At 72.4% G+C, this 226,247-nt stretch carries 196 protein-coding genes, 5 tRNA genes, 2 pseudogenes and 1 riboswitch (1 of these 204 running past the window's edge); of the genes and pseudogenes, 102 read left to right on the top strand and 101 right to left on the bottom strand.

The genetic code is table 11. The features are described from left to right. Positions 1-291, bottom strand: partial view of an HNH endonuclease signature motif containing protein gene (locus ACFYZL_RS14045; RefSeq protein WP_388678918.1) — the beginning only. It extends 726 nt beyond the left edge of the window; only the first 291 of its 1,017 coding nucleotides appear in the window; it begins with the start codon at positions 289-291; its stop codon lies beyond the left edge, outside the window. A gap of 148 nt (positions 292-439) precedes the next feature. Then, positions 440-907 (bottom strand): thioredoxin-dependent thiol peroxidase, encoded by a 468-nt coding sequence (bcp, locus tag ACFYZL_RS14040; RefSeq protein WP_376655614.1) that lies wholly within the window; start codon positions 905-907, stop codon positions 440-442. Positions 908-1,029: 122 nt separating this feature from the next. Between bcp and ACFYZL_RS14035 the strand changes: the two genes are divergently transcribed. From ACFYZL_RS14035 to ACFYZL_RS14025, 3 genes are all read left to right on the top strand, one after another. Continuing rightward, positions 1,030-1,350, top strand: coding sequence for a DUF3618 domain-containing protein (locus tag ACFYZL_RS14035; protein ID WP_384754567.1), 321 nt, complete (start codon positions 1,030-1,032; stop codon positions 1,348-1,350). A 43-nt stretch (positions 1,351-1,393) separates the two neighbouring features. Next, a complete protein-coding gene (locus ACFYZL_RS14030; protein WP_376655616.1) occupies positions 1,394-1,735 on the top strand; it encodes a GroES family chaperonin in 342 nt (113 codons plus the stop codon). Between the two features lie 51 nt (positions 1,736-1,786). After that, a riboswitch (guanidine-III (ykkC-III) riboswitch) is annotated at positions 1,787-1,859 on the top strand. 38 nt (positions 1,860-1,897) lie between these two features. Further along, positions 1,898-2,218, top strand: a complete 321-nt coding sequence (locus ACFYZL_RS14025) for a multidrug efflux SMR transporter (protein ID WP_249766201.1) — start codon at positions 1,898-1,900, stop codon at positions 2,216-2,218. Positions 2,219-2,227: 9 nt separating this feature from the next. Here ACFYZL_RS14025 and ACFYZL_RS14020 read toward each other — a convergent pair whose 3' ends face one another. Further along, positions 2,228-4,654 (bottom strand): transglycosylase domain-containing protein, encoded by a 2,427-nt coding sequence (locus tag ACFYZL_RS14020; RefSeq protein ID WP_388679070.1) that lies wholly within the window; start codon positions 4,652-4,654, stop codon positions 2,228-2,230. Positions 4,655-4,841: 187 nt separating this feature from the next. Between ACFYZL_RS14020 and ACFYZL_RS14015 the strand changes: the two genes are divergently transcribed. From ACFYZL_RS14015 to ACFYZL_RS13995, 5 genes are all read left to right on the top strand, one after another. After that, complete coding sequence (locus ACFYZL_RS14015; RefSeq protein WP_388679067.1) at positions 4,842-5,651, top strand: ABC transporter permease; 810 nt, start codon at positions 4,842-4,844, stop codon at positions 5,649-5,651. After that, entirely contained in the window at positions 5,644-6,561 is a 918-nt protein-coding gene (locus ACFYZL_RS14010; RefSeq protein ID WP_384754575.1) for an ABC transporter permease, read from the top strand. The genes ACFYZL_RS14015 and ACFYZL_RS14010 overlap by 8 nt, the downstream gene beginning before the upstream one ends. A 2-nt stretch (positions 6,562-6,563) precedes the next feature. Then, a complete protein-coding gene (locus ACFYZL_RS14005) occupies positions 6,564-7,541 on the top strand; it encodes an ATP-binding cassette domain-containing protein (protein ID WP_384754577.1) in 978 nt (325 codons plus the stop codon). A 105-nt stretch (positions 7,542-7,646) separates the two neighbouring features. Beyond that, positions 7,647-8,330, top strand: a complete 684-nt coding sequence (locus tag ACFYZL_RS14000) for a DUF1707 domain-containing protein (RefSeq protein WP_388678912.1) — start codon at positions 7,647-7,649, stop codon at positions 8,328-8,330. 276 nt (positions 8,331-8,606) lie between these two features. Further along, the gene (locus tag ACFYZL_RS13995) at positions 8,607-9,935 is read left to right on the top strand and encodes a DUF445 domain-containing protein (protein WP_384749644.1); all 1,329 of its coding nucleotides are present in this window, start codon (positions 8,607-8,609) and stop codon (positions 9,933-9,935) included. A gap of 70 nt (positions 9,936-10,005) precedes the next feature. Here the strand turns inward: ACFYZL_RS13995 and ACFYZL_RS13990 are convergent, their stop codons facing one another. Further along, the gene (locus ACFYZL_RS13990; protein ID WP_384749646.1) at positions 10,006-10,305 is read right to left on the bottom strand and encodes a hypothetical protein; all 300 of its coding nucleotides are present in this window, start codon (positions 10,303-10,305) and stop codon (positions 10,006-10,008) included. 45 nt (positions 10,306-10,350) lie between these two features. Next, complete coding sequence (locus ACFYZL_RS13985) at positions 10,351-10,530, bottom strand: hypothetical protein (RefSeq protein ID WP_384594734.1); 180 nt, start codon at positions 10,528-10,530, stop codon at positions 10,351-10,353. A gap of 187 nt (positions 10,531-10,717) precedes the next feature. Between ACFYZL_RS13985 and ACFYZL_RS13980 the strand changes: the two genes are divergently transcribed. The 3 genes from ACFYZL_RS13980 (at position 10,718) to ACFYZL_RS13970 (ending at position 12,828) form a co-directional block, all read left to right on the top strand. After that, positions 10,718-11,254: a GNAT family N-acetyltransferase gene (locus ACFYZL_RS13980; protein WP_384749649.1), complete on the top strand. Its 537-nt coding sequence runs from the start codon at positions 10,718-10,720 to the stop codon at positions 11,252-11,254. An 88-nt stretch (positions 11,255-11,342) separates the two neighbouring features. Then, entirely contained in the window at positions 11,343-12,332 is a 990-nt protein-coding gene (locus tag ACFYZL_RS13975) for a hypothetical protein (RefSeq protein WP_384749652.1), read from the top strand. Positions 12,333-12,366: 34 nt separating this feature from the next. Then, on the top strand, positions 12,367-12,828 hold the full coding sequence (locus ACFYZL_RS13970) for a very short patch repair endonuclease (RefSeq protein WP_384749654.1): 462 nt from the start codon (positions 12,367-12,369) through the stop codon (positions 12,826-12,828). 89 nt (positions 12,829-12,917) lie between these two features. On the opposite strand, the gene ACFYZL_RS13965 is transcribed toward ACFYZL_RS13970, so the two are convergent. From ACFYZL_RS13965 to ACFYZL_RS13955, 3 genes are all read right to left on the bottom strand, one after another. Then, positions 12,918-14,201, bottom strand: a complete 1,284-nt coding sequence (locus ACFYZL_RS13965) for a DNA cytosine methyltransferase (RefSeq protein WP_384749656.1) — start codon at positions 14,199-14,201, stop codon at positions 12,918-12,920. Positions 14,202-14,256: 55 nt separating this feature from the next. After that, a complete protein-coding gene (locus tag ACFYZL_RS13960) occupies positions 14,257-15,243 on the bottom strand; it encodes a DNA cytosine methyltransferase (protein WP_384749659.1) in 987 nt (328 codons plus the stop codon). Positions 15,244-15,357: 114 nt separating this feature from the next. After that, positions 15,358-16,362, bottom strand: a complete 1,005-nt coding sequence (locus ACFYZL_RS13955) for a tetratricopeptide repeat protein (protein WP_384749662.1) — start codon at positions 16,360-16,362, stop codon at positions 15,358-15,360. 83 nt (positions 16,363-16,445) lie between these two features. Here ACFYZL_RS13955 and ACFYZL_RS13950 point away from each other — a divergent pair, with 83 nt between their 5' ends. The 4 genes from ACFYZL_RS13950 (at position 16,446) to ACFYZL_RS13935 (ending at position 19,438) form a co-directional block, all read left to right on the top strand. Next, positions 16,446-17,228 (top strand): class E sortase, encoded by a 783-nt coding sequence (locus tag ACFYZL_RS13950; RefSeq protein WP_388678905.1) that lies wholly within the window; start codon positions 16,446-16,448, stop codon positions 17,226-17,228. A gap of 94 nt (positions 17,229-17,322) precedes the next feature. Further along, complete coding sequence (locus tag ACFYZL_RS13945; RefSeq protein ID WP_388678902.1) at positions 17,323-17,676, top strand: DUF6412 domain-containing protein; 354 nt, start codon at positions 17,323-17,325, stop codon at positions 17,674-17,676. Between the two features lie 137 nt (positions 17,677-17,813). Further along, entirely contained in the window at positions 17,814-18,458 is a 645-nt protein-coding gene (locus ACFYZL_RS13940) for a YidC/Oxa1 family membrane protein insertase (RefSeq protein WP_388678899.1), read from the top strand. Positions 18,459-18,580: 122 nt separating this feature from the next. Next, on the top strand, positions 18,581-19,438 hold the full coding sequence (locus tag ACFYZL_RS13935; RefSeq protein ID WP_388678896.1) for a fumarylacetoacetate hydrolase family protein: 858 nt from the start codon (positions 18,581-18,583) through the stop codon (positions 19,436-19,438). A 74-nt stretch (positions 19,439-19,512) separates the two neighbouring features. On the opposite strand, the gene ACFYZL_RS13930 is transcribed toward ACFYZL_RS13935, so the two are convergent. Continuing rightward, a complete protein-coding gene (locus tag ACFYZL_RS13930) occupies positions 19,513-20,586 on the bottom strand; it encodes a Gfo/Idh/MocA family oxidoreductase (RefSeq protein ID WP_384749674.1) in 1,074 nt (357 codons plus the stop codon). A gap of 55 nt (positions 20,587-20,641) precedes the next feature. Between ACFYZL_RS13930 and ACFYZL_RS13925 the strand changes: the two genes are divergently transcribed. The 13 genes from ACFYZL_RS13925 to ACFYZL_RS13865 all read left to right on the top strand — a co-directional run bounded on the left by ACFYZL_RS13925 (position 20,642) and on the right by ACFYZL_RS13865 (position 33,767). Next, positions 20,642-21,727: an ROK family protein gene (locus ACFYZL_RS13925; protein ID WP_384749677.1), complete on the top strand. Its 1,086-nt coding sequence runs from the start codon at positions 20,642-20,644 to the stop codon at positions 21,725-21,727. 262 nt (positions 21,728-21,989) lie between these two features. Beyond that, positions 21,990-22,796 carry a hypothetical protein gene (locus ACFYZL_RS13920; protein ID WP_384749680.1) on the top strand — a complete coding sequence of 269 codons (807 nt, stop codon included), beginning with the start codon at positions 21,990-21,992 and terminating at the stop codon, positions 22,794-22,796. A gap of 121 nt (positions 22,797-22,917) precedes the next feature. After that, positions 22,918-23,682, top strand: coding sequence for a GntR family transcriptional regulator (locus ACFYZL_RS13915; RefSeq protein WP_384749683.1), 765 nt, complete (start codon positions 22,918-22,920; stop codon positions 23,680-23,682). 159 nt (positions 23,683-23,841) lie between these two features. After that, complete coding sequence (locus ACFYZL_RS13910; RefSeq protein WP_384749686.1) at positions 23,842-24,963, top strand: TIGR03364 family FAD-dependent oxidoreductase; 1,122 nt, start codon at positions 23,842-23,844, stop codon at positions 24,961-24,963. Positions 24,964-24,968: 5 nt separating this feature from the next. Next, positions 24,969-25,685, top strand: coding sequence for a phosphonatase-like hydrolase (locus tag ACFYZL_RS13905; RefSeq protein WP_384749688.1), 717 nt, complete (start codon positions 24,969-24,971; stop codon positions 25,683-25,685). Continuing rightward, on the top strand, positions 25,682-26,731 hold the full coding sequence (locus tag ACFYZL_RS13900) for an ABC transporter ATP-binding protein (protein ID WP_384749690.1): 1,050 nt from the start codon (positions 25,682-25,684) through the stop codon (positions 26,729-26,731). The genes ACFYZL_RS13905 and ACFYZL_RS13900 overlap by 4 nt, the downstream gene beginning before the upstream one ends. A gap of 286 nt (positions 26,732-27,017) precedes the next feature. Further along, a complete protein-coding gene (locus tag ACFYZL_RS13895; RefSeq protein ID WP_384749713.1) occupies positions 27,018-27,833 on the top strand; it encodes a 2-aminoethylphosphonate ABC transporter permease subunit in 816 nt (271 codons plus the stop codon). Beyond that, a complete protein-coding gene (locus tag ACFYZL_RS13890; RefSeq protein ID WP_384749693.1) occupies positions 27,820-28,617 on the top strand; it encodes an ABC transporter permease in 798 nt (265 codons plus the stop codon). Before ACFYZL_RS13895 ends, ACFYZL_RS13890 begins: the two co-directional genes overlap by 14 nt. Positions 28,618-28,689: 72 nt before the next feature. Then, positions 28,690-29,772 carry a 2-aminoethylphosphonate ABC transporter substrate-binding protein gene (locus ACFYZL_RS13885; protein ID WP_384749695.1) on the top strand — a complete coding sequence of 361 codons (1,083 nt, stop codon included), beginning with the start codon at positions 28,690-28,692 and terminating at the stop codon, positions 29,770-29,772. Between the two features lie 146 nt (positions 29,773-29,918). After that, positions 29,919-31,457: an alkaline phosphatase family protein gene (locus tag ACFYZL_RS13880; RefSeq protein WP_388678885.1), complete on the top strand. Its 1,539-nt coding sequence runs from the start codon at positions 29,919-29,921 to the stop codon at positions 31,455-31,457. Positions 31,458-31,567: 110 nt separating this feature from the next. Continuing rightward, positions 31,568-32,347: an HAD-IIA family hydrolase gene (locus tag ACFYZL_RS13875; protein WP_376655647.1), complete on the top strand. Its 780-nt coding sequence runs from the start codon at positions 31,568-31,570 to the stop codon at positions 32,345-32,347. A 128-nt stretch (positions 32,348-32,475) separates the two neighbouring features. Then, positions 32,476-33,108 (top strand): hypothetical protein, encoded by a 633-nt coding sequence (locus tag ACFYZL_RS13870; protein WP_384749701.1) that lies wholly within the window; start codon positions 32,476-32,478, stop codon positions 33,106-33,108. After that, on the top strand, positions 33,105-33,767 hold the full coding sequence (locus ACFYZL_RS13865) for a class F sortase (RefSeq protein WP_388678881.1): 663 nt from the start codon (positions 33,105-33,107) through the stop codon (positions 33,765-33,767). Before ACFYZL_RS13870 ends, ACFYZL_RS13865 begins: the two co-directional genes overlap by 4 nt. A 59-nt stretch (positions 33,768-33,826) precedes the next feature. Here the strand turns inward: ACFYZL_RS13865 and ACFYZL_RS13860 are convergent. Then, a tRNA-Lys gene (locus ACFYZL_RS13860) sits at positions 33,827-33,900 on the bottom strand. A gap of 250 nt (positions 33,901-34,150) precedes the next feature. Between ACFYZL_RS13860 and ACFYZL_RS13855 the strand changes: the two genes are divergently transcribed. From ACFYZL_RS13855 to ACFYZL_RS13835, 5 genes are all read left to right on the top strand, one after another. Further along, on the top strand, positions 34,151-35,467 hold the full coding sequence (locus tag ACFYZL_RS13855) for a peptidoglycan-binding protein (protein ID WP_384749716.1): 1,317 nt from the start codon (positions 34,151-34,153) through the stop codon (positions 35,465-35,467). Positions 35,468-35,478: 11 nt separating this feature from the next. Then, the gene (locus tag ACFYZL_RS13850) at positions 35,479-37,686 is read left to right on the top strand and encodes an SPFH domain-containing protein (protein ID WP_388678878.1); all 2,208 of its coding nucleotides are present in this window, start codon (positions 35,479-35,481) and stop codon (positions 37,684-37,686) included. 228 nt (positions 37,687-37,914) lie between these two features. Continuing rightward, positions 37,915-38,526 (top strand): lytic polysaccharide monooxygenase, encoded by a 612-nt coding sequence (locus tag ACFYZL_RS13845; protein ID WP_384749708.1) that lies wholly within the window; start codon positions 37,915-37,917, stop codon positions 38,524-38,526. 26 nt (positions 38,527-38,552) lie between these two features. After that, a complete protein-coding gene (locus tag ACFYZL_RS13840) occupies positions 38,553-40,241 on the top strand; it encodes an AMP-binding protein (RefSeq protein WP_388678874.1) in 1,689 nt (562 codons plus the stop codon). A gap of 64 nt (positions 40,242-40,305) precedes the next feature. Further along, positions 40,306-40,379, top strand: a tRNA-Lys gene (locus ACFYZL_RS13835). 101 nt (positions 40,380-40,480) lie between these two features. Here the strand turns inward: ACFYZL_RS13835 and ACFYZL_RS13830 are convergent. After that, positions 40,481-41,239 carry an IclR family transcriptional regulator gene (locus ACFYZL_RS13830; protein ID WP_384750253.1) on the bottom strand — a complete coding sequence of 253 codons (759 nt, stop codon included), beginning with the start codon at positions 41,237-41,239 and terminating at the stop codon, positions 40,481-40,483. A gap of 228 nt (positions 41,240-41,467) precedes the next feature. On the opposite strand from ACFYZL_RS13830, the gene ACFYZL_RS13825 reads away from it, so the two are divergent. From ACFYZL_RS13825 to ACFYZL_RS13805, 5 genes are all read left to right on the top strand, one after another. After that, positions 41,468-42,616 carry an LLM class flavin-dependent oxidoreductase gene (locus ACFYZL_RS13825; protein ID WP_388678870.1) on the top strand — a complete coding sequence of 383 codons (1,149 nt, stop codon included), beginning with the start codon at positions 41,468-41,470 and terminating at the stop codon, positions 42,614-42,616. Between the two features lie 15 nt (positions 42,617-42,631). Next, positions 42,632-42,985, top strand: coding sequence for a hypothetical protein (locus tag ACFYZL_RS13820; RefSeq protein ID WP_388678867.1), 354 nt, complete (start codon positions 42,632-42,634; stop codon positions 42,983-42,985). 253 nt (positions 42,986-43,238) lie between these two features. Next, positions 43,239-44,936, top strand: coding sequence for a glycosyl hydrolase family 18 protein (locus ACFYZL_RS13815; RefSeq protein WP_388678864.1), 1,698 nt, complete (start codon positions 43,239-43,241; stop codon positions 44,934-44,936). A 157-nt stretch (positions 44,937-45,093) separates the two neighbouring features. Then, complete coding sequence (locus tag ACFYZL_RS13810) at positions 45,094-45,942, top strand: helix-turn-helix transcriptional regulator (protein WP_388678861.1); 849 nt, start codon at positions 45,094-45,096, stop codon at positions 45,940-45,942. 40 nt (positions 45,943-45,982) lie between these two features. Then, on the top strand, positions 45,983-46,090 hold the full coding sequence (locus ACFYZL_RS13805; RefSeq protein ID WP_388678858.1) for a DUF397 domain-containing protein: 108 nt from the start codon (positions 45,983-45,985) through the stop codon (positions 46,088-46,090). A 30-nt stretch (positions 46,091-46,120) separates the two neighbouring features. On the opposite strand, the gene ACFYZL_RS13800 is transcribed toward ACFYZL_RS13805, so the two are convergent. Beyond that, entirely contained in the window at positions 46,121-46,687 is a 567-nt protein-coding gene (locus ACFYZL_RS13800) for an ALF repeat-containing protein (RefSeq protein ID WP_388678855.1), read from the bottom strand. Positions 46,688-46,822: 135 nt separating this feature from the next. Further along, complete coding sequence (locus ACFYZL_RS13795; RefSeq protein ID WP_384750271.1) at positions 46,823-48,715, bottom strand: putative bifunctional diguanylate cyclase/phosphodiesterase; 1,893 nt, start codon at positions 48,713-48,715, stop codon at positions 46,823-46,825. Between the two features lie 347 nt (positions 48,716-49,062). Here ACFYZL_RS13795 and ACFYZL_RS13790 point away from each other — a divergent pair, with 347 nt between their 5' ends. Next, a complete protein-coding gene (locus tag ACFYZL_RS13790) occupies positions 49,063-50,298 on the top strand; it encodes a M6 family metalloprotease domain-containing protein (RefSeq protein ID WP_388678852.1) in 1,236 nt (411 codons plus the stop codon). A 70-nt stretch (positions 50,299-50,368) separates the two neighbouring features. On the opposite strand, the gene ACFYZL_RS13785 is transcribed toward ACFYZL_RS13790, so the two are convergent. The 4 genes and pseudogenes from ACFYZL_RS13785 to ACFYZL_RS13770 form a co-directional block, all read right to left on the bottom strand. Continuing rightward, a tRNA-Lys gene (locus ACFYZL_RS13785) sits at positions 50,369-50,442 on the bottom strand. Next, positions 50,433-51,015, bottom strand: a pseudogene (locus tag ACFYZL_RS13780) (bifunctional DNA primase/polymerase). Before ACFYZL_RS13780 ends, ACFYZL_RS13785 begins: the two are co-directional and overlap by 10 nt. A gap of 210 nt (positions 51,016-51,225) precedes the next feature. Next, positions 51,226-51,567 carry a hypothetical protein gene (locus ACFYZL_RS13775; RefSeq protein WP_384750276.1) on the bottom strand — a complete coding sequence of 114 codons (342 nt, stop codon included), beginning with the start codon at positions 51,565-51,567 and terminating at the stop codon, positions 51,226-51,228. Positions 51,568-51,660: 93 nt separating this feature from the next. After that, positions 51,661-52,230, bottom strand: a complete 570-nt coding sequence (locus ACFYZL_RS13770) for an NADPH-dependent FMN reductase (RefSeq protein WP_384750278.1) — start codon at positions 52,228-52,230, stop codon at positions 51,661-51,663. Between the two features lie 131 nt (positions 52,231-52,361). Between ACFYZL_RS13770 and ACFYZL_RS13765 the strand changes: the two genes are divergently transcribed. Beyond that, positions 52,362-52,841: a MarR family winged helix-turn-helix transcriptional regulator gene (locus ACFYZL_RS13765; RefSeq protein ID WP_388678849.1), complete on the top strand. Its 480-nt coding sequence runs from the start codon at positions 52,362-52,364 to the stop codon at positions 52,839-52,841. 133 nt (positions 52,842-52,974) lie between these two features. Next, positions 52,975-54,615 carry a recombinase family protein gene (locus ACFYZL_RS13760; RefSeq protein ID WP_388678846.1) on the top strand — a complete coding sequence of 547 codons (1,641 nt, stop codon included), beginning with the start codon at positions 52,975-52,977 and terminating at the stop codon, positions 54,613-54,615. 84 nt (positions 54,616-54,699) lie between these two features. Here ACFYZL_RS13760 and ACFYZL_RS13755 read toward each other — a convergent pair whose 3' ends face one another. Genes ACFYZL_RS13755 through ACFYZL_RS13745 form a run of 3 tightly spaced genes read right to left on the bottom strand, consistent with a single transcriptional unit; the run spans position 54,700 to position 58,759 of the window. Then, positions 54,700-56,049 (bottom strand): AAA domain-containing protein, encoded by a 1,350-nt coding sequence (locus tag ACFYZL_RS13755; protein ID WP_388678843.1) that lies wholly within the window; start codon positions 56,047-56,049, stop codon positions 54,700-54,702. After that, positions 56,046-57,623: a hypothetical protein gene (locus ACFYZL_RS13750; protein ID WP_388678840.1), complete on the bottom strand. Its 1,578-nt coding sequence runs from the start codon at positions 57,621-57,623 to the stop codon at positions 56,046-56,048. The genes ACFYZL_RS13755 and ACFYZL_RS13750 overlap by 4 nt, the downstream gene beginning before the upstream one ends. Continuing rightward, on the bottom strand, positions 57,611-58,759 hold the full coding sequence (locus ACFYZL_RS13745) for a hypothetical protein (RefSeq protein WP_388678837.1): 1,149 nt from the start codon (positions 58,757-58,759) through the stop codon (positions 57,611-57,613). The genes ACFYZL_RS13750 and ACFYZL_RS13745 overlap by 13 nt, the downstream gene beginning before the upstream one ends. 104 nt (positions 58,760-58,863) lie before the next feature. On the opposite strand from ACFYZL_RS13745, the gene ACFYZL_RS13740 reads away from it, so the two are divergent. Then, a complete protein-coding gene (locus ACFYZL_RS13740) occupies positions 58,864-59,460 on the top strand; it encodes a histidine phosphatase family protein (protein ID WP_384750328.1) in 597 nt (198 codons plus the stop codon). A gap of 92 nt (positions 59,461-59,552) precedes the next feature. Here the strand turns inward: ACFYZL_RS13740 and ACFYZL_RS13735 are convergent, their stop codons facing one another. Beyond that, a complete protein-coding gene (locus ACFYZL_RS13735; protein ID WP_388678834.1) occupies positions 59,553-60,872 on the bottom strand; it encodes a tetratricopeptide repeat protein in 1,320 nt (439 codons plus the stop codon). A 245-nt stretch (positions 60,873-61,117) separates the two neighbouring features. On the opposite strand from ACFYZL_RS13735, the gene ACFYZL_RS13730 reads away from it, so the two are divergent. The 3 genes from ACFYZL_RS13730 to ACFYZL_RS13720 all read left to right on the top strand — a co-directional run bounded on the left by ACFYZL_RS13730 (position 61,118) and on the right by ACFYZL_RS13720 (position 63,213). After that, positions 61,118-61,531 carry a hypothetical protein gene (locus ACFYZL_RS13730; protein WP_384594671.1) on the top strand — a complete coding sequence of 138 codons (414 nt, stop codon included), beginning with the start codon at positions 61,118-61,120 and terminating at the stop codon, positions 61,529-61,531. A 17-nt stretch (positions 61,532-61,548) separates the two neighbouring features. Next, positions 61,549-62,421, top strand: coding sequence for a spermidine synthase (locus ACFYZL_RS13725; protein ID WP_384750296.1), 873 nt, complete (start codon positions 61,549-61,551; stop codon positions 62,419-62,421). 165 nt (positions 62,422-62,586) lie between these two features. Further along, positions 62,587-63,213, top strand: coding sequence for a class I SAM-dependent methyltransferase (locus ACFYZL_RS13720; protein WP_384750299.1), 627 nt, complete (start codon positions 62,587-62,589; stop codon positions 63,211-63,213). Here ACFYZL_RS13720 and ACFYZL_RS13715 read toward each other — a convergent pair whose 3' ends face one another. Continuing rightward, the gene (locus tag ACFYZL_RS13715; protein ID WP_384750302.1) at positions 63,214-63,753 is read right to left on the bottom strand and encodes a hypothetical protein; all 540 of its coding nucleotides are present in this window, start codon (positions 63,751-63,753) and stop codon (positions 63,214-63,216) included. 79 nt (positions 63,754-63,832) lie between these two features. Here ACFYZL_RS13715 and ACFYZL_RS13710 point away from each other — a divergent pair, with 79 nt between their 5' ends. From ACFYZL_RS13710 to ACFYZL_RS13685, 6 genes are all read left to right on the top strand, one after another. Continuing rightward, on the top strand, positions 63,833-64,522 hold the full coding sequence (locus ACFYZL_RS13710; protein ID WP_384594659.1) for a response regulator transcription factor: 690 nt from the start codon (positions 63,833-63,835) through the stop codon (positions 64,520-64,522). A 10-nt stretch (positions 64,523-64,532) separates the two neighbouring features. Next, the gene (locus tag ACFYZL_RS13705) at positions 64,533-65,936 is read left to right on the top strand and encodes a sensor histidine kinase (RefSeq protein ID WP_384750305.1); all 1,404 of its coding nucleotides are present in this window, start codon (positions 64,533-64,535) and stop codon (positions 65,934-65,936) included. A gap of 52 nt (positions 65,937-65,988) precedes the next feature. Further along, positions 65,989-66,153, top strand: coding sequence for a DUF5993 family protein (locus ACFYZL_RS13700; protein ID WP_384750308.1), 165 nt, complete (start codon positions 65,989-65,991; stop codon positions 66,151-66,153). 11 nt (positions 66,154-66,164) lie between these two features. Then, on the top strand, positions 66,165-66,806 hold the full coding sequence (locus ACFYZL_RS13695; protein WP_384750309.1) for a disulfide bond formation protein B: 642 nt from the start codon (positions 66,165-66,167) through the stop codon (positions 66,804-66,806). A gap of 102 nt (positions 66,807-66,908) precedes the next feature. Beyond that, the gene (locus tag ACFYZL_RS13690; RefSeq protein ID WP_388678826.1) at positions 66,909-67,583 is read left to right on the top strand and encodes an NADPH-dependent F420 reductase; all 675 of its coding nucleotides are present in this window, start codon (positions 66,909-66,911) and stop codon (positions 67,581-67,583) included. A gap of 105 nt (positions 67,584-67,688) precedes the next feature. Next, positions 67,689-67,991 (top strand): DUF3303 family protein, encoded by a 303-nt coding sequence (locus tag ACFYZL_RS13685; RefSeq protein WP_384750315.1) that lies wholly within the window; start codon positions 67,689-67,691, stop codon positions 67,989-67,991. Here the strand turns inward: ACFYZL_RS13685 and ACFYZL_RS13680 are convergent. From ACFYZL_RS13680 to ACFYZL_RS13660, 5 genes are all read right to left on the bottom strand, one after another. Beyond that, entirely contained in the window at positions 67,980-68,165 is a 186-nt protein-coding gene (locus ACFYZL_RS13680; protein WP_388678823.1) for a hypothetical protein, read from the bottom strand. The two genes, ACFYZL_RS13685 and ACFYZL_RS13680, sit on opposite strands and share 12 nt — an antisense overlap. 71 nt (positions 68,166-68,236) lie before the next feature. After that, on the bottom strand, positions 68,237-69,583 hold the full coding sequence (locus ACFYZL_RS13675; RefSeq protein WP_384750320.1) for a GH1 family beta-glucosidase: 1,347 nt from the start codon (positions 69,581-69,583) through the stop codon (positions 68,237-68,239). Next, positions 69,580-70,404: a carbohydrate ABC transporter permease gene (locus tag ACFYZL_RS13670; RefSeq protein WP_384750323.1), complete on the bottom strand. Its 825-nt coding sequence runs from the start codon at positions 70,402-70,404 to the stop codon at positions 69,580-69,582. Before ACFYZL_RS13670 ends, ACFYZL_RS13675 begins: the two co-directional genes overlap by 4 nt. Next, on the bottom strand, positions 70,401-71,363 hold the full coding sequence (locus tag ACFYZL_RS13665; RefSeq protein WP_384750325.1) for a carbohydrate ABC transporter permease: 963 nt from the start codon (positions 71,361-71,363) through the stop codon (positions 70,401-70,403). The genes ACFYZL_RS13670 and ACFYZL_RS13665 overlap by 4 nt, the downstream gene beginning before the upstream one ends. A 384-nt stretch (positions 71,364-71,747) precedes the next feature. Then, complete coding sequence (locus ACFYZL_RS13660) at positions 71,748-73,076, bottom strand: ABC transporter substrate-binding protein (RefSeq protein ID WP_384749921.1); 1,329 nt, start codon at positions 73,074-73,076, stop codon at positions 71,748-71,750. A gap of 102 nt (positions 73,077-73,178) precedes the next feature. Between ACFYZL_RS13660 and ACFYZL_RS13655 the strand changes: the two genes are divergently transcribed. Next, a complete protein-coding gene (locus tag ACFYZL_RS13655) occupies positions 73,179-74,207 on the top strand; it encodes a LacI family DNA-binding transcriptional regulator (RefSeq protein ID WP_384749918.1) in 1,029 nt (342 codons plus the stop codon). A 56-nt stretch (positions 74,208-74,263) separates the two neighbouring features. Here ACFYZL_RS13655 and ACFYZL_RS13650 read toward each other — a convergent pair. The 4 genes from ACFYZL_RS13650 to ACFYZL_RS13635 all read right to left on the bottom strand — a co-directional run bounded on the left by ACFYZL_RS13650 (position 74,264) and on the right by ACFYZL_RS13635 (position 77,020). Beyond that, positions 74,264-74,336 (bottom strand) — tRNA-His (locus ACFYZL_RS13650). A gap of 96 nt (positions 74,337-74,432) precedes the next feature. Then, positions 74,433-75,035 carry an oligoribonuclease gene (orn, locus tag ACFYZL_RS13645; protein WP_384589863.1) on the bottom strand — a complete coding sequence of 201 codons (603 nt, stop codon included), beginning with the start codon at positions 75,033-75,035 and terminating at the stop codon, positions 74,433-74,435. Positions 75,036-75,153: 118 nt separating this feature from the next. After that, on the bottom strand, positions 75,154-76,326 hold the full coding sequence (locus ACFYZL_RS13640) for a helix-turn-helix domain-containing protein (protein WP_384589866.1): 1,173 nt from the start codon (positions 76,324-76,326) through the stop codon (positions 75,154-75,156). A gap of 376 nt (positions 76,327-76,702) precedes the next feature. Then, positions 76,703-77,020 (bottom strand): hypothetical protein, encoded by a 318-nt coding sequence (locus ACFYZL_RS13635; RefSeq protein ID WP_384749915.1) that lies wholly within the window; start codon positions 77,018-77,020, stop codon positions 76,703-76,705. Between the two features lie 414 nt (positions 77,021-77,434). Between ACFYZL_RS13635 and ACFYZL_RS13630 the strand changes: the two genes are divergently transcribed. Continuing rightward, positions 77,435-77,968, top strand: a complete 534-nt coding sequence (locus ACFYZL_RS13630) for a universal stress protein (protein ID WP_384749913.1) — start codon at positions 77,435-77,437, stop codon at positions 77,966-77,968. Positions 77,969-78,119: 151 nt separating this feature from the next. Beyond that, a complete protein-coding gene (locus ACFYZL_RS13625) occupies positions 78,120-78,686 on the top strand; it encodes a GPR1/FUN34/YaaH family transporter (RefSeq protein WP_384749910.1) in 567 nt (188 codons plus the stop codon). Positions 78,687-78,757: 71 nt separating this feature from the next. Here ACFYZL_RS13625 and glmS read toward each other — a convergent pair whose 3' ends face one another. The 3 genes from glmS to ACFYZL_RS13610 form a co-directional block, all read right to left on the bottom strand. After that, complete coding sequence (glmS, locus tag ACFYZL_RS13620) at positions 78,758-80,575, bottom strand: glutamine--fructose-6-phosphate transaminase (isomerizing) (RefSeq protein WP_384749907.1); 1,818 nt, start codon at positions 80,573-80,575, stop codon at positions 78,758-78,760. A gap of 65 nt (positions 80,576-80,640) precedes the next feature. Next, positions 80,641-80,916, bottom strand: a complete 276-nt coding sequence (locus ACFYZL_RS13615; protein ID WP_329385221.1) for a hypothetical protein — start codon at positions 80,914-80,916, stop codon at positions 80,641-80,643. Positions 80,917-81,023: 107 nt separating this feature from the next. Further along, positions 81,024-81,944 (bottom strand): DUF4429 domain-containing protein, encoded by a 921-nt coding sequence (locus ACFYZL_RS13610; protein WP_384749904.1) that lies wholly within the window; start codon positions 81,942-81,944, stop codon positions 81,024-81,026. A 52-nt stretch (positions 81,945-81,996) separates the two neighbouring features. Between ACFYZL_RS13610 and ACFYZL_RS13605 the strand changes: the two genes are divergently transcribed. Beyond that, on the top strand, positions 81,997-83,604 hold the full coding sequence (locus tag ACFYZL_RS13605; RefSeq protein ID WP_388678812.1) for a beta-N-acetylhexosaminidase: 1,608 nt from the start codon (positions 81,997-81,999) through the stop codon (positions 83,602-83,604). 36 nt (positions 83,605-83,640) lie between these two features. Here ACFYZL_RS13605 and ACFYZL_RS13600 read toward each other — a convergent pair whose 3' ends face one another. After that, complete coding sequence (locus tag ACFYZL_RS13600) at positions 83,641-84,216, bottom strand: hypothetical protein (RefSeq protein WP_384749898.1); 576 nt, start codon at positions 84,214-84,216, stop codon at positions 83,641-83,643. Continuing rightward, positions 84,216-84,518: a hypothetical protein gene (locus ACFYZL_RS13595; protein WP_388678809.1), complete on the bottom strand. Its 303-nt coding sequence runs from the start codon at positions 84,516-84,518 to the stop codon at positions 84,216-84,218. Before ACFYZL_RS13595 ends, ACFYZL_RS13600 begins: the two co-directional genes overlap by 1 nt. 374 nt (positions 84,519-84,892) lie before the next feature. Between ACFYZL_RS13595 and ACFYZL_RS13590 the strand changes: the two genes are divergently transcribed. Continuing rightward, a complete protein-coding gene (locus ACFYZL_RS13590; protein ID WP_388678806.1) occupies positions 84,893-86,884 on the top strand; it encodes a calcium-binding protein in 1,992 nt (663 codons plus the stop codon). 62 nt (positions 86,885-86,946) lie between these two features. Here the strand turns inward: ACFYZL_RS13590 and ACFYZL_RS13585 are convergent, their stop codons facing one another. The 11 genes from ACFYZL_RS13585 to ACFYZL_RS13535 all read right to left on the bottom strand — a co-directional run bounded on the left by ACFYZL_RS13585 (position 86,947) and on the right by ACFYZL_RS13535 (position 102,466). Further along, positions 86,947-88,728: an IucA/IucC family protein gene (locus tag ACFYZL_RS13585; protein ID WP_384749891.1), complete on the bottom strand. Its 1,782-nt coding sequence runs from the start codon at positions 88,726-88,728 to the stop codon at positions 86,947-86,949. Next, a complete protein-coding gene (locus tag ACFYZL_RS13580; protein WP_384749888.1) occupies positions 88,725-89,294 on the bottom strand; it encodes a GNAT family N-acetyltransferase in 570 nt (189 codons plus the stop codon). Before ACFYZL_RS13580 ends, ACFYZL_RS13585 begins: the two co-directional genes overlap by 4 nt. Further along, a complete protein-coding gene (locus tag ACFYZL_RS13575) occupies positions 89,291-90,592 on the bottom strand; it encodes a lysine N(6)-hydroxylase/L-ornithine N(5)-oxygenase family protein (protein ID WP_388678802.1) in 1,302 nt (433 codons plus the stop codon). Before ACFYZL_RS13575 ends, ACFYZL_RS13580 begins: the two co-directional genes overlap by 4 nt. Continuing rightward, a complete protein-coding gene (locus ACFYZL_RS13570; RefSeq protein WP_388678799.1) occupies positions 90,576-92,072 on the bottom strand; it encodes a pyridoxal phosphate-dependent decarboxylase family protein in 1,497 nt (498 codons plus the stop codon). Before ACFYZL_RS13570 ends, ACFYZL_RS13575 begins: the two co-directional genes overlap by 17 nt. A 142-nt stretch (positions 92,073-92,214) precedes the next feature. Next, complete coding sequence (locus ACFYZL_RS13565) at positions 92,215-93,144, bottom strand: siderophore-interacting protein (protein ID WP_384749879.1); 930 nt, start codon at positions 93,142-93,144, stop codon at positions 92,215-92,217. A gap of 59 nt (positions 93,145-93,203) precedes the next feature. After that, positions 93,204-94,238, bottom strand: coding sequence for an ABC transporter substrate-binding protein (locus tag ACFYZL_RS13560; RefSeq protein WP_388678795.1), 1,035 nt, complete (start codon positions 94,236-94,238; stop codon positions 93,204-93,206). A gap of 205 nt (positions 94,239-94,443) precedes the next feature. Then, positions 94,444-96,375 carry a hypothetical protein gene (locus tag ACFYZL_RS13555; RefSeq protein WP_388678792.1) on the bottom strand — a complete coding sequence of 644 codons (1,932 nt, stop codon included), beginning with the start codon at positions 96,373-96,375 and terminating at the stop codon, positions 94,444-94,446. 201 nt (positions 96,376-96,576) lie between these two features. Continuing rightward, positions 96,577-97,737 carry an acyl-CoA dehydrogenase family protein gene (locus tag ACFYZL_RS13550; protein ID WP_388678789.1) on the bottom strand — a complete coding sequence of 387 codons (1,161 nt, stop codon included), beginning with the start codon at positions 97,735-97,737 and terminating at the stop codon, positions 96,577-96,579. A gap of 7 nt (positions 97,738-97,744) precedes the next feature. Further along, complete coding sequence (locus tag ACFYZL_RS13545; RefSeq protein ID WP_388679063.1) at positions 97,745-98,662, bottom strand: hydroxymethylglutaryl-CoA lyase; 918 nt, start codon at positions 98,660-98,662, stop codon at positions 97,745-97,747. An 11-nt stretch (positions 98,663-98,673) separates the two neighbouring features. Next, complete coding sequence (locus ACFYZL_RS13540) at positions 98,674-100,806, bottom strand: acetyl-CoA carboxylase biotin carboxylase subunit (protein WP_388678786.1); 2,133 nt, start codon at positions 100,804-100,806, stop codon at positions 98,674-98,676. A gap of 43 nt (positions 100,807-100,849) precedes the next feature. Beyond that, positions 100,850-102,466, bottom strand: coding sequence for a carboxyl transferase domain-containing protein (locus ACFYZL_RS13535; protein WP_388678783.1), 1,617 nt, complete (start codon positions 102,464-102,466; stop codon positions 100,850-100,852). Between the two features lie 108 nt (positions 102,467-102,574). On the opposite strand from ACFYZL_RS13535, the gene ACFYZL_RS13530 reads away from it, so the two are divergent. The 3 genes from ACFYZL_RS13530 (at position 102,575) to ACFYZL_RS13520 (ending at position 105,067) form a co-directional block, all read left to right on the top strand. Further along, on the top strand, positions 102,575-103,153 hold the full coding sequence (locus tag ACFYZL_RS13530) for a TetR/AcrR family transcriptional regulator (RefSeq protein ID WP_384596349.1): 579 nt from the start codon (positions 102,575-102,577) through the stop codon (positions 103,151-103,153). Between the two features lie 65 nt (positions 103,154-103,218). After that, positions 103,219-104,025 (top strand): phosphatase, encoded by an 807-nt coding sequence (locus tag ACFYZL_RS13525; protein WP_384749864.1) that lies wholly within the window; start codon positions 103,219-103,221, stop codon positions 104,023-104,025. Positions 104,026-104,251: 226 nt separating this feature from the next. Continuing rightward, on the top strand, positions 104,252-105,067 hold the full coding sequence (locus ACFYZL_RS13520) for a DUF4253 domain-containing protein (protein ID WP_384755072.1): 816 nt from the start codon (positions 104,252-104,254) through the stop codon (positions 105,065-105,067). A gap of 18 nt (positions 105,068-105,085) precedes the next feature. Here ACFYZL_RS13520 and ACFYZL_RS13515 read toward each other — a convergent pair whose 3' ends face one another. The 6 genes from ACFYZL_RS13515 to ACFYZL_RS13490 form a co-directional block, all read right to left on the bottom strand. Further along, positions 105,086-106,495, bottom strand: coding sequence for an alpha/beta hydrolase family protein (locus ACFYZL_RS13515; RefSeq protein WP_384755069.1), 1,410 nt, complete (start codon positions 106,493-106,495; stop codon positions 105,086-105,088). 164 nt (positions 106,496-106,659) lie between these two features. Further along, positions 106,660-107,538 (bottom strand): acyl-CoA thioesterase, encoded by an 879-nt coding sequence (locus tag ACFYZL_RS13510; RefSeq protein ID WP_384755066.1) that lies wholly within the window; start codon positions 107,536-107,538, stop codon positions 106,660-106,662. A gap of 34 nt (positions 107,539-107,572) precedes the next feature. Further along, entirely contained in the window at positions 107,573-108,730 is a 1,158-nt protein-coding gene (locus ACFYZL_RS13505; RefSeq protein ID WP_384755063.1) for an acyl-CoA dehydrogenase family protein, read from the bottom strand. A gap of 117 nt (positions 108,731-108,847) precedes the next feature. Then, positions 108,848-110,413 (bottom strand): hypothetical protein, encoded by a 1,566-nt coding sequence (locus ACFYZL_RS13500; protein ID WP_388678777.1) that lies wholly within the window; start codon positions 110,411-110,413, stop codon positions 108,848-108,850. Positions 110,414-110,562: 149 nt separating this feature from the next. After that, the gene (locus tag ACFYZL_RS13495) at positions 110,563-111,072 is read right to left on the bottom strand and encodes a hypothetical protein (RefSeq protein WP_388678774.1); all 510 of its coding nucleotides are present in this window, start codon (positions 111,070-111,072) and stop codon (positions 110,563-110,565) included. A 168-nt stretch (positions 111,073-111,240) separates the two neighbouring features. Next, complete coding sequence (locus ACFYZL_RS13490) at positions 111,241-113,055, bottom strand: PucR family transcriptional regulator (RefSeq protein WP_388678771.1); 1,815 nt, start codon at positions 113,053-113,055, stop codon at positions 111,241-111,243. A gap of 116 nt (positions 113,056-113,171) precedes the next feature. Between ACFYZL_RS13490 and speB the strand changes: the two genes are divergently transcribed. The 3 genes from speB to ACFYZL_RS13475 all read left to right on the top strand — a co-directional run bounded on the left by speB (position 113,172) and on the right by ACFYZL_RS13475 (position 119,912). Beyond that, positions 113,172-114,134 (top strand): agmatinase, encoded by a 963-nt coding sequence (speB, locus tag ACFYZL_RS13485; RefSeq protein ID WP_384755051.1) that lies wholly within the window; start codon positions 113,172-113,174, stop codon positions 114,132-114,134. Positions 114,135-114,182: 48 nt separating this feature from the next. Continuing rightward, positions 114,183-115,868 (top strand): thiamine pyrophosphate-binding protein, encoded by a 1,686-nt coding sequence (locus ACFYZL_RS13480; protein WP_384755049.1) that lies wholly within the window; start codon positions 114,183-114,185, stop codon positions 115,866-115,868. A 177-nt stretch (positions 115,869-116,045) separates the two neighbouring features. After that, a complete protein-coding gene (locus ACFYZL_RS13475; protein WP_388678767.1) occupies positions 116,046-119,912 on the top strand; it encodes an ABC transporter ATP-binding protein in 3,867 nt (1,288 codons plus the stop codon). A gap of 186 nt (positions 119,913-120,098) precedes the next feature. Here ACFYZL_RS13475 and ACFYZL_RS13470 read toward each other — a convergent pair whose 3' ends face one another. Next, positions 120,099-120,656: an EF-hand domain-containing protein gene (locus ACFYZL_RS13470; RefSeq protein ID WP_384744907.1), complete on the bottom strand. Its 558-nt coding sequence runs from the start codon at positions 120,654-120,656 to the stop codon at positions 120,099-120,101. Positions 120,657-120,964: 308 nt separating this feature from the next. Between ACFYZL_RS13470 and ACFYZL_RS13465 the strand changes: the two genes are divergently transcribed. Continuing rightward, positions 120,965-121,360: a hypothetical protein gene (locus tag ACFYZL_RS13465; protein WP_388678763.1), complete on the top strand. Its 396-nt coding sequence runs from the start codon at positions 120,965-120,967 to the stop codon at positions 121,358-121,360. Between the two features lie 84 nt (positions 121,361-121,444). Then, on the top strand, positions 121,445-122,890 hold the full coding sequence (locus ACFYZL_RS13460; RefSeq protein ID WP_384744904.1) for a S28 family serine protease: 1,446 nt from the start codon (positions 121,445-121,447) through the stop codon (positions 122,888-122,890). 40 nt (positions 122,891-122,930) lie between these two features. On the opposite strand, the gene ACFYZL_RS13455 is transcribed toward ACFYZL_RS13460, so the two are convergent. Both ACFYZL_RS13455 and ACFYZL_RS13450 read right to left on the bottom strand, forming a co-directional pair. Beyond that, complete coding sequence (locus tag ACFYZL_RS13455; protein ID WP_388678759.1) at positions 122,931-124,709, bottom strand: glycoside hydrolase family 3 N-terminal domain-containing protein; 1,779 nt, start codon at positions 124,707-124,709, stop codon at positions 122,931-122,933. Between the two features lie 280 nt (positions 124,710-124,989). Next, entirely contained in the window at positions 124,990-125,889 is a 900-nt protein-coding gene (locus tag ACFYZL_RS13450) for a LysR family transcriptional regulator (protein ID WP_384753828.1), read from the bottom strand. Between the two features lie 82 nt (positions 125,890-125,971). On the opposite strand from ACFYZL_RS13450, the gene ACFYZL_RS13445 reads away from it, so the two are divergent. Next, entirely contained in the window at positions 125,972-126,922 is a 951-nt protein-coding gene (locus ACFYZL_RS13445; RefSeq protein ID WP_384753830.1) for an EamA family transporter, read from the top strand. Here the strand turns inward: ACFYZL_RS13445 and ACFYZL_RS13440 are convergent. After that, positions 126,828-127,325, bottom strand: a pseudogene (locus tag ACFYZL_RS13440) (GNAT family N-acetyltransferase); the annotation flags it as partial. The gene ACFYZL_RS13445 and the pseudogene ACFYZL_RS13440 sit on opposite strands and share 95 nt — an antisense overlap. A gap of 54 nt (positions 127,326-127,379) precedes the next feature. Beyond that, a complete protein-coding gene (locus tag ACFYZL_RS13435) occupies positions 127,380-127,898 on the bottom strand; it encodes a DUF937 domain-containing protein (protein ID WP_388678754.1) in 519 nt (172 codons plus the stop codon). Between the two features lie 257 nt (positions 127,899-128,155). Between ACFYZL_RS13435 and ACFYZL_RS13430 the strand changes: the two genes are divergently transcribed. After that, positions 128,156-130,402, top strand: a complete 2,247-nt coding sequence (locus ACFYZL_RS13430) for an ATP-dependent RecD-like DNA helicase (protein ID WP_384753836.1) — start codon at positions 128,156-128,158, stop codon at positions 130,400-130,402. Between the two features lie 182 nt (positions 130,403-130,584). After that, on the top strand, positions 130,585-131,874 hold the full coding sequence (locus tag ACFYZL_RS13425) for a citrate synthase (protein WP_384753839.1): 1,290 nt from the start codon (positions 130,585-130,587) through the stop codon (positions 131,872-131,874). 344 nt (positions 131,875-132,218) lie between these two features. On the opposite strand, the gene ACFYZL_RS13420 is transcribed toward ACFYZL_RS13425, so the two are convergent. Both ACFYZL_RS13420 and ACFYZL_RS13415 read right to left on the bottom strand, forming a co-directional pair. After that, positions 132,219-134,468: a heavy metal translocating P-type ATPase gene (locus tag ACFYZL_RS13420; protein ID WP_388678750.1), complete on the bottom strand. Its 2,250-nt coding sequence runs from the start codon at positions 134,466-134,468 to the stop codon at positions 132,219-132,221. A 101-nt stretch (positions 134,469-134,569) separates the two neighbouring features. Further along, positions 134,570-134,803 carry a heavy-metal-associated domain-containing protein gene (locus ACFYZL_RS13415; protein WP_384753845.1) on the bottom strand — a complete coding sequence of 78 codons (234 nt, stop codon included), beginning with the start codon at positions 134,801-134,803 and terminating at the stop codon, positions 134,570-134,572. 160 nt (positions 134,804-134,963) lie between these two features. Here ACFYZL_RS13415 and ACFYZL_RS13410 point away from each other — a divergent pair, with 160 nt between their 5' ends. Then, positions 134,964-136,199, top strand: a complete 1,236-nt coding sequence (locus ACFYZL_RS13410; protein ID WP_388678746.1) for a cation:proton antiporter — start codon at positions 134,964-134,966, stop codon at positions 136,197-136,199. Here the strand turns inward: ACFYZL_RS13410 and ACFYZL_RS13405 are convergent. Continuing rightward, positions 136,177-136,854 (bottom strand): TetR/AcrR family transcriptional regulator, encoded by a 678-nt coding sequence (locus ACFYZL_RS13405; RefSeq protein WP_384753851.1) that lies wholly within the window; start codon positions 136,852-136,854, stop codon positions 136,177-136,179. The two genes, ACFYZL_RS13410 and ACFYZL_RS13405, sit on opposite strands and share 23 nt — an antisense overlap. Positions 136,855-136,985: 131 nt before the next feature. On the opposite strand from ACFYZL_RS13405, the gene ACFYZL_RS13400 reads away from it, so the two are divergent. Then, a complete protein-coding gene (locus tag ACFYZL_RS13400; protein ID WP_388678741.1) occupies positions 136,986-139,271 on the top strand; it encodes an MMPL family transporter in 2,286 nt (761 codons plus the stop codon). A gap of 90 nt (positions 139,272-139,361) precedes the next feature. Here ACFYZL_RS13400 and ACFYZL_RS13395 read toward each other — a convergent pair whose 3' ends face one another. The 3 genes from ACFYZL_RS13395 to ACFYZL_RS13385 all read right to left on the bottom strand — a co-directional run bounded on the left by ACFYZL_RS13395 (position 139,362) and on the right by ACFYZL_RS13385 (position 141,745). Further along, the gene (locus ACFYZL_RS13395) at positions 139,362-139,562 is read right to left on the bottom strand and encodes a helix-turn-helix transcriptional regulator (RefSeq protein ID WP_384753856.1); all 201 of its coding nucleotides are present in this window, start codon (positions 139,560-139,562) and stop codon (positions 139,362-139,364) included. Positions 139,563-139,795: 233 nt separating this feature from the next. Continuing rightward, positions 139,796-140,812, bottom strand: coding sequence for a Gfo/Idh/MocA family protein (locus ACFYZL_RS13390; RefSeq protein WP_388678738.1), 1,017 nt, complete (start codon positions 140,810-140,812; stop codon positions 139,796-139,798). A gap of 18 nt (positions 140,813-140,830) precedes the next feature. After that, complete coding sequence (locus tag ACFYZL_RS13385; RefSeq protein WP_388678736.1) at positions 140,831-141,745, bottom strand: sugar phosphate isomerase/epimerase family protein; 915 nt, start codon at positions 141,743-141,745, stop codon at positions 140,831-140,833. 41 nt (positions 141,746-141,786) lie between these two features. Between ACFYZL_RS13385 and iolC the strand changes: the two genes are divergently transcribed. The 4 genes from iolC to ACFYZL_RS13365 are packed head-to-tail and all read left to right on the top strand — an operon-like array spanning position 141,787 to position 147,205. After that, positions 141,787-142,761 carry a 5-dehydro-2-deoxygluconokinase gene (iolC, locus tag ACFYZL_RS13380; protein WP_388678733.1) on the top strand — a complete coding sequence of 325 codons (975 nt, stop codon included), beginning with the start codon at positions 141,787-141,789 and terminating at the stop codon, positions 142,759-142,761. A gap of 7 nt (positions 142,762-142,768) precedes the next feature. After that, the gene (iolB, locus tag ACFYZL_RS13375) at positions 142,769-143,827 is read left to right on the top strand and encodes a 5-deoxy-glucuronate isomerase (protein WP_388678730.1); all 1,059 of its coding nucleotides are present in this window, start codon (positions 142,769-142,771) and stop codon (positions 143,825-143,827) included. After that, complete coding sequence (iolD, locus tag ACFYZL_RS13370) at positions 143,824-145,692, top strand: 3D-(3,5/4)-trihydroxycyclohexane-1,2-dione acylhydrolase (decyclizing) (RefSeq protein WP_388678727.1); 1,869 nt, start codon at positions 143,824-143,826, stop codon at positions 145,690-145,692. Before iolB ends, iolD begins: the two co-directional genes overlap by 4 nt. A 13-nt stretch (positions 145,693-145,705) precedes the next feature. Continuing rightward, complete coding sequence (locus ACFYZL_RS13365; protein WP_384758549.1) at positions 145,706-147,205, top strand: CoA-acylating methylmalonate-semialdehyde dehydrogenase; 1,500 nt, start codon at positions 145,706-145,708, stop codon at positions 147,203-147,205. Between the two features lie 123 nt (positions 147,206-147,328). On the opposite strand, the gene ACFYZL_RS13360 is transcribed toward ACFYZL_RS13365, so the two are convergent. From ACFYZL_RS13360 to ACFYZL_RS13340, 5 genes are all read right to left on the bottom strand, one after another. Further along, positions 147,329-148,360: a WxL protein peptidoglycan domain-containing protein gene (locus ACFYZL_RS13360; protein WP_388678724.1), complete on the bottom strand. Its 1,032-nt coding sequence runs from the start codon at positions 148,358-148,360 to the stop codon at positions 147,329-147,331. A 300-nt stretch (positions 148,361-148,660) separates the two neighbouring features. Next, entirely contained in the window at positions 148,661-149,950 is a 1,290-nt protein-coding gene (locus ACFYZL_RS13355; RefSeq protein WP_388678721.1) for a hypothetical protein, read from the bottom strand. A 202-nt stretch (positions 149,951-150,152) separates the two neighbouring features. Continuing rightward, entirely contained in the window at positions 150,153-151,337 is a 1,185-nt protein-coding gene (locus ACFYZL_RS13350) for a S8 family serine peptidase (protein ID WP_388678718.1), read from the bottom strand. An 89-nt stretch (positions 151,338-151,426) separates the two neighbouring features. Then, positions 151,427-151,870, bottom strand: coding sequence for a GNAT family N-acetyltransferase (locus ACFYZL_RS13345; protein WP_388679060.1), 444 nt, complete (start codon positions 151,868-151,870; stop codon positions 151,427-151,429). 33 nt (positions 151,871-151,903) lie between these two features. Continuing rightward, entirely contained in the window at positions 151,904-152,602 is a 699-nt protein-coding gene (locus ACFYZL_RS13340) for a 4'-phosphopantetheinyl transferase family protein (RefSeq protein ID WP_388678715.1), read from the bottom strand. Positions 152,603-152,677: 75 nt separating this feature from the next. Here ACFYZL_RS13340 and ACFYZL_RS13335 point away from each other — a divergent pair, with 75 nt between their 5' ends. After that, positions 152,678-153,451, top strand: coding sequence for an alpha/beta fold hydrolase (locus ACFYZL_RS13335; protein ID WP_384745720.1), 774 nt, complete (start codon positions 152,678-152,680; stop codon positions 153,449-153,451). Here the strand turns inward: ACFYZL_RS13335 and ACFYZL_RS13330 are convergent. Further along, a complete protein-coding gene (locus ACFYZL_RS13330) occupies positions 153,448-153,957 on the bottom strand; it encodes a hypothetical protein (protein ID WP_384745718.1) in 510 nt (169 codons plus the stop codon). The two genes, ACFYZL_RS13335 and ACFYZL_RS13330, sit on opposite strands and share 4 nt — an antisense overlap. 394 nt (positions 153,958-154,351) lie before the next feature. On the opposite strand from ACFYZL_RS13330, the gene ACFYZL_RS13325 reads away from it, so the two are divergent. The 6 genes from ACFYZL_RS13325 to ACFYZL_RS13300 all read left to right on the top strand — a co-directional run bounded on the left by ACFYZL_RS13325 (position 154,352) and on the right by ACFYZL_RS13300 (position 161,125). Beyond that, positions 154,352-154,921, top strand: a complete 570-nt coding sequence (locus ACFYZL_RS13325; RefSeq protein WP_384745717.1) for a bacilysin biosynthesis protein BacA — start codon at positions 154,352-154,354, stop codon at positions 154,919-154,921. Then, positions 154,918-156,252: a DUF6421 family protein gene (locus ACFYZL_RS13320; RefSeq protein ID WP_388678710.1), complete on the top strand. Its 1,335-nt coding sequence runs from the start codon at positions 154,918-154,920 to the stop codon at positions 156,250-156,252. Before ACFYZL_RS13325 ends, ACFYZL_RS13320 begins: the two co-directional genes overlap by 4 nt. Then, entirely contained in the window at positions 156,246-157,397 is a 1,152-nt protein-coding gene (locus ACFYZL_RS13315; RefSeq protein ID WP_388678708.1) for an EamA family transporter, read from the top strand. The genes ACFYZL_RS13320 and ACFYZL_RS13315 overlap by 7 nt, the downstream gene beginning before the upstream one ends. After that, on the top strand, positions 157,394-158,680 hold the full coding sequence (locus tag ACFYZL_RS13310) for an ATP-grasp domain-containing protein (protein WP_388678705.1): 1,287 nt from the start codon (positions 157,394-157,396) through the stop codon (positions 158,678-158,680). Before ACFYZL_RS13315 ends, ACFYZL_RS13310 begins: the two co-directional genes overlap by 4 nt. Further along, on the top strand, positions 158,677-159,558 hold the full coding sequence (locus tag ACFYZL_RS13305) for a branched-chain amino acid aminotransferase (RefSeq protein ID WP_384745712.1): 882 nt from the start codon (positions 158,677-158,679) through the stop codon (positions 159,556-159,558). The genes ACFYZL_RS13310 and ACFYZL_RS13305 overlap by 4 nt, the downstream gene beginning before the upstream one ends. A 283-nt stretch (positions 159,559-159,841) precedes the next feature. Next, positions 159,842-161,125: an APC family permease gene (locus tag ACFYZL_RS13300; protein ID WP_384745710.1), complete on the top strand. Its 1,284-nt coding sequence runs from the start codon at positions 159,842-159,844 to the stop codon at positions 161,123-161,125. Positions 161,126-161,138: 13 nt separating this feature from the next. Here the strand turns inward: ACFYZL_RS13300 and ACFYZL_RS13295 are convergent, their stop codons facing one another. Next, the gene (locus tag ACFYZL_RS13295; RefSeq protein WP_384745708.1) at positions 161,139-161,681 is read right to left on the bottom strand and encodes an Lrp/AsnC family transcriptional regulator; all 543 of its coding nucleotides are present in this window, start codon (positions 161,679-161,681) and stop codon (positions 161,139-161,141) included. Between the two features lie 249 nt (positions 161,682-161,930). Beyond that, positions 161,931-162,003: transfer RNA gene (locus ACFYZL_RS13290), tRNA-Arg, on the bottom strand. Positions 162,004-162,293: 290 nt separating this feature from the next. Between ACFYZL_RS13290 and ACFYZL_RS13285 the strand changes: the two genes are divergently transcribed. The 4 genes from ACFYZL_RS13285 to ACFYZL_RS13270 all read left to right on the top strand — a co-directional run bounded on the left by ACFYZL_RS13285 (position 162,294) and on the right by ACFYZL_RS13270 (position 167,572). After that, positions 162,294-163,925: a dynamin family protein gene (locus tag ACFYZL_RS13285; protein ID WP_384745706.1), complete on the top strand. Its 1,632-nt coding sequence runs from the start codon at positions 162,294-162,296 to the stop codon at positions 163,923-163,925. A gap of 4 nt (positions 163,926-163,929) precedes the next feature. Further along, complete coding sequence (locus ACFYZL_RS13280) at positions 163,930-165,780, top strand: GTPase (RefSeq protein WP_384745705.1); 1,851 nt, start codon at positions 163,930-163,932, stop codon at positions 165,778-165,780. A 98-nt stretch (positions 165,781-165,878) separates the two neighbouring features. Then, the gene (locus ACFYZL_RS13275) at positions 165,879-166,286 is read left to right on the top strand and encodes a single-stranded DNA-binding protein (RefSeq protein ID WP_388678699.1); all 408 of its coding nucleotides are present in this window, start codon (positions 165,879-165,881) and stop codon (positions 166,284-166,286) included. Positions 166,287-166,357: 71 nt separating this feature from the next. Then, the gene (locus ACFYZL_RS13270) at positions 166,358-167,572 is read left to right on the top strand and encodes a TQXA domain-containing protein (RefSeq protein ID WP_388678696.1); all 1,215 of its coding nucleotides are present in this window, start codon (positions 166,358-166,360) and stop codon (positions 167,570-167,572) included. A 50-nt stretch (positions 167,573-167,622) separates the two neighbouring features. On the opposite strand, the gene ACFYZL_RS13265 is transcribed toward ACFYZL_RS13270, so the two are convergent. Beyond that, positions 167,623-168,204: a hypothetical protein gene (locus ACFYZL_RS13265; RefSeq protein ID WP_384745701.1), complete on the bottom strand. Its 582-nt coding sequence runs from the start codon at positions 168,202-168,204 to the stop codon at positions 167,623-167,625. Between the two features lie 144 nt (positions 168,205-168,348). Between ACFYZL_RS13265 and ACFYZL_RS13260 the strand changes: the two genes are divergently transcribed. From ACFYZL_RS13260 to ACFYZL_RS13245, 4 genes are all read left to right on the top strand, one after another. Further along, complete coding sequence (locus tag ACFYZL_RS13260; protein ID WP_388678693.1) at positions 168,349-169,008, top strand: YcxB family protein; 660 nt, start codon at positions 168,349-168,351, stop codon at positions 169,006-169,008. A 191-nt stretch (positions 169,009-169,199) separates the two neighbouring features. Continuing rightward, positions 169,200-170,864 (top strand): energy-dependent translational throttle protein EttA, encoded by a 1,665-nt coding sequence (ettA, locus tag ACFYZL_RS13255; protein WP_384745697.1) that lies wholly within the window; start codon positions 169,200-169,202, stop codon positions 170,862-170,864. A 13-nt stretch (positions 170,865-170,877) separates the two neighbouring features. Beyond that, the gene (locus tag ACFYZL_RS13250; RefSeq protein WP_384745695.1) at positions 170,878-171,342 is read left to right on the top strand and encodes an acyl-CoA thioesterase; all 465 of its coding nucleotides are present in this window, start codon (positions 170,878-170,880) and stop codon (positions 171,340-171,342) included. Continuing rightward, positions 171,339-172,052 (top strand): hypothetical protein, encoded by a 714-nt coding sequence (locus ACFYZL_RS13245; RefSeq protein WP_384745693.1) that lies wholly within the window; start codon positions 171,339-171,341, stop codon positions 172,050-172,052. Before ACFYZL_RS13250 ends, ACFYZL_RS13245 begins: the two co-directional genes overlap by 4 nt. Positions 172,053-172,116: 64 nt before the next feature. Here the strand turns inward: ACFYZL_RS13245 and ACFYZL_RS13240 are convergent, their stop codons facing one another. Continuing rightward, positions 172,117-172,521, bottom strand: coding sequence for a globin (locus tag ACFYZL_RS13240; protein ID WP_384590862.1), 405 nt, complete (start codon positions 172,519-172,521; stop codon positions 172,117-172,119). A 113-nt stretch (positions 172,522-172,634) separates the two neighbouring features. Between ACFYZL_RS13240 and ACFYZL_RS13235 the strand changes: the two genes are divergently transcribed. Continuing rightward, positions 172,635-173,627 carry a methyltransferase domain-containing protein gene (locus ACFYZL_RS13235; RefSeq protein ID WP_384745692.1) on the top strand — a complete coding sequence of 331 codons (993 nt, stop codon included), beginning with the start codon at positions 172,635-172,637 and terminating at the stop codon, positions 173,625-173,627. A 24-nt stretch (positions 173,628-173,651) separates the two neighbouring features. On the opposite strand, the gene ACFYZL_RS13230 is transcribed toward ACFYZL_RS13235, so the two are convergent. From ACFYZL_RS13230 to ACFYZL_RS13165, 14 genes are all read right to left on the bottom strand, one after another. Next, entirely contained in the window at positions 173,652-174,653 is a 1,002-nt protein-coding gene (locus ACFYZL_RS13230) for an FHA domain-containing protein (protein ID WP_388678688.1), read from the bottom strand. A 57-nt stretch (positions 174,654-174,710) separates the two neighbouring features. After that, a complete protein-coding gene (locus ACFYZL_RS13225; RefSeq protein ID WP_388678685.1) occupies positions 174,711-176,039 on the bottom strand; it encodes a VWA domain-containing protein in 1,329 nt (442 codons plus the stop codon). Between the two features lie 71 nt (positions 176,040-176,110). Next, entirely contained in the window at positions 176,111-177,451 is a 1,341-nt protein-coding gene (locus tag ACFYZL_RS13220; RefSeq protein WP_388678682.1) for a protein phosphatase 2C domain-containing protein, read from the bottom strand. 270 nt (positions 177,452-177,721) lie between these two features. Beyond that, a complete protein-coding gene (locus ACFYZL_RS13215; RefSeq protein ID WP_388678679.1) occupies positions 177,722-180,718 on the bottom strand; it encodes a tetratricopeptide repeat protein in 2,997 nt (998 codons plus the stop codon). Beyond that, the gene (locus ACFYZL_RS13210) at positions 180,715-181,962 is read right to left on the bottom strand and encodes a hypothetical protein (protein ID WP_384745728.1); all 1,248 of its coding nucleotides are present in this window, start codon (positions 181,960-181,962) and stop codon (positions 180,715-180,717) included. The genes ACFYZL_RS13215 and ACFYZL_RS13210 overlap by 4 nt, the downstream gene beginning before the upstream one ends. A gap of 83 nt (positions 181,963-182,045) precedes the next feature. After that, the gene (locus ACFYZL_RS13205; protein WP_384745727.1) at positions 182,046-183,020 is read right to left on the bottom strand and encodes a glutamate ABC transporter substrate-binding protein; all 975 of its coding nucleotides are present in this window, start codon (positions 183,018-183,020) and stop codon (positions 182,046-182,048) included. Positions 183,021-183,325: 305 nt separating this feature from the next. Next, the gene (locus ACFYZL_RS13200; RefSeq protein WP_384745683.1) at positions 183,326-184,735 is read right to left on the bottom strand and encodes a hypothetical protein; all 1,410 of its coding nucleotides are present in this window, start codon (positions 184,733-184,735) and stop codon (positions 183,326-183,328) included. Positions 184,736-184,915: 180 nt separating this feature from the next. Then, positions 184,916-185,944 carry an N-acetylglucosamine kinase gene (locus tag ACFYZL_RS13195; protein WP_388678675.1) on the bottom strand — a complete coding sequence of 343 codons (1,029 nt, stop codon included), beginning with the start codon at positions 185,942-185,944 and terminating at the stop codon, positions 184,916-184,918. Next, the gene (locus ACFYZL_RS13190) at positions 185,935-187,200 is read right to left on the bottom strand and encodes a 6-phospho-beta-glucosidase (protein ID WP_384745679.1); all 1,266 of its coding nucleotides are present in this window, start codon (positions 187,198-187,200) and stop codon (positions 185,935-185,937) included. The genes ACFYZL_RS13195 and ACFYZL_RS13190 overlap by 10 nt, the downstream gene beginning before the upstream one ends. Positions 187,201-187,206: 6 nt before the next feature. Next, positions 187,207-188,064: a carbohydrate ABC transporter permease gene (locus tag ACFYZL_RS13185; RefSeq protein WP_384745677.1), complete on the bottom strand. Its 858-nt coding sequence runs from the start codon at positions 188,062-188,064 to the stop codon at positions 187,207-187,209. Continuing rightward, the gene (locus tag ACFYZL_RS13180) at positions 188,061-189,005 is read right to left on the bottom strand and encodes a carbohydrate ABC transporter permease (protein WP_384745675.1); all 945 of its coding nucleotides are present in this window, start codon (positions 189,003-189,005) and stop codon (positions 188,061-188,063) included. Before ACFYZL_RS13180 ends, ACFYZL_RS13185 begins: the two co-directional genes overlap by 4 nt. A gap of 6 nt (positions 189,006-189,011) precedes the next feature. Beyond that, positions 189,012-190,346: an ABC transporter substrate-binding protein gene (locus ACFYZL_RS13175; protein WP_384745673.1), complete on the bottom strand. Its 1,335-nt coding sequence runs from the start codon at positions 190,344-190,346 to the stop codon at positions 189,012-189,014. 152 nt (positions 190,347-190,498) lie between these two features. Further along, positions 190,499-191,716 (bottom strand): ROK family transcriptional regulator, encoded by a 1,218-nt coding sequence (locus ACFYZL_RS13170; protein ID WP_388678669.1) that lies wholly within the window; start codon positions 191,714-191,716, stop codon positions 190,499-190,501. Positions 191,717-191,911: 195 nt separating this feature from the next. Next, positions 191,912-192,994, bottom strand: a complete 1,083-nt coding sequence (locus ACFYZL_RS13165) for a mechanosensitive ion channel family protein (protein ID WP_384745671.1) — start codon at positions 192,992-192,994, stop codon at positions 191,912-191,914. A 269-nt stretch (positions 192,995-193,263) separates the two neighbouring features. Here ACFYZL_RS13165 and ACFYZL_RS13160 point away from each other — a divergent pair, with 269 nt between their 5' ends. Then, positions 193,264-193,800, top strand: coding sequence for an HNH endonuclease (locus ACFYZL_RS13160; RefSeq protein ID WP_384745670.1), 537 nt, complete (start codon positions 193,264-193,266; stop codon positions 193,798-193,800). A 177-nt stretch (positions 193,801-193,977) separates the two neighbouring features. Here ACFYZL_RS13160 and ACFYZL_RS13155 read toward each other — a convergent pair whose 3' ends face one another. Next, the gene (locus ACFYZL_RS13155; protein WP_388678666.1) at positions 193,978-196,980 is read right to left on the bottom strand and encodes a beta-N-acetylglucosaminidase domain-containing protein; all 3,003 of its coding nucleotides are present in this window, start codon (positions 196,978-196,980) and stop codon (positions 193,978-193,980) included. Between the two features lie 220 nt (positions 196,981-197,200). On the opposite strand from ACFYZL_RS13155, the gene ACFYZL_RS13150 reads away from it, so the two are divergent. Continuing rightward, positions 197,201-199,183 carry a 4-alpha-glucanotransferase gene (locus ACFYZL_RS13150; RefSeq protein WP_388678663.1) on the top strand — a complete coding sequence of 661 codons (1,983 nt, stop codon included), beginning with the start codon at positions 197,201-197,203 and terminating at the stop codon, positions 199,181-199,183. 56 nt (positions 199,184-199,239) lie between these two features. Further along, positions 199,240-199,479: a hypothetical protein gene (locus tag ACFYZL_RS13145; protein ID WP_384745665.1), complete on the top strand. Its 240-nt coding sequence runs from the start codon at positions 199,240-199,242 to the stop codon at positions 199,477-199,479. 106 nt (positions 199,480-199,585) lie between these two features. Here the strand turns inward: ACFYZL_RS13145 and ACFYZL_RS13140 are convergent, their stop codons facing one another. Beyond that, positions 199,586-200,080 (bottom strand): MarR family winged helix-turn-helix transcriptional regulator, encoded by a 495-nt coding sequence (locus ACFYZL_RS13140; RefSeq protein WP_384745663.1) that lies wholly within the window; start codon positions 200,078-200,080, stop codon positions 199,586-199,588. 117 nt (positions 200,081-200,197) lie between these two features. Here ACFYZL_RS13140 and ACFYZL_RS13135 point away from each other — a divergent pair, with 117 nt between their 5' ends. The 4 genes from ACFYZL_RS13135 to ACFYZL_RS13120 all read left to right on the top strand — a co-directional run bounded on the left by ACFYZL_RS13135 (position 200,198) and on the right by ACFYZL_RS13120 (position 204,390). Beyond that, positions 200,198-201,466 carry an MFS transporter gene (locus tag ACFYZL_RS13135; protein ID WP_388678659.1) on the top strand — a complete coding sequence of 423 codons (1,269 nt, stop codon included), beginning with the start codon at positions 200,198-200,200 and terminating at the stop codon, positions 201,464-201,466. 66 nt (positions 201,467-201,532) lie between these two features. Beyond that, positions 201,533-202,477, top strand: coding sequence for an EamA family transporter (locus ACFYZL_RS13130; protein ID WP_384745660.1), 945 nt, complete (start codon positions 201,533-201,535; stop codon positions 202,475-202,477). A 42-nt stretch (positions 202,478-202,519) separates the two neighbouring features. Further along, positions 202,520-203,455, top strand: coding sequence for a DMT family transporter (locus tag ACFYZL_RS13125; RefSeq protein ID WP_384745658.1), 936 nt, complete (start codon positions 202,520-202,522; stop codon positions 203,453-203,455). Between the two features lie 32 nt (positions 203,456-203,487). After that, complete coding sequence (locus tag ACFYZL_RS13120) at positions 203,488-204,390, top strand: LysR family transcriptional regulator (RefSeq protein WP_384745656.1); 903 nt, start codon at positions 203,488-203,490, stop codon at positions 204,388-204,390. A 412-nt stretch (positions 204,391-204,802) separates the two neighbouring features. Here the strand turns inward: ACFYZL_RS13120 and pepN (ACFYZL_RS13115) are convergent, their stop codons facing one another. After that, positions 204,803-207,379, bottom strand: a complete 2,577-nt coding sequence (pepN, locus tag ACFYZL_RS13115) for an aminopeptidase N (RefSeq protein WP_388678654.1) — start codon at positions 207,377-207,379, stop codon at positions 204,803-204,805. A 139-nt stretch (positions 207,380-207,518) separates the two neighbouring features. On the opposite strand from pepN (ACFYZL_RS13115), the gene ACFYZL_RS13110 reads away from it, so the two are divergent. Next, complete coding sequence (locus tag ACFYZL_RS13110) at positions 207,519-208,019, top strand: DUF1203 domain-containing protein (protein WP_384756427.1); 501 nt, start codon at positions 207,519-207,521, stop codon at positions 208,017-208,019. Positions 208,020-208,074: 55 nt separating this feature from the next. Here the strand turns inward: ACFYZL_RS13110 and ACFYZL_RS13105 are convergent, their stop codons facing one another. From ACFYZL_RS13105 to ACFYZL_RS13085, 5 genes are all read right to left on the bottom strand, one after another. After that, positions 208,075-209,106 carry an aspartate-semialdehyde dehydrogenase gene (locus ACFYZL_RS13105; RefSeq protein WP_384756424.1) on the bottom strand — a complete coding sequence of 344 codons (1,032 nt, stop codon included), beginning with the start codon at positions 209,104-209,106 and terminating at the stop codon, positions 208,075-208,077. A gap of 128 nt (positions 209,107-209,234) precedes the next feature. Further along, positions 209,235-209,639, bottom strand: coding sequence for a hypothetical protein (locus ACFYZL_RS13100; RefSeq protein ID WP_384756421.1), 405 nt, complete (start codon positions 209,637-209,639; stop codon positions 209,235-209,237). Beyond that, positions 209,567-210,373, bottom strand: coding sequence for a TerD family protein (locus tag ACFYZL_RS13095; protein WP_388678649.1), 807 nt, complete (start codon positions 210,371-210,373; stop codon positions 209,567-209,569). Before ACFYZL_RS13095 ends, ACFYZL_RS13100 begins: the two co-directional genes overlap by 73 nt. A 128-nt stretch (positions 210,374-210,501) precedes the next feature. After that, entirely contained in the window at positions 210,502-213,825 is a 3,324-nt protein-coding gene (locus tag ACFYZL_RS13090) for a S8 family serine peptidase (RefSeq protein WP_384756416.1), read from the bottom strand. 273 nt (positions 213,826-214,098) lie between these two features. Beyond that, positions 214,099-214,695 carry a CGNR zinc finger domain-containing protein gene (locus ACFYZL_RS13085; protein WP_384756414.1) on the bottom strand — a complete coding sequence of 199 codons (597 nt, stop codon included), beginning with the start codon at positions 214,693-214,695 and terminating at the stop codon, positions 214,099-214,101. 126 nt (positions 214,696-214,821) lie between these two features. Here ACFYZL_RS13085 and ACFYZL_RS13080 point away from each other — a divergent pair, with 126 nt between their 5' ends. Both ACFYZL_RS13080 and ACFYZL_RS13075 read left to right on the top strand, forming a co-directional pair. Then, positions 214,822-215,280, top strand: a complete 459-nt coding sequence (locus tag ACFYZL_RS13080; RefSeq protein ID WP_384756411.1) for a VOC family protein — start codon at positions 214,822-214,824, stop codon at positions 215,278-215,280. After that, positions 215,280-216,176: a pyridoxamine 5'-phosphate oxidase family protein gene (locus tag ACFYZL_RS13075; RefSeq protein ID WP_384756409.1), complete on the top strand. Its 897-nt coding sequence runs from the start codon at positions 215,280-215,282 to the stop codon at positions 216,174-216,176. The genes ACFYZL_RS13080 and ACFYZL_RS13075 overlap by 1 nt, the downstream gene beginning before the upstream one ends. Here ACFYZL_RS13075 and ACFYZL_RS13070 read toward each other — a convergent pair. Both ACFYZL_RS13070 and pepN (ACFYZL_RS13065) read right to left on the bottom strand, forming a co-directional pair. Beyond that, the gene (locus ACFYZL_RS13070; RefSeq protein ID WP_384756407.1) at positions 216,152-217,114 is read right to left on the bottom strand and encodes a hypothetical protein; all 963 of its coding nucleotides are present in this window, start codon (positions 217,112-217,114) and stop codon (positions 216,152-216,154) included. The genes ACFYZL_RS13075 and ACFYZL_RS13070 overlap by 25 nt on opposite strands. A gap of 219 nt (positions 217,115-217,333) precedes the next feature. Then, positions 217,334-219,889 (bottom strand): aminopeptidase N, encoded by a 2,556-nt coding sequence (pepN, locus tag ACFYZL_RS13065; protein WP_388678644.1) that lies wholly within the window; start codon positions 219,887-219,889, stop codon positions 217,334-217,336. Between the two features lie 134 nt (positions 219,890-220,023). Between pepN (ACFYZL_RS13065) and ACFYZL_RS13060 the strand changes: the two genes are divergently transcribed. Then, positions 220,024-220,671, top strand: coding sequence for a DsbA family protein (locus ACFYZL_RS13060; protein WP_384757649.1), 648 nt, complete (start codon positions 220,024-220,026; stop codon positions 220,669-220,671). Positions 220,672-220,795: 124 nt separating this feature from the next. On the opposite strand, the gene ACFYZL_RS13055 is transcribed toward ACFYZL_RS13060, so the two are convergent. Together ACFYZL_RS13055 and ACFYZL_RS13050 are read right to left on the bottom strand one after the other, a co-directional pair. Beyond that, positions 220,796-221,452: a superoxide dismutase gene (locus ACFYZL_RS13055; protein ID WP_384757652.1), complete on the bottom strand. Its 657-nt coding sequence runs from the start codon at positions 221,450-221,452 to the stop codon at positions 220,796-220,798. Positions 221,453-221,596: 144 nt separating this feature from the next. Further along, positions 221,597-223,003: an amino acid permease gene (locus ACFYZL_RS13050; RefSeq protein ID WP_384757655.1), complete on the bottom strand. Its 1,407-nt coding sequence runs from the start codon at positions 223,001-223,003 to the stop codon at positions 221,597-221,599. A 285-nt stretch (positions 223,004-223,288) separates the two neighbouring features. Here ACFYZL_RS13050 and ACFYZL_RS13045 point away from each other — a divergent pair, with 285 nt between their 5' ends. Continuing rightward, entirely contained in the window at positions 223,289-223,891 is a 603-nt protein-coding gene (locus tag ACFYZL_RS13045; RefSeq protein WP_384757658.1) for a biotin transporter BioY, read from the top strand. A 76-nt stretch (positions 223,892-223,967) separates the two neighbouring features. Here ACFYZL_RS13045 and ACFYZL_RS13040 read toward each other — a convergent pair whose 3' ends face one another. Beyond that, positions 223,968-225,404: an amino acid permease gene (locus ACFYZL_RS13040; protein WP_384757660.1), complete on the bottom strand. Its 1,437-nt coding sequence runs from the start codon at positions 225,402-225,404 to the stop codon at positions 223,968-223,970. Between the two features lie 221 nt (positions 225,405-225,625). Here ACFYZL_RS13040 and ACFYZL_RS13035 point away from each other — a divergent pair, with 221 nt between their 5' ends. Next, a complete protein-coding gene (locus ACFYZL_RS13035; RefSeq protein ID WP_384588577.1) occupies positions 225,626-226,111 on the top strand; it encodes a ribose-5-phosphate isomerase in 486 nt (161 codons plus the stop codon). Positions 226,112-226,247 lie beyond the last annotated feature (136 nt).

Raw genomic sequence — 226,247 nt, 5'->3', positions numbered from 1 at the left:
GGCAAGGTGCGACAGCGTGCCTGTGGCCGGCGTTGCGTCGAGCTTGAGGGCCACCTCGCGCAGGGTGGTCGAGGATGTCGCAGCGACGGCTATGGCTGCGTCCGAGTACTTGTGCCACGGACTGTGCTTCTTGAAATGACTGCAGTCGATCCCATGTGAAGCGACCTTGTCCTGCAGTACGCGGCGCCTGCCGCCGCTCTCCTTGAGGCCGAGCCGCCGCATCAGGTCGGCCCACCCCGTCGCTGCGGCGACCGCCATGGCCGGCGTGCCCCGGTCGTACGGGTCGATCATGATCCGCCCCCATCGCATTCGGCCGCGCGCGCGACCCTCGTATGGAGTAACGAACCGATAGTCGGACGGTCACGCGGAATTTCGTCCGATAAGCGCGGCGGCCCGCACCCCGAGGGGGGTGCGGGCCGGGCCGGTGGAGGCTGGGGGGTCAGATGCCCAGGTCCTTGATGATCTTGGCTACGTGGCCCGTGGCCTTGACGTTGTAGAAGGCGTGTTCCACCTTGCCCTCCTCGTCCACGACCACCGTCGAGCGGATGACGCCCGTCACCGTCTTGCCGTACAGCTTCTTCTCCCCGAACGCGCCGTAGGCCTCCAGCACGGCCTTTTCCGGGTCGCCGACCAGCGTGACCTTCAGGTGTTCCTGCTCCCGGAACTTCGCCAGCTTCTCCGGCTTGTCCGGGGACACGCCGATCACGTCGTAGCCGGCCGTGGCCAGGACGTCCAGGTTGTCGGTGAAGTCGCAGGCCTGCTTCGTGCAGCCCGGGGTCAGGGCCGCCGGGTAGAAGTACACGATCACCTTGCGGCCCTTGTGGTCGGCGAGCGAGACCTCGTTGCCGTCCGCGTCGGGCAGGGTGAAGGCCGGGGCGGTGTCGCCCGGCTGCAGTCGCTCGCTCATGTCAAGAGTCTCCTCGGGAGGGCACCAGCATCGTTGTGCAACGAGACTAAGCTGACGATGAGTCCATGGGGCACTACGCCCCATGCGGGACACGACGACGAAACGACGACGGAGGCAGCGCGGTGCCGGAAGCCAGGACCCCCGCACAGATCGAGGCGGACATCGTCCGCCGCCGCGAGCAGCTCGCCGAGACGCTCGACGAGATCGGTGTGCGGATGCACCCGAGCACGATCATCGGGGACGCGAAGGCCAGGGTCGCCTCGACCGTCGACCACACGGCCGGGCGGGCCTTCGCCGCCGTGAACCGGTGCGTGAGCGACGTGCAGGCCGGGCTGCGCGACGAGAACGGCGCTCCGCGCGTCGACCGGATCGTGCCGGTCGCGCTGGTCGCCGCGGGTCTGATCGGGCTGATCGTGGTGTCGGCGCGCCGCAAGCGGGGATGACCCTCCGCAGTACAGGTCGGGCGCGGGCAGGTAAGTTCGAGGCGTGAGCGAGAACACCACCCACGACAAGCTGCCCATCCGCATGCTCCACGACCGCGTGCTCGTGAAGTCCGACCTGCCGGAGGGCGAGCGCCGCTCCGGCGGCGGGATCCTGATTCCGGCGACGGCCGCGGTCGGCAAGCGGCTGGCCTGGGCCGAGGTGGTCGCGGTCGGGCAGAACGTACGGTCCGTCGAGCCGGGCGACCGGGTGCTGTACGACCCGGAGGACCGGGCCGAGGTCGAGGTGCGGGGAGCGACGTACGTACTGATGCGCGAGCGGGACCTGCACGCGGTGGCCGCGGAGCGGCTGGAGGGGTCGACGGACTCCACCGGGCTGTACCTGTAGATCTTCAAGAGCGGAAAAAGGGGCCGGTGATCGGGATCACCGGCCCCTTTCGTGTCCCTTTGCTACGGTGGAGGAGAACCCCGACGAGACGCGCCGTACCGGGTCAAGGACAAGACGACGCACCCGTACCGCTCGATTTCTCGTCGTCCCGGAGGTGCCGTCATGGCATGGGTTCTTCTTCTCGTCGCCGGTCTGCTCGAGGTGGGCTGGTCGATCGGCATGAAGTTCACCGAAGGTTTCACCCGGCTGTGGCCCAGTGTGTTCACGGGTGCCGGGATCGTCGCCAGCATGGTGCTGCTGTCGTACGCCGCGAAGACCCTGCCCATCGGTACCGCGTACGGGGTGTGGGTGGGCATCGGTGCCGCCGGTGCGGCCGTGCTCGGCATGGCGGTGCTGGGTGAGCCCGTCACCGCCGCGCGGATCTTCTTCATCAGTCTGCTGCTGGTGGCCGTGGTGGGGCTGAAGGCCACCTCCGGGCACTAGAGGGGCCGGTTACTCCAGGAACGCGGACGGCGGGGGGCGGCGGGCCGCCGCCCCCGCCCCCGCCCCCGTTCCCGCGTCCGTGCCGGCGTTGGTGCCCTGTGTGGCGCCGCCCTGGGTGCCCGTGCTGGTGCCGCCGTTGTTCTGGCCGCCTTGCGTCTGGCCGCCCTGGGTCTGGCCCCCGTTGTCCTGCCCGCCGTTGTTCTGACCGCCGTTGTTCTGGCCTCCCTGGTTCTGGCCGCCGTTGTTCTGCCCGCCCTGGTTCTGGCCGTTCGTGCCGTTCGGGGGCGTGGGGCGGTTCGGGCGGCCGGGGCGGCTCGGGAAGGGCTCCTCGGGGGTTTCCTCCGGGGTGGTCGGCTCGAAGCTGGGCGAGGGCGGGGGCGGGACCGCGCCCGGCTGGAGTTCGAGGTCGAAGTCCTCGGGCTCGGTGCCCTCCAGGGCCGTCTTCGTGTAGGCGGCCCAGATGCGGGCCGGGTAGCCGCCTCCGCCGATACGGGGTTCTCCGAGGGCGCCGTACAGGGATTCGAGGGTTCCGGTGTCGGGGTCCTGGCCCATCATCGCGACCACCGTGACCAGGTTCGGGGTGTAGGCGGCGAACCAGGCCGAGCGGTCCAGTTCGGCGGTGCCGGTCTTGCCGGCGGCCGGGTGGCCGGCGGCGAGGGCCGCGGTGCCGGTGCCGTTGTCGACGACGCTGACCAGCATGGACGTGGTGGTGTCGGCGGACTCGCGGCTGACGGCCTGGGTGCGGGGGCGCTCGGGGAGGCCGATGGTGTCGTCCTCCTTGGTGATCTTCTCCAGGAAGGTGTACGGGGTGCGCCGGCCGTGGTCCGCGAGGGTCGCGTACGCCTGGGTCATGTCGAGGACGCTGGCCTGGAGGGTGCCGAGAGCCATGGCCGGGCCCAGGACGAAGTTCGGGGTGTCCTCGGGGATGCCCAGGTCGACGGTGGTCTTCTTGACCTTCACGGTGCCGACGTCGACGACCATCTGGGCGAAGACGGTGTTGACGGAGAGGTCGGTGGCGGTGTTGACGGTGATGTTCCCGTAGGAGATCTGGCCCTCGTTCTCGGGGGCGTAGGGGACGCGGCTGCCGACGACGCGGCGCTTGTTGTCGCCGTTGTAGATCGTGTACGGGGTGATGCGGCGGCCGTCCTGGGTGCGGGAGTCGTTCTCGACGGCGGCCGCGAAGACGAACGGCTTGAAGGTGGAGGCGACCTGGTAGTCGTGGCGGGTCGCGTTGTTCACGAACTGCTTGGTGTAGTCGATGCCCCCGTACATCGCGACGACCTTGCCGTTGGCGGGGTCGATGGAGACGCCTCCGGCGCGCACGTAGCGGTCGGCCTTGCGGGTTTCCGGTTCGAGCTTGCTGATGACCTGGGTGTCGACGGCGTCCACGAAGGCGTTCTGGCGGCGCTTGTCGATGGTGGTGGTGATGCGGTAGCCGCCCTCGGCGAGGGTCTTCTCGTCGAGGATCTTGTTGTCGGTGATGTAGTCCTTGATGGCTTCGACGAGGTAGCCGCGCTGCCCGGAGAGTCCGGCGGCGGGGCGGACCTTGCCCGGTTCGGGGAAGCGGGTGGCGGCGCGTTCGGCGGCCGGCATCCAGTCCTTCTTGACCATGCCGTCGAGTACGTAGTTCCAGCGGGCGAGGGCGCGGTCGCGGCTCTGGGGGTGGGAGACGACGTCGAAGGCGCTGGGGGAGTTGAGGAGGGTGGCGAGGTACGCGCCCTCGGCGGTGCTGAGTTTGCCGACGTCCTTGCCGTAGTAGGCCTGGGCGGCGGCCTGGATGCCGTAGGCGTTGCGGCCGAAGTAGCTGGTGTTGAGGTAGCCCTCCAGGATGTAGTCCTTCGACTTCTCGCGACCGAGTTTGATCGCGATGAAGAACTCCTTGACCTTGCGTTTGATGGTCTGTTCCTGGCCCAGGTAGTAGTTCTTGACGTACTGCTGGGTGATGGTGGAGCCGGATTGGGTGCCCTTGCCGGTGGCCGTGTTCCAGGCGGCGCGGAGCATCGCCTTGGGGTCCACCGCCCGCTCGGAGTAGAAGTCCCGGTCCTCGGCGGCGAGTACGGCTTCCTGGACGGTGCGGGGGATCTGGGAGAGCGGGACGTTGACGCGGTTGACCTCGCCGTCCCGGGCGAGCTGGGAGCCGTCGGAGTAGAGGTACACGTTGGACTGGGCGGTGGCGGCGGAGTTGGCCGGCGGGATGTGGACCAGCAGGTAGCCGGCGACGAGGGCGCCGCCGAGCAGCAGGGCGAGGACGAGCACGCCGCCCAGGACCATGCGCCAGGTGGGGACGAGGCGTCGCCAACCGGTGCGTCGGCGGCGGGGCTTCCTTCCGGGCTCGGGCGGCTTGCCGCTGCGCCGGGCCCGTGGCTGCTGCCGCTGTTCGTCGGGGGAGTCCGGGTCGCGAGGGGTCCAGCCCGGGGGTGGTGACTGGTCGCTCATCTCCAGGGACTCCTCGAAGCCGTTCGAAATATCCACTTCTGTACCTCATTGTGTCTACCCGATGGCCGGTGATTCCGCTCCGGACGGGCGTAAATCGGTCGCGTGGATCGCCCCTCCGCACTAAGCTCGCGCGCTTTGGCCGACGTAGGAACGACGTGGAAATGGGAGGGATACGGTGCGTCAGCGAGTGGGCCTCTACCTGGCGGTGGCCGCGGGCGGGTTCCGGCGCTACGCCACGTACGGGACGGCGACGGCGGCCGGTGTGTTCACCAACACCGTGTTCGGTTTCATCGTCGCGTACACGTACATCGCGCTGTGGGACGAGCGCCCCGGGCTCGGGGGGTACGACCAGGCGCAGGCCCTGACCTTCGTGTGGTTGAGCCAGTCGCTGCTCGCCGCCGCGGCGATGTTGGGCGGCGGCTTCCAGGAGGAGATCCAGGAGCGTGTCCGTACGGGCGACATCGCGGTCGACCTGTACCGGCCGGCGGACCTCCAGATGTGGTGGCTGGCCTCGGACATGGGCCGGGCGGGGTTCCAGCTGGTGGGGCGCGGGCTGCTGCCGCTGCTGGCGGGTTCGCTGGTCTTCACGCTGGCGCTGCCGGCCGATCCGGTGCGCTGGGTGCTGTTCCTGGTGTCGGTCGGGCTCGGGCTGGTGGTGAGTTTCGCGGTGCGCTACCTGCTGGGGCTGATGGCGTTCTGGCTGATGGACGGGTCGGGGATCAACCTGGTGGCCACGGTGGTCTCGATCTTCTTCTCGGGGATGCTGCTGCCGCTGACCGTTTTCCCGGGTGGTTTCGGCGAGTTCGTACGGGCGCTGCCGTGGTCGGCGATCCTGCAGGTGCCGATCGACGTGCTGATGGGTACGCACGCCGGGGCCGGGGCCGGGGGTGTGGCGCGGGAGCTCGGGTTCCAGGCCGGGTGGGCGCTCGTACTGCTGAGCGTGGGCCGGGTGTTGCAGTCGGCGGCGACGCGCAAGGTGGTGGTGCAGGGTGGCTGAGACGGCGCTGGTGGAGCGGGGTCCGGAGCGTGATCCGGAGCCGGGCTCGGGGCGGGCTTCGACGGTGTCGCCGCGTGAGGAGCCGCGGCGGCGCAGTCGGGCGGTGGAGGGGGTGCGGGGCTACGGGTTGATCGTGCGGATGTGGATCCGGTCGACGATGACGTACCGGACGTCGTTCCTCCTGTCGGTCTTCGGGAACGGGGCGATCACCCTCCTCGACTTCGTCGCGATCTACATCATGTTCTCCCACGTGGACGTGCTGGGCGGCTTCACGTTGCCCGAGATCGCGCTGCTGTACGGGACGGCCTCGGCCTCCCTGGGCCTGGCGGACCTGTTGATCGGCAATACGGACCGGATCGGGGTCCGGATCCGGGACGGTTCGCTGGACACGATGCTGGTGCGTCCGGTTCCGGTGCTCGCGCAGGTGGCGGCGGACCGGTTCGCGCTGCGCAGGTTGGGGCGGGTGGCGCAGGGGCTGGGGGTGCTGGGCTGGGCGCTCTGGGAGCTGTCCGCGGGGCTGGAGTGGACCGTGGGCAAGGTGCTGCTGGTGCCGGTGATGATCGTGTCGGGGGCGGGGATCTTCGGTGCGGTGATGGTGGCGGGGGCGGCGTTCCAGTTCCTGGCGGGGGACGCGGCGGAGGTGCAGAACTCCTTCACGTACGGCGGGAACACGATGTTGCAGTACCCGCCGACGGTGTTCGCGAAGGACCTGCTGCGCGCGGTGACCTTCATCGTGCCGTTGGCCTTCGTCAACTGGCTGCCGGCGCTGTACGTGCTGGGGCGGCCCGATCCGTTGGGGCTGCCGGGGTGGGTCGCGTACCTGAGCCCGCTGGTGGCCTTCGTGGTGTTTCTGCCCGCGTCGCTGGCGTGGCGTGCGGGTGTCCGTTCGTACCGGAGTACGGGGAGCTAGCTGTGCGGGATGCGGAAGACGCGCTGATCTCACTGGACGGCGTGGAGAAGGTCTTTGACGTACGGCGTCGGGTGGGCCCGCTGCGCCGGGAGAAACGCCAGGTCAGGGCGGTGGACGGGATCAGCTTCGAGGTGGCCCGCGGTGAGGTGGTCGGCTACATCGGGCCGAACGGCGCCGGGAAGTCGACGACGATCAAGATGCTGACGGGGATCCTGACGCCGAGCGGTGGCCGGCTGCGCGTCGCGGGCATCGATCCGGCGCGGGAGCGGATGCGGCTGGCGCACCGGATCGGGGTGGTGTTCGGGCAGCGGACCACGCTGTGGTGGGACCTGCCGCTGAGGGACTCGTACGGGCTGATGCGGCGGATGTACCGGATCCCGGAGGCGCGGTTCCGGTCGAACCTGGAGCGCTGCGTGGAGCGGCTGGACCTGGCGGAGCTGCTGGACGTGCCGGTGCGGCAGCTGTCGTTGGGGCAGCGGATGCGGGGGGACATCGCGGCGGCGCTGCTGCACGATCCGGACGTGTTGTACCTGGACGAGCCGACGATCGGCCTGGACGTGGTGAGCAAGGCGAAGGTGCGGGGCTTCCTGCGGCAGTTGAACGAGGAGCAGGGGACGACGGTGCTGCTCACCACGCACGACCTCCAGGACATCGAGCAGTTGTGCGAGCGGGTGATGGTGATCGACCACGGGCGCCTGATGTACGACGGCCCGCTGGGCGGGCTGCACGCGGCGGGCTCGGTGGCCGAGGCCGAGCGGACCCTGGTGGTCGACCTGGAGCGGGAGTTCGCGCCGATCGAGGTGGCGGGAGCGCGGGTGGTGAAGGTGGAGGGTCCGCGCCAGTGGCTGGCGTTCCCGGCGGGGGCCTCGGCGGCGCCGCTGGTGGCGGCGGTGGCGGCTCAGTACCCGCTGGTGGACCTGTCGGTGCGGGAGCCGGACATCGAGGACGTGATCGCGCGGATGTACGCGGGGCGGGGATGAGGTCCCCCCGGGGCGCGCATAGGGGGAATCCCGGGGTCGGCCTCCGGGTACAACTCCGGGTCCACCCCGTACAACTGGCGTCGATCCCTGCATAGTCTGGTGCGCATGAGTGACGACGAGCGGGCGCAGGTGCCGTTGCCGGAGCTGAGGGCGTCCGATGCGGACCGCGAACGGGTGGTGGAGCGCCTGAGGGACGGCCTTGCCGAGGGCCGGCTCGACATGGAGGAGTTCGAGGAGCGGCTGGAGGCGGCGTACAAGTCGCGTACGTACGCGGAACTGGAGCCGCTGACGCGCGACTTGCCGGCGGTGGGCGCGACGGCCCCGCAGCCGCCGGTCCCGGCCGCGGGCTCCGGTACGGCGTGGCCGGCCCGCATCGGGGGTGGCGGCACCTCCTCGACGGCCGTGGCGATCATGTCGGGCTTCCAGCGCAAGGGCCGGTGGACGGTGCCGGCCCGCTTCGACGCGGTGGCGTTCTGGGGTGGCGGGGAGCTGGACCTGCGCGAGGCGGACTTCGCGCAGCGGGAGGTCGTGATCAACTGCGTCGCGATCATGGGCGGCATCCAGGTGATCGTGCCGCCGGGCGTGGCCGTGGACGTACGGGGCATCGGCATCATGGGCGGCTTCGACCAGCGCCTCAGCGGCGAGCGGGCGGACCCGGACGCGCCGCGGGTGATAGTGACGGGCTTCGCGTTCTGGGGCGGGGTGGACGTCAGGGTCAAGCAGCCGAAGGCGCCGAAGGCGCCGAAGCGGCTGAAGGGCGAGGGCCCGTCGCTCCGCAAGGAGCTGTAACCGGGCCCTATCGGGTGCGGCGCCGCTCCGGGGGCTCCGCGCCCGCGCCCCCGCGCCCCCGCGCCTCAAACGCCGGGCGGGGCTGGGTGGTGCCCTCCCGGGGAGAATCCAGCCTCCCCGGCGTTTGAGGCGCGGGGTCCGGGGCGGAGCCCCGAGTCTTTGAGCGAACCCGGCCCCCCTGCGGGAGCGAAAGGGCGTGGCGGGAACTCCCCGGGCCTCCCGGGAGTCGGATGCTATGCAGACAAAACCGGCGCCCCCGGGGGAAGGCAGGAGCACGTGACGAACCGCACCACCGCCGGAGGCGACGGCACCGGCCCGGGAGACAAGGCCGGCGCCGCCGGTTTCGTCTTCAGCGCCGCCGACGAGGAGCGCCGCCGCGGTGTCCGCCGGATGAAGGCCACCGCGACCGGCCTGCTGATGCTGGTCGCGTTGGTCTACGTACTGGCCAAGGTCGCCACGCACGCCTGGGGCGCGGGCGCCTGGGCCGGCTACGTGGCCGCCGCCGCCGAGGCCGGCATGGTCGGCGCGCTCGCGGACTGGTTCGCCGTCACGGCCCTCTTCCGGCACCCGCTCGGCCTGCCCATCCCGCACACCGCGATCATCCCGACCAAGAAGGACCAGCTCGGGGTCTCCCTCGGGGAGTTCGTCGGCGAGAACTTCCTCTCCTCCGACGTGGTCCGGGCCCGCCTCCGTGCCCTCGGCATCGGCGGCCGCCTCGGTGCCTGGCTGGCCGAGCCCGCGCACGCGGACCGCGTCACCGCGGAGCTCGCCACGGCCCTGCGCGGAGCGCTGACCGTACTGCGGGACTCCGACGTCCAGGCCATCGTCGGCGAGGCCGTCACCCGCCGGGCGGAGACCGCCGAGATCGCCCCGGGCATCGGCAAGACCCTGGAGAAGGTCGTCGCTCAGGGCGGCCACCGCCGCGCCGTCGACCTGATCTGCGCCAAGGCCCACGACTGGCTCGTCACGCACGAGGGTTCGATCACGGACGCCGTCCAGGGCGGTGCCCCCGGCTGGACCCCGCGGTTCGTGGACCGCAAGGTGGGCGATCGGGTGTACAAGGAGCTGCTCCGCTTCGTCACCGAGATGCGGGACATGCCGCAGCACCCGGCGCGCGGGGCGGTGGACCGCTTCCTGACGGACTTCGCGGCCGACCTCCAGTCGGACACGGAGACCCGCGTGCGCGTGGAGCGCCTGAAGTCCGAGCTGCTCGCCCGCGACGAGGTCCAGGACGTCATCACCTCCGCCTGGACCGCCATCCGTACGATGATCATCTCGGCGGCGGAGGACGAGCGCAGCGAACTGCGCCTGCGCGTCCGCTCGTCCCTGATCTCCCTCGGCGCCCGCCTGGCGACCGACGGCCGCCTCCAGTCGAAGGTGGAGGGCTGGATCGAGGGGGCGGTCGTCTACGTGGTCACCACGTACCGGACCGAGATCACCTCGCTGATCACGGACACGGTCGCGGCCTGGGACGCCGAGCACACCTCCCGCAAGATCGAGGCCCACATCGGTCGCGACCTGCAGTTCATCCGCATCAACGGCACGGTGGTCGGCGCCCTGGCGGGCCTCCTGATCTACACGGCGTCCCGCGCCCTGGGGGCCTAGGGCCTGTCGTCGAACTCCCGTCCGCCCTCCGGGCGACGCAGGAGTTTGACGACAGGCCCCAGGACGGGGCTCAGCCGCGGTCGGCGACGGCCCAGGAGGCGGCGGCGACGACCCCCGCGACCCCGAAGACGGCCGGCCAGGCGCCGACCTTCTTGGCGAGCGGGTGCGAGCCCGCGAAGCCCGCCACGTAGAGCGCTCCGAGTCCCGCCGCCGCGGGGACGCCGCCCCTGCGGTGCCATTCCCTGCCGGCCATGACCCCGGCGGCGCCGAGCACGACGCCGCCCAGGGGCCGCTTCTTGGTCCACCGGGCGACGGCGTATCCGCCGACCAGCCCTGCCGCCGCCACCGCGGAACTCGGTACCCGTGCCATGTCGAACTCCTCTGGTCTTCTTGTCGTACGGGCTTTCCTGTGAGGCTAACGCGACCGCCGGGCCAGTCGGCGTCCGCCCGACACTCCGGCGAGCAGCAGCACGGTCCCTCCGATCACGGCGTTCGGCAGCGAGTCCCGTAGCGAGCGCGGCAGCAGCGCCACGATGCCGAGGACGAGGAGGAAGGCGAGCGCGCACCGTCCGGCGGCCCGAATCAGTCTGTCCATGGCCTCTCAACTCCGGCGCGGGGTTCCCCGACACGGAGGGCGGGGAGGGGATTTGTCGCACACTCGCCGGATCCGTGCGGTGTGTGTCTTCGGAACCCGGACGGCATAAATTCGCTCTCCCACCCAAACGGGAGAAACCCGCCATCCGTGCTCGCCCCGACCGCTCGACATCAGGAGCCAGGACATCGTGATCTGCTACGGACCTGCCGTCCTCGACCTCGTGGACGAACTGGTCGACACCTACGCCGACGTCTTCTCGGCCCCGCCGTGGAACGAGGATGAAGAAACCATTCGCCAGTTCGCCGGCCGTCTCCAGACCGACACCCGGCGCCCTGGGTTCCGCGCCGCCCTCGCCCAGTCGGAGGCCGGCATCGACGGCTTCGCCACGGCCTGGGTCACGCCTGCCGTCTTCCCCCGGGGCCGTGCCTACCCGCAGGTCGCGGCCCAACTCGGCGCGGACCGGGTGCGCGGGCTCCTGACCGGCGCGCTGGAGATCGACGAGCTGGCGGTCCGCCCCCACGCGCGCGGCCGGGGCACCGGACGGGCCCTGCTCACCGAGATGACGGCCGACGCCCCGGACGGGAAGGCCTGGCTGCTGACCTCCCGCCTCGCCACCGACACCGTGGCGACGTACCGCCGCCTGGGCTGGCACGAGGTCGCGGCCCTCCCCGGCACGGAGACCGGGGTGATCGTCTTCCTGTCGCCGGACCACCCGGACCGATAGGCCGGTGGCCTGGGGTCGGTGGCCTGGGGTCGGGGGTCGGGGGTCGGGGGTCGGGTACACCGTCTCGCGCACAGGGCATACCGGCGGCATGATCACCTCACAACACCCCAAGGTGGCCCGCAGGCAGCTCGGCATGGCCACCCGGCAGCAACTGGTCGAGGCCGGTGTCCCGGACGGCACGATCACCTCCCGCACCCGCCCGGGAGGTCCCTGGCAGCGGTTGCTGCCCCGGGTCTACCTCCTCCAGACCGGCCCCCCGGACCCGCGCCAAAGGGCCCTGTCCGCCATCCTGTACGCCGCCGAGCCGGCCTCGGACCCGCTGACCGGTGACACGGCCGCCCTCACCGGGGGCGCCGCCCTCGCCCTGCTCGGCATCCGCGAGGCCCCGTACGATCCGGCGGACGTACTGATCCGCGCCCCGCGCAGGCTCACCGCCACCGCCGGGGTCCGCCCGCTCGCCACCACCCGCTGGCCCGGCACCATCACGGTCTCGGGCGTCCCCAGCACCCGCCCCGTCCGCGCGGCGAGCGACTTCGCCTCCCGCGCCGACCATCCCGACCGCATCCGCTCGGTCCTCGCCCACGTGGTCCAGGCCGGCTGGTGCCACCCCCGTGACCTGCACGCCGAACTCCGGGCCGCCCGCCTGCTCACCCGCCCCGCGGTCCGCGCCGCCGCGGCGGAACTCCTCGCCGGAGTCCGCTCGTTCGCCGAGGCCCAGGCGCGCGACGTCCTGACGGGGACGGACCTCCCGACCCCCCTGTGGAACGCCCGCCTCCACACCCCGGACGGCACCTTCCTGGCCACTCCGGACGCCTACTGGCCCGACGAGGGCGTCGCCCTGGAGGTCGACTCGGCCGAGTACCACTACACCCGCGACTCCTGGCACGCCACCCTTCGCCGGCGCCTCCGCCTGGAGGCGCACGGCATCCTGGTGGTCAGCGCCACCCCGTCGATGATCCGCGACACCCCGACCGAGGTCCTCGCGGCCCTCCGCGCCTTCCTGGCCCTGGCTGCCGCCCGCCCCACCCCGCCCACGGCCGTGGCCCGCGGCCACCACCAGCTCCCGCTGCCCTACTGAAGGGTGCGGTGGACCGACGGTCCACAATGGTGGGGTGGAGAAACTGGCAACGACGGCCACCGTGCGCACTCGAATGAGTCGCCAGAAGAGCCGCGACACCGGCGTCGAAGTGGCCTTGCGCAAGGCACTGCACGCCAAGGGGGCCCGCTACCGGATCCACCGCAAGCCGGTGAAGGGCGTGCGGCGCGAGGCCGACATCGTGTTCGGGCCCGCCCGCGTGGCCGTCTTCGTGGACGGCTGCTTCTGGCACGGCTGCCCGGTGCACGCCACGTGGCCGAAGAACAACGCCGAGTTCTGGCGCGCCAAGATCGAGGGCAATCGGCGTCGGGACCTGGACACGGACGCCCGGCTGGCCGAGGCGGGTTGGCTGGCCGTGCGGGTCTGGGAGCACGAGCGGGCGGACGAGGCGGCGGTCCGCGTGCTGGCCGTTGTCGAGGGGCGTCGGCCCGGCGCACGGCCCGAGGTCCACGAGGCCGGACCCGTCACGGACGTGTGAGAGCGCACTCGGCGCCGCACGCTTCCGGAGCGTCGGCCGTGCCGCGTCGTGCCGCGTGGTGCCGGCCGGGTCGTGCCGGCCGGGTCGGGTCAGCCGTGTCGGGTCAGGAAGGTGTGGATGGACTGCGCCAGCGTCCTGCCGAGACCGACGGGCACGGCGTTCCCGATCTGACGGGCGATTTCGATCTTGGTCCCGTACCACTTGAACGTCTCGGGGAACCCCTGGATGAGCGCGGCCTCGTAGTGGGTGATCGGGCGGTGCTCCGTCGGGTGCAGGTAGCGACCCTTTTCGGGCTTGTAGAACTCCGTACGGATCGTCACCGAGGGCGTGTTCTTCCGCATGCGGCCCATGACGTCGCCGGAGCCGGAATTGTGCCTGTCCCAGCTCGCGGTGGAGAGGTAGAACTCCTGCCCCTTCAGCCGGCCGTAGTCCTTTTCCGTGGAAAGGCGAATGCGGCCCGTCCGGTCGAGGCGGTAGCTGACCCCGCGGAGGTTGTTCCGGTTTCCGTTCTCGGGAATCGCCATGTACCGGGCGCGGGAAAGATCCTCCGGGTTCCGGCCGAAATGGAGATCCGTCGTGAGGTAGTGCCCGGGGACGGCGCCGGCGGAATCCGCCGCGTCGCGCGGATCGGGCATGCGCTCCAGGATCGGGCGCTTGGCGGAGACGTCGAAGACCGTCGAAACCGGAACCCAGCGGGGCTTGGGCCGACGGCCGGGCACGGAGCCGAAGAGGGCGTCCTGCTCCTGCGCCTCGTCGGACTCGTGGCCGTTCTTGTCGTGCGTCGGCTCGGGGTGCCGCAACGGTTCGGCGAAGTCCTTGTGGGTGCAGATGACGATGACGCGCCGCCGGGCCTGCGGGACCCCGTAGTCGGCCGCGTTCATCACCGCGGGCACGACCGTGTAGTCGTGGAGCGGATGCCCCGGGGTCGCGGAAGCGGAGAGCAGCTCCGCGTACTGGGGGGACTTCAGGAAGCGGTCGACGTTCTCGATGACGAAGACCTTGGGGTGGACCTTGGCCACCACCCGCACGTACTCCTGCCAGAGCTCGTTGCGGGGGTCCGTCGGATCCTCCCTGCCGAGCCCGGAGAAGCCCTGGCAGGGCGGGCCGCCCATGATCACGTCGACCTGGCCCTTGAAGGGCGTGGGGTCGAACCGCGCGATGTCACCGGCGAAGACGTGGGCACCGCCGAAATTGGCGGCGTAGGTGGCCGCCGCGGCCCGGTCGAACTCGACGGCGGCGACCGAGGTGAACGGGCTCGTCGTCCCCGTCGGGGTGTAACGGCCGAATCCCGAGGAAAAGCCCCCAGCCCCCGCGAACAGGTCCATGACGCGGATCTGCCCGGGTTGAGACGGCTGGGACTGCTTTCTGGTCATGGGGGTCAAGTGTAGTCACCGAGCCACAGGCCCAGCGCGTCTCCGTCCCCGTTCGTCAGGCCCGCAGCGCGGCCGCGACGGCGGCGCCCAACACCCGCCCGACCGGAGGCGGCGAGGCATGGCCCACCTGCCGGTACATCGCGGTCTTGCGGCCCTCGATCCGCCACGAGGGAGGGAACCCCTGGAGGATCGCGGCCTGGGCCACGGTCAGCGGCATCATGCCCGTCCGACCGGACTCCGGAGCCCAGCGGAAGTCGGGCCCCGGCACGGAGTCGGCCACCGTCGCCCCGTCGATGCCCATGCGCGCCCAAGCCCGCTTGGAACCCGTGGGCCCCAGGTCCGCGCCGCCGCGCTCCCAGGAGCCGCCGACGAGGGTGGGGGCCGGCTGGTCGGCCTGCGCGGCCCACCGGGGCGCCTCGGCCCAGCCGCCGGCGGACATCGATTCCAGCAGGGCCTCGCCCACCGTCCTGTGCGGACGGGTCGTCGGAGTGGGTACGACGAAGGAATCGAGTGCGTCGCCCTTGAAGGCCACCAGGATTCCCTGACGCCGAATTTGCGGGACACCGAAATCCGCCGCGTTCACGACGAACCACGCATGGCGATAGCCGAGGTGCGCGAGTTCCTCCGCGACGAAGGACCGGAGGGGCGCGTAGGCCGGCTTCGTCACCAGGTCCGGCACGTTCTCGACGAGCAGCGCCCTGGGCTGTACGCCGTAGAGCAACAGCATCGTGGCACGGAGCAGTTCGAGTTCGGCCTCGCTGTCGCGGCGGGCCACGGCGGCGCTCGCCTTGACCCGGGGCAGGCCCGCCGACAGGAGGTCCACGTCGTAGGTCTCGGTGTGCTCGCACGGATCGAAGTCGAGGAGGTTCGTTTCGAGGACCTTCCACGAGGGACGGTTGGCGCGCAGGGTTCGGCAGGCGACGTCGCGGTTGTCGAGCAGGAGGACGGGATCGAAGCCGGCCTGTTCGAGGCCCAGGGCCAGTCCGCCGGCGCCCGAGCAGACGTCCAGGGAACGCAGCCGCCGTGTCGTTCCCGTGTTCATGGCGCCCTCGCGTTCCCCGTGAGGTGGCGGGGCGGGTCGACCGCCCCGCCGCCGCTCACCGGGAGACCGACCGGTGTCGATCCCCGAGACGTCGATGATCGCACCGGCCTCGGCTCAGGGGCGGGTGGCCGCGTGGCACTCGTTGTACGGCTTGCCCGAGGTGCACCAGCAGGGGGCGTTCGGCGCCGGGGGCCAGGGGGTGGCCTTGCCGCGGGCCGCCAGGGTGGTGGCGTACTCGGCCAGGAGGGACGGGGAGGCCGGCGAGGTCTTCTCCGAGGCCGCGAAGGCTTCGTACGAGGGGACGCTGGCCGTCACGATGCCGAGGTTCGTGGTGCCCGAGGCGGCCAGGGCGCGGAGAGAGGTTTCGATCTCCCGCAGGTGGGCCTCGTGGGAGGCGTACTCCGTGGCCAGGGTGGGGTACGAGGTGAGGAGCTCCGCGAGTTCGCGGGCCGGCCAGTGCAGGATCGCCACCGGGAAGGGGCGGGAGAGGGCGGCGCGGCGGTCGCCCAGCTCGGCGCGGAGGCGGGCGATTTCGGCGCGGAGCTCGGCCGGGTCGTCGGATCCCAGGGCCCAGATGCGCTTCGGGTCGTGGAGTTCGTCGAGGGGGATCGGACCGACGTGGCGGGTGTCGGCGACCATGTCCCAGTCGTCGTGCTGGAGTCCGAGGAGGCGGCGGACCCGGTGGCGGCCCGTCAGGAGGGCCGTGGTGGCGGGGGTGAGGGGTTCGTCCTCGGTGATGAGGAGGGTCGCCGCCTCGGTGAAGCAGTCGAGCGAGGCCTGCAACTCGTCGTGGGTTTCCAGGGATTCGGCGATGACCTCCCAGGGCGCCGGGTCCTTGGGGGCGGCCGAGCGGATGCCCGAGATGAGGGCGCGGGCCTCCGGCTCGTGGCCGTACTCCCAGAGGTTCGCGGCCTGGAGGGCCTTGATCAGGTGGGGGTTGGAGGGCGAGCCGGCGAGGAGTTGGTCGTACAGCGCGCTGGCGCGGTCCCGGGCGTCGCCCAGTTCCAGGTGGGCCGCGGCCTGGAGGAGCAGGGGCTCCTGGTCCTCGGGGTAGCGGGTCGCCGTGCGGATGAGGCGCTCGGCTTCGGCGATGTGCTCGGCAGGCGTGTCAGGGCGCATGGTTGACACCGTACTGCCGCTGGTCAGTTGGCGGGGGAAGACTTAAGGTGCCGCCCGTGCGAGATCGTGTGGATCGTGTGCCCGTGGTGGTGCAGGGGGGCGGCCGGCGTAGGGGCCGGGCCGGGCTCGCGCGGTTGTTGTGGGTGGGGGCCGAGGCGATCACCACGCTGGGCGTGTTGGTGGCGTTGCTGGTGGTGCACCAGGTGTGGTGGACCAATCGGCAGGCCGTGGCCGCCGCGCGGGAGCAGGTCCGGGCGTTGGAGGGGGAGTGGGGGGATTCCCCGCCCGTGCCCTTCGTCCCGGGTGACGACGCCGCTGCTCTTGCCGGTTCGCCCGCTCCTTCTCCTTCTCCTGCTCCTTCTCCTGCCGGTTCCGGTGGGGGGACGGCGGCCGGTGGGTCGTCCTCGTCCGGACCGGCCCCTGCCCGGGACCGGGCGTACGCCGTGCTGCGGATCCCGCGGCTCGGGCTCTCGGTGCCCGTCGCGCAGGGGGTCGACAAGCGGGCCGTGCTCGACAAGGGGTACGTCGGGCAGTATCCCGGGACCGCGCAGCCCGGGGCGCAGGGGAACTTCGCGCTGGCCGGGCACCGCAATACGCACGGGGAGCCCTTCCGGTACATCAACCGGCTCAGGGCGGGGGACGAGCTGATCGTCGATGTGCGGGGGCGGAGGTACACGTACGTGGTGGGCCAGGTGCTGGGGGAGACGAGCGAGCGGGACACCGGGGTGATCGCGCCGGTCCCGCGGAGCATCGTGAAGCCGGGGTACGGGTACGGCGAGCCCGGTGCCTACATCACCCTCACCACGTGCACGCCCGAGTACACCTCCACGTACCGGCTGGTGGTGTGGGGGACGTTGAAGGGTTAGCCGGGTCGGTTGTCGGTGGGGGCCGTTAGTATCGATCAACAGTGCTCGGGTGTTCGGGTGTTCGGGTGTTCGAGTGGGGGAGGGGGCGGTGCGGATGATCGGGCGACGACGCGAGGGTGCGCGCTCGCTGTCCTTCCTCCTGTTCTCCCGGACCTCGCGGGCGCTGGCCCTGCTGCTTCCGCTGGTGCTGCTCGGGGGAGTGCTCGGACTCTTCGTCGGGGAGAGCGGGCTGGCGGGTGTGGTGGTCGCCCTCGCCGTCACCGTGGCGGTGGGTGCCCGGGCGTTGGCCGCCGTCGCACGGCTGGTGCGGCCCGTGGCGCCGCATCGAATACGGACGAAGATCCGGGATCGTGAGCAGCGCACGGCGTTCCTGCCGCAGCGCGACCCGGACGCGTCGGGCCGGTCGCGGCCCAGGGCGCCGGGCCGTCTCGTCCTGACGGCCGCGTAGGGGCGCACGGTACGGCGCAGTTCGCCTTCCTGTCGGATCCCCGGGTTTCCCTGCCCATCACTGTTGTCGCCCCTCGTGGGTCGTCACGCCGGAATGCATCGCTTTCGACGTTCGACGAGACCCTTCGGAGGGCCCGCGTGTCCGTTTTCGTTCATGTTGTTGTCGAGCTGGGCCGGCTTCTCGAGCCGGTGCTGGCCGAGTCCGCGACCGCTGCCGCGATCGTGCTGTTCACCGTGCTCGTGCGGCTCGCCCTGCACCCGCTGAGCCGGGCCGCCTTCCGGGGCGCGACCCCGGTGGCGGGATGCCTGCCGGTGCTTCTGCAGCTGCCGGTGTTCTTCCTGATGTACCAGGCGTTCTCGTCGGGTGAGGAGCTGCTGGGGGAGCGGTTGATCGGGGTGCCGCTCGGCGCCCGGTGGGGGGACGCGCTGGGGGACGGCGGGCTGCTGGGGGCACAGGGGCTGGTGTTCCTCGGGCTGTTCGCCGCCATCGCCGTGGTCGCCGCCTGGAGCGCGGTGCGGGGGAGGCGGGCCGCTGCCGCCGCGCCGGTGCCGGTCCTGCCCGCGTCCGGGAAGGGTGCCGGGGCGGGGCCCGCGCTCACCGCCGAGCAGCAGGCGGCGATGCGGAAGCTGGGCGGCGTACTGCCCCTGCTGTCCTTCGGGACGCTGATCACGGCTGCGGTGGTGCCGCTGGCCGCCGGGCTGTACCTGCTGACCACGACGGCCTGGTCGGTGGCGGAGCGGGCCTGGCTGCAGTCCCGCGGAGCGGTGCGTTCCAGTCTGTGAACAGGGTCTTGCGGATTGGGTGGGTTTCTTGGAGGATCGACCAATCCTCCGATGGCCGCAACCCATCGGCCGGCCCGTGGCATGCCCATGGGCCGACCACCCACGACCACGGGAGAATGCCCATGAAGCTGCTGCGTGTCGGACCCGTCGGGTCGGAGCGCCCTGCGCTGCTCGACCAGGACGGGACCCTGCGTGACCTGTCCGGCCTGATCACGGATGTGGACGGCGCCGTGCTCGCCGACGACGCCGTGCTGTCCCGCGTGCGGGAAGCGGCGGCATCCGGGGAGCTTCCGGTGCTGGACGCCGAGGGCCTGCGGATCGGTGCCGCCGTCGGGCGCATCGGCAAGGTCGTGGGCATCGGGCTGAACTACTTCGGGCACGCGGCGGAGATCGGCGCGGAGCCGCCGGCCGAGCCGATCCTGTTCCTGAAGGCCGCGGACACCGTCGTCGGCCCCGACGACACCGTGCTCATCCCGCGCGGCAGCGTGAAGACCGACTGGGAAGTCGAGCTGGGCGTCGTCATCGGCAGCACCGCCCGGTACCTGTCCTCCGCGGAGGAGGGCCTCGCGCACGTCGGCGGCTACGTGCTGGTCAACGACGTCTCGGAGCGCGAGTTCCAGATCGAGCGCGGCGGCACCTGGGACAAGGGCAAGAACTGCGAGACCTTCACCCCGCTCGGCCCGTGGCTGGTCACGGCCGACGAGGTCCCGGACCCGCAGGTGCTCGGCGTCAAGCTGTGGGTCAACGGAGAGCTCAAGCAGGACGGCAACACCTCGGACCAGATCTTCCCGGTCGGCGAGGTCGTCCGGTACCTGAGCCAGTTCATGACCCTGTACCCGGGCGACGTCATCGTCACCGGTACGCCGGGTGGCGTGGCCATGGGTCAGCCCGAGCCGAAGCCGTACCTGCGGGCCGGTGACGTCGTGGAGCTGGAGATCGAGGGCCTCGGCCGTCAGCGCCAGGAGTTCAAGGGCGCGTAACGCGTAGCGCGTGGCGCGCGGTGCAGTGAGGGGCGGTCCGCCGGTGGCGGTCCGCCCCTTCGCGTACCCGGGGGCTACAGATCGACGGTCACGCCGTCGCGGGAGGACCTGCGGGCCGCCTCCAGGACGTCCAGGCAGTGCGCCGCCTCGTACGCCGTGACCGGTGCGGGGCCGCCCTCGCGCAGGGCGGCGGCCACGGCCGCGTAGTACGCCGGGTAGTCGCCGGCCGCCGTGCGGACCGGGATGCCGCCGCCGGTGAGGGGGGATTCGCCGGAGCCGATGAGCCCCCAGAGGTGCTCGGGCTCCTCGCCCCACGGGGCGCCGGGCGTCGGGCGCAGGCCCTCGCGCAGGGCGCCTTCCTGGGGGTCGAGGCCGTACTTGACGTACCCGGCCCGCGAGCCGAGGACGCGGAAGCGCGGTCCCAGCTGGGCGGTGGTCGCGCTGACGTAGAGGTGGGAGCGGATGCCGTTCGCGTGGGTGAGGGCGATGAAGGTGTCGTCGTCGGCCTCGGCGCCCGGGCGGCGCACGTCGGTCTCCGCGTAGACCCGTACGGCCGGCCCGAAGAGGACCAGGGCCTGGTCGACGACATGGCTGCCGAGGTCGTAGAGCAGGCCGCCGATCTCCTCGGGCGCGCCGGACTCCCGCCAGCCGCCCTTGAGCTGCGGGCGCCAGCGCTCGAAACGGGACTCGAACCGCTGGATCTCGCCGAGCTCGCCGCCGGCCAGGAGGCGGCGCAGCGTGAGGAAGTCGTTGTCCCAGCGGCGGTTCTGGAAGACGGAGAGGAACGTTCCGCTGCTGTCCGCGAGGGCGGCGAGTTCGCGCGCCTCCGAGGCGGTGGCGGCGAGCGGCTTGTCCACGACGACGGGAACGCCGGCGGTGAGGGCGGCGGTGGCCAGCGGGACGTGGGTCTTGTTGGGGGAGGCGATCACGATGAGATCGAGGTCCGGTCCCGCGTCGAACAGGTCCTCGGCCGAGGCGGCGATGCGGACGTCGGGGAACTCGGCGCGGGCCTGGGCCTGCCGGGCCGGGTCGGAGGTGACGACCGTGTCGAGGACGAGCCCGTCGGTGGCGGCCACGAGGGGGGCGTGGAAGACGGAACCGGCGAGTCCGTAGCCGATGACGCCGACGCGGAGGGGTGCGGTACTCATGGCATTACTTTGGCAACAGTGTTGCCGAAGCGCAAGGAGGGTGGAGAATGGCCGGGTGAACAGGGGTAGTGGGGACGGGCGCGGCGGCGTGAACCTGCCGGGAGTGCGCGGGCACAACGAGGCCCTGCTGCTGGACCTGCTGCGCGGCGCCGGCCGGCAGGGACTGGACCGCGCAGCGCTCGCCGCCCGTACAGGGCTCACCCCGCAGGCCGTCAGCAAGATCACGGCGCGGCTGGCGGCGGACGGCCTGGTCGCGGAGGCCGGCCGCGCGGCGTCCACCGGCGGCAAACCGCGGACCCTGCTGCGGCTCGTGCCGGAGGCGCGGTGCGCGGTCGGCGTGCAGATCGACCGCGACGAGCTGCGGGCGGTACGGGTGGACCTCGCGGGCGGCCTCCTCGCCGAGATCCGCGGCCCGCTGGACTTCGGGGCCGGCCCGGACGCGGTGGTGGAGGAGGTCGTACGGGCCCACGCGCGCGTACGGGGGCCGGTGGAACCGGCGCTGCTGGGCGTGGGCGTGGCCGCACCGGGGCCGCTGGATTCCGCGCGCGGGGTGATGGGGCGGGTGACGGGGTTCCCCGCGTGGGAGGGGTACCCGCTGCGGGAGGTGCTGGAGCGGCGGCTGGGGAACGGGGCGCCGGTACGGGTGGACAAGGACACCAACGCGGGCGTCGCCGGGTCGGTACCGGCCGGGGCGACCGGCGGGGCCGCGTACCTGCACGTCGGGAGCGGGCTCGGCGCGGGGCTGTGGCTGGGCGGCGGAGTCCATCGCGGAGGCCGGTCGGCGGCGGGGGAGTTCGGGCACCAGGTGCTCAGCCTGGACGGCCCGCCCTGCCGGTGCGGGGGGCGCGGGTGCGCGGAGGTGCTGTGCCTGGACGCGGTGGCCCGCGGGGACCTCGTCGGGGCGGCGCGGATCCTGGGGGAGGGGGCGGCGAACCTGGTGGCGCTGCTGGACGTGGACCGGGTGCTGTTGGGTGGGCGGGTCGTCGACGCGGCCCCGGAGGTGTTCGTGGCCGGGGTCCGCGGGGTGCTCGCGGCGCGGCGGCTGAACCCTGATCCGCCGGTGGTGGCGGTGGCGGCGGTGGGCGTGGCGGAGGGCGCGGCCCAACTGGTCCTGTCCCCGTTCTTCGGCCGTGCGGGCTGAATCCGCCCGGGCTGACGCGCCCGGGCTGACCCGCCCGGGCTGACGCGCCCGGGCTGACGCGCCCGGGCTGACGCGCCCGGGCTGAATCCGCACGGGCCGCAACGGCTCGTCGGCCGATCGGGCGGAAACCGGGGTGGGGCGGGCGCGGCTGCGGTCAGGGGTGGGGGGCGGCGTGGCAGGGTGCGGGCTGGACCGGGGTGATTGTCGGCTGGTCCGACCGATGTCCCGTCCCATCCCATCCGGCGAGCAGTGAGGGTCCTCCATGCGGCGACTGCGCACAGCCCTGGCCCTCACCGCCGTCGTCTGCGCCGCCGCGGTCGCCACCGCCCCCACCGCCGGCGCGGACATCGGCACCGGCGGCGGTGCCCGCCCCGCGCCCGCGATGCCCTCGCGCGCGCTCGCCACCTGCGGCGACGGGAAGAGCGCCGCGTTCCCCATCGGGGCGCGGATCCGCGGCGGGCCGGCCGTGTACCGGACCGGGGGTGGACCGCAGAGCTGGTACCTGGACCTGACGAACGGCACGAACTCCCGGTGCACGGCCATCCATCCCGTCGTCGTCTTCACGGACAAGGCCCGCGCCCTGCGCCCCGCTCACCTGCGCATGGACTTCGACGCGCCCGGCGGCCCCTTCCCGGTCAGCCTGGAGCGGACCGACCGCGACGAGATCATCGCGGTGTTCGACGGCGGCGACGCGTTCCCCGGGTTCAGCGTCGGGCCCGGCGGAAACCTGACCGTCAAGGTCTCCCTCTCCTTCGCCCCGGACGCCCCCACCGGCGAGGTCGTCGCCGACGCGGCCCTCGTGCAGCGCAAGGGCGACGACGGTGACTGGGTCGGGGAGGCGGGCGGCTACCGGTTCTCCGTCGAGGGCCCGGACAGCGACACCGACGGGTACGGGGACGGGTACGACTTCGGGGACGGGGACGGGGACGTCGGTGCGGCGGGCTCCCTCGCCCACACCGGCAGCGGCCACCGCGACCTGGCGTACGGGGCGGGCGCCGCCGCCGTTGCGCTCCTCGCCGGCGGCGGGCTCGTGCTCGGCGCCCGGCGGCTGCGAAACCGTACCCGCTGAACCGCGCCCGCTGAACTACCCCTGCCGAACCGCGCCCGCCGAACCACCCCCGCCGAACCGCGCACCGGCCGCCGAACCCCCGTACCGCGGCCGGGACATCCGTCCCGCATAGAGTCCCACCGTGGAAGAACAGAACCCGCCGCACCGCCCCGGCTCACCCGTGCGCTCCGGTATCCCCGAGCACGGCCGCATCCCCAAGTACTACGCCGTCAAGGCCCGGATCGCCGGACTGCTCGACGAGCTCGGCGAGGGCGGGCTGTTGCCCACCGAGCGCGATCTCGCCGAGCGGTACGAGGTGTCCCGAGAGACCGTCCGGCAGGCCCTGCGCGAGCTCCTGCTGGAGGGCCGGCTGCGCCGCTCCGGTCGCGGGACCGTCGTCGCCGGGCCCAAGCTGGAGCAGCCGCTGTCGCTGGCGAGCTACACCGAAGGGGTGCGGCGGCAGGGCCGGCGCCCGGGGCGTCACCTCATCGGTCTGGAGCGGTTCCCCTGCCCGCCCGACCTCACCCCCGACATCGGCGCCGAGGCCGGCGAGCCCGTCTGGCACCTGGAGCGCGTGCTGCTCGCGGACGACGAGCGCGTCGGCGTGGAGAGCACGTACATCCGGGTGGCCCGCGCGCCCCGCCTGGACAGCGATTTCCAGCCCGACTCCTCCTTCTACGGATATCTGCGCGACAGCCTCGGGATCTCCTTCGGCGACGCCGACGAGAAGCTGGAGACGGTCCTCGCGACCCCCCGCGAAGCCCTGCTGATCGGCACCCCGCCCGCGCTCCCGATGCTGCTCATCCACCGTTTCTCGCGGGACACGGACGGCCGGCCGCTGGAGCGGGTGCGTTCGCTCTACCGTGGTGACCGGTTCAGCTTCACGACCCGCCTGCGCCCCGAATAGCCAGCCGGGAAATGGTGCATAGGGGGTGATGCGGGGCGAAGTCGGGGAGTGGTTGGATCACGAGAAGGTAACGGGTCTAGTCCAAGCTTGGGGGGCTGTTCACCGACGCGTTGCCCTTCGGATCCCGCTCCGTCACGGTGCGCGGCCACTTTGGTCGGCGTGAGAGTCATAGTCGTCGGAGGCGGCGTGGTCGGCACCATGCACGCCTGGCAAGCAGTCCAACGCGGCCACGAGGTCGTCCAGATCGAGCGCGAGGCGGAGGCCCGCGGCGCGTCCCTGCGCAATTTCGGCCAGATCTGGGTCAGCGGGCGGGCCGGGGGCGAGGAGCTCGACACCGCCCTGCGGGCCCGTGAGCTGTGGGAGAGCATCGGCGCGGAGGTGCCCGGCCTGGGCTTCCGCGCCATCGGCTCCCTCACCCCCGTCCGCGGCGAGCACGAGTACGCCGTCGCCGAGGCGGCCCTGGCCCGACCCGATGCCGCCGCCCGCGGCTACAAGCTGGTCACCGCCGAAGAGGCCCGGCAGATCAACCCGGCCCTGCGCGGCGAGTTCGACGCCGCCCTGTGGTGCGAGCGGGACGCGGCCGTCGAGCCGCGCACCGCGCAGCCGCACCTGAGGGCGGCGCTGACCGCCACCGGCCGCTACACCTTCCTCCCCGGGCGCGAGGTCCGCGAGGTCGTCGGTACGGGCGCCGTCCGCGACGACCACGGTGACGTCCACCGCGGCGACGTGGTCGTCCTCGCCACCGGAGCCTGGCTGTCCGGCCTGGTCCGCGAACTGGCCCCCGAGCTGCCCGTGCGCCGTGTCCGCCTCCAGATGATGCAGACCGCCCCGCTCGGCGAGCCGCTGACCACCTCCGTCGCGGACGCCGACAGCTTCCGCTACTACCCCGCCTACAAGGGCGAGGCCCTCGACGCCCTCAACGCCGAGCAGGCGCAGGCGCCGGTCGCCGCGGCGCACAAGATGCAGCTGCTCATGGTCCAGCGCCAGGGCGGCGGGCTGACCATCGGCGACACCCACGAGTACGAGCACCCCTTCGCGTTCGACACCCTCGAAGACCCGTACGAGCACCTCGTCGGGGTCGTCGAGTCCTTCCTGGGCCGCCCCCTGCCGAAGATCCGGCGCCGCTGGGCGGGCGTGTACGCGCAGTGCACCGACACCACCCGCGTCGTCCACCGCCAACAGGTGGCCGACGGCGTCTGGCTGGTGACCGGGCCCGGCGGACGCGGCATGACGTGCTCGCCCGCCATCGCCGAGACCACCGCGAACGAACTGGGCTGGTGAGCCGCATGACCATCGAAACCGACAACCGCAGGCTGATCGTCCTCGACATGGCCGGCACGACCGTCGCCGACGGCGGCCTCGTCGAGCGGGCCTTCGAGCGGGCCGCCGACCACCTCGGGGTCGAGCCGGGCAGCGCCGACCACGCCGCGAAGCTCCAGTACGTCCGTGACACCATGGGCGAGTCGAAGATCTCCGTCTTCCGCCGGCTGTTCGGTACGGAGGAACTCGCCCAGCGCGCCAACTCCGCCTTCGAGCAGGCCTACGGGGAACTCGTCGACGCCGGCCTGATCTCCGAGATCCCCGGCGCCCGCGCCGCGATCGAGCAGCTCCGCGCCGAGGGCCGCACCGTGGTCCTGACCACCGGCTTCGCCCGCGTCACCCAGGACGCCATCCTCGACGCGCTCGGCTGGCAGGACCTCGCCGACCTCACCCTCTGCCCGGCGGACGCGGGCGGCCGCGGTCGCCCCTACCCGGACATGGTGCTCGCCGCCTTCCTGCGGACCGGCGCCGTGGACGACGTACACGAGATCGTGACCGCGGGCGACACCGCCTACGACATGCTCAGCGGCACCCGCGCCGGCGCGGGCACCGTCGCCGGCGTCCTCACCGGCGCCCACGAGCGCGCGGCGCTGGCCGGACACGGCGCCACCCACGTACTCGGCTCCATCGCCGAACTCCCGGCGCTCCTGGACGCGCCGGCACTCCGGGCGGAGTCGGCGTGAGCGGCATACGTTTCGACGGGGTCAGCGTCGCGTACGGCGGCAACACCGTCCTGGACTCCCTCGACCTCACCGTCGAGCCCGGCGAGGTGATGGCCCTGCTCGGCCCCTCAGGATCGGGCAAGACCACGGCGCTGCGCGCGGTCGCCGGATTCGTCCGGCCCGCCGCCGGCCGCGTGCTCATCGGCGACCGGGACGTCACCGCGCTCCCGCCGCACAAGCGCGGCATCGGCATGGTCGTCCAGCAGTACGCCCTCTTCCCGCACATGCGCGTCGAGGACAACGTCGCCTTCGGCCTCAAGGCGCAGAAGGCGCCCAAGGAGGAGATCCCCGGGCGGGTCGCGGAAGCCCTCGAACTCACGGGCATGGCGGCCTACGCCAAGCGCTACCCCCGCGAACTGTCCGGCGGGCAGCAGCAGCGCGTGGCCATCGCCCGGGCGCTGGCCATCCGCCCCGGGGTCCTCCTCCTGGACGAACCCCTCTCGGCCCTCGACGCGCAGCTGCGCTCCGGGATGCTCGCGGAACTGGCCCGACTGCACCGCGAGTTGCCGGACGTCTCCATCCTGTACGTCACGCACGACCAGGTGGAGGCGCTCACCCTGGCCGACCGGATCGCCGTCATGGACAAGGCCCGGCTCCAGGACTGCGGGACCCCGCAGGAGCTGTACCGGGCCCCGCGCACCGAGTTCACGGCGTCGTTCGTCGGCAACGCGAACCTGCTGCCCGTCACGGTCGCGGAGGGCGGCGCGGTGTTCGCCGGGCGGTCCCTGGCCCTCGACGCCGGCCGGGCCCTGCCGGGCTCCACGGCCACTCTGTGCGTACGACCGCACCTGCTCTGCCTAGGCGACGGCCCGAACGCGCTGAGCGGCACGATCGCCGAGGTCCAGTGGCGCGGCTCCACGCACCGGCTGTACGTGGACGTCGACGGGCACCGCGTGAAGGCGGACCTCCCCGAGCTGCGGGAGACTCCGGCGTTGGGGGACCGGGTGACGCTGCACTTCGAACCGCGCGATGCGGTGCTGCTGGCCGCAGGGGTGTCCGATGGGTGAGGCCACGCGGCGCGCGGCCGCCGCCGTCCCGGCCCAGTCCTCCTCCGAGGAGGCTCGGGGCGCCGCCCCGGACCCGGCGCCTCAAACGCCGGCGGGGCTGCAAGATCGGGGCGCCGCCCCGGACCCCGCGCCGCCAACGCCGGCGGGGCTGGACATCCCGCCCTCCGCGCACTCGGCGGAGCCCCGCCGAGCAGCGCCGCAGGACGGCCGGCAGGGCAGCCGCCGAGCCACCCCGCAGGGGAACCCCGGCGGGACCCGCCGAGCGACCCCGCAGGGGACCCGCCGACTGCCGCGCAGCGTATGGGCCGTACCGCCCGTGGCCGTGCTCGCGCTCGTGTTCCTGTACCCGCTCGGGCTGGTGGTCCAGCAGTCGCTCACCCCGGAGAACGGGGGCGGCGCCTTCGACGCGTACGGTTCCGTCTTCGCCTCCGCGTCCTTCCGCGAGGCGCTCGGGAACACCGTCTGGCTCGCCGTCGGGGCCACCGCCGGCTGTCTCCTCCTCGGGTTCACGCTCGCGTTGATCATCGCGTTCGTACCCTTCCCCGGGGCCCGCGGCGTCGCGAAGTTCATCGACGTCTTCCTCTCCTTCCCCTCCTTCCTCATCACCCTCGCCCTGCTCTTCATCTACGGCACCGTCGGCATGGCGAACGGGGTCTGGACCGACCTCACCGGCGCCGCCGAAGGGCCGTTCCACTTCCTCTCCACCCCCTGGGGCGTACTCCTCGCGGAGATCACCTACTTCACGCCCTTCGTGATGCGCCCGCTGCTCGCCGCCTTCTCCCAGCTGGACACCGCCCAGCTGGAGGTGGCCGCCGGCCTCGGCGCCCGCCCCGCCCGGATCGTGCGGCAGGTGATCCTCCCGGAGGCCCTCCCGGCCCTCGCCGCCGGCGGCAGCCTCGTCCTGGTCATGTGCCTCAACGAGTTCGGGATCGTCCTGTTCACCGGAGCCAAGGACGTCACGACGCTCCCGATGCTCGTCTACGGCAAGGCGATCCTCGAATCCGACTACTCGGCCGCCTGCGTGGTCGCCGTCGTCAACATCGCGATCTCCGTCGGCCTGTTCGGCCTCTACCGGGTGGTGAGCAAGCGTGCTGGTGCATAGCAAGACCGGCCGCTGGGCCGCCTGGGGCCTGTTCGGCCTCCTCTTCCTGCCGCTCTTCGCCCTGCCCCTGCTCGTCGTGGTCGCGGCTTCCTTCGCCACCCGCTGGTCGGGGGCCTTCCCCTCCGGCGCGACCACCGCGAACTACGCCTCCGCCGTGCAGGGCGAATCCCTCCAGGCCCTGACCACCAGCCTGGTCACCGCCGTGGTGGCGAGCCTGCTCGCGCTGACCGTCGGCACCTGGGCCGCACTGGCCGGCGCCGCCTTGGGCAGGCGCGGCAAGCGCTCCCTGGACGCGCTGTTCATGCTGCCCGTCGCCGTGCCGTCCGTGGTCGTCGGCCTCGCCGTGCTCGTCGCCTTCAGTCGCCCCCCGGTGCTGCTCAACGGGACCGGCTCCATCGTCATCCTGGCGCACACCGTTCTTGTCACGGCGTTCGCCCACCAGTCGGTTTCGGCCGCCATCGTTCGTCTCGACCCGGCCTACGAGCAGGCGGCGGCCTCCCTGGGCGCCCGCCCCGCGTACGTGCTGTGGCGGGTCAAGCTCCCGCTCCTGCTGCCGTCGCTCACGGCTGCCGCCGGGCTCTGCTTCGCCCTGTCCATGGGTGAGCTGAGCGCCACGATGATGCTCTACCCGCCGGACTGGATGCCCCTTCCCGTCCGGATCTTCACGGCCACCGACCGCGGTTCGCTCTACGGCGGCTCCGCCGTCGCCGTGGTCCTGATGGCCGCCACGCTGATCGTCCTGCTGGCGGTCTCCCGGATCCGCACCAAGGCCTCGTACCGCTGACCGGTCCGGATTCCCCCGCTCCCCACCCCCCGCCACATCCCCGCCGACTCCCTTTCCCCGTGAGGAAGTTCCATGCCCAGCAAACTCCTGCTCCGTACCGCCTCCGCAGTCACCGGCACCCTCGCCCTCGCCGTCTCCCTCACCGCCTGCGGCGGCGCCTCCACCACCGCCGACTCCGGCAAGGACGGCGGCGAGAAGGTCGTCACCGTCTACAGCGCCGACGGCCTCAAGAGCGAGAAGGGCGACGGCTGGTACGACAAGGTCTTCGCCGACTTCACCAAGAAGACCGGCATCGAGGTCAAGCTCGTCGAGGGCGGATCCGGCGAGCTGGTGGCGCGCGCCGCCCGCGAGAAGACGAACACCCAGGCCGACGTCATCGTCACCCTGCCGCCGTTCATCCAGCAGGCCGACGGCAAGGGCCTGCTCCAGTCGTACAAGCCCCAGGGCTCCGACAAGGTCAACGGCGGGGACAAGGCCGCCGACGGCAAGTGGACCTCGATCGTCAACAACTACTTCGGCTTCGTCTACAACAAGAAGGAGCTGCCGCAGGCCCCCAAGACCTGGGAGGAGCTGCTGGACGCCAAGTACAAGGGCAAGCTCCAGTACTCCACCCCGGGCGTCGCGGGCGACGGCACCGCCGTGCTCATCAAGGCGATGCACGACTTCGGCGGCAAGGAGCCGGCGAACGAGTACCTGAAGAAGCTCCAGGCCAACAACGTCGGCCCGTCCTCCTCCACCAGCAAGCTCGCGCCGAAGACCGACAAGGGCGAACTGCTCGTCGCCAACGGCGACGTCCAGATGAACTACGCGCAGTCCAAGTCCATGCCGAACCTGGGCATCTGGTTCCCCGCGAAGGACGGCGGCAAGCCGACCACCTTCGCGCTGCCCTACGCCGCCGGCCTCGTCGACAAGGCCCCGCACACCGAGAACGGCAAGAAGCTCCTCGACTTCCTCCTCGGCGAGGACGCACAGAAGCTGGTCAGCGAGGTCGGCGGCGGCTTCCCGGCGCGCACCGACGTCAAGCCGACCGACGCGAACGCCGTCGAACTCACCAAGGTCATGACCGGTGTCGAGGTCTTCGAGCCGGACTGGGCCGACATCGACAAGAACCTCTCCGCCTACGTCGACGCGTGGAAGTCGGCGACCGGAAGCTAACCGGTCACCTCCCGGTCACCCACGACCGGAAGAGTGACGCTTGCATAACGGATCTGGACCGAAACCCGTCCCTCGGTCCGGGTCCGTACGCACGCCCCCGCAAGGTCCCGCGCCTTCCGCCGCTCACTTGCTCCCAGGAGGAGTACGTGTCCACTGTCCTGCCCGGACGCACCCGCACCCGCACGCTCGCCGTGGCCGTCACCGCCACGGCCCTGCTCGCCGGCGCCCTCGGCGTGCACACCGCCACGGCCACCGCCGCCGCCGCGGCCGGCACCACCGACAAGGTCCTCGTCATCGGCATCGACGGCACGGTCCTCGACCGCGTCAAGGTCGCCAACGCCCCGAACCTGCAGGGTCTGATGGCCCAGGGCATGACCGCCAAGAGCACCCTGTACGCGAACCCGATGGCCGCCACCTCCTCCGGCCCCGGCTGGTCCACCATCGCCACCGGCGTGTGGCCCGACAAGCACGGCGTGAAGGACAACTCCTTCACCGGCAAGAACTACACGGCCTACCCGGACTTCCTGACCCGCATCGAGAACGCCAAGCCGGCGCTCAACACCTACGCGGCCGCCGACTGGGAGCCCATCACCTCCACCGACCAGAACGGCCCGATCTTCTCGTCCAAGGTCGACAAGCGGCTCAACCTCAAGGGCGACCGCGACGGTTACGGCAGCGAGGACCCGAAGATCGCCGCCGCGGCCGCCGCCGAACTGCAGGGCCAGAACCCGGACGCCGCCTTCGTCTACTTCGGCGAGATCGACCACGCCGGCCACACCTCCGGCGCCGCCGGCCAGGAGTACCTGAACGCCATCGCCCGCGTCGACGTGCTGATCGGCCGGCTCCTCACCGCCGTCCAGAACCGGCCCACCTACAACCAGGAGAACTGGAAGATCCTGGTCACCACCGACCACGGCCACACCGACGCCGGCGGTCACGGCGGCTCCTCCATCCAGGAGCGCGGCACCTTCGTCATCGCCAAGGGCGCAGGCATCCCGGCCGGTTCGGTGCGCAACGACGTCAAGCTGGTGGACGTGGCCGCGACCGCGCTCCAGCAGGTCGGCGTCCCCACCACCGGGCTGGACGGCGTCCCGCTGGACTCCCCGGACGACGACCCCTTCGACACCCTGCGCCCCACCCTCCAGGCGCGCGTGGACGAGACGGGCATCCCGGCCGGCACCAAGGGCTTCACGCACACCCCGCCGGCGGGCTGGTCGATCGACAACTCCAAGATGGGTACGGGCGGTGTCACCGAGTGGGCCGGCTGGGCCTTCGCGACCGACGAGTTCTGGAGCCAGGCGCAGCGCGACCAGTGGCGCGAGCTGAACGTCCGCTCCCGTGACGTCTTCGCCGTCGCCGACTCCGACGAGTGGGACGACAAGAGCCACACCGGCGGCTACGACTCCACGCTGATCACCCCCAAGTGGGCGGTCACCGGCGGCACCACGCGCAACCTGACCTTCCAGACGCACTACCGCCACGAGGCCGGGCAGACCGCCCAGGTCCTCGTCTCCTACAACGGCGGGGCGCCGACGGTCGTCAAGAGCTACACGGCCGACGCCGTCGCCAAGTCCGAGTCGATCGCGCTCCAGGTCCCGGCCGGCGCCACCGACGTCCAGGTCCGCTTCCGCTACGCGGGCAGCAACAACTGGTACTGGACCGTCGACAACGTCCGCCTGGGCTAGGCCGTCCCGCGTGTCCGGGCCGTGGACGCCTTCGGTGTCCGCGGCCCGTGCCCGTTAGGGTGGTGGTACAGACCACAGGTCAGAGGCACATCCAGAGCGGAGAGAAGTCCGTGGCAGAGCGCAAGCCGATCGAATCCTGGCTCACCGACATGGACGGGGTCCTGATCCACGAGGGCACCCCCATCCCCGGCGCCGATGCCTTCATCAAGCGGCTGCGCGAGTCCGGCAAGCCCTTCCTCGTGCTGACCAACAACTCCATCTACACGCCGCGCGACCTCCAGGCCCGGCTGTCTCGGATGGGCCTGCACGTCCCCGTCGAGAACATCTGGACCTCGGCCCTGGCCACGGCGAAGTTCCTCGACGACCAGCGGCCGGGCGGCACGGCGTACGTCATCGGCGAGGCCGGTCTGACCACCGCCCTCCACGACATCGGCTACGTCCTCACCGACCACGAGCCCGACTACGTCGTCCTGGGCGAGACCCGCACGTACAGCTTCGAGGCGATGACCAAGGCGGTCCGCCTGATCAACGCGGGCGCCCGCTTCATCTGCACCAACCCCGACGAGACCGGCCCCTCCACGGAGGGCCCGCTCCCCGCCACCGGCGCGGTCGCCGCGCTGATCACCAAGGCGACGGGCAAGAAGCCGTACTTCGCGGGCAAGCCCAACCCGCTGATGATGCGCACGGGCCTGAACGCCATCGGCGCCCACTCGGAGACCAGCGCGATGATCGGCGACCGCATGGACACCGACGTACTGGCCGGACTGGAGGCGGGCATGCAGACCTTCCTCGTGCTCACCGGCCTGACCTCGGTGGCGGACACCGAGCAGTTCCCGTACCGCCCGACGAAGACGGTCGACTCGATCGCGGACCTGGTCGACCTCGTCTGACCCGGCGCGTTCGGCCATGGGGGCGAACCGTGTTTGAGGCGTACGGCTGACAGGGCTGACACGTACGGCGCCGCTCCGGATGCGGAGCGGCGCGCCGCGCGTGAATCTCCTTGACGAGGAGGTTCACCATGCGCAGTGTTCTGATCGCTCTCCGTGCCACCGGAGTGGCCGTCGCCCTGACGGCGCTCACCACGGTGGCCGCGCCCACCGCCCTGGCGGGCGAGGAGGACCGCGGCGACCGCGGCGACCGGGGTGGCAGCATCTCGGTCGAGCCGAACCCGGCCCACCCTGGAGCGGAGGTCAAGCTGCGCGTCCACGGTTGCGAGGGCACCCGGGGCTCGGCGAAGTCCTCCGTCTTCGTGGACGACATCGACCTGTACGGACGCGACGGCGGCCGCAGCCCGCTCTACGGGTCCGGCCGGATCGCCTCGCACGCCTCGCCCGGCTGGCACGCCGTCCGGGTGACCTGCGACGGGCACGACAGGGTCACCGGCTCCATCGAGATCGGCCACCACCCGAGCCACCACGCCTCGCCGGTCTGGCCGGTCCACGCGGGCGGCGGTGGGATGGCGGCCGAGGTCGCCAAGCAGCAGCCGCAGAAGGCCGGCGAAGCGGAGCTGGCCGCTGCCGCCAAGAAGGAGCACGGCGGAGGCGGTCCGGGCCTGCCGCACACCGTGATCGGCGCGGTCCTCGCCGCGGTGGCCACCCTGGCGGTGGCCGGCCGGGCGCTGACCCTGCGCCGCCGACGCAGCGGCGAATGAGCGCGGAGGCCAAGGGTTCCCCCGGCGGGCGGCTGCTGACCTTCGCCGCCTGGTCGGTGCTGGTGCTCGGGCTGTGGCTGTGGGGCCGCCAGATCACCGGGGTCCCCGCCCCGCTCGCCGGACAGCCCGGAGGGACGGTCGGCCCCGGGCTGCCCGCCGCCCGCGCCCCGCTCGCGGGGGCCCTGCCGCAGCGGGTCGACGTGCCCTCCATAGGCATCCAGGCCCCGGTGATCCCCCGGGACCTGGACAAGGACGGCGCGATCGAACCGCCCCCGTACGACAGCCCGGGCACCGTGGGCTGGTGGGGCAAGGGCGTACAGCCGGGCGCGGCGGGAACCGCGCTGATGGTGGGGCACGTGGACACCAGCGCCAAACCCGCGGTGTTCTACGGCCTGAGCTCGGCGCAGCCGGGCGGCAAGGTGCGGGTGGTGCGCGCGGACGGCTCGGTCGCCGAGTTCACCATCGAGGACGTACGGGTCTACGAGCGCGCGGGTTTCGACCCGCACAAGGCGTACGGGCAGCGGGTCGCGGGCCGGGCCGAACTGAGGCTGGTGACCTGCGGGGGTTCGTACGACAAGGAGGCCAAGGAGTACACGGCCAACGTGGTGGTGTCCGCGTACCTCACGGGTGCGGGCGTCCGCCCGGGCACGGCCGCGTAGACGCCCACACAACGAAGAAGCCCCTCGCAGTTTTCACTGCGAGGGGCTTCCTCCGTCTGTGCGCCGCCAGGGACTCGAACCCCGGACCCGCTGATTAAGAGTCAGCTGCTCTAACCAACTGAGCTAGCGGCGCTTGCTGACAGGGAAAACTCTACCCCACTTCCCGGGGTGCTCGTGACCAGCCACGCCCGCCTTGTCCGATTAACCCATGTTTGGGGGGTTTATCGTGCACGATATGTCTGGCCGTACCGCATCTGATGCCCCGCCAGACGCGGTTCGGCCGAACAGTGGACGAGCAGGGGAGTGGACGGAACCGCATGACGATGCAGCCTCCGATGCATGAGCCGATGTACGAGCCGACACCGGCGCCCGAGCGGATGCCGATGTCGATGCCCACCTTCGAGGAGTACGAGCCGGAGGGCGACTGCCCCTGCCGGGGATGCGCGGAACGTCGCCGCGCACTGGCCCGTGCCCGGGCCATACCGCTGCGGGACGGGGGGCATCGCGCGGCGCGCGGCGCACGGCGCGCGCTGGTTCTGGCCACCGCGGCGGGAGCGGTCCTGGGCGGTGGCGGCTCGGCCGCCGTCGCGGTGACCACCCCGGCCCCGGGACCGGTGGCGCACGACGACCCGTCCACCCCCCAGGGCGGCAGGGCCCCGCTGCACGGCCCGAAGGCCGGCCCGGCGGGGAAGCCCGGGGCACCGGGGGCGCCGGCGGCCGCGCTGAAGCGGCTCGACCGGACGACGATGATCAACAGGGCGAAGCTGTGGCTGGACGCGAAGGTCCCGTACAGCATGTCCGACTACTGGACGGACGGATACCGGCAGGACTGCTCGGGCTTCGTCTCCATGGTCTGGAACCTGGGCAGCAACGAATGGACCGGCAGCCTGGACAAGTTCGCCACCCGCATCACGAAGGACGAGCTGCTGCCGGGCGACATGCTGCTCTTCCACAACCCGGCGAACCCGAACAAGGGCTCGCACGTCACCATCTTCGGCGGGTGGGTGGACGAGACCCGCACGCACTACATCGCCTACGAACAGACGCCCCCGGCGATGCGGAAGCTGGCGACGCCGTACGGGTACTGGAACAACGCGACGAAGTACCTCCCGTACCGGTACAACGGCGTCGTCGGCGGGCTCGACACCCCGGGTGCGCCGCCGGAGGGATCCGCGGCCTTCCCGGGCGCGGGGAAGTTCGGCCCCGGGCAGAGCAACGACCACATCGCCCGGCTCGGCCGAATGCTGATCGACCGGGGCGCCTCGCGCTTCTACCCGCAGGGCGCGAGCAAGACCTGGTCCGATTCCGACCGGCTCGCCACGCAGGCCTTCCAGCTCGCCCAGGGCTGGACGGGCGCGGAGGCGGACGGGATGCCGGGCGCGCACACCTGGCGGCTGCTGGTCGACCGCCAGGGCAAGGACATCCCGCCGCCGGTGGGCGGCGCGGCGGGTCCGGGCGGCGTACGGGCCTATCCCGGGGCGTCGGTGTTCCGCCCGGGCTCCTCCCACGAGGCCATCACCGCGCTGGGCCGCCAACTGGTCAAGAAGGGCTTCGGCAAGTACTACCGGACCGGCCCGGGCCCCCGCTGGAGCGAGGCCGACCGCCGTGCCGTCGAGGCGTTCCAACGCGCCCAGGGCTGGCGCGGTGCGGCGGCCGACGGCTATCCGGGCCCGGAAACCTGGCGCCGGCTGTTCGCATGACGGAGGCAAACATGTACCCCACCCGCACCACCACGACCACGGGCACCCTCCGACTCCCCACCCTTCCGGCCAAGCCGGACCCCCACCAGCCCGTGCCCGCCACTCCGGCCCGCTCCGCCTACCCGCCGGCGCCCGCGGAGCCGGAGGCGGATCGAGCGTCGGCATGGGCCGCCGCCCCGCAGGCCCACCCGGCCGGGGCCTCCGCCCCTACGGCGCCCGCCGGGCCGGACGCGCACCAGCCCCCCGCCCGGGCCGCGGTCCCGCCCGCCGCGGAGTTCTGCGAACCGGACGCGTACCAGGCCCCCGCCCGGTCCGCCGTGCCGGCGGCCGTGGACCGGGAACCGCTTCCGGCCCGTGCCCATGCCCGGCCCGCCGAGCCGGAAGCGCACCAGCCCCCGGCCCGGGCCGCGGTCCCGCCCGCCGCGGAGTTCTGCGAACCGGAGCCTTACCAGGCCCCGGCCTGGGTCGCCGTGCCGGCGGCCGTGGTGGCCGCCGAGCGCGAGGCCCACCAGGCCCCGGCTGAGGTGCACGCGCACCCGGGGTCCGGGGCGGAGCCCCGGTTGTGGGAAGGGGCGGGCAGGGGAGCGGCGCCGCAGGCCCCCACCACCCACGCGGCCGCCCCCCTCGTGGCCGCCCCCCGCGAGGCCGCGGACCCCACCGCCCCCCTGCTCGCGACGGCGACGGCGGCGACGGCTGCGACGGCGACAGCGCTGACGATGGCCGCCGAGCCGGAGACGCACCCGGCACGGGCCGGCGGGCCGCAGGCCGTACCCGCACCCGTACCCGCACCCGTACCCGTCCTCGCCCCGCCCCGCGAGGGGCCGGACCCGGGCGCCGGGAACCCCGACGGGCCCGGGGCGGAGCCCCGGTCGTGGGAAGGGGCGGGTGGGGGAGCGGCGCCGCAGGCCCCCACCACCCCGCACGTGGCCGCCCCCCGCGAGGCCGCGGACCCCGAACCCCCCACCACGGAGCACGCGCACACGCACGACCCCGCCACCCTCCGCCTGCGCAGCCACCCCGACCCCGAACCCTCCGGCATCCCCGGCCCCGGCGTGGCCGAGATCGTCGCCCAGGCGGTGGCGCGCGGACTCCGCGCCGAGCCCGACCCGGGGCGGGCGGGCGACGAGGACGACACCCAGGACATCCCCCGACTCCGCCCGGCGGCAGGCCGCGGCACGGCCGTCACCGAGGTCCCGGTGCACCTCCCGTTCCGCGGGGAGCCGCAGCCCACGCGTCCCCCCACCTCCACCCCCGCCTCCACCTCCACCCCCGCCCCGCAACGGCCGACACCGTCCCGGCCCACCCCCGGCCGCCGCGTCCCCCGCGGCGACGACCGGCTGCGGGAGCACCGCGGTCCGGTGCTGCCCGGCTGGATCGGCGTGGTCGTCGGCGGGCTCGCCCTCTCCGGCTGCACCGCCGTCCTGTGGCGGGCCGGGATCCTCCCCGCCCCCCTCGTGGCGGCCTTCGGCGGGACCCCCCGCGCCTACCAGGGCCTGCGCGCCCAGCACTGGCCCCCGCTCGCCTTCCTCGGCATCGTCGCCCTCCTCGCCCTCGGCGGCCTCGGCCGCGCCCGTACCGGCCACGCCTGGGTGCTGACCCTCTTCGGCCGCTACCGCGGCACGGTCCGGCGCACCGGCCTGACCTGGATCAGCCCGCTGCTCCTGCGCCGCCGGGTCGACGTACGCCTGCGCCACTGGCGGAGCGACCCCATGCCGGCCGTGGATTCGGGCGGCCTCGCCCTCCAGGTGGTCGTCCAGGTGGTCTGGCAGGTCAAGGACACGGCCCGGGCGACGCTGGCCGTGGAGGACCACGTCGACTACCTGGCCGAGCAGGTCGAATCGGCCATGGCCCGCGTACTGTCCCAGCTGCCCGCCGACGCCTTCCACGAGGACGCCCCGACCCTGCGCGACGCCGAGGCCGTCGGTGACGCGCTGACCCGGATGCTGGCGGCCGAGACCGAGGCCGTCGGGATCGAGGTGTACTCGGCGCAGCCCACCCGGATCGAGTACGCCCCCGAGGTGGCGGAGGCGATGCGCCGCCGCAGGGTGGCCGCCATCGACGCGAAGCACCGGGACACCGTGCTGACCTCGGTGGTGGACGCCGTGGACGACACCGTCCACCGGCTGACCTCCCGAGGGCTGGTCGAGCTGGACGACTACGAGCGCAAGGCGCTGGTGAAGGACCTCACCGTGGCCTTCTACACGGGCCGGGCGGAGTAGCGCGGAACGGCGGCGGAGCAGCGGCGGAGCAGCGCCGGGCCCATCGGCGGGAAGCGGGAGAACGGGTGGCCGGATACGACCGGACCACCCGTTCCCTCATTGGTCTGGACATGGCCAACTCCCGTCAATAATCTGGGACTTGGTCTAGACCTGAAAAGCGGAACCCGAATCCCGCGCGTGCGCACGCTCTCCCCGAACCTCCCCCCACGTTCAAGGAGCATCAGCATCATGCGTCCCTTCCGCATGCCCGGACGGGCGGCCGGCGTCGCCGCGCTCGGTCTCGGCCTCGTCGCCGGAGCCACCTTGCTCGGCGCCCCCACCGCCAGCAGTCACGGATACACCGACACCCCCATCAGCCGCCAGAAGCTCTGCGCCAACAAGACCGTCTCCAACTGCGGAGCCATCCAGTGGGAGCCGCAGAGCGTGGAGGGCTACAAGGGCTTCCCGGCGGCCGGCCCGGCCGACGGCAAGATATGTTCCGGCGGTCTCTCGCAGTTCGCGGAACTCGACGACCCGCGCGGCGGCGCCTGGCCCACCACGCCCGTGACCAGCGGCCAGAGCTACAGCTTCAGGTGGCAGTTCACCGCCAACCACTCCACCACCGACTTCAAGTACTACATCACCAAGAACGGCTGGACCGGCACCAAGGCCCTCACCCGCGCCGACCTCGAACCGCAGCCCTTCCTCACCGTCGCCTACAACGGCGCCCGGCCCGCCATGACCACCGTCCACCAGGGCGCCATGCCCAGCGGGAAGACCGGCCGCCACATGATCCTGGCCGTCTGGACCGTCAACGACACCCCGATGGCGTTCTACTCCTGCTCCGACGTTCAGTTCTGACGCTTCGTCAGCTACCCTCCGGCGGCATGCGGACGACGACTGCACCGGAAACCGTCGCGGAGCTCGTGGCGCGCCAATGGGGCGATCACCGGCCCGGGCTGATGTACGAGGGCGCCGACGCCCGGCGGCACGTCCTCAGCCACCACCGGACCGCCCAGGAGGCCGCCGCGCGCGCCGCGCTCCTCGTCGACCTCATGCCCCCGGGGGCCGAGCCGCACATCGGGGTGCTGCTCGACAACACCCCGGAGTTCCCGTTCTGGCTCGGGGCGGCGGCCCTCGCGGGGGCCGCCGTCGCCGGGATCAACCCCACCCGGCGCGGCCCCGAGCTGGCCCGCGACATCCTGCACACCGAGTGCCGGATCCTGATCACCGAACGCGCCCACCTGCCGCTCCTGCGCGGCCTGGACCTGCCCGGCGTACGGATGCTGGTCACGGACACCGAGGAGTACGCGGCCCTCCTCGCCCCCTACGCGGCCGCCAAGCCCGGCGACGTGGTGCCGACCGCCCCCGGGCCGGCCACCCGCCTCCTCCTCTACTTCACCTCCGGCTCCACCGGCGCCCCCAAGGCGGCCGTCTGCTCCCAGGGCCGGCTGGCCGGCGCCGGGGCCTCGCTGGCCCGGAGCTTCTCGGTCGGCGAGGACGACGTCCACTACGTCTGCATGCCGCTCTTCCACGGCAACGCGGTGATCGCGGACTGGCTCCCGGCGCTGGTGGGCGGTGCGGCCGTGGCCCTGCGCCGGCGCTTTTCCGCCTCCGCGTTCCTGGGCGACGTACGGGCCTACGGCGCGACCTACTTCACCTACGTCGGGCGCGCCATCCAGTACCTCCTCGCCACCCCGCCCACCCCGGACGACCGCGCGCACTCCCTCCGGCTCGGCTTCGGCACCGAGGCCGGCGCGGTGGACGCGGCGCGCTTCGCCGAACGGTTCGGGGTCCGGCTGGTCGAGGGCTACGGGGCCACCGAGGGCGGCGCCTCCGTCCAGCGGACGCCCGACACCCCGCCGGGCGCGCTGGGGCGGGCGGGGGCCGGGGACGACCTCGCGGTGATCGACCCGGAGACGGGCCGCGAATGCCCGCCGGCCGTCCTGGACGGGCAGGGGCGGCTGTCGAACGGTTCCGAGGCCATAGGGGAACTGGTCAACCGGGGCCGCAGCCTGTTCGAGGGCTACTGGCGCAACCCGGACGCGGAGGCCGCCCGCACCCGGGACGGCTGGTACTGGACGGGTGACCTCTTCTTCCGGGACGCGGAGGGCTTCCTTTACTTCGCGGGCCGTACGGACGACCGCCTGCGCGTCGACAGCGAGAACCTGGCGGCCGCGGTGATCGAGAACATCCTGGCCCGCTGGCCGGCGGCGGAGGCGGTCGCCGTCTACGCGGTCCCGGACGAGGTCGCCGGCGACCAGGTGATGGCGGCGGTCTCCCTCCGGGAGGGCGCCCGCTTCGACCCCGACGACTTCGCCGCCTTCCTGGCCGCGCAGCCGGACCTGGGCACGAAGATGTCCCCGCGCTACGTGCGCATCGTTCCGGCCATGCCGGTCACCGCGACGAACAAGGTCCACCGGGTCTCCCTGCGCCGCGCGGGTTTCCGCTGCGCCCCGGACCCTGTCTGGCACCGCACCCCGACCGGGACCTACACCCCCTTGTCCCCACCGGACCTCTCAGCCCTCCTGGCCCGGTACGCCTCCCACGGCCGATCGCCGCTCTTGGACCGTTAGCCGGCCTGGGGGGGGGTAATGGTTTGGAGCACCCCTCGGGACCAGGTAGTATTTTCTTTGTCAGGCGCCGCTAGCTCAGTTGGTTAGAGCAGCTGACTCTTAATCAGCGGGTCCGGGGTTCGAGTCCCTGGCGGCGCACCTGTACTTCGGGCGGTTTCCGGTTCACCGGAAACCGCCCGAAGTGTTTTCCACGCTTTCCGACCGCTCCACGATCGCCCCCCGATCGCGGCGGACGGGCCTCACAGGGCGAGCGACAGCAGCAGCGGTGCGGCCTTCCGGTTCAGGGCGTCCGCCGCGGCGCGCAGCCGGTGCGCGTGCTCCACGGGCATCGACAGGGCCAGGCAGCCCACCGAGGCGCCGGCCGTGATCGGGACCGCCGCGCAGACGGTGCCCACGGCGTACTCCTGGAGGTCGAGCATCGGCACGGTGGCGGGCTGGGCGTCGAGCTTGGAGAAGAGGATCCGCTCGTTCACGATCGTCTTCGACGTGAGCCGGGCGATCTTGTGCCGGGAGAGGTGGTCGCGCCGCCCGTTGAGGTCGAGCTGCGTCAGCAGGCACTTGCCGACCGCGCTGGCGTGCGCGGCGGAACGGAAGTCGACCCACTCGTGCACCTTGGGCGTGCGCGGGCTGTCGGCGAACTGGGTGATCCTGACCTCGCCGTCCACGTAACGGCTGATGTAGACGGCGGCGCCGACGGAGTCCCGCAGCCGATCCAGGGTGTCCTGGAGCTTGTCCGTCAGGGCTTGCTGCCGGTCGGTGCCGGAGCCGAGCAGAACGAGGGAATCCCCTATGGCGTAGGCGCCGTCGGACACCTGCAGCACGTATCCCTCCCGGCGCAGCATGAGCAGCATCGGGGTGAGATGGACTGCGGGCAGGCCGGTCTCACGCGCGATCTGCACATCGGTCACACCGCCGGTGTGCCGTGCGATCGTTTCGAGTACGCGCAGGGCGTACTGCACCGAGTGGAACGGCGCGGTCGGCTCGGGCTTCAGCGCCACGGTTTCCCCCTACCAGGTTGTTACCGCTTGCTCTACCACGATAGCCATCAAGAGGCCCATGTGGAGCGCCTGTTGAGGAGATTGATGGCTCAATCGCGCCGTCCCGCCTGTGGCTACTCCGATGGCATATGCCAGTGTCATCATCCTCACCTCCGGTGCCGGGAATGCCCGGTCGCCGCCCACGGTTCGAACTCCTCGTACGGACGTGGGCACGGGACGGGAGAGACCATGAGCGACACCGGGGACGCGCGGCGGCGGGACGGCGCGGACGGTGCGGAAGGTGCGGAAGGTGCGGGCCGCGAGGGCGGAGCGGCGGGAGACGCGATCCGCGGCACCGCCCATGGCCGGGCGCCCGTACCTCTCTCCGTGCTGGACCTCGTCACCGTCGGGGCCGGCCGCACCGCCCACGAGGCGCTGCGCACCAGCGTGGCCATATCCCGACTGGCGGAGTCCCGCGGGTACCACCGCCACTGGGTCGCCGAGCACCACTCCATGCCCGGGGTCGCCAGCTCCTCCCCGGCCGTGATCCTGGCCCACCTGGCCGCGCACACCTCCCGGATCCGCCTCGGTTCGGGCGGCGTCATGCTGCCCAACCACGCCCCGCTCGCCGTCGCCGAGCAGTTCGGCACCCTGGAGGCGCTCGCCCCGGGCCGGATCGACCTCGGGCTCGGCCGCGCCCCGGGCACCGACGGCCGCACGGCCGCCGCGCTGCGCGGGCCCGGCCGCCTCGACGAGGCCGCGGACGAGTTCCCGCGGCGGCTCGCGGAACTCACCCGCTTCCTCGACGACGACTTCCCGGACGGGCATCCGTATGCCCGCGTCCACGCCGTACCGGGGCCCGTCCAGGGGCCCACCGGTCGGCCGCCGCTGTGGCTGCTCGGCTCCTCCGGCTTCAGCGCCCGCCTGGCCGGGGAACTCGGCCTGCCCTTCGCGTACGCCCACCACTTCTCGGCGGCCGGCACCCTGCCCGCGCTCGACCTCTACCGGCAGAGCTTCCGCCCCTCGGCCGTGCTGGACGCCCCGTACGCCGTCATCGGTGTCGCGGCACTCGCCGCCGACACCGACGCCGAGGCCCGCGCCCAGGTGCTGACGGGCGCGCTGTCGATGCTGCGGCTGCGCAGCGGTCGGCCGGGTCTGATCCCGACGCCCGAGGAGGCGGCGGCGTACGCCTTCACGCCGCTGGAGCGGGAGTTCGTGGACGGGTGGATGGCGAACGTGGTCCACGGCAGCGCCGAGGAGGTCCGCGAGGGCCTGGACGGACTGGCGAAGCGCACGGGCGCGGACGAGCTGATGCTGACCGCCAACGCCCACGGCGGGGAGGCCCGGTTGCGCTCGTACGAGCTGGTCGCGGACGCGTACGGGATGCCGGTCCGGTAGCCGGGGTGGCCGGTGGTGTCCGCATGGTGCGAGGATCCGGTCACAGCCCCGTCCTCGGCTCCGTCCGCGACTGCGAAGCCGTCCGCCTCCGCGCCCGCGGGCTGCGCCAAGGCCGACCCCGCCGGGTCGGGCGGCGGCGGGAACGACTGCGGCAAGCCGCCGACGCCGCCCGCCGGGGTCAAGATCGTCGAGGTGGGCCTGCACCGTGACGTCAGCGTCTTCGAGGCCATGGACGCCCACATCGACGGGTGCCTGAGCCAGGAGCACCGCACCATCAAGGAGCCCTTCTCCCGCCACGGCAACATCTACGGGATCACGCTCGACGCCGAGGGCGAGGTGCAGACGATGCGCGAGCGCTGGTCGGTCTGACGTGTGCGAACGGAGTTCGGCTGGTTTGTTGCCGAAACCTTGCGCCGAGGTGTCCTAAGGCACCCTTAAACCGCTCGTCACCATGTGTGGCGGGCGGTTTTTGACGTGCTCTCAGGTCTCTGACCAAGGGGTTTGTGCGGGGAGTGGTCTAGTCCTTCTTTGGTCCAAACCATTGACTCGGGTGTCGCGCGATCGCTATCACTTCTCCCACCTGATCTGCCGCGTTCCCCTCCCACCCCCACGGAGCGAGTCCATGCACATCCGCAAACCCCTCGTCGCGGCCGCCGCCACGGTCGCGCTCGCCGCCGGATCGCTGGCGGCCTTCGCCGGACTCGGCGGCGCCGCACAGGCCGCCGACTCCGGCGCCACCGTGAGCAGCGGTGGCGTGAAGATCGCCTACTACGACCAGTGGAGCGTGTACGGGAACGCCTTCTATCCCAAGCACCTCGACACGCGCGGCATAGCGGGCAAGCTGGATGTCATCAACTACTCCTTCGGGAACATCCACCCCACCAACCTCACCTGTTTCGAGGCCAACAAGGCGGCCGGCGACGACAACAACCCCAACGCCGGCGACGGCGCGGGCGACTCGTACGCCGACTACCAGAAGTCCTTCAGTGCCGCGGACAGCGTCAGCGGGGTCGCCGACAAGTGGGACCAGCCGATCGTCGGCGTCTTCAACCAGTTCAAGCAGCTGAAGGCCAAGTACCCCCACCTGAAGATCAACATCTCGATCGGCGGCTGGACGTACTCGAAGTACTTCAGCGACGCGGCGAAGACCGACGCCTCCCGCAAGAAGCTCGTCTCCTCCTGCATCGACCAGTACATCAAGGGCAACCTGCCGGTCGAGGGCGGTTACGGCGGCGCCGGCAGCGCGGCCGGGATCTTCGACGGCATCGACATCGACTGGGAGTACCCGGGCTCGTCGGGCGGGCACCTCGGCAACCACTACGCCCCCGAGGACAAGCAGAACTTCACGCTCCTGCTCAAGGAGTTCCGCGAGCAGCTCGACGCCTACGGCGCGGCCAACGGAGGCAAGAAGTACCTCCTGACCTCGGCCCTCCCGGCAGGCCAGGACAAGATCAAGTACATCGAGACGGACAAGATCGGCGCGTACCTCGACTACGCGAACATCATGACCTACGACATGCACGGCGCCTGGGACGGCGACGGGCCGACGTACCACCAGTCCCCGCTGTACTCCGGCGCGAACGACCCGACGGACCCGATCGCCCCCGGCACGCAGAAGTACAGCATCGACAACGCCATCGACTCCTGGATCGACGGCAACCCGGCCTACGGCATCACGGGCGGCTTCCCCGCCAACAAGCTGACGCTGGGCTACGAGTTCTACTACCGCGGCTGGAAGGGCGTCCCGGCGGGCACGGCGGGCGGCCTCGCCCAGCCGGCCACCGGAGCCTCGGGCGCCCGGCCCACCAGCCAGCAGGCCGGCATCGCCAACTACAAGGAGCTCGGCGGGATCGTCGACAACGCGGCGACCACCTTCTGGGACGACCAGGCCAAGGCCTCGTACTTCTACAAGGACGGCGAGTGGTTCACGGGCCTCAACCAGAGGTCCATCCAGGCCCGGGTCGACTACGGCAAGAGCCGTGGCCTGGCCGGCGCGATGATGTACTCCCTGCTCGGCCTGGACAACAACACCACCCTGCTGAACCAGATCTCGGACGCCCTCGGCGGAGCCACCCAGCCGCCGGTCACCACCCCGCCGACCACGACTCCGCCCACCACCACGCCTCCGACCACGACCCCGCCGACCACGCCGCCCGCGGGCTGCGGTTCGACCCCGGCGTACGTCGCGGGCACGGTCTACACGGGCGGCCAGGAGGTCTCGTACAACGGCCGCAAGTACAAGGCCCAGTGGTGGACGCAGAACGAGACGCCGGGCACCACCGGTGAATGGGGTGTCTGGAAGGACCTCGGCGCCTGCTGATCTCCCCCCACCCCGCGCCGAGCGACCCTCCGTCCCGTCCCCTCTCTCCAGGGGCGGGACGGAGGTGTGTCACATGGTTGCCGCATTCCGGACACCTCTCCGTGTCGGCATCGCTACGCTCGGCCATACGCTTGGTTCCGCTTGGGGGTGCCGTCTCATGGTCCAGGCCCGCGACATCGATCCCAGCGCCTCGCCGCTGGACTACTACAGCTTCGAGCTGCGGCGGCTGAGGGAGGAAGCGGGGCTGAAACAGGCGCAGCTGGGCGCGATCATCTTCTGCACGGGGTCGCTGATCGGCATGGTCGAGAACGGCAAGCGGGTCCCGACGCGGGACTTCTCGGAACGGGTGGACGCGGCCCTCGGTACGGACGGGCACTTCTCACGACTGGTGGGCCTGGTCCTGCGGAGTGCGTTGCCGACGTGGTTTCAGCCGTTCGCGGCAATGGAGGCCAGGGCGTCGTACATCTCCACGTATCAGGCGCAGCTGGTCTACGGGCTGCTACAGACGTCCGAATACGCGCGCGCCGTGCTGGCGACCGGGATGCCGGATGGGCTGGACGACGTGCTGGCCGCGAGGTTGGATCGCCAGCGGATCCTGGAGCGGGACCACCCGCCCATGGTGTGGGTCGTGCTCGACGAAGCCGCGCTGTACCGGCCGATCGGTGGCCTGGATGTCATGCGGGACCAGCTGGCCCATCTGCTGAGCTTTCGCGACAAGCGATGGGTGAGGATCCAGGTGCTGCCCTTTGCGGCAGGTGAACATGCCAGCCTCATCGGCTCGTTCACCGCCATGAGGTTCGACGCTGAACCGGACATGGTCTATTCGGAGGACCTGATCTCCGGACACATGACGGCCAACCCTGACACCGTCAAAGAAGCCGCGCTTCGTTACGCTCACGTGCAGGCTGCTGCTCTCTCCGTGGAGGCTTCGGCGGCATTGATTGTCCGCGTAATGGAGGAACGTTATGGGCACCAACCAGGACCTGGCCAACGCGCGGTGGCGTAAGTCCAGCTATAGCGGAAACACCGGCGGGGAATGTGTCGAGGTGGCCGCCCAGCCCTGCAAGGTCGCCGTCCGGGACTCCAAGAACCCCGACGGGCCCGCCTTCACCGTGGCGCCGGAGGCCTTCGCGGCCTTCATCCGGAGTCTCTGAGCAGGCGGACCCCGCCGGAGGCGGCCCGGATCAGACCTGGAACTGGCCGACCGTCACGAAGTACCGGAGGTCCTCCGGGGTGCCGTCCAGTGCCTTGTTGGCCGCCGCGCGCAGGGCGTCGCTGATGCCCGGGCGGGCCAGGACGCGCAGCACGGTGACGCGGTCGTCCTCGGCCTGGGCGAGGCGCAGGCCGGTGGCCAGGAACGTGGCGCGGTCGGCGGCGGTGCCGCTCAGGGCCTCGTTCGCCTCGCGGACCACGGCCCGGCCCGGCTTGCCCGCCAGAAGCCGGAGGATGGCGACCGCGTTGTCCTCGTCCCGCGCGCGGGCGAGGCCCGTGGTCAGGAAGGTGACGCGGTCCTGCGGGGTGCCCGAGAGGGCCGCGTTGGCCTCGCGGATCACTCCCTTGCCGCAGGCGCGGTCGGTCAGCAGCTTGACGATGGTGAAGGCGTTGTCGGTGTCCTTCGCGCCGACCTTGGCCGTCGCCCCGCAGACCGGCGTGGTGGCCGGGGCCGTGGCGGCGAAGGACGGGGTGGAGAGCAGCAGGGCCGGGGCCAGGGCGGCGGCGGTCAGGGCGAGCGCGACGCGGCGCGTGTTCATGGAGGTTCCCCCTCGGTCGAGCGATTCGCCGTGGTCCGGCGGCGAATGGGTCGACTTCAGGCTAAACCCGATGATCATTAATGACCGCCGGATTCCGTTTCGTTTTGTTTTGTTACGAGAGGGGCGGGAGCTGCCTCAGACCAGGGGGTGCGGGGCGGGCCCGTCCTGCTCGGCCGAAGCGGAAACGGAAGCGGCAGCGGCGGCGGCGACCTGGCGGCGGATCATGCGGGCGATCGCGTCCGGCGGGACGGCACGCGAGTACAGCCAGCCCTGGCCCGTGTCGCAGCCGACGCGCCGCAGCCGCGCCGCCTGGCCCGCGGTCTCCACGCATTCCGCGGTGACGGTGAGGCCCAGCCGGTGCGCGAGCTGGACCAGGGCCTCGACGATGGTCTCGTCGGCCGGATTCGGGTGGGTGCCCTCCTCGTAGCGGAAGCCGCGCACGAAGGAGCCGTCCAGCTTCAGGACCGAGACCGGCAGCCGGCTGAGGTAGGCCAGGTTCGAGTACCCGGTGCCGAAGTCGTCGATGGCGATGCGCACGCCCATGTCGCTGAGGGCCTGGAGCGCCTGGAGCGGCCGGCCCGCCGAGCCCATCACCGCGGACTCGGTCAGCTCCAGCTGGAGCAGCTGCGGCGCGAGCCCCGTCTCGGCGAGGATCTCCGCGACGTCGCCCACCAGGTCGGAGTCCCACACCTGGCGCACCGCGACGTTGACCGAGACGAACACCGGCGCGTCGCTGGGCTGCTCGATCTGCCAGCGCCGGGCCTGCCGGCACGCCGTGCGCAGCACCCACCGGCCCAACTGGACGATCGAGCCGTCCTCTTCGGCGATCCCGATGAACCGATTCGGCGTCAGGGTGCCGAACTGCGGGTGGTTCCAGCGCACCAGGGCCTCGACGCCCCGCAGCGCCCCGCTCTCCAGGTCCACCAGAGGCTGGTACTCCAGCGCGAACTCTCCCCGCTCCACCGCCGGCCGCAGGGTGGAGGAGAGCGCCTGCCGCGTCATACGGTGCGCGTTGCGTTCCGGGTCGAAGAGGGTCCAGCGGGCCTTGCCGTCCGCCTTGGCCCAGTACAGGGTCGTGTCGGCGGCCTGCATCAGGCAGGTCGCCGAGGTCCCGGCCGTCGCGCGCTCCACCACCCCGATGGACGCCGAGACGGACAGCCGCTGCCCGGCCAGGTCGAACGGCTCCTGTACGGCGGCCAGTACGCTCCGCGCCAGGTCGGCGAGCTGCTCGGTGCCGGTGGAGTCCTCCACGAGCAGGGCGAACTCGTCGCCCCCGAGCCGCGCCACGAGGTGGCCGCCCGTACGCCCGTATCCGGACTGGTCGGCGCACTGGGTCAGCCGGGCCGCGACGGCGGTCAGCAGCCGGTCGCCGACGCGGTGGCCGAGGGTGTCGTTGACGGCCTTGAAGCCGTCGAGGTCCAGGTAGCAGAGCCCGATCCGGCCGGTGCCGCCCCCGTACTCGTACGAGGAGGCCTCCAGGGCGGCGGAGAGCCGCTCGAAGAACAGCGCCCGGTTGGGCAGCCGGGTGACGGGGTCGTGCATCTGGAGGTGGCGCAGCCGGGCCTGGAGGTCGCGGCGGTCGCTGATGTCGGCGACGGACAGCAGGACGTCGCCGGTGCCGGGCACGGGCCCCAGGGTGACCTCGGTCCACAGCGAGTGCCCGTCGGGGTGCTTGAGGCGCCGGGTGCAGCGCAGTCGCGCCTGCCGCCCGCGGAGCACCTCCTGGTACGCGGCCCAGGTGCGGGCCTCCGCGGCCAGGTCGACCAGGTCGGCGGCGCACCGGTGCGCGAGTTCGTGCGGCTCGGCGCCGAGCAGTCCGGCGAACGCCTGGTTGGCGGTGACGACGTAGCCGTCCCGGTCGACGACGGCCATGGGCAGGTGGGCCGCGTTGAAGGCGGCCCGGTAGTCGCGTCGTTCGGCCTCGGCGCGGGGCGGGCTCGCCGTGGCCGACACGGCCGGGTGACGCTCCGTGACGGCCGAGCGGATGCTGTCGGCCGCCGAACCGGTTCCTTCTGGGGTTCCGCTCACCGTTGGCTCCCGCAGTGCGTGTCGGTGTCCGTGCAGGAAAGTGTGCCGATCATAGAGGCAGTCGGGAGGCCCTATCCAGCGGCGTCGCCGTACGGCCGGGGGTGGTTCGGAGTGATGACGAACCGTTGACCAAAGGACGGGCGATCGTTTCTGTGCGGCTGTGAGCACACGGAGTCCCCTGTTGATCTCGCGTGATCGGTCGTGACGTTCTGTAGGTGGTGGCGTGAAGTCCGGGGGTCACCGACTTGCCGTACTGCTCACTCGTGTGGGGCAGCGGAACAAGGCATTAGTAAGACAATCGCCTCAAGGTGGGACGAGAGGGTAGAAATCCACCACCGGAGGTCGATGTGCCGCGACAGCAGACACCCGGGGGAGTGGACCGCTCCCGCCTCCGCAGTGCGGCTGCCGCGCTCACCTCGCTGTCGGCGCTCGCCGCCATGTCGCTCGTCGCGGGCCCCGCGGTCGCCGACTCCGGGGCCGGCCCCTGCGCGCTGACCCGCACGGCGGCCCACCACTCGCTCGGCCTGGACTCCTGGAACGGCGCCTACCCCAAGCCCGAGCGCACCCTGAACGCGGTGATGGTCTTCCTCTCGTTCCCCGACCACCGCCCCGCGCTGACGCCCGCGCAGATCGCCGCCGACCACTTCCCGTCCACCAGCGACTTCTTCGAGCAGGCCTCGTACGGCCGCTTCCACCTGGTCCCGCACCCGCAGAAGACCTGGATCCGGATGCCGAAGCCGTCCACCGCGTACGGGATAAGGCGCGACTGGGCCCCCGGGGACCGGGCGGCCTACCTGCGCGACGCGGTCGCCGCCGCCGACCCCGGGGTGGACTTCTCCCAGTACGACGTCGTCTACTTCGTCGCCGACCCGGAGGCCCCCGGAGTGGACTCCGACGCCACCAAGGTCGTCAACTTCGAGCAGCCGATCGTCGCGGACGGCGCGGAACTGCGCCGGATCGTCACCGTCTTCGAACGCCACCCGCCCGACCGCAACGTGCTGGCGCACGAGACCGGCCACGTCTTCGACCTGCCCGACCTCTACCACCGGCCCACGGACGGCAAGGGCGACTGGGACACGTACGTCGGCGACTGGGACGTCATGGGGAGCCAGTTCGGCATGGCCCCCGACCTCTTCGCCTGGCACAAGTGGAAGCTGGGTTGGCTGGACGCCTCCCAGGTGGACTGCGTGCAGTCGGGCTCCTCGCTCCACACCCTGCAACCGCTGTCCCAGGCCCCGCCCAGCGGCGGCACGGGCGGGACCCGGCTCGCCGTGATCCGTACGGGTCCCGGCAGCGCCATCGCCATCGAGGCGCGGGGCTCCGCCGGCAACGACGGCAACACCTGCACGGAAGGCGTCCTCGTCTACCGGGTGCGCAACGAGGCGGCGTCCGGCGGCGGCCCGATCGAGGTGCTGGACGGGCATCCGCGGACGGAGGCCTGCTGGGAGCACTCGGTGTACCCGCCGCTCGCCGACGCCCCGCTGGAGGTGGGCGAGTCGTACACGGTGCCGGGGGAGCGGATCAGGATCGAGGTCGCGGACCGGACGCCCTCGGGCGCGTACACGGTGAAGATCACCACCTGAACGCCCGGATGAACGACCGGATGAACGAAGAAGGCCCCCACTCCGAGGAGTGGGGGCCTTCTTCCGTCTGTGCGCCGCCAGGGACTCGAACCCCGGACCCGCTGATTAAGAGTCAGCTGCTCTAACCAACTGAGCTAGCGGCGCTTGCTGACGTCGTAGACATTACCAGGAGGTTCCGCGGAACTAAAAATCGATATCCGCAGCTCGGGCGGCGCGGACGAAAGCCCACAGCAGGGCGTCGGGGCCGGGGAGCCAGGGAGTGCGGGAATCGGGGGCCACCAGCCACCGCGAAGGACCGGCCGAGGCGGCCAGCGGGGGCACGGTGACCGCGTCGCCCCGACCGTGGCAGAGCGGCGCCGGAACGCCGCGCGCACCTCCCCACTCCTCCCACGCCAGCAGCGCGGGCAGCCGGTGGGCGGTGCCGGGCGCGGCGAACAGCAGCATCCGCCCCCGGTGCACGGCGACCGGACCGCAGCCGGGCCCCTCGGCCCAGAGCAGGTCCAGGATCCGGCGGCCGACCACGAGCGGCACGTTGACGACGTCGAAGGCCACCCCGCACGGCAGCGCGGCGGGTGAGGTGGGCCGCGCCTGCCATGCCGCGAGGGTCAGCCCCGGATGCGCACTGGCGGAGGCGAGCCAGTGCGCGCCCTGCGGGGTGACGTGGGTGGCGGGCGCGGTACGTACGTCCACTTCGAGTGCGGGGCAGCCGGGAGTCATGACGCCAGGTCTACCCGGTGTGACGTACCGCTCTCCAGGAGTTACCGGAAACGGGGACGGGGCGGGGGGTGCGGGTGTATGTTGCGCCCCGCATATGCCAGTCCGCTGCCGGTTCGCTGCGCTTGGCGGTGCGGACGCTCGGGTGCGGCGCCGCTGCGGGGGCTCCGCCCCCGGACCCCCGCGCCTCAAACGCCGACGGGGCCGGAGTTGCTACGGCGTATCGGTGCCGCGTTGGAGGGATTCGCCGAATTCGATCATCTTGCGGGCGTAGTCCTCGGTCCACTCCGCCCGTTCGGCGATGGCGGCCGGGGACAGCCGGTCGAACCGTCGGGGGTCGGCCAGCTGTGCCGCGGCCACCGCCTGGAACTCCACCGCACGCTCCTGCGCGGCCCGGAACGCCAGAGTCAGCTCCGTCGCGCGGGCGAGCAGCTCCCGGGGGTCCTCTATCGACTCCAGGTCGAAGAAGTGCTCCGGATCCGCCACGACCTCGGACGGTTCGAAGAGGAGCGGCGCGGGCCGCAGCCTCCGCTCGGTCCGCTCGGGCTCTGCCATGCGTGTCCTCCTGCTGCGCGTGCGAATGGTTTCCGGGCCACCGTCCATTGTCCAACGGCCCGCAAGGGCGCACGAAGGGCCCGCGCGCGCCGGTCAGGCGGAGACGGACTCGCCCGCCCGCTGTGCGGCCAGCAGTGCCACGTCGTCGAGCACGCCGGTCAGCTCGTCCGCGAGGCCCTCCGGGGCCAGGAACCCGTCCGGTCCGACCAGCTTCGGGATGCCCGCGACCGCGACGGAGCGCTCGGCGGGCACCATGCCCACCTGGGTGAGCACCGGCAGCAGCATCCGGGCGGCCGGGACGCCGCCCGTGGGGCCCGCGCTGTAGCTGACGATGCCGACCGGCTTGCCCTTCCACTCGTTGTAGAGGAAGTCGACGGCGTTCTTGAAGGGGGCGGTGAAGCCGCCGTTGTACATCGGCAGCACGAAGACGAGGGCGTCCGCCGACTCGATCAGCGCACTCCAGTCCTTGGTGTGCTGGTGGGCGTAGACGCCGCTGGAGGCGTACTCGGGCTCGTCCAGGAAGGGCAGCGCGATCTCGGCGAGGTCGACGGGGGTGACCTCGAAGTCGCCCCGGGCGCGGGCCTGCTCGGCGACCCACTGGGCGAGCGGGCGGCCGGAGGAGGTGGGGCGGGTGGCTGCGGAGATGACGTGGAGACGGGTCACGGCGGGGAACTCCCGATCGGTCGGTGCGGTTGGTCGTCGAACGTTGTTGACGTGTCACCTATAGAAGCCGGGGGATGGGTGACATGTCAACCAGGTAGGTGATGTGTCATCGATCTGGCTAGAGTGCGGACATGACCACCCCATCGGAGCCGCCGCGCTGGCTCACAGGGCCCGAGCAGGACGCCTGGTACGCCTGGCGTCGGATGTTCCCGCTGGTCAACGCGGAGATCGCGCGGGACCTCAGCCAGGACAGCGCCCTCTCCGAGGCGGATTACGACGTCCTGTCCGTGCTCGGTTCCACGGACGGCCACCGCATGCGGATCAGCAAACTGGCCGAAATGATGCACTGGTCGCGCAGCCGGCTGTCCCACCAGCTCACCCGGATGGAGCAACGCGGCATCGTCCGCCGCGAGGACGTCGCCGCCGACGGCCGGGGTGCCGAGGTGGTCCTCACCGAGGCCGGCGTGGAGACGATCACCACGGCGGCCCCGCTCCACGTCGAGTCGGTCCGCCGCCACCTGATCGACATCCTGACCCCGGAGCAGCTCGCCGTCCTCGCCGAGGTCGGCGAGACGCTCCGCATCCGCTTCGGCGTCGAACGCAAGACCTGAGCCAGTGCCCGGCCACAGGGCGGCCGAACCTCCGTGTCACCCACATGGGTGGCCATCGTCTGATTCGCCTCCCGGGCTCGGAAGCCGAGGTCACCGTGTGGCTTCGTGGGGAGTCGACTATGCAGGGGGGGGCATGTCGTACGGACTTTCACCAGGTGCTCGGGTTCTGAAGATGCGGCGTATCAGTCGAGATCCTGAAGACAGTTCTGCCCTGGCGCGTCAGAGCGAGGCTCTGGACGGCGCAGTCGCCGAAGGGCGGTTCGCTGTGGTGGGGGACGCGGAGGACTCGTTCATTTCGGGTGCGGTCCCTCCGGAGGCGCGGCCTGGTCTTGGCAGATGGATGCGTGCGCCGCTCTGGTACGAGTGGGACGCGATCATGGTCACCTCTCTGGACCGCATCACTCGTAACCAGACACATTGGGAGATGTTCGCGGACAAGTGCCACCGGGGCGGCAAAGACATCATCTGCCTGGATGACCCCGCTCTGGACATCGCCCCCGGCAGCGGCCGGATGATCGCCTACATCAAAGCGACCCAAGCGCAGGAGTACCGGGAAGCGATCGTGCAGAAGCGCCGGAACCAGACTGCGTACTACCGCGATGAGTCCTTGTGGGGCGGTGGCACTTGGCCCTTCGGGTACCGCCCGGTGCTCACGGAGCACCGGGGCAGGCAGCGCTACAAGCTGGTCGTCGGTCCCGTGACCGGCCCCCTGATCCGTGAGGCGTACGAGCGGATCGGTGTCCAGGGGTGGAGCATGAGCCGAGTGTGTGAGGACTGGAACGAGCGGGGTGTCCTCACGTCGCAGAACTACCAGCGGAGCGTTAACGCAGGCGAGAAGAAGGTAGGCGTCAAGACGGCCGTCAAGGGGACCAGATGGACGACTTCCACCTTGGGGAAGATTCTGAAGAAGCCGATCCTCCAAGGCATCGCGATGCACAAGGGCGAGCCGCTCCTTCGTGACGGTATGCCGGTGCAGTGGGCGGATCCAATCCTCAGCGATCAGGAATTCGCCACGTTGCAGGCAGCCGTGACCGCACTCGGTCGGCATCGTGCGGGCATCAAGTCCAACGCGTCTCCCATGGCGGGTGTCCTCCGCTGTCCGTGTGGCAGGAAAATGTACGAGAACAGCTCGGCAGGGAAGCTGAGTACAGGAGAGATCCGTCCCCACAAGTACTTCCGCTGTTCCTCCTGGTCCAACGGTGAGGCCTGCGAGTTCTCCGTCTCCTGGGCGCAGGATCAGCTCTACGCCATGGTGGAGCATGCGTTCCTGTCCAAGTTTGGGAATGAGGAGATCACGGAACGCCGGTATGTCCCTGGAAGGGACAACAGGAAGCAGATCAAGGAGCTCGAGCGCGCCATTGGCAACCTTGCGCAATCGATCGCGTTGGCTGCTTCCCCTGCTGTGGTGTCCTCCCTGACCGGGACGATGGAGCGGCACGCGGCCACCCTCGAAGCACTGATGGCTGAACCCTTCGTGCCCGGGCGGTGGGTGGTCGCCGGAACCGGTCGGACCTACGGCGAGAACTGGTCAGCCATGAGAGGTTGGAAGGAACGGGGGCCCTTCCTCCACGAAGCCGGCTTCCGGCTCTTCGTCTGGGGACACCCCAAGGCGGGGGACCGAGAGAAGGCCGTTTACGTCGTCTCTCCGAATGATGTCGCCGAGAGGGTCAGCGGCGCTCCGGCTGGATCGGTTGAGCCGGGAGATGAAGAAGCCTGGAATCTCGAAGCGTTGAAAATCTTCGAGGAAGCTCTAGGGGTGGGCGGCGTCACGTAGGACCCGTCGGCCCGGGATCGGACGGGCGGGAGGGGTTGCGTGCACGCGGCCTCGGATGTTCTGGAGCCTGAGACCGCCTGTCCTCTACGGTCGCCACGAGACACGGTGGTTGGACCAGAAATCCCACGTGGCCATCATCGCCTCCCAGCCGTCCGGGAACTTCACCGTGACCCCCAGCTGCACCGGCTCCGTCGACGGATGGTCGTCCAGGAGTTCCGCTATGCCCGCGCGGGCCACGACCACGCAGGCGTGGCGGTGGCGGGAGGCCAGGACGCACAGGCGGCCCGTCTCCAGGTGGAACGCCGTGGCGTCCGGACGGCCCGACAGCGGGTGGAGGACCACCGTCAGGTCGTACTCGCGGCCCTGGAGCCGGTTCGCGGTGTCCACCGTGACGCCCGTGACCCCGAGGGCCGACAGGGCCGCGCGGACCGCGGCCGCCTGGTCGCGGTGGGCGGTGCCGACCGCGATCCGGTCGGCGGTCAGCGGGGTGGGGTCCGGGGACTGCTCGTCGGTGGTGACCGTCCCGCGGTCCAGCGCCCGGCGCACCACCAGGGCCACCGCCGCCACCGCCTCAGGGTCGGTCCGCGGGGTGTGCCGGGCGGGCAGCTCCAGCAGGCCCCAGCCCGACTCGGCGGCCTCGTCCAGCACCCGGTCCGGGCCGGAGCCGTCCGACGCGACCCCGTACGACATGCGCCGCTCGCCCGGGCCCGTACCGCTGCGGAACCGCGTGTACGGGTAGAAAGCGCGCGAGACCAGCGGCGCGGCCGACGCCGGGAGCCGCCAGGACACCGGGAGCCGGTGCTGCGGCAGCCCCGGGTTGTGCGCGAGGAGGGTGGACACCGCCGACGCCGAAGGGTCGTAGGAAAGGCCCGCCCACTGCTCGGCGCCGACCACGCTGAAGGGGTCCAACTGCCCCGGGTCGCCCACGAACAGCGCCCGCTCGAACAGGCCCGCCACGGCCAACAGCGCGTCGGAGCGCATCTGGTACGCCTCGTCGACGATCGCGTGCTCCCAGGGCTCCGCGTCCTTGACGTAGGCCCACTTCGCCGCCGTGGAGATGGTGATGGGGAGTTCGGCCAGGTCGCCGGGCTTGGCGGAGAGGGTGACCGAGGGGAGCTCGCGCAGGGCGGGGTCGTAGGCGTCGCCGTCGCTGCTGTGCAGCCGGCCGACCTTCAGCTCCGGATCCTTGTCGGCGAGCCGCAGCACCAGGTCGTCGACCTGGGCGTTGGTCTGCGCCACCACCATCAGCCGGCGCCCGGCCGCCGCCAGCTCCCGGGCCGCCCGGACCACGAGCGTGGACTTGCCGGCGCCGGGCGGGGAGTCGACGACCACGCCCCGCTCGGCCCCGTACAGGGTGTCGCGCAGGATGGCGGCGGTCGCCTCGGCGGCCGCCGCCCCCGGGTCGAAGGCCGCGGAGGAGTCGATCGCGGTCACAGAAGGTCCTCGTCGGTCACGGAGTCGGGCAGGACGGGGGCGGTCAGGTGTCCCGGCGGTCCGCCGTGCGTCCACGGGGTGTTCTCCGGGTCCGGAAGCTTCGGGCCGCCGCGCGCGTCGTGCTCGAAGAGCGTCCAGCACACCCGGTCGCCTTTCTCCGGCACCGACCCCGGTTCCGGATCACGGCCGCGGCCCATCTTGTCGAGCAGCCGCAGCACGACCAGGCCCTCGCCCTCGTACCGCACGAACTGCGCCGACTGCGGACGCCCGTCCAACGAGCGGAACACCTTCGCCCCGCCCCCGCCCCCGTCGCCGAGCCCGGGCCGGTCCTCGGTGGCCACCGTCACCAGGGGGCGCGGGCTCGGCCGCTTCGCCTCCGTCCACTCCATCACCACCTCGGTGACCTCACCGGCGAAGGCCTCGCCCGAGAGCCGCCGACCCGCCATGACCAGGGGGTCGTCCAGCGCCTCCTGGGCGTCGAGCCGCACCTGCTCGGTCTCGCGCGTGGCCAGCTTCTGAGCCGCCGTCACCGCGTCGTCGTGGCGCGGCTGCGGCGGTTCGCCCGCCCGTACGCGGTCCCGGTGGCCGGTGTACGACCAGCGGTCGCGCGTCCAGCGCTCCTCGGCACGCTCGCCCGGTGACAGGGCTCGGGCCAGGTCCAGCGCCTGCCACACCGCGTCCCAGGTCGGCCGCAGCTGCGCCCTCACGAGGGCCCGTACGCCCTCCTCGGCGCGGGACACCGCCCGCTCGTCGCGGGGCTCCGCCGTGCGCGCGGCGTCGTAGCGGGCCATCGCCGGGGCCAGCAGCTTGTTGTCGAAGGCCGGGTCGGTGGCCGGACCGGCGGGCGGGACCAGCAACTGGCCGTCGCGGTCCCGGCCCAGCTCGGCCCGCTCCGCCGCCACGGCGCCGGATTCGCCCTCCGGGGGCGCGATCCAGGCCAGGAGGGCGGCCAGGTGCTGGTCCTCCAGGTTGCTCTGACCGGTCGCCCAGTGCCGGGACAGCAGATCGGTCGCCGACAGCAGCATCGAGGAGCCGGGCACCCGCGAGCGCTCGGCGAGGTGCGTGAACCAGCGCCCCAGCAGCGGCACCCGGGCCGGGGCCGGATACGGATTCTCCGGATCCTCCTCGGCCGTGCGCCGGAAACGCATCGACCGCCCCAGCAGCCGCACGTACTCGATGCCCGCCCTGCTCGGCACGATCAGCTGCGGCGCGTCCAGGCACAGCTCGGCCTCGACCTTGGAACGCTTCCCCGTCTCGGGATCGGTCTCGCTGCGCTCGACGAGCTCCACGGCGTCCGCGTACCCGTCGATGTGGTCCAGCACGTGCACGGCCAGGTCCGCGAGGAAGGACCAGCGCAGGTCGCGGTCGCGCGGCTGCGGTATCACGAAGACGTGCGGTTCGTGCCGGTCGGTGCCGACCATCGCGCCCAGCGGGGCGCCGGCCTCACCGGCGGTGGTCAGCGGCACGAAGACCAGCGGGTTCTCGCTCAGGTGGCGGTGGCGCACGGTCGCGAGCGGCTGGGCGCGGCCCGCGCGGACGGCCTCCAGCCGGGCCAGCGTGTTCAGGAGGGGCATGCCGCGCCCTCCTCGGCCGAGCGCAGGGCCTCGGCGCGCAGCCGGGCCGCGTGGTGCAGGGCCTCGGCCGTGGGATCGCCCTCGGGGCCGGCCCCGGCGGCGGCCGCCGCGAGGGCGGCCTCGATGGTGGTCAGAGAGCCCAGCTCACCCCGTACGGAACGGCCCAGCGAGGTCACCTCGCCCGCGGCGCGGGCCCGCTCCCGGCAGTGGAAGGCCAGCTCGCAGGCGGCCAGGCACTCGGGGGCGTACGAGGCGTCCACCGCGGCCACGGCTTCGGCGAGTTCCTCGGCGGTGCGCTCCGGGTCGAAGCTGAGGCCCTCGGGGAGGGCGGCGGCCAGCTCGTCGACCCTGGTCAGGCGTTCGAGCTGGCGCAGGGTCACCGAGCGCTCGCGGCGGACGTCGACGGCGGACGCGGTGGGCAGGTTGGAGAAGTCCTTCGGGCAGACCAGCAGCACGGTGTGCCCGACCTCGGCGCCCGTCAGCTTCCGGGCGGTCTTCTCCAGGGCGAGCACGTACACGGCGGCCTGGCGGGCGGCGGCGCCCACCTTCGCGGAGTCGGCGGACCCGTCGATCATCGGGAACGACTTGATCTCCACGACCGTCCAGCGGCCGTCGGGGTGGACGACGACGGCGTCCGGCTCCAGGTAGGCGGGGGAACCGGCCACCTCCAGGGCCAGCATGGGGTGGTCCAGCAGGGTCCAGGTCCCCGCGGCGGTCGCCTCGCGCAGCGCCAGCGCGGTCCGGGCGGCGCGGCCCTCGGGGCCGGCGGCGGCCAGATCGGGTACGAGGGCGCCCCGGCCGGGCGGTTCGGCGCCCGCGCCGAGGTGCTCGTGCACCAGCCGCAGCAGCTCGGCGCCGCCGTCGCCCTTGACCTTGGCCTCGAAGGAGTTGCCGCGCACGATGGCGAACTGTGACTGCCCGAAGGCGGCGGGCGAACCGAGGGCGGAGGCGAGGACGGTCTTGTCCACGCCGGCGCCGTCGAGCAGGGTGCGTCGGCCGCAGCCGGGGTTGGCGGCGAGCGCGGCCAGCGCCCGGGCGTCGAGCGGGCGCGGGGGCACGGCGGGGCCGCGCAGACCGGCGAGCCGCTGCCGCAGCGTGGTCGGCTGCGCAGGGCTGCTGGGCGGGTAAGAGCTCACCCGCGGAAGTGTCCCATCCGCCACTGACAATCGCGGGCTTCGTCCGGAAAACGGCGGTGGGATGATGGGTGGACGCTGGAATCCCCCACGACCCGGAGAACCACATGGCCCCCCGCATCCTGCTGGCCCGTCACGGCCAGACGGCGTGGTCCAAGCTCGGCAAGCACACCGGACGCACGGACGTGCCGATGCTGGAGGAGGGCCGGCAGGGCGCGAAGCTGCTCGGCGAGCGGCTGGCCCGTGAGCCGTGGAACGGCCTGCCGGGGGTGGAGGTCCGCACGAGCCCGCTGGTCCGCGCGAGCGAGAGCTGCGAGCTGGCGGGCTTCGGCGTGCGGGCCGATCCGTGGGACGCGCTGATGGAGTGGGACTACGGCGACTACGAGGGCATGACCCCGGCCGAGATCCAGGCGGTCCGGCCCGGCTGGCTGATCTGGCGCGACGGCGTCCCGGGCGGCGAGTCGGTCGCGGACGTGGGGGCGCGGGCGGACCAGGTGGTCGAGTGGGCCCGTTCCGCGGAGCGGGACGTCCTGGTCTTCGCGCACGGCCACATCCTGCGGACGCTGGCCGCGCGCTGGCTCGGCTTCGACGTCTCCTTCGGCGCGCGGATCCGGCTGGAGCCGACGTCGCTGTCGGTCCTGGGGTGGGCGTACGGGGCCCCGGCGCTGGAACGCTGGAACGACACGGGGCACCTGGACACGTAGCGGCCGTTGACGGTGCCGGCGCGGCGCCGTTGTCGGGGCGCCGCCCCCGCACCCTCGCGCCTCGAACGCCGGCGGGGCTGGATGTGCCGGGCTCAGACCGCCGCGTGCCGAGTGAGGAACGCGCCCACGCGGGGGGAGCGTTGGTGGGGGATCAGGGTGCGGGCCGTTTCCGAGAGCATCGCGCGGATGCGGGTGGAGTGGACCTCGGTCAGCAGGTCCAGTACCCGCCCGCCCGCCCAGGCCGCCTCGTCGGGAGCCCCGGCACGGGCCAGGTCGCCGGCGAGTTCGGCGGTGTACAGGGCCACGTTCCGGGCGAAGTGCGGGTCCTGGAGGTCGGCCGCGCGCCGGGCGTGCCGGGCCGCGCGGGCGTGTTCGCCGAGGGCCGCCCAGCAGCGGGACTCCAGCGACTCCAGTTCGGCTTCGCCGAAGAAGGACATCCACTCGGGGTCGGCGCCCGCCGGACCCCGGGAGAACTCCGTGTGCGCCCGCGTCAGCGCCTCCTCGCACGCCTTGCGGTCGGACAGCCCCGCCCAGCCCCCCGCCTCCCGGAGGGCGAGGAGGGAGAGCAGCCGCGGTGAGCCCAGCGAGCGGGCGGCTCGGCGGCCCGCCTGGGCCGCGCGGACCGCCTCGCGCGAGCGCCCGCAGTCCCGGGCCAGGAACGCCATGTTGCTGAACGCGTGCGCCTCCAGACCGGCGTCCCCCGACACCCGGGCCGTGGCGAGGGCCTCCGCGTAGTGCGAGCGGGCGTCGTCGAAGCGGCCGGAGTCGTGGGCCAGCCAGCCGACGGAGACGGCCAGTTCCCCGGCGCCCGCGTGCAGCCGGTCCTCGGTGGACTGCCGGGTGGCTCCCGCGTCGAGGAGCGCGTACGCGGTGCGCAGCGGCTCGGCGGCCCTGCGGTAGAGGGCGTCGGCGCCGTGCCGGTCGTCGAGCAGCCGGATCTGGCGGACGGCGTCCTCGACGGCGGCGGCCTCGGACTCACCGGCGCGGGAGGGGAAGCGGCGGGTGTCGCCGAGCAGGGTGAGGCCGAGGGTCGCGGCCGCCACGGTCGCGGAGCCGCCCGCCATGAACGCGCGACGCAGCACGTCGCTCTCCTTGGATGGGGTGGGGGAGGTGAGGGTGGAGAAGGGGTCGGGATCGCGCTGCGCCGAGCGGCCGCGGACCGCCTCCCTCGGAGAGAATCCGAGGTCGGGCAGGGCGCGGCCGGGGAACATGTGGAGGAAGACCCGCTCGTACGCGTAGTTGGGGCAGCGGATCTCGCCGGACTCGACCCTGCCGATGTAGCGGGCGTCGCAGGAAACCGTTTCGCCGATTTCCCTCGCGGCCCGGCGCACCAGCGCGGCGAACTCGGCCGGGGAGTGCTGCCCGCGCAGTCGCCGGAACGTGGAGTTGGGTGAGTGGGGGGACGCCGCCATGGACGTGGCCTCTCTGGCAAGGAACCCAGCGCCGGTGCTGTGACGTGTGGGGCCCGGCGCGCATGAACGTACCGTCAGCGGGGGGTGGTTGATGCGCTGTTTGGCTACAAAACGGATATCTCACCCGCGATCCGCCATGAACTGCCATCCTTTGCGGCGTCTTGCCGCCGCACCCGTTGACGTTCCCGTGCGTTGAACCCATGCGGATACGGATCGAGGAGGGGTTCCCCTTGGTGGAGGGCGGCATGGAGAGCACTGGAACGAACACCGCGCCCGAGCCCGGCCGGGCCCCGGCTCCGGGCCCGGATCTGGACCTGGTGACCGTGCCCGCGCGGCAGGGCCTGGAGGCGGTGGACATCATCCGCCGCGCCGCGAGCCCCGCCGGCGGGGTCGGGCCGGTCCTGCACGACGGATCGGGCGACACCCTGGGCTTCCTCGTCCCGCCCGGCACCGCCGACGCGTGGGACCTGCCGGGGAGCGCGTGTACGCAGACGAACGGGCGCGGAGTGCGGTTCGGCGACGCCGTCTCGCCCACCGCGGGCGCCACGGGCTGGCTGCTCCCGCCGGAAGCCGTCGGACCGGTCACCGACCCGGCGGTGCTGCGTGCGGCGCTCGGCGAGGCGGCCCGGCTGATCGAGGCCGCCGACAACTGTCGCTGACCAGCGATAATGGGGTCGTGGCGGGCAAGGACAGGGGCAAGGGCAGGCAGCGCGGCGGCGTGGAGGCGGTCGCCGGGCAGGTGGACGGCGGTCTGGCGGAGCTGGAGCCGGACCGGGAGCGTCCGGGCGCCTGGACCCTGCTGATCGACGGGGCCCCGCAGTCGCACGTGGACCTGGGCGACCCCGGGTACCTGGACTTCGCGTACCAGCGCCGGATCGGCCACCTGATCGACCTCGTCGCGCCCGCCCGGCAGCCGCTGAACGTGGTGCACCTGGGCGGCGGGGCGTTCACCCTGGCCCGCTACACCGCCGCCTCGCGTCCCCGCTCCACCCAGCAGGTCGTGGAGATCGACGCCGCGCTGGTGGCCTTCGTACGGGAACACCTGCCGCTGGACCCGCAGGCGCGGGTCCGGGTCCGGGCGGTGGACGCGCGGGCCGGGCTGGCCAAGGTGCCGGACGGCTGGGCGGACCTGGTGATCGCGGACGTGTTCGGCGGTGCGCGCACTCCGGCGCACCTGACGAGCACCGAGTTCCTGGACGACGTACGCCGTGCCCTGGCGCCCACCGGGTGGTACGTGGCCAACCTCGCGGACGGCCCGCCGCTGACGCACCTGCGGGGTCAGATCGCGACGGCCGCGTCGCGGTTCGCGGAGCTGGCGCTGGCAGCGGATCCGGTCGTGTGGCGGGGGAAACGTTTCGGCAACGCCGTGCTGGTGGCCTCCGACCGGGAACTCCCGGTCGCCGAGTTCACCCGCCGGGTCGCGAGCGACCCGCACCCGGGGCGCGTCGAGCACGGCAGGGCCCTCGCGGACTTCGCGGGCGGAGCTGCTCCGGTCGTGGACGCCTCGGCGGTGGCCTCGCCGCAGCCGCCGCCGTCGGTCTTCCGCTAGAGACGGGCGCCGCCGGGCCTTGTTTCCGCTCCGTCGGTCTCTGATGCTGTAATTCGGATCACAGTATGATCGATCCGGGTCTCGCGCCGAGGCCACCGCCTGCATAGCCTGTGGGCCCCGCAAGGGCTTGCCTTTCTGCAACGCGTTTCAGGAGACACTGAAGTCATGTCTGATTCCTCCACGACCTCCGGTCCGTCCACCCCCGGCACCGAGGGCTCGGATTACACCCGCAGGCTGGCCCGCCTGGAGAAGTCGGGGATCAAGCAGCTGCTGCCCACGCAGGCGCCGTACAAGTGGAACCTGCAGCGGCTGAAGCTGGGACGGGTCCTGGACGTCGGCTGCGGCATCGGCCGCAACCTGCTGAACTGCGGCCCCGACAGCGTCGGCGTCGACCACAACCCGCACTCCGTGCAGACCTGCCGCGACCGCGGTCTGACGGCGTACACCCCCGAAGAGCTGGCCGCCGCCCCGGACTGCGGGCCCGGATCCTTCGACAGCCTGCTCGCCGCACACCTGCTGGAGCACCTGGACGAGGACACGGTCACCTCGATCCTGGACCAGTACCTCCCGCTGGTGAAGCCGGGCGGCTCGGTCGTCTTCATCACCCCGCAGGAGGTCGGCTTCCGCACCGACGCCACCCACGTCCGCTGGGTCGGCTTCGAGGAGCTGCGCAGCCACGCGAGCCGGGCCGGGATCGCGGTGAAGCGCACCTACTCCTTCCCCTTCCCCCGCCCGATGGGCAAGGTCTTCCCGTACAACGAGTTCGTACTGGTGGGCACCGTCCCGGCCTGATCAGGGGTCGATGATCTCCACCGCCGGCGGGTGGTCGTGCCAGGTGCAGAACACCGACACCTCGCGGCCGTCCTTGGTGAAGGTGACCCGGATCCAGAAGTCCTGCTTCCACACCTGCATGCGCCAGCCGGCCGCGGGGGTCGCGGACACCAGCTCGGCGGAGGACGCCCCGAGGCTGAAGACGACCCGGCCGCCGGAGACGGGATAGGCCTGCACCTTGCCCGAAGCCTCCTCCTGCCTGCCCGCGCGGGGGGAGGCCGACGGCTTCGAGGACGGCCTGCCGGCGGAGGGATCCGTGGAGGGCCCGGCGGAGGAAGGCGTCGCGGGGACGGGCGACGGGGACTGCGACGGGGACGGCGACTGCTCCGGCAGTGACCGGTGGGTCGAGGAGGACAGCGGCTGGGCGGCGGCCAGCGGCACCGCGAGCGGCGGATCGTAGGCCGTGCCCGACATGACGGTGTGCACGCCCCACCACGACAGGGTCACCGCGGCCCCGGTCGCCAACACCCATGCCATGGCATGTACAAGTCCTCGTTGCATCAGGGCACATACTGCACCACCCGTCACAAGACCGTCCCGACACCCCGGTGGGTGGCCCGAATGGGCTACGGTGCGGGCCATGGCAAGTGTGCTCGTGGTCGAGGACGACCAGTTCGTACGTTCCGCCCTCATCCGGCACCTGACCGAGGCCTCGCACACCGTGCGGAGCGTCGGCACGGCCCTGGAGGCCCTGCGCGAGGTCGCCCACAACCGTTTCGACGTGGTCATCCTCGACCTCGGCCTGCCCGACCTGGACGGGTCGGAGGCACTGAAGATGCTGCGCGGCATCACCGACGTGCCCGTGATCATCGCGACCGCGCGCGACGACGAGGCGGAGATCGTCCGGCTGCTCAACGACGGCGCCGACGACTACCTGACCAAACCCTTCTCCGTGGAGCACCTCTCCGCCCGGATGGCCGCCGTCCTGCGCCGCGCCCGCGCGGCCGCCGGCGCCGAACCCCCCTCGCGCGTGCTGCGCGTCGGCGGGCTCGCCATCGACCCGCTGCGCCGCCAGGCCGAGCTCGACGGGACCGTACTGGACCTGACCCGGCGGGAGTTCGACCTGCTGGCCTTCCTCGCCGGGCGGCCCGGGGTGGTCGTGGCTCGGCGCGAGCTGCTCGCGGAGGTCTGGCAGCAGTCGTACGGGGACGACCAGACCATCGACGTCCACCTGTCCTGGCTGCGACGCAAACTCGGCGAGACCGCCGCCCGCCCCCGCTACCTGCACACCCTGCGGGGCGTCGGGGTCAAGCTGGAGCCGCCGCAGTGAGCAGGCCGCTGTGAGGTGGGCGCTGGTCAAGGTGTGCCTCGCGGTCACCGCCATGGTGGTCGTGGCCTTCGCGGTGCCGCTCGGGCTCGTCGTCCAGGAAATGGCCAGCGACCGGGCCTTCTCCAACGCCGAACGGCAGGCCGCCACCATCGGACCCACCCTGTCCATCACCACCGACCCGGTGCAGCTGCAGAAGGCCGTGGAGTCCACGCAGATGGGCGCCGCCCGGCGGATGGCCGTCCACGTGCCCGCCATCGGCGGCAGCGCCCCGGTGGAGATCGGCGGGGGCTGGGCCGGCGAACAGGCCGTCGCGGCGACCCGGCGGCTCGGGCGGGCCACGACGGCCTCCGCGACGGGCGGGGGCTCGGCGCTGCTCCAGCCCACCGCCCTCGGCTCGGGGGACATCGCCGTGGTGGAGATCTACGTACCGGAGAACGAGGTCAGCAACGGCGTCACCACGGCGTGGGCGATCCTCGCGGGCGTCGCCCTCGCGCTGATCGTCGGCTCGGTGGCGGTCGCCGACCGGCTCGGCGTCCGACTGGTCCGGCCCGCCGAGCGGCTCGCGGACGCCGCCCACCAACTGGGCGAGGGCAGGCTCGGCGCGCGGGTCCCCGAGGCCGGGCCGAAGGAACTGCGCTCGGCGGCCGTCGCGTTCAACGCGATGGCCGACCAGGTGGTGGAACTCCTCGCCAACGAACGTGAGCTGGCCGCCGACCTCTCGCACCGGCTGCGGACGCCCCTGACGGTGCTGCGGCTCAACGCGGCCTCGCTCGGGGACGGTCCGGCCGCCGAGCAGACCCGGGCCGCGGTGGAGCAGCTGGAGCGCGAGGTCGACACCATCATCCGTACGGCCCGCGAGCAGCGCCCGGCGACGGGGCTCGCCGGGGCGGGCGTGAACACCGGGTGCGACGCCTCCGAGGTGATCCGTGACCGGATGGCCTTCTGGTCGGCGCTCGCGGAGGACGAGGGGCGCGAGGTGCGGCTCGCGGGCGTGGACCGTACCGTGCGCATCCCCGTGGCCCGGCCCGAACTGGCCGCCGCCCTCGACGCCATGCTCGGCAACGTCTTCCGGCACACCCCCGAGGGCACCCCCTTCGCGGTGGACGTCCACGACGCGGGCGACGCCGTCATCGTGCTGGTCTCCGACGCGGGCCCCGGCATCGACGACCCGGACGCGGCCCTGCGGCGCGGCAACGACGGCGCCCGCGACGGCTCCACCGGCCTCGGCCTGGACATCGTCCGCCGGGTGGCGGAATCGACCGGCGGCGACGTACGGCTGGGCCGCTCGGTGCTCGGCGGCACCGAGGTACGGGTCTGGATCGGCCTGGACGGCCGCGACGGCGGCCGGGGCGGGGCGGGCGGCGTACGGGTGCGGGGCGGCCGGCGCAAGCGGCGCGGACAGCAAGCGAAGTAATCGGGGGCGCGCCTTGCGGGCGGTATGTCCCCATGTCGATACCGTCCGCTCCATGGACACCCTCATCTTCGGCGGCCTCCTCGCCACGCTGGTCGCCCTGTACCGGGAGTCGCCCCGGACGCTCGTGCTCGGGGCGTGGTGGGTCGTGCTGATCGCCGCGATCCTGCTGATGGCGCACCACATCACCAGCGGCCTCGCCCTGAAACTGAGCTACTGACGATGGCCGCGATGCACACCCTGCTCCCACAGTCGGCGCCGACGACCGGCCTGCTCGGCCGGATCCAGTACTGGTTCGCCTGCTTCTTCGCCATCGGCTGGACGGGGGTCGTCTGCGGCGGCCTCTACTACCAGTTCGGGCTGTGGGAGTACCCCTGCCCGCTCTGCATCGTGCAGCGGATGTTCATGCTGCTGGCCGCGTTGGGCGCGGCGTACGTCCTGCGCACGGCGATGGCGCACGGCACGCTGTCCGGCCGCGACTACATGACGGGCTGGGGCATGTCCCTGGTCGCGGTGATCGCCGGCTCCTTCGCGTCCTGGCGGCAGACGATGCTGCACGTCCTGCCGGGGGACAAGGGGTACGGCAGCGAGGTCTTCGGGCTGCACCTCTACGTGTGGGCGTGGATCCTCTTCCAGGCCTCGGTCGTCGCCATCGGCATCGTCATGGCCTTCGCCCACACCACGGCGGCCCGCACCGTCCCGGCGAACGTCCCCGGACCCCTGCGGACGGCCGGAACCTTCGCGCTGGCCTTCCTCGGCCTGGTCATCGCCGTCAACCTCGTGGCCGTCTTCTTCGAAGAGGGCCTGCACTGGTTTCTGCCGGACGACCCGACCCACTACCGCTTCTTCCACGACGTGGGCGCCCCCGACTAGTCGATCTTCCGTACGGAATGCCGTGCGCGCTGGTTGAGTTGGACCCGACGTGCCGCTTCGGCACGCCCGCAGTCCCACCCGCGCTCGATAGGAAGAACCGATATGCGTTACGCAGTCCTCGGCACCGGAATCGTCGGCCGCACCGTCGCCGCCCGGCTCGTTTCCCTGGGGCACGAGGTGGTCATCGGCACCCGCGACCCCGAGTCCACGCGGTCCCGCGCCGAGTGGTCCGACTGGCACGCGGGGCAGCCCGAGGTCGGGCTGCGCTCCTTCCCGGAGGCGGCACGGTTCGGGGAGGTCCTGGTCAACGCCACCGGCGGACAGGCCAGCATCGCCGCCCTGACGGAGGCGGACGCCGCCGAGCTGGACGGCAAGGTCCTGATCGACATCGCGAACCCGCTCGACTTCTCCCAGGGGTTCCCGCCGTTCCTCGACCCGGCGAACACCGACAGCCTCGGCGAGCTGATCCAGCGCACCTTCCCGGGGCTGCGGGTGGTCAAGACGCTCAACACGATGAACTGCCAGATCATGGTCGACCCGACGCGGGTCGCCGGCGACCACAACGTCTTCCTCTCCGGCGAGGACGCGGACGCGAAGAAGACCATACGGGAACTGCTCTCCTCCTTCGGCTGGAAGGACGAGAGCATCCTCGACCTCGGCGGCATCGAGACGGCCCGGGGCACGGAGATGCTCCTGCCCGTCTGGCTCCGGCTGATGGGGTCGCTGGGCCACTCCGAGTTCAACTTCCACATCCAGGGCGCCCACCCGAAGGCGTAGCGGCCCGGGCCCGGGGCACTCGAACGGTCCCCGCCCGGACGGTCGCGGAGATGTTGCCGCACCGGGCGGGGCCGCTCACGGTGGGCGTGACGAGAGGAGTCGCGCATGAGGGTCATGCTCCGTGCCCATCTGGACACGCAGGCCGCCAACGAGGGCATCAAGAGCGGCGCGCTGACGCAGTCGATCGCCAAGATGATGGACACCCTCAAGCCGGAGGCGGCGTACTTCGGCCCCGACGAGGGAGTCCGTTCCATGTGGGTCGTCTTCGACCTCCAGGACAGCTCCCAGCTGCCGAAGGTCACCGAGGACCTCTTCATGCAGTTCAACGCCGAGGTGGAGGTCAGCCCGGTGATGAACGGCGACGACCTGAGGAAGGGCATCGCCGCCATGGACTCCTCACCGGGCTGACCTCCGCCCCGGGCGCAGCCACTTCCCGGCCGGGAAGTCCGCCGGGCGGCGCAGCAGCCGCCGGCCGGACCACAGCCCGAACAGGCCGCCCGCCGTGAGGGCGAGGCACAGGAGGACGGGCCGGTCCCTGCGGCGGGGCCGCAGCGGACGCGCGGAACGCTTGGAACGGCCCATGGATCCCCCCCCGGACTGGGCTACGCCGTCACGATAGGCCCGCCGCGGACCCGACGGCAGGCCGGACGGCGTCAAGCGCGCGACAAGAAACCGGACTTGGCCACGCGGGCGTACCAGTGGGCACTGGAGCGCGGTGTCCGCGTCAGGGTCTCGTAGTCGACGTGGACGATGCCGAACCGCTTGTCGTAGCCGTAGGACCATTCGAAGTTGTCCATCAGCGACCACAGGAAGTAGCCCTCGATCGGGACGCCGTCCGCCAGCGCCCGGTGGACCTCGGCCAGGTGGGCCTCCAGATAGCCGATGCGGTCCGGGTCGTGCAGGGCGGGGCCGTACGCCGCGCCGTTCTCGGTGACCAGCAGCGGCACGCCGGGGGCTTCGCGGGCGCAGCGCGTGAGCAGGTCGTGGAGGCCCGTCGGGTCCACGGACCAGCCCATGTCGGTCCGCTCGCCCGGAGGTTGGTGGAAGGCCACCCCCTCCGCCCCCGGCCAGGGGGAGTGCTCCCCGCCGCCGTGGCCGTCCTCGCGCGGGCCGGGTGCGCCGTCGGGGGCGGCGGAGACCAGCGCCGGGGTGTAGTAGTTCACGCCCAGGAAGCCCAGCGGCCGATGGATCAGCGCCTCGTCGCCGGGGCGGACGAACGACCAGTCCGTCAGGGCGGCGGTGTCCTCGAAGAGGTCCTGCGGATAGGCCCCGTGCAAGAGCGGGCCGGTGAAGATCCGGTTGCCGAGGGCGTCGATGCGCCGCACGGCGTCCGCGTCGGCCGCCGAGCCGGTCAGCGGCCGTACCGCGCTCAGGTTGAGCGCGATGCCCGTCCGCGCCGACGCCGGCAGCGCGGCGGCGGCCAGCCCGTGCGCCAGGTTGAGGTGGTGCGCGGCGCGCAGCGAGTCGGCGGGGGAGGTCCGGCCGGGGGCGTGGACCCCGGAGGCGTAGCCGAGGAAGGCGCTGCACCAGGGCTCGTTGAGGGTGGTCCACAGCTCCACCCGGTCGGCCAGCGCCGCTGACACCAGCGAGGCGTACTCGGCGAAGGCGTACGCCGTCTCCCGCTCCGGCCAACCGCCGGCGCTCTCCAGCTCCTGCGGCAGGTCCCAGTGGTACAGCGTCACGCACGGCGTGATCCCGTACGAGAGCAGCTCGTCGACGAGCGCGTCGTAGAAGCCGATCCCGCCGGTCAGCACCCGCGGCCAGGACACCGAGAACCGGTAGGCGCCCAGCCCCAGCCCTGCCATCAGCCGCACGTCCTCCCGCCACAGCCGGTGGTGGTCCACGGCCACCTCGCCCGTGTGACCGCCGTGCACCTTGCCCGGCGTGGCGCAGAAGGTGTCCCAGATGGACGGCCCGCGCAGCGCGGCCGCCCCCTCGATCTGGAAGGCCGCGGTGGCCGTGCCCCAGAGGAACCCCTCGGGGAAATGGAGATCCGTCATCCTTTGACCGCTCCCTGCATGATGCCGCCGACGATCCGGCGGCCGAAGACGAGGAACACCAGCAGCAGCGGGAGCGTGCCCAGCAGCGCGCCCGCCATGATCACCGACTGGTCGGGGATGTAGCCCCGGCCCAGCCCGGTCAGGGCCACCTGCACCGTCGGGCTGCCGTTCTGGGTCAGCGCGACGATCGGCCAGAAGAAGTCGTTCCAGGCCATGACGAACGTCAGCATGGCCAGCACCGCCATCGCCGGCCGGGCCGCCGGGAACACCACGTGCCACACGATCCGCAGCGAGCTCGCCCCGTCCGTGCGGGCCGCCTCCACCAGCTCCGACGGCAGCGCCCGGGTCAGGTACTGCCGCATGAAGAAGACCCCGAAGGCGGAGACCAGGGTCGGCAGGACCACCGCCTGGAGCCGGTCGGTCCACGACAGCCGGGCGATCAGCATGTACAGCGGGACCACGCTCAGCTGCGGCGGGATCAGCATCGTGCCGACCACCAGCGACATCAGCAGCCGGCGGCCCCGGAAGCGGAGCTTGGCGAAGGCGAAGCCCGCCAGGGTGGAGAACAGCACCGTCCCGGCCGCCACCGTGCCCGCCACGATCACCGTGTTGAGCAGCGCCGTGCCCATGTTCGCGTCGGTCCACGCGACCCGGAGGTTGCGCCCCAGGTTCCCGCCGAACCAGAACGGCGGCGGGGTCTGCGCGAGACGCGTACTGCTCCGGGAGGCCGCGATCGCCGTCCACACCAGGGGGAAGAGCGAGCCGGCCGTGAACAGGGCGAGGACGACGTACGTGAACCTCCCCGCGCGCAGTGACCTCATCGGGAAGCCTCCCGTCCGCGCAGCAACCGCGCCGCGCCCGCGACGACCAGCAGGATCAGGAACATCGCCCAGGCGATCGCCGAGGCCCGCCCCAGGTGCAGGTTCACCCAGCCCTGCTCGTACAGGTACAGCCCGAGCGTCTGGAACTGGTGGTCCGAGCCGCCCGTCGCGCCCGACCCGCCGTTGAACAGCAGCGGCTCGCCGAAGAGTTGGGTGGCCCCGATCGTCGACACCACGCAGGTGAAGAAGATCGTCGGGCGGAGCGAGGGCACGGTCACGTGGACGAACTGCCGCCACGGCGAGGCCCCGTCGAGGGCCGCCGACTCGTACAGCTCGTCCGGCACGGCCTGCATGGCAGCCAGGTAGATCAGCGCGTTGTAACCCGTCCACCGCCAGATCACGATGGCGGACACCGCCAGCTGTGAGGCGAAGGTGCCGTTCTGCCAGTCCACCGCCCCGAAACCGACCGCCGAAAGCGCCCAGTTGACCATTCCGTAGTCCCGGCCGAAGAGCAGGACGAAGACCAGCGTGGCCGCCGCCACCGAGGTCGCGTACGGGGTGAGCACCGCGACCCGGAAGAAGGTCGAGCCGCGCAGCCTGTGGTTGAGCAGGTGGGCCAGGCCGAGCGCGATCGCCAGCTGCGGCACCGTGGACAGCAGCCCGATGGTGACGGTGTTGCGCAGCGCGTTCCAGAAGAACTCGTCGTCCCACAGGCGGGTGAAGTTCTTCAGCCCCACCCACGTCATCGAGTCCGGGTCGGTCAGCTCCACCTGGTGCAGCGCCGCCCAGCCCGTGTACAGCAGCGGGAACAGCCCGAAGGCGGCGAAGAAGAGGAAGAAGGGCGCCACGAAGGCGTACGGACTCCAGCGCACGTCCCACCGGTAGCGCCGCGAACGCCATTCCCCCGCGGGGCGGCGGGCGGAAGCGGCGGGGGCGAGCACCACGGTCTCGTCAGTCACGCCCCCACCACCCCCGCCCCGCGCCGGGCCACGCACCGCGCGACCGTTGGGGCTGCACGGGCCGTGCCGCGTGCCGCGCCTCCGGCCGGTCCTGGGGCTGCACGGGCTGGGTCCCCGGCCGGACTTGGGGCCGCAGGCGCCGGGCCTTCGGGCGGCCTCCGGGCCCCGTGCACCTCGCCACGGGACGGGCCGTGGGCCGTGCCTCCGGCCCGCCCCCGGGCCGCACGCGCCGGGCCACGGGGCGGGGCTCGGGCCCGGCCCCGACCGGGAGGACCCCCCTGCACGAGCCACGGCCGTGCCGCCCGCCGGCTCCCTGGCAGCCGGCGGCCGCGCAGGCGATGCGCCGCCGGTACACGCGGGGCCCGCGCAGCGGCTTCGGCCCGGTCACCGGGCCAACGCGTTGTCGATGGCCTTCACCGCCGCATCCCAGCCCTCCTGGGGGCTGCGGCCCTTCTGGTCGACCTGGAGCATCCCGATGTCCGCCAGGTTCTGCGCGATCACCAGGTCCTTCGGGCCGACCGCCGCCACCGGCACCCCCTGCGCCGCCTTCGCGAAGATCTCGCCGATCGGGGCCCCGCCGAAGTACTCGTGCTTCGCGCCCGACACCGACGGCAGCCCGTACGCCGCACTCGCGCTCGGGAAACTGCCCCGCTTCTCGAAGAGCTTCGCCTGCTGCGCCGGGGCCGTCAGCCACGCCGCCAGCTTCGCGGCCTCCTCGGCGTGCTTGCCCGCCTTCGGCACCACCAGGAAGGAGCCGCCCCAGTTGCTCGGCTTCGGCGCCTGCGCCACGTCCCACTTGTCCTTGCCGGCCGGGCCCGCCTTGTCCTGGATGTAGCCGAGCATCCAGGCCGGGCAGGAGACGGTGGCGAAGGAGCCGTTGGCGAAGCCCTGGTCCCAGGCCGGGGTGAACTGCTGGAGCTTCGCGCTCAGCCCCTCCGTCGCGAAGGACGCCGCCAGGTCGAAGGCCCCGCGCACCGCGGGGTTGGACTTGTAGACGACCTTGCCCTGGTCGTCGTAGAACCGCTGCGCGCTGCCGCCGGTCACCGCCGCCATCACGCCCGAGGCGGAGTCCACGAAGGCCTTCCCCTCCCCGGCCTTCGCCTTGTACGCCTTGCCGGCCTCCAGGTACTTGCTCCAGTCGCCCGCCCACAGCGCGCCGACCGCCGCCCGGTCCGTGGGCAGACCGGCCGCCTCGAAGAGGTCCTTGCGGTAACAGATGCCCTGCGGGCCGATGTCGGTGCCGAGACCGACCGTGGCCCCGCCCTTGGCCGCGCTCGCCGTGCCCTGCGCCCATTTCCACGGCAGGTACGCGGCCTTGTCCACGCCCGGCGCCTTGCCCAGGTCGACCAGCTTGTCGGCCTGGGTGGCGGTGATCTCCGCGATGTTGTTGACCTCGACGGCCTGGATGTCGGCGAGCCCGCTGCCCGTGCCCAGGTGGGTGAGGAGCTGGGGGTAGTAGTTCTCGTTCCGCTCGATGGAGGTCTGCTCGATGCGGACCCCGGGATGCTGCGCCATGTACTCGTCGTAGAGACCGGCCTCCTGGAGGCCGAAGGCCCCGAAGACCCCGACGGTGAGGGTGGTCTTCGCCTTGCCGCCGGCGGCCGTGGAGCCGCCCGCGGACGGCTCGGCGGGATCCTCCGCGCACCCCGCGAGGAGCAGGGCTGCCGCGCCGATCAGACCGGCGGTGGTGACAAGGGTTCTTCGGGCTCGCATCGGGGTCCTCCCTGGGGGACGGAACGTGCCGGGTGTCGCGTGTCACAATGTGGGAGCGCTCCCACGGTCGTCAAGAGGTAGATTCACATCCGGGAGGAAGCCATGAACGGGCAAGCGCGCGGTGGGGGACGGCCGACGCTCGAGGAGGTCGCCGCGCGGGCCGGAGTCGGCCGCGGCACGGCCTCCCGGGTCATCAACGGATCCTCCAAGGTCAGCGAGGGGACCAGGGCCGCCGTCGAACGGGCCGTCGCCGAGCTGGGGTACGTGCCCAACCGCGCCGCCAGGGCCCTCGCCGCCAACCGCACCGACGCCATCGCGCTCGTGATCCCCGAGCCCGAATCCCGCTTCTTCGCCGAGCCCTACTTCTCCGACGTGGTCCGCGGGGTCGGCGCGGCCCTCGCCGAGACCGACGTCCAACTGGTGCTCACCCTGGCCGGCGGCGACCGCGAACGCCGCCGCCTCGCCCAGTACCTGACCGGGCACCGCGTCGACGGGGTGCTGCTCGTCTCCGTCCACGCGGGAGACCCGCTGCCGGAGATGCTGGCCGAGCTGGGCATCCCGACGGTGATCAGCGGCCGCCGCTCCGCCGACGAGCCGCTGCCCTGCGTGGACTCCGACAACCTCGCGGGCGCCGCCGAGGCCGTGCGCCACCTCCTCGGCCGGGGCCGGCGGCAGACGGCCGTGATCACCGGCCCGCTGGACGTGTACGGGGCCCAGTGCCGCCTCGACGGCTACCGCCAGGCCCTTCAGGCCGCCGGGCAGCCCGTCGACGAGGGACTGATCGCCATCGGCGACTTCACCGAGGAAGGCGGCCGGCGGGCCATGCGCGAGCTGCTGGAGCGCCGCCCCGCACTGGACGCGGTCTTCGCGTGCTCGGACGTCATGGCGGCCGGCGCCCGCCGCGAGCTGCGCGCGGCGGGGCGCCTGATCCCGCAGGACGTGGCGCTGGTCGGTTTCGACGACTCGGTGGTGGCCCGGCACATGGACCCGCCCCTGACGAGCGTCCGCCAGCCCATCGAGGAGATGGGGCGGACCATGGCGCGGATGCTGTTGGACCGGATCGGCGGGGAGGGCGACGGCCCGGCGGGCGTGGTCCTCCCGAACCGGCTGGTGGTCCGGGACTCCTCGTGAATCCCCCCGGCATGCAGAAGGCCCGGTCCGCTTTCGCGGACCGGGCCTTCTCGCAGGGTGAGTGACGGGACTTGAACCCGCGGCCACCTGGACCACAACCAGGTGCTCTACCAACTGAGCTACACCCACCATGTCCGGTCGGGGAAACCGACCGGCCGAAGAAAAGGGTACAGGGTCCGGGAGGGTGCTCGCTCCCCCCTTCTTCCGCGCCCGGCTCCGGTGTGGCTACGCGCCGCCCACCACGTGCTTGGCCGCGATGGCCCGCGCGGTGTCGGTGTCGGGCCCGGGCTGGGGCACGAAGACCGCCTCCCGGTAGTAGCGCAGCTCGGCGATGGACTCCCTGATGTCCGCGAGCGCCCGGTGGTTGCCGTTCTTCGGCGGGCTGTTGAAGTAGGCCCGCGGGTACCAGCGGCGCGCCAGCTCCTTGATCGAGGACACGTCCACGATCCGGTAGTGCAGGTGGCCCTCCAGCGCGGGCATGTCGCGCAGCAGGAATCCGCGGTCCGTTCCGACCGTGTTCCCGCAGAGCGGCGCCTTGCGCGGCTCCTTCACGTGCTCCCGTACGTAGGCCAGGACCTGCGCCTCGGCGTCCGCGAGGGTCGTCCCGCCGGCCAGCTCTTCGAGCAGTCCGGACGAGGTGTGCATCTCGCGCACCACGTCGGGCATGGTCTCCAGGGCGTGGTCCGGCGGGCGGATCACGATGTCCACGCCTTCGCCGAGCACGTTGAGCTCCGAGTCGGTGACCAGTGCGGCCACCTCGATAAGTGCGTCGTCCGTCAACGAGAGCCCGGTCATCTCGCAGTCGATCCACACCATGCGATCGTTCATGTGTCCCACCTTATGCGGTTGCCCGGGGCTCCGGTGGTGTCCGGCGGGTCGTACGCGGAAGGTCCCCCACCGGGGGTGACCGGTGGAGGACCTTCTCATGCCGTACCCGTTGTGAGGGTTACGCGTGTTCGCGCAGGACCCGGCCCGGAGCGTAGAGCTCCGTCACCGTCGGGCCCGTCGCGGCCAGGGCCGCCGCCGCCCGCTGCGGCTGCGGGGTGCGCTGGTGCGGCACCGGCGCGGACTGGATGTCGGACACCTGCGCCACGTCGGACTGCGGGCGGCGTGCCCGGTAGGCCGAACGGTAGGCGGCCGGGGAGGACCCCAGCTGCCGGCGGAAGTGACCGCGCAGGGCGACCGGCGAACGGAACCCGCAGCGTCCGGCGACCTCGTCGACCGAGTAGTCGGAGGTCTCCAGCAGCCGCTGTGCCTGGAGCACCCGCTGGGTGATCAGCCACTGGAGCGGCGCGCTGCCGGTCAGCGAACGGAACCGCCGGTCGAAGGTGCGCCTGCTCATGTAGGCGCGGGCCGCCAGCGTCTCCACGTCGAACTGCTCGTGGAGGTGTTCCAGCGCCCAGGCGACGACCTCGGCCAGCGGGTCGGCGCCGATCTCCTCCGGCAGCGACCGGTCGAGGTAGCGCTCCTGGCCGCCGGTGCGGCGCGGCGGGACGACGAGCCGGCGGGCCAGTGCCCCGGCCGCCTCGCTGCCGTGGTCCGTGCGCACGATGTGCAGGCACAGGTCGATTCCGGCCGCGGTGCCCGCGGAGGTGAGCACGTCGCCGTCGTCGACGAACAGCTCGCGCGGGTCGACGTGGACGGACGGGTACCGCTTGGCCAGCGTCGGCGCGTACATCCAGTGCGTCGTGGCGGGCCGGCCGTCCAGCAGACCGGCGGCGGCGAGCACGAAGGCCCCCGTGCACAGTCCGACGATCCGGGCACCCTCCTCGTGCGCCAGACGCAGTGCGTCGAGCGCCTCCGGAGGCGGCGGTGAAGTGATGGAACGCCACGCGGGCACGACGACCGTGCCTGCCCGGGCGATCGCCTCCAACCCGTACGGCGCGGTCAGTTCGAGTCCGCCGGTGGTCCGCAGCGGACCGTCCTCCCCGGCGCACACGAGCAGTCGATAGCGTGGAACTCCCGCGTCCTGCCGGTCAATGCCGAACACGGAAAGTGGAATGGAGCTCTCGAAGATCGGCCCGCCGCTGAACAGCAGCACCGCGACGATCTCCCTGCGGCGACGCCCCGCGAGCTTCCGTCCCGCGTCGGCGATGACTGCGGTGGAATCCTGGCTCATGGCGCTAAGCCCCCCTTGGGTGTCGCGACTCCTTGGTCTGGTCGCACCTGCACGTTTCCCCTCGGCCTTGCACGTGGATCCCCCGCCGTAAATACATGATCGAATCTACTGCGTCCCGTGGTGTCGGCGTGACAAGTTCAGCACGCAGCGCTATGTCGACTTCTCAACTTGGCGAAAAGCATTCGATCAGGAAGCGTTCCGCTCCGCTACCGGTACGGAGATGGTCGCGTGCGCTCGTGGCCAGTACGCATGGGGTCCGGATGTCCTGTTGACCCTGTAGTCCCTGGTGGTGGGGGGGTTGGGGGGACATTCCGGCAAGGGGGCGGTCCTGCCGGGAAGTTGGCTGAAAACATGCGGGTGTGGGTGTGCGAATCAGTCAGTCCTGCGGGTCCGGAGGCTCGGAAGCGCCGCAGCCGCGCCGCCCGCCGGCCGCCGCGCGGGGTCGCCGGCGGCGGCGTGCGGGCGGAAGGTGCTCCTGCGACGGCACCCGCGCGGCCCGCTCCGTCCGCTCCGAGTGGCGCAGCAGCACCCGGCACGCGGTCGTGACGGCGAGCAGCCCGAGGGTGGCGACCGCGGCCCCGCCGAAGGAGGTCCCGTAGACGACGAGGACCACGGGGACGAGCAGGCAGCTGAAGGCCGCCCAGCGCACGACGTCACCCGCGGGGTCGTCGTGCTGCCGTCCGGCGGAGTGCACGGACGGGTGAAGAGGGGGACGGGGGGACGGGGCCGACGGGGTCGACCGAGCGGGCTGGACGGGCTGGACGGGGTGAACCGGACGGGCGGACACGGCGTACTCCCTGCGGGCTCGTACCTGAAGGTCGGACGCATGACCAACGCCGCGCGGCGGGCCTCGGTCACTGCGCGCACGGGTGGCGAAGACCCGACCTCGTCACTGGCTGTAGGGGGCAGCCGCCATTGCCAAGGCGCGCTCACTCCGGCATGCTCCCTGGGACGCTCTCCAAGGGCGGCAAGCCCTGTGCAGGACAGGAGTGTCGCCGTACCCTGGTGGGTATGGGCTTGGGAAGATGCTTCCCGGACAGAGCTCCGTCACACTGCGTCGCCAATTTCCCCTGTTGCTTCCTCCAAGGACCTCTTCGCCGAGACACCCATGGCCGGTCACGACTTCTCCGAACCCGCGGACCGCAAGCGCAAGCGGCTCGCCGACCCCGCGTCGGCCGCCGAGCTGCGCCCGGCGGAACAGCCGCGCCTTGCCTGCGATCCGGCCTTCCGGCACGGGGTCGTTGTGGGATTCGACGGATCCACTTCCAGTGAGCGCGCCCTGGCGTACGCGATCGGCATGGCTCGCCGCTCCGGATCCGGTCTGATCATCGTCCATGTCGCCAACCGGCTTCCCACGACCGTGTGGGCCGGCTGCGAGCCCCCGGTCTTCGTCGACGTGCCGGACCACCGCACCGAGGTGCTCGGGCTGGAGCTGGCCTGTGCGGACTATCTGGCCGAAGTGCCGTGGATCCTGGTCGAGCGCGGTGGTGACATCTGCCATGAGCTGGAGGAGGTCGGCCGGGAGTATTCGGCCGACGCCATCGTGGTGGGTTCCACCCACGGGATCGTGGGCCGCATCTTCGGCTCCGTGGCCGGCCGACTGGCCAAACGCGCACAGCGACCGGTCGTCGTCATTCCCTGACCGCAGTCGAGGGGCGACGCCGCTCCCCGTCGCTCAGCGTTGTCATCTCGTGACCATTCGTTAAGCCGATTGTGCGGTTGTGCACCCGTGTAAAGGGTAGATAAGTGCTGCTGGGACGCAGCAAACAACTGCAGATCGAAGGGAGCCCGCCGTGGACAATGGTGTCTCTGCGGGAAGCACGGCCTCGACTTCGACCCTGGGGAACATCGCCCTGGGGCTCACCCTTCTCGCATTCGGTATCGGCCACACCGGCGTCATCGACGGCGTGACCGCTGCCAGTTCCGTGTCGCTCGCGATGTACGTCGGCGGCGTCGCCCTCTTCCTCCTCGGACTCCTGGAGTTCCGCGGCGGCAACGGATCCAACGGCACCGCGTTCGCGGGCCTCGGCATCTTCTGGTTCACGTGGGCCAAGGGCGCGGGTGACGCGGCCTCGGGCGACGCAGCCGGAACGTTTCTGGTCCTCTTCGCGCTGCTCGCGCTGACCCTCACGGTCTCCGCCGCGAGCGGTCTGTTCGGCCAGGGCGTCTACGGCCTGCTGACCCTGTCCCTCGTCCTGCTGGCGATAGCCGCCTTCGCGGACAACGGCGGGCTCGCCAAGGCCGGCGGCTGGGTTGCCGCCGTCTCCGGTCTCCTGGCCTGGTACGGGGCCACGGCGGCGCTGGCGAACTGGCCCATGGCCGTCGGCAAGGCCGGCAGGGGCGCGGTCGCCGCGAGCTGACCGGCTCTACGAGAAGAACCCCCGTGCGCGGTGCGCTCGGGGGTTCTTCCGTGTCGGGCGGCTGCCCGTGACTACTCGACGGTGACCGACTTCGCCAGGTTGCGCGGCTTGTCGATGTCCCGGCCCATGGCCAGGGCCGTGTGGTAGGCCAGCAGCTGGAGCGGGATGCCCATCAGGATCGGGTCCAGCTCGTCCTCGTTCTTCGGGACGACGATGGTGTGGTCCGCCTTCTCCTGCTCGCGGTGGGCGACCGCGAGGATCCGGCCGCTGCGGGCCTTGATCTCCTCCAGCGCCGCGCGGTTCTTCTCCAGCAGGTCGTCGTCCGGGACGATCGCGACCGTGGGGAGGGAGGGCTCGATGAGGGCGAGCGGGCCGTGCTTGAGCTCGGAGGCGGGGTAGGCCTCGGCGTGGATGTAGGAGATCTCCTTGAGCTTCAGGGAGGCCTCCAGGGCCACCGGGTAGCCGCGCACCCGGCCGATGAACATCATCGACTTGGCCTCGGCGAACTCGGCCGCCAGCTTCTTGATGTCCTCTTCGCCCTCGAGGATCTCCTGGATCTGCGCGGGCAGCTTGCGCAGGCCGTCGATGATCCGCTTGCCGTCGGTGACCGACAGGTCCCGGATGCGGCCCAGGTGCACGGCGAGCAGCGCGAAGGCCACGACCGTGTTGGTGAAGCACTTGGTGGAGACGACGCAGACCTCGGGGCCGGCGTGCACGTACACGCCGCCGTCGGCCTCGCGGGCGATGGCCGAACCGACCACGTTGACGACGCCGAGGACGCGGGCGCCCTTGCGCTTGAGCTCCTGCACCGCCGCGAGCACGTCGTACGTCTCACCGGACTGGGAGACGGCGATGTAGAGGGTGTCGGGGTCCACGACCGGGTTGCGGTAGCGGAACTCGGAGGCCGGCTCGGCGTCGGCGGGGATGCGGGCCATGCCCTCGATGAGGCCGGCGCCGATGAGACCGGCGTGGTACGAGGTGCCGCAGCCCAGGATCTTGACCCGGCGGATGCCGCGCGCCTCGCGCGGGTCCAGGTTCAGGCCCCCGAGGTGGACGGTGTTGAAGCGGTCGTCGATCCGGCCGCGCAGCACGCGGTCGACCGCGTCGGGCTGCTCGGAGATCTCCTTGTGCATGTAGGTGTCGTGACCGCCCATGTCGTACGAGGCGGCCTCCCACTCCACGGTCTCCGGGGTGGAGGTCGTGGTCGCGCCGGAGGTGGTGTAGGTGCGGAAGTCGTCGGCCTTCAGGGTGGCCATCTCGCCGTCGTCGAGGGTGACGATCTGGCGGGTGTGGGCGACCAGGGCTGCGACGTCCGAGGCGACGAACATCTCCTTCTCGCCGATACCCAGGACCACCGGGGAGCCGTTGCGGGCGACGACGATGCGGTCGGCGAAGTCGGCGTGCATGACGGCGATGCCGTAGGTGCCCTCGATCGCCTTGACGGCCTCGCGGACCTTCTCCTCCAGGGAGTCGGCCGTGGAGCGGGCGATCAGGTGGACGATGACCTCGGTGTCGGTCTCCGAGACGAAGACGACGCCCTCGGCCTCGAGCTTCGCGCGCAGCTCGGAGGCGTTGTCGACGATGCCGTTGTGGACGACGGCGACCTTGTTGTCGGCGTCGAGGTGCGGGTGCGAGTTGATGTCGCTCGGCGCGCCGTGCGTGGCCCAGCGGGTGTGGGCGATGCCGGTGGTGCCGGCGAAGCGCTTGGGGACGCGGGACTCCAGCTCGCGCACGCGGCCCTTGGCCTTGACGACCTTGAGGGCGGCGGCCTTCGGGCTGTTCACGACGATGCCCGCGGAGTCGTACCCGCGGTATTCGAGCCGCTGCAGACCTTCGAGCAGCAGCGGTGCCACGTCACGCTTGCCGATGTAACCGACGATTCCGCACATACGGTTTAGCCCCTCCTGAAGTTCGGTTCCTGTACTCGTTCGCGGCCGCGGGTGCGGCGGCCGGCTCAGCCGTAGACGATGCGGCGCAGCTGCCGGAGCGAGAGCTCCGGGGGCGCCACGGCGCGGTGCGGCAGCTCGGCCGCGATCCGCTCGAAGATCTCCGCGTTCACCGCTCCGCCGGACTGCAGTTCCCGGTGGCGGCGGCGGACGAACTCCTCGGTCGTCTCGTCGAAGTACGCGAGCACGTCGAGGACCACCCGGGCCGCCTCGCCCCGCTGGAGCGAGGTGCTGCGCACCAGGTGTTCGACGAGATCGTCATGCGACGGGCGGCGATCGAGCACCCGTAGATACTGGCGGCTCCGAGCGGTGAAAGCAAAGATCCTGCCCGGAATCGGGCAGGATCTCGCTGGTATGTACCAGGGAATGGGTACTTCCGGTTGTAAATGCGCTAGAAACGGCGCAGAACGGCCTGCTTGGCCGAGGTGAACTCCTCGGCGGTCAGAACGCCCGACTGGTGCAGCTCACCCAGCTCGCGCAGCCGCCGCAGCAGGGCGTCGTGGTCCTCGACGGGGGCCGCCGCCCCGGCGGGGTCGAGGGACTTGTGCGGTTCGGCCGGTACGACCGTCGTGACCGCCGCCGGCGCGGCGTCCTGAGGGGCGTCCTGCGGGGCGGCCGGGTGGGGCATCCGTACCGCCACGGCCGCCGCGACCAGGGCCATCAGCGGGTCCTTCTTGAATCCGAAGAGCTCCACCGTGTGCGGGTCGTACTTGGGGGCCAGGGCCTGGCCGGCGCCCGCCAGGGTGAAGCGCAGCCAGCCGTTCTCCAGCCCCTTCGACGGGGACCACTCCACCGACCGCAGATCGGCGAGGCGCAGGACGCGCGGACCGCCGGAGCGCTTGGCCTCCTCCGTCGTCCAGTTCCACTCCAGCGCCACCCGGTCGCCGTCGAAGGCGGCCGTCCCGTCGCCCGCGCCCACCGCGATCGGGACGGCGGGCCCCGGCAGCAGGTACGAGGCCGTCGGTCCCGGGTCCACCTGGTCCAGCAGCAGGGCCTGGCGCACCTCGTCCACGAAGTACTCCGCGACCCCGCTGCGGTCCGACTCCACGGTCAGCCGGTACGGGTCCGAGGATTCCGGCAGCCGCCCGCCCGTCACCTGGAGCAGCGGGTCGGCGCCGTCACGCAGCCGCAGCCGGAGCCGGCCCGCCTTGCGACCGGGCTCGTACGAGATCCCCGCGAGCGCCCGCAGCGGTACGAGCACCTCGCCGAGGGTCTGCCTCAGGAGTGAGACCCCCTTGTCGCGGCCCGGCACGATGCGCACCGCGTCCCCGTCGAAGGTCCAAGTGCCGTCCTTCTGGATGATTTCCGCCATCCGATCATTCTCACACCCACCCAGGCGGGCCGGTTGGCCTATATCTGGGCCCATGAGAGTCCTGCGACCGCGACGCACGCTCGCCGCCCTCCTCGGTGCCCTCCTGGCCGCGGGCGCCGCCTCCTGCACCACCGCCGCCCACGGCGACGACGCCCGGCCGGGCGGCGGGCGCGGGGCCGTCCCGACCCCCTTCGAGGCGCTCCTGCCCGCACCCGTCTCCGCCCGGGCCGGCGGCCCCGGGTACGCGGTGGGCCCGGGCACCGTCATCCGTACGCCCCGGGGCTCGGGCGCGGAGGTCCGCCGGGTCGGCGAGCTCCTGGCCGAGCAGCTGCGCCGCCCGAGCGGGCTGCCGCTGCCGGTGGTCGACGGCGACGGGGGCCACGGGGGCGGGATCCGGCTGCGGATCGACGGGCGGGCCGAGGGGGTGGGGGAGGAGGGCTACCGGCTGGAGTCCCGTCCCGACGGGGTCACCCTCACCGCACGCACCCCCGAGGGCCTCTTCCACGCGGGCCAGACGCTGCGGCAGCTGCTGCCCGCGTCCGGTCCGGGGACGGTGCCGGGCGGGGAGATCACCGACGCGCCGCGGTTCGCGTACCGGGGGGCGATGGTCGACGTCGCCCGCCACTTCTTCACGGTGGAGCAGGTCAAGAGGTACGTGGACCAGCTCGCCCAGTACAAGGTCAACACCCTGCACGTGCACCTCACCGACGACCAGGGCTGGCGCCTCGCGATCGACTCCTGGCCGCGGCTCGCCACGTACGGCGGCGCCGGCGAGGTCGGTGGGGGCCCGGGCGGCCACTGGACGAAGGACGAGTACCGGGACCTCGTCGCCTACGCGGGGGAGCGGTACGTCGACCTCGTCCCGGAGGTCGACATGCCGGGCCACGTCAACGCGGCGCTCGCCTCCTACGCGGAACTCAACTGCGACGGGAAGGCCCCCGCCCGCTACACCGGCATCAAGGTCGGCTTCAGCTCGCTGTGCGTCGGCAAGGAGCTGACGTACGAGTTCATCGACCAGGTCCTGGGCGAGCTGGCGGAGCTGACCCCGGGCCGCTACCTGCACATCGGCGGGGACGAGGCCCACTCCACCCCGGCGGCGGACTACGCGGCCTTCATGGACCGCGCCCAGGAGGCCGTGGCACGCCACGGCAAGACGGTGGTGGCCTGGCACCAGCTGGCGGCGGCCCGCCCGGCGCCGGGCGCGGTGCTCCAGTACTGGGGGCACGACCGCACCGCGGCGGCGGAGAAGGAGAAGGTCGCGGCGGCGGCCGCGGCCGGCCACCGGCTGATCCTCTCCCCGGCGGACCGGCTCTACCTGGACATGAAGTACGACCTCACGACGAAGCCCGGCCTGGCCTGGGCGGGCCTCGTCCCGGTGAGGAAGTCGTACTCCTGGGACCCGGGGGCCCATCTGCCCGGAGTGCCGGAATCCGCGGTCCTGGGGGTGGAGGCCCCGCTGTGGACGGAGACCATCGCGACCCGGGCCGACTGGGAGTTCATGGCCTTCCCGCGGCTGCTGAGCCTGGCGGAACTGGGCTGGTCCCCGGCGGGGGCGCTGGACTGGGAGTCGTACCGGGAACGCCTGGCGGCGCAGGGCCCCCGGCTGGCCGCGCAGGACATCCCCTTCTACCGGGCACCGGACGTGCCGTGGCAGCGGTGACCGCCGACCGGTGGCCGCTGCCACGGCGGGGCGACCCTACGCCTTGCAGCCGTACTGCTCGGCCAGGTTGTCGACCGCCTCCAGGACGACCGTCCGGGCGGCCGTGATGACGTCCGCCTCGTTCCAGTTCTGCGCCACGAGGATGCCCGGCGAGACTTTCAGCGTGACGGTGACGTACGCGGCGCCCGCCTTCATCTTCTTCGGGCACCCGGCGGGGAGCTGGACCTCGCTCTGCCGGGGGCCCACCCACCCCGAACGGCGGCCGGTGAGCAGGGTTGCACCGTTCACCGGGGGGTTCGGGCTCTCGGCGGGCCGCACGTCCAGGGTGAACTGGATGCGTGGGGTCGTGCCCTTGTCCGTTTCGCGACCGACGAAGCAGATGGTGGAGAACACGGGGTCGGGCCCCGATCCCTCGCTCCTGTCCTCGTCCACCACCAGTTTGCCGCCCTTGGCGTCGTCGAGGCTTCCGACGGTCTTCTCGGTGAGCATGCCGAGGCAGCGGTTCCGCGCCCGCAGGTCCTTCAGCGGGCTGGGCCACAGCTGGACGGCGGCCAGGACCACCGCCGCGGTCACGAGCACGACCGCCGGCACCACGTACTTCTTCCTCGTCACTACCGCTCGCCCATCCTTTTGTCGGCGTCCGTGAGGCCGTTTTGGTACCACTGCCGGGCGGTGGGCTGGAGGACGCCCTCGTACTCGCCGGAGCTCACGTCCAGCTCCGACAGGTCGAACTCGGCCTCGGTGACGGCGTCACCGAACTCCTTGCCCGTCTTGCCGACGAACTCCTTGGTGACGGAGGCGTTCTCACCCCGCCCCGTGGACTTGCCGGCCTTGGCCGTCATGGCCGACGCGTCGGTATTCAGCTGCGTCAGCTTGGCGATCATCTCGGTCCACTGGGTGACCGCGGTCGCCATCGGGCCGAGGTCGGCGCTTCATCGCGACGGCGGCCGCCTTGTCCGCGGCCCACTCTTCCTCGAACGACATCGTCGGCCCCCCAGGGTTGTGGTCGCACGGCCGTGCAGCCGCATGGCCCGCCACGCTACGCACCTCGGCAACGTCCGACCACAGATGATCGATCACCTGTACGGGTTCTTCACGTACGAGTGCGGCCGAGTCGGCGGTCGGGCAGGCCGGACTCACGCGGGTACCGCCTGCCGACGGGCCGTCACCCCTGGGAGTGGAAGCCGGGGGTCCAGTGGGCGCAGCCCCGGCCCGGCCGTCGCCCGCGAGCGGGCCGCGCGCCCGAAAGGTGGGGGGACCCAGGAACCGACAGACGGAGCGTTCCCCCATGTCCCTGTACTTTCCACGGCGCCGGTCCGGGCGCACCGGCGCGGTGGCCGCCGCCGGGCTGGCGCTCGTACTGAGCCTGCCCGGAGCGGCGGCGGCAGCCCCCGCGGACCTGGACCCCTCGTTCAGCGGCGACGGCAAGGTCGTCACGCACGTGACCGGCTACGAGAACATCGCGGGCATGGTCGTCCAGCCGGACGGAAAGATCGTCACGGTCGGCGACGGCTACTTCGACGAGACCTCGGGCGACTTCGTCCTGGTCCGCTACAACACCGACGGCAGCCTGGACACGACCTTCGGCGGCGGCGACGGCATCGTCACCACCGACTTCGACGTCAACAACGACGAGGCCCGGGCCCTGGCCCTGCAGCCCGACGGCAAGATCGTCGCGGTGGGAGGCTCCACCTCCATCGCCGGTGTCGGCGCGTGGGCGTCGGCCCGCTACAACGGCGACGGCAGCCTGGACACCACCTACGGCGACGGCGGCAGGGCCCTCATCGACCCCGACGTCGACACGATCGACACCGCCCAGGCGGTGGCGGTGCAGTCGAACGGCGCGATCGTCCTGGGCGGGGACAGCCTCGGGCGCTGGACCCTGGCGCGCCTCACGCCGGGCGGTAGCCCGGACACGAGCTTCGACGGTGACGGCATCGTCATGACCGATTTCGGAGGCGGCTGCTGCCAGGGGGTCTCCGATCTGGCGCTGCAGTCCGACGGCAGGATCGTCGCCGCCGGGACCAGCACGGCAGGCTTTGCGCTGGCCCGCTACAACACCAACGGCAGCCTGGACGCGACCTTCGACGGCGACGGCAAGGTGAGCCCCGGTTTCGGATCGTACGCGCGGGGCGTGGCCCTGCAGCCCGACGGCAGGATCGTCATGGCGGGCGCCGCGGGCAACCAGTTCGCACTGGCCCGGTTCACCGCCAACGGGGCCCCGGACACGACCTTCGACGGCGACGGCAGGGTGACCACCAACTTCGGGCCCGAGAACGGCGGCGCGGCGGACGTGGCCGTGCAGTCCGACGGCAGGATCGTCGCGGCCGGCTTCTACGCGAGCGACTTCGCGCTGGCGCGGTACAACGCCAACGGCAGCCCGGACACCGGCTTCGACGGTGACGGCCGCGTGACCACCGACTTCGGCGGCGTCTCCGACCAGGCCACCTCCGTGGCCCTGCAGGCGGACGGCAAGATCCTCGCGGCCGGCGTCGCCGGCGAGGCCAACAGCCTGAGCGCCGACCGGGCCGTGGCCCGCTACCTGGGCGGCGCGGGCAGCACGCCTCCGCCGCCCACCACCGCGGACCTGTCCGTCACCAAGACCGGGACCGCGACCGTCAGCATCGGCGACCAGGCGACCTACACCGTGACGGTGACCAACACCAGCACCACGACCACGGCCACCGGAGTCACCCTCACCGACACCCTGACGGGTGCCGGCACGCTCCTGTCCGCCGTCCCCGGCCAGGGCACCTGCACCCTCACCGCCACCGGCGCCAACTGCGCCCTGGGCTCCCTCGCCCCCGGCGCCCGGACCACCGTGACGCTGGTGGCCGAACCCCGGGCCACGGGAACGCTGTCGGACCGGGCCGTGGTCTCCGCCACGCAGACCGACCCCGTCACCGCCGACAACACGGCGACGGCGACCAGTACGGTCAACAACGCGCGAGGCTGCACGATCATCGGCACCAGCGGCGCGGATACCCTGACCGGCGGCTACTTCAACGACGTGATCTGCGGTCTGAGCGGCAACGACACCATCAGCGCCGGTTACGGCAACGACACCGTCCACGCGGGCCCCGGCAACGACAACGTCGACGGCGGCTTCGGCAACGACACCTTGAACGGCAACGCCGGGAACGACACGCTGATCGGCAATTACGGCGACGACCGCCTCAATACGGTCGACGGGGTCTCCGGCAACGACACCGCCAACGGCGGCTTCGGCACCGACACGTGCACGACGGACGCGGGCGACACCCGCCTGAGCTGCCCGTAGGGCCGGAAACAGGTGCGGGTGCGCCGCCGAGGGACCGTAGTCGGCGGCGCACCCGTCCCCGGTCACCGCCGGGCGAAGGCCGCGACGGGGTTCTTGAGGGTGCCGATCAGCTGGAGCGCGGCGGACGGGTCGGCGAGGTCGACCATCTGCTTGTTGTCGCGCAGCTGGAGGCGGTTCAGGCAGGACAGCTGGAACTCGTCCGCGAAGAGGTCGTAGCGGGCGAAGCGGTCCGCCAGGGCCGGGACCGAGTCCTGGTAGTCGTGGGCGCAGTCGGCCACGGCCTTCCAGAAGGTGTCCTCCGTGCAGATGCCCTCGGAGGCGAGGATCGAGCCGAGGAAGCGGAAGAAGCAGTCGAAGACGTCCGTGAAGATCGACAGGAGCTTCATGTCCTCCGGGATGTCCGCCTTGATGCGTTCCACGGCCGGCGGCAGCACCGCGTCCGGGTCCATGACCACGATCTCCTCGGCGATGTCCTTGAAGATCGCCCGCTGTACGACGCCGTCCCGGATGACCAGGATCGTGTTCTCGCCGTGTGGCATGTAGGCCAGGTCGTACCGGTAGAAGCAGTGGAGGAGGGGGAGGAGGTAGGCGCGGAGGTACGGCTTCAGCCACTCGGAGGGCGTCAGGCCGGATTCGGCGATGAGCGCGCCCACGAAGGACTTGCCCTCCGCGTCCACGTGGAGCAGGGAGGCCATCGTCGCCAGGCGTTCCCCGTCCCGGAGCCCGTTCACCGGCGACTCGCGCCACAGCGCGGCCAGCATCTTGCGGTACGGCGAGTAGCGGTCCGTCGCGCGTTCGTACTGGCGGTGGTGGTAGCCGATCGCCGCGCGCTCGCGGATGATCGAGAAGTCGACGGAGCGGAGGACCGGGTCGACCTCGATCAGGCGGTGCAGCCAGTCGTTGATGGCCGGGGTGGCCTCCATGTAGGCGGCGGAGAGGCCGCGCATGAAGCCCATGTTGAGGACCGAGATGGCCGTCTTGACGTAGTGCTTGGTGGGCGTCGTGGTGTTGAAGAAGGTACGGATCGACTGCTGCGGGAGGTAGGCGTCCTCGCCCTCGCCCAGCAGCACCAGCCGGCGGTTGGCGATCTCGGCGGCGAAGGTGACCGTCGTCTTGTTCCACCACTGCCAGGGGTGGACGGGGAAGAAGTGGTAGTCGGCCGGGTCCAGGTCGAGGGCGGTGAGCTTGGCCGCGAAGCCGGCGACGGCCGCCTCGCCGAGCTCCTCGCGCATGAACGAGTCGTGGTCCAGGCCCTCGCCCGCCGTGAAGGTGGACACGTCCTTGCGGGCCGCCGCCCACACCAGGTGGACCGGGCTCGCGGTCTCCGGTGCGTACGAGAGGTACTCGTGCACGCCGAAGCCGAGGCGGCCGTTGTTGGCGACGAAACAGGGGTGGCCCTCGGTCATGCCCGTTTCGACGTCCTGGAACGAGGACTTGGCCAGGACGGCGGAGGAGACCTGCGGCTTCGTGTACTTGAAGCCCGTGCCCGCCAGGGTGGAGGAGATCTCCTCCAGGTAGACCGGGAGGACCTCGGCGCTCAGGCCCAGGGACTGCTGGAGTTCGATGTGGAAGTCCAGGGCGTCCGGCGGAACCTCGACGCCGCCCGCGCGGCGGGTGATCGAGGGCTCCTCCACCGCCCAGTGGTCCAGCGCGTGGAGGGTGGCGCGGAAGCGGTACTCGACCGTCTCGTCGTCGCTGCGGACCGAGTACCAGGAGTCCCCGAGCGGGGTGGGGGTCAGCAGGCGTTCGTGGGAGAACTCCGCCAGGGCCTTGCGGACCAGGGCGCGGTTCGCCCGGGCCCACAGCTCCGGGGAGAGGTGGGACACGGCGTCGGCGAGGCTCATATCGTGGCCGCCTCGAACTGGGCGCGGGTGCAGAAGCTGAGGAGGGCTTCCTTCTCCGGCTTGCGGATCGGGCCGTCGGGGACGAAGCCGACCGCCTCGTTGAGGGCGTGCACCGCCGTGTTGCGGACGTCCGGCTCGACCACCACGCGGTGGGTCGCGGGGTCGGCGAAGAGGTACGACATGACCGTCGTGATCACCGCGCGGGTGAAGCCGCCGATCGGGGAGTCGGTGGGGGCGACGAGGAAGTGCATGCCGACGTCCCCGGGCCGGGGGTCGTACAGGCCGACCAGTTCGAGCTCCGCGGGGTCGTAGCTCTCCATCAGGAAGGCCGGGCGGCCCTCGTGGAGGCCGATGAAGGCCTGGTGGTGCTCGGCGGCGCAGATGCGCATGTACTCGCGCTCCACGTCGGGCAGCGAGGCGTCCTGCATCATCCAGAACGAGGCTTTGGGGTGGGTGACCCAGCCGTGCAGCAGTTCCGAGTCCGTGAGGGGGTCCAGGGCGCGGACCGAGAAGGTGCCGAGCACCGGGTCCTCGCGGGTGAAGAGGGTTTCCGTGGTGGTGCTCATGCTGCCGTGCCTTCCGGGACTGCGAACTGCTGGAACGCGATGGACTTCTCGACCTTGTAGTACTCGCGACCGAGGAGCTCGCCGATGACGTACGCGTTGCGGTACGCGGCCATGCCCAGGTCGGGCGAGGTCAGGGAGTGGTTGTGCGTGGTGCCGTTCTGGAGGAAGATCCCGCGCCCGGTGGTGTCCACGCTGTAGTTGCGCGCCGCGTCCAGGCGGCCGTGGCCGTCGAAGACCAGGCGGTCGTGGATCGGGGCGAGGAACTCGGGGATGCGGTACTTGTAGCCCGTGGCCAGGACGAGGCCCTCGGTGGCGAGGGTGAAGTCCCGCTCCTGTTCCTCCTGGCGCAGCCCCAGGGTGTACGTGCCCGTGGTGGTGTCGTACGCCGCGGCGTTCAGGGAGGTGTTGGTGAGGAGGGTGGTGGGGACGGCCCCCGGCATGCTGATCTTCTTCTGGTACAGGAGGTCGAAGATGGTGTTGATGAGTTCGCCGTCGATGCCCTTGAAGAGGTTCTTCTGCCGGCTCTCCAGGCGGTAGCGGGTCTCCTCCGGGAGGGCGTGGAAGTAGTCCACGTACTCCGGCGAGGTCATCTCCAGCGTCAGCTTCGTGTATTCGAGGGGGAAGAAGCGGGGCGAGCGGGTCACCCAGTTGAGCTGGTAGCCGTAGGTGTCGATCTCCGCGAGGAGGTCGTGGTAGATCTCGGCGGCGCTCTGGCCCGAGCCGACCAGGGTGATGGACTTCTTGCGCTGGAGCTCCGCCTTGTTCTGCATGTACGCGGAGTTGTGGAGGAAGTCGCCGCCGAGGTTCTCGCAGGACTCGGGCAGGTGCGGCGGGGTGCCGGTGCCCAGGACGAGCCGGCGGGCCAGGTGGGTCTCGCCCTTGTCGGTGTGGACCTCGTAGAGGTCGGTCCGCTCGTCGTAGGTGACCTCGGTGACGGAGGTGGAGTACAGGACGTTGTCGAGGCGGTCGGCGGCCCAGCGGCAGTAGTCGTTGTACTCGGCCCGCAGCGGGTAGAAGTTCTCCCGGATGTAGAAGGAGTACAGCCGGTCCTTGTCCTTCAGGTAGTTGAGGAAGGAGAACGGCGAGGTCGGATCGGCGAGGGTGACCAGGTCCGACATGAACGGCGTCTGCAGGTGCGCGCCGTCCAGGAACATTCCGGCGTGCCACTCGAAGTGCGGCTTCGACTCGATGAACAGGCCGTCGAGTTGGTCGATCGGGGCGGTGAGGCAGGCGAGTCCCAGATTGAAGGGACCGAGGCCGATTCCGATGAAGTCGTGGGGCTTAACGGTGGACGGCAAGGGATTCTCCCAGGAACTGCGCGGCGTGGGCGGCGAGGAGGTCGAGGACGGCTTCGATGTCGGCCGTCGTGGTCTGCGGGTTGAGGAGGGTGAACTTCAGGTACTGGTCCCCGTCCACCTTGGTGCCGGCGACGACCGCCTCACCGGAGGCGAACAGGGCCTTGCGGGCGTGGAGGTTGGCCTCGTCGATCAGGTCGGCGCGGAGGCCGGCGCCGTCCTCGGGGACGTAGCGGAAGACCAGGGTGGAGATCTGCGGGCGGACGACGACCTCGAAGCGCGGGTCGGCGGCGATGATCTCGTAGCCCGCCGCGGCCAGGTCGACGACCTCGTCGAAGAGCGAGCCGACGCCGTCGGCGCCCATGACGCGCAGGGTCATCCAGAGCTTGAGGGCGTCGAAACGGCGCGTGGTCTGGATGGACTTGTCGACCTGGTTGGGGATGCGCTCCTCGGCCATCCGGCGGGTGTTGAGGTAGTCCGCGTGGTACGTGGCGTGCTTCAGGGTGTCGCGGTCGCGGACCAGCATGGCGCTGGAACTGACCGGCTGGAAGAACGACTTGTGGTAGTCGACCGTGACCGAGTCGGCGTGCTCGATGCCGTCGAGGAGGTGCCGGCGGGTGGGGGAGACCAGCAGTCCGCAGCCGTACGCGGCGTCCACGTGCATCCACGCGGAGTGCTCGGCGGCCAGCCCGGCGATCTCGGGGAGCGGGTCGATGGACCCGAAGTCGGTGGTGCCGGCGGTGGCGACGACGGCCATGGGGAAGAGGCCCTCGGCGACGCAGGCCTCCAGCTCCAGGGCGAGGAGCGAGGCGTCCATGCGCCGGTGCCGGTCGACCGGGACGGCGATGACGGCCTCGTAGCCGAGCCCGAGCATGGCGGCCGACTTCTTCACGCTGAAGTGGCTCGCCTCGGAGGTGAAGATGCGCAGTTTCGGCAGCAGTTCGGCCTTGGTGAGCTCGTGGCCGTCCGTCATCGCCCGCTGCGTGAGAACGCGGCAGGCCTCGTCGCGGGCGAGGAGCAGCGCGTGGAAGTTGGACTGGCTGCCGCCCGAGGTGAAGATGCCGTCCGCGGCGGGACCGAGGCCGATGCGCCGGGCGGTCCAGTCGATCAGGCGGCGCTCGATGAGCGTGCCGCCGATGGACTGGTCCCAGGTGTCGAGGGAGGAGTTGACGGCCGACAGGACGGCCTCGCCGAGCACCGCGGGGATGACGACCGGGCAGTTGAGGTGGCCGAGGTAGCGCGGGTGGTGGAAGTACACCGCGTCGCGCAGGTAGACGTCCTCCAGCTCGTCGAGGGCGGCTGCCGGGTCGGCGAGCGGCTTGTCGAGGTCGATCCCGTCGATGACGGGGGCGAGCTTGTCGACCGATATGCCGGTGTGAGGCCGCCGCGTGCCCGCGAGTTTGGCGGCGACGCGTTCGACTCCCTGGGTGACGGAACGCCGGTAGAGGTCCGCGGTCGTCTCATTCAGCAGATGCGAACGCATCAACTTTCCTCCGGGCAGGGGGAGTGGGGAGTGGTGGTGACTGGCTTAGGTTAGCCTAACCTAACTTCAATGACAAAGAGAGATGGGCCCCGGCCGGAAGCCGGGGCCCATCTCTCGAATTGCTTGTGACGTACGCGAGTTGCTACAGCTCGGCGGTCGGCTCCTCGCTGGGTGCCTGCCCCGCGTACGCCTCCGCGAGGAGCTGTTCCTCGCTCGCGCCGAGCCGCCAGTAGCCGGTGAAACGCACCGAGCGGCGGTCGACGGATCGTTCCTGCACGAAGTGGCGGCGGGTCGCGCGGACGGCGCCCGCCTCGCCCGCCAGCCAGACGTACGGGGCTTCGGCGGCCGGGACGTCCGCGGACCGGAGCTCGGCCGGCACGCCGTCGGCGCGCTCGCGGCCCGAGCCCTCGCGCACGATCCAGGTGATGTCGGCTCGCGCGGCCGTCGACAGGGGCAGCCGGTCGTCCTCGTGCGGCACCTCGAACCAGGCCCGCACCGCGGTCCCCTCCGCCAGCCGCTCCAGGATCGCGGCCGCGGCCGGCAGGGCGGTCTCGTCCGCGTACATCCAGATCGCGTCGGCGGTCGCCGGCGGCTGGAACCGTACGGACTTGTTCTCGGCGACGGCCGGGCCGATCGCCAGGATCCGGCGACCGGTCACCGCCCGCCCGGCCCAGCGGGAGGCGGGTGACGCATCCCCGTGGAGGACGAAGTCGATGTCGACCTCGTCCACGCCCTCGGGCGTACGGCGCTGTTCGCGCACCGTGTAGGACCGCATCACCGGACGTTCCTCCTCCGGCATCCCGCGCCAGGCGCCGAACCAGGTGTCCTCGTCCGTGGACGGGAGCACCGTGTGCTCCCGCCCCTCGGGCGGCAGGAAGAGCGAGAGGCTCTGGTCGAAGCCGCCCGAGCGGAAGCCCGCGAGGGACTCGCCGCCGAACGTGACGCGCAGGAACGAGTGGCCGAGGCGGCGGGTGCGCAGCACTTCGAGCTCGAAGAACCGGAAGTGCGCGGTCTGCGCTGCTGCGTCGGACGTGCCGGCTGCGTCGGCCGTGTCGGGCGCGGTGGCGGTCATGCGGTGGGTCCCCCCTGGGAGTGGTCCTGGTGCGGCGGTGGTCGGCCGGAGCAGCCGGGTCAGCCGACCTTCTTGGCGTTCTGGATGGCCTTGGCGAGGTCCTCCAGGATCTGGGCGCACTTGGCGTACGAGTAGATCGGCTCGGTCACGCGCGGGGTGATCTGGCCGGCCTTGACGGCGGGCAGCTCGGCCCAGGTCGCCTTGGCCTTCAGCTCCTCCGGCTGCAGGGTGCCGGTGCGGTTGTCGAGGAGGACCAGGTCGGCCTTGTACTTGCCGGCGTTCTCCCAGCTGAGGCTCTCGAAGAAGCCGCCCTCGCCCAGCTTCTCCGGGGTGACGAACTCGACGCCGAGGGACTTGAAGTACTTCAGGTCGGCCGAGGTGTCCGGGGTGGAGACGTAGAACAGGTCGGCGGAGCCGGATCCCACGAGCACCTTGATGCCCGGGTTGGCCTTGGTGGCCTGGCGCACCTTGGCGGCGGCGGCCTCGAAGCGGGCCTTGGCGTCGACGGTGTTCTTGGCGTTCAGGTCGGCGCCGAGCGACTTGGCGAGCTCGGCGGTGCGCTCCAGGGACTTGTCCATGGTGACGTCGCCGCCGACGCCGATCGCGGCGGCGGGGGCCAGCTTCAGGATCTTGTCCTTGGAGGCCTCCGGCACGTACCAGTAGCTGCCGTCCCAGGTGTTGGTGACCAGCAGGTCGGGCTGGAGGGCCGCGTACTTCTCGACGTTGAACTCGTCGTAGACGTTGCCGAGGATCTCCACCTTCGAGATGTCCATCGAGCCGGCCTGCACGTCGGGCTTGCCGTCGGCGGTCTTGGTGGGGCCGAAGACGCCCTTGACCGGGACGCCGTAGTCGTGGAGCGCGGCCGCCGTGCCGGTGAAGGCGACGATGTTCTTCGGCTTCGACTTGGTGCTGACGTCCTTGCCCAGGTCGTCCTTGAAGGACCAGGCGCCCGAGGCCGCGGAGCCCTTGTCGCCCGCACCGTCCTTCGCCTTGTCGGTGCCGCCGCACGCGGCGAGTGCCGCGACCAGGCCGAGGGCGCCGCCGGCCGCGATGAATCCGCGGCGGGTGAAGGGGGAGATGCGGGACTTGGGCATGTCGATGTCCGATTTCGTGCGTGCCGGTGGCCACTGGGCCGTTCGGAGGGAAGGTTAGCCTAACCTTGGCTCAAATTGGTAAGGCGGACCTAACTTTCCTCGCGATGTGTGCGGCGGCACACGCGGAAAGGGCCTCCCGTCACGGACGGGAGGCCCTCTCTGTCAGTCGCGCCGGAGTGGATCCGGCTTCATCGGGGTCGTCGGATCAGAGCCCGTTGTCGACGGTGATGGTGGAGTTCTCGGTGCCGCAGGGGCTGGTCGCGCTCTGGTGGTTCGCGTCGCCCGAGTACGTCGCCAGCCACTTGTACTGACCCTGGTTGGCGGCGTTGATGTAGAAGGTGGTGTTGTTGGTCGCGGCGGTGCCGTTCGACAGGGTGCCGGTCCAGGTGCCCACCTTGTTGGTGCTGCAGTTGTTGTTGTTCGGGCCGTACAGGTCGAACGTGACGGTGCCGGTGGGCTGACCGCCGAACTGGGCCGAGACCGTGGCGGTGTCCTGCGGGAGGAACCGCTGCCGGGTGAGCAGGTTCGCCGGGGCCTTGCCCACGGTCAGCGGCTCGTCGGTGCAGGCGCTCACCGCCGGCATGTTGTTGGCGTCACCGCTGTAGCTCGCCTGCCAGTAGAACGTGCCGATCTGGTTGAACTGCGCGGCCGCCGAGTTCGGGACGACCCCGTTGGCGACCGTCACCGGGCTGCCGACCTGGACCCTGTTCTGCGTGCAGGCCGAGTCCGTGTAGTAGGCGTACGTGACCGTGCCGCCCGCGGTGGCGGTCTGGCCGCTGAGGGAGGCCGAGTCGTGCACGAAGTCGCCGATCGTGGCCGTGCTGACCGGGTTGCCCTGGGCGTTGAGGAGCTGGGTGTTGATCGACGGCGCGGTCCTCGCGACCACGGTCGTCTCGTCGGAGTCCCGGCAGGAGGTGGCGGCCGGCTGGTTGTTCGCGTCGCCGGTGTACGAGGCGGTCCAGTAGTAGGTGCCCGCGGCCGTCGTGGTGAACCCCGGGGTGGTGGTGTACTGGCCGGGGCCGCTCACCGCGATGGGGCCGAAGCTCTGGACCAGCGTCGTGCAGGTCGAGTTGCTGTAGAGGTTGAAGGTGATGCTGCCGCCCGCGTTGGCGGAGGCGCCGCCCAGCGTCGCGGTGTCGTTGATGGTGTCACCGACCGTCGCCGTGGGCGTGGCGGAGGTGATCAGCGACGTGCAGTTGGTGATCTGCACCGGCTCGGGCGAGACGAAGTCCTTCAGCTCGGCGTTGAAGGAGTCCGAGGAGCGGCTCTTCACGTAGGCGGAGCCGAAGGTCGTGCAGGAGCTGCCCGACGGGAAGAGGGCGCTGTACGAGATCGCCGCCTCGCCGAACGTGAACGGGGCGAGGGCGGTCGTGCTGAGTCCGCCGGTCTGGTTGGCGGGGATCGAGGTGGTGTTGACCGAACCCACCGCCAGCGGGTTCGCCGTACCGCTGATGACCGTCGGCGCACCCCAGGCCGAGCCGTTCCAGGTGCGGATGGAGATCGTCGGGACGGTGCCGCCGTTGGAGAGGTCGTACGTGATCAGCTTGTCGCCGACGGTGCGGACCGGGGTCTCCGGCGGCACGTTGGACCCGTTGTTGGCGCAGTTCGTCGGGACCTTCGTCAGGTCGCAGAACTTCTGGTTGAGCTCGAAGTCCATGTTCGTGGTGCCCGACGGGTTGTTGACCCGCTGCCAGAACAGCTCCAGGAACTTCGGCGTCGTGGTCTGCTCCGTGTACACGCCGAAGTTCTTCAGGTCGCTCTTGTTCGGCGGGATCGAACCGAACACGATGGTCGGGTTCGGGTCGTCCTCCTTCGAGCCCTGACCGAAGGCGTCGTCGGTGCTTCCGCTGGGCCGGTCGGCCTTCACCAGGACCCCGGGGCGGAACGGGCTGTTGCTGCCGGCGGTGAGCCAGTCGATGCAGGAGGCGCCGCCGTTGACGACCAGGTTCGCGTTGAGGTCGATCTCGAAACGGCTGTTGTCGAGGGCGGTCGCCGTCGAGCAGAGCTGGACCGCCGCCAGTGCCTGGGCGTTGAGCGCCGCCGGCACCGTGAACGAGGCGGCGAGTGTCGCAGTGACGAGCGCTGCCCTGAGCCGACGCCCTCTCCGGGGCGGGGGCAGCTGCACGGAACTGATCACGCGGGTTCTCCTCATGTGTCGTGAGGCCGGAGCGCGCCTTCTTCACGCCGGGAGCGGGCGGCGCGCAGCCAGGAAGCTAGCACCGGCATATTCCGCATACACGGCAACACTCGCCAATTTCTCGATCGCAGCATTAGTCCCGCAATATGCATGAAAGCGGCCCGCGCGGGAGCGCGGGCCGCTTTCGGAAAGGGGACGGGATCAGCCGGCGAAGCCCAGCTCGCGGGCGATCAGCATGCGCTGGACCTCGCTCGTGCCCTCGCCGATCTCCAGGATCTTCGAGTCCCGCCACATGCGCGCCACGGGGTACTCGTTCATGAATCCGTAGCCGCCGTGGATCTGCGTCGCCTCACGGGCGTTGTCGACGGCCACCGTCGAGGAGTACAGCTTCGCGATCGCCGCCTCCTTCTTGAACGGCTCCCCGGCCACCAGTCGCGAGGCCGCGTCACGCCAGCCGATGCGGGCCATGTGGGCGCGCATCTCCATGTCGGCCAGCTTGAACTGGATCGCCTGGTTGTCGCCGATGGCCTTGCCGAAGGCGTGCCGCTCCTTGGCGTACTTCACCGACTCGTCCACACAGCCCTGCGCGAGCCCGGTGGCGAGCGCCGAGATGGCGATCCGGCCCTCGTCGAGGATCCGCAGGAACTGGGCGTAGCCGCGGCCCTCCTCGCCGACCAGGTTCGCGAGGGGGACCCGTACGTCGTCGAAGGACAGCTCGCGGGTGTCCGAGGAGTTCCAGCCGACCTTGGAGTAGGGGGCGGCCACCGTGAAGCCCGGGGTGCCGGACGGGACGATGATCGAGGAGATCTCCGGGCGGCCGTCCGCCTTGCGGCCCGTCACGGCGGTGACCGTGACCAGACCGGTGATGTCCGTCCCCGAGTTGGTGATGAAGCACTTCGAGCCGTTGATGACCCACTCGTCGCCGTCGCGGACGGCGGTGGTGCGGGTGCCGCCCGCATCCGAGCCCGCGCCGGGCTCGGTCAGGCCGAAGGCGCCCAGGATCTCGCCGGAGCACATCCTCGGCAGCCACTGCTGCTTCTGCTCCTCGGAGCCGAAGAGGTAGAGGGGCATGGCGCCGAGGGAGACACCGGCCTCCAGGGTGATGGCGACCGAGGAGTCGACCCGGGCCAGCTCCTCCAGGGCGATGCCGAGGGCGAGGTAGTCCCCGCCCATGCCGCCGTACTCCTCCGGGAAGGGCAGGCCGAACAGGCCCATGCGGCCCATCTCGGCGACGATCTCGTACGGGAACTCGTGCCGCTCGTACAGGTCGCCGATCTTCGGCGCGACCACGTCGTGCGCGAACGTCTCGACGGTACGGCGGAGTTCCTCGTGCTCGGGGGTGAGCCGGTGGTCGAGGGACATGTTCTCGTTACTCCTTGTGGGAGAGGGCGCGGACGGTACGGGAGGGGCTCGGGCGCCCCAGTTGTTCGGCCATCCACACGCTCGTGGCGGTGAGGGCGGCCAGATCGACCCCGGTCTCGATGCCGAGGCCGTCGAGCATCCACACCAGGTCCTCGGTCGCGAGGTTGCCGGTGGCGCTCTTCGCGTACGGGCACCCGCCGAGGCCGCCCGCGGAGGCGTCGACGGTCGTCACGCCGTGCTGGAGCGCGGCGAGGGTGTTGGACAGGGCCTGGCCGTAGGTGTCGTGGAAGTGCACGCCGATGCGGTCGGTCGTGACGCCGGCCTCATTGAGGGCGCCGAGCAGCTCCCGGACATGGCCGGGGGTGGCGACGCCGATGGTGTCGCCGAGGCTCAGCTCGTCACAGCCGAGGTCGAGCAGGGCCTTCGCGACGGAGACCACCTGGTGGACCGGGACCGGGCCCTCCCAGGGATCGCCGAAGCACATGGACAGATAGCCCCGGACGTGGGCCTTCCCCTCCTTCGCCCGGGCCACGACCGGCTCGAACATGGCGAGGGACTCGGCCACGGTCCGGTTCAGGTTCCGGGAGGCGAAGGTCTCGGTGGCCGAACCGAAGACCGCGATGCGGGAGGCACCGAGCGCGAGGGCACGGTCCAGGCCGCGCTCGTTGGGCACGAGGACGGGGAGGTCGGCCCGTACGTCGCCGAGGAGCGGGAAGAGCTGCTCGGCGTCGGCCAGCTGGGGCACCCACTTGGGGTGCACGAAGCTGGTGGCCTCGATGGTGGTCAGCCCGGCGGCGGCCAGGCGGTGGACGAACTCCGCCTTCACCTCGGTGGGCACGGCCGTCTTCTCGTTCTGGAGCCCGTCCCGGGCCCCGACCTCGTGGATCCGGACCCGGGCCGGGAGGCCGGGGGCCGGGACGTTCATGGGCAGCCGGTTCACGCGCCCTCCTCCTCGTCCGCGTCCGGGGTGACGACGGCCAGGACCTGGTCCATGGCGACGGTGGTGCCGGCCGAGACGTCCAGCTCGGTGACGGTGCCGGCGTGCGGGGCGGAGATGACGTGCTCCATCTTCATCGCCTCGACGACCAGCAGGCTCTGACCGGCCGTCACCTTGTCCCCGACGGCCACCTTGACGACGGTGACGGTGCCGGGCATGGGGGCGGCCAGGGTGTCGGCGCCGCTCCTGGTCCCGCCGCGCAGGTTCGCCTCGACGGGGTCGTACGTCTGCACGTGCCAGCTGTCGGCGTCGCGGCCGAGCCAGGTCCCCTCCGGGGAGGTGGCGTGGCTGAAGGTGTGCGTGACGCCGTCGAGCTCGACGGTGACGCGGTCGGCGGTGCGGCTGACGATCCGGCTGCGGGCCGGTGCGCCGGGGCTCTGCCCCCGACCCCGCGCCTCAAACGCCGGCGAGGCCGAGTTGGGCGCGGCGTCGCCGTCGACTGCGGCCATCAGGATTTCCTGCTCAGCGCCCAGCTGACGAGTGCGGACGGTGACCGGGTCCTGGCCGGGTAGGCGGAAGTGGTGGACCGTCCAGGCCGGCGTGCCACCGAGGCGCCAGCCGTTGGCGGAGTCGAACGGGTCGACCCACCCATTGAGCCCGTCCGGCGTTTGAGGACCGGGGTCCGGGGCGGAGCCCCGGTTACGGGAAGGGGCGGGGTGGGGGAAAGAAGCCTTCAACAGCGCAGCTGCCGCGTACACCTCGGCAGGGGTGCCTTCGGGCAGCAGAGTCGGGAGATCGCGCTCGACCAGGCCCGTGTCCAGGTCCCCGGACACCACATCGGGGTGCGCCAGCAGCCGCCGCAGGAAGCCCGCGTTGGTCTGGACGCCCAGGATCACCGTGTCCGCCAGAGCCCCCCGCAGCAAGCGCAGCGCACTGGCGCGGTCCGGCCCGTGGACGATGACCTTCGACAGCATCGGGTCGTACGTCGACCCCACCGGCACGCCCGCCGTCAGCCCGGAGTCGGTGCGCACGGCCCCGCCCGACGGCTCCGACAGGGCCAGCACCGTGCCGCCGGACGGCAGGAACCCGCGCGCCGGGTCCTCCGCGCAGACGCGGGCCTCGATCGCGTGGCCGGTCAGCCGGATCTCGTCCTGGGTGACGGGCAGGGTCTCGCCGGAGGCGACCCGCAGCTGCTGCTCCACCAGGTCCAGGCCCGTGATCAGCTCGGTCACGGGGTGCTCGACCTGGAGGCGGGTGTTCATCTCCATGAAGTAGTACGAGGACGGGTCGCCGCCGGGCACGATGAACTCCACCGTGCCCGCGCCGACGTACCCGCACGAGCGGGCCGCGTCGACCGCCGCCGCGCCCATCGCCGCGCGGGTCTTCTCGTCGAGCAGCACCGAGGGGGCCTCCTCGATGACCTTCTGGTGCCGGCGCTGGAGCGAGCACTCGCGCTCGCCCAGGTGCACCACGTTGCCGTGGGCGTCCGCCAGCACCTGGATCTCGATGTGCCGGGGCCGGTCGATCCACCGCTCCACCAGCAGCGTGTCGTCGCCGAAGGAGGACTTGGCCTCGCGGCGGGCCGCCGCGATCTCCTCCGCCAGCACCGCCTCGTCGCGGACGAGCCGCATGCCCTTGCCGCCGCCGCCCGCCGAGGGCTTCAGGAGGACCGGCATGCCGATCTCCGAGGCGGCCGCGGCCAGTTCGGCGTCGGTCAGGCCGCTGCCCGAGGAGCCGGGGACCACGGGCACGCCCGCCGCCTTCACCGTCTCCTTGGCGCGGATCTTGTCGCCCATCAGGGAGATCGCGGAGGCCGGCGGCCCGATGAAGGCCAGCCCGGCCTCGGTGCAGGCGGCCGCGAAGGCCGCGTTCTCGGCGAGGAAGCCGTAACCCGGGTGCACGGCCTCGGCGCCCGTCCGCTTCGCCGCGTCCAGGAGCTTGTCCACCGACAGATAGCTCTCGGCGGCGGCCGCCGGGCCGATGCGGACGGCCGTGTCGGCCTCCCGTACGTGCCGTGCGTCCGCGTCCGCGTCGCTGAAGACGGCCACGGAGCGGATGCCGAGCTCCCGCAGGGTGCGGATGACCCGGACCGCGATCTCGCCGCGGTTCGCGACCAGAACAGTGCTGAACATCGAAGAGGTCCTCACGTCACTCACGTCACTCACGTCACTCACGTCACATACGGAAGATGCCGAAGCCCGAGTCGCCCAGCGGGGCGTTCGCGCACGCGGTCAGGGCCAGTCCCAGCACCTGCCGGGTCTCCATGGGGTCGATGACCCCGTCGTCCCACAGCCGCGCCGTGGCGTAGTAGGCGTTGCCCTGCTCCTCGTACTGCGCGCGGACCGGGGCCTTGAAGGCCTCCTCGTCCTCGGCGGGCCACTCCTGGCCCGCGCCCTCGATCTGGTCGCGCTTGACCGTGGCCAGGACGGAGGCGGCCTGCTCGCCGCCCATCACGGAGATCTTGGCGTTGGGCCACATCCACAGGAAGCGCGGCGAGTACGCCCGACCGCACATCGAGTAGTTGCCCGCACCGTACGAGCCGCCGACGACGACCGTCAGCTTCGGCACCCGGGCGCAGGCCACGGCCGTCACCATCTTGGCGCCGTGCTTGGCGATGCCGCCCGCCTCGTAGTCGCGGCCGACCATGAAGCCCGAGATGTTCTGGAGGAAGAGGAGCGGGATGCCGCGCTGGTCGCACAGCTCGATGAAGTGGGCGCCCTTCTGCGCGGATTCGGAGAAGAGGATGCCGTTGTTCGCGATGATCCCGACGGGGTGGCCGTGGATCCGGGCGAAGCCGGTGACCAGCGTCTGCCCGTACTCCGCCTTGAACTCCTGGAAGCGGGAGCCGTCCACGATCCGCGCGATGATCTCGCGGGCGTCGTAGGGGGTGCGCGAGTCGACGGGGACCGCGCCGTACAGCCCGTACGGGTCCACCTTCGGCTCTTCCGGCGCCTCGACCGACCAGGGCAGGGCCCCGCGGTCGGGCAGGGTCGCCACGATGTTCCGTACGATCCGCAGCGCGTGCGCGTCGTCCTCCGCGAGGTGGTCGGTCACGCCCGAGATCCGGGAGTGGACCTCGCCGCCGCCCAGCTCCTCGGCCGTGACCACCTCGCCGGTGGCGGCCTTCACCAGCGGCGGGCCGCCGAGGAAGATCGTGCCCTGGCCCCGGACGATGACGGCCTCGTCGCTCATCGCCGGTACGTACGCCCCGCCGGCCGTGCAGGAGCCGAGGACGGCCGCGATCTGCGGGATGCCGGCGCCCGACATGCGGGCCTGGTTGTAGAAGATGCGGCCGAAGTGCTCCCGGTCGGGGAAGACCTCGTCCTGCATGGGCAGGAAGGCGCCGCCCGAGTCGACCAGGTAGAGGCAGGGGAGACGGTTCTCCAGTGCCACCTCCTGCGCGCGCAGGTGCTTCTTGACGGTCATCGGGTAGTACGTGCCGCCCTTGACGGTGGCGTCGTTCGCGACGATCACGCACTCGCGGCCGCTGACCCGGCCGATGCCCGCGATGACCCCGGCCGCGGGGGCCGCGCCCCCGTACATGCCCTCGGCGGCCAGCGGGGCCAGCTCCAGGAAGGGGGATCCGGGGTCGAGGAGGGTGTCCACGCGGTCGCGCGGGAGGAGTTTCCCGCGGGCGGTGTGGCGGGCGCGGGCCTTCTCACCGCCACCGAGGCGGGCCGCTTCCAGCCGGGCGCGCAGGCCCTCGGCGAGTTCGCGGTGGGCGGCCTCGTTGGTCCGCCAGGCCTCGGACGCCGGGTCCGCGGCGGTCGTCAGCACTGGTGCCTGCTGCATCGGTCGAGCTCCCTTGCTCGGTCCACACTGTGCACACTGTTAATGGTCGTTAACGTGTATGCGCCTTAGGTTAACGAGCGCTAACCGCCCTGTCTAGAATGGATTCCCATGAGCACCAGAGCGGCCGCACCGACCCGACGCGAGCAGATCCTCAGTGAGGCCGCCCGCCTCTTCGCCGCGCGCGGGTTCCACGGCGTCGGCGTGGACGAGATAGGGGCCGCGGTGGGCATCAGCGGCCCCGGCCTGTACCGGCACTTCGCGGGCAAGGACGCCATGCTCGCCGAACTGCTCGTCGGGATCAGCGAACGGCTGCTGACCGGCGGGCGCCGGCGTGCCGAGGAGACCGCCGGGGACCCGGCGGCCCTGCTGGCCTCCCTCATCGACGGGCACATCGACTTCGCCCTCGACGACCGGGCGCTGATCACCCTCCACGACCGCGAGCTCGAAAAGCTGCGGGAGGCCGACCGCAAGCTCGTGCGGCAGCTGCAGCGCCAGTACGTCGAGCTGTGGGTGGACGTCGTACGCAGGCTGCACCCCGAGGTCGGCGAGGCCGAGGTACGGGTCTCCGTGCACGCGGTGTTCGGCCTGCTGAACTCGACCCCGCACCTGGCGGCCCTCGGGCGGGAGGCGACGGAGGCCCTGCTGCGCCGGCTCGCGCACGGGGCGTTCGGGGCGCTGTCGGCGTGAGCGGGCTCGGCCGGCTGTTCCGAAGATCGGGACGGACCCGGCGCCCGCGCCCGGGCGGCGGCAGAATGGCCCGTATGCCGAAGCCGATAGAGACGCCGAGCCGCGCCGAACTCATCGACCATCTGGTCCGCACGCGGATCGCGGGACAGGTCGCGACCCCGCGCGAGAACAACCTGAGCCACTACCGCAAGCTCGCCAACGGCGACCGGCACTACTGGCTCGGCCTGGAGCTGGGCGACCGCTGGACGGACGAGCAGGACGTGCTCGCGGTGATGGCCGAGCGCGTCGGCGTGGTCGACGACCCCTCGCACCGGGCCGGCCAGGACACCATCGACCCCGAACTGACCGTGGCCGGCCTGGACCGGATGGCGGCCCGGCTGCGCAAGGCGGCGCTGGACCGCCAGAGCGTGCTGTTCGCCACCGGGCACCCGGGCGGGCTGCTGGACGTCCACCGCGCGACGGCCGCGGCGCTGCGGGGCGCCGGCTGCGAGATCGTGGTCATCCCGGCGGGCCTGACCGCCGACGAGGGCTCGGTGTGGCAGTTCGCGGACGTCGCGGTGCTGGAGCGGGGTGCGACCCTGTGGCACACGCACTCGCCGGAGCCGATGGCCGCGATCCTGGACGGGCTGGCGGCCTCGGGCCGCCCGCAGCCGGACCTGGTCGTCGCCGACCACGGCTGGGCGGGCTGCGCGGCGCAGCGCGGCCTGGACGCGGTGGGCTACGCGGACTGCAACGACCCGGCGCTGTTCCTCGGCGAGGCGGAGGGCACCCTCCAGGTGGCGGTCCCCCTGGACGACCACGTCCGCGACCCGCGCTTCTACGACCCGATGGTGGCGTACCTGCTCGCGGCGGCGGGCCTGCTGGACTCATAGCCCCTGCGGGCCGCCTTCCCGGGGCTCCGCCCCGGACCCCGCGCCTCAAACGCCGGCGGGGCTGAAATGCCCGCCAGGCGCTCGGCGCATCAATGCGCTGCGCGCACTTGCCGGCCGAGGTCGGCCGAATCCAGCCTCGCCGGCGTTTGAGGCGCGGGGGTTCGGGGGCAGAGCCCCCGCAGCGGCGCCGCACCCGTTGTCACAGGGCACCGCTACGGTCGCGGCCATGAGCGATGACCCGAACCCGTTGTGCGCACCGGGCTCGACCCCCGTCGGCCTGCCCCGGGGCAGCCTCGTCAGTCGCCCCGTCCGCCGCCGGCTGCGCAGGGCCCGGATGGAGCCGTTGCTGTGGCTCTCCGACGAGCCGGTCGACGCGCCCGCCTCCGCGTACCCCGCGCCCGCGGGGTTCCAGGCCGTACTCCTCCACGACCAGCCCGGGACGCCGGACTGGTGGGAGACCGAGGCCCTGGAGCCGGCACGGGCGTCCGACCCCGACGACCACCACGTGGAGCCGGTGCTGCGGGAGTTCTGGAGCGCGGTGATCCCGGAACCGGAGGAGGGCGAGGAGGCGGAGAACGAGGAGCTGATCGCCCCCTTCGGGCCGGCCTGGCCGGGCCTCGCCGCGGCGGGGTCCCCCGTCCGGGACCCGGAGACGGCGGCCGCGGCACTCGCCGCCGAATGCATACGGGAAGGCTGGTTCGGCCGCCCCCGTCTGGCCCTGGTCCCGGCCCGCCGCGGCGCCGACGTGCCCGCCGCACTCGGTTGGTGCGGCCCCCTCAACCACGAGAACGACACGGCCCGGATCAGCGCGGTGCTGCGCTCCTGGGAGGACCGGTTCGGCGCCCGCGTCCTCGCCCTCGGCTTCGACCGCCTCGACCTGTACGTGGCGGCCCCGCCCCGCACCCTCGTCGAGGCCCTGCCGGTGGCCGCGGAGCACTTCGCGTTCTGCCCCGACAACGTCCGGCAGGGCTCGGGCACGGTCAGGGCCTACGCCGAGGAGGCGCTGATCGGCACGGACCACTGGTCGTTCTGGTGGGACTGACCGGGCCGTGGCGCCCGGTCAGCGGCCGCCCGCCATGGTCTTCTGGAGCCAGTCGAAGACGACCTCGCAGTGCAGCTGCGGTGCCATGGGGGAGCAGTGCAGCTGAGCGCCTTGCTGCGCGGTCAGCTTGACGTAGTCCTTCGGGGACGTGAGGGCCTCGTACATCAGGCGGGGCTGCCCCGGGTAGAACTGCTCGCCCTCGTAGTCCAGCACCAGGGTCGGAGCCTTGATGCGGCCGACGACGTCGGTGATCGACAGGGCCTTGATGCGGGTGGCGGGGGTGTAGAAGTCGGTGAACAGCTTGCCCCGGCGGGCTTCGAGCATGGCCGGAACGGAGAAGGGCTCGAAGCGCTTCTTCATCACGTCGACCGCGTCCGGGGGCAGTTCGGGAACGACCTCCTTGTTCCAGATGTCGTTGGTCTGCTGCTTGTCGGGGGTGAGGATCTTCCGGATCTCCGGCGGGAAGCCCAGCCACGGCTCCACGCAGCCGGGCATGGCCACGAGGGCCGCGATCCGGTGCTCGAACGCCGCCGCCCTCGGCGCGAGGTCTCCCGCCATGCTCAGACCGGTCAGGGCGATCCGGCCGGGATCCACGTCGGCGCGCGCCGTCAGCCAGTCGACCAGGGGAGTGACGACCTTCTCCCAGGTGGGGGTGAACACCACCTGGTCGACGAAGAGCAGCTGCCCCTGGCCGGGCCCGTCGTAGACGAGCGCGTTCCAGCCGCGCTCGAGCGCGGCCGGGACCCCGTAGGTCCACATGTCCACGTTCTGGCCGTCGCTGCCGTTGGTCAGGATCACGGTGGGGCGGGGCGCGGCGGACGTGTCCGGCCGGAAGAACCACACGGGCAGCGGCGTCGTCCCGTAGGGGACCTCGGCCTTCACCGGCGCGGGTTCGCACAGGTCGCAGAAGGCGTCCCAGGCTCCGCGGCCCGCCTTGTACAGCTTCTCCTCGGCACCCGGGTCGTCGGAACCGAGGACGAAGAACAGCGCCTGGCCGTAGTACTGGGCGGCGCGCAGCGCCCGGAACCGTTTGGTCTGCCCGTCGGCCGGGGCGCCGGGCGGGGGCTTCACGAGCTGGTCGCCGAGCTTGCGGAAGGTCTCCACGTACGTCTGCGCGCTCAGCCCGGCCCCGTTGATCCCGTTCACGGCCGTGAGGACCTCGCCGACCTCGGCGGCGCCCGCCCCCGAGGCGCCGAGCGCGAGGAGCCCGTTGAAGTTGTACCCCGGGTCCTCGAACAGCGTCATCACGCCCGGGGTGATGCCGGCCGCGGACGCGCTGGGGGTGGCGGGGCCGCTCGTGGCGGCCGCCGGAGACCCGTTCGCCCCACTGCGGGTGCAGCCCGTCGCGACCGCGACCGCGCCCGCTCCGGAGAGGAGGAGGGCGCGACGGGTGGGGCCGGAGTGCCGGTCGCCGGTCATGTGCGTCATGTCATCGGAACGTAGACGCGGCCGGGCGGGACGGCATCCGCTCCGCACGGGCCGCGAGCCGTCCCCGCGTGCGGTCGCGGACGCACCGCACCGTGGTGCGGCAGGGCGTGGGCCCCCGTGCCGGCCTTCGGGGCTGATGGGCCGTTCGGCGGAACGGCCCCGGGTCAGGCACGCGGAACGCGCACGACGCCTTCCTGGATGACGGTGACGGCGAGGCGCCCGTCCTGGGTCCAGATGCGGGCCTGGCCGAGGCCGCGGCCGGCGGCTGCCGAGGGGGACTCCTGGTCGTACAGCAGCCATTCGTCGGCGCGGAACGGCCGGTGGAACCACATCGCGTGGTCCAGCGAGGCCCCGACCACGTCGCCGACGGCCCAGCCGCCCCGCCCGTGCGCGAGCAGCACCGAGTCGAGCAGGGTCATGTCCGAGACGTACGTGGCCAGGCAGGTGTGCAGCAGCGGATCGTCGCTGTCCAGCTTGTCGGCCGTACGGAACCACACCTGCGTGTGCGGTGCGATGGGTTCGCCGACGCTGCCCCACGGCGGGGTCGTGGCGTACCGCAGGTCCACCGCGCCGCGCGCCGCGATCAGCCGCTCCACCACGCCCGGGTCGCGGAAGACGTCCCGGTACTCGGGCAGGGACTGCTCCGCCGTCGGCAGGGACTCCGGGTCCGGGGCGGCGGGCATCGCGGCCTGGTGGTCGAGGCCCTCCTCGTACGTCTGGAACGACGCCGAGAGGTGGAAGATCGGCTGGCCGTGCTGGACGGCGACCACGCGGCGGGTGGTGAAGGAACGCCCGTCGCGGATCCGGTCCACCGAGTAGACGATGGGCGCGCCCGCGTCCCCGGCGCGCAGGAAGTACGAGTGCAGCGAGTGCGCGGTGCGGTCCGCGGGCACGGTCCGCCCGGCCGCGACCAGTGCCTGGGCCGCGACCTGGCCACCGAAGACGCGCGGTACCAGCGAAGGGCGGCTGGTACCGCGGAAGATGTTCTCCTCGATCTGCTCCAGGTCGAGCAGATCGAGGAGCGTCGTCAGCGACTCGTTCATGGGGGAAGCGTAAGTGCCTTGAGGGATCGAGGACTTACAGGCCCATGGACTTGGCGATGATGGACTTCATGATCTCGCTGGTGCCGCCGTAGATGCGGTTGACGCGGTTGTCGGCGTACAGGCGGGCGATCGGGTACTCGTTCATGTAGCCGTAGCCGCCGTGCAGCTGGAGGCAGCGGTCGATGACGCGGTGGGCGACCTCGGTGCAGAACAGCTTGGCGCTGGCGGCCTCGGCCGGGGTCAGCTCGTGGGCGTCCAGGGCCTCCAGGGCGCGGTCGGCGACGGCCTGGGCCGCGTCCACCTCGGCCTGGCAGGCGGCCAGTTCGAACTTGGTGTTCTGGAAGTGCGAGACCGGCTTGCCGAAGACGGTGCGGTCCGTGACGTACTGCTGGGCGAACCGGACGGCCGCGGCGGCCTGGGCGTACGCGCCGAAGGCGATGCCCCAGCGCTCGGACGCCAGGTTGTGGCCGAGGTAGTAGAAGCCCTTGCCCTCCTCGCCGAGCAGGTCCTCGACCGGCACCTTCACGTCGACGAACGCCAGCTCGGCGGTGTCGGAGGTCTTCAGGCCGAGCTTGTCCAGCTTGCGGCCGATGGAGTAGCCCTCGGACTTGGTGTCCACGGCGAACAGGGAGATGCCGAAGCGGCGGTCCTCGGCCGACGGGGCGGAGGTGCGCGCGCAGACGATCACGCGGTCGGCGTGGACGCCACCGGTGATGAAGGTCTTGGCGCCGTTGAGGACGTAGTGCGTGCCGTCCTCGGAGAGCTTGGCGGTGGTCTTCATGCCCGCGACGTCGGAGCCGGTGCCCGGCTCGGTCATCGCGAGGGCCCACATCTCCTCACCGGTGACGAACTTCGGAAGGAAACGCTTCTTCTGCTCGTCGTCGGCCAGCATCTTGATGTACGGGAGGGCGAGCAGCACGTGCACGCCGGAACCGCCGAAGTTGACGCCCGCGCGGGAGGTCTCTTCGTAGAGGACGGCCTCGAACTTGTGGGTGTCCAGGCCCGCGCCACCGAACTCCTCGGGCACGTTGATGCCGAAGACGCCCAGCTCGCCGAGCTTGTAGTAGAAGTCGCGCGGAGCCTGGCCCGCGGCGAACCACTCGTCGTAGACGGGGACGACCTCGGCCTCGATGAAGGCGCGGATGGTCTCGCGGAACGCCTCGTGGTCCTCGTTGAAAACGGTACGGCGCACAGCCGGCTCCCTTCGGTCGCGGCGGTCCGCCGCTTATGCCTAAGCGCTTGCTCAGATTAAGTTACCGGCGAGTTGTCCTCCGTGTCCAGAGTGCGGTACGCCACTGCGGTGCGGAGGTCAGCCCGGCACGCCGAGCCGGTCCAGCAGCTCGTGGAGGCGGGCGGCCGGCAGGCCCGGGTTGGCCGCGGCGCCCTCGGCCGTCGCCGGGTCCTCCAGGAGCTCCGCGAGGAGCTCGGCGGGGAGCAGCGGGCTCGCGGCGGCGGCCCTGCGCACGAGGGCTTCGGGATCCGAGAGCAGCCGTACGGGCGGCTCGTCCGCCGTGACGTCGGCGGCGGCCAGCGCGCGGACCTCCGGGTCCTCGTGGCCGAGGAGGTGCCCGAGCCCGGTGCGGGGCAGGTTCGGCAGCGCCAGCAGGTGCGGGCGCTGCCAGGGGCGGGCGAGGAAGGCGTCGAGCACCAGCGCGGGCGGGGCGAGGGGGTGGTGAGCGGCCAGCGCGTGCCGCACGTCCGCGGCCGGGTCCTCGGCCAGCAGCGCCGCCGGCTCGGCGGGCAGCAGCCGGTAGGTGGCGGCGATTCGGCGCAGGTCCTCGTGCTCGGAGCGGGCGCAGTCGGTGTACCAGCCGCTCTCCTGCTCCGCGTGGGCGTCGACGAACGCACAGGCGCAGCCGAAGCTGTGGAAGACGGCGTGGTCGAGGACGTCGCGCTGCGCCCAGGTGCGGGGCAGCGGGTGGATCCGTGCGCGCCTGCGGACCTTCTCGTCCGGGTCCTCGGCCAGTTCCTCCAGGAGGGCCGGGCCGATGTCGGCCCGGGCCGCGACGGCCGCGCGGACCTCGGGATCGGGGTCGCGGGCGAGGCGGGCGACGGCGTCTGCGGGGGTGCGGCGGTTGTAGGCCAACTCGTAGAGGTTGCGGCCCTCGGCGAGACAGGCCTCGACCACGGCCCGGGACACGGGGAGGTTCATGAGCAGGTGCTGCCGGTGGTGGCCGTTCTGCTCGGGCAGCTCGGCCGCCAGGGCCTCGGGGTCGAGGTCGCGGGAGGCCCGGTGCGCGGCCTCCTGGGCCGCCTCGCGCACGGTGGGGTCCGGATCGGCCAGGAGGGCCTTCTGTTGTTCGCGGGTCAGCCGGTCCCACCCGCCGGACCGGATCCCGTAGGCCCGCAGCTCGGGGTTCGCGTGCTCGGGCAGCCGGCGGCGGAAGGACAGCGGTATCTGCTGGGAGGCCTCCAGCTCCCAGCAGATCTCGTTCGCGGTGACGTGCGTGTTGAGGGCCGGATCGTTTCGCGCGGTCAGCAGGGCCTCGATGACCTCGTCGGGCAGCGGGCGGATCCGGCCCGACCGGACCCGGGAACCCCCGGCGAGCGAGGCCCGCACCAGAGAGTCCGGGTCGCGCACGAGCCGGCCGCGCTGGGCGGGATCGACGTGGGGATTGCGGGCGAAGGCGCGGCGGACCGCACGCTCGGGGTGGGCGAGTACGGCGTCGACGACGGCAGGCGGGAGGTCGCGCTCTTCGCAGAGGACCGTCCAGACCTCTCGGGCGGCCGGGTCCAGGAGGCGTACGAGGACGTCCGGGGGCGCGGCGGGATGGGCGGCGATGCCGCGCAGCCAGGGCTCGCGGAGCGGCTCGGCGGGCGGATCGGGGAGCGGTTCGGGGAGCGGTTCGGGGCGGCCGGGGCGGTCGGAGGGCATCGGGCCATCCTCGCAGTGGCCGCGAACGGCCGCGAGGGCTTTGTGCCGTGGCCGGGGGCGCACGCGAGGCAGGGCCTCCCGGCGCCGCTCGGAGGGTTCGAAACCCACGAGCGGCCGGGAAGCCCTGCCTTCGGGCCGGTGCCCGGTCGTCAGAACACCACGGTGCCCTCGGGCGGGATCACGATGTCGCCGAGGTCCTTGAAGAGGATGTCGGTGCCGCCCTGCTGGATGTGCAGGACGACGTGGTCGTACTCGACCCGGGTGAGGTTGACGGTCCAGTTCCCGTTGGGGCAGACGTCCCGCGAGGAAGGAGCCTCCGGGATCGGGAGGTTCACGTTGGTGAAGGTGATCTGGCCGTTGCGCGGGTTGAAGTTCCTCGTGGGGCCGACCACGGTGTTGAACTCGGTGCCCTGACCGGGAGCGGTGTTGCCGCCCCGGTTCACGCAGATGTACTCGGCCTGGACGGAATCCGCCGTGAGGAAGGCGGCGGTGGGGCGGTTGCCGAGACCGGCCGCCTTGCCGCTGCACGTGAGGCCCGAGGTGAGCGACTTCGTGCAGGTGATCGCCCCGATGAAGTGTTCGCCCTGGGCGGTGGCCGTCACCGTGCCGGCGGCACTGGCGACGAGGGTGAGGAGCGCGGTCGCGAGGACGCGTCGCATGGAATCTCCGTTTCGGTGGAGGCTGAGACGAGTGCGCGACGGGTCTTTGGACCGCGTCGGCGACTGAGCCATCTCACGTCGGCGGGGGAGTCACACGTGGGTTGAGATGTCCGGCGTACGGATCCCCCCGGTCGGAGTGACACCGGCGGCGGGTCTGCGCACCGCCCCTCACGCCTCCGGGTCCCGGCGCAGGGCGAACCACAACTCCATGCGGGTGTCCGGGTCGTCGAGGTCGCGGTCCAGGAGGGCGGCGCAGCGGGCGATGCGTTGGCGGACGGTGTTGCGGTGGACTCCGAGGGCGGCGGCGGTGCGGTCCCAGCTGCCGTGGTGGGCCAGCCAGGCGCGCAGGGTGGCGCGGAGGGCGGGGCTCAGCGGCGCGAGCAGTGCCTCGGCGTGCGCGCGGGCCTCCGCCTCGCCGACCAGCCCCGCGAATCCGCGGTCCGCGTGGCGGGCGAGCGGGGTGCGGGCGGCCTCGGCGCGCTGGAGTGCGCGCCGGGCCTGGGCGTCGGCCGCCGCCAGGGCCTCCGGGCCGGCCGGGGCGCTCACCCCCAGGCGCCACCCCGGCTGCGGGGTGGGCTCCCGCTCGGTGAGCAGGCGTACGTCGTCCGGGCGCGGGTCCAGCAGTACGGTGCCCAGCGCGGCCGCGAGGGCGTGCGGGTCGGCGGCGCCGCGGGCGTGGACGACGTACCAGGGTCCGGGGGTGAGGGCCTGTGCCGGGTCACCGCCGAGGAGGAGCCCGGTGAGTGCGGCGGCCTCCGAACCGGCCGGGCGGTGCGCGGTGAGCAGGCTCAGCAGCACGACCGCGACGGAGGCGATGGTGTGGTCGCCGGGAGTGCGGGCGGGGGTGGCCAGTACGAGCACGTGTCCGCCGCCGCCGACGGCGTAGGCGGCGAGGTGCGTCCCGCCGAGGGTGTCGGTGGCCGTCGCGACGCCCCCGCGACCGACCCGCTCCGCGAGCGCGGCCAGCGCCCCGAGCGCCTCCGCGCCGGGCTGGAACCCGGCCCCTGTGGATGCCGGTGCCCTGGCCGGGCGGAACCCGGGAACCAGCACGACCCCGCCCCGCTCCCCGACCCCGGTCACGCCCTCCCGGTGACCCCTGCCCACCCCGGCGCCCGCGCCTGTCCCGGTGTCCGCGCCTGTCCCGGTTCCGGCGCCCACGGCCGCCCCACTTCCGGCGTCCGTGCCCGTCCCGGGGCTCGTGGTCGTGTCGGTCCCGGCTCCGGCAGCCGCGTCGGCGCCCTCGTCGGTGTCGGTCTCGGCGCCCGCCCGGGTCCTGGCGCCGGTGCCCTCGCCCGGGTTGGTGCCCGCCCCCCGGCCGGTGCCCGGGCCGGGCCGGGGGGCGGTGGCCGCGCTCGCCGTGGGCGGGCTCGTCGGCTCCGGGGTCAGCAGGGCAGCCCACCCGCCCAGGCTCGCCGTGAGGCGGGACAGGACCGCCGGGACCGGATCGGGGCGGGCGGCGGCGGCCGCCAGGGACTGCTGGGCCTCGGTCACCCGCCGCAGCTCGCGGGTGCGGGCCTGCGCCATCAGCCGCCAGACGGCGCGGGCGACCGCCGTGAACGGGGTCCGCGGAGGCACCTCCAGCAGTGGCAGCCCGTACCGGTCGCAGGCGTCGAGCAGGGCCTGCGGCACGAGCTCGTGCACGGGCGTGACCCCGAATCCGAGCGCCGCCGCCCCGGCCCGCACGAGCCGTTCCACGTACTCGGCGGCATCGACTCCGACAACCCCCGCCCCCGCGAGGCCCGCCAGGTCCGTGCCCGCCGTCAGGAGGAGTTCGCCGCCCAGCAGGTAGGGGGACGGGTCCGCCATTTCCGAGGCGTGGACGCCGTGGACGTCCACCGCGGCGATGCCCCCGCCCCCGCCCCCGCCCGCCAGCAGGCGCAGGCCCAGTTCCTCCGTGCCCAGCAGCGCGGCGAGCCGCACCGGCTCCGTCGGCGGCGTGGGCCGCGTGCCCGATCGCTCCGCATCACCGGGGGACGGCCGCATGGATACTCCGTACAGGTCGAGAAGGTGCAGTGGATAAAACGTACACTTCGCACCCCTTCGACGTCCGCTTACGCTCGAAGGACCGCACACGTCAGGCCAGAGAAAGAGGCACAGCCATGAGCACGCAGCCGCGCGGACCCGTCGACTCCTCCCGCATCCCGCGCTACGCGGGCCCCGCGACCTTCGCCCGGCTGCCCCGCCTCGACGAGGTCGGTTCCGCCGACGTCGCCGTCGTCGGCGTGCCCTTCGACTCGGGTGTCTCCTACCGCCCCGGCGCCCGCTTCGGCGGCAACGCGATCCGCGAGGCCTCGCGCCTCCTGCGTCCGTACAACCCGGCCCAGGACGCCTCCCCCTTCGCCCTCGCGCAGGTCGCCGACGCCGGCGACATCGCCGTGAACCCCTTCAACATCAACGAGGCCGTCGAGACGGTCGAGGCGGCCGCCGACGAGCTGCTCGGCGCCGGTTCCCGCCTGATGACCCTCGGTGGCGACCACACCATCGCGCTGCCCCTGCTGCGCTCCGTCGCCAAGAAGCACGGCCCGGTCGCCCTGCTGCACTTCGACGCGCACCTGGACACCTGGGACACCTACTTCGGCGCCGAGTACACCCACGGCACCCCGTTCCGCCGCGCCGTCGAGGAGGGCATCCTCGACACCGAGGCGCTGTCCCACGTCGGCACCCGCGGTCCGCTCTACGGCAAGCAGGACCTGGACGACGACGCCAAGATGGGCTTCGGCATCGTCACCTCCGCCGACGTCTACCGCCGCGGCGCCGACGAGGTCGCCGACCAGCTGCGCCAGCGCATCGGCGACCGCCCCCTCTACATCTCCATCGACATCGACGTGCTCGACCCGGCCCACGCGCCCGGCACCGGCACCCCCGAGGCCGGCGGCATGACCTCCCGCGAGCTCCTGGAGATCATCCGGGGCCTGTCCTCCTGCAACCTGGTTTCGGCCGACGTCGTCGAGGTCGCCCCGGCGTACGATCACGCGGAGATCACCTCGGTCGCGGCCTCGCACACCGCGTACGAGCTGACCACGATCATGAGCCGCCAGATCGCCGCCTCCAAGGCGAAGTAAGGCGAAGCGGGCGGCCCGAGCAGCACAGCACGAAGGGCACGCACGCACGTGACGCACGACCACGACCTGGTACTCCGTCCCACCGAAGCCCAGACGGCGGCCGCACTCGCGCCGCCGCCCGGGCGGACGGGCGGGGACCTGGTCGTGGAGTCCCTGCGCTCGCTCGGCGCGACCACCGTGTTCGGACTGCCCGGGCAGCACGCCCTCGCCCTCTTCGACGCGGTCGGCCGCTCCGACCTCCGGCTGATCGGGCTCCGTACGGAGAACAACGCGGCCTTCGCGGCCGACGCGTACGGCCGCCTCACCGGGGAGGCAGTCCCGCTGCTCCTGTCGACCGGCCCGGGCGCCCTCATGGCGCTGCCCGCCCTCGCCGAGGCGGCGGCGGCATCGGCCCCCGTCCTCGCGATCTCCTCCCAGGTCCCGACCCCCGGCCTCGGCGGCGGCCGGCGCGGCCACCTGCACGAGCTGCGGGACCAGGCCGCCTCCTTCCGCGACGTGGTGAAGTCGGTCCACACCGCCCGTACCCCCTCCCAGATCCCCTCCGTGATCGCGGAGGCCTGGGAGTCGGCGCTGACCGCCCCGCACGGCCCGGTCTGGGTGGAGATCCCCGAGGACGTGCTGCGCGCGGAGACGTTGATCCCGCAGGTCACCGGTGTCGACGCGACCCCGCACGAAGCGGCCCCGCGCCCGGAGCTCACCGCCCTGGCCGCGCACTGGCTGTCGAAGGCCGAACGCCCGGTGATCATCGCGGGTGGCGGAGTCGTCCGAGCCGACGCCTCCGGCAAGCTCAGGCAGCTGGCGGAACGCCTGAACGCCCCCGTCGTCACCACCTTCGGCGGCAAGGGCGCCTTCCCGTGGACGCACCCGCTGTCGCTCCAGTCCTGGCTGGAGGACCGTCACATGACGGACTTCCTGGAGGACGCCGACGTCCTGCTCGTCGTCGGCTCGGGCCTGGGCGAGCTGTCCTCGAACTACCACACGTTCTTCCCCACCGGCCGGGTCGTCCAGATCGAGGCCGACCTCGGCAAGCTGGAGTCCAACCACCCGGCCCTCGGCATCCACGCCGACGCCCGCCTCGCCCTCCAGGCCCTCCTGGAAACGGTGGAGCCCCGGCCCGACGACGAGGCCGCCGAGCGGGTCCGCGCGCTCCTCGCCGCGGTCGCCGAGCGTCTCGCCCCGCAGGACCTCGCCCTGGAGCAGCGGCTCCTGACCTCGATCCGCGCGGCCCTGCCGCCCCGCTCCCCGTCCTTCTGGGACATGACGATCCTGTCGTACTGGGCCTGGTCCGCCTTCGACGCGAAGCATCCCAACACCATGCACTCGGCCCAGGGCGCGGGCGGCCTCGGCTACGCGTTCCCCGCCGCGCTCGGCGCGTGCGTGGCCGAGCCGGACACCCCCGTCCTCGCGGTCTCGGGCGACGGCGGCGCGATGTACTCGGTCGCCGACCTGGCCACCGCCCGCCAGCACGACCTGGACGTCACCTGGCTGATCGTGGACGACGGCGGCTACGGCATCCTGCGGGAGTACAACACCGCCTCCTTCGAGGGGCGTACGACGGCCACCGAGCTCGCCCGTCCCGACTTCGTGGCCCTGGCGGAGTCCTTCGGCGTCCCGGCCGCCACGACGAGCCCGGAAGCCCTGAAGGACGACCTGAAGAAGTCCCTCACCACCCCCGGGCCCTCGGTGCTGGTGCTCCCGGCCACGCTCCGGATGTTCGCGCCGACGCACCTTTAGGGCCTGTCTTTCGGATCATGCCGGGCCCGGCATGATCCGAGGGCCCCGCACGTTCGGGCGCCCCCGCGGTGCGCCGGAGGCTCTGGGCGTACACGTTCGAATTGTTGCGGCGGGATGAAATCCGCCGGTCGGGGCGTTGGCGCTTCCGGCAGGACAGGACGAACGGGGAGGCCTCACGTGGCGGCGGCAGAGACAGCGGCTGGGGACAAACAGGGGTGGGGCAGGCGGCTGACCGCCTACACCTGGCGCTACAAGGCCAATGTGCTGCTCGCGCTCGGGTCCTCCCTGGCCGGCATGGCCGTCATGGCGCTCGTGCCGCTGGTCACCAAGGTGATCATCGACGACGTCATCGGCGACCGGAGCAAGCCCATGGGGCCCTGGGCCGGGATGCTCATAGGCGCGGCCGTCCTCGTCTACGGCCTCACCTACGTACGCCGGTACTACGGCGGGCGGCTCGCCCTCGACGTGCAGCACGACCTGCGCACCGACATGTACGACACCATCGCCCGCCTCGACGGGCGGCGGCAGGACGAGCTGTCCACCGGTCAGGTCATCGGGCGGGCCACCAGCGACCTGCAGCTGATCCAGGGGCTGCTGTTCATGCTGCCCATGACCATCGGGAACTTCCTGCTCTTCGGGATATCCCTCGGGATCATGCTGGCGCTCTCCCCGCTGCTGACCCTCGTCGCGCTGCTCATGGCCCCCGCGCTCTGGTTCATCGCCAAGCGCAGCCGCAAGAAGCTGTTCCCGGCCACCTGGTGGGCCCAGGGGCAGGCCGCCGCCGTCGCGACCGTCGTCGACGGCGCCGTGACCGGCGTACGCGTGGTCAAGGGCTTCGGGCAGGAACAGCAGGAGAGCGGGAAGCTGCGCGAGGCCGGCCGCAGGCTCTTCGCCGGCCGGATGCGCACCATCCGGTTGAACTCGCGCTACACCCCCGCCCTCCAGGCCGTACCCGCCCTCGGGCAGGTCGCGATGCTCGCCCTCGGCGGCTGGATGGCCACCAACGGACACATCACGCTCGGTACCTTCGTCGCCTTCTCCACCTACCTCGCCCAGCTCGTCGGACCCGTCCGCATGCTCGCCATGGTGCTGACCGTCGGGCAGCAGGCGCGCGCCGGCGTGGAGCGGGTCTTCGAGCTCATCGACACCCAGCCCGTGATCCGCGAGGGCGAGCACGAGCTGCCCGCGGACGCGCCCGCGACCGTGGAGTTCGAGGACGTCCGCTTCGGGTACGACCCCGAGCGCCCCGTCCTCGACGGGTTCTCGCTGACGGTGGCGGAGGGGGAGACCGTCGCCGTCGTCGGCGCCTCCGGAAGCGGGAAGTCGACCGTCTCGCTGCTGCTGCCCCGGTTCTACGATGCCGACCGCGGAGCCGTCCGCGTCGGCGGACACGACGTGCGCGAGCTGACCTACGCCTCCCTGCGCGGGGCGATCGGCCTCGTGCCCGAGGACTCCTTCCTCTTCTCCGACACCATCCGGGCGAACATCGCCTACGGGCACCCGGAGGCCACCGAGGAGCAGATCCGGGCTGCCGCACGCGCCGCACAGGCCGAAGGGTTCATCGAGGCCCTGCCCGCCGGCTACGACACCAAGGTGGGCGAGCAGGGGCTCACGCTCTCCGGCGGCCAACGGCAGCGCATCGCGCTCGCCCGCGCGATCATCACCGACCCCCGGCTGCTGCTCCTCGACGACGCCACCTCCGCCGTCGACGCCCGGGTCGAGCACGAGATCCACGAGGCCCTGCGCTCCGTCATGGCGGGCCGGACCACCCTGCTGATCGCCCACCGCCGCTCGACGCTCGCGCTGGCCGACCGCATAGCCGTACTGGAGCACGGGCGGCTCGCCGACATCGGCACCCACGAGGAGCTGGAGCGCGGCTCCGCGCTGTACCGGCGGCTGCTCACCGACCCCGACGCCCTCGGCGCGGGCTCCCCGCGCACCCCGGACGCCCCCGCCATGGCCGAGTTCGAGCGGGACCTCGAACGGGACCTGGAGATCGAGGCGGAGATCGACTCCGAGCCCGTCAACGCCAAGCGCCGCGTCGTGGACGGGGTGACCCCCGAGCTGTGGCGGCGACAGGAGGAATCCCAGGAGGCCGAGGACGCCAAGGAGGCCGGGATGGCCGGTGCGAAGGCGCCCGCCGCCGGCGCCGGCGCCCCCGGCGCGGGGCACTCCATGGCAGGAGCCGTCGCCGGCATGCCCGCCACCCCCGAACTGCTCGCGCAGGTGGCCGCGCTGCCGCCCGCCGACGACGAGCCCGCCGTGGACGAGGACAGCGCCGCGGCCCCCGAGGAGAGCTACGGCCTGCGCCGTCTGCTCCGCGGCTTCTGGGCGCCGCTCGCCATCAGCCTCGGCCTCGTCGCCCTCGACGCGGGCGCCGGGCTGCTCCTGCCGATCCTGATCCGGCACGGCATCGACAAGGGCGTGGAACAGGCCGCCCTCGGCGCCGTCTGGGTGGCCGCCGGGCTCGCGCTCGCCGTCGTCGTCGCCCAGTGGGCCGCGCAGTTCGCCGAGACCCGGATGACCGGCCGCACCGGCGAGCGCGTCCTGTACTCGCTCCGCGTCAAGATCTTCGCCCAGCTCCAACGCCTCGGCCTCGACTACTACGAGCGCGAACTGACCGGCAAGATCATGACCCGGATGACCACGGACGTGGACTCGCTGTCGAGCTTCCTGCAGACCGGGCTCGTCACTGCGGTCGTCTCCGTGTTCACCTTCTTCGGGATCCTGGTCGCCCTGCTCGTCCTCGACGTCGAGCTGGCGCTGATCGTCTTCGCGACCCTGCCGGTGCTGGTGGTCGGCACGGTCGTCTTCCGCCGCAAGTCCGTGGCCGCGTACGAGCTCGCCCGCGACCGGGTCAGCCTCGTCAACGCCGACCTGCAGGAGTCCGTGTCCGGGCTGCGCATCGTCCAGGCCTTCCGCCGCGAGTACGCGGGCGCCGCCCGGTTCGCCGAGCGCAGCGACTCGTACCGCGAGGCCAGGGTCCGCGGCCAGTGGCTGATATCCGTCTACTTCCCCTTCGTCCAGCTGCTGTCCTCGGGCGCGGCCGCCGCCGTGCTGATCGTGGGCGCGGGCCGGGTCGAGGCCGGGACGCTGACCACCGGCGCGCTCGTCGCGTACCTGCTCTACATCGACCTGTTCTTCGCCCCGGTCCAGCAGCTCTCCCAGGTCTTCGACGGCTACCAGCAGGCGACCGTCTCCCTCGGCCGCATCCAGCAGTTGCTGCGCGAGCCCACCACCACCCCGCACGCCGAGGCACCCCGAGAGGTGTCGGCGCTGCGCGGGGAGATCGCCTTCGAGAACGTCCGCTTCCAGTACGGGACGGCCGAGGAGCGGGGCGAGAAGGGCGAGGCGCTGGCCGGCATCGACCTGCGGATACCCGCCGGGCAGACCGTCGCGTTCGTCGGCGAGACCGGGGCCGGCAAGTCCACGCTGGTCAAGATGGTGGCCCGGTTCTACGACCCCACCTCGGGCCGGGTCACCGCGGACGGCACCGACCTGCGGGAGCTCGACCTGACGGGCTACCGCCACCGGCTGGGCGTCGTCCCCCAGGAGCCGTACCTCTTCCCGGGGACGGTCCGTGACGCCATCGCCTACGGGAAGCCCGACGCGGGCGACGCCGAGGTGGAGGCCGCCGCGCGAGCGGTCGGCGCCCACGACATGATCGCCACGCTCGACGGCGGCTACCTGCACACGGTCGCCGAGCGCGGGCGCAACCTCTCCGCCGGGCAGCGCCAGCTGATCGCGCTGGCCCGCGCCGAGCTCGTCGACCCGGACGTGCTGCTGCTCGACGAGGCCACCGCGGCCCTGGACCTGGCCACCGAGGCCCAGGTCAACCAGGCCACCGACCGCCTCGCGGGCAAGCGCACCACCCTGGTGGTCGCCCACCGGCTGACCACCGCGGCCCGTGCCGACCGGGTGGTGGTCATGGACCGAGGCCGGGTCGTGGAGGACGGCAGCCACGCCGAACTCCTGGCGCGCGGCGGCCGGTACGCCGAGCTGTGGCGCACCTTCGTCGGGGAGGACGAGCGGGCGGCCGCCTAGGGCCTGTCGTCAAACTCCCGTCTGCCCCGCGACGCCTGGCACGCGCTCTCGCCGCACCGGGCGGAAGCCCGAGTACGTCCAGTACGCGGGCTTCCGCCCGGCGCACCGAGAGCACGCACCAGACGCCGCGGGGCCGCCCTCCGGGCGACGAAGGGAGTTCGAGACGGGCCCCTGCCCCCGCACCGATCAGAGTTCGCCGAAGAGCAGGTTGCCCGGGGCGTCCTCGTCGCTGCCCGTGTAGTACTCGCGGACGGCGTCGAGGAGCTCGTCCACGGACAGGAAGCCGTCGTGGTTCTTGTCGATCCTCGCGAACAGGGCCTCCGTGTCGGCGCGTGCCAGCTCGGTGTCGAAGGCGCTCTGGGCCTTGAGGAACTCCTCGGGGCTGATGCGGCCGTCGCCGTCGGTGTCCACGATCGTGAGGATCGCCTCGATCATCGGCCGGAAGGACCGGTCGTAGGCCGCGCCGCCGTCCTTGTACAGCCGGGTCATGCCCAGGGAGTACTCCTCGGGCGTGAGCTTGCCGTCCCGATCCACGTCCAGTTCGGTGAAGAGCTCCTGCCAGAAGTCGACCAGCCCGCCCATCACCGCGTCGGCCTTCGGGGAGGTCGCCGGCTCGCCGAGGGCCGACAGCAGCCGGGAGCCGAGCGCGATGATGTCGTGCTCGTCGATCACGCCGCTGTCGTCGGCGTCCAGGTGCGTGAAGGCGCGCTCCAGCTTGCGGTCGAGCAGGTCGGTCGTCGTCATGTCATGGCCTTTCGTGGCTACGTCGTGCGGTCGATCGGCCACCCAGCGTAGTGTCGGGCTCGATGGGGCCGTCCCGTTCCGCCGTCGGGACGTCGCGCATGCACTCGTACGAGGTAGGGGTCGCCGGCGTCGGTCGTCGACCGCGCGGCCCGTGCGATGTGAACCCCACGTGAACGCGGCGGCCGGAGCCGTTGCCCACCGCAACCTTCCCGGGGGTCCGGGTGTCGTACGTGCGTGCGCACGTTGCACGTACGAGCGATGGGGGACGGGATGCTCAAGGGGAGGCGGGGGCGCGGCCGGGGGGGGCCGTGTCCCTCGGGGTGTTCACGGCGGCGCTGTGGCTCAGTGTCGGCGGGCTGTTCACGGGGACGGCCGCACACGCCGCCCAGGCCGGGACCGGGGCGTGGGCCGGGCTCTGCGAGGGCCGTCTCGTGCGGACCGTGCCGTTCGAGACGGGCGAGGTGCGCGTGTACAAGACCCGTACGCAGGCCTGCGCGCTGGCCGTGGCGCGGATCCCGGGGGAGCGGCGGGAGATGGCGGTGAGCATCCAGCCGCGCGGCGGAGCCCCCGTACGCGATGCGGGGCGGTTCACCCGCTACGCCGGGCCCGTCACGGTCGGCGCGATCAACCGGTGCGTGCACGTGAAGGGCTCCGTGGGGGCCGGATCGACCGGCTCGGCCGGCTCCGGCTGGATCCTGTGCTGAGGGAGCGACCCAACTTGGTCTGGTCAGCGGCGCGTTGACCCCGCTAGGTTCACGGCGACCGAAGTGAACTCAAGGGGAGGGTGAATGCGCAAGACGCTCGGATGGCTGCTGTCGCTCGTGGTGCTGATCGGCACCATGGGCGCGGCCGGCTTCACGGCACAAGCGGCCACAGCCGCGGAGCCGGCCGCCGCCGCGGACATCAAGGACAGGATCCTCGGCATTCCCGGGATGAGCCTGATCGAGGAGAAGCCGTACCCCGGCTACCGCTTCTTCGTACTGAACTACGAGCAGCCGGTCGACCACCGGCAGCCGTGGAAGGGCACCTTCAAGCAGCGCCTGACCCTGCTGCACAAGGACGTGTCGCGCCCGACGGTCTTCTACACCTCGGGTTACAACGTCAACACCAGCCCGCGCCGCAGCGAGCCGACGACCATCGTCGACGGCAACCAGGTGTCGCTGGAGTATCGATTCTTCACGCCCTCGCGGCCCGACCCGGCCAACTGGGACGACCTGACCATCTGGCAGGCCGCCAGCGACCAGCACCGCCTCTTCACCGCCCTGAAGAAGATCTACACGAAGAACTGGCTGGCCACGGGCGGCAGCAAGGGCGGCATGACGGCGACGTACTTCGAGCGCTTCTACCCGCGCGACATGGACGGTGTCGTCGCGTACGTCGCGCCCAACGACGTCGTCAACAAGGAGGACTCGGCCTACGACCGGTTCTTCGCGGGCGTCGGCACCAAGGAGTGCCGCGACAAGCTGAACGCGGTGCAGCGCGAGGCGCTCGTACGCCGTGAGCCGCTGGAGGCCAAGTACGCGGCCGCCGCCGCCGAGAACGGCTGGACCTTCAACACCGTCGGCAACCTCGACAAGGCCTACGAGGCCGTCGTGCTCGACTACGTGTGGGCCTTCTGGCAGTACAGCCTGCTCGCCGACTGCGCCACGATCCCCAACGCCGCCACCGCGAGCGACCAGGAGATCTGGGACACGGTCGACACGATCTCCGGTTTCTCCGCCTACGCGGACCAGGGCCTGGAGACCTACACGCCGTACTACTACCAGGCGGGCACCCAGCTCGGTTCCCCGGACATCAAGCAGCCGCACCTGGCCGGCCTGAGCCGCTACGGCTACCAGCCGCCGCGCAACTTCGTGCCCCGCGACATCCCGATGACCTTCCAGCCGTCGGCCATGCGGGACGTGGACAACTGGGTCCGCAAGAACGCGAACCAGATGCTGTTCGTGTACGGGCAGAACGACCCGTGGGGGTCCGAGCCGTTCCACCTCGGCTACGGGGTGCGCGACAGCTACGTCATGATCGCGCCGGGCGCCAACCACGGGGCCAACGTCGCCAAGCTCCTCGACGGCGAGAAGGCGCTGGCCACCGCGAAGATCCAGCAGTGGGCCGGAGTGGCTCCGGCCGCCGCGCCCTCCCTCGCGGGCGGCGCGGCGTCGGCGGCGCAGCCGTTGGCGGCGCCGGACGCGGTCCTGGACCAGCCGGAATCGCGACGGGACCAGCAGCTGCGCCCGTAGGCCCCCTGCGTCCGCAGCCATGGCCGCGGCCTGACGTCCTTCAGTACGTCAGGCCGTGGCCCAGCGGGTAGCGGCCCGGCACCGGGACGGGGAGCCGGCCCGAGGGCCGTACCGCCCCGGTGAGCACCCGGGCCGCCGCCCGCATCTCCACGTCCGTCCAGGAGTACGTCGCCAGCTCGGCGGCGCAGGCGGGCAGCCGGGCCGGGTCGTACGGATTGCGGACCGCCAGCAGCACCACCGGCACCCCGGTGGCCACGAGGTCCGCGACCAGCGCCCGCTGGGGGCTCTCTCCTTCCGGGACGTTGTACGTGCACACGAGCACCGCCGCCTGACCGGCGGCGGCGGCCACCGCGCGGGCGGGCGGCGCCGCCGTCGCCCGGCAGCCCAGGGCGGTCAGTTCCCGCGCCAGAACGGCCGTGGTGGGTCCGGTCGTGCCCGTGGGGGAGACCGGGTCCGTGCCCGTGACGAGCAGCCGCGGCGCCTCGTCCGCGTCGAAGGGCAGCAGGCCTGTCGGGTTCGCCAGCAGGGTCGTCGTGGCGGCCGCGATCCCGTCGGCGGCGGAGAGGTGATCGGGGACCCCGACGACGGCGTCCACCCCTGCCTCCGAGGGAAGCGCCCCGAACAGGCCCCGTCGGGCCTTCAGTTCCAGGATCCGCAGCACCGACTCGTCGATGCGCGCCTCGCTCAGCTCCCCCGACTCCACCGCCGCCAGCACGCTCCGGTACGCGAGCGGCAGGTCCGGCGGGTTCAGCAGCTGGTCGCAGCCGGCCAGCAGGGCCAGCACCGGAACGCGTTCGTCCCCGTACTTCTGGCGGACCCCCGCCATGTCCAGGGCGTCGGTCACCACCACGCCCCGGAAGCCCAGGCGTTCGCGCAGGATGCCGGTGACGATGGGCCGGGAGAGGGTCGCCGGGTCGCCCGAGGGGTCGAGCGCCAGGAAGACGATGTGGGCCGTCATGACCGCGTCCACGCCCGCCCGTACCGCGGCCCGGAACGGCGGCTCGTCCAGCTCCTCCCACTGCGCGCGGCTGTGCCGTATCACCGGCAGGCCGAGGTGGCTGTCCGTCTCGGTGTCCCCGTGGCCGGGGAAGTGCTTGGCGGTGGCGGCCACGCCCGCGCCCTGGTACCCGCCGACCTGGGCGGCGACCAGGGCCGCCACGGCCTGCGGGTCCGACCCGAAGGACCGTACGCCGATCACCGGGTTGGCCGGGTTCACGTTCACGTCCGCGACCGGGGCGTAGTCCTGGCGGATGCCCATGGCCGCGAGTTCGGCGCCGGCGATACGGGCCGCGCGTTCGGCGTCGGCGGTGGAGCCGGCCGCGCCGAGGGCCATCGCGCCCGGGAGGAGGGTCGCGGGCTTGCCGATGCGGGCGATGATGCCGTGCTCCTGGTCGGTGGAGAGCAGGAGCGGGATCCGGGGGCCGGTGGCGAGGGCGGCCTCCTGGAGACCGGCCGAGAGAGCGGCGATCTGGTGCGGGGTGCGGGTGTTGTGGGCCCAGGCGAAGTAGATGATCCCGCCGAGGTGGTAGCGGGCCACCAGCTCGGCGGCGGTCCGGACGCCGAACAGGGCCAGGTTCTGCTCGGCGTCGGCGGGGTCGGGGTCGGTGGCCGAGTGCCCGTACGCCCGTGAGACGAACAGCTGCCCTACCTTCTCCGCGAGGCTCATCCCGTCGAGGAGGCGGCGAGGGGCCCTCGCGGGCGCGGGCGGGCGGGAGGCGGCCGGGGCGGCCCCGAGGGCGGCGGAGCCGCCACCGGCCGCCGTGACGGCGGCCATGGCGGCCGCGGCGAGCAGGTTCCGACGCGAGGCGAGGTACGACACGGGCCGGACCCTACTCCCGCCCTCCCACCCCACCCGAGCGCGTCCCCGGCGTGTCGCGCTCCGCCCCTGCCCGCCGTCCACCGCCCGTCACCCCAACGGCGCTCCGCGCCCGCGCCTCAAACGCCGGCAGGGGCAAATCCAGCCCCGCCGGCGTGTGAGGCGCGGGGTCTGGGGCGGAGCCCCAGGGAACGGAGGAAGGGCGGGTAGGGGACACGCTCCGCGCGGCGGCACCCCGCCGGCGTGGGGGCGCCGCACCACCACCGTCCCCGGAGGGAAAGAGTCAGGCCGGGGGCCAGTGGGAGCGGAGGGTGCGGACGGCTTCCGTGATGGCCGGGCGGCGGGCCGCGCCGGTGCGCCAGAGGGCGTACAGACGGCGCACCGGCCCCGGTTCGAGAGGCACCGCCACGGCGCCCGGCGGCAGCGGCCCGGTCCCCAGCCGCGGCACCACGGCCACGCCGAGCCCGGCCGCGACCAGCGCGACGATGGTGTGGTTCTCCTCGGCCACGTGCGCGATCTCCGGCTCGAAACCCGCGGTGCGAAGGGTCCGGACCAGCCAGTCGTGGCAGACCCGGCCCGGTGGCTGGCAGATCCACCGTTCGCCGCCGAGGTCGCCCCGGCGGATCGTGGAGCGCGCGGTGAAGGGGTGGCCGACCGGGACGATCAGGTCGCAGGGGTCGTCGCCGATGACCGCCTGGTCGATGCCCTCGGGGGCGGGGAGGGGCGCGATGTCCCAGTCGTGGGCGACCGCCAGGTCGGTGACGCCGCGCGCCACCAGGTCCACCGACAGGTGCGGGTCGACCTCGGTGAGGCGGACGTCCAGGGCGGGATGGCGGCTCGCCAGATCGGCCAGTACGGCAGGCAGCAGCCCACGTGCCGCCGAGGCGAAGGCGGCCACCGTCAGCAGCCCGCTCGGCAGGCCCCGGCGTTCCTCCAGGGTGGTTTCGGCGCGTTCCACGATGGCCAGCAATTCCTGGGCGGTGGCGGCCAGGTGCCGGGCCTCCTCGGTGAGCGCGACCCCGCGGCCGCGCCGTTCCAGGAGGGTGGTGCGGGTCTCCCGCTCCAGCTTCGCGATCTGCTGGGAGACGGCGGAGGGGGTGTAGCCGAGGGCGGCCGCCGCGCCCGCGACGGAGCCGTGGACGGAGACGGCGTGCAGGGCGCGCAGCCGGGCCAGATCGAGCATGGGTCAATCGTAAGCGTTGCTTCATCCATCGCGGAAGTGATTCGCGCTGGTGCTACACGGTCGGGTGGGTGAAGGTTTTGGCATGCGTCCCGTACACACCGCAATCGCCGTGCTCGTCGCCGCCGTCTGGGGCTTCAACTTCGTCGTCATAGAGATCGGGTTGGGGCATTTCCCGCCCCTGTTGTTGTCCGCCCTGCGATTCCTCGTCGCGGCCCTGCCGGCCGTGTTCTTCGTCGGGCCGCCCAAGGTCGCCTGGAAGTGGGTCATCGGGGTCGGGCTGGCGCTGGGGGTCGCCAAGTTCGGTCTGCTCTTCACCGGCATGGCCTCCGGGATGCCCGCCGGTCTGAGCTCGCTCGTGCTGCAGATCCAGGCCGTCTTCACCGCCGTCATCGCCGCCGTCGTCCTGGGCGAACGGCCGGGCCGGGTACGGGTGTTCGGTATGGGGGTGGCGCTCGCCGGGATCGTGGTGGCCGCCGTGGACGGGGGCACCGGCGGGCCCGTGTTCGGGTTCGTCCTGGTCGTGGCGGCGGCCGTGTGCTGGGGCGTCTCCAATGTGCTGACCCGCCGTGCCGCGCCGCCCGACGCGCTGAACTTCATGGTCTGGGTGTGCACGGTGCCGGTGCTGCCGCTGTTCGCGCTGTCGCTGCTGTTCGAGGGGCCCGAGCGGGACCTGGCCGCGCTGCGCGGGCTGGACTGGTCCGGGGTGGGCGTCATCGGGTACGTGGCCTGGGTGTCGACCGTGTTCGGGTTCGGGGCCTGGGGGTACCTGCTGCGCCGCTACCCGGCCTCGGCGGTCGCGCCGTTCTCGCTGCTGGTGCCGGTGTTCGGGATGTCCTCGGCCGCCCTGGTGCTGGGGGAGTCCGTATCGGGCCTGCGGTGGGTGGCGGCGGTGCTGCTGGTGGGCGGGGTCGCGCTGACCTCACTGGCCCCCGCGCGGCTCAGTGGGGGCGGCTCTCCTGCAGCGGGAGCCGCCAGTCCTGACCCGTCAGACTCACTCCGTACGAGCGGTGCGGGCGCTCCGCGATCAGCGTGAATCCCGCCCGCAGGTAGAGCGCCCGGGCGTCGTCGAGCACGTCGTTGGTCCACAGGACGAGTTCGCGGTAGCCGACCGAGCGGGCGAAGTCGATCACCGCGGAGACCAGGTCCGTGCCGATGCCGCGGCCGCGTCCCTCCGGGTCGACGAGGAGGAGCCGCAGCCGGGCGGTGCCGGGGGTGCTCTCCTCCCGTACGCACATCACGGAGCCGACGGGGCGGCCGTCCAGTTCGGCGATCCACACCCGCTCCAGGTAGGGGTCGTGGTCCTGGGCGAAGTCGGCGACGATCCGGGCCACCATGCCCTCGAATTCGCTGTTCCAGCCGTACTCGGCCGCGTACAGCGCGCCGTGGCGCTGCACGATCCAGCCCAGCTCTCCCGGTTCGGGGCTTCGCAGCCGCACGTTGTCAGCCATGGGCCCGATTTTATGGCCGCGGGCCGCCGAACGGGTGGGTTCCTATTTCTTGCCGCCGCCCAGGATCTGGCCCAGGAGGTCGCCGAGCCCGCCTTCCGAGGGGGCTGCCGCCGGGGCTGCCCCGGGGGCGCCCGCGCCCGCCTTGCCGGCGGCGGCGCGCTTGGCGAAGACGGCCAGCAGGACCGGGATCAGCATCTCGATGACCCGGGACACGGTGGGGGCGGGGATGCCGGTCTTCTTCGAGACGGCATTGGCCACGGGTTTGCTCGCCTTGGCCAGGACTCCGGCCATCATTCCGCCACTGAGCAGGCCGCCGAGGCCGCCGCCGAGCGTGGCCACGCCCTGGAGCGGGGGCTCGGCCACCTCCGCGAAGGCCTGGCGGACCTCGTCGCCGTCGTCGGACCCGGCCTTCTGCTGCAGGTCGCCCGTCATCGCGCCGACGGTGGTGGCGACGGTCTCCCGCGCGCCGTCGGTGTCGGTGCCGAGGAGCGAGGCGATCTCGCTCAGCCTTTCGTCGCCGAGTTCGCCCAGCACGTCGTCCTGGAATGAAGATTCGCTCATGGCCGGAACGCTACTTGCGTGGGGGTTTGGCGGCATCTTGGGTAATGGATTTGCAAAGGTCGGCATCCTGATGCAACCACCGGGGTGTGCTGCGGGTCGTACGTTGCGTCTGGGCTTCCGGGGAGGGATCTGGGGGGATCGGGAAGTCCGACGCGGGAGGGGTAACCGTGAGGGGGTCCGGCCGGAAGGCGGGACCCCCTTCGCGCTGTTGTCCACAGGCCTGACGCACTGTCGGCGCCGAAGGGTAGCTTCGGGGCATGGCAATGGACGGGGTCGTGCAACTGGCGGTGGTCGAGGGGGTGCTCGAGCGCATCACCTACGCCAACGAGGAGAACGGGTACACGGTCGCCCGGGTCGACACCGGCCGCGGCTCCGGAGACCTGCTCACCGTCGTCGGTTCGCTGCTGGGCGCGCAGCCGGGCGAATCGCTGCGCATGGAGGGGCGCTGGGGCTCCCACCCGCAGTACGGCAAGCAGTTCACCGTCGAGAACTACAAGACGGTGCTCCCGGCGACCATCCAGGGCATCCGCCGCTATCTGGGCTCGGGTCTGATCAAGGGCATCGGGCCGAAGATCGCCGACCGGATCGTGGAGCACTTCGGCACCGACACCCTCGACGTCATCGAGGAGGAGCCGAAGCGGCTGATCGAGGTGCCCGGACTCGGCCCCAAGCGCACGAAGCTGATCGGCGCCGCCTGGGAGGAGCAGAAGGCCATCAAGGAGGTCATGGTCTTCCTCCAGGGGGTCGGCGTCTCCACCTCCATCGCGGTGCGCATCTACAAGAAGTACGCCGACGCCTCCATCTCCGTGGTGAAGAACCAGCCGTACCGGCTCGCCGCCGATGTGTGGGGCATCGGTTTCCTCACCGCCGACCGCATCGCCCAGGCGGTCGGCATCCCGCACGACAGCCCCGAGCGGGTCAAGGCCGGGCTGCAGTACGCGCTGTCCCAGTCCACCGACCAGGGGCACTGCTTCCTCCCCGAGGACCGGCTCATCGCGGACGGGGTCAAGCTGCTCCAGGTGGACACGGGGCTGGTGATCGACTGCCTGGCTGAGCTCGCGGCCGATCCGGAGGGGGTCGTACGGGAATCCGTACCGGATCCGCAGGGCGGGCCCGATCCGCTGACCGCCGTGTACCTGGTGCCCTTCCATCGGGCCGAGCTGTCGCTGGTCGGGCAGGTGCGCCGGCTCCTGCACGCCGAGGACGACCGGATGCCGGCCTTCCAGGACGTGGACTGGGACAAGGCGCTGGGCTGGCTCGCCGGGCGGACCGGGGCCGACCTCGCGCCCGAGCAGCGGGACGCGGTCAAGCTGGCGCTGACCCGGCGGGTCGCGGTGCTCACGGGCGGGCCGGGCTGCGGGAAGTCCTTCACCGTGCGCTCGATCGTGGAGCTGGCGCGCGCCAAGAAGGCCAAGGTGGTGCTGGCCGCGCCCACCGGCCGCGCGGCCAAGCGGCTGGCCGAGCTCACCGGGGCGGAGGCCTCCACGGTGCACCGGCTGCTGGAACTCAAGCCGGGCGGGGACGCCGCCTACGACCGGGACCGGCCGCTGGACGCGGACCTGGTCGTGGTGGACGAGGCCTCGATGCTCGACCTCCTGCTGGCCAACAAGCTGGTCAAGGCGGTGGCGCCGGGTGCGCACCTGCTGCTGGTGGGGGATGTGGACCAGCTGCCGTCCGTCGGCGCCGGAGAGGTGCTGCGGGACCTGCTGGCCGAGGGCGGCCCGGTGCCCGCGGTGCGGCTCACCCGGATCTTCCGCCAGGCCCAGCAGTCGGGAGTGGTCACCAACGCCCACCGGATCAACACCGGCGTGCCGCCGCTCACCGACGGGCTGCCGGACTTCTTCCTCTTCCCCGAGGAGGACACCGAGGCGGCGGGCGTGCTCGCCGTGGACGTGGCGGCACGGAGGATTCCGGCCAGATTCGGGCTCGACCCGCGGCGGGACGTCCAGGTCCTCGCCCCCATGCACCGGGGCCCGGCCGGCGCCGGGAACCTCAACGGCCTGCTCCAGCAGGCCATGACACCGGCCCGACCGAACCTGCCCGAGAAGCGGTTCGGCGGCCGGGTCTTCCGCGTGGGCGACAAGGTCACCCAGATCCGCAACAACTACGACAAGGGCGCTAACGGGGTCTTCAACGGCACGGTCGGCGTCGTGATCGGCCTGGACCTCGACGAACAGCGCCTGACGGTGCGGACGGAGGAGGACGAGGAGATCGGGTACGAGTTCGCGGAACTCGACGAGCTCGCCCACGCCTACGCCGTCACCATCCACCGCTCGCAGGGGAGTGAATATCCGGCGGTGGTGATCCCGGTCACCACCGGCGCCTGGATGATGCTCCAGCGGAACCTGCTCTACACGGCGGTCACCAGGGCGAAGAAACTGGTCGTCCTCGTCGGGTCCCGCAAGGCCCTCGCCCAGGCGGTGCGTACCGTTTCCGCAGGCAGGAGGTACACGTCGGTGGCGTCGAGGCTGTCCGGCCGGATACCGGTGGGAAACATCACCTAGATGATCGATCATTTGGGGTTCCGCCACTGGTGCGGAGGGTGCAGGATGAGCAGCTTGACGGCACTGAGTGCCGTCCAAAGCACCAAAGGCCGACCCCGAGTGCACTCTCCTGCGCCAAATGGGGGAAGGTAGAGGCAGTCAGGGCACCTCGAAGAAGAGGCACTACGTCGGTGAGGGATGACGTGAGCGACAACTCTGTAGTACTCCGGTACGCGGACGGTGAATACACCTACCCGGTGGTCGAGAGCACCGTCGGCGACCAGGGCTTCGACATCTCGAAGCTGCGGGCCCAGACCGGGCTCGTCACCTTGGACAGCGGCTACGGCAACACCGCGGCCTACAAGTCCGGGATTACCTACCTCGACGGTGAGCAGGGCATCCTGCGCTACCGCGGCTACCCGATCGAGCAGCTGGCCGAGCGCTCGTCCTTCATCGAGGTCGCCTACCTGCTGATCAACGGTGAGCTGCCGACCGTCGACCAGCTCGCGTCGTTCCGCAACGAGATCACCCAGCACACGCTGCTGCACGAGGACGTCAAGCGCTTCTACGACGGCTTCCCGCGTGACGCGCACCCGATGGCGATGCTGTCCTCCGTCGTCAGCGCGCTGTCGACCTTCTACCAGGACAGCCACAACCCGTTCGACGAGAAGCAGCGCCACCTCTCGACGATCCGGCTGCTGGCCAAGCTCCCGACGATCGCGGCGTACGCGTACAAGAAGTCGGTCGGCCACCCGGTGGTCTACCCGCGCAACGACCTCGGCTACGTCGAGAACTTCCTGCGCATGACCTTCTCCGTGCCGGCCCAGGAGTACGACCTGGACCCGGTCGTGGTCTCCGCGCTCGACAAGCTGCTCATCCTGCACGCGGACCACGAGCAGAACTGCTCGACCTCCACCGTGCGCCTGGTCGGTTCCTCGCAGGCGAACATGTTCGCCTCGATCTCGGCCGGCATCTCGGCGCTGTGGGGCCCGCTGCACGGCGGCGCCAACCAGTCGGTGCTGGAGATGCTGGAAGGCATCAAGAACGACGGCGGCGACGTCGACGCCTTCATCCGCAAGGTGAAGAACAAGGAAGACGGCGTCCGCCTCATGGGCTTCGGACACCGCGTCTACAAGAGCTTCGACCCCCGGGCGAAGATCATCAAGGCGGCGGCGCACGACGTCCTCTCCTCGCTCGGCAAGAGCGACGAGCTGCTCGACATCGCGCTGAAGCTGGAAGAGCACGCGCTGGCCGACGAGTACTTCGTCTCGCGCAACCTCTACCCGAACGTGGACTTCTACACCGGTCTGATCTACCGGGCCATGGGCTTCCCGACCGAGATGTTCACCGTGCTCTTCGCGCTCGGTCGACTGCCCGGTTGGATCGCCCAGTGGCAGGAAATGATCAAGGAGCCGGGTTCCCGCATCGGTCGCCCGCGCCAGATCTACACCGGCGAGGTCCTGCGCGACTTCGTGCCGGTCGAGGCCCGCTGACCCGAGGCCCTCGACGCCCGCAAGGGCCGCCAGGCACACGAAAAGCGCCCCGCCGTCGATCCCCCCACGGGTCGACGGTCGGGGCGCTTTCCTTTTCCCCGGTACGGATTCCCCCCACGGGACCCGAGCCGGGGCGTCTGTGGTGCCGGGACCCGTTCTGCACGGGACGGCCGCTCAAGGCTTCCCGCGGCACGAATCCCGGCCGGCCGATACCCCTGGACGTCCCCCAAGACGTTCCTGGCATCGCCCCATTAGACCCACGACGACCCCGGATGGTTACGTTGTCGTCACTGTGATCTGCGTCTCCCGTGAAGGAACGGTGTGGGCCGTGGGGAGGTCGTCCACTACCGGAAGGAACGCAGCCGCAGGCTGTTGGTCACCACGAAGACCGAGGAGAAGGCCATCGCGGCCCCCGCGATCATCGGGTTGAGCAGTCCGGCCGCCGCCAGCGGCAGCGCCGCAACGTTGTAGCCGAACGCCCAGAACAGGTTGCCCTTGATGGTGGCCAGGGTCCGGCGCGACAGCCGGATCGCGTCCGCGGCCACCCGCAGGTCGCCCCGTACGAGGGTCAGGTCCCCGGCCTCGATGGCCGCGTCGGTGCCGGTGCCCATGGCCAGGCCCAGGTCCGCCTGGGCCAGGGCGGCCGCGTCGTTGACCCCGTCGCCGACCATGGCGACCGTACGGCCCTGCGCCTGGAGGCGTCGTACGACGTCCACCTTGTCCTGCGGGAGCACCTCGGCGATCACCTCGTCGATGCCCACCTCGCGGGCCACCGTCTCGGCGACGGCCTTGTTGTCACCGGTCAGCAGGACCGGGGTCAGGCCCAGCGCCCGCAGCCGGGCCACCGCCTCGGCGCTGGTCTCCTTGACCGCGTCGGCCACGGTCAGGACCCCGCGCGCCTCGCCGTCCCAGGCGACCAGCACGGCGGTGCTTCCCGCGGCCTCGGCGGCCGCCTTGGCCCCGGCGAGGCCCTCCGGCAGGGAGATCGCCCAGTCGGCGAGCAGTCGCTCGCGGCCCACCAGGACCGCGTGCCCGTCCACCACGCCCTGCACGCCGAGGCCCGCGACGTTCTCGAAGCCCTCGGGGACCGGCAGGGCGCCCGCCCGCTCGGCCGCGCCGCCGGCGACGGCCCGGGCGATCGGGTGCTCGGAGGCGTGCTCCAGGGAGCCGGCCAGCCGCAGCAGCTCCTTCTCGTCCACGCCCTCGGCGGTGTGCACCTCGGCCAGGGTCATCCGGCCGGTGGTCACGGTCCCGGTCTTGTCCAGGACGACGGTGTCCACGCGGCGGGTGGACTCCAGCACCTCGGGGCCCTTGATCAGGATGCCGAGCTGGGCGCCCCGGCCGGTGCCGACCATCAGCGCGGTCGGGGTGGCCAGGCCCAGGGCGCACGGGCAGGCGATGATCAGGACGGCCACGGCGGCGGAGAAGGCGGCGGTGGCGTCGTCGGTGGCGAGCAGCCAGACGGCCCAGGTGCCGAGCGCCAGGACCAGCACGATCGGCACGAAGATCCCGGAGATCCGGTCCGCGAGGCGCTGCACCTCGGCCTTGCCGTTCTGCGCGTCCTCGACGAGCCGGGCCATCCGGGAGAGCTGGGTGTCGGCGCCGATCCGGGTGGCCTCGACGACCAGGCGCCCGGAGGTGTTGACGGTGGCGCCGGTGACGGAGTCCCCGGCGGTGACCTCGACCGGAACCGACTCGCCGGTCAGCATGGAGGCGTCCACGGCGGAGCTGCCCTCGACGACCGTGCCGTCGGTGGCGATCTTCTCGCCGGGGCGGACGACGAACCGGTCGCCGACCACGAGCTGCGCCACGGGGATCCGCACCTCGGCGCCGCCGCGCAGCACGGCCACGTCCTTGGCCCCGAGCTCCAGCAGCGCCTTCAGGGCGGCGCCGGCCTTCCGCTTGGAGCGGGCCTCCAGGTAGCGGCCGAGCAGGATGAAGGAGACGACTCCCGCCGCGACCTCCAGGTAGATGGCCGAGGAGCCGTCCGTACGGGAGATGGTCAGGTCGAACCCGTGCCGCATGCCGGGCATGCCCGCGTGGCCGAAGAACAGGGCCCACAGCGACCAGGCGAAGGCGGCCAGGGTGCCGACCGAGACGAGGGTGTCCATGGTGGCGGCGCCGTGCCGGGCGTTGGTCCAGGCGGCCTTGTGGAACGGGTACGCGCCCCAGACCACGACGGGGGCGGCCAGGGTCAGCGAGAGCCACTGCCAGTTGTCGAACTGGAGGGACGGGACCATCGAGAGCAGGACGACGGGCAGCGCGAGCGCGACGGAGACGAGCAGCCGGTGGCGCAGGGCGGCGAGCTCGGGGTCGCGGGGGACCTCGGTCTCCTCCTGCTCGGGGAGCGGCTCCGGCGGCGGGGGCTCCTCGGCGGTGTACCCGGTCTTCACGACGGTGGCGATCAGGTCGGCGACCCGGACGTCACCGCGGTAGGAGACTTTCGCCTTCTCGGTGGCGAAGTTCACCGTGGCCTCGACGCCGTCCATCCGGTTGAGCTTCTTCTCGATCCGGGCCGCGCAGGAGGCGCAGGTCATCCCGCCGATCGAGAGTTCCACCGCCGCTATGGGCCCGTCGTGCACTGTGCTGCTCATCTTCCGGCTCCAGGGGGAGGGCCGGGCCGTACGGAACCAGTATGAGCCGGTCGGTACGGCCCGGCGGAAATCTGCGGGGTCCTGCGGATCCTGCGGGTGCCTCAGACCTGGCCGACGAGCTCGTAGCCGGCCTCGTCGATCGCGGCGCGGACGTCCTCCTCGGCGAGCGGGGCGCCGGAGACCACGGTGACCTCGCCGGTCGCGGCGACGGCCTTGACCGAGTCGACGCCGGGCAGCGCGCTGAGCTCGGTGGTCACCGAACCCTCGCAGTGCCCGCAGCTCATGCCGCTCACGCGGTAGACGGTGGTGGTCCGGGTGTCCGTCTCGGCGGTCATGTCGTTCTCCTCTTCAGGGCGTACGTGTCCGGTCGCCGGAGGCGATGGATTCCTCCACCGTCCCCCCGACCCTTCGAGACTATACCCCTGGGGGGTATAAATGCGAGCCCCGCGTCTTCAAAACTGGCCGGTATGGCGGAACTGTACGTAAATGGCCGATATGGATCAGCCCGGAAGCCTCGTCCTCATCATGGCCGTCGCCGTGCTCGCCCCCCTGCTGGCCTACGGCGTCTCCCGGTGGCTGGCCGTACCGCTGGTGATCTTCGAGATCCTGCTGGGGATCCTGATCGGCCCCGACGTCCTCGGGTGGGCGCACACCGGCGGGGTCATCGACGTACTGGGCAATCTCGGCCTCGCCATGCTGATCTTCCTGGCCGGCTACGAGCTCGAATTCGACCGGGTCAAAGGGGACACCCTCAAGCGGTCGGTGTGGGCCTGGCTGATCTCCCTCGTGCTGGGCCTGGGCGTCGGGATCCTGCTCGCCCACGGCGGCGGTTTCGACAAGGGCGTCTACGTCGGAACGGCGCTCACCAGCACCGCGCTGGGCACGATCCTGCCCGTGCTGCGGGACGCCGGCGACCTCCGGAGCCGGTTCGGCTCCGTGATGATGGCGATGGGGACCGTCGGCGAGTTCGGGCCGATCATCGCCATGGCCGTGCTGCTCGGCGGACGGGCCCCGGCGCGGTCGGCGGTGCTGCTGGGCGCCTTCGCGGTGCTGACGGCGGCTGCCGTGTTCTGGGCGCTGCGCCCCAAGCCGCCCTGGTTCGGCACGGTCATCGCCAAGACCCTGCACAGCAGTGCGCAGTTCGCGGTGCGGCTGGTCGTCCTGCTGCTGGTGTCGATGCTGGCGCTGGCCCAGGTGCTCGGGCTCGACATCCTGCTCGGGGCCTTCGCGGCCGGCCTCGTCACCCGGCTCGTGCTCCACGGGGCGGCCCCGGAGAGCAGCGCGACCGTGCTGTCGAAGGTCGAGGCCATGGGATTCGGCTTCCTGGTGCCGGTGTTCTTCGTGGTCACCGGGATCGAGTTCGACCTGAAGGCGCTCCTCGCGGGCGGCCGGGAGCTCCTGCTGCTGCCGCTGTTCCTGCTGCTGTTCCTGGTGGTGCGCGGGCTGCCGATCCGGCTGCTGGCCCCCGCGGACCTGCGGGGGAGCGACCGGTCGGCGCTGGTGCTGTTCGGGTCCACGGCGCTGCCGTTGGTGGTCGCGATCACCACGCTCGGGGTGCAGGACGGGAAGGTGACGCCGGGCGAGGCCGCCGCGCTGGTGGGTGCGGGGATGGTGTCCGTGTTGGTGTTCCCGCTGCTGGGGATGAGGCTGCGGGACCGGAGCCGGTCGGCGGGGGAGCGCGCTGCGGAGGTCCCCCGCGGGGAGCGGGTCAGCGGCAGCGAGTCGTGGTGACGATCGGCTCCAGGTAGCGCAGCAGGACGGTCTTCAGCTCGGCGACGTACGCGTCGCGTTCGGCCCCCTCGTGGGCCAGGATCAGGTCCAGGGACGCCTTGAAGATGCCCAGGACCATGTTCGCGACGTGGTCGAGCTCGATCGGCTCGACCTCGGGGGCGAGGGAGTGCAGGGCGGTGCGGACCTGCGCGCTCATGCCGGCGTGCAGCTCCTCGTGCTCCTTGTCGATGCCCCCGGGGACCCCGGAGCCGTGCATGAGGGCCCAGAAGGCCGGGTTCTCGCAGTTGAAGGCGATCAGCGGGTCCAGTACGGCGTCCAGCGCCTCGGGCAGGGGGAGGCTCAGGTTCTCGGCCAGGAAGGCCTGGCCGTGCGTCTCCCGGGCGTGGCTCAGGAGCCGGCCGCCGAGCTCGATCGCGATGGCCTCCTTGTTCGGGAAGAACTGGTAGAGCGTGCCCGGCGACACGCCGGCCTCGCGGGCGATGGCGTTGGTGCTGGCGGCGGCGTAGCCGGTACGGCAGAACACCCCGGCGGCGGCGGCCAGGAGCTGGGCGATCCGGCGCTCGCCCCGTGCCTGGCGGCGGCGCGGCGCGGTGCTCGCCTCGGCCTCGGCGACCTGCTCGCTTTCGGCGGTTTTGTCCTTGCTTGTCCTCGGCATGTCCAATCCCCTGCTTCCCGTGGGTGATTGACAAACACGAGTGGTCGCTCGCATTCTGAGGAAACGCGAGCGACTGCTCGTGTTTGCCAGTCTATTCGGCCTGGCAATCACGGTGAAGGGGACACCGAGTCATGTCCGAAGTCAAGAAACCGCCGTCGTCCGGGGAGAGCGGCGGGTGGACCCGGTTCGTCACGGCCCGGCCGCGGCTCTCGCTGCTGCTCGCCCTGGTGGTCACGGCACTGGCCGTGTTCGTGGGCGGTGGCGTCGCCGAGCGGATGAGCAGTGGCGGATGGGAGGACCCGGACGCACAGTCCACCTACGCCGCCGCGGCCCTGGAGCGCGAGTTCCCGGCCTCGCAGCCCAATCTGCTGCTGCTCGTCGACGCCGGGCCGGGCGTCGGAGCGGCCGGGGTGGACGATCCCGCTGTCACCGCCGAGGCCGAGCGGCTCACCGCCCTCCTCGCCGGAGAGAAGGGGGTCGTCGGCGTCGGCTCGTACTGGCGCACTCGGCTGCCCGCGCTGCGCTCCGAGGACGGCCGGCAGGCCCTGATCGCGGCCCGGGTGCTGGGCGACCAGAAGACCGCCACCGAGGTGCTGGACCGGATCACCCCCCGCTACCGGGGCGAACACGGGCCGGTGAGGGTCTCCCTTGGCGGCCCCGTCGCGGTCCAGGCCGAGGTGACCACCACCATCCAGGAGGACCTCCTGCGCGCGGAGCTGATCGCCCTGCCGGTCACCCTCGTCCTGCTCGTCCTCGTCTTCGGCAGCGCCATCGCGGCCCTGCTGCCGCTCGGCGTCGGCATCGTGGCCATCCTGGGCACCAACGCGGTGCTGCGCGGCCTCACCGAGTTCACCGAGGTCTCCGTCTTCGCCCAGAACCTGACCACCGCGCTCGGCCTCGGACTCGCCATCGACTACGCCCTGTTCATCGTCCGCAGGTTCCGTGAGGAGCTCGCCGCCGGACAGGACCCGGCGGGCGCCGTCGGCACCACCCTGCGCACCGCCGGGCGCACCGTGCTCTTCTCGGCGCTGACCGTCGCGGTCGCCCTCTCCGCCATGGCGTTCTTCCCGATGTCCTTCCTGAGGTCCTTCGCCTACGCCGGAGTGGCGGTGGTGCTCCTCGCGGCGGCGGCCGCGCTGGTCCTGCTGCCCGCCGCCCTGATCCTGCTCGGCGAACGGGTCAACTCCCTCGATCTGCGACGCCTGTGGCGGCGTGGGCGCGCTTCGGGCGCCCCGTCCGGCGCCCCGTCCGGCGCCCCGTCCGGTGCCGCGGTGGAGACCGGTCGGGGCTGGGGGCGGGCGGCGGGCCTGGTGATGCGCCGGGCCCCCCTGTTCGCGGTCGCCACCACGGCAGGGCTGCTGCTCCTCGGACTCCCCTTCCTCGGCGTCAAGTTCGGCACCGTCGACGACCGGCAGCTGCCGAAGACCGCCGAGTCGCACGTGGTCCAGCAGCAGATCCGGGACGCCTTCCCGGGCAGCCCCGGCGGCGGGCTCACCGTGCTCGCCGAGGGGGCCTCCGGCCCCGCCGAGCTCACCGCCTACCGGGAGCGGCTGGCGGCCCTGCCCGGGGTGGTCCGCATCGACGGGCCGGTGAGCACCGGTCCCGAGGCGCGGTACGCGTACTTCTCGGTCATCGCGCAAGGCGAGGGAGTGGGTCCCCGGGCCCAGGACCTCGTCGGTGAGGTGCGGAAGGTCGATCCCGGCTTCCGGACCTCCGTGGCGGGCCAGGCGGCGCGGCTCGTCGACACCAAGGCGGCCATCGCGGACGCCCTTCCCACCGCCCTGGCCCTGGTGGCCCTGGCCACCCTGCTGCTGGTCTTCCTGCTCACCGGAAGCCTGCTCATACCGCTCCAGGCGGTACTGCTCAACGCCCTCAGCCTGACCGCGATGTTCGGAGCGGTGGTGTGGGTCTTCCAGGAGGGCAACCTCTCCGGACTGCTCTCCTTCACCTCCACCGGGGACATCGAGACCACGCTGCCGGTCCTGATGTTCTGCATCGCCTTCGGACTGTCCATGGACTACGGGGTGTTCCTCATATCCCGGATCAAGGAGGAGTACGACCGGACCGGGGACCACGAGGGAGCCGTACGGACCGGCCTGGCCCGCACCGGCGGGCTGATCACCGCGGCGGCCCTGATCCTGGCCGTGGTGATGGTGGCCATCGGCACCTCGCGGGTCACCAACACCAAGATGCTGGGACTCGGAATCGCGCTGGCGGTGCTGATGGACGCCATGATCGTGCGCAGCCTCCTCGTCCCGGCGGTCATGAAGCTGACCGGGAAGGCCACCTGGTGGGCGCCGGGCCCGCTGCGCAGGCTGCACGAGAGGTTCGGACTGAGCGAAGGGGAGGCCGCCGCTCCTCCCGTCCGGCCGGAGCCCCTGCCGGAGGAGGAGAAGGTGCCCGTCGGGACGGCGTAGCGCCGGGGGTTGGGCCGCGCGGTCGGCCGGCCGACCCACAGGCCGCGGGACGGGGGGTGGTCGGGCCCCCGTCCCGCGGCCGGGTGCGGATCAGTCCGCGCCGCGGCCCCGGTTGCCGGGGCGCCGGGCCACCCACGCCCTGACCGTGTCGGCGTACCAGTAGGGCTTGCCGCCCTCCACATGGTCGGGCGGGGGAAGGAGTCCGTGCTTGCGGTAGGAGCGCACCGTGTCCGGCTGGACCCGGATGTGGGCGGCGATCTCCTTGTACGACCACAACTGTCGGTCGCTCATGCCAGACGACACCTCCTCGTCCACGTGGCCGGGTCGGCCGGGAGGCCGTCGGGGGAGCCGGCGCGTGGACACTGCCGATCACTCGCGTTGTGCCCGGGGAACGACGCGGGGCGAGGGCAGGGGAGGGGTTGTCGAACCCCTGTGACGGAAGACCCGCGTAATGCGGACACGCGTGACACGGCGGCGACCCCTGTGACGGATACGGCACAGGGGTGCACGAGGGGTGCGGGGGCTCAGCCCCCGTACAGGGGCGGGCGCCCCGCCAGCTCCACCTCGGTCCGCACGCCGGTCCGCGCGGCCGCGAGGCCCGCCTCCGAGACGGCCGCCGCCGCGTAGCCGTCCCAGGCGTCGGGCCCCGCCACCCCGCCGCGAGCCGCCGCGGCCACCCAGCGGCGCAGCTGGCGGTCGTAGGCGTCGGCGAAGCGCACCGTGAAGTCCTGGTCGATCTCCCCGCCCCAGCGGCCCCCCGACTGCACCACCATCGCGTGGCCGTCACCGATCCGGGCGCTGCCCGACTCGCCCACCGCCTCGCACTGCACCTGGTAGCCGAAACCGCAGTTCACGAAGATCTCCACGTCGACGACGGCCCCGCCGGAGGTCTCCAACAGCACCAGCCGCGGATCGCGCAGCCCCTCCGGGGCGGCCGCCGTGGGCCGCGGGGAGAGCACGGTGACGGCCGTGATCTCCTGCCCCAGCAGCCAGCGGGCCGCGTCCACCTCGTGCACCACCGAATCGCTGATCAGCATGGAGCTGGTGAAGAACGACGGCGAGGAGGCGTTGCGGTGCCGGCAGTGCAGGAACAGCGGCCGCCCGATCCCGCCCGCGTCCAGCAGCCCCTTCAGCCGCTCGTACTCGGCGTCGAACCGCCGCATGAAACCCACCTGCACCAGGCGCCGCCCCAACCGCTGCTCGGCTTCCATGATCCGCAGCGCCCCCTCCGGATCCGGGGTCAGCGGCTTCTCGCACAGCACCGGCAACCCCCGGTCCAGGGCGTGCAGGACCGCCTCCTCGTGGGCGGGCCCCGGCGAGGCGATCAGTACGGCCCCGACCCCGGGTGCGGCCATCGCGGCCGCCGGGTCGGTGTGCGCGCTCGCCCCCTCCAGGGCGCCCGCGACCTCCTTGACCCGGTCCCCGTCGGGATCGGCCACGGCCACCACCCGGGCCCCGCCGACGCTCCGCCCGATCCGGCGGACGTGGTCGGCGCCCATCTTGCCCGTACCGATGACGGCGATGCCGAGCGTGCTGCTCATGGTCGTCTCCTTCGAGGGTCAGCGGGCGCCGCAGGAGCGCAGGTAGTCGCGGGTGCGTCGGGCGATCGGCAGCGGCCGGTCGGGCGGGCAGGGGTACATGTCCTGCTCGACGATGGCGAAGAGGTCCACGCCGAGCCGTTCGGCGGCGGCGAGCACCGGCTCCAGCGCCGGCACGCCCGACGGCGGCTCGCACATCACCCCGCGCCCCACGGCCGGCCCGAAGGGCAGCTCCTGCGCGACGACTTCGGCGAGGACCCGCGGGTCCACCTGCTTGAGGTGGAGGTAGCCGATGCGCTCGGCGAAGGTCTCGATGGCCTGCACGCTGTCGCCGCCGCAGTACGCGTAGTGCCCCGTGTCCAGGCAGAGGGAGACCAGCTCGGGATCGGTGGCGTCGAGGAAACGGGCCACGTTCGCCGGGGTGTCGATGTGGGTGTCCGCGTGCGGATGGACCACGATCCGCAACCCGTACCGGTCCCGGACCTCCCGGCCCAGGCGCTCGGTCTGGGAGGCCAGTTCACGCCATTGGGAGGCGGAGAGGGTGCGGTCCTCCAGCATCTCGCCGGTCTTGTCGTCCCGCCAGAAGGAGGGGATGACGACGAGGTGAGCCGCGCCCATCGCCCGCGTCAGCTCCGCGATCCGCGACACGTGCTCCCAGGTGGCCTCCCACACGGCGGGCCCGTGATGGAGTCCGGTGAAGACCGTGCCGGCCGAGACCCGCAGCCCGCGCTTGGCCGTCTCCTCGGCGAGCCGGGCGGGATCGGTGGGCAGATAGCCGTACGGGCCGAGCTCGATCCACTCGTACCCGGCGTCCGCGACCTCGTCGAGGAAGCGCTCCCAAGGGGTCTGCCGGGGGTCGTCGGGAAACCAGACACCCCAGGAGTCCGGAGCCGAACCGACACGGATACGGGTCAACGCGGGCGGGGAGGACGTCATAACGGCCACCTTAGGGTGGGAAGCGAGCGGGAGGACTGACTGTGACCGGGACCAGGACCGGCGATCCGTTGGAGTTCGACCTGATCACCATGGGCCGGATCGGGGTGGATCTCTACCCGTTGACGACCGGCGTATCTCTGGCCGAGGCGGAGACCTTCGGCAGGTTCCTGGGCGGCTCCCCGGCCAACGTCGCCGTCGCGGCCGCCCGGCTCGGGCGGCGTACGGCACTGATCAGCCGCACCGGGGCGGACCCCTTCGGCGGGTATCTCCGCACGGAGCTCGAGGCGTTCGGGGTGGACGGCCGGTGGGTGACGGAGGTCCCCGGGCTGCCGACTCCGATCACCTTCTGCGAGATGTTCCCGCCGGATTCCTTTCCGCTCTACTTCTACCGGCTGCCCAAGGCACCCGACCTGGAGATCGCGGCGGAGGAAGTGGACCTGGCGGCGGTGCGGGCCGCGAAGGTGTTCTGGATGACCGGGACGGGGCTGAGCGAGGAGCCCTCGCGGGGAGCCACGCTGGCCGCGCTGGAGGCACGCGGGCGCGGGGCCGGGGTCACGGTCTTCGATCTGGACTGGCGGCCGATGCTGTGGCGGGAGAAGCCGGAGCCGTACTACGAACGGGCGTTGGCGGGGGCGACGGTGGCCGTCGGGAACCCGGAGGAGTGCGAGATCGCCACGGGGCGGTCCGACCCCTACGAGGCCGCCGCGGCACTGCTGGAGGCCGGGGTGGCACTGGCCGTGGTCAAGCGCGGCCCGCAGGGCGTGCTGGCGGTCCACCGGGACGGGACGGCGGCGGAGGTCCCGGCGGTACGGGTGGATGTGGTGAACGGGCTGGGCGCGGGGGACGCGTTCGGCGGGGCGCTGTGCCACGGGCTGCTGGCGGGGTGGCCGCTGGAGGCGGTGGTGCGGTACGCGAACGCGGCGGGGGCGATCGTCGCCTCGCGGCTGGCGTGTTCGACGGCGATGCCGTTCCCGTCCGAGGTGGAGGAGGTGCTGGGGCGTGCCGGTGGTGTCTGAGTGGGGGATGGAATGGACGAGGCTGGTGGTCCTCGACCTCGCGCCGGGAGAGGAGTACGCGCACGAGTGCGGGGATTCCGAGTGGATCGTGCTGCCGCTGTCCGGCGGGTGCGAGGTCCGCTGCGCCGAGCCGGGGGCCGGGGCGGGACCGGAAGGCGCGGCGCGGCCGGGAGCCCGGGGCTCCGCCCCGGACCCCGCGCCTCAAACGCCGGCGGGGCTGGAGTTTGCCCGGCAGGGGCCGGATGCACCGGCTGCAGCCGACAGGCGGCATCGGCCATATCCAGCCCCGCCGGCGTTTGAGGCGCGGGGGTCTGGGGGCGGAGCCCACAGTTTCGGGAAGGGGCGGGGTGGGGGAAGCCCCGCAGGGCCCGCCACGCCACCGGTGACCTTCGAACTGCGCGGGCGAAGCGGGGTGTTCGGCGGGGTCACCGACTTCGTGTACCTGCCCCGGGACGGGCGGGCGGAGATCGAGGCGGCGGAAGGAGGCCGGTTCGCGCTCGCCGGCGCCCGGTGCGAGGCGCGACTGCCCGCGCGGTACGGGCCGGCCGCGGACGTGCCCGTCGAGCTGCGCGGGGCCGGCCAGTGCTCCCGGCAGGTCCACAACTTCGGGGCCGCCGGCGTCTTCCCCGCCGACCGGCTCATCGCCGTCGAGGTGCTCACCCCCGGCGGGAACTGGTCCTCGTACCCGCCCCACAAGCACGACACCCACCTCCCCGGCGAGGAATCCCGCCTGGAGGAGATCTACTACTTCGAGATCGCGCCCCACGGGAACACCCCCGGAGTCGGGTACCAGCGCGTCACGCCCTCTCCCGCGGGGAAGACCGACATCCTGGCGGAAGTCAGGAGCGGGGACGCGGTGCTGATCCCCGACGGCTGGCACGGGCCGTCCATCGCCGCGCCCGGGCACGACATGTACTACCTGAACGTGATGGCCGGGCCGCCCGGCGAGCCCCGGGAGTGGCTGATCCGGGACCACCCCGAGCACGCCTGGATCCGCGGCAGCTGGGACGGCCAGGAGGTCGACCCCCGGCTGCCCTTCCACCGAGCGGAGGACGAAGCACGATGAGGCTCACCGTCGCACAGGCGCTCGTACGGTTCCTGAGCCGGCAGTACACCGAGCGCGACGGGCGCCGGCACCGGCTGATCGCCGCCACCTGGGGGATCTTCGGGCACGGGAACGTCGCCGGGATCGGTCAGGCGCTGCTGGAGACCGGCGCCCGGGACATGCCCTTCTTCCAGGGGCGCAACGAGCAGGCCATGGTGCACGCCGCCGTCGGGTACGCCCGGCAGAGCGGACGGCTGTCCGCCCACGCCGTGACCACCTCCATCGGGCCCGGCGCCACCAACCTCGTCACCGGCGCGGCCGGGGCGACGATCAACCGGATCCCGGTGCTCCTGCTGCCCGGGGACACCTTCGCGACCCGGCCCGCCGATCCCGTGCTCCAGCAGCTGGAGGTGCAGGAGGCGGGTGACGTATCCGTCAACGACACGCTGCGGCCCGTCTCCCGGTACTTCGACCGGATCACCCGCCCCGAGGCCCTGATCCCGGCCGCCCTCCAGGCCGTGCGGGTGCTCACCGACCCCGTGCGGACCGGCGCGGTCACCCTCGCGCTGCCGCAGGACGTCCAGGCAGAGGCGTACGACTGGCCGGAGGAGTTCTTCGCCGAGCGGGTGTGGGGCGTGCGCCGGCCCCGACCCGATCGCGCCGAGCTCGACGCGGCCGCCGCCGCCGTACGGGCCTCCCTGCGGCCCCTGATCGTCGCGGGCGGCGGGATCCGGCACAGCGCGGCCGGGGCGGCGCTGGCGGAGTTCGCCGAGGCCACCGGGATCCCCGTGGCCACGACCCAGGCGGGCAAGGGCGTGCTCCCGTACGACCACCCGGCCGAAGTCGGCGGGATCGGGCACACGGGCACCGCCACCGCCGCCGCGCTGGCCCGGCAGGCCGATCTGGTGATCGCCGCCGGGACCAGGCTGACGGACTTCACCACCGCCTCCGCGACCCTCTTCCAGAACCCGGCCGTCCGGTTCGTCGGACTGAACGTGGATCCGTACGACGCCCACAAACTCGCCGCCCTGCCCCTGGTCGCCGATGCCAGGGAGGGGCTGGGTGAACTCCGCGACGCGGTCGCCGGGTACCGGGTGGATCCCGCGTACACGGCCTCGTACGGGGAGGGGAAGCGCGAGTGGGAGCGGCGGGTCGACGCCGCCTGGAGCGCGGGCGACGAGGAGCTGCCGCCCACCCAGGCCCAGGTGCTCGGGCTGCTCGACGGGCTGGTGGACGCGAGCGACATCCTCGTGGGCGCCGCCGGCTCGCTCCCCGGGGACCTGCACAAGCTGTGGCGGGCCCGTTCGGCCGACCAGTACCACCTGGAGTACGGCTACTCCTGCATGGGCTACGAGATCCCGGCCGCCATCGGGGTGGCGCTGGCCGCGCCCGGGCGCCCGGTGTGGGCGCTGGTCGGCGACGGGACGTACCTGATGAACCCGACCGAGATCGTCACCGCCGTGCAGGAGGGCGTCCCGATCAAGGTGGTCGTCCTCGACAACCACGGGTACGCCTCGATCGGGGGGCTCTCGCGGGCCGTGGGAGGGGAGGGCTTCGCCACCGGGTACCGCTTCCGGGCGCCCGACGGCTCCTACGGCGGGGACCCCCTTCCGGTGGACCTCGCGGCGAACGCGGCCTCCCTCGGGATGGCCGTGATACGCGCCCGTACCGTGCGTGACCTGCGGGAAGCCCTGGCCGAGGCGCGCTCGGCAACATGTCCCACATGTGTCTACGTACAGACCCGAACGCCCGACACTGTGTCGGGCCCGCCCCCCGCGCAGGCGTGGTGGGATGTTCCTGTGGCCGAGACCGCGAACCGCAAAGCGGCGGCCCAGGCCCGTGAAGAGTACGACCGGCAAGCCGCTCAGCGACGTCGCCATCTGTGAAGGAGCAAGGCACATGAAGACCGTCAACCACTGGATCGGTGGCAAGACCGTCGAGGGCGCTTCGGGCAACTACGGCCCGGTCACCGACCCGGCGACCGGCGAGGTCACCACGCAGGTCGCGCTCGCCTCGGCCGAAGAGGTCGACGCGGCGGTGCGGGTCGCCAAGGAGGCGTACCTGAGCTGGGGCCAGTCCTCGCTGGCCGCCCGCACCAAGGTGCTCTTCGCCTACCGCGCCCTGCTGGACGCCAACCGCGACGCCATCGCCGAGCTGATCGTCGCCGAGCACGGCAAGGTCCACTCGGACGCGCTGGGCGAGGTCGCCCGCGGTCTGGAGATCGTCGAGCTGGCCTGCGGGATCACCACGCAGCTCAAGGGCGAGCTGTCGACGTCGGTGTCCAACCGCGTGGACGTCTCCTCGATCCGCCAGCCGCTGGGCGTCGTCGCGGGCATCACGCCCTTCAACTTCCCGGCGATGGTTCCGATGTGGATGTTCCCGCTGGCCGTGGCCTGCGGAAACACCTTCATCCTCAAGCCGAGCGAGAAGGACCCGTCGGCCGCCAACAAGCTGGCCGAGCTGGCCACCGAGGCCGGACTGCCGGCGGGCGTGCTGAACGTCGTCCACGGTGACAAGGTCGCCGTCGACGCGCTGCTCTCGCACCCCGACATCGCGGCCGTCTCCTTCGTGGGCTCGACCCCGATCGCCCGCCACATCCACACCACGGCCTCCGCCAACGGCAAGCGCGTACAGGCCCTGGGCGGCGCCAAGAACCACATGCTGGTGCTGCCGGACGCCGACCTGGACGCGGCCGCCGACGCGGCGGTCTCCGCGGCCTACGGCTCCGCGGGCGAGCGCTGCATGGCGATCTCCGCCGTCGTGGCCGTCGGCTCCATCGCCGACGAGCTGGTCGAGAAGATCCGCGAGCGCGCCGAGAAGATCAAGATCGGCCCCGGCAACGACGCGACCTCGGAGATGGGCCCGCTGATCACGGCCGCCCACCGCGACAAGGTCGCCTCGTACGTCAAGGGCGCGGCCGACCAGGGCGCCGACGTGGTCCTGGACGGCACCGGCTACACGGTGGACGGCTTCGAGAACGGCCACTGGATCGGCCTGTCGCTGCTCGACAACGTGAAGACCGACTCCGACGCCTACCGCGACGAGATCTTCGGCCCGGTGCTGTGCGTGCTGCGCGCGGAGACCTACGAGGAGGGCGTGGCCCTCATCAACGCCTCGCCGTTCGGCAACGGCACCGCGATCTTCACCCGTGACGGCGGCGCCGCCCGCCGCTTCCAGCTGGAGATCGAGGCGGGCATGGTCGGCGTCAACGTGCCGATCCCGGTGCCGGTGGGCTACCACTCCTTCGGCGGTTGGAAGGACTCGCTCTTCGGCGACCACCACATCTACGGCAACGACGGCATCCACTTCTACACCCGCGGCAAGGTCGTCACGACCCGCTGGCCGGACCCGTCCGAGGGCCACATCGGCGTGGACCTGGGCTTCCCCCGCAACCACTGACCGATCGGGCACGCGCCCGCCCCGCAGGACCGCTCGCCCCCCGCAACCCTCACCGCGGGGGGCGAGTCCGTTCGTACCGGGGCCGGGACAGGTGCCGGGACAGGGGCCGGGTCAAGGGCCGCGTCAGTGGGTGTGCGCCAGGTCCCGCTCGGCGTCCGGCTGGTCCTGACCCCGCGCCGAGCGGGAGCGCCGGCGCAGGACCAGGAAGGTCGTCAGCGCGCCGGCGAGTACGAGGAGCAGCCCGACGGCGGGCCACGGAACGGCCACGAAGTCCGTCTCGGACGCGGAGACCAGCTCGGGGTAGGTCGTCGCCCCGGCGGTGATCCTCACGGTCACCCAGTCCGACTGGGGGGCGTCGGGCCACGGTTCGGTGAGCTCGATCCGCTGGCCGGGCAGCAGCGCCAGCTTCAGCTCCCGAGCCGGCCGGTCCAGCACGCTCCGCCCGAACAGGCCCTCGGCGGACACCGTCACCTTGGGGTCGACGACCACGTTGCCCCGGTTGACCAGCGTGTACGTGATGGTGGCGCGGGCGTCCTTGACCCAGGGCAGCAGCGGCGCCGACCGGTCGACCTTCACGTCCTCCACGCTGAGCCCGGGCGTCAGCGGGCCGGGCACCCGGAAGTACAGCCGGGCGCCCACCGAGCGCCGCACGCCGACCTGGACCTTGCCCTCCTGCTGTATGCCCTCCACGGCGGTGTTGAGGGCGACGATCCCGCCCACGTGGTCGCCGGGCGTCGCGTCCGCCGGGACCTTCACGGTGAACGGCACGTCCTTGCGGCCCTTGGCCGGCACGGTGACGGTGGAGGCGGTCTCGGGCGGCAGCGCGATCCACGTGCCGACGTCCTTGGGCTTCGTCTCCGCGGGCAGCAGCGCGAAGGCGCCGCCCGAGGGGGTGTTGACGGCGTCGGTGGCGAAGATCTGGAACGTCAGCTCCTTGTCGGAGGAGTTCAGGATCGTGACGCTGTCGTCGACGGAGGTCCCGGCCTGGCCCTGGTGGAAGAAGTAGGCGCGGTCGGTCATCGCCGCTCCGGCGGGGGGCGTGGGGAAGACCCCCCAGGTGCCGTTGTCCGCCGCGGTCGCGGTGGCGGCCGGGAGCAGCCCCACGCCCAGCAGCAGGCCGATGAGCAGACCGTACAGAGAGGTGCGGGTGCGCATGGGAGGTTCTCCAGTCGGCGCGGAAGTGGGAAAGGGGTGGTGGGGGGGGGGGGGGGGGGCCCCCCCCCCCGCGGCCCCCCCCCCGGCCCCCCCCCCCGCCCCGGCCGCCCCCCCCCCCGCCGCCCCCCGGGGGGGGGGGGGGGGGGGGGGGGGGCGCCCCGCCCCCCCGGGGGGCGGCGGGGGCGCCCGGCGCCCCCCCCCCCCCCCCCCCCCCCACCACCCTGGGCCGAGCAGACCGTGCACCCGTACGTCCTCGCGTCCTCACGTCCGTACGGGTCCACGGGTGTACGGGTGTACGGGTTACGCGATGGAGAAGGTGACCACCGACTGGTAGGTGTCGGCGAACATGAACGGCGGGAGCTGGATCATCCCCGCGCCGCCGACGGCGAACTCGCCACCGGTCAGCTCGTCCCCGCCGGCGCTCTGCGAGGCGACCTTCATCGGAACGTCGGTGATCGCCCCGGGCGCGCCCGCGGTGCAGGTGCTCGGGCTGTCCGGGTTGGTGACGGTGCAGGACGGCTGGATGCCGATCTGCGCCTTCGCCATCGAGTGGCCGGTCGTCGCGTTCAGGAACGGCGTACGGGTCGCCGTCACGTCCCAGCCGAGCGAGCCGCCGCGGAAGTCCTGGACGGTCGCGGCGTTGAACATGCCGACCACCGACTGGGACTTGCCGTTGATGGTGACCGAGCCGAAGCTGACGGCCGGCTGGCCGTCCTTCGGGCCGAGCGCCAGCGGTCCGGGCAGGACCTCCACGTCGACCGGGTTCTTCACCCCGGTCGCCTTCTCGACGAAGACGAACGACTTGGAGGTCGTCGCACCGTCGATCTTGATCGCGTCGGCCTTCTTGGTGACCGTGATGTTGCAGGTGGCGACGCCGGCGGCGTCGGCCGTGCCCGTACCGGTGTCACCGGTCGCCGCGCCCGCGAGCAGGGCGGAGCAGGTGACGGCGCCCGCCGGGAAGTTGGCGCCGGTGGCGACGACGACGGTGCCCGCCTCGCCGCTGTTGGGCGTCAGCTTCGTGGTGACCGGGTCCTTGGGCAGGGCCTCCACCGCGACCGAGCCGACCGTGGCGCTCGGGCGGGGCTTCGGGGTGCAGACGGTGGTGAAGATCGAGCCGCCGAGGTTGGCGTCCGTGACCATCTGGTCGATCTTGACGTCGACCGTCGTGCCCTCGGTGCCGTCCGGGATCTTGATGGTGCCGTCGACCGGGCCCGGGTCCAGGGGGACGCCCGGGGTGACGGTGACCGTCTCGGGGGCACCGGTCACGGTCTGCGGGGCCCCGTTGACCAGCAGGGCGACCTTGGTGGTGTTCACGGTGGTCACCGCGAACGCGGGTATGAGCGGGCTGGCGCCCGGGTCGATCTTGATCGGGACGACGTCCCCGGCCTTGGCGCCGTCGGGGAGGGTGACCGTGAAGTTCTGGTTGCCGGATCCGTCGGCCTGCGGCGCGGGGGCGTCGCACTCCACGAACACGGCTGTGGTCTTGGTCGCGGCCTGAGCCGTCCCCGCCAGGCCCACGACGCCACCTGTGAGGGCCAGGGACAATGCGCCCGCCCCGGCCAGCACTCTTCGTCGGAACGTTGTACTCACTGGGTCGCGACTCCTTCGTCAGACGAACCCTCCCCCCACCCGCTGTGTGGGGGAGGTCGAGCCGGTGCGGTGGCCGATATTGACGCGTCGTCGCGATGAGAAGTCAATGGCTTGTTTTCGTGCGAAGCACACAGAAATTGATGGGCCATCAGGGAGAGTCTGATGGCCCATCGGATACCGACCGGTCGGGGTGCGACGTCCGCTAACGGTCGGTCGGGGTGTGCAGCAGCAGGTTCGGGGTGCCCGCCGGGACGCCGGCCAGGCGGTCCGGGACGGCCGAGCGCAGCAGGGTGGCGGTGACCTGGGCCGGGGTCTTCGCCACTCCCTCCGCCAGGACCAGCGCGGCCACCCCCGCCGCGTGCGGGGCCGCCATCGACGTGCCGGAGGCCCGGGCCGTGGCGGTGGCGGAGCCCTTCCACGCCGAGACGATCGCCGCGCCCGGGGCGACGAGGTCCACGCAGGAGCCGTGGCTGGAGAACGGGGCCCACCGGTCGGCGTTGTCGCTCGCGGCGACCGTGAGGACCTCCGGCACGGCCGCGGGGGAGCCGGAACACGCGTCCTCGGCGTCGTTGCCGGCGGCCGCGGTGAAGGTGATCCCGGAGGCGACGGCGCGGGCCGCCGCCTTGTCGAGGGCGCGGCTGCGGGTGCCGCCCATGCTCATGTTGGCCACCGCCGGGGTGCCCGGATGCCTGGCGGCGTCCTTCACCATCCATTCCACGCCCTTGAGCATGCCGGAAAGCCGTCCGGAGCCCCGGCAGTTTGCCACCTTCACCGAGACCAGGGACACGCCCTTCGCGACCCCGAAGGTCCTGCCGCCCACCGTCCCCGCGACGTGCGTGCCGTGGCCGTTGCAGTCGCCGGAGCGCTCCATGAACACCGCGTTGTAGCCGTTGCGGGCACGGCCGCCGAACTCCCGGTGGGCCAGGTTGATCCCGGTGTCCAGGACGTAGACGGTGACGCCCCGTCCGTTCGTCGCGTACGTGTACGAGCCGTCGAGGGGCAGCTCGCGCTGATCGAGTCGGTCCAGCGCCCAGGGCGGCCGCTGCTGGGTGTCGGAGACGCGGAACTCCGCGTCCGGTTCCACCGAGGCCACCCGGGGGTCGGCGGCCAGGGCGGCGGCGCGGGCGGGGGTGGTGCGGACGGCGAAGCCGCTCAGGGCGGCGTCGTAGACGGCGTCGACCTCGTCACCCGCCTGCGCGGCCTCGGCGGCCAGGGCGCCGGCGCGGGCGGGGGCGCGGGAGCCGGCGGCGGCGTCCTTCAGGACGACGACGTAGGCGGCGGTGGGGGATTCGGCGTCGGGGGCATCGGAGTACGGCGTCGGGGCGGGGGACGTGCCGGCAGCCGCGAGGAGCGCGACGGCCGGCAGGAGGGCGGCGAATGGGGTCATGCCGCCGATGCTCGGCGAGCGGCGGCACGGGCGCGCGGAGGGTGCGCCGACTGGCGGCACGACACGCCGCCGCGAGGGTGCGTCCGCCGCTACCGCGCCAGGGGCCAGCCGCGCATCGAGAAGGTGCCCTCGTCGACGGCGCCGGCGGCGTCGTAGGTGGCCAGGGCGGCGTCGTTGTCGGTGCCCACGCCCACCCACATGCCGTAACAGCCGCGCGCCTTCGCCTCGTCGGCCAGGGCGAGCGTGAGCGCGCGGCCGATCCCGCGGCGGCGGTAACCCTCGTCCACGGAGAGTTCGTAGAGGCACATCTCGGTGCCCTTGTCGGGGTGGGTCATCTCCATGCCCGAGACCATTCCGGCCGGCACGCCGTCCACGTAGGCGATGAGCATCAGATGGCCCGGGGCGGCGAGGAACCGCTCCGACCACTCGGGGCGGGCGGGCGCGTCGAACAGGGACTCGGCAGCGGTGAGCTCGGCGGGGCTCGTGGCCCGGCGGATGTCCATGGCGGCCACGATAACGGCGGCGTGACGGATGGTCGGGGGGATCTCCCCCGGCGTGGCGGCCGCCTACGCGTGGACGGCGAGGGCCGCCGCGTAGGCGGGCGGGCACGGGAGGTCCGTCAGGAGCCAGTCCGGGACCGGGGCGGGGGAGGGGCCCGCACCCACGTACGGCTCGACGAGGCCGAGGCCGATCCCGGTGCCGATCCCCTTCAGGCAGGCCTCCTTGCGGGCCCATACGCGGGCCAGCGCGGCCGGCCGGTCCGCCTCCGGCAGGGCGGTCAGTTCGGCGGTCTCCGCCGGGTGCAGGGCGCCCAGTACGTCGGCCACCGCCCGCCCGCCCGGCACCTCCTCGATGTCGACGCCCACCGGCACCGGCGCGAGCGCGACGTACGCCACGTCGCCGCTGTGCGAGAGCGAGAAGTGCACCCCGCCCCCGGCCACCGCGGGCCGGCCGTGCGGGCCGCCGCAGCCCGGGCAGTCCTCCCGGACCAGGACGACCTCCGCCGGGGCCAGCCCCAGCCGGCCGCCGAGCAGCAACCGCAGCCCGATGTGCGAGGCGACGTACCGGTGTCGATCGGCGGGCTGCCGTCTGCGCCCGGCCTGATCCAGTTCGGCCGCGTCGAGCACCCGCGCCGCCTCGGCGACGGGCAGCCCGCCGACCACGTCCAGCCGGGTGTCCAGGGACCACACGGCCACCGCCGCGCCCCCGGCGAGCGGGCCGGTCCCGAGCGCCTCGCCGCCGAGCTGCCTCACGTAATCGATCACCCGCCCGAGCCTAGAGGATGCGGCCGAACCCCCGGCTACTCTTGGCCCGACCGAACGTTCAGAGGGGGGAGCGGCGTGCGAAGTGCAGCCGTCACGGCGGGCGACGACCGGATCCGATGGGTCGAACTCCCGGGGGAGGAACCGGCGCGCGTGTACGTGCACGGGCTCGGAGCCACCTCGCCCGCCTACTTCGCGGCGAGCGCCACGCACCCGATGCTCGCCGGGCGCCGTTCCCTGCTCGTCGACCTGCTGGGCCACGGGCACAGCGACCGGCCCGAGGACTTCGACTACACCCTCGAGTCGCACGCCGACGCCCTGGCCGCCGCCCTCGTCGCGGCGGGCGTGGAGGGCGCCGAGCTGATCGGCCACAGCATGGGCGGGGCCGTCGCCATCGTGCTCGCCGCCCGCCATCCCGACCTGGTCTCCCGGCTGCTGCTCGTCGACGCCAACCTGGATCCGACGCCGCCCGTCCCCGGGGTCGGCAGCGGCATCGCCACGTACACCGAGGAGGAGTTCCTCGGCGGAGGCTGGGCCGAGGTCCGCGACCGGGTCGGCGCACACTGGTGGGCCACGATGCGGCTGGCCGACCGGACCGCCCTGCACCGCTCCGCCGTCCACCTCGCCGCGGGCACCGCGCCCACCATGCGGGAGCTGCTGCGCCGGCTGACGATCCCGCGCGGCTTCCTGCTGCCGGAGGCCGACGGGCCGCTCCCGGGCGCCGCGGTCTTGGAGGAGGCCGGTGTCACCGTGGTGGCCGTTCCCGACTGCGGTCACAACATCATGCTGGACAACCCGGACGCCTTCGCGGAAGCCGCCGCCGCTCTGTTGGCCCGGGACCGCTCCCTCTAGCGGGCGCTCACCGGCGTGGCGGTCTGCGCCTCCGCGCCCGGGGAAGGGGTGCCGTCGGTCCAGGCGTAGACGCGCTTGCCGCGCACGGCGACCTGGTACTGGTGGTGGTCCCGGCACTCCGACCGCACGTCGGCCCGGATGTGCTGCGGCCACCACTTGGCGCCCAGCTCCGGATCCCGCACCCGGTTCGGCGTGCCCGCCGTGCACTGCGGGCCGTCGAGCGGGGTCGCCCCGAGGTCGAAGCGGATCAGGCGGGCGTTCCCGGTGGTGCGCACCCGTATGCGGACGTCCTTGGCGTCCTTGGGTATCCACGCGGGCAGGGCGAAGGCCAGGTCACCCCGCGTCGGGGCGTCGGCCGCGGTGGCGAACCGCTTGCCCTTCTCCTTGTAGAGGTGGCTGTCGATCGTGTCGGACAGGGGGTTGGGCGGGAGGTTGGGCAGCGCGAACGCTGCGGTGGCGAGGACTCCCACGGTGGCGGCGGCGATGACGAGCGGGCGTCGGTTCATGCCGTCCAGTCTCGCCGGCGGGACCCCTTCCGCGCGTCCCTCCTCAGGACGAATCCGTTCACTGCCCCAGGTCTCACACGGCGTCATACCTGAGAGGGAGCCCGACCGGACAAGACCGCCCGGCGGTCCGGGAAATGCCGAAAATGGAATTGGACTTCCAAATTCCGTATCGAAAAGAGTGAATTCAGGCAACGCCGGCTGGTTCCGCTCTGCGAATTGGGTGCCATCTCGGAGGTTTCCGGCACGGAAAGTCGCACTCCAACCCCCGTTGCCCTGATGGAAATCCAGGGTGGGAGGATAAACATCGCGCCACTCGCTTTTGCGAAGGCCGCGGCGCTTCCCGTTCGTTGAGGAAGCCGCCCACCGGAACCACAGGAAGGGCAAATCGAAAACGATGTACGCACGTCCCGACGAGGTCCGTCACCTGCACACGCTCGGTCCGCACGGCACGAATCTGGAAGCCGCCTCGCACGAATGGCTCAGAAGGCGCGGCGTCGAGGGGACCGTCGAACTGCACTCGTCGATAGAGGCCGCGCTGGAGGCCGTACCCGACGACGGGCGGCACGCGCTGACCGCCTGCGCCGTCTACCCGGCGCTGCACACGCTGGTCTTCTCCAACCTGCACCGGTTACACATGATCGACAGCTTCGTCATGCCGACCCACAACATGGTGCTCGCCAGCAGCGGTACGCGGGTTCCCGCCACCGTCGCCTCCCACCCGGCACCCAAGGGCCTCGTGCCCGCCACCGCCGAGATCCACGAGGTGCTGAGCAACTCGCAGGCCGCCATCGACTGCGCCGAGGGCCGTGTCGAGGGCTGCATCACCACCATCGTGGCGGCCGAGAAGCGCGGCCTGCGCGTCCTGCGGGACTTCGGGGCCGTCCCGATGGTGTTCACCGTCCACCAGGTGCTCGCCGTCGAGGCCGACGCGGACCTCCGGCTCTCCGCGGGAGCCGCCCGATGACCGCCCCGGCCCCCTTCGCCGCCGGCGCAGCGCCCTTCGCTCCCGGCGCAGCGCCCTTCGCCCCCGCCGCCGCCCCCGTCCCGGTGGAACTCCTCGCCGAGGCCGACCTGTTGACGCGGACCCTCATCCCCCTGGTCAACCGCTTCCGTACCCGCCAGCAGGACGACGGCACCGTCCCCGACGCCACCGCCGACGACGCCGAGCTGCTGGGCCGGATACGCGACACGGCGGCCGCCTGGTACCGGCGGCACGGCCTCGGCGGTCAGGCCGACGCGCTCGTCGCCGACGTGGACGCCTGGCTGGCGGCCGGACTCGGCTCCCGCCCCCACTTCGCCCGCTCCCGCGACGCCCTGCGGGCGCCGGCCGACGGCGAACCGGTCTTCTTCCTCGCCCCCGTCCAGACCACCAACAGCGCCCCGCCCGTGGGCAAGCGCCTCGACTGCTTCCTCGCCCTGCGCAAGGAACCCGACGCCCTCGCGCAGATGGCGGGGGACTTCCCGCACCCGAAGAACAACTGCCAGGCCCTCGTGCTCATCACGGGCAGCGAGGGCTTCGCCCACGGTGCCTGCCTCGTCGTCTTCCCCGAGAACGTTGCGGCGCACGACAAGGTGACCGAGCAGCCGTACGCCATGTTCTTCTTCGGCAAGATGCGGAAGATCCACGAGACGTACGCGCTGCCCGCCGCCGCGGCCGTCCTGACCCCGCAGTCGCTGCCGCGCGCCTCCACCGGCCTCACCGCCGAGGTCTGTTACGAGGCCCGCGCCATCTGGGGCTACCTCCACGACTCCATGCACTACCAGGGCCTGTGGCCGTTCGACGAGAACATCTCCCTGAAGATGAACTGGTTCGTCGGACTCCTGGAGGAGATCAAGGTCGACGCCAAGACCGTGCTCGCCTGCGCCGACAGCGGCCTCGTGCCCTTCGCCGACGAGCAGATCGACATGATCCTGCTGGAACGGGTCTTCCGCTACCCACAGGCCGACGACGCCACCCGCAACTTCGACTCCGGCACCGGCGTCTTCCTGTACTCCTGGTTCCGCGAGCACGGAGCCCTCGTCGGCTCGCCCGAGGACGGCGGGCTCCTGCGGCTCGACCGCGCGCAGGCCCTGGAGGCGCTGCGCACGTACGTGACCACCATGGAGAAGCTGGAGGCCGAGGTCACCACCGACGACGAATACCGGGCCAGGGCCAAGGAGATGGTCCGCCGGTACCTCCCCGAGGGCGAGCCCGGGCAGCGGTACGCCTTCACCGAGGACCAGCGCGTACTGCTCCGGGCCAAGGCCGACCTGGACCGGCTGCCGCCGCTGGAGTTCGCCCGGGCGGAATGGTGACCCAGGGCCCGTCCGGCCGCCCCTCCGGCCACGCACCCGCCCACCCCTCCGGCCACGCACCCGGCGGCGGGGGCGGGCGCGCGGTCGTACCGGCCCTCGCGGTCGGGATGGTCGTACTGCTGTCCGCGGGCTGGCTGCTCTCCGGGCACCTGGTCGCCGGGGTGCCGCCGCTCGCGGTGGCCGCCGGGCGCACCGCCACGGCCTTCGTGGCGATCACCCTGTTCGCGGTGCTGACCCCACGCGGCCGCAACGGCGTCCGCACCGCCGCCGCCCGACCCCGGACCGTACTGGTCCTGGCCTTCCTCGGGTTCTTCGCGTACTACACGGGGACCCTGCTCGGGACCCGGTACGTCGGGGCCTCGCGGGTCGGGCTGATCGTCTCGCTGCTGCCCTGCATCACCTTCGTCGTCGGCGTCCTCGCCTTCCGCGAGGCGAACTCGCGCCGCAAGGTGCTGGGCACGGTGCTCGCGGGCTGCGGCGCGGTCGGCTTCCTGCTGGCCGACGGCGCCGCGGCCGCCGGGGGCGGGCCCGGGACGGGCGCCCTCCTCTCCGGGGGGCTGCTCGCCTTCGGCGGGACCTTCACGTACGCCTTCTACGGATACGTGTACCGCGCGCGCATGGCGGACGTGCCGGCGCTCGCGGCGCTGCCCGCGGTCACCGGGGCGGGCACGCTCATGCTCGGCCTCACGGCGGTGCTGTTCGTGCCGCTTGGCGGGGTGTCCGCCGCGGACTGGGGTGGCGTGGCCGTACTCGGCGGGGTCCTCACCGCCCCCGTGTTCCTCATCTCCCACGAGCTGATCCTGCGCAAGGGCCCGCTGTTCACCTCGGCCCTGGGGCTGGCCGTTCCGTTCCTCGTGCGGCTCGGCGAATGGGCCCTGGGCTCGGCCGCCGCGCCGGGAGCACCGTCCGTGCTGCTGATCGCCGCGTCGGCCGCCGGGGTGTGGCTCACGGTGGGCGGGACCCGCGCAGGGACCGCCGCGGAGGCCCCCGCCCCCGCCTCCACCTCCACCTCCGCCGGCACCTCCGCCTCCACCTCCGCCGGCACCTCCGCCCCGGCTGCAGCCCCCCACCCCTCCGGTTCTTCCGATCCGTCCCCCTCCTCCGCCGTCGCGGCGGAGACCACCGCGCCAAGGAACCCGTCGTGACCGACTCCCGCCCCACCCTCGTCCTGCTCCACCAGCGCGCCGGCCTGCCCTGGGTCTTCGACGCCGCCGAGCGCGCCGGCATCGACCTGGTCCTCGTCCCGCGCCCCGACGAGCGGGTGGACCCGGACCGACTGCCCGCGGCCGTGGTCGAGTTGCTGCACCTGGACCTGCCGGCGGACCCGGCCGGCGCACTGGAGGTCCTGCGCAAGCGCCACGAGACCGACCCGTTCGACGGCGTCGTCACCCTCTACGACCCCCTCGTGCCCTTCGCCGCCGAGGCCGCCGAGCTCCTCGGCCTGCCCGGCATCGGCGTGGAGGTCGCGCGCAGCGCCCAGGACAAGCGGGTCATGCGCGAGCGCCTCGCGGCGGCCGGACTGAACGTGCCCCGCTTCGTCCGCCTCGACCCGGCCGACGACCCCGCCGCGACCGTGGAGTCGGCCGGCCTGACCTTCCCCGTCGTCGTCAAGCCCGCGCTCGGCATGTCCAGCCTCGGCGTGACCCGGGCCGACTCCTCCGCCGCGCTCGGCGCGGTGGTGACGGAGGTCCGCCGGGTCTCCGCCGGCACCGCCGACGGGGGCGCGGGCCTGATCGTCGAGGAGTACCTGGACGGGCCCGAGTACGCCGTCGAGTCCCTGGTCCACGAGGGCCGGGTGCAGGTCCTGTCCATCGGCTACAAGGGCGACCCGAAGGGCCCGTACTTCGAGGAGAGCGTCTACCGTGCGCCCGCCGCGCTCCCCGACGCCGTCCGCGACGACGTCGTGCGCGAGGTCACCGCCGCCCACGCCGCGCTCGGCGTCTCGTACGGCCCCACCCACACCGAGCTGCGCCTGCGCGGCGGTTCCACCCCCTACCTGCTGGAGATGGGGGCGCGGATCGGCGGCTCCGGCGTCTCCCACTACATCGCCGGACACGTCACCGGCATCGACTTCGCCGCTCAGGCGCTGCGCCTCGCGGCGGGCCTGCCGCCCACCGTCACGGTCCGGGAGGGCCTCGCCGAGCCCGTCGCCGCGGCGGCCAACTACATCGTGCCGTGCGGCGGGCACGGCACGATCACGGCCGTCCACGGGCTCGACGGGGTACGGGCCGATCCGCGCGTCGACCACGTCGTGCAGATGCTCGCTCCCGGCGACGTGGTGCGCCCCTACCCCGACTTCACCGGCTACCCGGCCTTCGTGCTGTCCCGACACGAGGGCATCGCGGAGGCCGAGGAGTTCCACGCGCACCTGGAGCGGGCCGTCCGCATCGACTACGCCCCCGCGACCGCCGAAGGAGCCGCCTCGTGACCGGTCCGCTGGCTCCCTTCGACGATCGCGACGGAACCATCTGGCTCGACGGGCGCTTCGTGCCCTGGCGCGAGGCCCGGCTGCACGTGCTCTCCCACGGCCTGCACTACGGCGGCGCCGTCTTCGAGGGCATCCGCGTCTACGGCGGCCGCATGTTCAAGTCCGCGGAGCACGCCGAGCGGCTGTGCGCCTCGGCCCGGGAGCTGAACTACTCGCTCCCGTTCACGGCGGAGGCCCTCGACGCCGCCGCGCGGGAACTCGTACGGCGCGAGGGCATCGTGGACGGCTACGTCCGGCCCGTCGCCTGGCGCGGCAGCGAGCAGATCAGCGTGTCCGGGGCCGGCACCACGGCGCACGTCGCCGTGGCGGCGTGGGAGTGGCCGCACGTGTTCTCCGCCGAGGCGGCGAGCCGGGGCATACGGTTGCGGACCTCCACGTGGCGCCGCCCCGACCCCGCGACGGCGCCCGTCCGGGCCAAGGCCGCGTCCCTGTACAACATCTGCACCCTGGCCCGCGACGAGGCCGAGGCGGCGGGCTACGACGACGCCCTGCTCCTCGACCTCCGGGGCGGCCTCGCCGAGGCCACCGGCGCCAACCTCTTCCTGGTGATCGACGGCGCCCTGCACACCCCGACACCCGACTGCTTCCTCGACGGCATCACCCGGCGGACGGTCATCGCGCTCGCCGCCGAACTGGGCGTCGAGGTGGTCGTACGCCGGATCGAGCCGGCCGAACTCGACCGCGCCGAGGAGGTCTTCCTCACGGGCACGGCGTACGAGGTGCAGCCGGTCAGCGCCGTCGACGACCGCGCGTACGCGGTGGGCAAGGTGACCTCGCGACTGTCGGAGGCGTACGGACGGCTCGTCCGGGCGGAGTGAAGCCGAACGGCCCCCAGCCGGGTGGCCGGACGGACACGGCGGGTGGGCGCACGCCCGGTGTTCCCACCCGCCGACGCCCCACGACCGTGCGATCAAATGGCCGCCGATCCGGCTCCCAGGCCCGCCACACGGTCGGCGACGGCAGCGATCCGGGCTTCTCTCCGCACGTTCGTACGGTGCCCGTTCCCGACCCCCGGATCGCTCCCTAGGCTCCACTCCGCGTGGCCCGAACGGGCACGCCCCGACCTGGGTCGGGAGCACGTCGCGGGGAAGGGGAACAGCCGTGCACGGGGGACGTCTGGGGTTGGGACAGGGCACCGCCCTGTACATGGGGGCCGTGCTGGGACCGGGGGTGTTGGCCCTGCCCGCCCTGGCGGCGGCCGCCGCGGGGCCCGCTTCGTTGATCTCGTGGGCGGTCCTGCTGCTGCTCGGCGTTCCCGTCGCCCTGACGTTCGCCGCCCTGGGCGCCCGGTACCCCGACGGCGGCGGCGTGTCGTCCTTCGTCGCCCGGGCGTTCGGGCCCCGGGCCTCGGCCTGCGTCGGCTGGCTGTTCTACGCCGCGGTCCCGGTGGGGGTCCTGGCCGGCGCGCTGGCCGGTGGCAACTACCTCGTCGCGGTGCTCGGTCTGCCGCGGGGCGCCGAGTACGGGGCGGCCGCGGTCATCCTGGCCGTGGCCGTCGCCGCCAACCACGCGGGGCTCCAGGTGTCGGGCCGGCTCCAACTGGCGCTCGCCGGCCTCTTGGTGCTGCTGCTCGTGGGGGCGACCGTGTTCGCCCTTCCGCACGTCTCCGCGGACCGCTTCACACCCTTCATGCCGGACGGGTGGCTGTCCGTGGGCTCCGCCGCCCTGGTGCTCTTCTACGCGTTCAGCGGCTGGGAGGCGGCCAGCCACCTCTCCGCCGAGTTCGCCGATCCCCGCAGGCACCTTCCGCGCGCCACGGCCATCACCCTGTCGATCGTCGGGGCGCTCTACCTCGGCCTGTCGTTCGTCACCATCGGCGTGCTCGGCGACGGGGCCCGCACCTCCGCGGTGCCCCTGATGGACCTGCTGGTGACGGGGCTCGGGGACGGCGCCCGCGGGCTGACCGCGGCGGCCGCGGTATGTCTGAGCCTGGGGGCGGTGAACACCTTCATCGCCGGGGCGGCCCGGCTCGGGGCCGCCCTCGGCCGGGACGGGGCGCTGCCGGGCCTGCTGGCGAAGGGCGGCGGCGCGGGGCAGGTCCCCCGGCGCAGCCTGACCGTGCAGGCGGTGCTCACCGGGGCGTTCGCGCTCGTCGCGTGGCTGCTCCCGCTGGGCATCGATCCGCTGATGCGCACGACGTCCGCGTTCCTGGCCGCGGTAACGGCCGCAGGGATGGCCGCCTCGCTGAGGCTGCTGCGCCGCGGCACACCGCTGTGGTGGGGCGCGCTCGTCGCGACCGTGTTCACCGTGGTGGTCATGGCGTTCAGCGGATGGCTGCTGATCCTGCCGGTGCTGGTGGGCGGCGCGGCGATGCTGTACGTGCGCTCGGGAACCCGCGCCGCGGAAGGGGAACTCACCGGAGACGTCCCCTCCGCCACCCGTTGACGCGCCCGCGCCGTCAGTCGTCCGCGCCCGCTTCCTCGACGGCGCGCGCCCGGCGCCCCCTGCGCCCGCGCACGCCCCCGCCCGTGCGCTTCGGCTCCGCGTCCGGCAGCGCGGAGATCAGCGGTGGGGACGAGTGCCGGAAGATCACGATCGTTCTGAATCCGACGATCTCGCGGCGCTGGCTGAGCCGGTCCATCAGGAAGGCGTGCAGGGCCTCGTTGTTCTGCACCGCGACGTGGATGAGGAAGTCGTCGCTTCCCGCGACCACGAAGACGCCGAGGACCTCGGGGAGTTTGCCGACCGACTCCTCGAACGCGGTGATCACCGCCCGGTTGAGGGGACGGACCTGCGCGGCGACGAAGGCCTGGTAGTCCCGGTTCAGCGCGGCCAGGTCGAGTTCGGCCCGATAACCGGTGATGACGCCCTGCTCCTCCAGGATCCTGACGCGTTCGAGCGAGGTGGACGGTGCCACCCCGACACGGCGGGCCAACTCCCGGTTGGACTGCCGTGCGTTCAGTTGCAGGTTCCTGATGATCGCCGCATCAAGCTCGTCCATGGCCCCCACCGTCCCTTTCCTCTCCGACGCCCCCGACCGCGGGGGTGGAGGGCGCGGCGAAAGCCCCGCCCGGCGCGGGGGACGAGGCGGACGTCCGCCGGTCGGCCGTCACGGCGAGGATCCTCATTCAGTGGATCTTAATGAGACCGTCCCGGCCCGTCGCCGTCATGGCGAAAATCCCCGGTGCCCGCCGCGGCGCCGGCTGCCGGGTGATCCGGTGGAGAACCGGGTGATCCGATGGAGAAGGTGTGCCCCCGGCAGGACTCGAACCTGCGGCCAAGTGCTTAGAAGGCACCTGCTCTATCCACTGAGCTACGGGGGCCGGAAGGTGGCCGTTGTGGGCCGCGCCGGGTCAAGGATAGGGCTCCGGCTGCCTTGTCCCGGTTGCTTCACCCGCGTGCCACGATGTGTAGGTTCGGTGAAGCGGTCCCGATAATCGCAGGCAGGTGCGATTCACGCATCGCTTTTGCGCCGCCGCGCCCTTGGTGTTGTGCACTCGTTATGCCTGCGCCCCACTCGTCCACTGTGTCCAGGATGTCCCCTGAGGTGGCGCTCGGCGCGCAGAGGACTTATAAGCTTCAAAAATGGTCCTAAATTGGGCATTCTTCGCATGTGGTGACCTTGGATGTTCGGCCTCAGCTGCTCGATGCCCTGTCCGCCCTGCGCGACCGGGTCGCGTCCGTGCGTCTGCCGCTGCCCCTGCCCGGCGCCCCACGCGCCCGCCAGACCAGAGCCGAGCTGCTCGCGCAGCTCGACGACTACCTCGTACCCCGGCTGAAGGCGCCCGAGGCGCCGATGCTCGCCGTCGTCGGCGGGTCCACCGGAGCCGGCAAGTCCACCCTCGTCAACTCCCTGGTCGGCCGCCAGGTGAGTGAAGCGGGAGTGCTCCGGCCCACGACCCGCATCCCCGTGCTCGTCTGCCACCCGGACGACCACCACTGGTTCGCGGGGATGCGCGTACTGCCCGACCTGATGCGGGTCTGGGTGCCGCACGACGAGGACGAAGGACCGCCCGCCCCCCGCAAGTCCTCCCGCGACCCGGGACGGGGCCCCGTCGCCGGCCGACCGGTCCGCGAGATGCGCATCGAGACCGTGTCCACCCTGCCCCGCGGCCTCGCCATCCTCGACGCCCCCGACATCGACTCCCTCGTCGTCGAGAACCGCAACCTCGCCGCCCAGCTCATCTGCGCCGCCGACGTCTGGGTGATGGTCACCACCGCCTCGCGGTACGCCGACGCCGTCCCCTGGCACCTCCTGCGCACCGCCAAGCAGTACAAGGCCACGCTCATCACCGTCCTCGACCGCGTCCCGCACCAGGTGCTCGCCGAGGTCTCGCGCCAGTACGCCGCGCTCCTCACCCGGGCCGGGCTGGGCGACCTGCCGCGCTTCACCGTGCCGGAGCTGCCCGAATCCGCGGGCGGCGGCGGCCTGCTCCCCGCCAGCGCCGTCGCACCCCTCTTCGCCTGGCTCGCCCACCACGCGCAGGACCCGGCCGCCCGCCAGTACGCCGTCGGGCGGACCGCCCTCGGGGCGCTCGACTCCCTCTCGCGGCGGATGCCGGAGCTGGCCTCGGCCGTCGCCGCCCAGCACGCCGCCGCCGTACGGCTGACCGCCGCCGTCGAGGACGCGTACAAGAAGGAGGGGAAGCGGATCCAGGGCCGCCTCGACCAGGGCGCCGTACTGGCCGGCGACGCCCTCACCCGCTGGCGCGGCTACCCCCTCGACACCAGCGCCGCCGAACTCCTCGACTCCCTCGCCGACTCCCTCGCCGCACTCGTCCAGTGCGCCGTGGCCGCCGCCGACGAGCGCATCGCCGAGGCCTGGAGGCGCGAACCGGCCTCGGGAGCCCTGTCCCTGCCCGCCCCCGACAGGGAAGCCGCAGAACGCATCGGCATGGCCGTCCGGCGCTGGCGGCGCGTACTGGAGGAACTCGCCGAGGAAGAGGTCTCCGCCCTCGACCGGCAGTCCGCCCCCGACCCCGACGGCGTCGCCGCCCTCCTCGCCGCCGCCCTCCTCGGCGGCAAGCGGGCCCGCCCCGCGGGGGAGCGGCTCGCCGAACGGATCGGCGCCCAGGCCGCCCTCCGGCTGCGCGACCGGGGCGCGGAACTGGTCGGCGACCACCTCGACCAGGTACTGCGCGCCGAACGCGACCGCCGGCTCGCCCCCCTGGAAGCACTCGAAGTGACCCCGGAACCACAGGCCGAGCTCATCGCCGCACTGTCCGTACTGCAGAAGGAGAGGTGACGCGGTGAGCGCCCTGACCGACCCGGACCGCGACCGCACCGACGACCGCTGGGACGACGGACTGATCGCGCGCTCGCGCCGGGCGGAGGCGGACGAGGGCGAAGAGGGGACGGGCGAGGACGGCGACGACGCACTCGTACGCGCCGTCTCCGGAGCCGGCAGCGACGGCGGCAAATCGGCCGTGCCCCCGCTCAGCCCCGAGGCCCAGGCCCTGAGGGCACGTCTCGACGCACTGCGCCAGCTCGTCGGCCTCTCCCGGACCCGCATCCTCGACGGCAAGACCCTCGCCGAGGCCGGGCGGGTCCTGGACGAAGCGGCCGCACGCCGCGGACTGTCACCGCAGCACACCGTCGTCGCGATCGCCGGAGCCACCGGAAGCGGCAAGTCCACGCTGTTCAATTCACTCGCCGGAGTGCAGATCTCCGAGACCGGGCTGCGCAGGCCCACCACCGCCGCACCCATCGCGTGCAGCTGGTCGGACGGAGCCGCCGGACTGCTGGACCGGCTGGAGATCCCGGGCCGACTGCGCCGCCGGCCGCGCGAGACGTCCGGGGCGGGTGCCCTGCGCGGCATGGTCCTCGTGGACCTGCCCGACCTGGACTCCGCGGTCGGCGCGCACCGCGACCACGTGGACCGCGTACTGGCGCTGGTCGACGCCGTGGTGTGGGTGGTCGACCCGGAGAAGTACGCGGACGCCGTCCTGCACGAGCGCTACCTGCGGCCGCTCGCCGGGCACGCCGAGGTGACCTTCGTCGTGCTGAACCAGGTCGACAGGCTGGGCGGCGAGTCCGCGGACCTCGTACTGGACGATCTGCGACGCCTGCTCGACGAGGACGGGATCGCACTCGGCGAGCACGGGGAGCCCGGGGCCACGGTCCTCGGACTTTCCGCCCTCACGGGTGAAGGCGTCGGGGAACTGCGCGAACTCCTCGGACAGTTCACCCAGGAGAAGGGCGCCGCGACCAGACGGATCTCCGCCGACGTGGACCGCGCCGCCGTGCGTCTGCGCCCGCTGTACGTGGCCGACGGCCACCCGGGGCCGGAGATCGGGGAGGCGGCGCGCACCGAGTTCGAGGACCGGCTCGCCGAGGCCGTCGGGGCGTACGCGGCCGGCCTCGCCGCCGAGCGGGCCTGGCGGCGCAACGCGGGGCGGGCGTGCGGCACGCCGTGGCTGAGGCTGTGGCGGTGGTACGAGAGCCGCCGCGCGCCCCGCACCCTGGCGGGCCTGGCCGCACTGGCCGTGATCGGCGGCCGGGGCGCCTCCGCCGCGCAGGCTCCCGTGGAGGAGGAGGTGACCGCGCGCCAGCGCGTGGAGCAGGCCGTACGCGCGGTCGCCGACGAGGCCGTCACCGGGCTGCCCGAGCCGTGGGCGCAGGCCGTGCGGGAGGCCGCGGTGCGCGGCGGCGACCGGCTCCCGGAGGCGCTGGACGAGATCGCGGTGACCCTCGGGGCGGCGGTCGCGGTACCGACCGCCAAACCCCCGCGGCCCGCGTGGTGGCCGGTGGCCGTGCTGGGGCAGGCGGCGATGACGCTGCTCCAGATCTTCGGCGGGCTGTGGCTGGTCGGACAGATCGTCGGGGTCCTGGAGCCGAAGCTGCTGCCGCCCGTGCTGCTGATGGTGGCGGGCATCATCGGCGGGCCGCTGGTGGAATGGGCCTGCTCGATCGCCGCCCGGGGCCCGGCACGGCGCTACGGGCAGGACGCGGAGCGCAAACTGCGCCAGGCCGCGGCCGGATGCGGCCGGGCCCGGGTGCTGGAACCGGTGGCGGCGGAACTGCTGCGCTACCGCGAGGTGCGCGAGCAGTACGCCACGGTCGCCGCAGGGGGGACGAAGTTGTCCACAACCCGTCAGTAGTCCACAGGCCCCGGCGGGTGTCGGCGCCGCGCCCCAGCATGGTCCGTAGCCCGTACGGATGGTCCGCGCGGGCACGGTACGAGGGGGAGGGCGGCCGGATGAACGACACCCAGGTGACGCTGGTGGGCTTCGTGGCGACGCGGATCGACTTCAGGGAGACGCCGAGCGGCCCGTCGGCGAGGTTCCGGTTCGCGGTGACGCCGAGGTACCGCGACCGGCGCACGGACACCTGGACCAACGGGGCGACGAGCTTCTACACGGTCTGGGCGCGGCGCGCGCTCGCCGTGAACCTGGCAGGCTCCGTTTCGGTCGGCGAACCGCTGGTGGTGCACGGGCGGCTGCGGGTGCGGGACGACCCCGCCGACGGGGAGCGCGACCGGTGGTTCTCGGCGGACATCGAGGCGACGGCCATCGGGCACGACCTCAACCTGGGGACCGCGGCCTTCCGGCGCGTGGTGAAGACGGAGACCCCGCTGATGCCCAATCAGAAGGCGGCGGTGGTCTGAGTGTTCGAGACGGATAGGATTCCCCGGTACTCACGGGCACCTGGGTCTATTTCGGCCCGAAGGGGAAGACTGTGTCGATTGCCGTTCCCGCATCCTCCGCTCCTGATCCCGCTCCTTCCGTACGGGGTTCCACACGCCGGCCGCTGGCAGTGGCCCTGCTGGCCGCGGCCCTCACCGCCGCGCCCGGCGCCCGGGCGGTCGCCGACTCCGGGCCGGTGGCGCCCCGGACACCGGAGGGTGCGAGCGCCGTGCTGGACGGGCTGAAGACGTACGGCCAGGCGGTCCTGCGCTCCGGCGACGGATCCGTACGGCAGATCCCGGCCGGGCTCTACGAGATGCGGGTCGACGGCGGCGGCATGCTCCAGACGTACGGGGTGGGCGTGGCGGGCAGCGCGCAGCCCCAGGCCCGGTACACGGAGAGCGGCTGGAGCGGCAGCCCGCTCGCCGGGAACGGGGACGCGGGTCGGATCCGCTGGGTCCTGGAGCACTCCTACCCCCAGTTGAACGACCTGGCCGGGCTCGCCAAGGCGGCCGGGGCCGGGGCGCTCACCGCGGAGAGCGCGGCGGCCGGTACCCAGGTGGCGATCTGGCGGCTGGCGGACAAGGTGCAGGTCGAGGCGGCGGACCCGGCGGCGGAGAAGCTCGCCGACTACCTCCAGAAGGCGGCCGCACGGCTTCCGGAGCCGCCGGCCTCGCTCGCGCTGGAGCCGGGCGAGGTGTCGGGGGCGGTGGGCACCCGGATCGGCCCGGTGACCGTGCACACCGGGGCGCGGAGCGTCTCCGTCGTGCCCGACGCCGCGGCGGTCGCGATGGGGGTGAGGGTGGTGGACGCCGAGGGGCGGCCGCTGGGCACCGCCGTCCACGGGACGCGGCTGTACTTCGAGGTGCCCGCGGGCACGCCCGACGGGGCAGCCTCGGTCACCGTCCACGGGGCGACGAAGGTGCCGGTCGGGAGGGTCTTCACCAGCGAGATGCCGGCGCAGGCGCAGGTCGTCGCCGGCTCCAGCGAGTCCGCGTCCACGGCGATCGCCCACGCGCGGTGGCCGCAGCCCCAGGCCGCCGGGACGGGTGCCACGGCCGACCCGGCGGGCCTCACGGCCCTGGGCACCCGCGCGGCCCCGGCCTCCCAGGCCACCCCCGAGGAGGAACGCCTGGCCACCAGCGGCAGCTCGGCGGCCACCCCGGTCATCGCCTCCCTGGCGGTGGGGCTCGTGGTCCTGGGCGGCGTCGTGGTCCTCCTGCTCCGCAAGCGCCCCCAGGACGAGGAGGACGGCGGGGCGTTCTGAGGAGCGCCTTGCGAGAGGCGGCTTCCGAGAACCGCCCGCCCTGCCGGGCCTCAGGGCTCGACGGGGGCCCGGCCCGCAGGGGCCGGGCCGGGGTCCACTCCCAGGTCGGCGCGCATCGTGGTGCGCATGTCCTTCCACGAGTCCCCCATGCTCCGCAGCTCGTCATGGATCTCCTGGAACGACCAGGACGCCGAGGGCCGGCCCTCCTCCAGGCGCAGGGTGCGGGCGTACGCGCCCGCGAGGCGCTCCGTCATGGCGTCCAGCTCCGCCAGGACCGCGTCCGAGGCGACCATCTGGGTCTCCGAGAAGGCGGTGTGCATCGCGTGCCGGGCCTCGTCCAGCTCGGTCCGCCCCTCCGGGGTGGCCTCCCCCTTGTGGACGAGCCACAGGTACCTCATGAGCTCGATGCGGTAGCGGCGGTAGCCGGAGTTCGCCGCCACGTAGCAGGCGCGCCGCTTGTCCACCTCGGCCAGGCGCTGCTCCCGCGCCCACTGGGACTCGGCCACGCGCTGCTGCCGGTCGAACTGTTCCGCCTGGACGCGGCCCAGCACGCGCTGGGACAGGATCGGCGCGAGCAGGGTCCCCGTCACCGCGACGACCGCGCCGGCGAGGGCGAGCAGGGCGTTCTCCATCAGGTCTCCGTACACGTCACCGTCCGAGAGGCCGTGGCCCCGGGTTCCGGACCATCCTGCCCGGTGATCACGCGACCCGGGCCGGGTTCGGCGTCCATCGACCCCCTTCTTGACCTGTACCTGACCTGCGCTACATTTCCGGCCATGAACACGGGTGGGGATCAAGACAAGGGTGCGATCGCAGAGGTGGTAGAGGCCGCGGAGACCACGGAAGCCACGGAGGCCGCAGAGGCCACGGAGGCCACGGAAGCCACGGAGGCCACGGAGGTGGAGCTGGCGTACCGGCCGACCGCCGCGGACATGGCGGCGGGCATCAGGGCGCGGTGGCGTTTCACCCCCTCGGGGCGCAGGCAGCGGTGGATCATGCCCCTGGTGGCGGTGCTCTTCTTCCTGATGGCCGCGAACAAGCTGCAGCACGGGATGAGCCTGGGCGACCGTGGCGTCTACCTGCAGCTGGTGATCGGTACGACCGCGCTCGCGATGGTCTTCCTCGGTCCGCGGATGGGCGCCAAGAGGGTGCACAAGGCGCTGGTCGAGAAGCAGGGCGAGTTCCGTGCCGTGGTGACGGAGGCCGGAGTCACCGTCGGCTCCACCTCCTTCTCGCAGTCCCTGACCTGGGCGATGGCGCCGCGGTACACCGAGACCCCCGAGGCGTTCGTGCTGCTGAGCGCCGACAAGTACGGCGCGGGGATCACCGTCCTGCCCAAGCGGGGCGCGCAGGACCCCGCCGACGTGAACCGGCTCCGGGCGTTGCTGGACCGACACATCGAAAGGGTCGGCAAGACCCCCGCTCGGCCCGTGTGACCGTTGGCGGCAGGGGCGCCGGCCGGGGCGCCTGCCCGGGGCGCCTGCCCGGGGCGCCGGTCGGGGCCGCCGGGCGGGGCCGCGGCGAGGGCCCAGCTCAGGGGCCCTGACCATACGGGTTTCCCCCGGGGGATGGACGTACGGCAAGATGGGGTGTATCTGCCCACCATCGATCTGCCGGACGGTTTCTCTTGGCTGAGTTCATCTACACCATGCGCAAGACGCGCAAGGCACACGGCGACAAGGTGATCCTTGACGACGTCTTCCTGAACTTCCTGCCCGGCGCGAAGATCGGTGTGGTCGGCCCGAACGGTGCCGGTAAGTCCACCGTTCTGAAGATCATGGCGGGCATCGAGCAGCCGTCCAACGGTGACGCCTTCCTCTCGCCCGGCTACTCCGTCGGCATCCTCATGCAGGAGCCGAAGCTCGACGAGTCCAAGACCGTCCTGGAGAACGTCGAGGACGGCGTCGGCGAGATCAAGCAGAAGCTCAACCGGTTCAACGCGATCGCCGAGGAAATGGCGACGAACTACACCGACGAGCTGATGGAGGAGATGGGCAAGCTCCAGGACGACCTGGACCACGCCAACGCGTGGGACCTCGACGCCCAGCTGGAGCAGGCCATGGACGCCCTGGGCTGCCCGCCCGGCGACTGGCCCGTCACCAACCTCTCCGGTGGTGAGAAGCGCCGCGTGGCCCTCTGCAAGCTGCTGCTGGAGGCCCCCGACCTGCTGCTCCTCGACGAGCCCACCAACCACCTCGACGCCGAGTCCGTGAACTGGCTGGAGCAGCACCTCGCCCAGTACAAGGGCGCCGTCGTGGCCGTGACCCACGACCGCTACTTCCTCGACAACGTCGCCGAGTGGATCCTCGAACTCGACCGCGGTCGCGCCCACCCCTACGAGGGCAACTACTCCACCTACCTGGAGAAGAAGGCCGAGCGCCTCAAGGTCGAGGGCAAGAAGGACGAGAAGCGCGCCAAGCGCCTCAAGGAAGAGCTGGAGTGGGTCCGCTCCAACGCCAAGGGCCGTCAGGCCAAGTCCAAGGCCCGCCTCGCCCGCTACGAGGAGATGGCGGCCGAGGCCGACAAGATGCGCAAGCTGGACTTCGAGGAGATCCAGATCCCGCCGGGCCCGCGTCTGGGCTCGATCGTGGTCGAGGTCAACAACCTCTCCAAGGCGTTCGGTGACAAGGTCCTCATCGACGACCTGTCCTTCACGCTGCCGCGCAACGGCATCGTCGGCATCATCGGCCCCAACGGCGCCGGCAAGACCACGCTCTTCAAGATGATCCAGGGCCTGGAGACGCCGGACTCCGGCGAGATCAAGGTCGGCGAGACCGTCAAGATCTCGTACGTCGACCAGGGCCGCGCCAACATCGACCCCAAGAAGACCCTCTGGGCGGTCGTGTCGGACGAGCTGGACTACATCAACGTCGGCCAGGTCGAGATGCCGTCCCGCGCCTACGTCAGCGCCTTCGGCTTCAAGGGCCCGGACCAGCAGAAGCCGGCCGGCGTGCTCTCCGGTGGTGAGCGCAACCGCCTGAACCTCGCGCTCACCCTCAAGCAGGGCGGCAACCTGCTGCTCCTCGACGAGCCCACCAACGACCTCGACGTCGAGACCCTGGGTTCGCTGGAGAACGCGCTGCTGGAGTTCCCCGGTGCGGCCGTGGTCGTCTCCCACGACCGCTGGTTCCTGGACCGAGTGGCCACGCACATCCTGGCGTACGAGGGCGACTCGAAGTGGTTCTGGTTCGAGGGCAACTTCGAGTCCTACGAGAAGAACAAGATCGAGCGGCTCGGCCCGGACGCCACGCGTCCGCACCGCGCCACCTACAAGAAGCTGACCCGAGGCTGAGGCCGGAAGAATCATGGCCAGACACCACTACCGGTGCCCTCTGCGCTGGGCGGACATGGATGCCTTCGGGCACGTCAACAACGTCGTCTTCCTCCGTTACCTGGAGGAGGCGCGGATCGACTTCATGTTCCGCCTCGCGCCGGGGGAGGGCAGTGAGTCCTTCACGGGCGGCTCCGTCGTGGCCCGCCACGAGATCGACTACAAGCTGCCCCTCGTGCACCGTCACGAGCCGGTCCTCATCGAATCCTGGGTGACCCGGATAGGCGCCGCGTCCCTGACCATCCGCTACGAGGTCAAGGACGAGGCGACCGAGGACGCGCCCGAGACGGTCTACGTGCGCGCCGAGACCGTGGTCGTCCCGTACAACCTCGCCGAGGGGCGGCCCCGCCGCATCACCGCCGAGGAGAGGCACTTCCTGGAGGAGTACCTCGACAAGCCGAAGGTGCCCGAAGCTTCCGAAGGGCGCCTCGCGGCATGAACGAGCAGTTGCGCTTCGCCGACTCCGGGGAGGCGGCGGACCTCGCCGCCTTCCTGGGCCGGCTGGTGCACTACGACCGCGCCGCCGCGGTCCGCCTCCAGGCGGGCGGCGGCGCGCTCGCCGTCTTCGGACGGCCGCCGTCCTTCGAGGTCCTGGCCGTCCGCACGGTTCGGCTCGCCGAGCCCGTCGCGACGCCGCTGGACCTGACGGTCTCCGCCGGTGAGTTCCTGGAGCACGTGGACGAGGCCTCGGCCGCGGCCGTCGTGCCCGGCGCGGTCACCGGCCCGCCCTGGACCGGTCTGCTCCCGCCCCGCGGCGGCTGGCAGCAGGTACCCGGGCTGCCCGGACCCGAGGAGATGCGGGCGGCCGTCGCGGCCGCCGTCGCCGAGTTCCGGGCCCGTGACGAGGCGCTGCCCCCGCAGCACCGCACCCGCTCCGAGCGCGACCGCATCGGCCGCGACATCTGGTCCCGGACGCTGGGCGACACCGAACTCCCGCTGCGCGCGGTGCACGCCGCGCAGTCCCTGGGCTTCCTGCGGCCCGTCCGGTCGGCGGTGCCCGCCGGCGGACCCGCTCCCGACGCCCCCGCCCCGGTGGCCCTGCTGGCCGCCGGAAGCTGGCTGCGGCTGCGCACCCCGTACGGCTCCGTCGCCATGCGCCGCCCCGGCGCCTCCGGCGGCCTGGGCGCCCTCCAGGTCCGTCCGGTCTAGGCCCGTCTCCTCACGGCGCCGCACCCCCTCGCGTTCCGCTTGGGGGTGCGCCTCCGCGTCCGGATCAGCCCGCGGTGTTGATCATCGAGGCGGCCGCGTACGTCAGGTACTTCCACAGCTGGGCCTCGTGCTCCGGCGCCAGACCCAGCTCGTCCAGCGCGACCCGCATGTGCCGGAGCCAGGCGTCGTGCGCCGCCGAGTCCACCTGGAAGGGGGCGTGCCGCATCCGCAGCCGAGGGTGTCCGCGGTGTTGGCTGTACGTGGTCGGGCCACCCCAGTACTGCATCAGGAACAGCGCGAACCGCTCCTCGGCGGGGCCGAGGTCCTCCTCGGGGTACATCGGGCGCAGCAGCGGGTCCTCGGCGACCCCCTCGTAGAAGCGCCGGACCAGGCGGCGGAAGGTCTCCTCGCCACCCACCTGCTCGTAGAAGGTCTGCTCCTGAAGCGTGCCCCGCGGAATCTCATTCACCCGACCATCGTCTCAGACGCCCGGACGTAGGTCCGGGGCCCCAGGACCCATCCCGGGACCCACCCCACCGCCCCGCGGTCGCCTCCGGGGCGCCCGCGCAGCACAGTGGAGTCATGGGCGCACACACCTCACGCACCACCGCGGTACGGGACCTGCGGGAGACCGCCCACGCCGCCCAGGTGCGGGAGCTGACCGCCGCCGGAGTGCTGGAGGACCCGCGCTGGCGGGCGGCCTTCACCGCCGTGCCCCGGGACGTGTTCGTGCCGTACTTCTGGACCGGTCGCGGCGCCGGCCACGAGCGGCTGTGGGGCGAGGACACCGACCCCGAGCGGCGGGCCCGCTGGCTGCGCGGCGTCTACGCCGACACCCCCCTCGCCACCCGGCTGCGCGACGGCCGACTGGTCTCTTCCAGCAGCCAGCCCTCCCTGATGGCGAAGATGCTGGCGGCCTTGGAGCCGGCCGACGGCGACGACGTCCTGGAGATCGGCGCGGGCACCGGCTACAACGCCGCCCTGCTGTGCCACCGCCTCGGCGACGAGCACGTCACCACCGTGGACCTGGACGAGGAGATCACCGAGTCCGCGCGCGCCCACCTGGCCCGGCTCGGCTACCACCCGACCGTGGTCACCGGCGACGGGGCGCGCGGCTGCCCCTCCCGGGCCCCCTTCGACCGGATCATGGTGACCTGCACGCTGCCGATGATCCCCGTCGCCTGGCTCGGCCAGTGCCGTCCCGGGGCGCGGATCCTGGCCCCGCTGTCGACGGGGCTGATCGCCCTCACCGTCCGCGATCCGGGCTTCGCCGAGGGCCGCTTCCTGCACACCCCGGCCTACTTCGTCCCGCTGCGCGGGGCCACGGCAGCGCCGCCGCCCACCGAGATCGTGGAGGGGCACGGGCTCCCGTACGAGATGGTCGAGAACGAGCGCTTCCAGTTCATGCTGGTGCTGACCGACGGCGTACTGCACCCCCGCGAGGCCCTGGACCTGTGGCGCCGCGAGGACCGCCCGGGCCGAGAACGCTTCGGCGTCACCGTCAGCGCCGACGGCCAATGGTCCTGGCTGGACGACCCCCAGGGACCCTACGTATGGCCCCTGGGAGACGGGTGAACCGGCCGGTGGCCGGCCCCCGGATCAGCCGCGGCGGATGGTGATCGTGGTCCAGGCGCCCACGTGGACGCGGTCGCCGTCGGCGAGCGGGACCGGTACGTAGGGCTGGATCGGCTCCTCGCCGCCGTTGATGGTCGTGCCGTTGGTGGAGTTCTGGTCCACCACCGCCCAGCTCTGGTCGGGCTGCTGGACGAGTACGGCGTGCGCGTGCGAGACGCCCGGGTCCTCCGGGGGCACCGACAGGTCGATGTCGGGGGACTCGCCCGTGGAGGCGCGGCGGCGGCCGATGGTGATCTGGCCGCCGGAGAGCGGGAGGTGCTGTTCCGGGGAGTACGCGGGCAGGTTGAGCCCGGCCGCCTCGGGGCCGCTGCGCTGCATCATCGCCATGAAGTACGAGCGGTCGGGGCCGATCGTCGCGGTCCAGGCACCGCCCTGAGCCGGGAACGGCTGCTGCGGGGACTGCTGCTGTTGCTGGTACTGGGGTGTGAACTGCTGCTGCGAGGGCTGCGGCGGCACCTGCTGCTGGTACTCGTGCTGCTGCGGAGCCGGCGGAGCCGGGGGCGTCTGCTGGTACTGCTGCTGCGCGGGCTGCTGGTACGCCTGCGGCGCCTCGTGCGAGGGGGGCGGCAGCATCCAGTCGTCCTCGCGCTGCAGCGGCTCGGCCGGCCGGTTCACCCGGGACGGCCGCGAGCCCTGGTACTCGAAGTGGTCCTGCGAGTACGCCGGCGGTGCCGGAGCGGGCGGCGGGGGAGGAGGAGTGGCGCCGGTCCGGGGGCCGGGTCCGGCGGTGGCCGTCCGCGTCAGGAAGTTGTACCGGCACTCCTCGCAGAACGGGGCCATGGCCTCGCGCGGGGTACGGCACTCCGGGCAGAGCTCGGCCTGCATGGTCGCGGCACCACCGGTCGGGGGGAAGCCGTAGCCGTAGGAGGGGGCCGCGGGCGGCGTCTCCTGGGCCGCCATGCGGTGGCCGCACACCTCGCACCAGTCGTCGGAGGCAGACTGGTGCCCGTTCGGGCAGGTCGGCATGACGGCGCTTCCCCCTTCATTCTCCCGCGGTCTTCGCCGCAGGTCTCTCAGGTCTTGTCAGGACTTCTTCACTCGGACGGTCTGTGTCGAGCGCGTTTCGAGGGTCATCTCGTCGGCGTCGGCGACCTTCGCTTTGAGCCGCACAGTACCCGCCGCCGCATCCACGACATCCACCACCTTCGCCAGAAGCTTCGCAGTGTCGGCGTTTCCGGACGCACCGGCCAGCTGTACGGCGCGTCCGAGCTTGGCCGTCGCGCCTTCGACATCGCCCAGTTTGCGCGCTTCGAGGCCCTGCTGGATAGCCTGCGCCAGTTCTGCCTGCCCCGTGTAGTGCGCGACCTGCGGGTTCATGGCCGTGGAGGCGACCAGATCGTCCGTCCACACCGCCCGGACCAGCCCTTGGGCGAGCGTGGTCACCGGTTCGCCGGGCACCGCCCCCGGGAGGACGAGCGAGGCGCGGGCCGCCAGCATCTCCTGGCCCACCGAGGCGATCGGGACGCGGACGCACACGTGGTACTCGCGGGACTCGTCGCCCCACGAGCCGGTCGGGTAGTCGCCCGCCCGAGGGCCCGCCTCGGTGCGGCGCGCGGTCAGGTCCTGGACGGTCGGCGCGACCTGCTTCACGTACTGGATCTCCACGCCGACCGGGGTCCACAGGCGCAGCGCGACGTCCGCGACCTCCTTGCCCATGACGTTCTCCATCATGCGCGTGAAGTCCTCGGCGAGGTGGGCCGGATCGGCCACGATGTCGGCGGAGCCCAGGAGCGCGCTCGCGATGCCGGTGACCTCCTTGACCTCCCAGTCGGTGCCCACCCCGCGCGCGTCGCAGGTGAAGCGGCCGGCGCAGGCGTCGAGGGTGGCGCGGAGCACGGCCGGCTCCTCGTGCTCGTTGCGGCCGTCGGTGAGCAGGACGCCGTGCCGGATGGCGGCGGAGGACTGGCGCAGCAGGCCGTCGGCGAGGCGCAGCCAGGTGCCGATGGCGGTGCCGCCGCCGGCGCTCAGGCCGCGCAGGGCCTCCTTGGCCTGGGCCCGGGTGGCCGGATCGGCGACGGCGAGACGCCCCTGGCCCGGGTAGACCTCCTTGGCCACGTGCGTACCGGCGACCACGGCGAACGAGGTGCCGTCGCGCAGGGTGTCGATCGCGGCGGCCGTGGCCTCCCGGGCGCCGCGCATCTTGTCGGGCGGGTACTCCATCGACCCCGAGCAATCGACCATGATCACGACGGCGGCCGTGCCCTGGGCGGCGCTCGCCCGGGTGGCGGCGGCGCCACCGGTGGCGGTCACCGTGACGATGGCGTGCACCTCCCGCCCGCCCTCCGGGAGGAACTCGTTCTGGTACACCTCCACGCCGAAGCGCGGGGCGCTCGGCTTGGCGAAGTTCGCCATCGAATGGACTCCTTGAAGGCTCGGGCAGGGCGGGATGGGGCGGGGCGGGGCGGGCGGGCTTTTCGGGCGGGTCAGGCCTGGGGGCGCGCTTCCGTTTCCCTATCTGTCCCGGACTCCGCTTCCGCATGCGCCTGTTCCTGTGCCCGCGCCTGCGGGAGCGCGGTGAACGGGACCACGGCCACGGTCACGTTGTCGTGCCCGCCGCCGTCCAGGGCGTGGCCCACCAGGACCTGCGCACTGTGCAGCGGGCGGGTGGCGGCGTCCGCGGGCAGCACCTGGGCCATCTCCCGTGCGGACTCCGCGTAGTTCCACAGGCCGTCGGTGCAGACCACGACCACCCCGGGGTGGTCGGGCTTGAAGGTGGCGGTGTGCGGTTCGAGGTCGTACGCGTCCGCGCCGAGCCAGCCGGTGATGGCGTGTGCGCGGACGTCGGCGTACGCCTCGGCCTCGCCCATCAGGCCCGCCGCGACCATCTGGGCGGCCCAGGAGTCGTCCTCGGTGAGGCGGCGCGGGAGGGCGGCCCGGTCGTCCGGCACCCAGTAGGCGCGGCTGTCGCCGACCCAGCCGATGGTCAGCAGGCCGCTGCCGACGACGGCGCCGACCAGGGTGCAGGCCGGGGCGTTCTGCGCGCCGGGGACCTCGGGTGCCAGCGCGTTCACCGCCGCCGCGGCGGCGAGGATCGCGGAGTGCATGGCCTCCTGCGGGTGGGCGCCGCGGGGGAGCGCTTCGAGCAGCGCCTCGTTTGCGGCGCCCGCGGCGGCGGCCGACGCCTCGTCGGGGCGGCTGGCGGAGGAGACGCCGTCGCAGACGATGGCCACGGTGGCGGTGGAGCCGTCGGGCAGGGCGGTGGCGGCCACGGCGAACGAGTCCTCGTTGCGGTGGTGGCGCAGGCCCCGGTCGCTGACGGCGGCGACGCTGCCGAGCTCCTCCTCCAGGTGGTCCCGCTCGCGCGGCTGCGCGTGCCCGCAGTGCTCGCAGTACCCGTCGGTGTCCACGTGGCCGGCGCGGCAGGCGACACAGGTCTTGCCGGTGCCGGTGCCGGTGCCCTGCGGGGCTTCGGGGTAGGGGGCCTCGGCGTACGAGGTTTCGGCGTACGGGGCTTCGTGCTCGGCGCCGCCGCCCTCGTACGGGGCCTCGTACGGGGCTTCGGCGCGGGGCGCTTCTCCGTACGGGCTTTCGGCCATGCCCCAGGAGGTGCCCTCCGGGGGAGTGGTGCTGCCCGGCGGAGTGCCGCCACCGGGCAGGTCGTACCTGGCCTGCGGCCCCTCCGGCCCGCCGCCGTGCGCGTGCTGCTCGGCCGGGCCGCTCGGGACCCAGGCCGGCTCGGCCGGCGCGTCGACCAGCGTCGGCGCCGCCGAGGTCACCGCGCCCCAGCCGGGGGCCGGAGCGGCGTAGCCGGCCGGAGCCGGCACGGCGGGTGGGGCGGCGGGCGGTGCGGCCGGGGCAGGGGGTGCCGCCTGAGCAGCCTGAGGTGCCTGCGCTGCCTGAGGCGCCTGCGCCGCGGTGGCCGCCGCGGCCGGGGTGGCCGGTGGCGCCGGTGGGAGCTCGACCGTCGGGCGGTCCGCGGACACCGCAGGGGGAGGCGCGGTGACGGCGTATCCGCAGACTCCGCAGAAACGGTCACCCTCCTCCAGCGGTTCCGCGCATTTGGGGCAGCCCGACGGCCGATGCATCGACATCACTCACACCCACGTCCGGGGACGGAAACGGTTTGCCCGTTCCACCAGTTCGATCCTCTCCTCGCCCCGCTGCGCCAGCCGCGCGAGCACGCGGTACGAGCGCTCCAGCCCGAAGCGCAGGCCCCGCTCGTCCAGTTGACTGCCGAGCAGCGAGGTCCGACCGGGGTCGGAACCCCGGCTACCCGACAGTACCCAGTCCAGGGCCGAGCCCAGAACTTCGGTGGCGAGCCGTTCGTGGCGCTCGGGGTCCAGACCGAACCTCCGCAACGCCTCCACCTGCTCGGCGGCGGCCGTCAGATCGGCCAGCAACGGCTCCTGCGGGGACCGGTCGCGCAGACGTGCGCGTACGGCCGCCACCCGGGCGGCGGTGTAGTGGATGGACGCCTCCGGCACGGATTCCAGTGTGAGCACCGCTCCGTCCCGGTCGCCGGCCGCCAACTGGACCCGCGCCAGACCGAAGGCCGCGCTGACGAAGCCCGGATCGGTGCTCCACACCAGGCGGTAGTACTCGGCGGCGTTGTCCAACTGGCCCAGCACCTCCGCGCACAGACCGAGGGCCAGCTTCGGCGCGGGCTCGCCCGGGAAGGCGTCGTAGATCGCGTCGAAGGACAGGGCCGCGATCTCGTCGTCTCCGGTGGCGAGGGAGGCGATGCCGCGGGCCCAGACCACGCGCCAGTCGTCCGGGTGCAGTTCCTCCAGGTCCGTCAGCGTGCGGGACGCCTCCGGCAGTTCGCCCAGTTCGAGGTGGGCCCGCAGTCGGCGCAGCCGCAGTTCGGCGGAGTCGGCCGGCGCCGCGTTGAGGGCGACGAGGAGCTCGCCGGGCGCGGAGGCCAACAGGCCGGCCAGGAACCCGGCGTTGGGATCGCCCGCGTCCACGAGCGGCACGGGCAGCGCGAGGGCGGTTCCGCGGGTGTCGAGCGGTCTCGCTCCCGCTGTTGCCGCTGCCGCGGTGGGTGGCGGGGACACGGGTGCGGGCACGGAGGCCGGAGCCGTCCGTGGCCCCGGCACCGCGGACGCCGCCACATGCGTGGCAGTGGTCCCGATCCCGTGCACGGCCCCGCCGGGGGGCACGGGAACGCCCCCGGGCGCGAGGGCCCCGCCCCGGCCCGGCGCGGCGGTGCCGTAGGCCGGCGGGACGCCGCCGGGTGCCTGGGCCCCGCCGAGGCCCGCCGCCGCAGCCCCCGCGGGCAGCGCAACGCCGCCTGCCGGGGTACCTCCGGGCACGTGCGCCCCCGTACCCTGCGCCCCGCCCGGAGTCGGTGCCCCCGGAGCGGGAGTGCCGTACGGCATGGCGACGCCGCCGGCCGGCGTGCCGTATCCGGGCGCGTGCGCCCCGCCGAGGCCCGCCGCCGCCGGAGCGGGCGCCCCCGCGGGGAGCGTGGAGGCCGAGCCGCGGCCCAGGAGGCCGGCGAGGCCGCCGCCCCGCCGGGAGGCGAACGGCCGGGAGCCGACCTCCCGCAGGCCCAGGCGGGAGACGGGCCGGTCCGCCGCGTCCGCGAAGAGCCGGGTGTCCGGGACCCGGGTCTCGGGGCCGAACAGCGTCGACAGCTGCGGTCGCGGACGACCCGTCTGGAGGGCGACCACCTCCCGCAGCACACCCGTCAGCTGCTCCGCCATCTCCTGCGCGGACGCGAACCGCCGCCCCGGGTCCGGGTCGGTCGCGCGGACCAGCAGCCGGTAGAAGGATTCGTACCGCTGGAAGACCTCGATGTGCTCGGGGTCCGGCAGCGAGTCCACGAAGATGTTCGTGTATCCCTGGAAGTCGAAGGTCAGCACGGCCAGCGTCCGCGCCACCGTGTACAGGTCGGAGGCCACCGACGGCCCCAGCTCCGCCACTTCCGGCGCCTGGTAGCCGATCGTGCCGTAGATGGCCGACTCGTCGTCGTCCATCCTCCGCACCGCGCCCATGTCGATCAGCTTCAGCTGGTGCTGCTGCTGGATCGCGTTGTCGACCTTGAAGTCGCAGTACAGGAGATTGCGGCTGTGCAGGTGCCCCAGCGCCTCCAGCGCCTCGATGCCGTACGCGCACGCCTGTTCCACCGGCAGCGGATCGCGCCGCCCGTCCGGCCGGCGCCGCTCGTTCGCGATCTCCTTCAGCGACTTGCCGCCGACGTACTCCATGACGATGTACCCGTCCAGCGAACCGGTCCGCTGGTCCAGGTGCTCCACGAAGTTGTAGATCCGCACGATGTTGGAGTGCTCGATCTCCGCGAGGAAGCGCCGCTCCGATATCGCGGCCTCCATCGCGTCCTGGTCCCCGGTGTCCAGCAGGCCCTTGAGCACCACCCACCGGTCCGAGACCGCCCGGTCCACCGCCAGGTACACCCACCCGAGCCCGCCGTGGGCCAGGCAGCCCGCCACCTCGTACTGGCCGCGGACCACGTCGCCCGCGCGCAGCTTCGGCACGAAGGAGTACGGGTGCCCGCACTTCGTGCAGAACCCTTCCGTCCGGCCGGGCCGGTCACCACGCGCACGGCCCACCGGCGCCCCGCAGTCCGAGCGGGAGCAGAACCGCTTGCGCTCCGGAACCTCCGGGTTCTCCAGGACCGCCGTCGAGGGATCCGGCCGCGGCACCTCGGGCACCTTGACCAGCCCCGCGCCGAGCTGGTTGCGCCCCGACGCCGAGACGGACAGGCCCGTACTGCGCACCGACACCGAACGGGTCGACGCCGCCCCCGACAGCGCGCGCGACAGCCGCCCGGACACCGAGCGCCGGGACGACGAGGAACGCGACGAGCGGGAGGAGCGCGCCGAGGTGGAGGCCGAGGACGAGGAACGCGAGGAGCCGGACCCCTGCGAACCCTGCGAACCCTGCGAACCCGCCGCGCCCCGCGCCGCGCTCGTCATCGCCGTCGGAGGCGACACCAGCTCCTCCGCGCCCGCCAGGGCCGCGCCCATCGGTGCCAGTCCGCAGGTGTCGCAGTACAGGTCGCCCTCGCCCATGTCCTCGTACGTCCCCGGGCACCCGGGGCGCAGGCACGCCGTTCCCACCAGGCTCATGCGCCGTCCTTTCCGGGAGTCTCCGCGGCCTGCAAGGCCTCCGCCGTCGCCTGCTGGTAGCGCAGGACGGCCTGCTCGGCCACGCGCAGATCGCAGGGCGCGCTCCACAGCATCCGCCGGGCCGTGTCGTACCGTTCCATCAGCAGAGGGTCCTCCGCCATGCCGTGCCGTGCCACCTTCGCCTTGTACGCGTCCAGCCGCCCGCGCAGCTCCGCCCGCACGGCCAGGGGGGCCGTCACGGCGGTCAACGATTCACGGGCCCTGCGCAGTTCCTCCTCGGCCCGCTCCTCCAGGGATTCCAGCAGCGGCGAGAGCCGGTGCCAGCGCGCGTGGCGCCGGTGCTCGGCCGCCGCCGCGAGCTGTTCCTGGAGCACCGTGGGCGGGCCGCTGACCGCGGGCACCTCCGACGCGGCGATCTTCGCCAGCACCTCGCCGCGCGCGGCCCGCGCCTCCGACAGGGTCCGGTCCGCCCGCGAGAGCACGTCCCGCAGGCTGATCAGCCGCTGCTCGGCGTCCTGCCGCACGTCCAGCACCGCCTCGACCTCACGGCGTACGTCCTCCAGCGCGAGCGCGGCCCGGTCGTAGCGCCCGGTGTCCGGGCGGCCGCCGCCGGGGGCCGAACTGCCCGCCGCCGGTTGCCAGAACGCCAGCGGGTCGGCGATCACCCGGGCCCGCAGCTCCGTCAGCTCGGCGGTGATGTCCTCCAGGTCGTCGCCCGACGGGTGCTCGCCGGGGCGGACCCCCACCGAGTGGGCCAGCGAGCGCGTGCGGTGCAGTTCGGCGGCGAGCAGGTCGATGCGCGCCGGCAGCGCCGACCACACCGCGTCGGCCGCCACCACCACGTCGAGCGAGCGCGCGTACAGCTCGTTCATCCGGGCCACCAGCTCGGCGAGAGAGAGCCGCTCCGCGAGCGCGGCGCCCTCCGTCGCGGCGCCGGCGATCAGCACGCCCGGCCCGCGCAGCCGCTCGGTCAGCTCGACGAGGTCCTCGCGGTTCGGCCAGCGGCGCCGCTCCCGGATCTGCCGGGCCGCGGTCAGGGCCCCGCTGTAGGCGTCGAAGTACGTCCACAGCCGGGTGATGTCGGCCTCGGCGGCCGCCCAGCGCTCCTCGGTGAGCCCGGTCAGCCCGGCGCCCTCCAGCAGCCGGCGTCCGGCGTGGTCCTGGAGGGCGAGCAGCGAGGTCTCCACGGCCTCGTGCTCCGCGCCGAGTCTGGCCAGGGCGCGGTCGACGCCGTCCCTGTCCATCACCGCCGATCCGCCTTCCACCGACAGCGCCTCCACCGATCGCCCCTCTCGTCCCTCCGTGTCGGAATCCGCCGTCACGGGCCTCAGCCGTCCCGGTACTTGGGCGCCGGTGGCGCGGTCACACCGGGCAGCACCCCTTCGAGGTGCTTGCGGTAGGAGACCATCCACGGGCTGCCGGCGCCGCCCGCCCGGTAGCCCTCCAGCACGTTGTTGACGCGGCGGACCAGGTCGGAGGCGTCCTTGTTCATCGCGACACCGTAGAACTCCCGGGTGAACGGGGAACCGACCAGTCGCACGGCGGGGTCCTGCGCGGCCTGGCCGGCCGCGAGGGCGTTGTCGGTGATGATCCCGTCGACCTCGCCCAGCTGCAGCCGGACCAGGCAGTCCAGCTGGTTGGGCACGGTGACCGGCGCCGCGCCGTACGACTGGGCCTTGAGGGAGGCCTCCGCCGTGGAACCGGCGGCCACGCAGATCTTCCTGTCCTTCAGCGAGGTGTCGTAGCCGGTGATCGGCGAGCCCTTGGGGGCCAGCACCTGTTGGCCGGCCTCGAAGTAGGCCGTGGAGAAGGCCACGTCCTCCAGCCGCTTGCAGTTGATCGTCATGGTCCGCACGACGATGTCGACGCGGCCCTCCTGGAGGGCGGGGATGCGCTGGCTGGTGGGGATGGCCCGGTAGATGACCGCCTTCTCGTCGCCCAGTATGTCCTTGGCGATGGCCTTGACCAGGTCGATGTCGAAGCCGTCCAGGCGGCCCTGGTCGGACGGGTCCTCCGGGCCGGTCCCGCCGATGGTGCTCTGGTTGCGGTAGCCCCAGCGGAAGCTGTTCTGGTCCACGCCCGCGACGAGCTTGCCGGCGGCCTTGATCCGGGCGATGGTCGGCCCGTCCACGGCGGACGGGCGCAGGCTCGCCTCCGGGTCCTGGCAGGTGTCGGAGGGGGCCGCCGGGGCCACCGCCATCGACGCGGGCGCGCGGTACACCCTCGGGCGGCCCGAATCCGGTGCCGCCTGGGTCAGCGGCAGGAGCACGGCCGCGGCCGTCATCGCGCACGCGGCGGCCATGGCGGTGACCCCGCCCCACCCCCGCAGCCTGCCGACGCCGCGCCGCACGGTCGCCCCCGGGGCACGGTGCGGCTCGCCGGGAACGCCGTCGGAGCCGTCGAACCCCCCGTGCCCGCCGAATCCCCCGTGCCCGCCGGAGCCGTCGAAACCACCGTGCCCGCCCGCGCCGCCGAGGCCTGCCGCACCGCCGGGATCCGCGGCGCCGCCGGGGCCCGCGGGACCGCCCGTGCCGCCCGTGCCCGCGGCAGGCGTGCGGCGGCCCTCGAAGCCCTCGGAGACCCGCCTCGCTCGTATCCGCATCGCGCTCACCTGTACTCCGAAAGCCTGCGCCCGATACCGAGCAGTGCCGCCGCCGCGCCGACGACCGCCAGGGCCGCCGAGCCCGTCACCAGACCGCCCAGCGCTCCGAGCCCGTCCCGGGCCGCCCGGGTGAACTCCTGCTGTTCGTGGGCCACCGCCTGCTCCAGCGAGGCGTCCACCGTGTCGAACGCGGCCCCGCTGGTGTCCTTGTGCTGCGCGTCCCCCACGACCTGGGTCAGCGCGGCCTCGAAGTCACCCTTCAAGTCCGCTTCCCGGGCCGCCGCGTGCCGCTGTCGCCACTGCTGCGCACCGTCCACCGCGCGACTGACCGGCTCCCGGCCGGCTTCGTCGTCGGCGAGCCGCCGCGCCGTCGCCAGCCCGGTGTCCAGCTGCTTCATGTTGGAGGTGAACTCCACGTCGTACTTGTCGGACTTCTTGTCCTCGGCCAGTACGGCGCCCCGCGCGACCAGCGTCAGGTTCTCGGCGGCCCGCGCCTGGAGCGAGGCGATGCGCGCGTCGTTCAGCACCTTCAGCGACTCCTGCCCTTCCGTCCGGGCCGAGCTCAGGTCCGACCGTGCCACCGTGTGCCCCACGGCCAGCCACAGCAGGACCACCACCGACGCGGCCGTCGCGGCCAGCAGACCGTGGTTGAAGACCCGGTTGGTCCGACGGTAGTTGCGCCGCTGCGCCCACACCAGGGCGGCGAGCGCGACCAGGCCCAGTGCGAGCGAGACCAGCGGCCACGCGCGGGCATCGTCGTAGTCCGTGTACAGCCGGCCCGTCTCCGACTCGTACAGCCGCTGCGCCGCGGGCAGCAGCTGCGTGGTCATCTGCTCGTTGGCGTACCGGAGGTAGGCGCCGCCCAGCGGCATGCCCTGCCGATTGGTGGCACGGGCCTGCTCTATCAGTCCGGTGTAGCGCGGCAGTTGCTCGCTCAGCAGGGCGATCTGGGCGCGGGAGTCCTCGTTGCCGCCGGTGTTGGCGGCGGCGTTCACCAGCAGCCTGGAGGCGTTGGCGATGTCCTTCTCGTAGCGCCGGCGGACCTCGCGCGGCTCCTGGGCACCCAGCAGGAAGCCGCTGGAGGAGGCCGTGTCGGCGTCCGCGAGGGAGCGGTAGATGCTCGCCGCGTCCGCGCTCAGCGGCTGGCTGCGGCCCACGACGTCGTCGGCGGCGGTGGACCGGCCGGAGATCTCCCACACGCTGACCGCGCCGAACAGCAGCACCAGGGCGGCCAGTGCGGCGCCGATGATCCGCAGCCGTCCCGGCTCGGTCGTCGCCGCGCCGCGCAGCCGCTCCACGCCCTCGGCCCAGGCGGTACCCCGCCCCGGCGGCCCGCCCGGAGGCGGGCCCGACGGACCGGCGGGCGGCACGGAGACACCGCCCCCGGGCGCGGGCGCGCGTGATGTGATCGCCACCGTGACCTCCCCCTCGGTCCTGTCCACTGTCCGGAGCAGTATGGCGCCAGTGTCGGCCCGCCACACCACCCGGTGCTCCATCCCGGACGATCCGACCCCCCGGCGCGCCCGCCACCCCTTCATCGTCAATACGCGTTCGAGACCGCCACGGTTCCAGATCCGCCCCGTCGGCGGGTGGATTCACCCGAATCGGGCACCGGAACGGGCATCGAGCGGGGCCCCGAACTGCGCGCGCAGCCTCGCGTGGGCGGGGGGCGGGGCGCCGAGGGCGTCCAGGCCCAGGAGGGCGGCGCCCAGGACCGGCGGCGCCGTGATCACGTGCATCCGTGCGAGCGGGGCCCGTTCGGCGAGGCCCTCGCCGACGCGGTCGTTCAGCTGCGGGTGCCGGGCGGTCAGCACCCCGCCGCCCAGGACCACCGGGACCTCGCGGTCGAGGAGTTCCAGGCGGCGCAGCGCGACCGTCGCCATGGCCACGACCTCGTCCGCCTGCCGGTGCACCAGCGCGACCGCCACCGGGTCCCCGCCGGCCGCCACCGCGAACAGCACCGGGACCAGTTCGTGCCGCCGCCCGCCCGGGATCCCGCCCAGGTGCAGCGCCTCGATCAGCTCCCGCATCGAGGCGAGCCCGAAGTGCGCGGGCAGGGCCCGGGCCAGCTCCGTCGGCCCGCCCCGCCCGTCCTCGGCGCGGGCCGCGAACCACAGGGCCTCGTCGGCCAAACCGCCCCCGCCGCCCCAGTCGCCGGAGATCCGGCCGAGCGCGGGGAAGCGCGCGGTGCGCCCGTCCGGGGTCATCCCGACACAGTTCACCCCGGCCCCGCACACCACCGCGACCCCGCACGGCTCCTCGACCCCGGCCCGCAGGATCGCGAAGGTGTCGTTGCGCACCTCCGTGGCCGCGCCCCAGCCGCGGGCTCCGATCGCCTCCGTCAGCCGGCGCTCCTCCACCGGCAGGTCCGCGTTGGCCAGACAGGCCGACACCTGCGCGGCGTACGGGGATCCGGGCCCCGGCGCGGGCAGCCCCGCTGCCTCGGCCGCCGCCGAGACGGCCTGCCCGAGGACGTCGACCGCGGCCTCGACACCGGAGCGCGGAGGCTGGAAGCCCCCGGAGCGCCCGCTGCCCAGCACCGTGCCGTCGGAGGCGATCAGGGCCGCGTCGGTCTTGCTGTTGCCCGCGTCGATCGCCAGTACGGAAGGGAGGGTCAGGCCCACGCCAGGTGCTCCTTGTTGTGCGCGAGGAGCCGGTCGACGAGTCCCTCGGCGAGGTCGTACTGCCCGACCAGCGGGTGCGCGAGCAGGGCCTTGAAGACCCGTTCGCGACCACCGCGCAGGGCCGCGTCGAGCGCGAGGTCCTCGTACGCCGTCACGTGCGCGACCAGTCCGGAGAAGAGCGGGTCCAATCGGGGCACGGGCAGCGGCACGGGGCCGGAGGCGCCGACACGGGCCTGCACCTCGATCACCGCGTCGTCGGGGAGGAACGGCAGGGTGCCGTTGTTGAGGGTGTTGACCACTTGGATCGGCGAGCCGCCGTCGCCCAGCAGGGCGGCCGCCAGGTCCACCGCCGCCTCCGAGTAGAAGGCCCCGCCGCGCTTGGCGAGCAGCGCCGGCTTCTCGTCCAGCGCGGGATCCGCGTACAGGGCGAGCAGTTCCCGTTCCATCGCGGCGACCTCGGCGGCCCTTGAGGGCGTGGTGCCCTGTTCCCGTACGACCTCGTCGTGGGCGTAGAAGTAGCGCAGGTAGTACGAGGGCACCACGCCGAGCCGGTCCAGGAGCGTGCGCGGCAGGTGGAGCTGGGCGGCGATCGACTCCCCGTGCTCCGCGAGCAGCCGCGGCAGCAGGTCCTCTCCGTCGGGCCCGCCGAGGCGTACGCCCCGCTCCCAGGTCAGGTGGTTGAGGCCGACGTGGTCGAGGTGGACGTCGGCCGGTGCCACGTCCAGCAGGGCGGCGAACCGGCGCTGGAAGCCGATGGCCACGTTGCACAGCCCGACCGCCTTGTGCCCGGCGGCGAGCAGGGCCCGGGTGACGATCCCGACCGGGTTGGTGAAGTCGACGATCCAGGCGTCCGGGTTGGCACGGCGCACCCGTTCGGCGATGTCGAGGACCACCGGGACGGTGCGCAGCGCCTTGGCGAGCCCGCCCGCCCCCGTGGTCTCCTGCCCGACGCAGCCGCACTCCAGCGGCCAGGTCTCGTCCTGGAGCCGGGCCGCCTGCCCGCCGACGCGGAGCTGGAGCAGCACCGCGTCGGCGCCGTCGACGCCCGCGTCGAGGTCGGCGGTGGTGGTGACCCGGGCCGGGTGGTCCTGCCGGGCGAAGATCCGGCGGGCGAGGCCGCCGATCAGCTCCAGCCGTTCGGCGGCGGGGTCGATCAGCACGAGCTCGGTGACGGGCAGGGTGTCGCGGAGCCGTGCGAAGCCGTCGATCAGCTCGGGGGTGTAGGTGGAACCGCCGCCCACCACTGCGAGTTTCATCAGTCGTCAGCCTTTCACTCCGGTCAGGGTGACGCCTTCGACGAACGCCTTCTGGGCGAAGAAGAAGAGGACGATCACCGGGGCCATGACCAGTACGGTCGCGGCCATGGTCAGGTTCCAGTTGGTGTGGTGGGCGCCCTTGAAGGACTCCAGCCCGTAGCTGAGGGTCCAGGCGGCCGGGTTGTCCGAGGCGTAGATCTGCGGGCCGAAGTAGTCGTTCCAGGCGCAGAAGAACTGGAACAGGGCGACCGCCGCGATCCCCGGTTTCGCCATCGGCAGGACCACGCGCAGCAGGGTGCGCACCTCCCCGCAGCCGTCGACGCGGGCGGCGTCGAGGTACTCGTCCGGGATGGTCAGCAGGAACTGGCGGAGCAGGAAGATGGAGAACGCGTCCCCGAAGGCCATCGGAACGATCAGCGGCCACAGGGTGCCCGACAGGTCGAGCTGTTTCGCCCAGAAGAGGTACATCGGGATCACCACCACCTGCGGCGGCAGCATCATCATCGAGATCACGAGCAGCAGCGAGAGCCGTCGCCCGCGGAAGCGGAACTTGGCGAGCGCGTAGGCGACGGGCACCGAGGAGACCACGGTCAGCACCGTGCCGAGCCCCGCGTACAGCAGGGTGTTGCGCCACCAGGTCAGGAAGCCCGGGGTGTGCCAGACCGTGGCGTAGTTGCCCCATTCCCAGGTGTCCGGCCACAGGTCGCGGGTGAGGGCCTGCCGGTCGGCCATCAGGGAGGTGAGCAGGAGGAAGACGAAGGGGAGGACGAAGAACAGGGCGGCGGCCACGCCCAGGGCGTGCACCCCGATCCAGTGCAGGACGGCCCTGCGGTTGCGCGCGCCCACGGCGCCGGTCGCGCTCACGCGTCCGCTCCGATCAGTCCGCCGCGACGGCGCATCAGGAGCGCGGTGAAGGCCATGGAGAGGGCGAAGAGGACCAGGGCGATGACGCAGGCGGAGCCGTAGTCGAAGCGTTGGAAGCCGGCGTTGTAGACGAGTTGGGGGAGGGTCAGGGTGGACTTGTCGGGATAGCCCGGCTCGAACTGCTGGCCCGAGCCGCCGATCACCCCGGCCGCCACCTTTCCCGCCACCAGCGGCTGCGTGTAGTACTGCATGGCCTGGATGACGCCGGTGACCACGGCGAACAGGATGATCGGCGTGATGTTCGGCAGGGTGATGTGGCGCAGCCGCGCCCAGGCCCCGGCCCCGTCCAACTCGGCGGCCTCGTACTGCTCCTTCGGTACGTCGAGCAGTGCGGCCATGAAGATGACCATCAGGTCGCCGACCCCCCACAGGGCGAGCACGGTCAGGGCGGGCTTGGACCAGTCGGCGTCGGTGAACCAGCCCGGGGTGGGCAGCCCGGCCGCGTCCAGGAGGGTGTTGGCGGGGCCGGTGCCGGGGTTGAGGAGGAAGACGAAGGCGAGGGTCGCGGCGACGGGCGGGGCCAGGTAGGGCAGGTAGAAGAGGGTCCGGAAGATCCCCGCCCCCGTCTTGATCTTCGTGATGAGCAGGCCGACTCCGAAGCCGAAGACGACCCGGCAGGAGACCATGACCACCACCAGCCAGAGGGTGTTGCGCATCGCCGGCCAGAACAGCGGATAGTCCGAGAAGACGTAGGTCCAGTTGTCCAGGCCGTTGAAGACGGGCGGTCGGAAGCCGTCGTACCGGGTGAAGGAGAAGTACACGGTGGACAGCAGCGGGTAGGCGAAGAAGAAACCGAAGCCGATGAGCCAGGGGGACATGAAGGCCGCGGTGCGCAGCGCGGCGCGGCGGCGCTTGGACCGCAGCGGGTTCGTGGTGGTCATCGGGGGCTACTTGGCCTTCGCGATGTCCGTGTCGATCTGCTGGTCGGTCTTGGCGAGCCCGGCCGGGAGGTCGGCGACGTCGCCCTTCTCCACCGCGTAGGCGAAGTCCTGGAGGGTCAGCTGGTAGGTGCCCCCGTCGGCCTGGGCCGGGGTGGTGTTCGACTTCGGGTGCCGCGCGATGTCGATGAAGGTCTTGAACTCCGGGGTCACCCGCAGGTCCGGGGAGTCCAGGGCCGCCAGGGTGGAGGGCACGTTGTGGATGGCGTTGGCGAAGGCCACCACCGCCTCCGTGTCGGTGGTCATGTACTTGACCAGCTCCCAGGCGGCGTTCTGCTTCTTGCTGCCGCCGGCGATGCCCATGATCGTGCCCGACAGGTAGCCCTTGCCGTAGTCGTCGAGCCGGTCGTCGGGCACGGGCAGCGGCGCGGTGCCGACCTCGAACTTCACCCCGGCCTCCTGGGCCATCGAGGCCCGCCATTCGCCGTCGACCTGCATGGCGACCTGGCCCGTGTGGAAGGGGTGTTCGGCGCTCCACTCGTCACCGAAGGTGTTGCGGAAGCGCTCCAGCTTCTCGTAGCCGCCGAGCTTGGCCACCAGGTCCTTCTGCGCGGTCAGCATCTGCGCGAAGGCCGGGTCCTTGGCCAGGTTGGACTTGCCGTCGGCGCCGAAGTACGTCGGGCTCCACTGCGCGGCCAGCCGCATGGGGGTGGTCTCGTAGCCGTGGAAGGTGGGCATCAGGCCGACCTGCTCGTACGAATCCCCCTTCGGCTTCGTCAGCTTCAGGGCGACCTCGGTGAACTGGCTCCACGTCTTGGGGGGTTCGGTGATGCCTGCGTCCGCGAACGCGGTCTTGTTGTAGACGAGGCCGTACGCGTCGTTCAGCAGCGGCAGCGTGCACTGGTTGCCGTTGAACTGGGTGTACTCCAGCAGGGTCTTGGGGAAGACCTTGGTCTTGTCGATCCCGGACTTGGCGAGGAAGGGGTTCAGGTCGGCGAAGGCGCGGGAGTTGCAGAACTTGCCGACGCTGTCGGTGGTGAAGGAGGAGACCACGTCGGGGGCCTTGTCCCCGCCGGCGCGCAGCGCCTGGTTGATCTTGTCGTCGGTCATGTTGCCGGTGACCTCGACCCTGATGTTCGGGTGCGCCTTGGTGAAGCGGGCGATGTTCTCCTCGATCGCCTTCACCTCGCCCGGCGCGGACCAGCCGTGCCAGAAGTTGAGCGTGACCTGGGCCTTCGGGTCGTCGGAGGCGGTGGCGCCTCCCTGGCCCGTACAGGCGCCGGCCAGTAGGGATATCGCGGCGAGGAGGACGGTCGCGGTGATCGGGCGTCCGGTTCTGGGCATGGCGGGGCTCACTCTCTGCGGGAGGAACTACCGATGGGGGGTGCCAGTGGGGGTGCGCGCGGGTGTGGGGTGTGCGGACGTGGTGCGGGTGTGCGGGTGTGCGGGTGTGCGGGTTCGGGTGTGCGGGAGCGGGTCCCGGTCCGGGTGTGGGGTCAGCGGGAGGTGTCGAAGACCTCGTCGCGGGTGGCGGCCAGCGCGGTCTCCAGGGCGCCGCGCAGCACCGGACGCTCCGGTACCTCGCCGGAGACCAGGCGCGGGCGGGAGGGGGCCAGTTCGGCGAGCTCCTCCTCCAGGAGCCTGCGCAGCGGGTCGCCGCCGGCGGCGATCACGGCCCCGGAGAGGACCACGATCTCCGGGTCGAGGACGGCCACGAGCGAGGCGAGGCCGGTGGCCAGCAGGGTGGCGTACGCCTGGAGGAAGCGCAGGTGGGACCCGTCGGGCGTGGCGGCGGCCCGGGCGAGGAGGGCGACGGCGGCACCGACCTCGGGGCCGTACGGGTCGCCCGCCGGGGGTGCGGGTTCGGCCTCCACGCCCAGTTCGGCGGCGAGGCCCGGCACCACCTGTGCGCCGGCCAGCTCCTGGTAGCCGCCGGTGTTGGCGCGGGCCGGCCGGCGGACCAGCGGGTGGCCCGGCACGGGCAGGAAGCCCACCTCGCCCGCGCCGCCGGTCCAGCCGCGGTGCAGCCGGCCGCCGAGCACGAGGGCGGCGCCGAGCCCCTCCTCGTTCCACAGCAGGACGAAGTCCTGGTGGCCGCGGGCCGCGCCGAGGCGCTGTTCGGCGACGGCCGCGAGGTTGACGTCGTTCTCGTACTCGACGGGCATCGGCAGGGCCGCGGCCAGCTCGTCGAGGAGCGTGGGGGAGTGCCAGCCCGGGAGGTGGCCGGCGTAGCGCAGCCGGCCGGTCTGCGGGTCGAAGGCGCCCGGGGTGGCGATGACCACCCGGTGCAGGTCGGAGCGGTGCAGCCCGGCGGCCTTGACCGCCCCGCCGAGGGCCTCGGTCACCTGATCGACGGCGCCGGCCCCCTCGGTGTACGGCACCTCGTGCGTGCCGACCACGGTGCCGGTGAGGTCGGCGACGGCTGCGAGCACCCGGCCCGGGGTGACGTCCAGTCCGCCGACGTACGCGGCCCGGGGGTTGACGGAGTACAGCTGGGCACTGGGGCCGGGGCGGCCGTCGTCGGTGCCGGTGGCCACGACGAGTCCGGCGGCCTCCAGGCGGGCCAGCAACTGCGAGGCGGTGGGCTTGGACAGCCCGGTCAGGCTGCCGATCCGGGTCCGGGAGAGGGGCCCGTGCGCCAACAGGAGTTCGAGGGCGGCCCGGTCGTTCATGGCGCGCAGCAGGCTGGGTGTTCCGGGCGTGGCGGCGGGCATGGTGCGGTCTCTCTCTCGCCGGGGCAGACGGACTGACGGACTGACGGACTGGCGGACGGGCGGTACGGAGGACTGGCGGACGGGCGACTGGCCGTGGAGAACTGTTAGGTAAGTTTCCTATCACCGTTCGGGCCCTGTCAATGCCGCTGCCCCGCAGGATCGACCTGCGGGGCAGCGGGGAAGCCGTGCTCGGTGCTACTTCGAGATCCTCGGGCCGCCGGGCGCCGGGATCGGGGCGGTGGCCAGGGACTGCGGGGAGGCCGGGTTCGCCAGCGCCGAGGGGGCCGCGACGGCGGCCGCCGGGTCCGCCGGGGCCTCCTCCTCGTCGGCGGGCGCTGCCGCGCCGCCGATGATCCGGATGCCGGCGGCGTCGAAGGCCTCCTTGATCCGCCAGCGCAGCTCCCGCTCCACCGCGAACTGCTTGCCGGGCATCGTCTTGGCCGACACCTTCACCGTCATCGAGGCGAGCAGCACCTCGTCCAGGCCCAGCACCTCCACCGGACCCCACAGGCGCTCGTCCCACGGGGACTCCTTCGCCAGGGTGTCGGCGACCTCCTGGACCACCTCGCGGATCCGGGTCAGGTTCTCCGTCGGCTTGACCTGCACGTCCACCCCGGCGGTTGCCCAGCCCTGGCTGAGGTTGCCGATCCGCTTGATCTCGCCGTTGCGCACGTACCAGATCTCGCCGTTGTCCCCGCGCAGCTTGGTGACCCGCAGGCCGACCTCTATGACCTCGCCCGAGGCCACCCCGGCGTCGATCTTGTCGCCGACGCCGTACTGGTCCTCCATGATCATGAAGACGCCGGACAGGAAGTCGGTCACCAGGTTGCGGGCGCCGAAACCGATCGCCACACCGGCCACACCGGCACTCGCCAGCAGCGGGGCCAGATCGATCTTCAGGGCGGCCAGCACCATCAGCGCGGCCGTGCCGAGGATCAGGAACGAAGCCACCGAGCGCAGGACCGAACCGATGGCCTCCGAGCGCTGGCGCCGGCGCTCGGCGTTGACCAGCAGACCGCCCAGGGCGGTGCCCTCGACGGCCTCGGCGCTGCTGTTCATCCGATTTATGAGCTTGGTCAGCGCCTTGCGGACCACCGAGCGCAGTGCGGCCGCGATCACGACGATCAGCAGGATCCGCAGGCCGATGCTCAGCCAGGTGGCCCAGTTCTGTTCGATGAAGCTCGCGGCCTCGGTGACGCTCTCCTGCGCCTCCTTGACCGAGGCGGGCGCGTCCGGAACGTCCGCTGCCAGCGGCAGCAGAGCGGCGGGCCAGGGCACGACGGGAACCTCCAGGTATAGCGGTCTGCCCGGAAGGGGTGTGCGGGCAGACCAACCACACTAACGGGGCAATCCCTGAGACGTGTTTACCGAGGGCCTTCCTGTTCGAGGGAGAGACGGGACTCACCTGGGCAGGAAGCAGGTGTGGTTGAAAACACCCCGGACCCGTTACGGGCGCGTGGTGGCGCTTCGACCAGCCATAAGGAGAGACTGGAGAGCAGATCGTCCCGGCGCGAGCCACGCGCCGCCGGCGTACAAGGAGGCAGTCCGTGCCGCACGTCCTGGTCCTCAACGCGTCGTACGAGCCCCTCGGCGTCGTACCGCTCCGCCGCGCGCTCGTCCTCGTCCTGGAGAACAAGGCCGTCTCCCTGGAAGAATCCGGCGCCTATCTGCACAGCGCGACAAGGGTCGTCCCCGCGCCCAGCGTGGTCCGGCTCAAGCGCTTCGTACGGGTCCCCTACCGGGGGCCCGTTCCACTCACCCGGCGCGCCCTGTTCGCGCGTGACGGGGGACGCTGCATGTACTGCGGTGCCGTCGCCACCAGCGTCGACCACGTCATCCCGCGCAGCCGGGGCGGCCAGCACGTATGGGACAACGTCGTCGCCGCGTGCCGCCGCTGCAACCACGTCAAGGCCGACCGCCACCTGGTCGACCTCGGCTGGCGCCTGCGCCACCAGCCGGCGCCGCCGTCGGGGCTGGCCTGGCGCATCATCGGCACGGGGCACCGGGATCCGCGGTGGATGCCGTACCTCCAGCCGTACGGGGCCGAGGACGCGTTGGAGCGCATCGGGGTCGCGGCGGGGTAGCCCTGCGGGCCGGCCTCCCGGGGCTCCGCCCCGGCCCGCCTCAAACGCCGGCGGGGCTGGATTTCGCTCCTGCCGTCCGCCAGGCTCAGCCGGGTTGCCCGGAGGGCCATTCCAGCTGAGCCGGCGTTTGAGGCGCTGGGGTTCGGGGGCGGCGCCCCCGACAACGGCGCCGCAGGCTCACGGAGTCACCGCGTACGCCTCCGCACCCCATAGCGAACAGCCGAAACGCGTCGCGCGGCGCTCGCAGGTCACCCGGACGAAGCGAGAGCCGGGTGCGTCCACGCGGACCGTCTCGTGGCCGCCGCCGGCGGCCGGCACGGTGGCCGCCGGGCGCCACGTCGTGCCGTCCGCGGAGGTCTCCACCCGGTACGCCGACGGGTACGCCTCCTGCCAGTGCAGCTCCAGGCGGCCGATCCGGGCCGGGGCGCGCAGTTCGGCCTGCCACCACGCGCCGTCCACCGCGGGCGAGGACCAGCGGGTGTTCGGATAGCCGTCGACCGCCGCCGACGCCGGGAAGTCCGGGGTCTCGTCCCCCGAGGAACTCGCCCGCGCCGTGCGCAGGAGGTCCGGCCCGCCCGTGCGCGGCACCGCACGCACCGTCAGGGTGCGGGTCTCCCCGCCGAAGGCGACCGGGACCGCGTAGGTGCCGGGCGCCGTCCCGGGCGCCACGCTGACCTCCAGCGGGATCGACACCTGCCCGCCGCGCGGGGCCACCACGGTCGCCGGAACCCCGACCGTCACGCCCGCCGGGGGCTTCGCCGTCAGCGGCCCGCGGACCTCGCCGGCGCCCAGCGCGGTCAGCTTCGCCGAGACCCGCTGCGCCGTGCCGCCGATCTCCGCGTCGGCCGCCGCACCGTCGGCCAGCTCGAAACGGGCCTGCGGGCCGTCCCCGAGCCACGGCACCACCTGGTGCACCGAGGGCGCGGCACCCGCACCCGCCCAGGAGAGGCGCACCGCGTCCGCGCGCACCCCGCCCGTGTCCACCTGGGTCCAGCCCGAGGCGGCGGCCTCGGCCACCTTGCGCCAGCCCTCGCCCGGCACCTCGACCTCCACCGCCGCGCCCCGCGCGCCCGCCGGGAGCGGGTCCGTCATCACCGTCACCGCCGACACCGGGCGCACCGCGTCCAGCCGCACCGTCCAGCTGTTCGCGTCCTTCGTCACCGTGCCCGTCTTGCGCGCCGCTCCCGTCCACGCGTCCGCCTCCGCGGCGGCCTGCTTCAGGAAGGGGTCCAGTACGGCCTTGTCCACCCGCACCGTGCCCGGCTCGGCCAGCGCCTGCCTGGCCCTGTCCAGGGCCTGGGACGCCTTCCACGCGGCCGTCCCGTCGTTCTTGGCCTGGGCCTGGAGGACGTCGAGCGCCAGCTCTCCCGCCGTGCCGTAGCGCGCCAGCCGGTCCAGCCAGGGCCCCGCCTCGGCCGACAGCGACGGCAGCCGGGCGGGCGCCTCCCGCAGGACCGTGAAGGCCTTGCGCAGTTCGGCCCCGGCCGCCGGGTCGCCCGCCGCGCGGGCCTTCCAGAACTGGTCCACCAGCGGCTTCAGATACGCCGACTCCTCCAGCTTGAGACCCGAGGAAGCGGTGTTCCCGGCCAGTGCAGCCACCGCCTCCCGGGCCCGCGGGTCCGGTCCCGCGAGCTCGCGAACCGCCGCCGCCCAGGACTCCCCGGCCCGGTAACCGCGCGGGTTCCACGCGAAGTCGGCCGCCGTGAAGAGCGGGATCCGCGACAGGGTGCCCTGCGGCATGGCATTGGCCAGCAGCGCCGCCGAGCCGCCGGCCACGGCCGGTTCCCGGCCCGCGTAGGGGCCGAGGAAGATCCGGGCCGGATCCCAGTCGTTGACCGGGTAGTTGTCCATGGTGACCAGCGGGTGGCCCATCGTCGACCGCGCCCCGGCCACCTCCTTGCCGGTGATCGTGCGCGGGACCACGCCCACGCCCGTCCAGGCCACCTCGACCCGCGGGTCCAGCGCGGCCGCCAGGGCCTTGCGGTAGGTGGTGGAGCCCTGCTGGTGGTACTCCGTCGGCAGCAGCGACAGCGCCGCCGTCTCCCGGTCCTTGCGGGCCGCCAGGTGCGCCGCGAGCTCGCCCGCGACCTCCGCGTGCGCCTTCGCGGCCGCAGCGGGCCCCCGCCCGTACTTCTCGCGGTCCTCGCGGCAGCCCCACTCGGAGTAGCTCACGTCCTGGAACTGCACCTGGAAGGCCCGGAACCCCAGCTCCCACATCGCGTCCAGCTTGCGGGCGAGGGCGGCCCGGTCGGCCGCCGAGGACAGGCACATCGACTGGCCGGGAGACACCGCCCAGCCCAGTACGACCCGGTTGGCGCGGGCCTTGTCCGCCAGCGCGCGGAACTCCCCCTGCCGCTCGACCGGGTACTCCTGGCGCCAGGCCGTCGTCCGGTACGGGTCGTCGCCGGGCGCGATCAGCAGCCGGTTCTGCTTGGTGCGACCCATGAACTCCACCTGCGCCAGGCGCTGTTCCCCGGTCCACGGCTCCCCGTAGAAACCCTCGGTGATCCCGCGCACCGGGGCCGCCGGCCAGTCCCGCACCAGCACCCCGGGCACCTTCCCGGCGCCCGCGGCGAGCAGTTGACGCAGCGTCTGCGCCGCGTGGAACAGCCCGTCCTCACCGACTCCGGCCAGTGCGACGGTGTCCCGGCCGCCGGGCCGTCCCACCGCCAGCCGGTAACCCCCCTCCGGCAGGTCGCCGGGCGCGGTCGCCCCCAGCGCCCGCAACGCCTCCTGGGCGTCCGGGCCCTGGAGACGTACGACGGTGCCCTGCGCGGGCAGCGCGGCCCCGGGAGCGGCTTCGCGCACGGTGCGGACGCCCGCCGCGCGCAGGGCCTCCCGCACCACCCGGACGGCCTGGGGGTCGGCATCGTCCGGGGCCACCAGCACGACCTCCGTGCCCAGGGGCACCTCGCGCGCCGGGTCGGCGGTCATCGACTGCGGACGGGGCCATACGGCGGGCCCCTCGGTCGCGGTGCGCGGGGGGTTGGCGGCGGGGTCGAGGACGAGTTCGGCGGAAGCGCCCGCTCCGGCGACGGCGGCCGGCTCCCGGTCCGCCCCGGAGGGGCCGGAGACGATCGCGAACATGCCGACCGGGGCGGAGCCCACGGCTCCGCCCAGCAGCGAACCGATCACCGCCACTGCGGCGGCCGCCGTCCGCTTCCTGCCCCTGAGCTGCACAGAGCCTCCTCGTCCCGGGACGTCCCCCGCCCGTACGGATGAGCCCGAGCCCACCACCCGTGCGGCTGGAGTGTCAATGCGGATGGGTGATCTGACCGGGATCCGCCAGGAATGCGACGCCCCGTACTGGGTAGGGCTGCTGTGTTCGCGGCCGTGTCCCAGGGTGCCGCGCCGGTGTTGACCGGGCGCCGACCCACCCTCAGCACAAAGGAGTGCGCCCATGGACGACGACCTGGCCCGGCTCGCGGCCCTGCATGGTGTGGCCACCGCCTACCAGCCCGCCGCGGACGTCACCGTCCCCGTACCGCGGGCCACGGTCGCCGCCGTACTCGGGATGCTCGGCGTCTGCACGGACACCGCCGAGGACGTCGGGGCGGGACTGGCGACGGCCGAACGGAAGGCGCGGGAGCGGCTGTTGCCGCGGACGCTGGTGTGGTGGGAGGGCGAGCCGCCGCCGACCGAACTGGCCGCGCTGCCGGCCGGGACGCGGATCCGGCTGGAACCGGAGGAGTCGGAGGCCGTCGTCGAGTGGGTCGTCGGTCCTGACGGGGAGCCCGCCGGGCTGCCGTTCGGGGTGCACCGGATCGTCGTCACCCCGCCGGACGGCGAAGTCGGCGGCGCCACGCTGATCGTGGCCCCGGAGCGGGCGCCCGCCGCGCCCGAGCGGGCCCACGGGGTGCTCGTCCAGCTGTACTCACTGCTCTCCGAACGCTCCTGGGGCATGGGCGACCTCGGAGACCTCGCCGAACTCACCCGCTGGGCCGGGCGCACCCACGGCGCCGGCTTCATCCAGGTCAACCCGCTCCACGCGGCCGTGCCCGGCACCCCGACCGACCCGTCCCCGTACCGCCCCTCCTCGCGCCGCTTCCCGGACCCGGTCCACCTGAGGATCGAGGACGTCCCGGAGCACGCCCTGTGCCCGGAGCGGGAGGCGCTCGCCGAACTCGCCGCACGGGGTGCGCAGCTGCGCCGCGCGGTGCTGGAGAAGGGGGAGCTGATCGACCGGGACGCCGTCTGGGAACTCAAGCGCGCCGCTCTGGAGTTGCTGTACGCGGTGCCGCGGTCGGCCGAGCGCACGGCCGCCTACGCCGAGTTCTGCGCTAGGCAGGGCCCGCCGCTGGACCGGCACGCCGCCTGGTGCGCGGCCGCGGCGGGGGAGGATCCCGGGGAGCGGGCCGACTTCCATCGCTGGCTCGTCTGGCTGACCGATGCTCAGCTCGCCGGTGCCCAGCGGGTGGCCCGGGAGTCGGGGATGGCCGTCGGGATCGTGCACGATCTGGCCGTCGGGGTGCACCCCGACGGCTCGGACGCCCGTACCGGTGACTTCCACGCCCGCGACGCCTCCGCCGGCGCGCCGCCCGACGCCTTCAACGCGCGCGGGCAGGACTGGGGGCTGCCGCCCTGGCGGCCGGACCGGTTGGCCGAGACCCGCTACGCGCCCTTCCGGTCCCTGCTGCGTTCGGTGTTCCGCTACGCGGGCGCCCTGCGCATCGACCACGTCATGGGCCTGTTCCGACTGTGGTGGATCCCGGAGGGGACCCCGCCCGCCGAGGGCACGTACGTCTCGTACGACGGCGAGGCCATGCTGGCGGTGCTGGTCCTGGAGGCCCACCGGGCCGGGGCCCTGGTCATCGGCGAGGACCTCGGGACGGTCGAGCCGCGGGTGCGCCGGGCGCTGGCCCGGCGCGGGGTGCTCGGCACCTCGGTGCTCTGGTTCGAGCGGGACTGGGACGGCGGCGGCAAGCCGCTCACGCCGCAGGACTGGCGGGCCGACTGCCTGGCCACCGTCACCACCCACGATCTGCCGCCCACGGCCGCCAAGCTGGCGGGGAGCCACGTGGAACTGCGCGACCGGCTCGGCCTGCTGGCGCGCCCCGTCGAGCAGGAGCGGGCCGAGGACGCGGCCGACACCGCCGAGTGGCTGGAACTGCTCGGCGGTCTGGGCCTGGACACCGGGGACGAGGAGGCCGCCGTACGGGCCTTGTACGCCTTCCTGCTGCGCACCCCCGCCCGGCTGGTCGGGGTGTGGCTGCCGGACGCGGTGGGGGACCGGCGGCCGCAGAACCTGCCGGGCACCTGGGACCAGTACCCCAATTGGCGGCTGCCGGTCGCCGACGCCGACGGACGGCCGCTGACGTTGGAGGAGCTGGCCGCCTCACCCCGGGCGAACGCCCTGCTGAGGGCTCTGCGGAAGGGGGCCTGACCCCGTACGGCACCCCCGGGCGCGCGGGCCGTCGGGGCGTTCGCTAGTTTGGCACCGTGGACAAGAAGAACGCTCTGCGCGCCGGCGCCGTCTCGGCCGGATCTGCGCTGATGATGCTGCTGATGACGTCTCCCGCCCTCGCGCTCACCCGCGACGACGGCGACGACCCGGGCGCGGGTCTGAGCGTCGGCGCGACGCTCGGCCTGTACGTGGCCCTGCCGATCGTGCTGTTCCTGGTCATCGCCGGCCTGGTGATGGTCCTCGACAAGTCCGACAAGCCGCAGAAGCAGGCCTGACCGGGCCGACCCCGTAGGGGCGGCACCACATACTTCCCGGGCGCCGGGGGTCCGCACCGCCGATTCGATTCGGCCGTGCGACGACCCCCGGCGCCTCGTCGTGTCCTCACATACCGGCCAGTAGCTTGCGGAGCAGTCCGCTGAGCACCTCGGCCTCTTCGTCGGTCAGCCCGGTGAGCGCGGCGCGCTGTACCGCCAGGCCCGCGGTGACGGCCTCGTCGATGAGTGCGAGCCCGCGGTCGGTGATCGTCACCTGGAGTCCGCGCCGGTCGTGCGGATCGGGCCTGCGGCTGAGCAGCCCGGCCTTCTCCAGCTTGTCCAGACGCCCCGTCATGCCACCCGTGGTGAGCATCAGCGTGGCGGACAGCTGTCGGGGCGAGAGCGTGTACGGCTCGCCGGAGCGGCGCAGCGTGGCGACCACGTCGAACTCGCCCCGCGAGATCCCGAAGCGGGCATAGGCCCGTTCCATCTCGTCCCCCATGGCCCGGGCGATCCGGTAGATGCGTCCGAAGACTTCCATGGGTTCGGTGTTCAGGTCCGGGCGCACCACGTGCCACTGGGCGGCGATGGCGTCGACGGCGTCCTTGTTGGCCTCGGTCATGGGCGCAGTATCCAGCCTTCCGGAAGTCGATCGCAAGAAAGTTGCTTGACGGAAAGTAGCTTACGAGTAAGCTACTTTCCATCGACCTACTTTGACCGGCCAATTGCGGGGGACACGATGGAATCGAGAGTCGCGGGAGAGCGGGCCATGCTCGCCGGTGTCGGGATCAGCTCGGTCGGGATCGGCATGTACGTCCCGTTCTCGCTGGTCTTCTTCCACCACGTCACCGGGCTCTCCTTCACCCTCGTCGGCCTGGTCATGACCATCACGGGCGTCGCCGGTCTGGCCTTCATGCCGCTGGCGGGGACCGCCGTCGACCGGTTCGGCGCCAAGAAGGTCAACCTGGTCCTCTACGGGATGCGGGCGGTCGGCTTCGCGCTCTACCCCTTCGCGAGCTCACTGGCCGCGTTCGCCGCCGTCACCCTCGTCACCGCCCTCGCCGACCGCTCCTTCTCGATCGTCCAGCAGTCCCTGATCGGGGAGGTGGCGCGCGGCTCCGCCCGCGACCGGCTCCAGGCCTCGATCCGGGCGCTGCAGAACGCCGGGATGGGCGCGGGCGCCATGCTCGTCACCGGCGTCCTCGCCCTGTGGGGGACCGGCGGGTTCACCTACACCGCCTGGGCCAACGCACTGGCCTTCGCACTCGCCGGGCTCCTCGTCTCCCGGGTCCGCCCGGTGCGTGAGGGCGAGGGCGCCGCCGTGAAGCGCGAGGCCGCCGGCTACCGCATGGTCCTGCACGACCGGCCCTTCCTCGGGCTGACCGCCGCCAACTTCCTCGCCGCGCTCGGCTACTCCGCCCTCTCCGTCCTCTTCCCGCTCTACCTCTCCACCTGGCTGATGGCGCCCGCCTCCCTCACCGGAGCCGCCTTCACCCTCAACACCGTCCTGTGCGCCGGGGTCGGCGTACTGATCGCGAGCCGGGTCCGCCGCTCCGGCGCCCGCCGCACCCGCTCGGCCGCCCTCGGCTCCCTGCTCTTCGCCGTCGCCTTCGTCGGCCAGATCGTGCTCGGCACCGTTCGCCCCGGGCAGACCGCCACCCTGGTCGCCCTGATGGTCATCGTGGTCGTCTACACCCTCGGCGAACTGGTGCACAGCCCCTCCGGCGGCGCCCTGTCGGTCTCCGCCGCCCCCGAAGCCGTCCGCGGTCGCTACCTGGCCACCTACCAGCTGTCCTACTCGCTGGCCACCGCGCTCGCCCCCTCCCTCTTCACCGCCCTGCTCGCCGTCGACGGGCGGCTGCCCTGGGCCGTCCTCACCGTCAGCGCGCTCGGCGCCGCCCTGGCTCTGGTCCGGCTGGAGCCGCACCTGCCCGCCGAGGCCGTGCACGCCGAACCGCCGGCCCCCGCCGCCGGGCGCACCCCGGCCCCGGCCCCGGTCGCCGCCTGAGCCGCGCCCGTCCGCACGTCACACCCCTCACGTCCCTCCTTCCTCACCTGCCGAGGAGTCAGCATCATGAAGCGCGTCGCCACCGTCGCCCTCACCGCCCTCGCCCCGATCTCCTGGGGTTCCACCTACTTCGTGGCCAGCGAACTGCTGCCGCCCGACCGGCCGCTGTTCACCGGCGTCATGCGGGCCCTGCCCGCCGGACTGCTGCTCACCGCACTGTCCCGGACCATCCCCAAGGGCGAGTGGTGGTGGAAGTCCGCCGTCCTCGGCACCCTCAACATCGGCGCCTTCTTCCCGCTGCTGTTCCTCTCCGCCTACCGTCTGCCCGGCGGCGTCGCGGCCGTGCTCGGCTCGGCCGGACCGCTGTTCGTCGTGGGACTCGCCGCGCTGCTCCTCGGGGAGCGCGCGAGTGTCCGTACGGTCCTCGCGGCCATCGTGGCGGCCTTCGGCGTGAGCATGGTCGTCCTCACGGCCGAGGCGAAGCTGGACGCCATCGGGATCATCGCCGGCGTGGTCTCCTCCGCCTCCATGGGCGCGGGCACCGTCATGACGAAGCGCTGGGGACGCCCCGAGGGCGTCGGCCCGCTGGCCATGACCGGCTGGCAGCTCACCGCGGGCGGGCTGGTCATCATCCCCGTCGCCGCCCTGGTCGAGGGCGCGCCGCCGGCCCTCGACGGCCACGCCCTGCTCGGCTACGGCTACATGATGCTGATCAACACCGGCACCGCGTACTGGCTCTGGTTCCGCGGCATCGGGCAGCTCAGCGCCACCTCGGTCACCCTGCTCGGCCCGCTCTCCCCGCTGACCGCCGCCGTCATCGGCTGGGCGGCCCTCGGACAGGCGCTGACGCCCGTACAGCTGGCGGGGATGGCGGTCGCCTTCGGGGCCACCGTCGCCGGACAGCTCTCGGCCGCCCGCTCGGCCCGCGCCGCCGAGGAATCGTTCAGTTCTACTGAAGGGATCGATCAAAACATTTCGATGGACCTGACTGATGGGAAGGTGCGACGGTAGGCCTACGCATCGCTCAGAACCACCCCGAGGGGGAGACACCCAGTGGCCGTCACGGACCGCGCCCGCACCGTTCCGCAAGCAGAGCCCGCCGTCACGGGCACCGGGAAGAGGGGAGCCGCCGGTCTCGGCGTGCTCCTCGCCCTCCTGGCGACGGTCGTCTGGTCCGGAAGCTTCGTCGCCACCCGCGGAATGGCCGGACACGTCCCGCCCGTCCAAGCCGTGTTCTGGCGCTGGGTGATCGCCCTCCTCGCCGTCGCCCCCTTCGCTGCCCGCCAGGTCTGGCAGCAGCGGGCCCTGATCCGTGAGCACCTCGGATTCATCGCCCTGGCCTCGCTGTTCGGCGTCGCCCTCTACAACACCCTCGTGCACCAGGCCGGACTGACCACTTCCGCCTCCAACATGGGCATGATCATGGCGGCTTCGCCCGTCATCATGGCGCTGTACGCCCGCCTCGGCGGCGAACGGCTCGGCGCCCGGCGCACCATCGGGATGTTCGTCGCGGCCTTCGGCGTGCTGCTGCTCGTCGGGGACGGCTCCATCGGCTTCGACTTCGGCGCCGGCGACCTGTGGATGTTCGCCGCCGCCCTCTCCTTCGCCACGTACAGCGCCCTGCTCAAGCGCAAGCCCGCCGAACTGGGCGGCCTGGCCTTCCTGATGACCACCTTCGCGCTCGGCGCGCTGATGCTGGCACCGGCGTACGCGGTGTCCGTTTCCGTGCAGGGCGCCTTCGAGGTCACCGCCGGGTCCGTCGGAGCGCTGCTGTACGTCGGGGTGTTCTCGTCGGCCGTCGCCTTCTTCGCCTGGAACAAGGCGATCTCGATCATCGGGGCGGCCCGCGCCGGAGTCGTCTACTACCTCCAGCCGGTCTGCGTGGCCGGACTCGGCTTCCTGCTGCTGGGCGAACAGACCGGGCCCGCGCAGCTGCTGAGCATGGTGCTGATCCTCGGCGGGGTCATGCTGGGGAGCGTACGCAAGTAGGCCGCGGGTAGGGCCGCCGGTAGGTTCGGCCCATGACCGAGTGGGACATCAAGAAGCTGCGGATCCTGCGGACCCTCGCCGAACGGGGGACCGTGACCGCGACGGCCGAGGCGCTGCACATGACGCCCTCGGCCGTTTCGCAGCAGCTGACGAACCTCGCCCGGCAGCTGGGGGTGGCGCTGCTGGAGGCCGAGGGCCGGCGGGTCCGCCTCACGGACGCGGCGCACCTCGTACTACGGCACGCCGAGGCGGTGTTCGCACAGCTGGAGCGGGCCGACGCGGAGCTCGCGGGGTACCTCGCGGGGGACGCGGGGGAGGTGCGGGTGGGCGCCTTCTCCACCGCCGTACCGGCGCTCGTCGTACCGGCGGTGGCGGCGCTGCGGGAGAGCCGGCCGGGGGTGGAGGTCCGGGTCCGTGAGACCGAGGCCGCGGAATCGTACGAGCTGCTGGCCGCCGGGGGCGTGGACCTGGCACTGTCCCTGGCGGCCCACGCTCCGACGGCGCGCGATCCGCGGTTCACGCGGGTGACGCTGATGGAGGACCCGCTGGACGTGGCGCTCCCGCCGGGGCACCCACTGGCCGGGGCGGCGGAGGTCCGGCTGGCGGACCTGTCCGGCGACCCGTGGATCTACGGGGGCAGCGGGCCCTGGTCGGAGATCGCGGTGGGCGCGTGCGAGGCGGCGGGGTTCGTACCGGAACAGGCGCACTCGGCCTCCGGCTGGACGGCGATCCTCGCGATGGTGGAGGCGGGGATGGGCGTGGCCCTCGTCCCCCGCATGGTGTCGAGCCGGGCCTCCGGTGTCGCCGTGCGGGTGCTCGCCCACGACCGGCCGACGCGGCACGTGATCGCCGCGGTTCGCCGGGGCGGCGAAGCCGCGCCGGCGGTCTCCCACGTCCTGACGGCCCTGCGGGCCGTCGCCGCGGCCCGGGGGTAAACCGGGGGCGGCCGGCGGCCACGCCCCCGGGACCCTCATGACCCCGGGACCCTCATGACCCCGGGACCCTCATGACCCCGGACCCTCATGACCCCGGGACCTCCGGACTCCTCTGACCGCCGGACGGGCGCCGGGTCGGCCGCTGCGCGGGGCGGTCCCCTAGCCGCCCTTCCGCCGTTCCCCGGGCTCCGCCCGGACCCGTCCCGGGGGCTCCGCCCCCAGACCTCCGCGCCTCAAACGCCGGCGAGGCTGGATCCGGGCGCGGCCGGATCGCCCGGAGGGCAATTCAGCCCCGCCGGCGTTCGAGGCGCCGCCGGAGGCGAACCAGCCCGCCCGGCGTTCGAGGGTCAGGGGGTCAGGGGGCCAGGGCGTCGTGCCCGTGGGGCGGGGTGCTCCACGGGCACGACGGGGGTTACGCGCGCGCGGCGGCGGCGTCGGCCGCCTGGGCCTTCAGGGCGCGCTCGACGCCCGAGCGGGACTCCGACACCAGACGGCGCAGCGCGGCGTTCGGCTCGGCCGAGGACAGCCACGCGTCCGTCTGGGACAGGGTGGCCTCCGAGACCTGGAGCGACGGGTACAGACCCACCGCGATCTGCTGCGCGATCTCGTGGCTGCGGGACTCCCAGACGCCCTTCAGCGCCGCGAAGTACTTCGCCGCGTACGGGGCCAGCAGCTCCCGCTGGTCCGTCTGGACGAAGCCCGCGATCACCGCTTCCTGCACCGCGTTCGGCAGGTCGCCGGACTCCACCACCGACGCCCAGGCCTCGGCCTTCGCCTCGGCCGTCGGACGCGCCGCCCGCGCCGTCGCCGCGTGCCGCTCGCCCGCCGCCGTCGCGTCCCGCTCCAGCTCCGCCGCGATGGCCGCCTCGTCGGCGTGGCCCGTGGCCGCCAGCCGCTCCAGGAACGCCCACCGCAGCTCGGTGTCGACGGCCAGGCCCTCGACCACGGCCGAGCCGTCCAGCAGCGCCGACAAGAACGCCAGCTGCTCCTCCGTACGGGCCGTGGCCGCGAAGGCACGCGCCCACGCCAGCTGGTGGTCGCTGCCCGGCTCCGCCGCACGCAGGTGCTCCAGCGCGGCCGCGGTCCAGGCCGCCAGGCCCTCCTCCCGCCACGCCGGGTCCGCGTACAGCTCGATCGCCAGCTTCACCTGACGGTGCAGCGACTGGACGACGCCGATGTCCGACTCCTTGCCGATGCCCGACAGGACGAGGGAGAGGTAGTCGCGGGTGGCCAGCTCGCCGTCGCGGGTCATGTCCCACGCCGAGGCCCAGCACAGCGCGCGCGGCATCGAGTCGGTGAAGTCGCCCAGGTGCGCCGTGACGGTCGCGAGGGACTCCTCGTCCAGGCGGACCTTGGCGTACGACAGGTCGTCGTCGTTGAGCAGCACGACGGCCGGGCGGGCGCGGCCCAGCAGCTCCGGCACCTCCGTCAGCTCGCCGTCGATGTCCAGCTCGATCCGGTCCGTGCGGACCAGCTTGCCGCCGTCCAGGTCGTACAGGCCGACCGCGATCCGGTGCGGGCGCAGCGTCGGCTCGCCCTTGGCGCCGGCGGGCAGTGCGGGCGCCTCCTGGCGGATGCCGAAGGCGGTGACCAGGCCGTCCGCGTCGGTGGTGATCTCCGGCCGCAGGATGTTGATGCCGGCCGTCTCCAGCCACGCCTTCGACCAAGCGGTCAGGTCGCGGCCCGAGGTCTCCTCCAGGGCGCCCAGCAGGTCCGACAGGCGGGTGTTCCCGAAGGCGTGCGCCTTGAAGTAGGCCTGCACGCCCTTGAAGAAGGCGTCCGTGCCGACGTAGGCGACGAGCTGCTTGAGCACCGAGGCGCCCTTGGCGTACGTGATGCCGTCGAAGTTGACCATGACGTCGTCGAGGTCACGGATGTCCGCCATGATCGGGTGCGTGGACGGCAGCTGGTCCTGCCGGTACGCCCAGGTCTTCATGGAGTTGGCGAACGTGGTCCACGCGTGCGGCCACTTCGAGCCCTCGGCGTAGGCCTGGCAGGCGATCGAGGTGTAGGTGGCGAAGGACTCGTTCAGCCACAGGTCGTTCCACCACTCCATGGTGACCAGGTCGCCGAACCACATGTGCGCGAGCTCGTGGAGGATCGTCTCGGCGCGCACCTCGTAGGTGGCGTCCGTGACCTTCGAGCGGAAGACGTACTGGTCGCGGATGGTGACCGCGCCCGCGTTCTCCATCGCGCCCGCGTTGAACTCGGGGACGAAGAGCTGGTCGTACTTGGCGAACGGGTAGTCGTAGGCGAACTTCTCCTGGAACCAGTCGAAGCCCTGCCGGGTCACGTCGAAGATCGCGTCCGCGTCGAGGAACTCGGCGAGCGAGGGGCGGCAGTAGATGCCGAGCGGGACGACCTGGCCGTCCTTGCCCTCGTAGGAGCTGTGCACCGCGTGGTACGGGCCGACGATCAGGGCCGTGATGTACGAGGAGATGCGCGGGGTCGGCTCGAAGGCCCACACCCGGTCCTTCGGCTCCGGCGTCGGGGAGTTCGAGATGACCGTCCAGCCCTCGGGGGCCGTCACGGTGAACCGGAACGTGGCCTTCAGGTCGGGCTGTTCGAAGCTGGCGAAGACGCGCCGCGCGTCCGGCACCTCGAACTGGGTGTACAGGTAGGCCTGCTGGTCGACCGGGTCGACGAAGCGGTGCAGGCCCTCGCCCGTGTTGGTGTACGCGCAGTCCGCGACGACACGGAGCTCGTTGGCCCCCGCCTCCAGCCCGCTCAGGGCGATCCGGGAGTCCTGGAAGACCTCCGCGGCATCCAGCGACCTGCCGTTCAGGACGACCTCGTGCACGGCCGGGGCGACCAGGTCGATGAAGGTCTCGGCCCCGGCCTCGGCCGACCGGAAGCGCACGGTGGTCACGGAGGGGTAGGTGCCACCCTCCTGAGCGCCGCTGAGATCGAGCTCGATCTCGTACGAGTCGACGGTGAGCAGCTTGGCCCGCTGCTGGGCCTCTTCACGGGTGAGATTCGTGCCGGGCACGCGGTCATCTCCTTTGATGGTGACGTTGCCCGGCCATCCTTCCATGCGGTCCGCGCCACCGGGTCGGAGTAATCCACGGGCGAACGCGACGTCGGATTCCCGCCGGACCGCGGCGTGCGCCGCCGCCATGCTGACGGACATGAACAGCAGCCACTGGGCGAGGCCCATCGAGGAGACGGCGCTCCGGGAACTCCGGGTGCGGGACGACGCCGGACGGGAGTGCGTCCCCTACCGGGACGAGGAGGGCGGGGCGCCGCTGCGCTGCTGCCTGCGGGCGAGCGGGGCGGGCGAGCGGATCGCGCTCGTCTCGTACGCGCCGCTGCGCCGCTGGGCGGCCGGTACGGGCGCCGACCCGGGGGCCTACGACGAGCAGGGGCCGGTCTTCATCCACGCCGAGGCCTGCGCGGGGCCCGCCGAGGGCGGCGGACACCCCTTCGCCCGCGCGGGCGTGCAGCGCACCGCCCGGCGGTACGACGCCCGCGGGCACATCCTCGGCGGGCGGGTCCTCGACCTCGACGAAGACCCCGACGGGGTGATCGAGCGGGCCCTGGACGAGGCCTTCGCGGATCCCGGGGTCGCGCTGGTCCACCTCCGGGCCGCCGAGTTCGGCTGCTTCCTCTTCGAGGTCCGCAGGCCGTGACACGGGGAGGGGGCGGGCACCGTACGGCGCCCGCCCCCTCCGTGCCCGCCGGGGATCAGCCCTGGCGCAGCTCCTCGGCGACGAGCTCCGCGATCTGCACCGCGTTCAGCGCGGCGCCCTTGCGGAGGTTGTCGTTCGAGAGGAACAGCGCGAGGCCGTTGTCGACCGTCTCGTCGACGCGGATGCGGCCCACGTACGAGGCGTCCTTGCCCGCGGCCTGGAGGGGGTTCGGGATCTCCGACAGCTCGACGCCCGGGGCGTCCTTCAGCAGCTCGTAGGCGCGCTCGACGCTGATCGGGCGGTCGAAGCGGGCGTTGACCTGGAGCGAGTGGCCGGAGAAGACGGGGACGCGCACGCAGGTGCCGGAGACCTTGAGGCCCGGGATCTCCAGGATCTTGCGGGACTCGTTGCGGAGCTTCTGCTCCTCGTCGGTCTCGAAGGAGCCGTCGTCCACGATCGCGCCGGCCAGCGGGAGCACGTTGAAGGCGATGGAGCGCTTGTAGACGCCCGGCTCGGGGAACTCGACGGCCTCGCCGTCGTGGACCAGCTTGGTCGCGTCGGCGGCCACGGCCTTGACCTGGCCGTCGAGCTCGGCGACGCCGGCCAGGCCGGATCCGGAGACGGCCTGGTAGGTGGTGGCGATCAGCGCGGTCAGGCCGGCCTCCTCGTGGAGGGGGCGCAGCACCGGCATCGCGGCCATGGTGGTGCAGTTCGGGTTCGCGATGATGCCCTTGGGGCGGTTCTTGATCGCGTGCGGGTTGACCTCGGAGACCACGAGGGGGACCTCGGGGTCCTTGCGCCAGGCGGAGGAGTTGTCGATCACGACGGCGCCCTGCGAGGCGACCTTCTCGGCGAGCGCCTTGGAGGTGGCGCCCCCTGCGGAGAAGAGCACGATGTCCAGGCCGGAGTAGTCCGCCGTCGAGGCGTCCTCGATGGTGATCTCCCGGCCCTCCCACTCGAGGGTCGAGCCGGCCGAACGGGCCGAGGCGAAGAGGCGCAGCTCGTCCACCGGGAACTTGCGCTCCGCGAGGATGCCGCGCATGACTGCGCCGACCTGTCCGGTGGCTCCGACGATTCCGACCCTCACGGTGACTCCTTCAGCTACGTATGACGCGTGCGCGCGTGGAGCCATCATGCGTTCGACCCCACGAGCCTTGTCCAATCCATTGTCCGCAGTACGGACGATCTGCCGCGATGGACGGGTCCCGGACCCCCTCAGCCGTGGATCCGAAGGCTCCACTTGCCCGCCGCGCGGACGGACAGCGGGCCGGGCGGAACCTTGTACACGCCCGGGGTCATGCACACCCGCTCCCCGGGGACCAGGTGCTCGTCCAGGGGGAACATCGGGGACTGTCCGTCGTCGTGCCGGATCTCCACCTTCGCCCAGCCGCCGGGCACCAGCACGACCTGCGGGCCCCTGCCGGACAGTTTCCGGTCCAGCACCGGCGCGGTGTCCAGCGGCAGGACCTCCAGCTTCCAGGGGACTGTGTCGGGGGCCTCGACCACTAGGTGGGACCAGCCGGCGGGGCCGACGGCGAGCGGGCCGGTCACCGGGTGGCGGTGGTTCGGGAGGGCGACGAGGTGGCCCGTGCCGTCCGCCTGGTAGGTGGCCACCTGCATCCCGGCGTCCTTGTGGCGCCCGCGCCGTCGGCGGGCCTCCCGGAGTCCCGCCCGGGCGCGGGGAGCGGCTCCGCCCGGGGCGGCTCGGCGGCCGGCTCGGCGGGCGAGGCCGGAGGGGCCGGAAGGGACGGCGCGGCCGACGGGCGCGGCGGCGGTCCGGGGGTCTTGTCGACCTCGCTCATCGCGGGGCCGGCCACCGGGGCGGCCGGGAGCGCGTCCGGGCGTATGTCGAAGTCGGCGGCGAGCGCGGCCGGCCCGCCGGTGTAGCCCTGGCCCACCGCGCGGAACCGCCAGGCCCCGCTGCGGCGGCAGCACTCGCCGAGCACCAGCGCGGTGTCCATGACGGCGTCCGTCACCTCGTACCGGGCCGCCGTCGCACCGCCGGCCGTCACCTCCGCGGACAGCCCGTCGACCGCGCCGAAGGGCCCGCCCGCGGTGAAGGCCGCGATCAGGACCCGCTGCACGTCCGGGTCCACGTCGTCCGGGTCCACCTCCAGCCGCTGGACGAGCAGCCCGCCCTGCTCGGTCCCGCCCAGGTGCCGCACCGCGCCGGACGGGTGCCCGGGGCCCTCTGCCAGGACGACGCCGGCTTCATCGCGGACCCGGCCGTAGGCGTCCAGCAGGACCGCCGCGGTGGCGACCGCCGGAGACCCGGGCCGGGCCGTGCGCGCCACGGTGATGCGGAACGGGCCGCTGCCCAAAGGGGTGTTGGCCCCTCGTTCGATGATCGACATGGCGGCATCCTGTCATCGGGCCGTCCCGGTGCAGAAGGGGCGGGGCAGCGCGAAGGGGCCGGTGCCATCGGCACCGGCCCCTCCGTCACGCGGTCACACCGTCATGCGTTCGCGCTCGCGCGCACCCGCTACGGCAGGACCTTCTCGATCTGCACGCTGCCGGTGCCGGCGGCGGTGCCGCGGGCGTTCAGCAGCTGGACCTGGCCGAAGAACTGCCGGCCCTCGGGAGCGGCGGCGCCGACCAGGACGTTCGCCGAGATCGCCGTGGAGGCGCCGTTGGCGAGGTTCACCGCGGCGGCCTCGTCGACCTGGACGGAGCCCAGGGCGGCCGAGAAGTACACGTCGCGGTAGTCGTAGGTGGTGGAGCCGGACGGGACCGCGTAGCCGAGCACCTTGATCTGGTAGGTGCCCGCGGCCGGGTTGGCCAGGCTCACGGCCTCCTCGGAGTCGCCGTCGGCGGAGGAGCCGACCTTGACGCCGTCCTTGTAGACCTCGAGGTCGAGGTCGGCGGCGGTGTCGGAGACCTTGCCGATCGCGATGTCGAGGCGGGAGACGCCCTCGCCGATCGTGACCTCGGTGGTCTGGGTCTCACCGTTGGCGATGGTCGGCTTGGCGACCTTCGCGGAGCCGAGCGGGCCGCCCTTGAGCTTGCCGCCGGAGATGGCCGCACCGTCGTTCTTGACGGTCCACTGGACCGGCGCCGGGGTGCCCTGCTTCACCTCGGGCAGGACCTTGACCGCGGGGTCGAAGGCCGCGCCGAGCACGGAGACGTCCAGCTTGAACGGGTTGTCGAGGAGCGGCGACGTACGGCGCGACTCGACCTCGATCTCCCAGACGCCCGGCTGCGGGTCGGCGTACGACCGCAGGTCGGGGCGGCACTGGTTCGCCGGGTTGTCGTAGTTCGGGTAGCACTGGGTGGTCGCGCTGTCCTCGACGCCCACACCGTAGGGGTGGATCGAGATGAAGCGCGTCTGGCTGCCCGCCGCGAGACCGCCGAGGGCGACCTCGAGGGTCTTCGCGCCCTGCGGCACGGTGACGAAGTACGACTTGTGGCTGTTGCGCTGCACGGACGAGGTGTCCGAGAAGGAGAACGACGGCTTCGCCAGCGGGGTGGAGGCGATGACCGTGGTCAGGATCTGCTTGTCGATGCCCTCGGTGGTCTCGTCGTCCAGCTGCAGGATGCCGCTGTGGACGCCGGCCGTCTTGGGCTTGGCCTCGACCTTGATGGTGACGGGCTTGTTCAGCGGCAGCGTGACGTAGTCGTAGTCGCCGAGGATCTTGAACGTGCCGTCGTTGTTGCGCCAGCTCAGGTTGTGGCGGGTGCCGTACTTGACGCCGGTGGTGCGGGTGACGACGACGTCGTAGACCTTCTTCTGGCCGACCTTCAGGCCGCCCTCGCGGTCGTAGAGGCCGGTGCCGAAGCCCGGGGTCTTCAGGAACTGGTCGATGGCGGTGTCGACCGGCGCCTTGACGGTGAACTCGTTGGACTTCGCGCCGCGCTGGATGGACTCCCACGCACCGAGGACGTTGATCAGACCCGAGCCCTGGGCGTGCGCCGGGACGTCGTCGATCTTCTTCGCGGTGCTGGTGAGCGCGGTGCGCAGGCTCGCCGGGGACAGCGCGATCTTCTGCTGCTTGGCGGCCGAGATCAGCAGGGCGCTGGCGCCCGCGGCCTGCGGCGAGGACATCGAGGTGCCCTGGAGCATGCCGTAACCGGCCGGGAGGTTGTAGCCGGCCTCCTTCACGGGCGCACCGGGCAGCCAGGTCTGGATGGTGTTGATGGCCGCGCCGGGGGCGGTGATGGTCGGCGTGAACCCGCCGTCCTCACGCGGACCGCGCGAGGAGAAGGGGAACATGTTGTACTTCTTGGTCACGCCGGAGCCGTAGTTGGCGGCCCAGGTCTCCTTGGAGACCGCGGCACCCACGGAGATGACCTTGTCCGCGAGACCGGGGTCGCCGATGGTGTTGACACCGGGGCCCTCGTTGCCCGCCGAGATGACGAGCTGGACACCGTAGGTGTCGATGAGGTTCTTGTAGAGCTCCGAACGGGCGTTGTTGCCGTCGTTCAGCGCCGGCAGGCCACCGATGGACATGTTGACGATGTCCACACCGCGGTTGACGACGAGGTCGATCATGCCCTCGGTCAGCGCGATGTTGGTGCAGCCGCCGGACCAGGTGCAGGCGCGCGAGGAGACGATCTTCGCGCCCGGCGCCTCGCCGTTCATCTTGCCGCCGAAGAGGCTGTTGGCGGCGGTGATGCCCGCGACGTGCGTGCCGTGCTCGGACTCGATGATGCCGATGTTGACGAAGTCGGCCTTCTTGCCGACCCAGTCCCCGCCGAGCGGGTCCATCGGGACGTCCTTGCGGATCTGGATCACGAACGGGATGCGCTCGGCGACGTCGGTCGCCGGGTTGTCCGTGCCGAAGTACCCGATCTGGTAGCCGTCCTTGTACGGCTTCATCGGCTCGTTGTTCGTGAAGTCGTTGTCCTGGTCGGTGTCGACGCGGACGGTCCCGGCGACCGGGTCGTAGAGCATGCCGAACCGGTCGGTGGTGTCCCCGTCCCGGTTGACGTCGCCCTTCATGTCGCCGTTGGCGGTGATCGACTCGCTGAACCGGCTCCACTGGAAGCTGCCCTCGGGTGCCTTCCAGCTCGCGCCGCCCGCCGTGAAGGTGCCGCCGGCGGTGGTGACCGGGGTGATCTGGGCGCGCCAGGTGGCGTCGCCGTCGGCGATCGGGTCGGTCGCGGTGACCCAGTCGACGATCTTGCGCTCGCCGGTGGTGGTCTTCTGCAGCGCCGGGTGGCTGACGTCGACGCCCGAGTCCAGGATGCCGATGGTCACGCCGCGGCCGTCGGCCTGCGGGTTCTTCGCGACGAAGTCCACCGCGCCCGTCTCGAAGGACGGGTTGTACGGGTTCTTCGCCGGGGTGTTCTTGTCCGGCGCGGGGTACGACTCGGCGGCGGTCTTCTGGACCTTGCCCGACTCGCCCTTGGTGTCGGGGCGCGGGTCCGGCAGCTGGATCTCGTGCCGCAGGTCGATGCCGTGCACGGAGGACAGCTTGGCGGCCGCCTTCAGGGCGGCCTCCGCCTTGCCGGTGGGCAGGGTGGCGCGCACGTAGCCGAGCTTGTCGTAGGTCTGACCCACCGAGGCGCCGGGGACGGCGCCGATCTGGTCGGTGACCTGCTTGGTCTCGCCGGGGGCGGTCGCGACCATGACGGTGACGGTCGCGTCACCCTTGGCCTTGGCCTCCTGGAGGAGCTCTGCGTCGGCCGAACCGAGCTTCTGGTCGGCGGACTTGACGGCCGGGTTGGAGCCCGGGGCGTCGGCCGCGTTCGCCGCGAAGACGGGCGCCGAGCCGGTGGCCGCGAGGGCGGCCACCAGGCCCGCCGCGGCCGCGACGCGCGCGACGCGTCTGGCCGCGGGTATGGAGCCGGGGGATTCGAGGGTCATCAGCATCCCTGGTAAGTGAAAGATACGGTCCGGATTTCGGTGCCGGATGACCGGTCAGCTTTGCGCAAACGACAGCTCTTTGGGGAGGGTTGTCATTGACCGGTACCCGCCATGGCGGACACTCGCCAGCGCGGCCCATACGCCGGCGCGGCCTTACCGGGACAGACCGGAGCGAACTCCGGGGGTCGCGGAGCTGATTTGTCGATTTGGCGACCGCGTGACAGCACCGGGACGCGATCGCGCCCCGGTGCGGGTGTGACGGTTTCGGACCGTTCAGCGCTCGCGCGTGCGCGCGTAGTGCCGGGAAGCCTTCGCCCGGTTCCCGCAGACGGACATCGAGCACCAGCGCCGGGTCCCGTTGCGCGAGGTGTCGTGGAAGTGCAGCACGCAGGTTTCGGAGGCGCACTTGCGGATCCGGTCGGGCGCGGTGCCCAGCAGTTCGAGGTAGTTCCGGGCCGCGATCCAGGCCGGACCCCAGGTCGGGTCGTCGAACTCGGCCCGCTCGCCGGGGCCTTCGGCCGTCAGGGTGGCGCGGATGCGGCCGTGCTCCAGTACGGCGTCGACCAGCGCGCGGGCGCTCTCGTCGGCCGGGTCCGCCACCGCGCGGGCCAGTGCCTCGCGGGCGGTCATCAGGTGGACCAGGGTCGGGGCGTCGGCGCGGAAGCGGTCGGCCAGCCCGGTGGACTCCAGCCAGATCCGCAGCCCCTCGACCCGGCCGAGCCCGAAGGCCCCGGCGAAGAGGTCGGTGAGCTCGCCCTCCCGCATCCAGCGCGTGTTCAGCAGGTCGAGCGCGACCGGCTCCCCGGTCAGGGGGCGGGGGTCGTCGGACCGGTCCGTGGCCTGGTCGGTCGCCTGGTCGGTCGCCGTCATGTCCGTCTCCTCCGCACCTCGCTAACCCCTGAAGGGTACGTGACCGGTTGACGCATCCGATTCTAACCTCTAATCTCGATTTAGAAGGTTAGAAAGTTGCGAAGTCCCCTGGGGAAGGAACCCGTCATGACGACTGCCATCAGCACCCTCCGCACCGGGCACGTGGGCCTCAACGTCACCGATCTGGAGCGCTCGCTCGCCTTCTACCGGGACGCGCTCGGCTTCCAGGTGCTGGGCGAGGGCAAGGAGGAGGGCCGGCGCTTCGCCTTCCTCGGCCAGGACGGCGAGCTCGTGCTGACCCTCTGGCAGCAGGCCGACGGCGCGTACGCGCCCACCGCGGCCGGACTGCACCACCTGGCGTTCTCCGCCGGCGCCATCGAGGAGGTGCGCGCGTACGAGGAGCGGCTGCGCGGCCTGGGCGTGGAATTCGCGTACGAGGGCGTCGTGGCCCACCGCGAGGGCGCCGCATCGGGCGGCATCTTCTTCCACGACCCCGACGGGACCCGCCTGGAGATCTCGGTCCCGACCGGCGCCGAAGATGCCCCCGCCCCCAGTGAGTCCGCTCCCACCTGCGGATTCTTCTAATGTCCGGGGCCTACCACCAGGGCTCGCTCGCCGTGCAGGAGCGGGTCGGCGTACGCGAACTCGCCGAGCACGTCGGCCGCTCGATCGGCACGGGCATCAAGGACGTGGCCGCGGCCTTCCTGGAACAGCAGCCCCACCTCGTCGTCGGCGCCGCCGACGGCGGGGGCCTGCTGTGGGCTTCCCTGCTCACCGGCGCGCCCGGATTCGTACGGGCCACCGGGCCGCAGCGGATCACGGTCGCCGGCGGCCTGCCGGCCGGCGATCCGCTGACCGGGGCGCTGGCCACGGCCGGGACGAAGGTCGGCACCATCTCCCTCGATCCGCGCACCCGGCGCCGGATGAGGCTGAACGGGACGCTGGAGGTGACCGGCCGGGGCTTCGCCGTCCTGGCCGAGCAGGTCTTCGCCAACTGCCCCAAGTACCTCCAGAAGCGGCAACCGCTGGACCTCGCCGCCGAAGGAGCCGGTGTCGTGCGGCGCGGGGACGCGCTCACCCCCGACCAGGAGCGGGCCGTCCGCGCCGCCGACACCTTCTTCGTGGCCACCACGGCAGAGGCGGACGGGGTCGACGCCAGCCACCGCGGCGGGCTGCCCGGTTTCGTCGAGGTGCTCTCGCCGACCGAGCTGAGCTGGCCGGACTACGCGGGCAACGCCATGTTCCTGACCCTGGGCAACCTCGCGGCCGACCCGCGGGCCGGGCTGCTCTTCCCGGACTGGGAGACCGGGGCCGTACTCCAGCTCAGCGGCCGGGCCCGGGTCGAGTTCGGACCCGACGGGGGCCGCACCACCCGCTTCCGCGTGGAGTCGGTGGTCGAGGCCGTCCATCCGGGGCGGCTGCGCTGGAGCGCCCCGGAGTACTCGCCCCACCTGCCTCACCTGGGCAGGACCACCAGGTAGGCGGCGGGCTCGCGGTCGCCGGACGCCGTCAGGGCGGTCCGGATGACCGCGGCCTGCTGCTCGGGCCAGTCGCGGAGCTTGCGCGGGGTGATGTGGATGACGGTCACCCCGAGCCGCTCCAGGGTCTCGCGCTTGCGCACGCACTCGGACCACTCCTCGTCCTCGCCCTGGCGCGGGGCGCGGGTGTCGAGCTCCACGGCCACGGAGTGCTCGGGCCAGAAGGCGTCGACCCCGCCGAGGTGGGGGCCGCCGGGGATGCGCAGGTCCACGTTCCAGACCGGCTCGGGCAGCTCGTAGCCGCGTACGACGTGGTACAGCCGGTCCTCGGCGATGGCGCGGCCCTCGGCGAGCAGGGCCTCGACGGCCTCGACCACGTGCGTGCGGTTCAGCAGCCGGGCCACCGTCAGCTCCCGTACGACGGCGGCCGGTTCGCAGTGCCCGGCGCGGACGGCCTCGCTGAGCAGACGGCGTACGGTGCCGGCGTCGTCGAGCTGGGCGACGGCGTCGGCGACGGCCCGCGCGACGGGCGCCACCGGAAGCCCCGTCACCTCCTCGGGCCGGGGCGTGGTGTGCGCGCGCACGATCCGCACGTCCCCGGTGGAACGCAGGCGGCGGGTGCCGGGTACGAGCACGTCGATGTGCGAGAGGGCGAGCAAGGCGGGGACGGAGGCGAACCGGTACAGCGCGAGCGCCGCCAGCCCGGTGATCATCTCCTCGCCGTGCCCGCGCCGGCCGGCGTACAACAGGGCGGCGTGCAGCCGCTCCTCGCTGGTCGCGGGCCCGGAGTGGAGCAGGAACACCCCGGGCAGGATCTGCTGCCACGGCCGCTCGGCGGCGTCGGAGGCGGTGACGCCGTGCTCGCGCAGCTGGGCGAGGGTGAGCACGCGGGGGCGGGTGCCGGTGAGGTGGGCGAGGGGGAGGGGCGCGTTGTGGTTCATGACGCGGTGATTCCCTCAGGCCATGGCCTTGATAACCGCTGTTACACGCTCGTCGACAAATACGGACAAGACGGGGCTAAAGTACGGACGTTCGATGACCGATAGCCCCGGCGGCGCGTGCCCGTTCCGTCCCGGTTTCGCCGGGTTTCGCGGCGAGTCCGTCGGACGGGCCGGGTTGCCGTGCAGCGGCAACCCGGCCCGTCCGGCGTTCGAGCGGGGTCAGCCCGCCGCCGCGTCGCAGTGCTGGGCGCGCAGGGCGCGGGCCAGGTCGTCGCGGGACTCCAGCACCAGGCGGCGAAGGGCCGGCGCCGCGTCGGCATGGGCCGAGAGCCACGCGTCGGTCGCCGCCACCGTGGACTCCGGGTCCTGGAGCGAGGGGTACAGACCCTTCACCACGTCGATGCCGATCTGGATCGACCGCTCCGACCAGATCCGCGCGATCACCTCGAAGTACCGCCCCGCGTACGGAGCCAACAGCCCCCGCTGGGACGCCTGCTGCATGCCCGCGATGGTGGCCTCCACCAGCGCGTTCGACAGCGCGTCGGACTCGACCACCGCCGCCCACGCCTGGTCCTTCACCGCCGCCGACGGCCGCGCCGCCAGGCACCGCACCTGGTGCCGCTTGCCCGACGCCGTGTCGTCGCGCGCCAGCTCCGCGGCCAGGACGCCCTCGTCCACCGCCCCGTGCGCGGCCAGCGGCAGCAGGAGGTCCCAGCGCAGCTCCTGGTCCACCTCCAGCCCGTCGATCCGGGCGGAGCCGTCCAGCAGCCCCAGCAGCAGCTGGAAGTCGCCCTCGGTCGTCGCGCCCGCCGCGAAGAAGCGGGCCCACGTCAGCTGGTGCTCCGAACCCGGCGCGGCGAGCCGCAGTTCGGGCAGCGCGCCCGCCGCCAGCTCCCGCCCGGCCTGCTCGCGCCGGTCGGGCGCCGAGTAGTGGGTGACCGCGGTCTGGGCCTGCGCGTGCAGCATCTGGAGCACGCCGACGTCCGTCTCCCGGCCCGCGTGCGCCAGTACCAGCGAGAGGAAGTCGCGCGCCGGCATCAGGCCGTCCCGCGTCAGGTTCCACAGGGCGGACCAGCACAGCGCCCGGGCGAGAGGGTCGGTCAGGTCGCCCAGGTGCCCGCGCAGCGTGGCGAGGGAGCCCTCGTCGAAGCGGACCTTGCAGTAGGTCAGGTCCTCGTCGTTGACCAGGACCAGGTCCGGGCGGTCCAGGCCCGCCGCCTCCTCCACGACCGTCCGCGGCCCCGCCACGTCCACCCCGGCCCGCGCGTAGCGGACCAGGCGGCCGTCGGACTCCAGCCGGTACAGGCCGACCGCCACCCGGTGAGGGCGCAGCTCCTCGCCCTCCTGGACCACCGCCAGTTCCGTCACCCGCCCGGACGCGTCGTACGTCAGCACCGGGGTCAGCGCGTTCACGCCGGCCGTCTGCAGCCAGGCCCGCGACCATTCGGCCATGTCCCGCCCCGAGACCTCGGCGAGCACCGACAGCAGGTCGTCCAGGGTGGTGTTCCCGTACGCGTTCGCCTTGAAGTAGCGGCGCGCGCCCTCCAGGAACGCCTCCCGCCCCACGTAGGCGACGAGCTGCTTCAGGACCGCCGCGCCCTTGGCGTAGGTGATGCCGTCGAAGTTCAGCTTCGCGTCCTCCAGGTCACGGATGTCGGCCGTGATCGGGTGCGTGGACGGCAGCTGGTCGGCGCGGTAGGCCCACGCCTTGCGGCTGTTGGCGAAGGTGACCCACGCCTGGTCGAAGCGGGTGGCCTCCACCAGACCGAAGGAGCCCATGAAGTCGGCGAAGGACTCCTTCAGCCACAGGTCGTCCCACCACTTCATGGTGACGAGGTCGCCGAACCACATGTGCGCCATCTCGTGCAGGATGACGTTGGCGCGCCGCTCGTAGGAGGCCTGCGTCACCTTGCCGCGGAAGATGTACTCCTCGCGGAAGGTCACGATCCCCGGGTTCTCCATCGCGCCCAGGTTGTACTCCGGCACGAAGGCCTGGTCGTACTTCCCGAACGGGTACGGGTAGTCGAAGATCTCGTGGAAGAGGTCGAAGCCCTGCTTGGTGACGAGGAAGACGTCGTCCGCGTCGAAGTGCTTCGCCAGCCCCTTGCGGCACATCGCGCCCAGCGGGATCGTCAGGTCCCCGCGCGTGTAGGTGTCCGTCACGTAGTGGTAGGGGCCGGCGACGACGCAGGTGATGTACGTCGAGATCGGCTTGGTCTCGGCGAACCGCCACACCCCTGCCTCGCGGGACTCCTCCGCGCCGTTGCTCCAGACCTGCCAACCCTCGGGCGCGGTCACCTCGAAGCGGTACGGCGCCTTCAGGTCCGGCTGCTCGAAGTTGGCGTACACCCGACGGGCGTCGGCCGGTTCGTACTGGGTGTAGAGGTAGACCTCGCCGTCCTCGGGGTCCACGAAGCGGTGCAGGCCCTCGCCCGTGCGGCTGTACGCGCAGTTCGCGTCGACCACGAGGACGTTCTCCGAGGCCAGGTCGTGGACCGCGATCCGCGCGCCGTCGAAGACCGCGGCGGTGTCGAGCGACCGGCCGTTCAGTGTGACGGAGTTCACGGAGGGGGCGATCAGGTCCACGAAGGTGGACGTGCCGGGGGCGGCGGCCCTGAAGCGGATCGTGGTCACCGAGCGGAAGGTGCGGGGCCCATCGGCGGGCCTGGCGTCCTCCACGGCGGACCTGACGTCGAGGACCACCTCGTACCCGTCGACGGACAGGAGTTCGGCCCGCTCGCGGGCCTCCTCGCGGGACAGGTTCTCTCCGGGCACGTGCACTCCTTCGTGCGGCATCGTGTTCTTGTGGGGAATCCTCGCACGGGGGAATGCGCGCGCCCCGGTCCTGGTTGGGGACACAGAACGTCAGCCAGTGCTGCCTTTTTTCGAGACGGAGACTGAGGAGAGACATGACCGACACCCAGGTGCGCGAGAAGACCCCGGTCGACTTCTGGTTCGACCCGCTCTGCCCCTGGGCCTGGATGACCTCCCGCTGGATGCTGGAGGTCGAGAAGGTCCGTGACGTCGAGGTCCGCTGGCACGTGATGAGCCTCGCGGTGCTGAACGAGAACCGCCTCGACGAACTGCCCGAGACCTACCGCGAACTGCTCGGCCCCAAGGGCTGGGCCCCCGTGCGCGTGGTGGTCGCCGCCCAGCAGAAGTTCGGCGACGAGATCACCGGCAAGCTCTACACCGAGCTCGGCACCCGCATCCACAACGAGGCCAAGGGCCCGACCCGCGAGGTCATCGCCGAGGCCCTGGCGGCGCTCGACCTGCCGGCCGAACTGCTCGCGTACGCCGACTCCGACGAGTACGACGAGGTGCTGCGCGCCTCGCACAACGACGGCATCGACCGGGTCGGCCAGGAGGTCGGCACCCCGGTGATCTCGGTGCCCGGCGCCGACGGCGAGGAAGTCGCCTTCTTCGGCCCGGTCGTCACCCCCGCCCCGCGCGGCGAGGCCGCCGCCCGGCTGTGGGACGGCACGCTGCTGGTCGCCTCCACGCCCGGCTTCTACGAGATCAAGCGCACCCGCACCAAGGGCCCCTCCTTCGAGTAGGCCCCGCCCGCGAACGACGCAGAAGGCCCCCGCGAGTCACGTCCTCGCGGGGGCCTTCTGGTGGAAACGCCCGCAAGTGAAGGTTGAGAAGACGATCACGAGGCGGACGACTGCGGGGCGCTGATCAGCCCTTGACGGGGATCAGCAGCGGGGTGTTGGCCTTGGCGTCGGTGTAGCGCTTCGCCACGTCCTGCCAGTTGACGACGTTCCACATCGCCTCGATGAAGTCCACCTTCTGGTTCTTGTACTGCAGGTAGAAGGCGTGCTCCCAGGCGTCGAAGACCAGGATCGGGGTGCTGGCCACGCCCACGTTGCCCTGGTGGTCGTAGACCTGCTCGACGACCAGACGGCCGCTGACGGGCTCGTACGCGAGCACGCCCCAGCCGGAGCCTTGGGTGGCCGAGGAGGCGAAGGTCAGCTGCTTCTTGAACTTCTCGAAGGAGCCGAAGGACTCGGTGATCGCGTCGGCCAGGTCGCCCAGACCGTCGGCCGCGGTCGGCTCGCCGCCGCCCTCGCCGGTCTTCGGGCTCGCCATGTTGTGCCAGTAGATGCTGTGCAGGATGTGGCCGGAGAGGTGGAACGCGAGGTTCTTTTCCAGGCCGTTCAGCGCGCCCCAGTTCTCCTTGTCGCGCGCCTCCGCCAGCTGCTCCAGCGTGTTGTTGGCGCCCGTGACGTAGGCCGCGTGGTGCTTGTCGTGGTGCAGCTCGATGATCTGCGGGTTGATCACCGGCTCGAGTGCCGCGTAGTCGTACGGAAGCTCAGGAAGCGTGTAGATGGCCATGCGTGTGATCCGGTCCCCTCGGCGTGCCAATCGCTTATTGCAATTAATGCGCAACTGCACGCTAGCAGCATGTATTCCACGGCGCGCAAACGGGTACGGCCCGGGACTCCCGTCCCGGGCCGTACTCCACGCGTTCCGTTCGGATCAGGACCGGCGGTCCCGCAGTTCGCGGACCCACGCCACCACCAGCACCGCCGCGGCGGCCCCCGCCGACCACAGCAGCTGCGGCCGCGCCGAGTCGTCGAAGAGCATCAGCACCAGCACCGCGGCCATGCCCAGCAGCGCGCACCAGGTGGCGTACGGGAACAGCCACATCGGAAGGGTCAGCCGCTCCGGCATGTCCCGCTCGATCCGGCGGCGCAGCTTCAGCTGCGAGACCGCGATCAGCGCCCACACGAACAGCAGCACCGCGCCGACCGCGTTGAGCATGTACAGGAAGATCGTGTCCGGCCACAGCAGGTTCAGCACGACCGACACGAAGCCGAAGGCCACCGAGGCGAACACGGCCCGGCGCGGCACCCCGCCGCCCGAGACCTTCAGCAGCGCCTTGGGCGCCTCCTCGCGCTCGGCCAGCGAGAAGATCATGCGGGAGGACCCGTACAGGTTCGCGTTCAGAGCCGACAGCAGCGCCACGAACACCACGATGTTCATGATCTGGCCGGCTGCCGGGATGCCGATGGAGTCGAGGGCGGCGACGTAGGGGCTCTGGCCCGGCTCCAGCGAGTCCCACGGCAGGAGCGTGACGATGACCAGCATCGAGCCGATGTAGAAGAAGAGGATGCGCCACACCGCGCTGCGCACCGCGCGGGAGACGGACCGGGCCGGGTCGTCGGACTCGGCGGCGGCGATCGTGACGACCTCCAGGCCGCCGAAGGCGAAGATGACGGCGAGCATGCCGGCGACCACGCCACCCATGCCGGTGGGGAAGAAGCCGCCCTGGCCGGTGAGGTTGGCCAGGCCCACCGGATCCGTGTCGGGGAGCAGGCCGAAGATCGCGAGGGTGCCGAGGATCAGGAACAGCACGATCGCGCCGACCTTGAGCGCGGCGAACCAGAACTCGAACTCGCCGAAGTTCTTCACGGCGGCCAGGTTGCTCACGGTGAAGACCACCATGAAGAGCAGCACCCAGACCCACTGGTCGACGGAGGGCACCCAGCCGTTCGCGATCTTCGCCGCGCCGGTGGCCTCCACCGCCAGCACCACGACCAGCAGGAACCAGTACAGCCAGCCCGCGCTGAAGCCCGCCCAGCGCCCCAGCGCCCGCTCCGCGTACACCGAGAACGAGCCCGAGGCGGGCATCGCCGCCGACATCTCGCCCAACGCCCGCATCACGAGCATCGCGAGGACGCCCGCGAGCAGGTAGGAGCAGACGATCGCGGGACCGGCGATGCCGATGCCGGCTCCGGAGCCCACGAAGAGCCCGGCGCCGATCACGCCGCCGAGGCCCAACATCGTCAGATGGCGCTGCTTGAGACTGTGGCTGAGGGGTTCCGGGGGGAGCTCGGACGTCGGGGGAGGGGGCGGGGGTACTTCGGACAGGCGCTCGCGCATGAGGGGTGCTCGTACTCTCGTTGGGCCCGGCGGCGGTGAAGGCTCCGTCAGGTTGGCGGGACCCTACAGTCTCCCCGAGCGGAACCGTCGTGTGCAAAAAGGACGTGCTGACAGATCTTCCCAGTGATGCGGATCACCCCGCTCGGGGCATTGGCCGCATCCTTTGTGTGATTCCCACGAAACCGGCCGGTACGGCTTTGTGTCGGGCGGCGGTGGGACGGGGCCCGGCGGCCCCATAGCGTCGGTGATCGTCCCGCTCTACCCCTCACCCTCCCGGAGCCAACGATGAGCACCGCTTCCGCAGCCCCCACCGCTTCCGTGTCCTTCCGGGCCGGCGCCGTCCTCGCCGACCTGCTGCCCGCGAGCCGCGTCCGCGACGTCGCGCTCGTCGTCGGCGGCGCCGCGCTCACCGGGCTGGCCGCGCAGATCTCCGTACCGGTCCCCGGCTCCCCGGTCCCGGTCACCGGCCAGACCTTCGCGGCGCTGCTCGTCGGCTCGGCCTTCGGCGCCCGCCGCGGCTTCCTGTCGCTCGCCCTGTACGCGCTCGTCGGCATGGCCGGCGTGCCGTGGTTCGCGGGCGGCACCTCGGGGGCGGGCGGAGCCTCCTTCGGGTACGTGCTCGGCATGCTGCTGGCCGCCACCGTCGTCGGCGCCCTCGCACGGCGCGGCGGCGACCGCTCGGTCCTGCGTACCGCGGGCACGATGGTGCTGGGCTCCGCGGTGATCTACGCCGTGGGCGTGCCGTACCTGATGGCCGCCACCGGCATGTCCGCGAGCGCGGCCGTCGCGGCGGGCCTGACCCCGTTCCTGATCGGCGACGCGCTCAAGGCCGCCCTCGCGATGGGCGCCCTGCCGGCCGCCTGGAAGCTGGCGGGCCGCCGCGGCTGAGAGCCGTACCCGACGCACCGGAGCCCGGCCCGCCTGTGAGGCGGGCCGGGCTCCTTCGTGCGCATGCGACAACGGGTCAGCCCTGCAGGGCGGCCCGCTTGCGGCGGAAGTCGAGCACCACACCGATGACGACGACCACACCGGCGACCAGGGTGGACAGGGTGACGACCTCGCGGTTGGCGTCGTCCACGAACATGTAGCCGATGACGAACATGATCAGGGCGGCGGTGGCCCAGGTCAGCCACGGGAACAGCCACATCTTCACGGTCAGCTTCTCCGGGGCCTCGCGGACCAGGATCCCGCGCATCTTCAGCTGGGTGAAGCAGATGACCAGCCAGACGAAGAGCGCGATGGCACCCGAGGAGTTCAGGAGGAAGTTGAAGACCGTGTCCTTGAACGCGTAGTTGAAGTAGACGGCGACGAAGCCGAAGACCGTGGAGCCGAGGATCGCGGCCACCGGAACACCACGCGAGTTGACCTTGGCGAACGCCTTGGGGGCGTCGCCGCGCTCACCGAGCGAGAAGGCCATGCGGGAGGCGGTGTAGAGGCCCGAGTTCAGGCAGGACAGCACGGCGGTCAGGACGATGACCTCCATGATCGTGCCGGCGTGCGCGATGCCGATCGAGTCGAGGGCGGCGACGTACGAGCCCTTCTCGGTGATCGACTTGTCGTTCCAGGGGAGCAGCGTCAGCACGATGAAGATCGAGCCGAGGTAGAAGACGCCGATCCGCCAGATGACGGAGTTGGTGGCCTGGGTGACCGCCTTGCGGGGGTTCTCCGACTCGCCGGCCGCGAGGGTGACGATCTCGCTGCCCATGAAGGAGAAGACGACCATCAGCACGCCGGTGAGGACGGCGCCGTAGCCGTTGGGGAAGAAGCCGCCCGTGTCGGTCAGGTGGGCGAAGCCCGCACCCGGGTTGTGGGAGCCGGGCAGCACGCCGAAGACGGCCAGCATGCCGATGATCACGAAGGCGCCGATGGCGACGACCTTGATGCCCGCGAACCAGAACTCGAACTCGCCGTACGAGGCGACGGAACCGAGGTTGGTGGCGGTCAGGACCGCCATCACGATCAGGGCCCAGGCCCACTGCGGGACGGCCGGGATCCAGCCCTCCAGGATCGAGGCGCCGGCGGTGGCCTCCACGGCCAGGACGACGACCCAGAAGAACCAGTACAGCCAGCCGATGGAGAAGCCGGCCCAGCGGCCGAGCGCGCGGTCGGCGTAAGCGGAGAAGGAGCCCGAGTTCGGGCTGGCGGCCGCCATCTCGCCGAGCATCCGCATCACGAAGACGACCATCGCGCCGACGAGCGCGTAGGAGATCAGGATGGCGGGACCGGCCTTGGCGATGCCGCCACCGGAGCCGACGAAGAGGCCGGCGCCGATGACACCGCCGATGGCGATCATGGACAGGTGGCGGTTCTTGAGACCGGCCTTCAGACCATCGGAGGGCAGGCCGTCACCGGGGTTGCCGGTGGGGCCGCCTTCCTTCTGAAGGGTCGTCGTGGAGCTCATGGACGGATCCTTAGGGTTCTCGGATTGCGAGCCCCGGCATTCAAACCTGAGATGAACGTAAGGCGGAAGACCCCAATCCGTAACCTTGCCCTGGGACGAAGGTCCAGGACCTTGGTCCCGACCCGCCCCATCTGGGGTCTTTGGGTTTACTTGAGCTTTAGAAGTGACTTACGCGACACCCTGCCGAGCTCCGCCGGGGGCTCTCGTGCCACACTCGTTGCATGCGCGTGTACCTCGGATCCGACCATGCAGGCTTTGAGCTGAAGAACCACCTCGTGGACTGGCTCAAGAACAACGGCCACGAGCCCGTCGACTGCGGGCCCCACATCTACGACGCCGTGGACGACTACCCGCCGTTCTGCCTCCGCGCCGCGGAGAAGACCGCCGCGGACGCCGACAGCCTCGGCATCGTGATCGGCGGCTCCGGCAACGGCGAGCAGATCGCCGCGAACAAGGTCAAGGGCGTCCGCGCCATCCTCGCCTGGAGCGTGGAGACCGCGAAGCTCGGCCGCGAGCACAACAACGCCAACGTCATCTCCGTCGGCGGCCGCATGCACACCCAGGACGAGGCCACCAGCTTCATCGAGGCCTTCCTCGCGACCCCGTACTCCGACGAGGAGCGCCACACCCGCCGCATCGACATGCTCTCGGCGTACGAGCAGACCGGCGAGCTGCCCCCCATCCCGGCGCACCACCCGCAGGGCTGATTCCGCTTCCGGCCGTGGGGCCCGGGGGGGGGGGGGGGGGGGGGGGGGTGGTTAATAGTGAGATCTGCTGACACCTCGCCCGCGGGCCCAGAACAAAACCCACCCGCCCCCCCCCACCCCCCGGCGCGCCCCGCCC

The sequence above is a fragment of the Streptomyces sp. NPDC001717 genome (genome assembly GCF_042892775.1).
Classification (GTDB): domain Bacteria; phylum Actinomycetota; class Actinomycetes; order Streptomycetales; family Streptomycetaceae; genus Streptomyces.
Note: the sequence above shows the minus strand (reverse complement) of the source record. Positions and strands in the feature narration are given on the sequence as shown.

What these genes read in the sequence shown, in the direction of transcription:
- ACFYZL_RS13405 (WP_384753851.1), bottom strand. Translation starts at nt 136,854, where the DNA reads ATGCCGAGGACAAGCAAGGACAAAACCGCCGAAAGCGAGCAGGTCGCC.
- ACFYZL_RS13435 (WP_388678754.1), bottom strand. Translation starts at nt 127,898, where the DNA reads ATGAGCGAATCTTCATTCCAGGACGACGTGCTGGGCGAACTCGGCGAC.
- ACFYZL_RS13570 (WP_388678799.1), bottom strand. Translation starts at nt 92,072, where the DNA reads ATGCGTTCGCATCTGCTGAATGAGACGACCGCGGACCTCTACCGGCGT.
- ACFYZL_RS13985 (WP_384594734.1), bottom strand. Translation starts at nt 10,530, where the DNA reads ATGGACAGACTGATTCGGGCCGCCGGACGGTGCGCGCTCGCCTTCCTC.
- ACFYZL_RS13265 (WP_384745701.1), bottom strand. Translation starts at nt 168,204, where the DNA reads ATGGAGAACGCCCTGCTCGCCCTCGCCGGCGCGGTCGTCGCGGTGACG.
- ACFYZL_RS13390 (WP_388678738.1), bottom strand. Translation starts at nt 140,812, where the DNA reads ATGAGCAGCACGCTCGGCATCGCCGTCATCGGTACGGGCAAGATGGGC.
- ACFYZL_RS13085 (WP_384756414.1), bottom strand. Translation starts at nt 214,695, where the DNA reads ATGACGGCGACCGACCAGGCGACCGACCAGGCCACGGACCGGTCCGAC.
- ACFYZL_RS13190 (WP_384745679.1), bottom strand. Translation starts at nt 187,200, where the DNA reads ATGAAACTCGCAGTGGTGGGCGGCGGTTCCACCTACACCCCCGAGCTG.
- ACFYZL_RS13815 (WP_388678864.1), top strand. Translation starts at nt 43,239, where the DNA reads ATGCACATCCGCAAACCCCTCGTCGCGGCCGCCGCCACGGTCGCGCTC.
- ACFYZL_RS13035 (WP_384588577.1), top strand. Translation starts at nt 225,626, where the DNA reads ATGCGCGTGTACCTCGGATCCGACCATGCAGGCTTTGAGCTGAAGAAC.
- ACFYZL_RS13855 (WP_384749716.1), top strand. Translation starts at nt 34,151, where the DNA reads ATGTCGATGCCCACCTTCGAGGAGTACGAGCCGGAGGGCGACTGCCCC.
- ACFYZL_RS13680 (WP_388678823.1), bottom strand. Translation starts at nt 68,165, where the DNA reads ATGGGCCGTTCCAAGCGTTCCGCGCGTCCGCTGCGGCCCCGCCGCAGG.
- ACFYZL_RS13720 (WP_384750299.1), top strand. Translation starts at nt 62,587, where the DNA reads ATGTCTGATTCCTCCACGACCTCCGGTCCGTCCACCCCCGGCACCGAG.
- ACFYZL_RS13055 (WP_384757652.1), bottom strand. Translation starts at nt 221,452, where the DNA reads ATGGCCATCTACACGCTTCCTGAGCTTCCGTACGACTACGCGGCACTC.
- ACFYZL_RS13660 (WP_384749921.1), bottom strand. Translation starts at nt 73,076, where the DNA reads ATGCGAGCCCGAAGAACCCTTGTCACCACCGCCGGTCTGATCGGCGCG.
- speB (WP_384755051.1), top strand. Translation starts at nt 113,172, where the DNA reads ATGAGCACGCAGCCGCGCGGACCCGTCGACTCCTCCCGCATCCCGCGC.
- ACFYZL_RS13385 (WP_388678736.1), bottom strand. Translation starts at nt 141,745, where the DNA reads ATGACGTCCTCCCCGCCCGCGTTGACCCGTATCCGTGTCGGTTCGGCT.
- ACFYZL_RS13565 (WP_384749879.1), bottom strand. Translation starts at nt 93,144, where the DNA reads ATGACCGCCACCGCGCCCGACACGGCCGACGCAGCCGGCACGTCCGAC.
- iolB (WP_388678730.1), top strand. Translation starts at nt 142,769, where the DNA reads ATGGAATGGACGAGGCTGGTGGTCCTCGACCTCGCGCCGGGAGAGGAG.
- ACFYZL_RS13130 (WP_384745660.1), top strand. Translation starts at nt 201,533, where the DNA reads ATGAAGCGCGTCGCCACCGTCGCCCTCACCGCCCTCGCCCCGATCTCC.
- ACFYZL_RS13655 (WP_384749918.1), top strand. Translation starts at nt 73,179, where the DNA reads ATGAACGGGCAAGCGCGCGGTGGGGGACGGCCGACGCTCGAGGAGGTC.
- ACFYZL_RS13135 (WP_388678659.1), top strand. Translation starts at nt 200,198, where the DNA reads ATGGAATCGAGAGTCGCGGGAGAGCGGGCCATGCTCGCCGGTGTCGGG.
- ACFYZL_RS13585 (WP_384749891.1), bottom strand. Translation starts at nt 88,728, where the DNA reads ATGAGCCTCGCCGACGCCGTGTCCCACCTCTCCCCGGAGCTGTGGGCC.
- ACFYZL_RS13500 (WP_388678777.1), bottom strand. Translation starts at nt 110,413, where the DNA reads ATGCCCTCCGACCGCCCCGGCCGCCCCGAACCGCTCCCCGAACCGCTC.
- ACFYZL_RS13365 (WP_384758549.1), top strand. Translation starts at nt 145,706, where the DNA reads ATGAAGACCGTCAACCACTGGATCGGTGGCAAGACCGTCGAGGGCGCT.
- ACFYZL_RS13210 (WP_384745728.1), bottom strand. Translation starts at nt 181,962, where the DNA reads ATGGACAGGGACGGCGTCGACCGCGCCCTGGCCAGACTCGGCGCGGAG.
- ACFYZL_RS13460 (WP_384744904.1), top strand. Translation starts at nt 121,445, where the DNA reads ATGCGCAAGACGCTCGGATGGCTGCTGTCGCTCGTGGTGCTGATCGGC.
- ACFYZL_RS13050 (WP_384757655.1), bottom strand. Translation starts at nt 223,003, where the DNA reads ATGCGCGAGCGCCTGTCCGAAGTACCCCCGCCCCCTCCCCCGACGTCC.
- ACFYZL_RS13730 (WP_384594671.1), top strand. Translation starts at nt 61,118, where the DNA reads ATGGAGAGCACTGGAACGAACACCGCGCCCGAGCCCGGCCGGGCCCCG.
- ACFYZL_RS13760 (WP_388678846.1), top strand. Translation starts at nt 52,975, where the DNA reads ATGTCGTACGGACTTTCACCAGGTGCTCGGGTTCTGAAGATGCGGCGT.
- ACFYZL_RS13590 (WP_388678806.1), top strand. Translation starts at nt 84,893, where the DNA reads ATGTCCCTGTACTTTCCACGGCGCCGGTCCGGGCGCACCGGCGCGGTG.
- ACFYZL_RS13965 (WP_384749656.1), bottom strand. Translation starts at nt 14,201, where the DNA reads ATGACCAGAAAGCAGTCCCAGCCGTCTCAACCCGGGCAGATCCGCGTC.
- bcp (WP_376655614.1), bottom strand. Translation starts at nt 907, where the DNA reads ATGAGCGAGCGACTGCAGCCGGGCGACACCGCCCCGGCCTTCACCCTG.
- ACFYZL_RS14025 (WP_249766201.1), top strand. Translation starts at nt 1,898, where the DNA reads ATGGCATGGGTTCTTCTTCTCGTCGCCGGTCTGCTCGAGGTGGGCTGG.
- ACFYZL_RS13800 (WP_388678855.1), bottom strand. Translation starts at nt 46,687, where the DNA reads ATGAACACGCGCCGCGTCGCGCTCGCCCTGACCGCCGCCGCCCTGGCC.
- ACFYZL_RS13100 (WP_384756421.1), bottom strand. Translation starts at nt 209,639, where the DNA reads ATGCAGGTGGCCACCTACCAGGCGGACGGCACGGGCCACCTCGTCGCC.
- ACFYZL_RS13670 (WP_384750323.1), bottom strand. Translation starts at nt 70,404, where the DNA reads ATGAGGTCACTGCGCGCGGGGAGGTTCACGTACGTCGTCCTCGCCCTG.
- ACFYZL_RS13630 (WP_384749913.1), top strand. Translation starts at nt 77,435, where the DNA reads ATGGCCGGTCACGACTTCTCCGAACCCGCGGACCGCAAGCGCAAGCGG.
- ACFYZL_RS13885 (WP_384749695.1), top strand. Translation starts at nt 28,690, where the DNA reads ATGCCCAGCAAACTCCTGCTCCGTACCGCCTCCGCAGTCACCGGCACC.
- ACFYZL_RS13110 (WP_384756427.1), top strand. Translation starts at nt 207,519, where the DNA reads ATGAACAGCAGCCACTGGGCGAGGCCCATCGAGGAGACGGCGCTCCGG.
- ACFYZL_RS13420 (WP_388678750.1), bottom strand. Translation starts at nt 134,468, where the DNA reads ATGAGCAGCACAGTGCACGACGGGCCCATAGCGGCGGTGGAACTCTCG.
- ACFYZL_RS13610 (WP_384749904.1), bottom strand. Translation starts at nt 81,944, where the DNA reads ATGGCGGAAATCATCCAGAAGGACGGCACTTGGACCTTCGACGGGGAC.
- ACFYZL_RS13175 (WP_384745673.1), bottom strand. Translation starts at nt 190,346, where the DNA reads ATGCCCAGAACCGGACGCCCGATCACCGCGACCGTCCTCCTCGCCGCG.
- ACFYZL_RS13840 (WP_388678874.1), top strand. Translation starts at nt 38,553, where the DNA reads ATGCGGACGACGACTGCACCGGAAACCGTCGCGGAGCTCGTGGCGCGC.
- ACFYZL_RS13765 (WP_388678849.1), top strand. Translation starts at nt 52,362, where the DNA reads ATGACCACCCCATCGGAGCCGCCGCGCTGGCTCACAGGGCCCGAGCAG.
- ACFYZL_RS13090 (WP_384756416.1), bottom strand. Translation starts at nt 213,825, where the DNA reads ATGACCCTCGAATCCCCCGGCTCCATACCCGCGGCCAGACGCGTCGCG.
- ACFYZL_RS13640 (WP_384589866.1), bottom strand. Translation starts at nt 76,326, where the DNA reads ATGAGCCAGGATTCCACCGCAGTCATCGCCGACGCGGGACGGAAGCTC.
- ACFYZL_RS13550 (WP_388678789.1), bottom strand. Translation starts at nt 97,737, where the DNA reads ATGTCCCTCGACCACCGGCTCACCCCCGAGCACGAGGAACTCCGCCGT.
- ACFYZL_RS13945 (WP_388678902.1), top strand. Translation starts at nt 17,323, where the DNA reads ATGATCGGGCGACGACGCGAGGGTGCGCGCTCGCTGTCCTTCCTCCTG.
- ACFYZL_RS13235 (WP_384745692.1), top strand. Translation starts at nt 172,635, where the DNA reads ATGGGCGCACACACCTCACGCACCACCGCGGTACGGGACCTGCGGGAG.
- ACFYZL_RS14020 (WP_388679070.1), bottom strand. Translation starts at nt 4,654, where the DNA reads ATGAGCGACCAGTCACCACCCCCGGGCTGGACCCCTCGCGACCCGGAC.
- ACFYZL_RS13710 (WP_384594659.1), top strand. Translation starts at nt 63,833, where the DNA reads ATGGCAAGTGTGCTCGTGGTCGAGGACGACCAGTTCGTACGTTCCGCC.
- ACFYZL_RS13120 (WP_384745656.1), top strand. Translation starts at nt 203,488, where the DNA reads ATGACCGAGTGGGACATCAAGAAGCTGCGGATCCTGCGGACCCTCGCC.
- ACFYZL_RS13850 (WP_388678878.1), top strand. Translation starts at nt 35,479, where the DNA reads ATGTACCCCACCCGCACCACCACGACCACGGGCACCCTCCGACTCCCC.
- ACFYZL_RS13180 (WP_384745675.1), bottom strand. Translation starts at nt 189,005, where the DNA reads ATGACCACCACGAACCCGCTGCGGTCCAAGCGCCGCCGCGCCGCGCTG.
- ACFYZL_RS13920 (WP_384749680.1), top strand. Translation starts at nt 21,990, where the DNA reads ATGCGGCGACTGCGCACAGCCCTGGCCCTCACCGCCGTCGTCTGCGCC.
- ACFYZL_RS14000 (WP_388678912.1), top strand. Translation starts at nt 7,647, where the DNA reads ATGAGTGACGACGAGCGGGCGCAGGTGCCGTTGCCGGAGCTGAGGGCG.
- ACFYZL_RS13905 (WP_384749688.1), top strand. Translation starts at nt 24,969, where the DNA reads ATGACCATCGAAACCGACAACCGCAGGCTGATCGTCCTCGACATGGCC.
- ACFYZL_RS13350 (WP_388678718.1), bottom strand. Translation starts at nt 151,337, where the DNA reads ATGACCCCATTCGCCGCCCTCCTGCCGGCCGTCGCGCTCCTCGCGGCT.
- ACFYZL_RS13150 (WP_388678663.1), top strand. Translation starts at nt 197,201, where the DNA reads ATGGACGACGACCTGGCCCGGCTCGCGGCCCTGCATGGTGTGGCCACC.
- ACFYZL_RS13395 (WP_384753856.1), bottom strand. Translation starts at nt 139,562, where the DNA reads ATGAGCGACCGACAGTTGTGGTCGTACAAGGAGATCGCCGCCCACATC.
- ACFYZL_RS13750 (WP_388678840.1), bottom strand. Translation starts at nt 57,623, where the DNA reads ATGCCCCTCCTGAACACGCTGGCCCGGCTGGAGGCCGTCCGCGCGGGC.
- ACFYZL_RS13530 (WP_384596349.1), top strand. Translation starts at nt 102,575, where the DNA reads ATGAGCACCAGAGCGGCCGCACCGACCCGACGCGAGCAGATCCTCAGT.
- ACFYZL_RS13095 (WP_388678649.1), bottom strand. Translation starts at nt 210,373, where the DNA reads ATGTCGATCATCGAACGAGGGGCCAACACCCCTTTGGGCAGCGGCCCG.
- ACFYZL_RS13070 (WP_384756407.1), bottom strand. Translation starts at nt 217,114, where the DNA reads ATGAACCACAACGCGCCCCTCCCCCTCGCCCACCTCACCGGCACCCGC.
- ACFYZL_RS13325 (WP_384745717.1), top strand. Translation starts at nt 154,352, where the DNA reads ATGTACGCACGTCCCGACGAGGTCCGTCACCTGCACACGCTCGGTCCG.
- ACFYZL_RS13250 (WP_384745695.1), top strand. Translation starts at nt 170,878, where the DNA reads ATGGCCAGACACCACTACCGGTGCCCTCTGCGCTGGGCGGACATGGAT.
- ACFYZL_RS13315 (WP_388678708.1), top strand. Translation starts at nt 156,246, where the DNA reads ATGGTGACCCAGGGCCCGTCCGGCCGCCCCTCCGGCCACGCACCCGCC.
- ACFYZL_RS13685 (WP_384750315.1), top strand. Translation starts at nt 67,689, where the DNA reads ATGAGGGTCATGCTCCGTGCCCATCTGGACACGCAGGCCGCCAACGAG.
- ACFYZL_RS13415 (WP_384753845.1), bottom strand. Translation starts at nt 134,803, where the DNA reads ATGACCGCCGAGACGGACACCCGGACCACCACCGTCTACCGCGTGAGC.
- ACFYZL_RS13865 (WP_388678881.1), top strand. Translation starts at nt 33,105, where the DNA reads ATGAGCGCGGAGGCCAAGGGTTCCCCCGGCGGGCGGCTGCTGACCTTC.
- ACFYZL_RS13930 (WP_384749674.1), bottom strand. Translation starts at nt 20,586, where the DNA reads ATGAGTACCGCACCCCTCCGCGTCGGCGTCATCGGCTACGGACTCGCC.
- ACFYZL_RS13520 (WP_384755072.1), top strand. Translation starts at nt 104,252, where the DNA reads ATGAGCGATGACCCGAACCCGTTGTGCGCACCGGGCTCGACCCCCGTC.
- ACFYZL_RS13775 (WP_384750276.1), bottom strand. Translation starts at nt 51,567, where the DNA reads ATGGCAGAGCCCGAGCGGACCGAGCGGAGGCTGCGGCCCGCGCCGCTC.
- ACFYZL_RS13320 (WP_388678710.1), top strand. Translation starts at nt 154,918, where the DNA reads ATGACCGCCCCGGCCCCCTTCGCCGCCGGCGCAGCGCCCTTCGCTCCC.
- ACFYZL_RS13675 (WP_384750320.1), bottom strand. Translation starts at nt 69,583, where the DNA reads ATGACGGATCTCCATTTCCCCGAGGGGTTCCTCTGGGGCACGGCCACC.
- ACFYZL_RS13960 (WP_384749659.1), bottom strand. Translation starts at nt 15,243, where the DNA reads ATGAACACGGGAACGACACGGCGGCTGCGTTCCCTGGACGTCTGCTCG.
- ACFYZL_RS13560 (WP_388678795.1), bottom strand. Translation starts at nt 94,238, where the DNA reads ATGCCCAAGTCCCGCATCTCCCCCTTCACCCGCCGCGGATTCATCGCG.
- ACFYZL_RS13870 (WP_384749701.1), top strand. Translation starts at nt 32,476, where the DNA reads ATGCGCAGTGTTCTGATCGCTCTCCGTGCCACCGGAGTGGCCGTCGCC.
- ACFYZL_RS13990 (WP_384749646.1), bottom strand. Translation starts at nt 10,305, where the DNA reads ATGGCACGGGTACCGAGTTCCGCGGTGGCGGCGGCAGGGCTGGTCGGC.
- ACFYZL_RS13695 (WP_384750309.1), top strand. Translation starts at nt 66,165, where the DNA reads ATGCACACCCTGCTCCCACAGTCGGCGCCGACGACCGGCCTGCTCGGC.
- ACFYZL_RS13470 (WP_384744907.1), bottom strand. Translation starts at nt 120,656, where the DNA reads ATGACGACGACCGACCTGCTCGACCGCAAGCTGGAGCGCGCCTTCACG.
- ACFYZL_RS13260 (WP_388678693.1), top strand. Translation starts at nt 168,349, where the DNA reads ATGAACACGGGTGGGGATCAAGACAAGGGTGCGATCGCAGAGGTGGTA.
- ACFYZL_RS13735 (WP_388678834.1), bottom strand. Translation starts at nt 60,872, where the DNA reads ATGGCGGCGTCCCCCCACTCACCCAACTCCACGTTCCGGCGACTGCGC.
- ACFYZL_RS13535 (WP_388678783.1), bottom strand. Translation starts at nt 102,466, where the DNA reads ATGCAGCAGGCACCAGTGCTGACGACCGCCGCGGACCCGGCGTCCGAG.
- ACFYZL_RS13450 (WP_384753828.1), bottom strand. Translation starts at nt 125,889, where the DNA reads ATGCTCGATCTGGCCCGGCTGCGCGCCCTGCACGCCGTCTCCGTCCAC.
- ACFYZL_RS13975 (WP_384749652.1), top strand. Translation starts at nt 11,343, where the DNA reads ATGATCACCTCACAACACCCCAAGGTGGCCCGCAGGCAGCTCGGCATG.
- ACFYZL_RS13740 (WP_384750328.1), top strand. Translation starts at nt 58,864, where the DNA reads ATGGCCCCCCGCATCCTGCTGGCCCGTCACGGCCAGACGGCGTGGTCC.
- ACFYZL_RS13275 (WP_388678699.1), top strand. Translation starts at nt 165,879, where the DNA reads ATGAACGACACCCAGGTGACGCTGGTGGGCTTCGTGGCGACGCGGATC.
- ACFYZL_RS13700 (WP_384750308.1), top strand. Translation starts at nt 65,989, where the DNA reads ATGGACACCCTCATCTTCGGCGGCCTCCTCGCCACGCTGGTCGCCCTG.
- ACFYZL_RS13170 (WP_388678669.1), bottom strand. Translation starts at nt 191,716, where the DNA reads ATGCCCGCCGCCACGCCCGGAACACCCAGCCTGCTGCGCGCCATGAAC.
- ACFYZL_RS13825 (WP_388678870.1), top strand. Translation starts at nt 41,468, where the DNA reads ATGAGCGACACCGGGGACGCGCGGCGGCGGGACGGCGCGGACGGTGCG.
- ACFYZL_RS13540 (WP_388678786.1), bottom strand. Translation starts at nt 100,806, where the DNA reads ATGTTCAGCACTGTTCTGGTCGCGAACCGCGGCGAGATCGCGGTCCGG.
- ACFYZL_RS13810 (WP_388678861.1), top strand. Translation starts at nt 45,094, where the DNA reads ATGGTCCAGGCCCGCGACATCGATCCCAGCGCCTCGCCGCTGGACTAC.
- ACFYZL_RS13400 (WP_388678741.1), top strand. Translation starts at nt 136,986, where the DNA reads ATGTCCGAAGTCAAGAAACCGCCGTCGTCCGGGGAGAGCGGCGGGTGG.
- ACFYZL_RS13205 (WP_384745727.1), bottom strand. Translation starts at nt 183,020, where the DNA reads ATGGCCGCCGCGTGCGCGATGACGGCCGCGGCCGTGCTCCTGCCGCTG.
- ACFYZL_RS13580 (WP_384749888.1), bottom strand. Translation starts at nt 89,294, where the DNA reads ATGAGCACCACCACGGAAACCCTCTTCACCCGCGAGGACCCGGTGCTC.
- ACFYZL_RS13295 (WP_384745708.1), bottom strand. Translation starts at nt 161,681, where the DNA reads ATGGACGAGCTTGATGCGGCGATCATCAGGAACCTGCAACTGAACGCA.
- ACFYZL_RS13935 (WP_388678896.1), top strand. Translation starts at nt 18,581, where the DNA reads ATGAAGCTGCTGCGTGTCGGACCCGTCGGGTCGGAGCGCCCTGCGCTG.
- ACFYZL_RS13040 (WP_384757660.1), bottom strand. Translation starts at nt 225,404, where the DNA reads ATGAGCTCCACGACGACCCTTCAGAAGGAAGGCGGCCCCACCGGCAAC.
- glmS (WP_384749907.1), bottom strand. Translation starts at nt 80,575, where the DNA reads ATGTGCGGAATCGTCGGTTACATCGGCAAGCGTGACGTGGCACCGCTG.
- ACFYZL_RS13140 (WP_384745663.1), bottom strand. Translation starts at nt 200,080, where the DNA reads ATGACCGAGGCCAACAAGGACGCCGTCGACGCCATCGCCGCCCAGTGG.
- ACFYZL_RS13690 (WP_388678826.1), top strand. Translation starts at nt 66,909, where the DNA reads ATGCGTTACGCAGTCCTCGGCACCGGAATCGTCGGCCGCACCGTCGCC.
- iolD (WP_388678727.1), top strand. Translation starts at nt 143,824, where the DNA reads ATGAGGCTCACCGTCGCACAGGCGCTCGTACGGTTCCTGAGCCGGCAG.
- ACFYZL_RS13430 (WP_384753836.1), top strand. Translation starts at nt 128,156, where the DNA reads ATGGCAATGGACGGGGTCGTGCAACTGGCGGTGGTCGAGGGGGTGCTC.
- orn (WP_384589863.1), bottom strand. Translation starts at nt 75,035, where the DNA reads ATGAACGATCGCATGGTGTGGATCGACTGCGAGATGACCGGGCTCTCG.
- ACFYZL_RS13495 (WP_388678774.1), bottom strand. Translation starts at nt 111,072, where the DNA reads ATGCGACGCGTCCTCGCGACCGCGCTCCTCACCCTCGTCGCCAGTGCC.
- ACFYZL_RS13045 (WP_384757658.1), top strand. Translation starts at nt 223,289, where the DNA reads ATGAGCACCGCTTCCGCAGCCCCCACCGCTTCCGTGTCCTTCCGGGCC.
- ACFYZL_RS13080 (WP_384756411.1), top strand. Translation starts at nt 214,822, where the DNA reads ATGACGACTGCCATCAGCACCCTCCGCACCGGGCACGTGGGCCTCAAC.
- ACFYZL_RS13445 (WP_384753830.1), top strand. Translation starts at nt 125,972, where the DNA reads ATGCGTCCCGTACACACCGCAATCGCCGTGCTCGTCGCCGCCGTCTGG.
- ACFYZL_RS13330 (WP_384745718.1), bottom strand. Translation starts at nt 153,957, where the DNA reads ATGAACCGACGCCCGCTCGTCATCGCCGCCGCCACCGTGGGAGTCCTC.
- ACFYZL_RS13715 (WP_384750302.1), bottom strand. Translation starts at nt 63,753, where the DNA reads ATGCAACGAGGACTTGTACATGCCATGGCATGGGTGTTGGCGACCGGG.
- ACFYZL_RS13955 (WP_384749662.1), bottom strand. Translation starts at nt 16,362, where the DNA reads ATGCGCCCTGACACGCCTGCCGAGCACATCGCCGAAGCCGAGCGCCTC.
- ACFYZL_RS13230 (WP_388678688.1), bottom strand. Translation starts at nt 174,653, where the DNA reads ATGCCGACCTGCCCGAACGGGCACCAGTCTGCCTCCGACGACTGGTGC.
- ACFYZL_RS13410 (WP_388678746.1), top strand. Translation starts at nt 134,964, where the DNA reads ATGGATCAGCCCGGAAGCCTCGTCCTCATCATGGCCGTCGCCGTGCTC.
- ACFYZL_RS13360 (WP_388678724.1), bottom strand. Translation starts at nt 148,360, where the DNA reads ATGCGCACCCGCACCTCTCTGTACGGTCTGCTCATCGGCCTGCTGCTG.
- ACFYZL_RS13595 (WP_388678809.1), bottom strand. Translation starts at nt 84,518, where the DNA reads ATGGCGACCGCGGTCACCCAGTGGACCGAGATGATCGCCAAGCTGACG.
- ACFYZL_RS13510 (WP_384755066.1), bottom strand. Translation starts at nt 107,538, where the DNA reads ATGAACGAGTCGCTGACGACGCTCCTCGATCTGCTCGACCTGGAGCAG.
- ACFYZL_RS13605 (WP_388678812.1), top strand. Translation starts at nt 81,997, where the DNA reads ATGAGAGTCCTGCGACCGCGACGCACGCTCGCCGCCCTCCTCGGTGCC.
- ACFYZL_RS13845 (WP_384749708.1), top strand. Translation starts at nt 37,915, where the DNA reads ATGCGTCCCTTCCGCATGCCCGGACGGGCGGCCGGCGTCGCCGCGCTC.
- ACFYZL_RS13060 (WP_384757649.1), top strand. Translation starts at nt 220,024, where the DNA reads ATGACCGACACCCAGGTGCGCGAGAAGACCCCGGTCGACTTCTGGTTC.
- ACFYZL_RS13225 (WP_388678685.1), bottom strand. Translation starts at nt 176,039, where the DNA reads ATGGCGAACTTCGCCAAGCCGAGCGCCCCGCGCTTCGGCGTGGAGGTG.
- ACFYZL_RS13245 (WP_384745693.1), top strand. Translation starts at nt 171,339, where the DNA reads ATGAACGAGCAGTTGCGCTTCGCCGACTCCGGGGAGGCGGCGGACCTC.
- ACFYZL_RS13215 (WP_388678679.1), bottom strand. Translation starts at nt 180,718, where the DNA reads ATGAGCCTGGTGGGAACGGCGTGCCTGCGCCCCGGGTGCCCGGGGACG.
- ACFYZL_RS13075 (WP_384756409.1), top strand. Translation starts at nt 215,280, where the DNA reads ATGTCCGGGGCCTACCACCAGGGCTCGCTCGCCGTGCAGGAGCGGGTC.
- ACFYZL_RS13515 (WP_384755069.1), bottom strand. Translation starts at nt 106,495, where the DNA reads ATGACGCACATGACCGGCGACCGGCACTCCGGCCCCACCCGTCGCGCC.
- ACFYZL_RS13490 (WP_388678771.1), bottom strand. Translation starts at nt 113,055, where the DNA reads ATGCGGCCGTCCCCCGGTGATGCGGAGCGATCGGGCACGCGGCCCACG.
- ACFYZL_RS13525 (WP_384749864.1), top strand. Translation starts at nt 103,219, where the DNA reads ATGGCCCGTATGCCGAAGCCGATAGAGACGCCGAGCCGCGCCGAACTC.
- ACFYZL_RS13545 (WP_388679063.1), bottom strand. Translation starts at nt 98,662, where the DNA reads ATGAACGTCCCGGCCCCCGGCCTCCCGGCCCGGGTCCGGATCCACGAG.